This is a genomic window from Sphingobium xanthum (genome assembly GCF_019737615.1).
GTDB lineage: Bacteria > Pseudomonadota > Alphaproteobacteria > Sphingomonadales > Sphingomonadaceae > Sphingobium > Sphingobium xanthum.
Genome location: NZ_JAHKKS010000004.1, coordinates 1 through 224,993, shown reverse-complemented (window position 1 = coordinate 224,993; position 224,993 = coordinate 1). Strand labels below are relative to the sequence as shown.

Annotated in this window: 218 protein-coding genes, 4 tRNA genes and 1 pseudogene (1 of these 223 running past the window's edge); 86 read left to right on the top strand and 137 right to left on the bottom strand. The window is 64.8% G+C overall.

The annotated features are described in order from the left end of the window. The 15 genes in view from KM135_RS09520 to KM135_RS09450 are tightly spaced (at most 50 nt apart) and all read right to left on the bottom strand, a layout consistent with a single transcriptional unit that may run on beyond the window. Positions 1–524, bottom strand: the beginning of a protein-coding gene (locus tag KM135_RS09520; protein WP_221713762.1) for an NADH-quinone oxidoreductase subunit M. The gene continues 1,042 nt to the left of window position 1, outside the view; 524 of the gene's 1,566 nt are visible here — the first part of the coding sequence; it begins with the start codon at positions 522–524; the stop codon falls past the left edge of the window. After that, a complete protein-coding gene (gene nuoL / locus KM135_RS09515; RefSeq protein WP_221713761.1) occupies positions 521–2,587 on the bottom strand; it encodes an NADH-quinone oxidoreductase subunit L in 2,067 nt (688 codons plus the stop codon). The genes KM135_RS09520 and nuoL overlap by 4 nt, the downstream gene beginning before the upstream one ends. A gap of 10 nt (positions 2,588–2,597) precedes the next feature. Next, complete coding sequence (nuoK, locus tag KM135_RS09510) at positions 2,598–2,903, bottom strand: NADH-quinone oxidoreductase subunit NuoK (RefSeq protein ID WP_221713760.1); 306 nt, start codon at positions 2,901–2,903, stop codon at positions 2,598–2,600. Then, on the bottom strand, positions 2,900–3,526 hold the full coding sequence (locus KM135_RS09505) for an NADH-quinone oxidoreductase subunit J (RefSeq protein ID WP_221713759.1): 627 nt from the start codon (positions 3,524–3,526) through the stop codon (positions 2,900–2,902). Before KM135_RS09505 ends, nuoK begins: the two co-directional genes overlap by 4 nt. Positions 3,527–3,559: 33 nt before the next feature. Continuing rightward, positions 3,560–4,045, bottom strand: coding sequence for an NADH-quinone oxidoreductase subunit NuoI (gene nuoI, locus KM135_RS09500; RefSeq protein WP_221713758.1), 486 nt, complete (start codon positions 4,043–4,045; stop codon positions 3,560–3,562). After that, positions 4,042–5,106: an NADH-quinone oxidoreductase subunit NuoH gene (gene nuoH / locus KM135_RS09495; RefSeq protein WP_221713757.1), complete on the bottom strand. Its 1,065-nt coding sequence runs from the start codon at positions 5,104–5,106 to the stop codon at positions 4,042–4,044. Before nuoH ends, nuoI begins: the two co-directional genes overlap by 4 nt. Further along, positions 5,103–7,118 (bottom strand): NADH-quinone oxidoreductase subunit NuoG, encoded by a 2,016-nt coding sequence (gene nuoG / locus KM135_RS09490; RefSeq protein WP_221713756.1) that lies wholly within the window; start codon positions 7,116–7,118, stop codon positions 5,103–5,105. Before nuoG ends, nuoH begins: the two co-directional genes overlap by 4 nt. Positions 7,119–7,128: 10 nt before the next feature. Beyond that, positions 7,129–7,785: a hypothetical protein gene (locus tag KM135_RS09485; RefSeq protein ID WP_221713755.1), complete on the bottom strand. Its 657-nt coding sequence runs from the start codon at positions 7,783–7,785 to the stop codon at positions 7,129–7,131. Between the two features lie 17 nt (positions 7,786–7,802). After that, on the bottom strand, positions 7,803–9,155 hold the full coding sequence (nuoF, locus tag KM135_RS09480; RefSeq protein WP_221713754.1) for an NADH-quinone oxidoreductase subunit NuoF: 1,353 nt from the start codon (positions 9,153–9,155) through the stop codon (positions 7,803–7,805). Beyond that, entirely contained in the window at positions 9,155–9,823 is a 669-nt protein-coding gene (locus tag KM135_RS09475) for a complex I 24 kDa subunit family protein (RefSeq protein ID WP_221713753.1), read from the bottom strand. Before KM135_RS09475 ends, nuoF begins: the two co-directional genes overlap by 1 nt. Next, complete coding sequence (locus KM135_RS09470; RefSeq protein WP_221713841.1) at positions 9,823–10,128, bottom strand: nuclear transport factor 2 family protein; 306 nt, start codon at positions 10,126–10,128, stop codon at positions 9,823–9,825. The genes KM135_RS09475 and KM135_RS09470 overlap by 1 nt, the downstream gene beginning before the upstream one ends. 50 nt (positions 10,129–10,178) lie before the next feature. Next, positions 10,179–11,414, bottom strand: a complete 1,236-nt coding sequence (locus KM135_RS09465) for an NADH-quinone oxidoreductase subunit D (protein ID WP_246605874.1) — start codon at positions 11,412–11,414, stop codon at positions 10,179–10,181. Beyond that, positions 11,414–12,268 carry an NADH-quinone oxidoreductase subunit C gene (locus KM135_RS09460; RefSeq protein ID WP_221713752.1) on the bottom strand — a complete coding sequence of 285 codons (855 nt, stop codon included), beginning with the start codon at positions 12,266–12,268 and terminating at the stop codon, positions 11,414–11,416. Before KM135_RS09460 ends, KM135_RS09465 begins: the two co-directional genes overlap by 1 nt. Next, on the bottom strand, positions 12,265–12,789 hold the full coding sequence (locus KM135_RS09455) for a NuoB/complex I 20 kDa subunit family protein (RefSeq protein WP_221713838.1): 525 nt from the start codon (positions 12,787–12,789) through the stop codon (positions 12,265–12,267). Before KM135_RS09455 ends, KM135_RS09460 begins: the two co-directional genes overlap by 4 nt. 32 nt (positions 12,790–12,821) lie before the next feature. Then, the gene (locus KM135_RS09450; RefSeq protein ID WP_221713839.1) at positions 12,822–13,196 is read right to left on the bottom strand and encodes an NADH-quinone oxidoreductase subunit A; all 375 of its coding nucleotides are present in this window, start codon (positions 13,194–13,196) and stop codon (positions 12,822–12,824) included. Positions 13,197–13,410: 214 nt separating this feature from the next. Between KM135_RS09450 and KM135_RS09445 the strand changes: the two genes are divergently transcribed. Together KM135_RS09445 and bfr are read left to right on the top strand one after the other, a co-directional pair. Next, complete coding sequence (locus KM135_RS09445; protein WP_221713751.1) at positions 13,411–13,641, top strand: (2Fe-2S)-binding protein; 231 nt, start codon at positions 13,411–13,413, stop codon at positions 13,639–13,641. A gap of 156 nt (positions 13,642–13,797) precedes the next feature. Then, entirely contained in the window at positions 13,798–14,277 is a 480-nt protein-coding gene (bfr, locus tag KM135_RS09440) for a bacterioferritin (protein WP_221713750.1), read from the top strand. Between the two features lie 78 nt (positions 14,278–14,355). Here the strand turns inward: bfr and KM135_RS09435 are convergent, their stop codons facing one another. The 5 genes from KM135_RS09435 to efp all read right to left on the bottom strand — a co-directional run bounded on the left by KM135_RS09435 (position 14,356) and on the right by efp (position 18,150). Beyond that, the gene (locus KM135_RS09435; RefSeq protein ID WP_221713749.1) at positions 14,356–14,991 is read right to left on the bottom strand and encodes a PEPxxWA-CTERM sorting domain-containing protein; all 636 of its coding nucleotides are present in this window, start codon (positions 14,989–14,991) and stop codon (positions 14,356–14,358) included. A gap of 167 nt (positions 14,992–15,158) precedes the next feature. Beyond that, positions 15,159–16,352, bottom strand: a complete 1,194-nt coding sequence (locus KM135_RS09430) for an SMP-30/gluconolactonase/LRE family protein (protein WP_221713748.1) — start codon at positions 16,350–16,352, stop codon at positions 15,159–15,161. 3 nt (positions 16,353–16,355) lie between these two features. After that, the gene (locus tag KM135_RS09425; RefSeq protein ID WP_221713747.1) at positions 16,356–17,180 is read right to left on the bottom strand and encodes an inositol monophosphatase family protein; all 825 of its coding nucleotides are present in this window, start codon (positions 17,178–17,180) and stop codon (positions 16,356–16,358) included. 35 nt (positions 17,181–17,215) lie between these two features. Then, positions 17,216–17,587: a hypothetical protein gene (locus tag KM135_RS09420; RefSeq protein ID WP_221713746.1), complete on the bottom strand. Its 372-nt coding sequence runs from the start codon at positions 17,585–17,587 to the stop codon at positions 17,216–17,218. After that, a complete protein-coding gene (efp, locus tag KM135_RS09415; protein ID WP_221713745.1) occupies positions 17,587–18,150 on the bottom strand; it encodes an elongation factor P in 564 nt (187 codons plus the stop codon). The genes KM135_RS09420 and efp overlap by 1 nt, the downstream gene beginning before the upstream one ends. Before the next feature lie 148 nt (positions 18,151–18,298). Here efp and KM135_RS09410 point away from each other — a divergent pair, with 148 nt between their 5' ends. Continuing rightward, a complete protein-coding gene (locus tag KM135_RS09410; RefSeq protein ID WP_221713744.1) occupies positions 18,299–18,700 on the top strand; it encodes a nuclear transport factor 2 family protein in 402 nt (133 codons plus the stop codon). 413 nt (positions 18,701–19,113) lie between these two features. On the opposite strand, the gene KM135_RS09405 is transcribed toward KM135_RS09410, so the two are convergent. The 3 genes from KM135_RS09405 to KM135_RS09395 are packed head-to-tail and all read right to left on the bottom strand — an operon-like array spanning position 19,114 to position 20,846. Next, positions 19,114–19,614, bottom strand: coding sequence for a TPM domain-containing protein (locus tag KM135_RS09405; RefSeq protein WP_221713743.1), 501 nt, complete (start codon positions 19,612–19,614; stop codon positions 19,114–19,116). Continuing rightward, on the bottom strand, positions 19,611–20,297 hold the full coding sequence (gene thiE, locus KM135_RS09400) for a thiamine phosphate synthase (RefSeq protein WP_221713742.1): 687 nt from the start codon (positions 20,295–20,297) through the stop codon (positions 19,611–19,613). Before thiE ends, KM135_RS09405 begins: the two co-directional genes overlap by 4 nt. Positions 20,298–20,345: 48 nt before the next feature. Further along, positions 20,346–20,846 carry a glutathione peroxidase gene (locus KM135_RS09395; RefSeq protein ID WP_221713741.1) on the bottom strand — a complete coding sequence of 167 codons (501 nt, stop codon included), beginning with the start codon at positions 20,844–20,846 and terminating at the stop codon, positions 20,346–20,348. 131 nt (positions 20,847–20,977) lie between these two features. On the opposite strand from KM135_RS09395, the gene KM135_RS09390 reads away from it, so the two are divergent. Then, positions 20,978–21,343 carry a glutathione S-transferase N-terminal domain-containing protein gene (locus tag KM135_RS09390; RefSeq protein WP_221713740.1) on the top strand — a complete coding sequence of 122 codons (366 nt, stop codon included), beginning with the start codon at positions 20,978–20,980 and terminating at the stop codon, positions 21,341–21,343. 67 nt (positions 21,344–21,410) lie between these two features. On the opposite strand, the gene KM135_RS09385 is transcribed toward KM135_RS09390, so the two are convergent. From KM135_RS09385 to tkt, 5 genes are all read right to left on the bottom strand, one after another. Next, the gene (locus tag KM135_RS09385; RefSeq protein WP_221713739.1) at positions 21,411–22,082 is read right to left on the bottom strand and encodes a hypothetical protein; all 672 of its coding nucleotides are present in this window, start codon (positions 22,080–22,082) and stop codon (positions 21,411–21,413) included. Between the two features lie 67 nt (positions 22,083–22,149). Next, the gene (locus KM135_RS09380) at positions 22,150–23,049 is read right to left on the bottom strand and encodes a fructose bisphosphate aldolase (protein ID WP_221713837.1); all 900 of its coding nucleotides are present in this window, start codon (positions 23,047–23,049) and stop codon (positions 22,150–22,152) included. 168 nt (positions 23,050–23,217) lie between these two features. Continuing rightward, a complete protein-coding gene (locus KM135_RS09375; RefSeq protein WP_221713738.1) occupies positions 23,218–24,423 on the bottom strand; it encodes a phosphoglycerate kinase in 1,206 nt (401 codons plus the stop codon). Positions 24,424–24,503: 80 nt separating this feature from the next. Continuing rightward, entirely contained in the window at positions 24,504–25,514 is a 1,011-nt protein-coding gene (gene gap / locus KM135_RS09370; RefSeq protein ID WP_221713737.1) for a type I glyceraldehyde-3-phosphate dehydrogenase, read from the bottom strand. 21 nt (positions 25,515–25,535) lie between these two features. Further along, on the bottom strand, positions 25,536–27,503 hold the full coding sequence (gene tkt, locus KM135_RS09365; RefSeq protein ID WP_221713736.1) for a transketolase: 1,968 nt from the start codon (positions 27,501–27,503) through the stop codon (positions 25,536–25,538). A gap of 271 nt (positions 27,504–27,774) precedes the next feature. Here tkt and KM135_RS09360 point away from each other — a divergent pair, with 271 nt between their 5' ends. The 4 genes from KM135_RS09360 (at position 27,775) to KM135_RS09345 (ending at position 29,388) form a co-directional block, all read left to right on the top strand. Next, on the top strand, positions 27,775–28,023 hold the full coding sequence (locus KM135_RS09360) for a hypothetical protein (RefSeq protein WP_221713735.1): 249 nt from the start codon (positions 27,775–27,777) through the stop codon (positions 28,021–28,023). Further along, positions 28,023–28,382, top strand: a complete 360-nt coding sequence (locus KM135_RS09355) for a cell division protein ZapA (RefSeq protein ID WP_221713734.1) — start codon at positions 28,023–28,025, stop codon at positions 28,380–28,382. Before KM135_RS09360 ends, KM135_RS09355 begins: the two co-directional genes overlap by 1 nt. A gap of 203 nt (positions 28,383–28,585) precedes the next feature. Next, on the top strand, positions 28,586–29,161 hold the full coding sequence (locus KM135_RS09350; RefSeq protein ID WP_221713733.1) for a 5-formyltetrahydrofolate cyclo-ligase: 576 nt from the start codon (positions 28,586–28,588) through the stop codon (positions 29,159–29,161). Further along, complete coding sequence (locus KM135_RS09345) at positions 29,158–29,388, top strand: DUF2842 domain-containing protein (protein ID WP_221713732.1); 231 nt, start codon at positions 29,158–29,160, stop codon at positions 29,386–29,388. Before KM135_RS09350 ends, KM135_RS09345 begins: the two co-directional genes overlap by 4 nt. 84 nt (positions 29,389–29,472) lie before the next feature. Here the strand turns inward: KM135_RS09345 and KM135_RS09340 are convergent. The 3 genes from KM135_RS09340 to thyA form a co-directional block, all read right to left on the bottom strand. Continuing rightward, positions 29,473–29,549: transfer RNA gene (locus tag KM135_RS09340), tRNA-Asp, on the bottom strand. Positions 29,550–29,603: 54 nt separating this feature from the next. Continuing rightward, positions 29,604–30,800: an AI-2E family transporter gene (locus tag KM135_RS09335; RefSeq protein WP_221713731.1), complete on the bottom strand. Its 1,197-nt coding sequence runs from the start codon at positions 30,798–30,800 to the stop codon at positions 29,604–29,606. Between the two features lie 11 nt (positions 30,801–30,811). After that, complete coding sequence (gene thyA / locus KM135_RS09330) at positions 30,812–31,795, bottom strand: thymidylate synthase (protein WP_221713730.1); 984 nt, start codon at positions 31,793–31,795, stop codon at positions 30,812–30,814. A 201-nt stretch (positions 31,796–31,996) separates the two neighbouring features. On the opposite strand from thyA, the gene KM135_RS09325 reads away from it, so the two are divergent. Both KM135_RS09325 and KM135_RS09320 read left to right on the top strand, forming a co-directional pair. Beyond that, positions 31,997–32,362, top strand: coding sequence for a JAB domain-containing protein (locus KM135_RS09325; protein WP_221713729.1), 366 nt, complete (start codon positions 31,997–31,999; stop codon positions 32,360–32,362). Positions 32,363–32,460: 98 nt separating this feature from the next. Continuing rightward, positions 32,461–32,537 (top strand) — tRNA-Pro (locus KM135_RS09320). A gap of 19 nt (positions 32,538–32,556) precedes the next feature. On the opposite strand, the gene KM135_RS09315 is transcribed toward KM135_RS09320, so the two are convergent. Both KM135_RS09315 and KM135_RS09310 read right to left on the bottom strand, forming a co-directional pair. After that, positions 32,557–34,005, bottom strand: coding sequence for a UdgX family uracil-DNA binding protein (locus KM135_RS09315; RefSeq protein ID WP_221713728.1), 1,449 nt, complete (start codon positions 34,003–34,005; stop codon positions 32,557–32,559). Next, positions 34,002–35,243 carry a putative DNA modification/repair radical SAM protein gene (locus tag KM135_RS09310; protein WP_221713727.1) on the bottom strand — a complete coding sequence of 414 codons (1,242 nt, stop codon included), beginning with the start codon at positions 35,241–35,243 and terminating at the stop codon, positions 34,002–34,004. The genes KM135_RS09315 and KM135_RS09310 overlap by 4 nt, the downstream gene beginning before the upstream one ends. A gap of 129 nt (positions 35,244–35,372) precedes the next feature. Here KM135_RS09310 and dapF point away from each other — a divergent pair, with 129 nt between their 5' ends. From dapF to KM135_RS09290, 4 genes are all read left to right on the top strand, one after another. Next, positions 35,373–36,191: a diaminopimelate epimerase gene (dapF, locus tag KM135_RS09305; protein WP_221713726.1), complete on the top strand. Its 819-nt coding sequence runs from the start codon at positions 35,373–35,375 to the stop codon at positions 36,189–36,191. Next, on the top strand, positions 36,188–37,435 hold the full coding sequence (mtaB, locus tag KM135_RS09300; RefSeq protein WP_221713725.1) for a tRNA (N(6)-L-threonylcarbamoyladenosine(37)-C(2))-methylthiotransferase MtaB: 1,248 nt from the start codon (positions 36,188–36,190) through the stop codon (positions 37,433–37,435). Before dapF ends, mtaB begins: the two co-directional genes overlap by 4 nt. Continuing rightward, positions 37,428–38,360 carry a signal recognition particle-docking protein FtsY gene (gene ftsY / locus KM135_RS09295; protein ID WP_221713724.1) on the top strand — a complete coding sequence of 311 codons (933 nt, stop codon included), beginning with the start codon at positions 37,428–37,430 and terminating at the stop codon, positions 38,358–38,360. The genes mtaB and ftsY overlap by 8 nt, the downstream gene beginning before the upstream one ends. Before the next feature lie 73 nt (positions 38,361–38,433). Then, a complete protein-coding gene (locus KM135_RS09290; RefSeq protein WP_246605889.1) occupies positions 38,434–39,006 on the top strand; it encodes an inner membrane-spanning protein YciB in 573 nt (190 codons plus the stop codon). 9 nt (positions 39,007–39,015) lie between these two features. On the opposite strand, the gene KM135_RS09285 is transcribed toward KM135_RS09290, so the two are convergent. Further along, on the bottom strand, positions 39,016–39,354 hold the full coding sequence (locus KM135_RS09285; RefSeq protein ID WP_221713722.1) for an antibiotic biosynthesis monooxygenase family protein: 339 nt from the start codon (positions 39,352–39,354) through the stop codon (positions 39,016–39,018). A gap of 146 nt (positions 39,355–39,500) precedes the next feature. On the opposite strand from KM135_RS09285, the gene KM135_RS09280 reads away from it, so the two are divergent. Further along, positions 39,501–40,016, top strand: a complete 516-nt coding sequence (locus KM135_RS09280; protein ID WP_246605872.1) for a class I SAM-dependent methyltransferase — start codon at positions 39,501–39,503, stop codon at positions 40,014–40,016. On the opposite strand, the gene KM135_RS09275 is transcribed toward KM135_RS09280, so the two are convergent. Next, entirely contained in the window at positions 40,017–41,195 is a 1,179-nt protein-coding gene (locus tag KM135_RS09275; protein ID WP_221713720.1) for a phospholipase D-like domain-containing protein, read from the bottom strand. 118 nt (positions 41,196–41,313) lie between these two features. Between KM135_RS09275 and rpoZ the strand changes: the two genes are divergently transcribed. Continuing rightward, positions 41,314–41,658, top strand: a complete 345-nt coding sequence (gene rpoZ, locus KM135_RS09270) for a DNA-directed RNA polymerase subunit omega (RefSeq protein WP_221713719.1) — start codon at positions 41,314–41,316, stop codon at positions 41,656–41,658. Between the two features lie 8 nt (positions 41,659–41,666). On the opposite strand, the gene KM135_RS09265 is transcribed toward rpoZ, so the two are convergent. From KM135_RS09265 to KM135_RS09220, 10 genes are all read right to left on the bottom strand, one after another. Then, the gene (locus KM135_RS09265; RefSeq protein ID WP_221713718.1) at positions 41,667–42,320 is read right to left on the bottom strand and encodes a DUF3800 domain-containing protein; all 654 of its coding nucleotides are present in this window, start codon (positions 42,318–42,320) and stop codon (positions 41,667–41,669) included. A gap of 26 nt (positions 42,321–42,346) precedes the next feature. Next, a complete protein-coding gene (locus KM135_RS09260) occupies positions 42,347–42,733 on the bottom strand; it encodes a hypothetical protein (RefSeq protein WP_246605871.1) in 387 nt (128 codons plus the stop codon). Between the two features lie 76 nt (positions 42,734–42,809). Then, positions 42,810–44,756 (bottom strand): ATP-dependent zinc metalloprotease FtsH, encoded by a 1,947-nt coding sequence (gene ftsH / locus KM135_RS09255; protein ID WP_221713717.1) that lies wholly within the window; start codon positions 44,754–44,756, stop codon positions 42,810–42,812. 53 nt (positions 44,757–44,809) lie between these two features. After that, positions 44,810–45,760, bottom strand: a complete 951-nt coding sequence (gene tilS, locus KM135_RS09250; RefSeq protein WP_221713716.1) for a tRNA lysidine(34) synthetase TilS — start codon at positions 45,758–45,760, stop codon at positions 44,810–44,812. Further along, positions 45,753–46,700 (bottom strand): tetratricopeptide repeat protein, encoded by a 948-nt coding sequence (locus KM135_RS09245; protein WP_221713715.1) that lies wholly within the window; start codon positions 46,698–46,700, stop codon positions 45,753–45,755. The genes tilS and KM135_RS09245 overlap by 8 nt, the downstream gene beginning before the upstream one ends. 102 nt (positions 46,701–46,802) lie before the next feature. Next, positions 46,803–47,669 carry a helix-turn-helix domain-containing protein gene (locus KM135_RS09240; protein WP_221713714.1) on the bottom strand — a complete coding sequence of 289 codons (867 nt, stop codon included), beginning with the start codon at positions 47,667–47,669 and terminating at the stop codon, positions 46,803–46,805. A gap of 118 nt (positions 47,670–47,787) precedes the next feature. Continuing rightward, entirely contained in the window at positions 47,788–50,118 is a 2,331-nt protein-coding gene (ptsP, locus tag KM135_RS09235) for a phosphoenolpyruvate--protein phosphotransferase (protein WP_246605869.1), read from the bottom strand. Positions 50,119–50,197: 79 nt separating this feature from the next. Continuing rightward, positions 50,198–51,553: an MFS transporter gene (locus KM135_RS09230; protein WP_221713713.1), complete on the bottom strand. Its 1,356-nt coding sequence runs from the start codon at positions 51,551–51,553 to the stop codon at positions 50,198–50,200. Between the two features lie 183 nt (positions 51,554–51,736). Further along, positions 51,737–52,747 (bottom strand): NAD(P)H-dependent flavin oxidoreductase, encoded by a 1,011-nt coding sequence (locus KM135_RS09225; protein WP_221713712.1) that lies wholly within the window; start codon positions 52,745–52,747, stop codon positions 51,737–51,739. 140 nt (positions 52,748–52,887) lie between these two features. After that, positions 52,888–54,147 carry an aspartate kinase gene (locus KM135_RS09220; RefSeq protein WP_221713711.1) on the bottom strand — a complete coding sequence of 420 codons (1,260 nt, stop codon included), beginning with the start codon at positions 54,145–54,147 and terminating at the stop codon, positions 52,888–52,890. A 105-nt stretch (positions 54,148–54,252) separates the two neighbouring features. On the opposite strand from KM135_RS09220, the gene ubiG reads away from it, so the two are divergent. Then, positions 54,253–55,017 carry a bifunctional 2-polyprenyl-6-hydroxyphenol methylase/3-demethylubiquinol 3-O-methyltransferase UbiG gene (ubiG, locus tag KM135_RS09215; RefSeq protein ID WP_221713710.1) on the top strand — a complete coding sequence of 255 codons (765 nt, stop codon included), beginning with the start codon at positions 54,253–54,255 and terminating at the stop codon, positions 55,015–55,017. Between the two features lie 76 nt (positions 55,018–55,093). Next, positions 55,094–56,218: a mechanosensitive ion channel family protein gene (locus KM135_RS09210; protein ID WP_246605868.1), complete on the top strand. Its 1,125-nt coding sequence runs from the start codon at positions 55,094–55,096 to the stop codon at positions 56,216–56,218. Here KM135_RS09210 and KM135_RS09205 read toward each other — a convergent pair. From KM135_RS09205 to KM135_RS09195, 3 genes are all read right to left on the bottom strand, one after another. Further along, positions 56,200–56,457 carry a hypothetical protein gene (locus tag KM135_RS09205; protein ID WP_221713708.1) on the bottom strand — a complete coding sequence of 86 codons (258 nt, stop codon included), beginning with the start codon at positions 56,455–56,457 and terminating at the stop codon, positions 56,200–56,202. The two genes, KM135_RS09210 and KM135_RS09205, sit on opposite strands and share 19 nt — an antisense overlap. Before the next feature lie 205 nt (positions 56,458–56,662). Next, positions 56,663–57,694, bottom strand: a complete 1,032-nt coding sequence (dgcA, locus tag KM135_RS09200) for an N-acetyl-D-Glu racemase DgcA (RefSeq protein ID WP_221713707.1) — start codon at positions 57,692–57,694, stop codon at positions 56,663–56,665. Positions 57,695–57,707: 13 nt separating this feature from the next. Continuing rightward, entirely contained in the window at positions 57,708–58,943 is a 1,236-nt protein-coding gene (locus KM135_RS09195; protein ID WP_221713706.1) for a polyhydroxyalkanoate depolymerase, read from the bottom strand. A gap of 180 nt (positions 58,944–59,123) precedes the next feature. Here KM135_RS09195 and KM135_RS09190 point away from each other — a divergent pair, with 180 nt between their 5' ends. Continuing rightward, entirely contained in the window at positions 59,124–60,920 is a 1,797-nt protein-coding gene (locus KM135_RS09190) for an ABC transporter transmembrane domain-containing protein (protein WP_221713705.1), read from the top strand. A gap of 445 nt (positions 60,921–61,365) precedes the next feature. Here the strand turns inward: KM135_RS09190 and KM135_RS09185 are convergent, their stop codons facing one another. From KM135_RS09185 to KM135_RS09165, 5 genes are all read right to left on the bottom strand, one after another. Further along, positions 61,366–61,695, bottom strand: a complete 330-nt coding sequence (locus KM135_RS09185; protein ID WP_221713704.1) for a PilZ domain-containing protein — start codon at positions 61,693–61,695, stop codon at positions 61,366–61,368. A 205-nt stretch (positions 61,696–61,900) separates the two neighbouring features. Next, on the bottom strand, positions 61,901–62,326 hold the full coding sequence (locus KM135_RS09180) for an ExbD/TolR family protein (RefSeq protein ID WP_221713703.1): 426 nt from the start codon (positions 62,324–62,326) through the stop codon (positions 61,901–61,903). A 26-nt stretch (positions 62,327–62,352) separates the two neighbouring features. Next, positions 62,353–62,838: an ExbD/TolR family protein gene (locus tag KM135_RS09175; RefSeq protein WP_221713702.1), complete on the bottom strand. Its 486-nt coding sequence runs from the start codon at positions 62,836–62,838 to the stop codon at positions 62,353–62,355. Between the two features lie 96 nt (positions 62,839–62,934). Continuing rightward, complete coding sequence (locus KM135_RS09170; RefSeq protein ID WP_221713701.1) at positions 62,935–63,690, bottom strand: MotA/TolQ/ExbB proton channel family protein; 756 nt, start codon at positions 63,688–63,690, stop codon at positions 62,935–62,937. Between the two features lie 77 nt (positions 63,691–63,767). After that, positions 63,768–64,424, bottom strand: coding sequence for an energy transducer TonB (locus tag KM135_RS09165; RefSeq protein WP_221713700.1), 657 nt, complete (start codon positions 64,422–64,424; stop codon positions 63,768–63,770). Positions 64,425–64,654: 230 nt separating this feature from the next. Here KM135_RS09165 and KM135_RS09160 point away from each other — a divergent pair, with 230 nt between their 5' ends. From KM135_RS09160 to KM135_RS09145, 4 genes are all read left to right on the top strand, one after another. Next, positions 64,655–65,539: a hypothetical protein gene (locus tag KM135_RS09160; protein WP_221713699.1), complete on the top strand. Its 885-nt coding sequence runs from the start codon at positions 64,655–64,657 to the stop codon at positions 65,537–65,539. A gap of 122 nt (positions 65,540–65,661) precedes the next feature. Continuing rightward, a complete protein-coding gene (locus KM135_RS09155) occupies positions 65,662–66,972 on the top strand; it encodes a homoserine dehydrogenase (RefSeq protein ID WP_221713698.1) in 1,311 nt (436 codons plus the stop codon). Between the two features lie 120 nt (positions 66,973–67,092). Then, positions 67,093–68,079, top strand: coding sequence for a class II fructose-bisphosphatase (glpX, locus tag KM135_RS09150; RefSeq protein ID WP_221713697.1), 987 nt, complete (start codon positions 67,093–67,095; stop codon positions 68,077–68,079). An 83-nt stretch (positions 68,080–68,162) separates the two neighbouring features. Then, a complete protein-coding gene (locus KM135_RS09145; protein WP_221713696.1) occupies positions 68,163–69,401 on the top strand; it encodes an MgtC/SapB family protein in 1,239 nt (412 codons plus the stop codon). A 6-nt stretch (positions 69,402–69,407) separates the two neighbouring features. Here KM135_RS09145 and KM135_RS09140 read toward each other — a convergent pair whose 3' ends face one another. The 4 genes from KM135_RS09140 to KM135_RS09125 all read right to left on the bottom strand — a co-directional run bounded on the left by KM135_RS09140 (position 69,408) and on the right by KM135_RS09125 (position 72,268). After that, positions 69,408–70,175 (bottom strand): ABC transporter permease, encoded by a 768-nt coding sequence (locus KM135_RS09140; protein ID WP_221713695.1) that lies wholly within the window; start codon positions 70,173–70,175, stop codon positions 69,408–69,410. Further along, positions 70,172–71,122: an ABC transporter ATP-binding protein gene (locus KM135_RS09135; protein ID WP_221713694.1), complete on the bottom strand. Its 951-nt coding sequence runs from the start codon at positions 71,120–71,122 to the stop codon at positions 70,172–70,174. The genes KM135_RS09140 and KM135_RS09135 overlap by 4 nt, the downstream gene beginning before the upstream one ends. Positions 71,123–71,270: 148 nt before the next feature. Then, positions 71,271–72,059 carry a type I methionyl aminopeptidase gene (gene map, locus KM135_RS09130; protein ID WP_221713693.1) on the bottom strand — a complete coding sequence of 263 codons (789 nt, stop codon included), beginning with the start codon at positions 72,057–72,059 and terminating at the stop codon, positions 71,271–71,273. Beyond that, positions 72,056–72,268 (bottom strand): ParD-like family protein, encoded by a 213-nt coding sequence (locus KM135_RS09125; RefSeq protein ID WP_221713692.1) that lies wholly within the window; start codon positions 72,266–72,268, stop codon positions 72,056–72,058. The genes map and KM135_RS09125 overlap by 4 nt, the downstream gene beginning before the upstream one ends. A 252-nt stretch (positions 72,269–72,520) precedes the next feature. On the opposite strand from KM135_RS09125, the gene recJ reads away from it, so the two are divergent. Together recJ and KM135_RS09115 are read left to right on the top strand one after the other, a co-directional pair. Continuing rightward, the gene (recJ, locus tag KM135_RS09120; protein ID WP_221713691.1) at positions 72,521–74,272 is read left to right on the top strand and encodes a single-stranded-DNA-specific exonuclease RecJ; all 1,752 of its coding nucleotides are present in this window, start codon (positions 72,521–72,523) and stop codon (positions 74,270–74,272) included. A 77-nt stretch (positions 74,273–74,349) separates the two neighbouring features. Beyond that, a tRNA-Glu gene (locus KM135_RS09115) sits at positions 74,350–74,424 on the top strand. A 16-nt stretch (positions 74,425–74,440) separates the two neighbouring features. On the opposite strand, the gene KM135_RS09110 is transcribed toward KM135_RS09115, so the two are convergent. The 6 genes from KM135_RS09110 to KM135_RS09085 all read right to left on the bottom strand — a co-directional run bounded on the left by KM135_RS09110 (position 74,441) and on the right by KM135_RS09085 (position 84,016). Next, positions 74,441–75,622, bottom strand: a complete 1,182-nt coding sequence (locus KM135_RS09110; RefSeq protein ID WP_221713690.1) for a T6SS phospholipase effector Tle1-like catalytic domain-containing protein — start codon at positions 75,620–75,622, stop codon at positions 74,441–74,443. An 84-nt stretch (positions 75,623–75,706) separates the two neighbouring features. Then, complete coding sequence (locus KM135_RS09105; RefSeq protein WP_221713689.1) at positions 75,707–76,441, bottom strand: 3'(2'),5'-bisphosphate nucleotidase CysQ; 735 nt, start codon at positions 76,439–76,441, stop codon at positions 75,707–75,709. Beyond that, a complete protein-coding gene (gene cysN, locus KM135_RS09100) occupies positions 76,438–78,366 on the bottom strand; it encodes a sulfate adenylyltransferase subunit CysN (protein WP_221713688.1) in 1,929 nt (642 codons plus the stop codon). Before cysN ends, KM135_RS09105 begins: the two co-directional genes overlap by 4 nt. Next, complete coding sequence (gene cysD, locus KM135_RS09095) at positions 78,366–79,271, bottom strand: sulfate adenylyltransferase subunit CysD (RefSeq protein WP_221713687.1); 906 nt, start codon at positions 79,269–79,271, stop codon at positions 78,366–78,368. Before cysD ends, cysN begins: the two co-directional genes overlap by 1 nt. A gap of 561 nt (positions 79,272–79,832) precedes the next feature. Further along, the gene (gene topA, locus KM135_RS09090) at positions 79,833–82,388 is read right to left on the bottom strand and encodes a type I DNA topoisomerase (protein ID WP_221713686.1); all 2,556 of its coding nucleotides are present in this window, start codon (positions 82,386–82,388) and stop codon (positions 79,833–79,835) included. 74 nt (positions 82,389–82,462) lie between these two features. Continuing rightward, a complete protein-coding gene (locus KM135_RS09085) occupies positions 82,463–84,016 on the bottom strand; it encodes a vWA domain-containing protein (RefSeq protein ID WP_246605866.1) in 1,554 nt (517 codons plus the stop codon). Positions 84,017–84,176: 160 nt separating this feature from the next. On the opposite strand from KM135_RS09085, the gene KM135_RS09080 reads away from it, so the two are divergent. Next, positions 84,177–84,707, top strand: a complete 531-nt coding sequence (locus KM135_RS09080; RefSeq protein WP_221713685.1) for a hypothetical protein — start codon at positions 84,177–84,179, stop codon at positions 84,705–84,707. On the opposite strand, the gene dprA is transcribed toward KM135_RS09080, so the two are convergent. Both dprA and plsY read right to left on the bottom strand, forming a co-directional pair. Next, the gene (dprA, locus tag KM135_RS09075) at positions 84,708–85,796 is read right to left on the bottom strand and encodes a DNA-processing protein DprA (protein WP_221713684.1); all 1,089 of its coding nucleotides are present in this window, start codon (positions 85,794–85,796) and stop codon (positions 84,708–84,710) included. Next, complete coding sequence (gene plsY, locus KM135_RS09070; protein WP_425517021.1) at positions 85,793–86,437, bottom strand: glycerol-3-phosphate 1-O-acyltransferase PlsY; 645 nt, start codon at positions 86,435–86,437, stop codon at positions 85,793–85,795. Before plsY ends, dprA begins: the two co-directional genes overlap by 4 nt. Before the next feature lie 104 nt (positions 86,438–86,541). On the opposite strand from plsY, the gene KM135_RS09065 reads away from it, so the two are divergent. After that, positions 86,542–87,297, top strand: coding sequence for a ParA family protein (locus KM135_RS09065; RefSeq protein ID WP_221713683.1), 756 nt, complete (start codon positions 86,542–86,544; stop codon positions 87,295–87,297). Positions 87,298–87,303: 6 nt separating this feature from the next. Here KM135_RS09065 and KM135_RS09060 read toward each other — a convergent pair whose 3' ends face one another. Together KM135_RS09060 and KM135_RS09055 are read right to left on the bottom strand one after the other, a co-directional pair. Then, positions 87,304–89,598 carry a putative bifunctional diguanylate cyclase/phosphodiesterase gene (locus KM135_RS09060; RefSeq protein ID WP_221713682.1) on the bottom strand — a complete coding sequence of 765 codons (2,295 nt, stop codon included), beginning with the start codon at positions 89,596–89,598 and terminating at the stop codon, positions 87,304–87,306. Positions 89,599–89,735: 137 nt separating this feature from the next. After that, positions 89,736–91,454, bottom strand: a complete 1,719-nt coding sequence (locus KM135_RS09055; RefSeq protein ID WP_221713681.1) for a fatty acyl-AMP ligase — start codon at positions 91,452–91,454, stop codon at positions 89,736–89,738. Between the two features lie 148 nt (positions 91,455–91,602). Here KM135_RS09055 and KM135_RS09050 point away from each other — a divergent pair, with 148 nt between their 5' ends. The 4 genes and pseudogenes from KM135_RS09050 to KM135_RS09035 form a co-directional block, all read left to right on the top strand. Beyond that, entirely contained in the window at positions 91,603–92,160 is a 558-nt protein-coding gene (locus tag KM135_RS09050) for a regulatory protein RecX (RefSeq protein ID WP_221713680.1), read from the top strand. 8 nt (positions 92,161–92,168) lie between these two features. Continuing rightward, positions 92,169–92,720 carry a DUF192 domain-containing protein gene (locus KM135_RS09045; RefSeq protein WP_246605865.1) on the top strand — a complete coding sequence of 184 codons (552 nt, stop codon included), beginning with the start codon at positions 92,169–92,171 and terminating at the stop codon, positions 92,718–92,720. A 70-nt stretch (positions 92,721–92,790) separates the two neighbouring features. Then, entirely contained in the window at positions 92,791–93,186 is a 396-nt protein-coding gene (locus tag KM135_RS09040; protein WP_221713679.1) for an NADH:ubiquinone oxidoreductase subunit NDUFA12, read from the top strand. Between the two features lie 173 nt (positions 93,187–93,359). Continuing rightward, positions 93,360–93,596, top strand: a pseudogene (locus KM135_RS09035) (DUF2155 domain-containing protein); the annotation flags it as partial. A gap of 35 nt (positions 93,597–93,631) precedes the next feature. On the opposite strand, the gene aat reads toward KM135_RS09035, so the two are convergent. Next, entirely contained in the window at positions 93,632–94,372 is a 741-nt protein-coding gene (gene aat / locus KM135_RS09030) for a leucyl/phenylalanyl-tRNA--protein transferase (protein WP_221713678.1), read from the bottom strand. Positions 94,373–94,473: 101 nt separating this feature from the next. Between aat and KM135_RS09025 the strand changes: the two genes are divergently transcribed. The 4 genes from KM135_RS09025 (at position 94,474) to nusG (ending at position 96,247) form a co-directional block, all read left to right on the top strand. After that, positions 94,474–95,175, top strand: a complete 702-nt coding sequence (locus tag KM135_RS09025; protein ID WP_221713677.1) for an alpha/beta fold hydrolase — start codon at positions 94,474–94,476, stop codon at positions 95,173–95,175. A 68-nt stretch (positions 95,176–95,243) separates the two neighbouring features. Then, positions 95,244–95,319 (top strand) — tRNA-Trp (locus KM135_RS09020). Between the two features lie 144 nt (positions 95,320–95,463). Then, on the top strand, positions 95,464–95,673 hold the full coding sequence (gene secE, locus KM135_RS09015) for a preprotein translocase subunit SecE (protein WP_221713676.1): 210 nt from the start codon (positions 95,464–95,466) through the stop codon (positions 95,671–95,673). A 37-nt stretch (positions 95,674–95,710) separates the two neighbouring features. Then, positions 95,711–96,247: a transcription termination/antitermination protein NusG gene (gene nusG, locus KM135_RS09010; protein WP_221713675.1), complete on the top strand. Its 537-nt coding sequence runs from the start codon at positions 95,711–95,713 to the stop codon at positions 96,245–96,247. Between the two features lie 84 nt (positions 96,248–96,331). Here nusG and KM135_RS09005 read toward each other — a convergent pair whose 3' ends face one another. Beyond that, the gene (locus KM135_RS09005; protein WP_221713674.1) at positions 96,332–97,105 is read right to left on the bottom strand and encodes a TSUP family transporter; all 774 of its coding nucleotides are present in this window, start codon (positions 97,103–97,105) and stop codon (positions 96,332–96,334) included. A gap of 143 nt (positions 97,106–97,248) precedes the next feature. On the opposite strand from KM135_RS09005, the gene KM135_RS09000 reads away from it, so the two are divergent. From KM135_RS09000 to KM135_RS08990, 3 genes are all read left to right on the top strand, one after another. Continuing rightward, positions 97,249–98,616, top strand: coding sequence for an MFS transporter (locus KM135_RS09000; RefSeq protein WP_221713673.1), 1,368 nt, complete (start codon positions 97,249–97,251; stop codon positions 98,614–98,616). Between the two features lie 84 nt (positions 98,617–98,700). Beyond that, a complete protein-coding gene (locus KM135_RS08995) occupies positions 98,701–99,396 on the top strand; it encodes an HPP family protein (protein ID WP_221713672.1) in 696 nt (231 codons plus the stop codon). Position 99,397: 1 nt separating this feature from the next. Beyond that, positions 99,398–99,883 (top strand): RidA family protein, encoded by a 486-nt coding sequence (locus tag KM135_RS08990; RefSeq protein ID WP_221713671.1) that lies wholly within the window; start codon positions 99,398–99,400, stop codon positions 99,881–99,883. Between the two features lie 13 nt (positions 99,884–99,896). On the opposite strand, the gene KM135_RS08985 is transcribed toward KM135_RS08990, so the two are convergent. Together KM135_RS08985 and KM135_RS08980 are read right to left on the bottom strand one after the other, a co-directional pair. Next, positions 99,897–100,580 carry a GNAT family N-acetyltransferase gene (locus tag KM135_RS08985; protein WP_221713670.1) on the bottom strand — a complete coding sequence of 228 codons (684 nt, stop codon included), beginning with the start codon at positions 100,578–100,580 and terminating at the stop codon, positions 99,897–99,899. Further along, entirely contained in the window at positions 100,573–101,088 is a 516-nt protein-coding gene (locus tag KM135_RS08980; RefSeq protein ID WP_221713669.1) for a MarR family winged helix-turn-helix transcriptional regulator, read from the bottom strand. Before KM135_RS08980 ends, KM135_RS08985 begins: the two co-directional genes overlap by 8 nt. A 365-nt stretch (positions 101,089–101,453) precedes the next feature. Here KM135_RS08980 and rplK point away from each other — a divergent pair, with 365 nt between their 5' ends. The 4 genes from rplK (at position 101,454) to KM135_RS08960 (ending at position 104,391) form a co-directional block, all read left to right on the top strand. Then, positions 101,454–101,885 (top strand): 50S ribosomal protein L11, encoded by a 432-nt coding sequence (gene rplK, locus KM135_RS08975; RefSeq protein ID WP_221713668.1) that lies wholly within the window; start codon positions 101,454–101,456, stop codon positions 101,883–101,885. Between the two features lie 3 nt (positions 101,886–101,888). After that, positions 101,889–102,587 carry a 50S ribosomal protein L1 gene (gene rplA, locus KM135_RS08970; RefSeq protein ID WP_221713667.1) on the top strand — a complete coding sequence of 233 codons (699 nt, stop codon included), beginning with the start codon at positions 101,889–101,891 and terminating at the stop codon, positions 102,585–102,587. 203 nt (positions 102,588–102,790) lie between these two features. Further along, positions 102,791–103,777, top strand: a complete 987-nt coding sequence (locus KM135_RS08965; RefSeq protein WP_221713666.1) for a hypothetical protein — start codon at positions 102,791–102,793, stop codon at positions 103,775–103,777. A gap of 92 nt (positions 103,778–103,869) precedes the next feature. Then, entirely contained in the window at positions 103,870–104,391 is a 522-nt protein-coding gene (locus KM135_RS08960; RefSeq protein ID WP_221713665.1) for a retropepsin-like aspartic protease family protein, read from the top strand. A gap of 22 nt (positions 104,392–104,413) precedes the next feature. Here KM135_RS08960 and KM135_RS08955 read toward each other — a convergent pair whose 3' ends face one another. Further along, positions 104,414–105,016 (bottom strand): PEPxxWA-CTERM sorting domain-containing protein, encoded by a 603-nt coding sequence (locus KM135_RS08955; protein WP_221713664.1) that lies wholly within the window; start codon positions 105,014–105,016, stop codon positions 104,414–104,416. A 522-nt stretch (positions 105,017–105,538) separates the two neighbouring features. On the opposite strand from KM135_RS08955, the gene rplJ reads away from it, so the two are divergent. Together rplJ and rplL are read left to right on the top strand one after the other, a co-directional pair. Beyond that, on the top strand, positions 105,539–106,054 hold the full coding sequence (gene rplJ, locus KM135_RS08950; RefSeq protein WP_221713663.1) for a 50S ribosomal protein L10: 516 nt from the start codon (positions 105,539–105,541) through the stop codon (positions 106,052–106,054). Between the two features lie 79 nt (positions 106,055–106,133). Continuing rightward, positions 106,134–106,517 carry a 50S ribosomal protein L7/L12 gene (gene rplL / locus KM135_RS08945; RefSeq protein WP_221713662.1) on the top strand — a complete coding sequence of 128 codons (384 nt, stop codon included), beginning with the start codon at positions 106,134–106,136 and terminating at the stop codon, positions 106,515–106,517. Positions 106,518–106,615: 98 nt separating this feature from the next. Here rplL and KM135_RS08940 read toward each other — a convergent pair whose 3' ends face one another. Then, positions 106,616–107,419, bottom strand: a complete 804-nt coding sequence (locus KM135_RS08940; RefSeq protein WP_221713661.1) for a hypothetical protein — start codon at positions 107,417–107,419, stop codon at positions 106,616–106,618. A gap of 161 nt (positions 107,420–107,580) precedes the next feature. Between KM135_RS08940 and KM135_RS08935 the strand changes: the two genes are divergently transcribed. The 3 genes from KM135_RS08935 (at position 107,581) to KM135_RS08925 (ending at position 109,439) form a co-directional block, all read left to right on the top strand. After that, positions 107,581–108,147 (top strand): adenine phosphoribosyltransferase, encoded by a 567-nt coding sequence (locus KM135_RS08935; protein ID WP_246605864.1) that lies wholly within the window; start codon positions 107,581–107,583, stop codon positions 108,145–108,147. 4 nt (positions 108,148–108,151) lie between these two features. Beyond that, positions 108,152–108,814 carry a phosphorylase family protein gene (locus KM135_RS08930; RefSeq protein WP_221713660.1) on the top strand — a complete coding sequence of 221 codons (663 nt, stop codon included), beginning with the start codon at positions 108,152–108,154 and terminating at the stop codon, positions 108,812–108,814. A 67-nt stretch (positions 108,815–108,881) separates the two neighbouring features. Continuing rightward, entirely contained in the window at positions 108,882–109,439 is a 558-nt protein-coding gene (locus tag KM135_RS08925; RefSeq protein ID WP_221713659.1) for a superoxide dismutase family protein, read from the top strand. Positions 109,440–109,497: 58 nt separating this feature from the next. On the opposite strand, the gene KM135_RS08920 is transcribed toward KM135_RS08925, so the two are convergent. Both KM135_RS08920 and KM135_RS08915 read right to left on the bottom strand, forming a co-directional pair. After that, complete coding sequence (locus KM135_RS08920; RefSeq protein WP_221713658.1) at positions 109,498–110,877, bottom strand: alginate export family protein; 1,380 nt, start codon at positions 110,875–110,877, stop codon at positions 109,498–109,500. A 63-nt stretch (positions 110,878–110,940) separates the two neighbouring features. Continuing rightward, the gene (locus KM135_RS08915; RefSeq protein WP_221713657.1) at positions 110,941–112,755 is read right to left on the bottom strand and encodes a methyl-accepting chemotaxis protein; all 1,815 of its coding nucleotides are present in this window, start codon (positions 112,753–112,755) and stop codon (positions 110,941–110,943) included. 409 nt (positions 112,756–113,164) lie between these two features. On the opposite strand from KM135_RS08915, the gene rpoB reads away from it, so the two are divergent. From rpoB to KM135_RS08890, 5 genes are all read left to right on the top strand, one after another. After that, positions 113,165–117,337, top strand: a complete 4,173-nt coding sequence (gene rpoB / locus KM135_RS08910) for a DNA-directed RNA polymerase subunit beta (protein ID WP_221713656.1) — start codon at positions 113,165–113,167, stop codon at positions 117,335–117,337. Positions 117,338–117,420: 83 nt separating this feature from the next. Then, positions 117,421–121,677, top strand: a complete 4,257-nt coding sequence (gene rpoC, locus KM135_RS08905; RefSeq protein WP_221713655.1) for a DNA-directed RNA polymerase subunit beta' — start codon at positions 117,421–117,423, stop codon at positions 121,675–121,677. Between the two features lie 413 nt (positions 121,678–122,090). Further along, the gene (locus KM135_RS19745) at positions 122,091–122,714 is read left to right on the top strand and encodes a PEPxxWA-CTERM sorting domain-containing protein (RefSeq protein WP_246605863.1); all 624 of its coding nucleotides are present in this window, start codon (positions 122,091–122,093) and stop codon (positions 122,712–122,714) included. Positions 122,715–123,010: 296 nt separating this feature from the next. Further along, positions 123,011–124,366 carry a PEPxxWA-CTERM sorting domain-containing protein gene (locus tag KM135_RS19740; protein ID WP_246605862.1) on the top strand — a complete coding sequence of 452 codons (1,356 nt, stop codon included), beginning with the start codon at positions 123,011–123,013 and terminating at the stop codon, positions 124,364–124,366. 257 nt (positions 124,367–124,623) lie between these two features. Next, positions 124,624–125,265, top strand: coding sequence for a PEPxxWA-CTERM sorting domain-containing protein (locus KM135_RS08890; RefSeq protein WP_221713654.1), 642 nt, complete (start codon positions 124,624–124,626; stop codon positions 125,263–125,265). A gap of 104 nt (positions 125,266–125,369) precedes the next feature. On the opposite strand, the gene rpmE is transcribed toward KM135_RS08890, so the two are convergent. The 12 genes from rpmE to rpsB form a co-directional block, all read right to left on the bottom strand. Continuing rightward, a complete protein-coding gene (gene rpmE, locus KM135_RS08885) occupies positions 125,370–125,597 on the bottom strand; it encodes a 50S ribosomal protein L31 (protein WP_221713653.1) in 228 nt (75 codons plus the stop codon). 226 nt (positions 125,598–125,823) lie between these two features. Then, on the bottom strand, positions 125,824–126,309 hold the full coding sequence (gene fabZ, locus KM135_RS08880; protein WP_221713652.1) for a 3-hydroxyacyl-ACP dehydratase FabZ: 486 nt from the start codon (positions 126,307–126,309) through the stop codon (positions 125,824–125,826). Between the two features lie 7 nt (positions 126,310–126,316). Continuing rightward, positions 126,317–127,012, bottom strand: coding sequence for an OmpH/Skp family outer membrane protein (locus tag KM135_RS08875; RefSeq protein ID WP_221713651.1), 696 nt, complete (start codon positions 127,010–127,012; stop codon positions 126,317–126,319). Further along, positions 127,012–129,735: an outer membrane protein assembly factor BamA gene (bamA, locus tag KM135_RS08870; RefSeq protein WP_246605861.1), complete on the bottom strand. Its 2,724-nt coding sequence runs from the start codon at positions 129,733–129,735 to the stop codon at positions 127,012–127,014. Before bamA ends, KM135_RS08875 begins: the two co-directional genes overlap by 1 nt. Before the next feature lie 76 nt (positions 129,736–129,811). Continuing rightward, positions 129,812–130,948: an RIP metalloprotease RseP gene (gene rseP / locus KM135_RS08865; RefSeq protein ID WP_221713650.1), complete on the bottom strand. Its 1,137-nt coding sequence runs from the start codon at positions 130,946–130,948 to the stop codon at positions 129,812–129,814. After that, on the bottom strand, positions 130,945–132,108 hold the full coding sequence (locus KM135_RS08860; RefSeq protein WP_221713649.1) for a 1-deoxy-D-xylulose-5-phosphate reductoisomerase: 1,164 nt from the start codon (positions 132,106–132,108) through the stop codon (positions 130,945–130,947). Before KM135_RS08860 ends, rseP begins: the two co-directional genes overlap by 4 nt. Beyond that, positions 132,105–132,785 carry a phosphatidate cytidylyltransferase gene (locus KM135_RS08855; protein WP_221713648.1) on the bottom strand — a complete coding sequence of 227 codons (681 nt, stop codon included), beginning with the start codon at positions 132,783–132,785 and terminating at the stop codon, positions 132,105–132,107. The genes KM135_RS08860 and KM135_RS08855 overlap by 4 nt, the downstream gene beginning before the upstream one ends. Beyond that, positions 132,785–133,549 (bottom strand): isoprenyl transferase, encoded by a 765-nt coding sequence (locus KM135_RS08850; RefSeq protein WP_221713647.1) that lies wholly within the window; start codon positions 133,547–133,549, stop codon positions 132,785–132,787. Before KM135_RS08850 ends, KM135_RS08855 begins: the two co-directional genes overlap by 1 nt. Before the next feature lie 39 nt (positions 133,550–133,588). Beyond that, positions 133,589–134,146, bottom strand: a complete 558-nt coding sequence (gene frr / locus KM135_RS08845) for a ribosome recycling factor (protein ID WP_221713646.1) — start codon at positions 134,144–134,146, stop codon at positions 133,589–133,591. Between the two features lie 19 nt (positions 134,147–134,165). Then, complete coding sequence (pyrH, locus tag KM135_RS08840) at positions 134,166–134,888, bottom strand: UMP kinase (RefSeq protein WP_221713645.1); 723 nt, start codon at positions 134,886–134,888, stop codon at positions 134,166–134,168. Positions 134,889–135,000: 112 nt separating this feature from the next. After that, a complete protein-coding gene (gene tsf / locus KM135_RS08835; protein ID WP_221713644.1) occupies positions 135,001–135,927 on the bottom strand; it encodes a translation elongation factor Ts in 927 nt (308 codons plus the stop codon). A gap of 104 nt (positions 135,928–136,031) precedes the next feature. Beyond that, on the bottom strand, positions 136,032–136,799 hold the full coding sequence (rpsB, locus tag KM135_RS08830) for a 30S ribosomal protein S2 (protein WP_221713643.1): 768 nt from the start codon (positions 136,797–136,799) through the stop codon (positions 136,032–136,034). Positions 136,800–136,947: 148 nt separating this feature from the next. Here rpsB and KM135_RS08825 point away from each other — a divergent pair, with 148 nt between their 5' ends. Next, the gene (locus tag KM135_RS08825; RefSeq protein ID WP_221713642.1) at positions 136,948–137,229 is read left to right on the top strand and encodes a hypothetical protein; all 282 of its coding nucleotides are present in this window, start codon (positions 136,948–136,950) and stop codon (positions 137,227–137,229) included. Here the strand turns inward: KM135_RS08825 and KM135_RS08820 are convergent. Beyond that, complete coding sequence (locus KM135_RS08820; protein WP_425517020.1) at positions 137,180–137,944, bottom strand: CDP-alcohol phosphatidyltransferase family protein; 765 nt, start codon at positions 137,942–137,944, stop codon at positions 137,180–137,182. The two genes, KM135_RS08825 and KM135_RS08820, sit on opposite strands and share 50 nt — an antisense overlap. A 73-nt stretch (positions 137,945–138,017) precedes the next feature. Further along, entirely contained in the window at positions 138,018–138,764 is a 747-nt protein-coding gene (locus KM135_RS08815) for a phosphatidylserine decarboxylase (protein ID WP_221713640.1), read from the bottom strand. A gap of 226 nt (positions 138,765–138,990) precedes the next feature. Here KM135_RS08815 and KM135_RS08810 point away from each other — a divergent pair, with 226 nt between their 5' ends. Beyond that, the gene (locus tag KM135_RS08810; RefSeq protein ID WP_221713639.1) at positions 138,991–140,211 is read left to right on the top strand and encodes an NADP-dependent isocitrate dehydrogenase; all 1,221 of its coding nucleotides are present in this window, start codon (positions 138,991–138,993) and stop codon (positions 140,209–140,211) included. A gap of 122 nt (positions 140,212–140,333) precedes the next feature. Beyond that, the gene (locus KM135_RS08805; protein WP_221713638.1) at positions 140,334–142,121 is read left to right on the top strand and encodes a cation:proton antiporter domain-containing protein; all 1,788 of its coding nucleotides are present in this window, start codon (positions 140,334–140,336) and stop codon (positions 142,119–142,121) included. 221 nt (positions 142,122–142,342) lie between these two features. On the opposite strand, the gene KM135_RS08800 is transcribed toward KM135_RS08805, so the two are convergent. From KM135_RS08800 to dapA, 8 genes are all read right to left on the bottom strand, one after another. Beyond that, positions 142,343–142,684: a cupin domain-containing protein gene (locus tag KM135_RS08800; protein WP_246605860.1), complete on the bottom strand. Its 342-nt coding sequence runs from the start codon at positions 142,682–142,684 to the stop codon at positions 142,343–142,345. Between the two features lie 98 nt (positions 142,685–142,782). Continuing rightward, positions 142,783–145,437 (bottom strand): alanine--tRNA ligase, encoded by a 2,655-nt coding sequence (gene alaS / locus KM135_RS08795; protein WP_221713636.1) that lies wholly within the window; start codon positions 145,435–145,437, stop codon positions 142,783–142,785. A gap of 527 nt (positions 145,438–145,964) precedes the next feature. Next, positions 145,965–146,318, bottom strand: a complete 354-nt coding sequence (locus KM135_RS08790; protein WP_221713635.1) for a VOC family protein — start codon at positions 146,316–146,318, stop codon at positions 145,965–145,967. Between the two features lie 4 nt (positions 146,319–146,322). Beyond that, positions 146,323–147,402: a recombinase RecA gene (recA, locus tag KM135_RS08785; protein WP_221713634.1), complete on the bottom strand. Its 1,080-nt coding sequence runs from the start codon at positions 147,400–147,402 to the stop codon at positions 146,323–146,325. Between the two features lie 123 nt (positions 147,403–147,525). Continuing rightward, positions 147,526–149,931, bottom strand: coding sequence for a response regulator (locus KM135_RS08780; protein ID WP_343228171.1), 2,406 nt, complete (start codon positions 149,929–149,931; stop codon positions 147,526–147,528). A 44-nt stretch (positions 149,932–149,975) separates the two neighbouring features. Continuing rightward, on the bottom strand, positions 149,976–150,569 hold the full coding sequence (locus KM135_RS08775; RefSeq protein WP_221713632.1) for a DUF2062 domain-containing protein: 594 nt from the start codon (positions 150,567–150,569) through the stop codon (positions 149,976–149,978). Beyond that, positions 150,569–151,051: an SsrA-binding protein SmpB gene (gene smpB, locus KM135_RS08770; protein WP_221713631.1), complete on the bottom strand. Its 483-nt coding sequence runs from the start codon at positions 151,049–151,051 to the stop codon at positions 150,569–150,571. The genes KM135_RS08775 and smpB overlap by 1 nt, the downstream gene beginning before the upstream one ends. Before the next feature lie 50 nt (positions 151,052–151,101). Continuing rightward, positions 151,102–151,980: a 4-hydroxy-tetrahydrodipicolinate synthase gene (gene dapA / locus KM135_RS08765; protein ID WP_221713630.1), complete on the bottom strand. Its 879-nt coding sequence runs from the start codon at positions 151,978–151,980 to the stop codon at positions 151,102–151,104. A gap of 118 nt (positions 151,981–152,098) precedes the next feature. Between dapA and KM135_RS08760 the strand changes: the two genes are divergently transcribed. The 4 genes from KM135_RS08760 to KM135_RS08745 are packed head-to-tail and all read left to right on the top strand — an operon-like array spanning position 152,099 to position 155,432. After that, the gene (locus KM135_RS08760; protein ID WP_246605859.1) at positions 152,099–154,084 is read left to right on the top strand and encodes a lytic transglycosylase domain-containing protein; all 1,986 of its coding nucleotides are present in this window, start codon (positions 152,099–152,101) and stop codon (positions 154,082–154,084) included. A 47-nt stretch (positions 154,085–154,131) separates the two neighbouring features. Then, positions 154,132–154,308 carry a hypothetical protein gene (locus KM135_RS08755; RefSeq protein ID WP_221713628.1) on the top strand — a complete coding sequence of 59 codons (177 nt, stop codon included), beginning with the start codon at positions 154,132–154,134 and terminating at the stop codon, positions 154,306–154,308. Beyond that, on the top strand, positions 154,309–154,797 hold the full coding sequence (greB, locus tag KM135_RS08750; protein ID WP_221713627.1) for a transcription elongation factor GreB: 489 nt from the start codon (positions 154,309–154,311) through the stop codon (positions 154,795–154,797). Beyond that, on the top strand, positions 154,764–155,432 hold the full coding sequence (locus tag KM135_RS08745) for a hypothetical protein (protein WP_221713626.1): 669 nt from the start codon (positions 154,764–154,766) through the stop codon (positions 155,430–155,432). Before greB ends, KM135_RS08745 begins: the two co-directional genes overlap by 34 nt. 457 nt (positions 155,433–155,889) lie before the next feature. On the opposite strand, the gene KM135_RS08740 is transcribed toward KM135_RS08745, so the two are convergent. Beyond that, positions 155,890–156,405, bottom strand: a complete 516-nt coding sequence (locus tag KM135_RS08740; RefSeq protein ID WP_221713625.1) for a cupin domain-containing protein — start codon at positions 156,403–156,405, stop codon at positions 155,890–155,892. 133 nt (positions 156,406–156,538) lie between these two features. Here KM135_RS08740 and KM135_RS08735 point away from each other — a divergent pair, with 133 nt between their 5' ends. Together KM135_RS08735 and KM135_RS08730 are read left to right on the top strand one after the other, a co-directional pair. Next, a complete protein-coding gene (locus KM135_RS08735) occupies positions 156,539–156,994 on the top strand; it encodes a YdeI/OmpD-associated family protein (RefSeq protein WP_221713624.1) in 456 nt (151 codons plus the stop codon). Further along, on the top strand, positions 156,987–157,526 hold the full coding sequence (locus tag KM135_RS08730) for a GNAT family N-acetyltransferase (RefSeq protein WP_343228169.1): 540 nt from the start codon (positions 156,987–156,989) through the stop codon (positions 157,524–157,526). The genes KM135_RS08735 and KM135_RS08730 overlap by 8 nt, the downstream gene beginning before the upstream one ends. Positions 157,527–157,847: 321 nt before the next feature. Here KM135_RS08730 and KM135_RS08725 read toward each other — a convergent pair whose 3' ends face one another. The 5 genes from KM135_RS08725 to aspS are packed head-to-tail and all read right to left on the bottom strand — an operon-like array spanning position 157,848 to position 161,850. Next, the gene (locus tag KM135_RS08725; protein ID WP_221713623.1) at positions 157,848–158,459 is read right to left on the bottom strand and encodes an HAD-IA family hydrolase; all 612 of its coding nucleotides are present in this window, start codon (positions 158,457–158,459) and stop codon (positions 157,848–157,850) included. Positions 158,460–158,467: 8 nt separating this feature from the next. After that, entirely contained in the window at positions 158,468–159,253 is a 786-nt protein-coding gene (locus KM135_RS08720; protein WP_221713622.1) for a polyphosphate kinase 2 family protein, read from the bottom strand. Beyond that, positions 159,254–159,637 carry a type II toxin-antitoxin system VapC family toxin gene (locus KM135_RS08715; protein ID WP_221713621.1) on the bottom strand — a complete coding sequence of 128 codons (384 nt, stop codon included), beginning with the start codon at positions 159,635–159,637 and terminating at the stop codon, positions 159,254–159,256. 7 nt (positions 159,638–159,644) lie between these two features. Then, positions 159,645–160,025 (bottom strand): hypothetical protein, encoded by a 381-nt coding sequence (locus KM135_RS08710; RefSeq protein WP_221713620.1) that lies wholly within the window; start codon positions 160,023–160,025, stop codon positions 159,645–159,647. A 43-nt stretch (positions 160,026–160,068) separates the two neighbouring features. Beyond that, a complete protein-coding gene (gene aspS / locus KM135_RS08705; RefSeq protein WP_221713619.1) occupies positions 160,069–161,850 on the bottom strand; it encodes an aspartate--tRNA ligase in 1,782 nt (593 codons plus the stop codon). Between the two features lie 157 nt (positions 161,851–162,007). Here aspS and rnd point away from each other — a divergent pair, with 157 nt between their 5' ends. Both rnd and KM135_RS08695 read left to right on the top strand, forming a co-directional pair. Beyond that, a complete protein-coding gene (gene rnd, locus KM135_RS08700; RefSeq protein WP_221713618.1) occupies positions 162,008–163,177 on the top strand; it encodes a ribonuclease D in 1,170 nt (389 codons plus the stop codon). Positions 163,178–163,180: 3 nt separating this feature from the next. Next, complete coding sequence (locus tag KM135_RS08695) at positions 163,181–163,483, top strand: I78 family peptidase inhibitor (RefSeq protein WP_221713617.1); 303 nt, start codon at positions 163,181–163,183, stop codon at positions 163,481–163,483. 165 nt (positions 163,484–163,648) lie between these two features. On the opposite strand, the gene KM135_RS08690 is transcribed toward KM135_RS08695, so the two are convergent. From KM135_RS08690 to KM135_RS08675, 4 genes are read right to left on the bottom strand one after another with little or no spacing between them, the layout of a single operon-like run. Continuing rightward, positions 163,649–165,160 carry a Ppx/GppA family phosphatase gene (locus KM135_RS08690; protein WP_221713616.1) on the bottom strand — a complete coding sequence of 504 codons (1,512 nt, stop codon included), beginning with the start codon at positions 165,158–165,160 and terminating at the stop codon, positions 163,649–163,651. Positions 165,161–165,175: 15 nt separating this feature from the next. Continuing rightward, a complete protein-coding gene (locus KM135_RS08685) occupies positions 165,176–167,323 on the bottom strand; it encodes an RNA degradosome polyphosphate kinase (RefSeq protein WP_221713615.1) in 2,148 nt (715 codons plus the stop codon). Positions 167,324–167,344: 21 nt separating this feature from the next. After that, on the bottom strand, positions 167,345–167,962 hold the full coding sequence (locus KM135_RS08680) for a P-loop NTPase family protein (protein WP_221713614.1): 618 nt from the start codon (positions 167,960–167,962) through the stop codon (positions 167,345–167,347). Continuing rightward, positions 167,959–169,218 carry a heavy-metal-associated domain-containing protein gene (locus tag KM135_RS08675; RefSeq protein WP_343228168.1) on the bottom strand — a complete coding sequence of 420 codons (1,260 nt, stop codon included), beginning with the start codon at positions 169,216–169,218 and terminating at the stop codon, positions 167,959–167,961. Before KM135_RS08675 ends, KM135_RS08680 begins: the two co-directional genes overlap by 4 nt. A 59-nt stretch (positions 169,219–169,277) precedes the next feature. Between KM135_RS08675 and purM the strand changes: the two genes are divergently transcribed. Together purM and purN are read left to right on the top strand one after the other, a co-directional pair. Next, positions 169,278–170,384, top strand: coding sequence for a phosphoribosylformylglycinamidine cyclo-ligase (gene purM, locus KM135_RS08670; RefSeq protein ID WP_221713613.1), 1,107 nt, complete (start codon positions 169,278–169,280; stop codon positions 170,382–170,384). Positions 170,385–170,407: 23 nt separating this feature from the next. Then, the gene (gene purN, locus KM135_RS08665) at positions 170,408–171,370 is read left to right on the top strand and encodes a phosphoribosylglycinamide formyltransferase (RefSeq protein WP_221713612.1); all 963 of its coding nucleotides are present in this window, start codon (positions 170,408–170,410) and stop codon (positions 171,368–171,370) included. On the opposite strand, the gene KM135_RS08660 is transcribed toward purN, so the two are convergent. Then, positions 171,367–171,645, bottom strand: coding sequence for an ETC complex I subunit (locus KM135_RS08660; protein WP_221713611.1), 279 nt, complete (start codon positions 171,643–171,645; stop codon positions 171,367–171,369). The genes purN and KM135_RS08660 overlap by 4 nt on opposite strands. A gap of 52 nt (positions 171,646–171,697) precedes the next feature. Then, complete coding sequence (gene hrpB, locus KM135_RS08655) at positions 171,698–174,157, bottom strand: ATP-dependent helicase HrpB (protein ID WP_221713610.1); 2,460 nt, start codon at positions 174,155–174,157, stop codon at positions 171,698–171,700. 155 nt (positions 174,158–174,312) lie between these two features. Between hrpB and KM135_RS08650 the strand changes: the two genes are divergently transcribed. After that, positions 174,313–174,627 carry a DMT family transporter gene (locus KM135_RS08650; RefSeq protein ID WP_221713609.1) on the top strand — a complete coding sequence of 105 codons (315 nt, stop codon included), beginning with the start codon at positions 174,313–174,315 and terminating at the stop codon, positions 174,625–174,627. Between the two features lie 13 nt (positions 174,628–174,640). Here KM135_RS08650 and KM135_RS08645 read toward each other — a convergent pair whose 3' ends face one another. The 5 genes from KM135_RS08645 to KM135_RS08625 are packed head-to-tail and all read right to left on the bottom strand — an operon-like array spanning position 174,641 to position 178,116. Beyond that, positions 174,641–175,444, bottom strand: coding sequence for an isocitrate lyase/PEP mutase family protein (locus KM135_RS08645; protein ID WP_221713608.1), 804 nt, complete (start codon positions 175,442–175,444; stop codon positions 174,641–174,643). Further along, on the bottom strand, positions 175,441–176,151 hold the full coding sequence (locus tag KM135_RS08640; protein WP_221713607.1) for a glutathione S-transferase family protein: 711 nt from the start codon (positions 176,149–176,151) through the stop codon (positions 175,441–175,443). The genes KM135_RS08645 and KM135_RS08640 overlap by 4 nt, the downstream gene beginning before the upstream one ends. 40 nt (positions 176,152–176,191) lie before the next feature. Continuing rightward, positions 176,192–176,575, bottom strand: coding sequence for a DUF1801 domain-containing protein (locus KM135_RS08635; RefSeq protein WP_221713606.1), 384 nt, complete (start codon positions 176,573–176,575; stop codon positions 176,192–176,194). 17 nt (positions 176,576–176,592) lie between these two features. Continuing rightward, positions 176,593–177,099, bottom strand: coding sequence for a GNAT family N-acetyltransferase (locus tag KM135_RS08630; protein WP_221713605.1), 507 nt, complete (start codon positions 177,097–177,099; stop codon positions 176,593–176,595). A gap of 3 nt (positions 177,100–177,102) precedes the next feature. After that, a complete protein-coding gene (locus tag KM135_RS08625; protein ID WP_221713604.1) occupies positions 177,103–178,116 on the bottom strand; it encodes a polyprenyl synthetase family protein in 1,014 nt (337 codons plus the stop codon). Between the two features lie 106 nt (positions 178,117–178,222). Here KM135_RS08625 and KM135_RS08620 point away from each other — a divergent pair, with 106 nt between their 5' ends. Further along, the gene (locus KM135_RS08620) at positions 178,223–178,504 is read left to right on the top strand and encodes a chorismate mutase (RefSeq protein WP_221713603.1); all 282 of its coding nucleotides are present in this window, start codon (positions 178,223–178,225) and stop codon (positions 178,502–178,504) included. A gap of 272 nt (positions 178,505–178,776) precedes the next feature. Continuing rightward, a complete protein-coding gene (locus KM135_RS08615) occupies positions 178,777–179,385 on the top strand; it encodes a PEPxxWA-CTERM sorting domain-containing protein (protein ID WP_343228167.1) in 609 nt (202 codons plus the stop codon). A 130-nt stretch (positions 179,386–179,515) separates the two neighbouring features. On the opposite strand, the gene ndk is transcribed toward KM135_RS08615, so the two are convergent. From ndk to KM135_RS08595, 4 genes are all read right to left on the bottom strand, one after another. After that, positions 179,516–179,938 (bottom strand): nucleoside-diphosphate kinase, encoded by a 423-nt coding sequence (gene ndk / locus KM135_RS08610; protein ID WP_221713601.1) that lies wholly within the window; start codon positions 179,936–179,938, stop codon positions 179,516–179,518. Positions 179,939–180,036: 98 nt separating this feature from the next. Next, positions 180,037–180,351, bottom strand: a complete 315-nt coding sequence (locus KM135_RS08605; protein WP_221713600.1) for a hypothetical protein — start codon at positions 180,349–180,351, stop codon at positions 180,037–180,039. Positions 180,352–180,610: 259 nt separating this feature from the next. Continuing rightward, the gene (locus tag KM135_RS08600) at positions 180,611–181,048 is read right to left on the bottom strand and encodes a DNA polymerase III subunit chi (RefSeq protein WP_221713599.1); all 438 of its coding nucleotides are present in this window, start codon (positions 181,046–181,048) and stop codon (positions 180,611–180,613) included. Between the two features lie 129 nt (positions 181,049–181,177). Then, positions 181,178–182,632 carry a leucyl aminopeptidase gene (locus KM135_RS08595; protein WP_221713598.1) on the bottom strand — a complete coding sequence of 485 codons (1,455 nt, stop codon included), beginning with the start codon at positions 182,630–182,632 and terminating at the stop codon, positions 181,178–181,180. A 255-nt stretch (positions 182,633–182,887) separates the two neighbouring features. Between KM135_RS08595 and KM135_RS08590 the strand changes: the two genes are divergently transcribed. From KM135_RS08590 to rsmA, 4 genes are all read left to right on the top strand, one after another. Then, complete coding sequence (locus KM135_RS08590) at positions 182,888–185,137, top strand: LPS-assembly protein LptD (protein WP_221713597.1); 2,250 nt, start codon at positions 182,888–182,890, stop codon at positions 185,135–185,137. A gap of 155 nt (positions 185,138–185,292) precedes the next feature. Next, positions 185,293–186,636, top strand: coding sequence for a peptidylprolyl isomerase (locus KM135_RS08585; protein ID WP_221713596.1), 1,344 nt, complete (start codon positions 185,293–185,295; stop codon positions 186,634–186,636). Then, positions 186,629–187,666 (top strand): 4-hydroxythreonine-4-phosphate dehydrogenase PdxA, encoded by a 1,038-nt coding sequence (gene pdxA, locus KM135_RS08580; RefSeq protein ID WP_221713825.1) that lies wholly within the window; start codon positions 186,629–186,631, stop codon positions 187,664–187,666. The genes KM135_RS08585 and pdxA overlap by 8 nt, the downstream gene beginning before the upstream one ends. 8 nt (positions 187,667–187,674) lie before the next feature. Next, positions 187,675–188,517, top strand: a complete 843-nt coding sequence (gene rsmA, locus KM135_RS08575; protein WP_221713595.1) for a 16S rRNA (adenine(1518)-N(6)/adenine(1519)-N(6))-dimethyltransferase RsmA — start codon at positions 187,675–187,677, stop codon at positions 188,515–188,517. A gap of 4 nt (positions 188,518–188,521) precedes the next feature. On the opposite strand, the gene KM135_RS08570 is transcribed toward rsmA, so the two are convergent. The 4 genes from KM135_RS08570 to KM135_RS20000 form a co-directional block, all read right to left on the bottom strand. Then, complete coding sequence (locus tag KM135_RS08570; protein ID WP_221713594.1) at positions 188,522–189,031, bottom strand: tetratricopeptide repeat protein; 510 nt, start codon at positions 189,029–189,031, stop codon at positions 188,522–188,524. A 50-nt stretch (positions 189,032–189,081) separates the two neighbouring features. After that, positions 189,082–190,266: an RsmB/NOP family class I SAM-dependent RNA methyltransferase gene (locus KM135_RS08565; protein ID WP_221713593.1), complete on the bottom strand. Its 1,185-nt coding sequence runs from the start codon at positions 190,264–190,266 to the stop codon at positions 189,082–189,084. 138 nt (positions 190,267–190,404) lie between these two features. Then, positions 190,405–191,862, bottom strand: a complete 1,458-nt coding sequence (gene guaB / locus KM135_RS08560; RefSeq protein WP_221713592.1) for an IMP dehydrogenase — start codon at positions 191,860–191,862, stop codon at positions 190,405–190,407. 110 nt (positions 191,863–191,972) lie between these two features. Further along, the gene (locus KM135_RS20000; RefSeq protein ID WP_343228166.1) at positions 191,973–193,028 is read right to left on the bottom strand and encodes a methyl-accepting chemotaxis protein; all 1,056 of its coding nucleotides are present in this window, start codon (positions 193,026–193,028) and stop codon (positions 191,973–191,975) included. A 341-nt stretch (positions 193,029–193,369) separates the two neighbouring features. On the opposite strand from KM135_RS20000, the gene KM135_RS08550 reads away from it, so the two are divergent. Together KM135_RS08550 and KM135_RS08545 are read left to right on the top strand one after the other, a co-directional pair. After that, entirely contained in the window at positions 193,370–194,596 is a 1,227-nt protein-coding gene (locus tag KM135_RS08550; RefSeq protein ID WP_221713591.1) for a sensor histidine kinase, read from the top strand. Then, positions 194,542–194,964: a response regulator gene (locus KM135_RS08545; protein WP_221713590.1), complete on the top strand. Its 423-nt coding sequence runs from the start codon at positions 194,542–194,544 to the stop codon at positions 194,962–194,964. The genes KM135_RS08550 and KM135_RS08545 overlap by 55 nt, the downstream gene beginning before the upstream one ends. A 9-nt stretch (positions 194,965–194,973) precedes the next feature. Here the strand turns inward: KM135_RS08545 and KM135_RS08540 are convergent, their stop codons facing one another. Continuing rightward, on the bottom strand, positions 194,974–195,825 hold the full coding sequence (locus KM135_RS08540) for an HpcH/HpaI aldolase/citrate lyase family protein (RefSeq protein ID WP_425517019.1): 852 nt from the start codon (positions 195,823–195,825) through the stop codon (positions 194,974–194,976). 95 nt (positions 195,826–195,920) lie between these two features. On the opposite strand from KM135_RS08540, the gene KM135_RS08535 reads away from it, so the two are divergent. Then, positions 195,921–196,883: an SPFH domain-containing protein gene (locus KM135_RS08535; protein ID WP_221713589.1), complete on the top strand. Its 963-nt coding sequence runs from the start codon at positions 195,921–195,923 to the stop codon at positions 196,881–196,883. Next, positions 196,880–197,347: an NfeD family protein gene (locus KM135_RS08530; protein ID WP_221713588.1), complete on the top strand. Its 468-nt coding sequence runs from the start codon at positions 196,880–196,882 to the stop codon at positions 197,345–197,347. Before KM135_RS08535 ends, KM135_RS08530 begins: the two co-directional genes overlap by 4 nt. A 14-nt stretch (positions 197,348–197,361) precedes the next feature. Here the strand turns inward: KM135_RS08530 and KM135_RS08525 are convergent, their stop codons facing one another. The 3 genes from KM135_RS08525 to KM135_RS08515 form a co-directional block, all read right to left on the bottom strand. Next, positions 197,362–197,814, bottom strand: coding sequence for a hypothetical protein (locus KM135_RS08525; RefSeq protein ID WP_221713587.1), 453 nt, complete (start codon positions 197,812–197,814; stop codon positions 197,362–197,364). 340 nt (positions 197,815–198,154) lie between these two features. After that, the gene (locus KM135_RS08520) at positions 198,155–198,466 is read right to left on the bottom strand and encodes a hypothetical protein (RefSeq protein WP_221713586.1); all 312 of its coding nucleotides are present in this window, start codon (positions 198,464–198,466) and stop codon (positions 198,155–198,157) included. A gap of 98 nt (positions 198,467–198,564) precedes the next feature. After that, positions 198,565–200,175 carry a phosphoenolpyruvate carboxykinase gene (locus KM135_RS08515; protein ID WP_221713585.1) on the bottom strand — a complete coding sequence of 537 codons (1,611 nt, stop codon included), beginning with the start codon at positions 200,173–200,175 and terminating at the stop codon, positions 198,565–198,567. Positions 200,176–200,460: 285 nt separating this feature from the next. Between KM135_RS08515 and KM135_RS08510 the strand changes: the two genes are divergently transcribed. The 8 genes from KM135_RS08510 to KM135_RS08475 all read left to right on the top strand — a co-directional run bounded on the left by KM135_RS08510 (position 200,461) and on the right by KM135_RS08475 (position 207,152). Continuing rightward, a complete protein-coding gene (locus tag KM135_RS08510; RefSeq protein WP_221713584.1) occupies positions 200,461–201,168 on the top strand; it encodes a response regulator transcription factor in 708 nt (235 codons plus the stop codon). After that, positions 201,137–202,741 carry an ATP-binding protein gene (locus tag KM135_RS08505; protein ID WP_221713583.1) on the top strand — a complete coding sequence of 535 codons (1,605 nt, stop codon included), beginning with the start codon at positions 201,137–201,139 and terminating at the stop codon, positions 202,739–202,741. Before KM135_RS08510 ends, KM135_RS08505 begins: the two co-directional genes overlap by 32 nt. After that, positions 202,738–203,184 carry an HPr kinase/phosphorylase gene (locus tag KM135_RS08500; RefSeq protein ID WP_221713582.1) on the top strand — a complete coding sequence of 149 codons (447 nt, stop codon included), beginning with the start codon at positions 202,738–202,740 and terminating at the stop codon, positions 203,182–203,184. The genes KM135_RS08505 and KM135_RS08500 overlap by 4 nt, the downstream gene beginning before the upstream one ends. After that, positions 203,181–204,128, top strand: coding sequence for an RNase adapter RapZ (gene rapZ, locus KM135_RS08495; protein WP_221713581.1), 948 nt, complete (start codon positions 203,181–203,183; stop codon positions 204,126–204,128). The genes KM135_RS08500 and rapZ overlap by 4 nt, the downstream gene beginning before the upstream one ends. Before the next feature lie 5 nt (positions 204,129–204,133). Continuing rightward, positions 204,134–204,538 (top strand): PTS sugar transporter subunit IIA, encoded by a 405-nt coding sequence (locus tag KM135_RS08490; protein WP_221713580.1) that lies wholly within the window; start codon positions 204,134–204,136, stop codon positions 204,536–204,538. Beyond that, positions 204,535–204,819: an HPr family phosphocarrier protein gene (locus KM135_RS08485; RefSeq protein WP_221713579.1), complete on the top strand. Its 285-nt coding sequence runs from the start codon at positions 204,535–204,537 to the stop codon at positions 204,817–204,819. Before KM135_RS08490 ends, KM135_RS08485 begins: the two co-directional genes overlap by 4 nt. A 145-nt stretch (positions 204,820–204,964) precedes the next feature. Beyond that, a complete protein-coding gene (locus KM135_RS08480; protein ID WP_221713578.1) occupies positions 204,965–205,780 on the top strand; it encodes a TrmH family RNA methyltransferase in 816 nt (271 codons plus the stop codon). A 73-nt stretch (positions 205,781–205,853) separates the two neighbouring features. Further along, on the top strand, positions 205,854–207,152 hold the full coding sequence (locus KM135_RS08475; protein ID WP_221713577.1) for an MFS transporter: 1,299 nt from the start codon (positions 205,854–205,856) through the stop codon (positions 207,150–207,152). A 65-nt stretch (positions 207,153–207,217) separates the two neighbouring features. Here KM135_RS08475 and secA read toward each other — a convergent pair whose 3' ends face one another. The 3 genes from secA to KM135_RS08460 form a co-directional block, all read right to left on the bottom strand. Further along, a complete protein-coding gene (gene secA, locus KM135_RS08470; RefSeq protein WP_221713576.1) occupies positions 207,218–209,956 on the bottom strand; it encodes a preprotein translocase subunit SecA in 2,739 nt (912 codons plus the stop codon). Positions 209,957–210,067: 111 nt separating this feature from the next. Further along, positions 210,068–210,328, bottom strand: a complete 261-nt coding sequence (locus tag KM135_RS08465; RefSeq protein ID WP_221713575.1) for a hypothetical protein — start codon at positions 210,326–210,328, stop codon at positions 210,068–210,070. Between the two features lie 106 nt (positions 210,329–210,434). Next, positions 210,435–210,932, bottom strand: coding sequence for an energy transducer TonB (locus KM135_RS08460; RefSeq protein WP_221713574.1), 498 nt, complete (start codon positions 210,930–210,932; stop codon positions 210,435–210,437). 198 nt (positions 210,933–211,130) lie between these two features. On the opposite strand from KM135_RS08460, the gene argJ reads away from it, so the two are divergent. Next, positions 211,131–212,354 (top strand): bifunctional glutamate N-acetyltransferase/amino-acid acetyltransferase ArgJ, encoded by a 1,224-nt coding sequence (argJ, locus tag KM135_RS08455; RefSeq protein ID WP_221713573.1) that lies wholly within the window; start codon positions 211,131–211,133, stop codon positions 212,352–212,354. A gap of 1 nt (position 212,355) precedes the next feature. After that, entirely contained in the window at positions 212,356–213,150 is a 795-nt protein-coding gene (locus KM135_RS08450; RefSeq protein WP_221713572.1) for an inositol monophosphatase family protein, read from the top strand. Between the two features lie 192 nt (positions 213,151–213,342). On the opposite strand, the gene trxA is transcribed toward KM135_RS08450, so the two are convergent. From trxA to KM135_RS08410, 8 genes are all read right to left on the bottom strand, one after another. After that, complete coding sequence (gene trxA, locus KM135_RS08445; protein WP_221713571.1) at positions 213,343–213,663, bottom strand: thioredoxin TrxA; 321 nt, start codon at positions 213,661–213,663, stop codon at positions 213,343–213,345. Between the two features lie 34 nt (positions 213,664–213,697). Continuing rightward, a complete protein-coding gene (gene addA, locus KM135_RS08440) occupies positions 213,698–217,222 on the bottom strand; it encodes a double-strand break repair helicase AddA (protein WP_221713570.1) in 3,525 nt (1,174 codons plus the stop codon). Next, complete coding sequence (addB, locus tag KM135_RS08435) at positions 217,215–220,217, bottom strand: double-strand break repair protein AddB (RefSeq protein ID WP_221713569.1); 3,003 nt, start codon at positions 220,215–220,217, stop codon at positions 217,215–217,217. Before addB ends, addA begins: the two co-directional genes overlap by 8 nt. Beyond that, positions 220,210–220,935 carry a nucleotidyltransferase family protein gene (locus KM135_RS08430; protein WP_221713568.1) on the bottom strand — a complete coding sequence of 242 codons (726 nt, stop codon included), beginning with the start codon at positions 220,933–220,935 and terminating at the stop codon, positions 220,210–220,212. The genes addB and KM135_RS08430 overlap by 8 nt, the downstream gene beginning before the upstream one ends. Then, complete coding sequence (locus KM135_RS08425; RefSeq protein WP_221713823.1) at positions 220,932–221,921, bottom strand: aminoglycoside phosphotransferase family protein; 990 nt, start codon at positions 221,919–221,921, stop codon at positions 220,932–220,934. Before KM135_RS08425 ends, KM135_RS08430 begins: the two co-directional genes overlap by 4 nt. Continuing rightward, positions 221,918–222,376, bottom strand: a complete 459-nt coding sequence (gene tsaE / locus KM135_RS08420) for a tRNA (adenosine(37)-N6)-threonylcarbamoyltransferase complex ATPase subunit type 1 TsaE (RefSeq protein ID WP_221713567.1) — start codon at positions 222,374–222,376, stop codon at positions 221,918–221,920. Before tsaE ends, KM135_RS08425 begins: the two co-directional genes overlap by 4 nt. A gap of 5 nt (positions 222,377–222,381) precedes the next feature. Continuing rightward, positions 222,382–224,730, bottom strand: coding sequence for a sensor histidine kinase (locus tag KM135_RS08415; protein ID WP_221713822.1), 2,349 nt, complete (start codon positions 224,728–224,730; stop codon positions 222,382–222,384). A gap of 105 nt (positions 224,731–224,835) precedes the next feature. After that, positions 224,836–224,993, bottom strand: a 158-nt coding sequence (locus tag KM135_RS08410; protein ID WP_221713821.1) for an adenosylhomocysteinase, incomplete at its 5' end; no start/stop codon positions are given.

The following is a 224,993-nucleotide window of genomic DNA, read 5'->3' as shown; positions in this document are numbered from 1 at the left end:
ACCGAGCCGAGCAAGGTGTAGAGGAAGAATTTGTAGCTCGCGTAGATGCGGTCCGCGCCGCCCCAGATGCCGATGATGAGATACATCGGGATGAGGCCGGCCTCAAAGAAGATGTAGAAGAGGAAGATATCCTGCGCCGCGAAGACGCCGATCATCAGCGTCTCCATGAACAGGAAGGCGGCCATATATTCGCCGACCCGATCCTCGATCGCTTCCCAGCTCGCCCCGATGCAGATCGGCATCAGGAACACGGTAAGCGCGATCAAAGTCAGCGCGATGCCGTCTATACCGAGCGCCCAGGAGAAGCGGCCGAACAGCTCGCGGCTCTGCTCGACGAACTGCCATTCCGGCGCACCGGGCGTCAGGTCAAAGCTCAGCCAGAGGATGATGCCCAGCACCAGATCGGCCAGGGTCGCCAGCAGGGCGATCCAGCGCGCCGTCTGCGCATTGACGAACAGGCACGCCATGGCACCCGCCATGGGAATGGCGAGCATCAGCGAAAGGATGGGGAAGCTCTGGCTCATTTCGGCATGATCGCCCAGGTTGCGAAGGCGGCGAGGCCGATCAGCATCACCAGCGCATAGGAATAAAGATAGCCCGATTGCAGCGCGCGCGTGACGCGCCCGGCGGCAACGACGAGCGCCGCGGAGCCGTTGGGACCAAAGCGATCGATCGTGCCCTGGTCGCCACCCTTCCAGAAGAGCTTGCCGAGCCAGAAGGCGGGACGGACGAACAGCAGGTCGTAGAGCTCATCGACATACCACTTGTTCAGCAGGAAGTCGTAGAGGATGTAGAACTGCGCGGTGAACTTGGCCGGCCAATCCGTGTGGCGGATGTAACAGAGCCAGGCGATGATCAGACCGGTGGTCATCACGACGAACGGCGACCACTTCACCCATTTCGGCACTTCGTGCGCGGCATGAACCAGATGCTCGTTGTGATAGAGCGTGCTTGCGGCCCAGAAGCGCACGCCTTCCTCGACGCCGAAGAAGCTGTAGTAGAAGGCATAGCCGCCAAACACGGCGCCGACGCTCAGCAGGACGAGCGGAACCAGCATGGTCCAGGGGCTCTCATGCGGGTGATAGCCGGCCGTCCCGTCGCCATGGGCATCGTGATGGCCGTGCGCGTCGTGCGCATGCGCCGGCGCGTGATGGTCGTCATGAGCGTGCGCGTCGTGGCCATGTGCATCATGGACGGCGTGCTGGATATGCTCGCTCTGCTCCCAGCGCGGCTTGCTCCAGAAGGTCAGGAACATGAGCCGCCAGCTGTAGAAGCTGGTGAGCAGCGCGGCGAGGCAGCCGACGAAGAATGCCCCCGTGCCATGCCCCCCGGCCGCGAAAGCGCTTTCGAGAATGGCGTCCTTGGAGAAGAATCCGGCAAAGCCGAAATAGGTCCCGGGAATGCCGACACCCGTAATGGCTAGCGTGCCGAGCAGCATCGTCCAGAAGGTGATCGGAATATGGCGACGCAGGCCGCCATAATAGCGCATGTCCTGCTCGTGATGCATCGCGTGAATGACCGAGCCTGCCCCCAGGAACAGCAGCGCCTTGAAGAAGGCATGCGTCAGCAGGTGGAACATGGCAGCGCCATAAGCGCCGACGCCCGCCGCGAAGAACATGTAGCCGAGCTGCGAGCAGGTCGAATAAGCGATCACGCGCTTGATGTCGTTCTGGCAGGTACCGATCGTGGCGGCGAAAATACAGGTCGCGGCGCCGACGATCGTGACGACCGACATGGCGACATGGCTCTGCTCGAAAAGAGGCGACAGACGGCAAACCATGAACACGCCCGCCGTGACCATGGTGGCGGCGTGAATGAGCGCGGAGACCGGCGTCGGGCCTTCCATGGCGTCCGGCAGCCAAGTGTGCAGGCCGAGCTGGGCCGACTTGCCCATGGCGCCGAGGAACAGCAGCAGGCAAAGCACCGTCATCGTGTCGAAGCGGTGGCCAAGGAACCCGATGGTCGATCCGGCCATGGCAGGCGCGGCTTCCAGGATCGTCGGGATATCGATGGTGTCGAACACCAGATACACGCCGAAAATGCCCATCATGAAGCCGAGATCGCCGACGCGGTTGACCACGAAGGCCTTGATCGCCGCCGCACCGGCCGAAGGCTTCTTGAACCAGAAACCGATCAGCAGATAGGAGGCGAGACCCACGCCTTCCCACCCGAAGAACATCTGCAGCAGGTTGTTCGCCGTCACGAGCATGAGCATCGCGAAGGTGAACAGGGACAGATAGGCGAAGAAGCGCGGCTGATCCGGGTCCTCGTCCATATAGCCCCAGCTATAGAGGTGGACGAGCGCGGAGACGCTGGTGATGACGATCAGCATGGTCGCCGTGAGCGTGTCGACGCGCAGTTCCCAACTCACGTCCATCGTACCGGACTTGATCCAGGTGAAGACGGGCTCGATCACCTCATGCCCATGCCCGCCGAGGAACGGCAGGAAGGTCATCCAGGAAAGAACGGCCGAGAGGAACAGCGCGCCGGTCGTGATAACCTTGGCGGGCACATTGCCGATCATGCGATTGCCGAGACCGGCGATGATCGCAGCGAGCAGCGGACCGAAGACGATGATGGAGATCATGAGCGCGCCTTCAGCCCTTCATCCGGTTGACGTCGTCGACAGCAATCGTGCCGCGCGCGCGGAAATAAATGACGAGGATGGCAAGCCCAATGGCCGCCTCACCCGCCGCGACGGTGAGCACGAACATCGAGAAGACCTGACCGACCAGATCGCCGAGGAAAGCGCTGAACGCCACGAGATTGATGTTCACGGCGAGCAGGATGAGCTCGATCGCCATCAGGATCACGATGACATTCTTGCGATTTATGAAGATGCCGAGCACGCCGAGCACGAACAGGATCGCGCTGACGACGAGATAGTGCGCCAAGCCGATCACAGTTCCACCCCCCCTAGATCTACACCTTGGCCCACGGGCTGATTGACGTTGCGCACGGCCTCTTCCGGACGGCGGCGGTTCTGCTTGTCGATATTCTGCGGACGGGTGCCGCCGCGTGCGCGATGCGTCAGCACGATCGCGCCGATCATCGCGACCAGCAGGATGAGACCTGCCGCTTCGAACAGGAAGATGTAGCGCGTGTAGAGCAGCTGCCCGATCGCCTCGATATTCGGCGTTGCCTCAGGCAGCGGCGCGGTGCGCTGGGCCAGATTGAGCGACCCGGCCTGCCACGCACCGATGCCGAGGATCAGCTCGACCAGCAGCACCATGGCAATGGCGCCACCGAGCGGGAAATAGCTCACGAAACCCGCGCGCAACTGCGCGAAATCGATGTCGAGCATCATCACCACGAACAGGAACAGCACTGCGACGGCGCCGACATAGACGATGACCAGCAGCATCGCGACGAACTCCGCCGAGAGCAGCACCATGAGACCCGCTGCATTGAAGAAGGCGAGGATCAGCCAGAGCACGCTGTGGACCGGATTGCGCGCGAAGATCACCATCGCGGCCGAAGCCACGACGATCGTCGCGAACAGATAAAAAGCGAAGACTTGTATCACCGGACTGTCGTCCCCCTGGTCCTGGGCGTGCGCTTAACGATAGGGCGCATCGGCGGCAAGGTTCGCGGCGATTGCGCGTTCCCATTTGTCACCGTTCGCCAGAAGCTTGCTCTTGTCGTAGATGAGTTCCTCGCGGGTTTCCGTCGCGAACTCGAAGTTCGGGCCTTCCACGATCGCGTCGACCGGGCAGGCTTCCTGGCAGAAACCGCAATAGATGCACTTCACCATGTCGATGTCGTAGCGCGTCGTGCGGCGGCTGCCGTCGTCGCGCGGCTGCGCCTCGATCGTGATCGCCTGCGCCGGGCAGATCGCTTCGCAAAGCTTGCACGCGATGCAGCGCTCTTCGCCGTTCGGATAGCGACGCAGAGCATGCTCGCCCCGGAAACGCGGCGAGATCGGGTTCTTCTCATAGGGATAGTTGATCGTCGCCTTGGGCTTGAAGAAATACTTCAAGGTCAGCCAGTGCGCCTTCACGAACTCCCAGAGCGTGTAGGATTTGATGATGTGAGCGAGGCTCATCCGGCAGCTCCATAGCGGGTCAGCATGAGGAACCCGGAGACGAGGAAAACGAAGAACAGCGACAGCGGCAGGAAGATCTTCCAGCCAAGGCGCATCAGCTGGTCATAGCGATAGCGCGGGACCGTCGCCTTCACCCAGCTGAACACGAAGAAGAAGAACAGGATCTTGGCAAAGAGCCAGATTATGCCCGGGACATAGTAGAGCGGCGCCCAGTCGATCGGGGGCAGATAGCCACCCCAGAAGAGGATCGCGTTGAGCGCGCACATCAGGATGACGTTGGCATATTCGCCCAGCCAGAAGAGCGCGAAGCTCATCGACGAATATTCGGTCTGATAGCCCGCGACGAGCTCGGACTCCGCTTCGGTCAGATCGAACGGCGCGCGCGCCGTCTCGGCCAGCGCCGAGATGAAGAACACGATCGCCATCGGGAAGAGCAGCGGATTGAAGGCATGGCCGTTGAGGCCAAGGCCGCCCAACCAGTCGCCATAATAGCCCTTCTGGGTCATCACGATGGTCGAGAGGTTGAAGCTGCCTGACCAGAGGATGACCGAAATCAGCACGAAGCCGATCGAGACCTCATAGCTGATCATCTGCGCCGAGGCGCGCATGGCCGAGAAGAAGGGATATTTGGAATTGGACGCCCAGCCCGAGATGATGACGCCATAGACGCCGAGCGAACTGATCGCGAGGATGTAGAGCAAGCCGACATTGATGTCCGCGAGCACGAGCCCGGCGTCGAACGGGATCACTGCCCAGGCCATCAGCGCGACGGTGAAGGTGATGATGGGCGCGAGCAGGAACAGGCCCTTATTGGCCGCGCTCGGGATGATCGTTTCCTGCAGGAAGACCTTGAGGCCGTCCGCGAAGGATTGGAGCAGACCCAGCGGACCGACCACGTTCGGGCCACGGCGCAGCGCCATCGCAGCCCAGATCTTGCGGTCCGCATAGATGATCATCGCGACGGCGAGCATCAGCGGCAGCGCGATCAGCAGGATGTAGACCAGATGCGCGACGAACCAGCCAAAGCCGGTGCCGAGATAGGACTGGATGAAGGAGGTCATTCCGCGGCCTCCGCAAAGTCTTCCCCGTGGAGCAGTTCCGCCGAGCAGCGCTGCATCGTCGGGCTCGCCCGGCAGATGGCGTTGGTCAGGTAGAAGTCCTTGATCGGCGAGGGAATTTCAACGGCTTTTGGTTTGCCGGCGAGTTTCGGCGCCGTCCATCCATAGTCAACCAGACCTTCTTGCGCGAGCGCGGGCACGGCGGCATACATGGCGGTGCGAAGGCCCTCGAAGCTGTCGAACGGCAGCGTCTTGCCGAGGACATCGGAGAGCGCCCGCAGGATCGTCCAGTCCTCGCGCGCATCGCCGGGCGCGAACACGGCCTTGTCGCCGCGCTGCACGCGCCCTTCGGTGTTCACATAGGTGCCGGCCTTCTCGGTATAGGCGGCGCCCGGCAGGATCACGTCCGCCGCATGCGCGCCCTTGTCACCATGATGGCCGACATAGACCTTGAAGCTCTCGCCGAAGAGATCGAACGGCACATCGTCCGCGCCCATCAGGAACAGCAGCTTGGGGCTGGCCTCGGCAATCGCCTTGACGCCGCCGTCGGTCGCATAGCCGAGCATGAGGCCGCCCATGCGGGCAGCGGCCATATGCAGCACGTTGAAGCCGTTCCAGCCATCGCGGATCAGCCCGAGCGTCTCGATCGCCGCGAGGCCGGCGCCCTGCGCACCTTCGAGGCCCAGCGCGCCGCCGCCCATGATCAGGGCCGGACGATGCGCACTCTTGAACTGATCGACGATCTCTGCGGGCAGTTTGGTGAGCAGGGAGGCATCGTTGCCCAACCACGTCACCTTGTAGCTCTGGTCGATCTCGGGACCGATCGCGAAGACCTTCGCGCCCTTCTTGATCGCCTTGCGAACGCGCGTGTTGATCAGCGGCGCTTCCCAGCGCAGGTTCGTGCCGACAAGCAGAATCGCATCCGCCGTCTCGATGCCCGCAATGGTCGAGTTGAAATTGACCGCCGAGAGGCTCGACGTGTCATAGAACAAGCCACCCTGGCGGCCTTCCAGCATCGAGCCGCCGAGCGAATGCACCAACTCGCGCGCCGCGAACATCGTCTCGCAATCTAGCTGATCGCCGGCAATCGCGGCGACGGAGTTGCCGGCGCCCTTAGCGGCCTTGGCGATCGCCTCGAATGCCTCGCCCCAGGTCACCGCGACGAGCTTGCCGCCCTTGCGGATATAGGGCTTGTCGAGACGCTTGCGCACGAGGCCGTCCACCGCGTGGCGAGTCTTGTCGCTCGCCCACTCCTCGTTCACGTCGTCGTTGATCCGCGGCAGGACGCGCAGCACCTGCCGGCCACGGCTATCGACGCGGATGTTGGTGCCGACCGCGTCCATGACGTCGATGGCGAGCGTCTTCTTCAGCTCCCAGCTGCGGGCTTCGAACGCATAGGGCTTGGACGTCAGCGCGCCGACCGGGCAGAGATCGACCACATTGCCGGAGAGCTCGCTCTTGGCGGCATGCTCCAGATAGGTGGTGATCTGCATGTTCTCGCCGCGATAGATCGCGCCGATTTCCGGCACGCCGGCCACTTCCTCAGCGAAGCGCACGCAGCGGGTGCACTGGATGCAGCGGGTCATCACCGTCTTGACGATGGGGCCCATATACTTCTCGGTGACGGCGCGCTTGTTCTCGTCATAGCGGCTGTGGCCACGGCCATAGGCAACGCTCTGGTCCTGCAGATCGCACTCGCCGCCCTGATCGCAGATCGGGCAATCGAGCGGGTGATTGATGAGCAGGAACTCCATCACGCCCTCGCGGGCCTTCTTCACCATCTCGGACGCGGTGAAGATTTCCTGGTTGTCAGCAGCCGGCAGCGCGCAGCTCGCCTGCGGTTTGGGCGGCCCGGGCTTCACCTCGACCAGACACATACGGCAATTGCCGGCAATCGACAGGCGCTCATGATAGCAGAAGCGCGGTATTTCCTTGCCCGCCATCTCGCATGCCTGGAGCACGGTGGCGCCGGCGGGGACCTCGATCTCGATACCGTCAACTTTGACTTTAGGCATTCGTCAGATCCTAGTTCGAAGCGGTCGCGACCGAGCTTTCGGTCAAGCGATAGAGAGCTTCTGCAAGCGCAGCACGAAGAACGGACTTGGAAAATTCAAACTGAGCATCCTTGGGCAGGCAACCACCAAAGCTGGGCGTCAGGTCCACAAACGTCCGGCTTTCGGATGACGAGCCTGGAATCAGAAACATGAGAGAACGCGCATCATTGCCGCGAGCCCTCACGACACAATCCGCGAATTGGACCATCGCAACAGCCTGCTTTCCCTGATCTGATATGCCGTCCTGATAGGGCGCCAGATAGTCGATGGTCTGCACAATCTTGAAATCAGGCAGCGCTTTGCCCGAATATTCCTTCAGATACAGCGCTTCATAGAGGCCTCCGCGGAGCAGATTTTGCGGAACCGTCATCTGCCCCATACCCATGCAGGCATCACCTTCACGATCGAATAGTCTTTTAACCATCCTTGTCGCGGCGTCACCGCCGACAGGCAAAGCCAGATAGACTTTTATCCGTTGTGGGCTTCGATCGACCATGCAGTTAGTAAAGCCGCGATTCATCTTGCGGGCGGCGTGCTTGTCATCGACGTCCGTCTGCGCGGGCTGGCGCGTCATAAGCGTACCCGTCATCTGCGCCTGCGCCGCATCGGCGCAGAACAAGAAGGCCATCGAAAACGCAAGCCGCTTCACTCTGCCGCCTCCAATGCCGGCACGCCGCCGCCGCGCTTGGCCGCGATGCGACGTTCGATCTCGGGACGGAAATGGCGAATGAGGCCCTGGATCGGCCAGGCGGCCGCGTCGCCGAGGGCGCAGATGGTGTGGCCTTCGACCTGCTTCGTCACTTCGAACAGCATATCGATCTCGCCCGGATCGGCGTCGCCCGTGACGAGCCGTTCCATCACGCGCCACATCCAGCCCGTGCCTTCGCGGCAAGGCGTACACTGGCCGCAGCTCTCATGCTTGTAGAAATAGCTGAGACGCGCGATCGCGCGGACGATATCGGTCGATTTGTCCATGACGATGACCGCCGCCGTACCGAGACCGGAACCGACTGCGCGACAACCGTCGAAATCCATCGGCATGTCGAAACATTGCGACGCCGGCACCAGCGGCACCGAGGAACCGCCGGGGATCACTGCCAGAAGATTGTCCCATCCGCCGCGAATGCCGCCCGCATGACGCTCGATCAGTTCGCGGAACGGGATCGACATGCTCTCCTCGACCACGCAGGGCCGGTTCACATGGCCGCTGATCTGGAAGAGCTTGGTGCCCCGATTATTCTCGCGGCCGAAGCCGGCGAACCACGCAGCGCCACGACGCAGGATAGTCGGCGCGACGGCGATGCTCTCGACATTGTTGACCGTGGTCGGGCAGCCATAAAGGCCGGCGCCGGCCGGGAATGGCGGCTTGAGGCGCGGCTGGCCCTTCTTGCCTTCGAGGCTCTCGATCATCGCGGTCTCTTCGCCGCAGATATAGGCGCCGGCGCCACGATGGACGAAGACGTCGAAGTCGTAGCCTGACTTGCAGGCATTCTTGCCGATCAGGCCCGCGTCATAAGCTTCCTTGACGGCCGCCTCGAGCACCTTGGCTTCGTAGATATATTCGCCGCGAATGTAGATGTAGGCCGCGCGTGCCCGCATCGCATAGCCGGCGACCAGCGCACCTTCGATCAGCTTGTGCGGATCGTGGCGGATGATCTCGCGGTCCTTGCAGGAGCCGGGCTCGGATTCGTCGGCATTGATGACGAGGAAGCTCGGGCGCCCGTCCCGGCTTTCCTTGGGCATGAAGCTCCACTTCATGCCGGTCGGGAAGCCAGCGCCGCCGCGGCCGCGCAGGCCCGACGCCTTGATCACTTCGATGATCGCGTCCTGGCCCAGCTCCAGCAGCTTCTTTGTCTTGTCCCAGTCGCCGCGCTTTTCGGCCGCCTTCAGGTTCCACGGCTGATAGCCGTAGACGTTCGTGAAGATGCGGTCCTTGTCCTCAAGCGGGCCGACGAACGGCGGCGGAGGCGGTGGCGCGTCAGGCGCTTGCGTGGCCATTACCATTCCCCCCGATAATCGTGATTGCCGGCAACCATCGCGGCGAGATTGGTCGGTTCGCCAAGCGGCTCCACCGTATGACGGCCCGGCTCCTGCGTGCCGACCTTGGGCTGGCGACCGGCAGCGAGCTCGTCGAGGATGAAATCGAGCCGCTCGGGCGTCAGATCCTCGTAATTGTCGTCGTTGATCTGCACCATCGGCGCGGACGAGCAATTGCCCATGCATTCGACTTCGGTGAGCGTGAACAGCCCGTCCTTGGTCGTCGCGCCCTTCTTGAGGCCGCGCTTGTAGCAGGCGTCAAGAATGTCGTCCGAGCCGCGCAACATGCAGGGCGTCGTGCCGCAGACCTGCACATGGAAGCGGCCGACCGGCGCCATGTTGTACATGGTGTAGAAGGTGACGACCTCATAGGCGCGCATGAACGGCATATCGAGCAGGTTGGCGACATATTCGATCACCGGGACCGGTAGCCAGCCCTGCGTGTTCGTCTCCGCGCCGACCTGGCGCTGCGCCACATCGAGCAGGCCCATGACGGCGCTCGCCTGACGGCCCTCGGGATAATGCGAGATCAGTTCCTTCGCCCGCGCCATATTGGCATCGGTGAAAGCGAAACCGCCCCACTGCGCGCGAACTTCCGCCTCGTCTGGAATTTGCGGTGCGTCGGCCATTAACGGATGAACTCCACGCGCGACACCTTGTCGCCCTCGAACGAATAGATGGACATGACCTCGAACTTGTCGCCATCGCGCGCGCGCGCGACCTTCTCGTGCAGGACGACGGTTTCGCCCAGGCACCAGCTGCCGATGATCTCGGCCCGGTTCTGCGGGAATTGGGCGAACATGGCCTTGAGCCCGGCGCGCGTGCCTTCCTTGCCCTCACGCACGACCGCACCGCGATAGCCCGCCTCGCAGGCATCTTCGGTCATGTAGGTGACGTAGGCGTCGGCGTCCTGCGCGTTATAGACCTCGATCATGCGCGTTGCGATCGCGATGCGCTCGTCGGCGGAGAGTTTGACGTCGGCGCTCACCGGTCACACTCCCCAAACACGATATCCATCGCGCCGAGAACGGCGGTGGTGTCGGCGAGCATATGGCCCTTCATCATGAAGTCCATCGCCTGGAGGTGCGAGAACGCCGTCGGGCGGATCTTGCAGCGATAGGGCTTGTTGGAGCCGTCGCTCACCAGATAGACGCCGAACTCGCCCTTGGGGCTCTCGGTCGCCACATAGACCTCGCCCTCGGGCACGTGGAAGCCCTCGGTATAGAGCTTGAAGTGGTGGATGAGCGCTTCCATCGACTGCTTCATCTCGCCGCGCTTGGGCGGGACGACCTTGCGATCGAGGCTGGCGATCGGGCCTTCCGGCATTTCGCTCAGGCACTGCTTCATGATCCGCGCGGACTGGCGCACTTCCTCGACGCGCACCATGAAGCGGTCATAGCAGTCATAGTTCGTGCCGACGGGGACGTCGAACTCCATGCGGTCATAGACGTCGTAGGGCTGCGCCTTGCGGATATCCCAGGGGATACCGGAGCCGCGCAGCATCGGGCCGGAGAAGCCCCAGCGCAGCGCATCTTCCTTGGAACAGACCGCGATATCGACATTGCGTTGCTTGAAGATGCGGTTGTCGGCAACCAGGCTGATCGCATCCTCGAACAAGGTCGGCATGCGCTTGTCGAGCCAGTCGCCGATATCGGTCAGCAGCTTGAGCGGGACATCCTGATGAACGCCGCCGGGCCGGAAATATGCCGAGTGCATCCGCGCGCCCGAGGCCCGCTCGAAGAAATTGAGGCAATCCTCGCGGATCTCGAACATCCACAGGTTCGGCGTCATGGCGCCGACGTCCATCACGTGGCTGCCGAGGTTCAGCATGTGATTGCAGATGCGGGTCAGTTCGGCGAAGAACACGCGCAGATACTGGGCGCGGATCGGAACCTCGAGGTTCAGCAGCTTCTCGATCGCCAGCACATAGCTGTGCTCCATGCCGAGCGGCGAGCAATAATCGAGGCGATCGAAATACGGCAGCGCCTGCAAATAAGTCTTGTATTCGATCAGCTTCTCGGTGCCGCGATGCAGCAGACCGACATGCGGATCGCAGCGCTCTACGATCTCGCCGTCCAGTTCCATGACGAGGCGCAGCACGCCATGCGCGGCCGGATGCTGCGGGCCGAAGTTGATCGTGTAGTTCTGGATCGCGGTGTCGCCATATTCCGGGTCGGCGGCGTCCGTGATGTGATCCAGCTTGTCGATATAGTCGGCCATCAGGCTTCACCTTCCGCCGCTTTGGGCTTGCGCGTGCGCTTCGGCTTCTCGCCGGCCGGCGCGACGGTTTCGGCGTCGCCCTTCTTGGCGCGACTGCGCTTGGCGGCCTGCGTGCTGGCAGGCTCCCCTGCCCCGGTCTGCGACGGCTTCTCGGTCGTCTTGGGCGTGCTCACCGGCGGAGAGGCAGGCGGTGGCGGAGGCGGAGGTGGCGGCGGGCTCGGCGCACCGGGCGCCTGGCCCTGCACCTTCTCGTCGCCCGGCAGCACATATTGCGCGCCTTCCCACGGGCTCATGAAATCGAAGCTGCGGAAATCCTGCGCCAGCTTCACCGGCTCATAGACGACGCGCTTCTGCTCTTCCGAGTAGCGCAGCTCGACATAGCCGGTCAGCGGGAAGTCCTTGCGGAACGGATGGCCCTTGAAGCCATAGTCGGTGAGGATGCGGCGCAGGTCCGTGTTGCCCGCGAACAGCACGCCGTACATGTCGAACACTTCGCGCTCGAGCCAGCCCGCGACCGGCCAGAGATGCGTCACGGTCGGCACCGCATTGTCCTCGTCCGTGCGCACCTTGACGCGCAGGCGATGGTTCCTGGTCACCGAGAGCAGATGGTAGCAGACCTCGAAACGCTCAGCGCGCTCGGGATAGTCGACCCCGGCGATCTCCATGAGCTGCTGATAAGCGAACTGATCGCGCAGCAGCTGCATGACGCCGGCCAGCGCCTCGCGCGCGACGCCGACGCTCAGTTCGCCATGCTGATCCTTGACCGCATAGACGGCATCGCCAAGCGCCGCCTTGATGGCGTCTGCGAGACCCTCGATGGGCTTGATCTTCGGGGCTGGGCTAAGCTCGCTCACCGCTCGATCGTCCCCACCCGGCGGATCTTCCGCTGAAGCTGCATGATGCCATAGAGCAGGGCTTCCGCAGTCGGCGGGCAGCCCGGCACGTAGATGTCGACCGGCACGATCCGGTCGCAGCCGCGCACGACGCTGTAGCTGTAATGATAATAGCCGCCGCCATTGGCGCAGCTACCCATTGAGATGACGTATTTCGGCTCCGACATCTGGTCGTAAACCTTGCGGAGCGCCGGGGCCATCTTGTTGCAGAGCGTGCCGGCGACGATCATCACGTCGCTCTGGCGCGGAGACGCGCGCGGCGCGGCACCGAAGCGCTCCATGTCGTAGCGCGGCATGTTGACGTGGATCATCTCGACCGCGCAGCACGCGAGGCCGAAGGTCATCCACCAAAGCGAGCCGGTGCGCGCCCAGGTGAACAGGTCCTCGGTCGACGTGACGAGAAAGCCCTTGTCGCTGACTTCGCTGGACAGCGCCTTGAAGAATTCCGGATCGGGCTGGGTTGCGGGCGGGACGCCGATCAGCGGCGCGCCGAGCGTGCCCGGCCGTTCAAGCTCTACTCCCAATCGAGGGCTCCCTTCTTCCAGGCATAGATGAGGCCGAGGACCAGCTCGAAGATGAAGATCATCATCGTGGTCCACCCAGCCCAACCGATCTCGCCGAGGCTCACCGACCAGGGGAACAGGAACGCGGCTTCGAGATCGAAAATGATGAAGAGGATCGCGACCAGATAGAAGCGCACGTCGAACTGGCTGCGCGGGTCCTCGAAGGCGGGAAATCCGCACTCATACTCGCTGAGTTTCTCAGGATCCGGCTTGTGCGAACCGGTCAGGCGACCGACCAGCATCGGCAGGAACACGAAGGCGCTCGAAAGGCCCAATGCGACTGCCAGAAACAGCAGGATCGGGAGATATTGCGACAGATCGACCACGTGAGTCCCCTCGGCCAAATCGGCCCCTTTCGCGGGGCTTTAGGACTGCTGCACCTGCGAGGCAAGCCTAACCCACTCTGAGAATGATTCGCAAAAGTCGGCGTCCCGGCGCTATTGCACGACGGACATCGCGGCTGCGAAAAATGCACTCCTCCCATCTAAAAATATGGTGCGCGCTATTGCAAATGCCTCGCAACAGCTGTACTTCCCCCTTATGTACGTCTGCATCTGCAATGCCATCAAGGAAGAGGACCTGCGGGAGGTCGCCCGTCACGGCGTCACCGATCCGGAGGCTGCTTATGCCGTTCTGGGCAAAGCGCCGCAATGCAGGGTCTGTCTCGATCATGCCGAGGATGTGATCTGCGAGGAGCGCGCGCGGTGCGCGGGCCGCTGTCCCGCTCGCAGTCTGACGCTGCCCGGCGGCGGCTCCTTCGCCACTGCCTGACATTCGCTCGTCATATTCTGCGCATCATTGGCAATAGCCGCGCTTTCCTGCGCGTTTGCGAGCCAATATCGATTTTCGATGCGAGACGTTCGCGCGTGAATATGCGCGTTTGCGGTGCTACAAGCCCGTCATTCCAAGCACAGCCGGAGCAAAGCCATGAAGGGCGACGAAAAGGTCATCGAATTCCTCAACACAGCCCTCAAGAATGAGCTGACCGCAATCAATCAGTATTTCCTGCACTATCGGCTTCTTAATCACTGGGGTATCTCGAAGCTCGCCAAGTTCGAGTATGAGGAGTCCATTGAGGAGATGAAGCACGCCGACAAGCTAGCGGAGCGCATTCTCTTTCTCGACGGCTTGCCGAACTTCCAGCTTCTGGGACGCTTGCGCATCGGCTCCACGGTCGAGGAAATCCTCAAGGCCGATCTCGAGACCGAATGGGAAGCGATCCCGCTGCTCAAGGATGCCATCGCGCATTGCGAGAGCGTCCGCGACTATGTGAGCCGCGACCTGTTCCAGCACATCCTCGACAATGAGGAAGAGCATGTCGACACGATCGAGACCCAATTCGAGATGATCGAGCGCATGGGGCTGCAGAACTATATCCAGCTCAACAGTGAGGCTGTGGAAGGCTGACGTCGCCTACCCGCGCTTTACCGGGAATCAGAAACGCAGGCCCCATTGGGAGCCGGCGTATTTTCTTGGCGCCTCCGCTCAGGCGAACTGCACGGCAAGCTTGCGGCGACGCATCACGGCACCGGCAGCGCCGAGACCGGCGAGCATCATCGCCCAGGTCGATGCCTCGGGCACCGCAGGAGCAGCACCCAGCGAGACATTCTCGAGATAGCCGCCGACGCCATCCGATGTGCCGATCGCCCGGAAAGCAAGCGTGCCCGCGGCCGCCAGCGAGAAGTCCAGGCTGTACTGCGTCCACACGGTGTTGCCGGCGCCCGGCCCGGTAATCGAGAAGATTGACAAGCCATCGACCAAGACCTCGATGCCGTTGCTGCCAGCTCCGACGCCCGGTCGCGGCGAATAATAGAAGCTGAGCGTATAGTCGCCCGCATCGATCGCGCGCTGCATCGTCGTGTTGTTGAAGCTGTCCAGTTCGACCAGATTTTCACCGGAAAGCGGTGCGCCGGCGACAGCGTTGTACTGAATTTCGATGCCGCTGCCGGCGACAGCAGTCCAGCCTTCATAGCTGGCCACGACCGTGAAGCCGGGGCCGGCACCGAAATCGGTGCTGTCCCAATCGTTGAAGAAGGTCGTCAGCGCATTGGCTGGCGAAGCGGCAATAAAGCTGCCGGCCAGCAGAGCGCTTAGAATGAGTGATTTCGATCGGTTGCCCATTACATCCTCCCACGGAATGAATAATCGCGACGACCAATGCCCGCTAGGCGGGTTCTGATCTTGGTTTACAAGGGATTTGCGGTGTGAGGAAGTGAGCAGAACGGAACCCGCCGCCCAAAACGTCCGCTTGAGCGTGTCCAGCCACGAGTATCTCGATTGACGTAGCGTCAGCGCACCGGGAGCGGCATCGCTCTCACCGCCGTGGCGCGGGGCTTTTCGCCTTGCTTGACGACTCCACCCTCCCCCCAGACTTCCCATTGACTGTCGGCGACGTAGAGCAGGCGACCGCCGGTCGCAGTCGCAAGCGTCGGTTCGCCCCAGGCTGGATTGGCCCGCTCCATCACCTCGACACTATCGACCCGACTTTCATCCTCGTTGAGCGTGATGCGGATGATCCGACGCGGGCTGGTGCCGTTCTGGATGGCGATCAGCCATTGATCGTAGCGCAGCAGGCCGTCGATACCGTCCAACATCGCCGCGTCGCGCATTTCGAGCCATCGCGGTTCGCCGGTCGCGAGATCGACGCGCGCGAGACCGCCCACATAGTCTGCGACGATCAGGCTTTTGCCGTCCCGGCTTAGCACCATGCCCTGCGGACTAGTCAGCGGCCCTTCCGGAACCAGGGTCTCCAGCGTCGGGCAACCCGGCGGGCAGCGGTAGATCGCGCCTTTGAGGCCGTCGCTCACATAGACCGTGCCGTCCTGGCCGATCGCGACATCGCCCGGGCTGCCCTGCGCACCGGCCGGCATGAACTTGACGTCGATCAGTTCGAGCGTGTCCGCGTCCATCTCCAGCAGGCCCGGAGAAATGGCGCTCTTGTCCGCCACCTGATCGACCACGCCGCTCGCGATCCACAGGCGTCGCCGGCCCGGATCCACCTTCATACCGAACAGGCCGCCAATGCCTTCCGGCATTTCGTAGGGCTGCCAGCCCAGCCCTTCGCTCACCAGCAGATCCCCATCGACCACCGTGCCCGCGAACAGCCGACCCGTCGCCGGATCATGGGCAAGGCCTTCGACGAGGCGGTGCTCGACCGGAACGTGCGCGAAGACGGTGCTCGCCGACAGGGGCTGCGCATTTTCGGCGAAGCGCTGCTTGAGGCCATCCATCTGAGACGTCGAGAAGAAGGGCGCGACGCGCGCCTGACTCGCTTCCGTCAGGCCCGCGCCCATGATGGCAAGCAGTTCGGTCGCGGCGACGACATTCGCCGCGTCGTTCTGCTCGATCGCTTTCGCGATGCGCTCACGGGTCTGGCCGGAGCTCATGCCCGGCGGGGCCGGCTCAGGCCCTTGCGCGAGCGCAGGCGCAGGCGCAGGCGCAGCAAGCAGGATCAGCGCGAACAGGCCGATCCCGCGCCGCATCCGTCAGGCGTTTCGCAGGGAGCCGGCCAGCAGCTTGTGCAGCTTGCTGTGCAGCGCGTCGTTCGCGGCTAGGATCTCGCGCCGCTCGACCGGCTCCGAGCCGCCACGGAAGTCGGTCACGAAGCCACCTGCTTCGCGGACCAGCAGGATGCCCGCCTGCACATCCCAAGGCGACAGACCGGTCTCCCAGAAGCCGTCGTAACGCCCGGAGGCGACCCAGGCGAGATCGAGCGCGGCGGCGCCGAAGCGGCGGACGCCGGCGACGGCGGGCGCGATCGCGCCGAAGATGCGGCTGAACTGCGCCATTTCGCCATGGCCGTGATAGGGATAGCCGGTCGCGACGAGCGCCTCGGTCAGATCACGGCGGCCCGAAACGCGCAGGCGCTGGTCATGACGCCAGGCGCCGCGCGATTTCTCCGCCCAGTAGCTCTCGTCGGTGATCGGCTGATAGATGAGGCCGGTCGTCACCTCGCCCCAGCCCTTGCCGCTGCGATGCGGCTCCTGCACCGCGATCGAAATGGCGAAATGGGGGACGCCGTGCAGGAAGTTGGTGGTGCCATCGAGCGGATCGATCACCCAGCGCGGCTTCATCGGGTCGCCCTCGATCTCGCCGCCTTCTTCGAGCAGGAAGCCCCAATCGGGCCGCGCCTTGCGCAGCTCGGTGACCAGCGTGTCCTCCGCCTTCTTGTCGGCGACCGAGACGAAATCGGCAGGGCCCTTGCGGCTTACCTGCAGATGCTGGACTTCGCCGAAATCGCGACGAAGCTGCGGCGCCACCTTGCGAGCGGCGCGCTCGATCACGGTCAGCAAGCCTGAGTGGGATACCATATCTGTCTCTCTTCTGCCTCGCCGGAGCGGGGACCTTACTTCTTTGGCGCCGCGCCCTTCGGCATCATCTCGGCCCGGAAGCCGCACACGGCGGCCATGGCGCCCAGGACGACGTCAGGCTTGTTCTTGTCGAGCTTGCGCGCTGCGATCGCCTTGTCCGTCCCCTCGGTGATCTTGCTGAAGGGATTGGAATAGAGGCAGACGAACAGCACGTTCTTGACCGGTTGCGGCACCTTGTCGGACTGCAGCGCGCTCATCACGACGCGGAAATTGTTGGCTGCGCGCTGCATCTGCGCCTGGCTCGGCGGCTTGGGCGCTGCCGGCTTCTTCGCCTGCGCGTGAAGCGCACCGGGCGAGAAAACGAGAGTCGTCAGGGCGAGTGCCAGGACCAGGCGAGGACGGGTCATCAGTCGGCCCGCTTCACATATTCGCGCTCGTAAACATCGACGACGATGCGTGTGCCGCTGACGATGTGAGGCGGCACCATGACGCGCACGCCATTGTCGAGGATGGCGGGCTTGTAGCTGGCCGAGGCCGTCTGGCCCTTCACCACCGCATCAGCCTCGACCACGGTCGCTTCGACCGTCTCGGGCAGCTGCACGCTGATCGGGCGTTCGTCATACATTTCGAGCGTGACCATCATGCCATCAGCGAGAAAGGCCGCCGCATCACCGACCAGATCGGTCGGCAGGTTGATCTGCTCGTAGGTCTCCGTATCCATGAAGACGAGCATGTCGCCCTCGGCATAAAGATACTGGAAATCCTTGGTATCGAGACGGATACGCTCGACGGTCTCGGCGGAGCGGAAGCGGACATTGTTCTTGCGTCCGTCGATCAGGTTCTTCAGCTCGACCTGCATATAGGCGCCGCCCTTGCCGGGCTGGGTGTGCTGAATCTTGACCGCGCGCCAGAGCCCGCCTTCATATTCGATATTGTTGCCGGGACGGATGTCCACGCCGCTGATCTTCATGGTCGCGCCTGTCTGTCTCTGGATGATTGGAAAGAGCCGTCGCGCCCTCTAGCGATGTTGGCCGGAATCGGCAAGCGCCGCGCGACCGTGCGCTTGCCTCATGTCGCCCTGCCGCTTAGCACGCTATGAACGACATGAAGGAGAGAGCATGGCCCGCACCCCGCAGGAAGACGCCAATGTCCAGCTCGTGCTGGACCTGTTCAACAAGGTGCTGATCCCCATGGACAAGACCCTCGTCGATACGTTCATTGCCGAGGATTATCTCCAACACAGCTCGCTGGCCGAGCCGGGCCGCGAACCGCTGAAGGCCTGGCTCGACTTCGTGCGCAAGGAAACGCCGCAGGCGACGCAGAAGATTTACCGCGTGTTCGCCGAGGACGATCATGTCGTCACGCACCAGCATGTCACCCGCTGGCCGGGCGATCCGGGCTTCGCGGTCTGCGATATCTTCCGGATCGAGGGCGGGAAGATCGTCGAGCATTGGGACGTGTTGCAGGAGATACCGGAGAAGCCGGTCAATCCCAATTCCATGTTCGAAAACGGGGTTTGAAGGGCATTAAACTTTCGTGAATGGCGGACTTTTGTGCGTTTTCAGGAAGAAGGCCCTCTCGCACTCTATTTATATATCAATGACTTAGAGAGATAACTTCTCCATGTTCGCGCGTGTGAGCCATGGAGTATGCGCAAAAGTCCGTTCGCGGCCGCGGAAGGCCGTGAAAAACGATAGCGATGTCGGACGATGAGAAGCAGCCGGGGCCGGACGCTGCCATTCAAAGATCAGGCGTCACGAGTGAACGCTGCCATGATGATGGGGCTGTAGGAAAGCGTAGATTTGGAGCGGGCACCGTCTACGCGACCAATCTGTTCTCCTGCGAAAGCAGGAGTCCAAGGCGCAACCGACGAACTAGCCGCCCTGGGCTCCTGCCTGCGCAGGAGCACTGTCTCATCTTGAATGGGATGCGATCAAAGCCGCGCGTTGAGCGCCGCGATGCCGCTGGTAAGACCCTCGTAGAGCCGGCCTTCGCGAAATTCCGGCAGCATCACCTCGTTGATGATCTGCTGGCAGACCTCATCGGTCAGTATCTTGTCGAGCCCCTCGCCCACCGCGATGCGGACGAGCTGCTCATTGGGCGCGAGCAGGATCACAATGCCATCATCGCGGCGGTCGTCGCCAATGCCCCATCGATTGCCGAGGTCGCGCGCATAGCCGGCAATGTCGCGCCCGCCGAGCGTCGGTACCGTCGCGACGACGATCTGGGCCTTGGTGCGCACCTGGATGCGGGTCAGATCACGATCCAGCGAGATGCGCTGGCTGGCGACGAGAATGTCGGCGGCATCGGTGACACGGCCGACATAGGCGACCTTGCTGGGCGCCACAGTGCGCGCTGGCACCCGCGCGTCGGCAGCAGCGACCGGCGCAAGAGCAAAGCCGATCACGACAGCCAGACGAAGCACGGTCGTCATTGCAGCACCCGCGCAAATGCGGCGACGCCTGCGCCCGGCCCTTTCGGATGATTCCAGACCGCATTGCTGACCGCGAGGAAATCCGCGCCTGCCTCGACCAGCGGCCGGGCATTGTCCGCCGTGATCCCGCCGATCGCGACGCAGGGCAATTCGAACACGGTCGACCACCAGCTCAGGATACCGGCCTCGGGCCGATGCTCTGTTTCCTTGGTCGTGGTCGGGAAGAAAGCGCCGAACGCGACATAGTCCGCGCCCGCCTCGCCTGCTTCCATGGCCAGATGGCGGCTCGCATGACAGGTCACGCCGATCTGCACCGAGGGGCCGAGAATGCGACGTGCCTCGGCCGGGTCGCCATCGCCCTGCCCCAGATGGACGCCGTCCGCGCCAAGCCGCTTGGCAAGCGCGATACTGTCGTTGACGATGAAGGCGACCTCGCGCTGTGCGCACAGCGCCTGAAGCGGCCCCGCCAGACGCGCAATCTCATCCTCGCTCTGGCCCTTGAGCCGGAGCTGGAACGCGGCGATCGGGCCACCATCCAGTGCCGCCGCAAGTTGATCCACGAAGGTCTCGTCGATCGACGCCGGCGATATCAGATAGAGCTGGCACGGCGGCCGATTGAGATCCCTCTCGAACCGACGACCGAAATCGGGATCCAGCGAAAGCGCGTCTTCGTCGTCAGTCATTCCGGCGCGCCATAGTTCAGGTGCGGCGGAAACGAAAGCCCCCCACAATCAGCCGGCGGCGGCGGAGCCCGACAAGGCCGCCTCGATCGCCGCGATAAGCTCCGGATCGTCAGGCACGGTGCGCGGCGAGAAGCGCTTCACGACATGGCCATCGCGGCTGATAAGGAACTTCTCGAAGTTCCAGGAGATTTCGGCATCCGGGTTGTCCGATTCGGCGATCAGCTCGGCATAGAGCGGGTGCTTGTCCTCGCCTTTGACCGTGATCTTCTCGAACATCGGGAAATCGACACCGAAATTGGTGGTGCAGAAGGTCGCGATCTCTTCATTGGAACCCGGCTCCTGCCCGGCAAAATCATTGGCAGGGAAGCCCAGCACGACCAGCCCATCATCCTTGTAGTCCCGATAGAGCTTTTCGAGCCCTTCATACTGCGGCGTGAGGCCGCATTGGGAGGCGACATTGACGACCAGCAGCGCCTTGCCGGCATAGTCGCCGAGCGAGGCGTCATCGCCCTTGATGGTCTTTACCGGAATGTCGGCGAGTGCGGTCATGAAGGTCTCTCCTTGGCAGAACAGTCATCCAGCTGATCCGAACCTAATGCTGAGATGGCGCATTGTCATTGCGCCGGATGATGATCCATGATGGTCCAGAAGAGAAAGTCCCAAGCCCCGAGGAGAGTTCCATGTCCTTCAAGCCGACCATCTATCTCAAGGACAAATGCCCGTTCTGCTTCAAGGTCCGCGTCGCGATCATCGAGACGGGCCTTGGCGACGATGTGATCGTGAAGAACTTCGTGCCGGGCGACGATCAGGAAGCCGGGTTTCGCGAGACGCTGGCGCCGAAGTTGGAGAAGGTGAGCTTCCCGGCGGCGGAGATCGAACCGGGGCTGTTCATCGCGGATTCGGACGGGATCGTGGCGGCGCTGGCCGCGCGGGCAGGCAAGACACCGGAAGACCTGCCGGTACTCGGCCACTATCTGCGGGGGCCGTTCGCCTCGATGATGAACCTCTACAAGGAGAATGGCGAACTCAAGAAGCAGCTTGCCTGAACTCGACTGCCGTCATTCCCGCCGACGCAGGAATGACGGCGGTGTATGATCGCTGACCCGCCTCGCCTCAATCAAAAGGTGGCAGGCGTTTGCCAGCAAGCTCGACCTTCATATCTTTGGCGATGGCCATCGCATCCGGGTCGTTGGGTTGCTGCGACAGTTCAGCGATGCGCGCTTTGAGCGCTGCCTTCCGCTCCTTCGCAGGATGGTCGGCAATCACGACATATTCCCGCACCGCCTTCACCCACAGCGCATCGTCGGACGGCACGTCCTCCGCATCGCGGGAAAATGAGCTGCGATATGGCTTCAGCGTACCGTCGGTATCGCGCCGCGGGAACAGGACAAGCTTCATCCCCTTGGAGAAGATGTAACGGACACATCCGCCGGTCAGGGCATCAGGATTGACCCTGCGCAGTTCACGAGGATCGCTTTTTCGCGCCGGCCAACCGCCATGGCTATCGCGCCAGGCACGAAGGACCGAGACGTCATTCGTCGCGGGCAGCTGTTCATCCGGACCGAGATAGGCGCGGCTCAATTCGATCATGCCCGGCAGCGTGGCGCCCTTGATCAGGAAGGTCGGGCGCACCAGCACGACACCGTTCCAGCTGTCCCCCGCCTTTCTTTCGTCCTCGACGGTCGCGACCACGATCGTGTCCGCCAGTGCCGTGAGTTCCAGATTTGTGGGAACCTTGTATCCCGGCGCCATCGAACAGGCTTGGACGGCTGTCTCGGTGATCAACAAAAAGGGCAGCGCAATGAGCGCTGCCCTCTGTGAAAGAGCGGTAAGCCTGATGGGCATCAGGCCGTTACGCCGCGACCTTGTCGGTCGAGGCTTCGAAGATCTCGTCGATCGCGCCGCCGAGCGAGACGTTGAACTCGTCGTCGCTCATCTGGTGGCGCAGATCGTTGAGCAGCGCGCGGCTGAAGCTGGCGATCATGCCGCGGTTCTTGGCGAGCTCGGCGCAGGCTTCGGGACGCGCGAAGCCGCCCGAGAGTGCGACGACGCGCAGCACCTTGGGGTGATCGACCAGCGCATCGAACAGGCCGGCCTTGGCGGGGATCGAGAGCTTCAGCATGACCTGCTGGCCGGCGGGCAGCGCGTCCAGTTCCTTGAGGATTTCCTCCAGCAGGATCTGGTCGGCCTCGGCACGCTCGGGACTCTTGATGTTCACTTCCGGCTCGATGATCGGCATCAGGCCGTGCGCGAGCACCTCCTTGCCCACTTCGAACTGCTGCTTGACGACGGCGGCGATGCCCTCGCGATTGGCGAGGTTGATGACCGAGCGCTCCTTGGTGCCGAACACGCCGAGGCCCTTGGCGCGGGTGAGCAGGGCGGAAAGCTCCGGCATCGGCTTCATGAGCTGAACGCCGTTGGCCTCGTCCTCAAGGCCCTTGTCGATCTTGATGAAGGGTACGACACCGCGATCGAGCAACGCAGTCGGAGTCGCCTTGCCATCGACCTGACCGTCCATCGTCTTCTCAAACAGGATCGCGCCCAACACCTTGTCGCCCGTGAAGACCGGAGAGGTGATGATGCGGCTGCGCATCTGGTGGATGAGCGCGAACATCTCGTCGTCGCCCGAATAGGCGCTTTCCTCGATGCCATAGCCCTTCAGGGCCTTGGGGGTCGAGCCGCCGCTCTGGTCGAGCGCGGCAATGAAGCCGTTACCCTCGGCGATCTTGGCGGTCATGTCGGAGTGCTGCATCATTCCATCCCTGTCTGTTGAACCCACGAACGGCGCCGGAGCGCGCAGGCCTGCCTCTTCACCGTTCGGTGCGAAAATTGCAAGCCGGTCAACCATGTTCGCGGCACCGGTCAGCGTGCCCATCTTGTCATTCCCACGAGTGCAGGAAAGACGAGGTGAGATGAGGACTTACTTGCCGATCAACGCTGCGACGCCGGGCAGTTCCTTGCCTTCCATCCATTCGAGGAACGCGCCGCCGGCCGTCGAAACGAACGAGAAATCGTCCGCGACGCCGGCATGATTGAGCGCGGCCACCGTGTCGCCGCCACCGGCGACCGAGACCAGCGAGCCTTCGGCGGTCAGCGCGGCAGCCGTCCTGGCGAGCGCGACCGTGGCGGTGTCGAACGGGGCCAGCTCGAACGCGCCGAGCGGGCCGTTCCAGACGAGCGTCTTGCAGGTCTTGAGTACGTCGCCGAGCGCTTCGACGGCGGCGGGGCCGACATCGAGGATCCTCTCGTCCGCCGCGACCTCGTTGACGTTGCAGACGCGGTAGCTGGCGGGATTGGCGGCGAATTCCTTCGCGACGGCGACGTCGTAAGGCAGGTGGATCGTGCAGCCGGCGGCCTCCGCCTTGTCGAAAATCTCGTTTGCGGTGTCGACCAGATCATGCTCGCAGAGCGACTTGCCGACATCGACACCGCGCGCGGCGAGGAAGGTGTTGGCCATGCCGCCGCCGATAATCAGATGATCGACCTGCGCGACCAGATTTTCGAGCACGGCGAGCTTGGTCGAGACTTTGGCGCCGCCGACGACGGCCGCGACCGGCTTCTGAGGATTGCCAAGCGCGGCTTCGAGCGCGTCCAGCTCCTTCTCCATCGAGCGGCCGGCGAAGGACGGCAGGCGATGGGCGAGCCCTTCCGTCGAGCTGTGCGCGCGGTGGGCGGCCGAGAAGGCATCGTTCACGTAGAAATCGCCGAGCGCGGCCATGGCGTCGGAGAGCGTCGGATCGTTCTTTTCCTCGCCTGCATGAAAGCGGGTGTTTTCGAGAATGGCGATGTCGCCGCCGCGCATCACGGCGATGCCGTCCGCTGCCGCCTCACCCTGGCAATCGGGGATGAACTGGACCTGGCGACCGAGCACCTGGGAAAGACCGCGCGTCACGAGGCTGAGCGACAGGTCCGGCGACTTCTGGCCCTTTGGACGACCGAAATGGGCGAGGACAAGCACCTTGGCGCCCTTGTCCGCCAGCTCCAGGATCGTCGGGACAGCGGCGCGCAGGCGCGTATCATCGCTGACCGAGCCTTCCTGCATCGGGACGTTCAGATCCTCACGGACCAGCACGGCCTTGCCGGCGATATTGCCCATATCGTCGAGCGTCTTGAAGGGTTTGCCCACGTCTCTTGTCTCCCATCATGGCTCGGGCCGAGCGTGTCGAAACATGCCCGGCCCGAAAAATCTCAGCCTCGCAAGGCCCGTCAGATCAGGCCGGCGACGACCTTGCTGGTGTCGATCATGCGGTTCGAGAAACCCCATTCATTGTCGTACCAGCTCAGCACGCGGACCAGCTTGCCGTCGATGACCGCGGTCTCGAGGCTGTCGACGGTCGAGCTGCGCGGATCGCCATTATAGTCGATCGACACCAGCGGCTCGTCCGAATAGCCGAGCACGCCCTTGAGCGGACCGGCCTCGGACGCCGCCTTGAGCAGGCCGTTGACCTCGTCGATCGTGGTGGCGCGCTTGGCAATGAACTTGAGATCGACGACCGAGACGTTCGGGGTCGGCACGCGGACCGAGGAACCGTCCAGCTTGCCCTTGAGCTCCGGCAGAACCTCGCCCACGGCGCGGGCGGCGCCCGTCGTGGTCGGGATCATCGAGAGCGCAGCAGCACGGGCGCGACGCATATCCTTGTGGATCTGGTCCAGCGTGTTCTGGTCGTTGGTGTAGCTGTGGATCGTCGTCATGAAGCCGCTCTCGATGCCGACGGCATCGTGCAGCACCTTGGCGAGCGGTGCGAGGCAGTTGGTCGTGCAGCTCGCGTTCGAGATGACGATGTCGTCAGCCGTCAGCGTCTCGTGGTTCACGCCGAACACGATCGTCTTGTCGACGCCGGTCGCGGGGGCCGAGATGACGACGCGCTTGGCGCCGGCAGTGAGGTGCGCGCTGGCTTTCGCCTTGTCGGCGAAGATGCCGGTGCATTCGAGCGCGATTTCGACGCCCAGAGCGGCATGCGGCAGGTTCGCGGGATCGCGCTCGGCCGTCACCTTGATCTTCTTGCCGTCGATGATGAGCGAGTCGCCCTCGACCGAGACGTCGCCCTTCCAGTTGCCATGGACGCTGTCGCGCTTGAACAGCAGGGCGTTGGACTTGGCGTCGCCGAGATCGTTGATCGCCACCAGCTCGAAGTCATGATCGGTGCGCTCGAGAAGAGCGCGCGCGACGAGGCGGCCGATCCGCCCGAAGCCGTTAATTGCTACCTTGATGGCCATGATTGATCTCCTTGCCTGGTGTCAGTTGAGAGCCGCGACGATTCGCGATGCGACCGTTTGGGCGTTCAATCCAAAATGATCGTAAATGGCCTGGGCGGGTGCCGAGAGACCATAGCTGTCGATGCCGAGGTTGAGGCCGTCGCTGCCGGTGATGGTCGACCAACCGAACGTCGTGCCGGCCTCGATCGAGACGCGCAGCGCGCCTGCGGGCAGGACGGACGCGCGATAGGCATCGTCCTGAGCGAGAAAGCGCGACATGCTGGGCATGGACACAACATTGGCGGCGATGCCCTGCGCTTCAAGCAGCTTGGCGGCTTCGACAGCGATTTCGACCTCGGAACCGGTGGCGACCAGCACAGCCTTGGGCGCCGATGCGCTCTTGACCAACGTATAGCCGCCTTTGGCCGAGCGGTTTTCCGAGGCATCGTCGCGCAGCTGCGGCAGATTCTGGCGGCTGAGCGCCAGAACTGACGGCGTCGCGGCGTTTTGCAGCGCGAGTTCCCAGCATTCCGCCGTCTCGATCGTGTCGGCCGGACGAAAGACTTCGAGATTGGGGATCATGCGCATCGACATGACATGCTCGATCGGCTGATGCGTCGGGCCGTCTTCGCCAAGGCCGATGCTGTCATGCGTCAGCACGTAGATGACGCGCTGGCGCTGCAGCGCCGACATGCGGATGGCGTTGCGGGCATAATCCGAGAACACCAGGAAGGTGCCGCCATAGGGAATGACGCCGCCATGCAGGGCAAGGCCATTCATCGCCGCCGACATGCCGAACTCGCGAATGCCGTAATAGACATAGCGGCCCGAATAATCGGCCGGACTGAACGCAACCTTCTGGTCCTTGGACTGAGTCAGGTTCGAGCCGGTGAGATCCGCCGAGCCGCCGAACATCTCGGGAAGCTGCACGTTGATCGCGTCGAGGGCCATTTCGCTCGCCTTGCGTGTCGCGACCTTCCTGGGCTCGGCGATCAGGCTGTCGAGATAGGGCTTGAGCGAATAGGAGGACGGCAGCGCGCCGGCCACGCGGCGTTCGAATTCGGCCTTTTGTGAATTGCTTGCGAGCCGATCCTGCCAATCGGCATGAGCCTGCTTGCTGCCCTTGCCGATCTCCAGCCAGGCGGCCTTGACGTCATCGGGCAGTTCGAAGGGCGGCAAATCCCAGCCCAGGGCTTCGCGCGTGGCGGCAATCTCGTCCTTGCCGAGCGGAGCGCCGTGGACCTTGTGCGAACCGGCCATATTGGGCGCGCCCTGGCCGATCTTCGTGCGGCAGGCGACGAGCGAGGGACGCGGATCAACCGCTGCTTCGCTCAAAGCACGGCGCACATCGGCGAAGTCATGACCGTCGCAGGACGTGACATGCCAGCCCGTCGCGGCATAGCGCGCCATAACATCCTCGCTGGAGGACAGGCTGACCGCGCCGTCGATGGTGATCTTGTTGTCGTCCCACAGGACATTGAGGCGGCCGAGGCCGAGATGACCGGCCAGGCCGATCGCCTCGTGATTGACGCCTTCCATGAGGCAGCCGTCGCCCGCGATCACCCAGGTGCGATGATCGACCAAATCGTCACCGAAGGTCGCGTTAAGGTGACGCTCGGCCATCGCCATGCCGACCGCCATGGCCAGACCCTGGCCGAGCGGACCGGTGGTCGCCTCGACGCCGGGAAGCTCGAAATTCTCGGGATGGCCGGCGCACGGGCTGCCCATCTGGCGGAAATTGGCGATGTCCGCCATCGTCGGCTCATGATAGCCGGTGAGGTGCAGCAGCGCGTAGATCAGCATCGAGCCATGGCCGGCGGACAGGACGAAGCGATCACGATCGGCCCATTTCGGTGCCTCCGGATCGAACTTCAGATAATCCTTGAACAGCACCGTCGCGACATCGGCCATGCCCATCGGCATACCGGGATGACCACTGTTCGCGGCCTGCACCGCGTCCATCGCCAGCACACGGATGGTGTCGGCAAGCCGCTTCTCGGTGACAGCCATGGGCGAAGGCCCCTTTCTTCTTGTCGGCCCCCAGGGGCATTCGTCGGTGCGATCAAGGACCGGGCGGGGTCGATGAGCGACGTCAAAGCGCGCCACCCCACAAAGGCAGCGAGTCGTCGCGCGGCTTCAATGTCGATTCGAGTCGCGAGCGTCAACCTGTGGGGGAGATCAGGCTTGCTGATATCAAGTTGTGCCCGCGTCGCTACAGCAGGGAAGAAAGCGCCCGGAACGGGCTTTTGCAATCTCCAACGAGCATGTTAAGGGTTCCGCCATGGCAAGCGATGCGATGATGCAGGCAATCGGACGACTGGAGCGAGCGCTCACGCGCGCCGAGACATTAGCGAGGCAAGTCGCGGAGGAACATGGCAAAGCTCTGGAGGCCCAGCTCGCCAATGGCGAGGCGGCCGATGATGCCGGTTCCGTCGAGATCGATCCCTTCTCACGCGACAAGGCGATTGCGGCCCTCAAGTCGCTCGATGCGCTGATCGGCGACCTTCAGAAAGCGCGGAGCGAAGCCTGATGGCCGAAGTGAAAATCATGGTGGGCGGCAGGCAATATGCGGTGCATTGCCGCGACGGCGAGGAAGCGCGACTGCATCAGCTGGCCGGTATGATGTCCGACCGGGTCAACATGGTGAAGAACGGCAGCCCTGGCCTGACAGAGGTGCGTCAGCTGCTGTTCGCCGGCCTGCTGCTCGCCGATACGGTCTCAGACCAGCCCGCCGTCAAGCCCGCAGCGGAAGCGGCTCCAGCACCCGCTCCTGCCCCAACGCCGCCCGAGCCGATCGATGAAAGCGACACGCTGGCCGCGCTGGCCCGCCTCGCCGAAAGGATCGAGGCGCTGGGCGACAGCCTTGCGGCTCAGCTCGCCAACGCCTAGATAGACCAGGACGGGTACTGCCCGGTGCGAGCTTTAGCGAACATCCCTGAGGCGATAATACATCCTAGGGGGCTGTCTCTGGCCGGACTCTGGTCCGCGTTACATGGTCCCCACCTGACGTTGAGGCGTCAGAGGATTTTCCAGCAAACGGCCATGGTGGTCCCGTCACTTTTCCCTCTCTCCCCGGCCGGGATTGTCAAGCGATGAACAACGAACGCGCCGCCCTGCGCACTGAGCTGCTGGCGAAGCGCTCGGCTTTCGTCGCCGGCCTGCCCAATTCCGTGCGCAGCCTGGCATTCCGTGTGCTGCCCAATCCCGTCCTCGAGCAGATCCCGCCGGGATCGCGCATTTCCTGCTATCTCTCCATGGATTCGGAAGCGCCGACCGAGAATCTCCTCGAGTTCCTCCATGAGCGTGGCTTCAAGCTGTGCCTGCCGCGGCTCGGCAGGAGCATCAAGGAAGACATGGAATTCGCCGACTGGGCGCCGGGCGATATTCTCGTGCCGGGCCAGATGCGCATTCCGCAGCCCGCGCCGCAGGCCGAGACCGTGATGCCCGACGTCTGCCTAACGCCGATGGTCGGCTTCGACAGGCGCCTCAATCGCATCGGCCATGGCGCCGGCTATTATGACCGCGCTTTCGCCAAGCTGCCGCATGCGCTGCGCATCGGCATCGCATGGAGTTGCCAGATGGTCGATGCCTTGCCCGTCGAGCCCTGGGACGTGCCGCTGCACATGGTGGTGACCGAGCAGCAGATCCTCTCGCGGGACGACGCATGATCGGCGTCCCTCCCCCGCCGAGCTGGCGCAAGCCCGCCGGCGTGCTCGCGATTCTGGCGATCATTGCGATCTGGGCGGCGATCATCGGCAGCTTCTCGGTCGTCATCGGCACCTGGCCGCAGCCCGTTCAACTGGCCGTCTATGTGGTGGCGGGGATCGTCTGGATCTTCCCGATGCGGCCGCTGCTCGTCTGGATGGAGACCGGGCGCTTCCGCGCGCCGAAATAATCTCACAGACTGCAGAATACGCATAATCGGGCCGGTTCCCCCATCGGGGAAACGTTCGACAACTTCTCTCGATTTTCTGGAAAATGGCGCGAGTGACGGGGCTCGAACCCGCGACCTCCGGCGTGACAGGCCGGCACTCTAACCAACTGAGCTACACCCGCGCTTGGTCGAGGAGGGGGCTGGTATAAGAGGGGGATGCCCCTGTCAACACCCTGTCACGAAGTCTCGTCATATTCGCCGGGCGGCTCATGCAATGTGCTGGTGAGCGTCCCGGCTTCGAACAGGAATCCCGCGATATCCGGCTTGCCGGCAGCCGCCAGCACGGTCTGGATGATGATGAGGAGCGGCACGGCCAGCAGTGCGCCCGCCGTCCCCCACACCCATGTCCAGAAGCTCAGGGACACGAGAATCATCAGCGGACTCATCTTGAGCCGTTCGCCAAGGATGAGCGGCGTGACGATATTCGCCTCGATCAGATGCGCGACGATCATGATGACAGCCGGGAGCGACGCCCAGCCAACCGTATCGAAGCTCATCAGGCCGCCAAGCCCGAGCAGGATCGCCGCCACGATCGGCCCGAAATAGGGAATGAAGTTCAGCAGTGCGACGAAACCGCCCCACATGAACGGGGTCGGCATGCCGATGAGCATCAGCAGCAGCGCGACCGTCAGGCCGAGCAGGATGTTGATGAACGTGATCGTCAGCACATAGCGCGAGGTCGCATCGACGACATTCTGGATGACGCGCGCGATCGTGAGCGCGCCGGTGAAGCTGCCCCGGCCCCGGATCGTGCGACGGCGCAGGCGCGTCCAGCCCGAGAGGAAGAAGAAGATCACGAGCAGGCCGAACACGACATTGATGACCACGCTCGGCGCCGCGCTGGTCAGCATCTGGAGGATCGAGCCCGGCCGCGCGAACTCACCCGTCTCATTGCCCAGCGCCCGCGTCTCCGTGACCATGCGCAGCAGGCCATCGACGAAGCCCTGCGCCTGTGTGTAGAGATCGATCACCGGCGCGAGCGTCATCTTGATCTGGTTGATGCGGTCCGGCAGCTGGGCGATCCAGTCGGTCGCCGGGACGACGATCAGCACCAGCGCCGTATTGGCCACGAACAGAAACGCCGAAAGAGCGATCAGGGCGGCGAGCGGGGACGGAACGCGGCGACGCTCGAGCCATTCGAGCAGCGGCACGAGGCAGATGGCGATGACCAGAGCCGCCGTCAGCGGCAGGAAGAACTCGGCGCCGGCACGCAGGGCGAAGGGCAGCGCCAGCAGGAAGCCGGTACCCGTAAACAGCGCGATCGAGGCAGCCAGGCGATTGCGCTCCCAGGCCTCGCGATTGAACGCGCCGGGGCGGAATATGGGCCGGTCCTTCGTCACCTCTTCCTTCTGAAATATGTCCCGCAGCGGCATGATCTCTCGCCTCAGACCGCGATCGGCGCCGCGATGCTGCGCTGCGGCTCATAGTCCTCGACCGCGAAATCCTCGATCCGATGGTCGAAGATCGTCTTGGGCCGCCGCAGGATGCGCAGCTTCGGCGCCCCGGCGGGCGTGCGTGAGAGCTGCTCTTCGACCAGATCGGTGTGGTTGAGGTACAGATGGACGTCGCCGCCCTGCCAGACGATCTCGCCGGGTTCCAGATCACACTGGAGCGCCAGCATCCGCGTCAGCAGAGCCAGGCCGTAGATGTTGAACGGAAAGCCGAGACCGAGATCGCAGCTGCGCTGGAACAAGAGGCCGTTGAGACGGCCGTCCGCGACATGGAACTGATAGGTCATGTGGCAGGGCGGCAAGGCCATGCGATCGACCTGATCGACATTCCAGCCCGTGAACAGCAGTCGCCGCGAGCCGGGATTGGCGCGGATCGCCTCGATCAGCGCGGCAATCTGGTTGTGGCCGCGCTCCGCAAGTCGATAAAGCCCCTCGCCGGCTTCCGGCGCTGGCTCATAGCGCGGCCAGTTGACCCATTGGCGGCCATAGACCGGGCCGAGATCGCCCCAGTCGAGCGCGAAAGCCTCATCCTCGACGATGCGCTGCTCGAACGCCTCCATGGAAATCGCCTCGCCCGTCTCGCGCCGATAGCGATCGAGCGGCCAGTCGGTCCAGATATGGACGCCCTGCTCGACCAGCGGGCGAATGTTGGTCTCGCCCGAAAGGAACCAGAGCATTTCGCGCGTCGCGACTTTCCAGAAGACGCGCTTGGTGGTGAGCAAGGGCACGGCGTCGTCGGCCAGCGAGAATCGCATGGTCGCACCCAGGATCGACCGCGTGCCGACGCCGGTGCGATCCACGCGCTCATGCCCCTGCGTCCAGATGTGGCGCATCAGGTCTAGATATTGCTGCTCGTAATGCGGCGCGGCCTCTCCTTCCGGGGGGGCGGGTCTGGATATGATCGCTTGGGTCGGCATGCTCAAGGTCTTAACGCCCCCCTCCCCCGAGCGCCAGCGACAAGACGCCGCAGCGACAGCTTGGTAACGCATGGCCAGGGTCGCCATCTTCTCCATTTCGGAGGTATTTCACGCGCTGTTTCAAGGAACTATCCGCCCATACCGCGAGATCGGAGCCGGATCGCGTGCCAAGTTCAGCCCATCGCGGCCACTCTTCCTCTCATGGCTCGATCGACGCTTGCCCTCACGGATTCGGCCTTCAGCAGCAATGTCCGGCAATGCGAGTTTGGCGCGCTGGATCTCTACGATGCCGATGGCTGGTTCATCGAGCGCATCGAGCTTGCCGGCGACCATCACTCGCTCGCCATAGATCTCGCCCATGTCGTCCCGGGCCTGCTCGCGCTCCGATGCAAGGCGGTGGTGCTCCATCATTGCCATCCATCCGGGCAGGCGCGGCCGAGCGAAGCAGACACGCACGCCACGCGCGCCTTTGCGGGACTGCTGCGCATGCTCGGCATGCAGCTTCACGATCATGTCATCATCGGCGGAAATGCACGCTTCAGTTTCCGCGAACAGGGCCTGATCTGAACCGGCACGCAATTTCGCGAACGCACGCTTGCCAGCGGCACATGTGCCCCCTATAGGGCGTCGCCTGCCTTGCCGGCGCTCTGAGCGTCCGGCCCGGTCGGGGAGTAGCTCAGCCTGGTAGAGCACTGTCTTCGGGAGGCAGGGGCCGGAGGTTCGAATCCTCTCTCCCCGACCATTTACTTCTTCATGTCGGATCACCCCGCTGCGCTTTCGAGCGCGGCGAGGCGCTCCGCTATAGCGCGCAGATCGTCCTGAAACCGCTTTTCCTCGGCCGGGCGATTTTCTTCCGGCAGGCGCAGCAGATAGGATGGATGCGTCGTCACCCAGAGTTCGCTGCCGTCGGGCAGATCGATCGGCGCGCCGCGCTCCTTCTGGACGCTGATCGTCTTGCCGAGCAGGCCACGGGCCGCGCTCGCGCCCAACACCAGGACGAGGCGCGGCTTCACGATGCTCCGCTCGCCATCCAGCCACCAGCGGCAGGTATCGATTTCCCGCGCTGTCGGCGTCTGGTGCATGCGCCTCTTGCCGCGCGGCAGGAATTTGAAATGCTTCACCGCATTGGTCACATAGGCGCGCGACCGATTCAGGCCGGCCTCTTCGAGATGGCGCATCAGCAATTGTCCGGCCGGGCCGACGAATGGCCGCCCTTCCCGCTCCTCGACATCGCCGGGTTGCTCGCCGACGATCATCAGCGATGCGCCCGACGAACCCTCGCTCCCGACGGCATCCGTGCCGTTGCAGCCGATCGCACAGCGGCGGCAGGACCGGATCGCGCCCGCAATCTCCTCAAGACTCGTGGGCGGGCTATCATCCTCGAACAGATCGCGGCCGGCTTCGACCATGACGGCTTCTCTCGCTTGCGCCCCCGCAATGAGCGCCGGGACCAAGGCGGTCTCCGGCATGTTCTTCCAGTATTTGCGCGGCATCTCCTTGAGCATCGCATCGATCTTCAAACGGGCAGGATTGAAGATCGATGCGTAGTAGCTGCTCCACAAATCCTCGATCGGATCGCCATCCGGCGCGTCGCCGCGCGTTGCGGGCGGGCCTTCCTGAAGTGACGCACCGTCCCAATGGAGCGCGCCGATCGGCGTGAGGATCGACCAATGCATGCCGGCGAAGCGATTGACGAAGAAGGCGGCATTGGCGCGCAGGATATGATGCTCCGGCTCGAACCAGGCGACATAGCGCTCCGTGCCATCCGGCTGCGCAACGGAGCGGAATCGGACGAAGGCGCGCATCTTGTGAATGTCGCGCCGAACGGTTCGGGCCAGTTCGTCGAGCCGCCGCACGTCCCCGTCCGCTTTGTCCTCCAGGAGGCGCGCATTGCGCTGGAGACGCCAGAGCAGGCGATAGAGAAAATCGAATCGGCCTCGATCCCGGTGGCACGCCGCCTTTGCCGCGAGATCGAGGAAGGCGCGCGAAACGATCGGCTGTCTGGCATCAGGGACAGCGATTGGCGGCGGAGAAGGCTCGGACGAGGCAAACAGATCGCCCTCCCCTCCCGGCACGCGCCAGATGACCTCCGAGGGATGCACGCGCGCCATCAGGACTTGCCGTGCTTGCGTCCGCCAGCCGTCGAAATCATCCGGACCGGCGAGAACCGCCACATGCTCGGACGCCGTGAAGTAAACCGTTTCCTTCATGCCGCGAACAGTTCCAGCTGCTCGGTGCGACGCGGCGTCAGGAGCCGGCGCAGATCGGCGCGATCGGTCAGCTTCGTCGGGCGCCAGTCGGCCGCCACGATGAACGGCCGAATCTTGGCGATGGAGACGGTCAGTTTCGCAATGTCGGCCAGCCGCAAATGACGATGCCGGCGCGCAACCAGCAGGGCATCGACCGCGCGAACGCCAAGCCCGGGCACGCGCAGCAGGGCATCGCGCGAGGCTCGATTCACGTCCATCGGAAAACGATCGCGGAAGTTGAGCGCCCAGGCCAGCTTCGGGTCGATATCCAGCGGCAACATGCCGGCCGCGTCCGCCGCCTGCCCCACTTCATGCGGCTCATAGCCATAGAAGCGCATGAGCCAGTCCGACTGATAGAGCCGATGCTCGCGGATCAGCGGCGCGCGCTTCAGCGGGAGGACGGCGCTGGCGTCGGGAATGGGGCTGAAGGCGGAATAATAGACGCGGCGCAGCGCGAAGCGATCATAGAGCTTGCTGGATTTCTGGATGATCTGCGCGTCCGATGCGCCATCGGCGCCGACGATCATCTGGGTCGACTGGCCTGCGGGCGCAAATTGCGGGGCAGAGCGGAAGCGCTTGCGGCTGTCGGTCGCATCTTCGATCGCAGTCTTGAGCCCGCCCATCGCGGTCTCGATCTGCTGGCCCGACTTGTCCGGTGCGAGGCGGGTGAGGCCAGCCTGTGTCGGCAGCTCGACATTGATCGAGACGCGATCCGCATAGAGCCCGGCGCGTGCGATCAGGTCCGCATCCGCCTCGGGGATCATCTTGAGGTGGATATAGCCTCGGAACAGATGCTCCTCGCGCAGGATGCGCGCGGCCTCGATGATCTGCTCCATCGTGTGATCGCCGGATTTGACGATCCCCGATGAGAGAAACAGACCCTCGATATAATTTCGACGATAAAAAGTGATCGTCAGGTCCGCAACTTCCTGCGGCGTGAAGCGCGCGCGCCGCACATTCGAGCTCTTGCGGTTGATGCAATAATGGCAGTCGAAGATGCAGTGATTGGTCAGCAGGATCTTCAGCAGCGAGATACACCGGCCATCGGGCGCATAGCTATGGCAAATGCCCATGCCTTCGGTCGATCCGATCCCGCCGGCCTTGGCATTGCGCTTGGCAGTGCCGGAGGAGGCGCAAGAAGCGTCATATTTGGCGGCATCGGCGAGGATCTCGAGCCGTTGTTGCAGCGATTCCTTCATGTTGTTCTTATTATGTTCTCATTCTTCGCAACGCCAGTGCTTTGGGGAATCTTTGCGACGAACGGTCGGCGCGCCACGTTCTACGGCCCTGCAATGGACTTCCGCCCTTGCGATCCCTAAATGCGCGGCATGTCCCTGCCCTTCGCCAAGATGCACGGCCTCGGTAACGACTTCGTCGTGGTCGATGTTCGCGAGAACCCCGTGACGATGACGGCAGCGCTGGCGCGCGCCATATCGGACCGCAAGACCGGTATCGGTTGCGACCAGCTGATCCTGATCGGCGAGTCCGACCGGGCCGATGTCCGCATGCGGATTTTCAATCAGGACGGCAGCGAGGTCGAGGCATGCGGCAATGCGACGCGCTGCGTGCCGCTGTTCGTGGGTCGGGACGTCAGCATCGAGACGGCCGCCGGTATCCTCAAGGCCGGGCGTAGCGGCGATCTGGTCGGTGTCGACATGGGCGAGCCGAAATTCGGCTGGGAAGACATCCCGCTCGCTTATGCGATGGACACGCTGACCCTGCCGACGAGCTGGGACGAGCTTCCCGCGCCGTCATGCGTCAATATCGGCAATCCGCACGTGGTGTTCTTCCTTAACGATCGCGCATCGATCGACATGGCGCGACTGGGTCCGCTGATCGAGCATGATCCGCTGTTCCCGGCCCGGGTGAACGTGAACTTCGCGCAGCTTCTGTCGCCCGGCCATATCGCGCTCACCGTCTGGGAGCGCGGCGTCGGCTTCACGCGCGCTTGCGGCACGGGGGCGTGCGCGACGGCGGTGGCGGCAATCCGGCGCAAGATCGCGATCGGACCGGTGCGCGTCACGCTCGATGGCGGCGATATGCTGATCGACTGGGCGCCTGGCGGTCACATCACCATGACCGGGCCGGCTGCCCATGTCTTCGACGGGACGCTCGATCTCGATGCGCTGACGCCCGCGCTGCCATGAGCGGCCCGGAGATCATCACGCTCGGCTGCCGGTTGAACATTGCCGAGAGCGAGGCGCTGCGCCAGCAGCTTGGCGATCGGGACGATCTCGTCATCGTCAACAGCTGCGCCGTCACCGGCGAAGCCGTCCGCCAGACGCGCCAGGCCATTCGCCGCGCGAGCCGCGCGCGGCCGGATGCGCGCATCGTCGTGACCGGATGCGCCGCGCAAACGGACGCCGGGATGTTCGCCGCCATGCCGGAAGTGGCGCTCGTGGTCGGCAATGGCGAGAAGCCGGTCTTCAAGGCGCAACTGACCGCCAACGAGAAGGTTCGCGTCGCCGATATCATGGCGGTCGAGCAGCAGGCGCCGCAGCTCCTCTCGGCCTTTGCCGAGCGAGTGCGCGCCTTCATCGTCGTGCAGAATGGCTGCGATCATCGCTGCACCTTCTGCATCATTCCTTATGGCCGCGGGCCGAGCCGATCGGTGCCGGCCGGCATGGTGGTCGATCAGGTACAGCGTCTGGTTGATGAAGGCGTGCAGGAAGTGGTGCTGACCGGCGTCGATGTCACGAGCTACGGGCCGGATCTGCCGGGCAGCCCGAGCTTCGGCGCGCTGGTCGAGCGCATCCTGCGCCATGTGCCGGACTTGCCGCGCCTGCGCCTCTCCTCGCTCGACGGGATCGAGATCGACGAGCGCCTGTTCGATCTGCTGACCGGCGAGCCGCGGCTGATGCCGCATGTCCATCTCTCGTTGCAGGCGGGCGACGACATGATCCTCAAGCGGATGAAGCGGCGCCACAATCGCGCACAGGCCATAGCGCTTGCCGAGCGGCTGCTCTCCCGTCGCCCGGACATCGCCATCGGCGCGGACATCATCGCCGGCTTCCCGACCGAGGACGAAGTAATGTTCGAGAACAGTCTTGCGCTCGTGCATCAGTGCCGGATCGTTCACGGCCATATCTTCCCCTATTCGACGCGCGAGGGCACGCCCGCCGCGCGCATGCCGCAGGTGGACAAGCCCGTCATTCGCGAGCGCGCAGCGCGCCTGCGCGAGGCCTGTGCGCAGGAACGGCAGCGCTGGCTGAGCAGCGTCATCGGCACCGACCAGCGTGTCCTCGTCGAGACGAGCGGCATGGCCGGGCATGGCGAGAGCTTCGCGCCGGTGCGGTTCAGTTCGCCTCAGCCGGTCGGGACAATCGTGACCGCGCGCATCACGGGGCTTGAGGACGGCGCGCTCATCGCGCATGGCAGCGCGCATGGCTGAACTTTCCTGGCGCGACAAACTTTTCGGCGGCTTCAAGCGCACATCCGACCGGCTCGGCGAAAGCGTCTCGGGCATTTTCGGCAAGACGGCGCTGGACGACCAGACGCTCGATGAGCTGGAGGAAGCGCTCTACACGACCGATCTCGGCCCCGCGATGGCGGCGCGCATCCGCGACCGGCTGGCCGAGGGCCGCTTCAATCGCGAGCTGACCGAAGACTATCTGCGCGAGATCCTCGCTGAAGAGATCGAGAAAGTGCTGGCGCCCGTCGCCAGGCCCATCGAAATCGAGGCGTTCCCGCGCCCGCAGGTCATTCTCGTCATCGGCGTCAACGGTTCCGGCAAGACCACGACGATCGCCAAGCTCGCCCATCTGTTCCAGGAGCAGGATTATGGCGTGATGCTGGCGGCAGGCGACACCTTTCGCGCGGCCGCCATCGGCCAGCTCAAGGTCTGGGCCGAGCGGCTCGGCGTACCGATCGTGACCGGGCCGGAAGGTGGCGACGCGGCCGGTGTCGTCTTCGACGCCGTCAAGCAGGCAACCGCCCAGGGCATCGACGTGCTGATCGTCGATACGGCGGGCCGCCTGCAGAACAAGGCGGAACTGATGGACGAGCTCGCCAAGATCCGCCGCGTGCTCGGCCGGCTCAATCCGGCGGCGCCGCACGATGTCGTGCTGGTGCTGGACGCCACGACCGGACAGAATGCGCTCTCGCAGATCGAGATCTTTCGCGAAGTCGCGCATGTCACCGGTCTCGTCATGACCAAGCTCGACGGCACGGCGCGCGGCGGCGTCCTCGTCGCAGCGGCGGAAAAATTCGGCCTGCCGATCCATGCGATCGGCATAGGCGAGAAGATCGACGATCTGCGGCCCTTCGACCCCGCCGAAGCGGCACGCGCCATTGCAGGAGCGGCCTATGCCCGCTGAAGAAACGAAGATCGACGCCACTATCGACGGCGCGCCGGTGGCGCCCGGTCCCAAGGGCGAAAGCTGGCTCCCGATGGCACTCGATTTCGGGCCGCTGCTGGTCTTCTTCGTCGGCTATCGGCTCGCGCGCTGGCACTTCGGCGAAGCAAATCCGATCACGGCGACGCTTGTTTCCACCGCCGCCTTCATGCTGGCCATCGCCATCGCCGTGCTGATCAGCAAGGTGAAGCTCGGCAAGGTCTCGCCGATGCTTTGGCTCTCGGCCATCCTGGTCATCTTCTTCGGCGCGCTGACGCTCTATTTCCGCAATCCGAGCTTCATCCAGATCAAGCCGACAATCATCTACGCCTTCTTCGCGGCAATGCTGCTGGGCGGCTGGATACGCGGCAAGCCACTGCTGCGCTATCTGCTTCAGTCCGCTTATGACGGGCTGAGCGAAACGGGCTGGCTCAAGCTCTCGCGTAATTGGGGACTGTTCTTCGCGGGCCTCGCGCTTGCCAATGAAGCGATGCGCGCGATGCTGAGCTTCGACACATGGCTGACCGTCAAGGTCTGGGGCGTGACGATCGTCTCGATGGTCTTCGCCATGGCCAATCTGCCGATGCTGATGAAGCACGGCCTCAATCTGGGCGAGAAAGAGGGCTGAGCCGCCCGCTCAGTCCTTCGCCCATTGATAGGCGCGCGTGACCTGCGTGACGATCAGGCGATAATCCGCATACCAGCGCTCGCGCCCAAGCTCGCGAATGGCGGCATGCTCGGCATTGGCGCGCCAGGCGAGCGCGCTCGCCTCGTCGGCCCAGTAGCTTACGGTGATGCCGAGGCCGTCCGTATCGCGCACGCTGTCGATGCCGAGATAGCCGGGCTGCTGCGCGGCCAGCACGACCATCGCTTCGCCGGCGGCGTCATAGCCCGCATCGTCCTGCGCCGTGCGCTGAGCGACGAAAATGACCGCGATGGCGCCAGTCGGCGGCAGGCTGGTATCAGGCTCGCTCATTGGTCCTCCTCCACACGAAACCTCCTTGCCAGCTATCCGTTATTTTGTCACGGCGCGGCCAGAGGAGAGCTACACGGATGATCGTCAAGACCAAACACATGTCATCCAAGCTTGTCTTCCTCAAAGAATTTATCCGAAACCCCCGCATGGTCGGCTCGATCGTCCCGACCTCGCGCGTCGCGATCCGCGCGCTGCTCGATCCGGTCGACTGGCGCGCGGCACGCTGCGCGGTCGAATATGGACCGGGAACGGGCGTCTTCACGCAGGCGATTCTACGGCGGCTCGGCCCCGACGGGCGATTGATCGCAATCGACACCAATGCGACATTCATCGCGCTTCTTCGCGAGCAGATTGCCGACGAGCGCCTGATCTGCGTCGAAGGGTCGGCCACCGATGTCGAGGCGATCGTCGCCGCGCACGGCTTCACGGCGGCGGATTACGTCGTCTCCGGCCTGCCCTTCTCGACACTTCCACGCAGTGTCGCAGATGCGATCATGGATGCCACGGCCCGGGTCATCGCACCGGGCGGCGCGTTCCTCGTCTATCAATATTCGCTGTTCGTGCTGCCGCTCCTGAAGCGACGCTTCGCACGGGTCGGCAAAGGCGTCGTGATGCGCTGCGTTCCCCCTGCCCGCCTGTTCTGGGCGCGGAAAGCCGCCTGATCACCGCTGCTGACGGCGGAAGTTGAGGCGCCGAGTGACAGTGTAATCCAGCACACCGACGAGCAGATATTCCAGCCACCAGATGAAGCTGCGAACAGGGCCGGACATCGCTGCATAGGCCGGTGCGTCGATCGCCCTGCTATCCGCCACGAGCCGAGCGACCAGCGCCCGTGTCTCCGCGGCGAACGGCGCGTCCTCGATCCGCAGCATCAGCTCCAGATTGATGAACAGGCTGCGCATGTCGAAATTGGCCGAGCCGATATAGACGATGTCGTCGATCACGATCAGCTTCATGTGCAGCTTCTGGGGCTGATATTCGAAGAGGTTGACCCGCGCGCGAAGCAATCGCTTGTAGAGGTGGCGCTGCGCCCCGATCGTTGCCGTGTTGTCGGATTTGGCAGGTGTGATCACGCGCGCCGTGCCGCGGCGGGCGATACCGGCGATGCGGCGCATCATGCCCGGATTGGGCGAGAAATAGGCCATGACCAGATCGAGCCGGCGGCCATGCTGGAGATCGTGCTTCACCTTGCGCGCCCAGCTGCTGAGGAAGCGCGTGGGGCCGCCGATCAGCCAGGCGACCTGGCCCTCGGGCGGCTTCCAGTCGCGCACGAGCTGACGCAAGCGGCGGAAGCTCTGGCGGCTGTCGATCGTCCAGTGCGCAATCGCATCGAACCAGCGTTGCAGTTCGCCGGCCAGCGGCCCCTTGACCAGCAGGCCGAGATCGCACCAGGCAAGCGTTTCCGTCCACGCACCGAAATAGTATTTGTCGCAATTGAAGCCGCCGATCAGCACGCACTGGCTATCGACGATGACCATCTTCTGATGATTGCGGATCAGGTAGCGCGTCGAGCGATGCGCGCCGAACCAAGCGAAACGCGCGCCGGCCTCGATCAGCGGATCGAACAGCGATTGTGGCGTCAGCGCGGAGCCGAAGGCATCGACCATGAGCGTTACGGCGACATCGCGATTGCGCGCATCGATCAGCGCCTCGATCACGCGGCGCCCGCATTCGTCATCCGTGAAGATGTAGTAATAGATATCGACCTGCCGTCGTGCGGATTCGATCAGTTCTATGAGCGCCTTAAGCCGTTCCTCGCCGCCTGCCAGCAGCGCCAGCTCGTTGCCGTCCACGACATGACGCGCAATGGCATCGACGAGAGGATCCGCTTCGCGCTCCATACCCTGTCATGCGGCAAGGCAACCGGCTTGCCAAGACGCAGCATTCCTTGACTTCGACTGCTCGCGCTGATAGCGGATCGCTTTTTCCCAGACCATTTCAGCTGTTCAGGAGCCAAGCATGGCGCGCGTTACTGTCGAAGATTGCATCGACAAGGTTCCCAATCGTTTCGATCTCGTGCTGCTCGCGGCGCAGCGGGCGCGCTCCATCTCGGGCGGTGCCGAACTGACCATCGATCGCGACCGCGACAAGAACCCGGTCGTGGCGCTCCGCGAGATCGCCGAAGAGACCGTCACGCCGGAAGATCTCCAGCACGATCTCGTCGGATCGATGCAGAAGCTGCAGATCGACGATGACGATACGCCCGACGAGATCGGCTCGATCGCGCGCTCGGCCGAGGCGCTTCGCCTCACCGCCGCGACCCCGCCGCGCACGCACAATCTGGGCGCCGACTACGACGGCTGAACCGGCTGCTATCGCAAGATGACGGGACGTCCGGCATTGCCCTGCAATGCCGGATGTTTTCGTTTCGGGGGCGGCAATGTCGCGAGATGATGAACCCGGATGAGATCAGCGCGCAGGAACGGCTCGACGATCGTCTCCACGCGGCTGCTCTGCCGGCTTCCCACGATGACGTTGTAGAAGCTGTTGGCGATCACGTCGGCGATCTGCACGCCGGCCGAGCGGCGGCTATCGACAAGGCTTGCCGTCCCGCAATGCGCCAGCAGGCGCGCAATGTCCTGCCGGACCTCTTCCAGCACCAGCGCATCATACCGGCCCTGGTCGATCACGAAATTCGGGCATTCGGCGCCGCCAGCCAGCCAGTCATCGACCAGCAGGTCCAGCAGCGCGACATAGACGTCGAGGTCTTCGGGCCGCTGCCCGGTCAGACCGCGCTCATCGCGAGCGATGCAGACCCGCGCGCGACCGCCGAAACGCTCGAACAGCTCGAAAAAGAAGGCTCGCTCGATCGGCTCGATGCGGCTGCCCTTCAGTTCTCCGCTGAGGCCCGTAACGGCGCGAAAGCGCAGCAGGAGTTGATCGGCCGAATCGGCCTCGATTTCCACGCCTGCCATGATCATGCCGCCAGCGGGCAGGCCGCCACTTTCATCGATGTAGATCGGCATATGCTCTCCCCACGCCGCATCGGCGTTCAGGGGCGGGGATAGCGGGACTTCATCATTTCGTAAAAGCCGGACTTCACGCTGACCGTCTTGCGTCGCTCGGCCGGAATGGCACGAAAGCTCTCGATCAGATCGTTGGAGCCGATTTTCGCCTTGCCCTTGGGCGGCGGGCAGCCGAGCGACCTGTCGCCACTGGCCTTCGCACGGCCCGCATCGGCCCGAAAGGCATCGGCAGCCGACTGCACTTCCACCGTCAATGCCTTGATCTCGTCGCGCTGAAACATCGCGAGGGCGCCTTTCGCCTTGAGAGCATCGGCGCGCGTCAGAAAATCGGAGACGGTCATGGCGGATGCGGGCATCACGCCGATGATAACGCTCATCGCCAGCATCATTGCCCAGCGCACCGCTTTCATCATCGCCCTCCCAAAGAAACAAGCCCCGATCTCTCGACCGGGGCTTGAACATTGGCTGAATGCCGGGGCTGGACTGCGATCAGACGCCCTGCGGCGCGGCGTCTCCGAACGATCCCTTGCGGCGGCCTGCCTTGGGAATCGACGTGCCGGCGACCGGCACCGGCGTCGGACGGATCGTCTCGCCTTCGCGCACCAGTTCGCCCTTCTCGATCAGCGTCTTGATCTCGTCGCCCGAGAGCGTCTCGAACTCGAGCAGCGCCTGCGCGAGCAGATGAAGCTGGTCATTATGCTTCGTCAGCAGCTCGTTCGCCCGGTTGTAGCCGGTCTCGACGATCTTGCGGATTTCCTTGTCGATCCGCTGCGCCGTCTCGTCCGACATATGGACGCGCTGGCTCTGCGAATAGCCAAGGAAGGTCTCGCCCTGCGGCTCCTCATATTGCAGCGGGCCCATCTCGTCCGACATGCCCCATTGCGTGACCATGTCGCGCGCGAGGCGCGTGGCATACTGGATGTCGCTCGACGCGCCCGAGGAGACCTTGTCGTAGCCGAAGATCACCTCTTCGGCGACGCGACCGCCCATGGAGACGGCCAGGTTCGCGTACATCTTGTCGCGATGATAGCTATAATTGTCCCGCTCCGGCAGGCGCATGACCATACCCAGCGCGCGACCGCGCGGGATGATGGTCGCCTTGTGGATCGGATCGGACGCCGGCTCGTGGATCGCGACGATGGCATGGCCCGCCTCATGATAGGCGGTCATCTTCTTCTCGTCCTCGGTCATCACCATCGAGCGCCGTTCGGCGCCCATCATGACCTTGTCCTTGGCTGCCTCGAACTCGGCGCTCGCCACCAGGCGCTTGCCGCGCCGTGCGGCCATCAGCGCCGCCTCGTTGACGAGATTGGCGAGATCCGCGCCCGAGAAGCCCGGCGTGCCGCGCGCGATGGTGCGCGCATCGACGTCCGGCGCCAGCGGCACCTTCTTCATGTGGACCTGGAGGATCTTGATGCGGCCGTCGATGTCGGGACGCGGCACGACGACCTGACGGTCGAAGCGGCCCGGACGCAGCAGCGCCGGATCCAGCACATCGGGACGGTTGGTCGCGGCGATGATGATGATGCCCTCATTCGCCTCGAAACCGTCCATCTCCACGAGGAGCTGGTTCAGCGTCTGCTCGCGCTCGTCATTGCCGTTGCCGAGGCCTGCGCCACGATGACGGCCGACAGCGTCGATCTCGTCGATGAAGACGATGCACGGCGCATTCTTCTTGGCTTGCTCGAACATGTCGCGCACGCGGCTCGCGCCGACGCCGACGAACATCTCGACGAAATCCGAACCGGATATGGTGAAGAAGGGCACGCCCGCCTCACCCGCGATGGCACGGGCGAGCAGCGTCTTGCCGGTGCCGGGCGAACCAACCAGCAGCGCGCCCTTGGGGATCTTGCCGCCCAGACGCGCGAACTTGCTGGGGTCCTTCAGGAATTCGACGATTTCCTCGAGCTCTTCGCGCGCTTCGTCAATGCCGGCGACGTCATCGAAGGTGACGCGGCCCGACTTCTCGGTCAGCAGCTTGGCCTTGGACTTGCCGAAGCCCATCGCGCCGCCAGCGCCGCCGCCTTTCTGCATCTGGCGCAGAACGAAGAAGGCAATGCCCAGGATGAGGACGAACGGGAGCGACTGATAGAGCAGGATCATCCAGAAATTGGGCTGCTCTTCGGGCTGGCCGGAATATTTGACATTGTGCTCGTCGAGCAGGCCGGTGAGGGTGGGATCGGGCACTGCATAAGCCGTGAATCGCTGATCGTTCTTCAGCACGCCATTGATGCGATCAGGGCCGATCGACACCTCCTTCACCGCATCCGACGCGACCTTCGCGCGGAACTCGGAATAGGCGATGGGCGTGCCCTTTGCGCCGATGCTCTTGTTGTCGAACACGGTCACGAACATCAGCAGCGCGAGAAACACGCCGGCCAGAATGAGCGCGCTCTTGATCCACGGATTGCCTTGCGGCTCTTTTTGATCGTTCATCTCAACTCGCTTTCGCGCTCCAAAATAGGACATCGCGCCCGGAACACAATGGTTCAGCGTGACTTTCGCGGCGGCGCCCGTCTCGCTGTCCATGTCTGCCCGCCCGTGAAGACGCAGTCGGCCAGAGTGACACGCCTACCACCCAAAAGTTGAACAAGCGCTTGATCCAGCGACGGACCGCGCGGTTTTTTGGCCTCGGGGTGCAAATATTCGATCATGCGGAGCAATAATCGCCGCAGAATTTCATTCGGAAGATCGGTGTGACGGAGGGTCGCCAGACCATCACTGAGATCGAGAAAATCGTTCGCGATCCTGTCCGTCATCCAGGCGAGAGCGATCTCTGCCTCCCCAAGGGCACCGACCGAGCGCGCGACCCCGTTCGGATCGACAAGGGCACCGCTGCTTTCGAGCGCCTTGCGCAGCCGCACGCGGTCGAAGCGATCGTCATCGTTGCTGGGATCATCGACGAAGGGGATCGCCCGCGCCTCGCAATAGCGACGCAGGGTCGCCCGGCGCTCGCTCAGCAGCGGCCGCAACACATGCGCCCGCTGCTCCCGGACGGAGGCAAGCCCGCCCACGCCCGACCCGCGCCCGAGACGCATCAGCACCGTCTCGATCTGGTCGTCCGCCTGATGCCCCGTCATCAGCCACGCCAAGCCTCGCTCCGTGCGCCATTCTTCCAGCAATGCATAGCGCGCCATCCGCGCGGCGGCCTGGATATTGCCCTGCAGCGCGCCGGCGACGGTCAGGACGCGATGTCGCACGCCAGCGGCCTGACACCAGCGGGAAACCATCTCGGCCTCCTCACGCGCCTCTGGACGCAGACCATGATCGACGCTCGCTGCCTCCAATTGCCCCGGCCAGCAAGCCTGGGCAGCACTCAGCAGCGCCATGCTGTCCGCCCCGCCGGACACGGCAATGCCGATGCGTTCGTCGGGCGTGACCGGGCGGCCGATCAGGCGCTCCGTCGCGGCCTTCAGTCTCGATTCGAGTCCGTCAGGCACCGCATTTTGCGCGGACCCGGCCCTTGGCCATCATGTCGCGCACGCTGGCCGGCATGCTGCCGGCAAAGACGTCGCCAAGCTCGTCATAAGCGAGACAGGCTTCCTTGAGCCGATTGAGCTGGATCAGGGATTCGCCGACCCAGGCAAGGCTCTCCGCCGCGCGGTCGCCCTTGGGGCGCGTGCGGTAATTTTCATACAGAACCTTGGCGGCCATCGAAGGCTTGTTGTCGTCGAGATAGGCGCGACCGAGCAAATTCTGCGCGCGACTGGCAACCGGATCGTTGCCATATTTATCGAGCGTCGCCTGCAGTTGCGTCTGCGCCTCGGGATAGAATTTGGCGGTCCAGAGGCGGAAGCCATAAGTATAATTGTCGAGCGCGGCATTGCCTGTGCTTGGCCGCTCGACAGCGGCGACCTGTTCATTGCGCGCCACGAGCGACGCACCGCCTGGGGCCGGTGCAGACCGCGCCGGTGCCGTCACGGTAGGCCGCGACGGTGCGGCGGCCGCTGGCGTTGGTGTCGCCGTGGTCGGAATGCTTGCCGGAAGCGGCGGCGGCGCCGTCATTTCGGCGACCTTGTCCTCGAGTTGCTTGAGGCGATTTCCGTTTTCCTCGACCTGACCGGTCAGTCGCGCAAGCTGCGATTCGATGGCGCTGACCCGTGCCTCGAGATCGGCGACGGGCGAGGTCGCCGGCGCTCCGGCCGCCACGCCGGGCGTCGGCGTCGTCGGTCCGACTTCGGGCGCGAGCACCTGACCGCCGGCCGTCGGGAAGACACGGCGTTGCACGGCGCGCATTTCCTGCTCGAGCTTGCCGACCCTGCCCTCGACCGTCCGGTCCTGGCTCTGGGCAGAAGCCGCTGCGGTCCAGAGCAGCGGCAGGCTGGCGCCGATCAGCAGCGCGGTGCGGAAAAGGCCGGAGCGGCGAAGCTTGGCGGACATGATCACGAAATCCTGGAAGCTGGGAATGAATTGGGTCGGCGCATCAATAACCAATCCCTCGAACGGGTAAAGCGCCGAGCGCCAACTGCTCGCGAAGAGACGTCAGCCGGCCGAATTGCCCACAGCGGCATTTGCCGGGACGGCCGTTCCGACATCGCCTTCCGGTGACGCAGCCTTGCGTGCGAGCAGCGCGGTGGCGCTTACGGGAACGTCGGCAATCGTGCGCTCAGGAGGGCCGAGCGGCGGTATCGCCTGCCCGCCGATGGTCACGGCGAGAGCATCGGGGCGACCGGTCAGGATCATCGGACCGCGCGCCGTGGTCGGCACGGTGTAGGTCTGGTCCTTGGCCAGCGTGCCTTCGAAAAGGCGCGTGCCGTCCGGTTCATAGATGCGCAGCCAGACCTCGTTGACCGCCGTCAGGACCACCGGACCTGCGGTCGGCGCCGCAGGTGCCGTAGCAGACCGAGACGGTACGGCCGGATCGGCGATCCGGGTCTCCGTGCGTTGCTCGGCTGCGAGTTGTTCGTCGGTCGGCGGCGTGTTGAGCTGCATCCGCCAGATCGCATAGCCGCCTGCCAGCAACAGCACGAGTCCGGCCGCGACCCAGGCAAGCCAGCGCGGCGGCACGCTGCTCGGATCGACCGCTTCCTCGAATTCGTAAGGCCCCTGCCCTACCCCGCCCATGTCATCGATTTCGGCCCGGACCTTGGCGACCAGCATGGTCTCGTCAAGGTCCACGGCGCGCGCGAACGCACGGGCGAAACCCGCGCAATAAGTCGTGCCGGGCAAGGCCTGATAGTCACCGGCCTCCAGGGCAACAAGGTGCCGTGTCGGCACGCGAGTCTGCGTGGCAACATCTTCCAGAGAAAGTCCCTTGGCCTCGCGGGCACGCCGCATAAGCTCCGGCGCGCTGGCGTTATCAGGTACGACCTCGTTCACTTCTTCTGCCATCTTCGGCTCTTTGGCCATGCGTCGTCCGTTTTCCGGTCCGTTTCAGGGCAATGTCTTGTTCCATGGGCTTGAGCGCGGTGTCAACGCGCTTAACCTGTGCCGGCGCACACTGCTGTGGAGCGAGCGTCTGGAGCGCTCAGTTGAGCTCGACGTTGTTATCGCTCGCCCATTGGGCCAGCGGTTCGCGCAGATTGGCGACGCCGCCCTTGAGCAGGTCGGTGCAATGGGCGCTGAGCGCCGCGACATCGAGACTGCGCACCATCGCCTTGACCGGGCCGACAGACGCCGGCGTGATCGACAACCGTCTTATGCCGATGCCGAGCAGGGCCATGGCCTCCAGTGTGCGCCCGCCCATCTCGCCGCAGACGCCGACCGGCACATCATAGTTCGCGCAGGTCTTCACGATGCGCGAGAGGAAGCGCAGGATCGCCACGCTCAACCAGTCGTAGCGCTCGGCGAGTTTCGGATTGGCGCGGTCGGCCGCGAACAGGAACTGCGTGAGGTCGTTCGTGCCGATCGAGAGGAAGTCCAGCTCGGGCAGCACGAAATCAAGCGTTTCGGCAAGCGCCGGCACTTCCAGCATCGTGCCGTAATACACCGTCTTGGGCAGCTTCTTGTCGCGCTTGGCGAGCCAGTCATACTGTTCCTTGAACAGTGCCTTGGCCTGTGCCAGCTCCCACGGTTCGGAAATCATGGGAAACATGACATGGAGCGTGCGGCCGGCCGCCGCTTCCAGCAGGGCGCGCGCCTGCACCTTCATGAGTCCGTCGCGCTCCAGCGCGAGCCGCACGGCGCGCCAGCCCATGGCAGGATTTTCTTCCTGCTCGTCCGTATCGCTGTTGCGCAGATAGGGCAGCGCCTTGTCGCCACCGATATCGACGGTGCGGAAGATCACCGGCTTGCTGCCCGCGGCATCCAGCACTTCGCGGTAGAGGCGCTGCTGGCGCTCGCGCTGCGGCAAGGTGGCCGAGACGAGGAACTGGAATTCTGTCCGAAACAGGCCGATGCCGTCGGCACCAGTCACGTCGAGCGCGGCCACATCGTCCCGAAGCCCCGCATTGACCATCAGCTCGATGCGCGTGCCGTCCAGGCTCTCCGCCGGCTTGTCGCGCAGCGCCGCATAGGCAGCGCGCCGCTTCTGCGTGAGCGCGAGGCCGCTTTCGAAAGCCTCGTCCATCGGCACGGAGGGTCGAATGTAGAGCCGGTTCTGATTGACATCGAGCAGCAGAAGATCGCCATCGTTGATGAGCGAGCGCGTATTCTTGACGCGGCCCAGTACCGGTACGCCCATGGCGCGCGCCACGATGGTGACATGCGCGGTCAGCGAGCCTTCTTCCAGGATCAGACCCTTGAGGCGCCGCCGGTCATATTCGAGCAGTTCGGCCGGACCGAGATTGCGCGCGATAAGGATCGTATCCTGCCGCAGGCCGAGTTGCGCCGCCGTGCCGAGTTGGCCCGCCACGATACGCAGCAGGCGATTGGAGAGGTCTTCCAGATCGTGCATGCGATCCTGCAGCAGCGCATCGTCGATCTGGCGCATGCGCATGCGGGTGCGCTGTTGTACGCGCTCGATGGCGGCCTCCGCCGTCAGGCCACTGTCGATCGCCTCGTTGATGCGCCGCGACCAGCCCTCGTCATAGGCGAACATCTTGTAGGTCTCGAGGACCTCCCTGGTTTCGCCCTCGACGCCGAATTCGGCCTGGCCCGCCATGCGATCGAGCTGCTCGCGCATCTTGGCGAACGCCGAATAGACGCGCTGCCGCTCCACCTCGATATCCTCGGCGACGGTATGCTCGATCGTGATGCGCGGCTGATGGAAGACGGCGTGGCCGCGCGCCATGCCCATGACCAGCTGCAACCCCGAGAGGATCGTGGCGCCGGTCTCCACCGCGCGGGTCTCGCCCGGATTCTCATCAACCAGTCCGGCATTGCTCAGCAATTCGGCGAGCACCATGGCAACGGTCTGGAGGGCTTCGATCTCGACTTCCACATAGGCGCGCGGATCGACATGCTGCACGCACAAGGCGCCGATCGCCTTCTCGCGCCGCACGATCGGCACGCCGGCGAAGCTGTGGAACAGTTCCTCGCCCGTTTCCGGACGATAGGCGAAATCAGGGTGACCGGACGCCTCCTCCAGGTTCAGCGTCTCGACATTGTTCGCAATGGTCCCGACGAGGCCCTCGCCCAGGCCCAGGCGCGTCACATGGACGGCTTCCTGCTTCAGCCCGCGCGTAGCGAACAGCTCGAGCATGCCCTCGCGCAGCAGATAGATCGAGCAGACTTCGCTCGACAATTCCTCGCCGATGATCTCGACGACCTTGTTGAGCTTGGCCTGCGCAGGCGTGCGCGCCGCCATCACGTCCTGCAGGCGCACGAGGATCTTGCGCGCGGCAGCGGCGGCCGTTGTCGATAGCTGGTCCTGGCGGCGGGCAGAGTCCATGGGAACACTGCTATCAGAAAGACTCATGGTTCACCAACACCCGTGCGGATGCGACGCGGCAAGCAATCATTGTGCAGGATGAACCTGCAGCATATCCGCACCGGCTTCAGACTGCGGCGGGCGCTATCTTGCCGGCCGCAGCGGATTCCGCCGCTTCATCCTCCTCGGACGGGAGCGGTACGGCGCCGATATTGGCGGCGTAGCGATAAGGCCCAAGCACCCAGTACAGCACTGTGCCGAATGCCAGACAGACCGCCATGATGATGTAGCCGCTCATATAGGAGCCACTTGTATCGCGCAGATAACCGACGATAGGCGGCGCGCAACCCATAGCGAAGGCGAGAAACATGTTCTCGAAGCCATGGTAGAATCCGAAGGACTTGAGGCCGAAGAAGCGCACGTGCAGATAGGTGCCGATCGGCCGCGCGGTGCCGAGCGAGAAACCTGCGAAGCCGACGGCAAGCCCGAGCATGTACCAGCCACCGAAGCTCGCCGTCGCGAAGATGAAGAAGACGAGGCCGAGGAACGAGATCACCTTGAACGGGATCGCTATGCGGCTGTCGTTGAACCGATCGACCGCCCATCCGCCCGCGATCGTGCCGGCCAGCGCCAGGAAGCTCGACACGCTCATGTATGTGACGGCATCGGCCTGGGTGAACCCCTTCTCGATGAGCATCGGAACGAGGGACGGCATCATGCCCGTGCGCGGCGCGGTGCCGATGATCGTCGCGATGACGATCAGCCAGAACACGCGGTCTCGCATGATCTGGCCTTCGCTCAGTCCCTCCAGCGTCGCCGAGCGATCGATCTTCGGCTGGTCCTTGGGCTTGAAGAGACGCCGCTCGCTGTTGATCTCGCCGGGCTCGTCGATCTGGAAATAGATCAGCGGGATCAACGCGAAGATAATGATCGCGCAGCCGATGAACATGCCGCGCCACCCGAAATCGGTGATCATCCAGTTGAGCAGGATCGGGATGCCCGCACCAGCCAGTGTCGATTCGACGCCGAACAGCGAAAGCGCCTTTCCGCGATGCTGCGTGAAGAGCGCGCTGACGATCTTCGTGTAGCCGATGCCCGTGCTGCCGAAGATGCCGAGCAGGGCGAAACAGAGATAGAATTGCCAGAGCTCCTGCACATAGCCGAGTGCCAGCGTGGACAGGCCGACGCCGATCGTGCCGAAGATGATCGCGAGCCGGACGCCATATTTGTCCATGAACCGGCCGTAGAATATGAGCGTCGCGGCGCCGCACCACATGAGCGACGTCATGGCGAGACCGTATTGCGCCTGCGTCCACCCGAACTCCTGCGTCATCGGCACGTTGACCAGGGTTATCGCGCCGAACGGCAGCAGGCTGGTCGCGAACATGTTAGCGATCGTGATGATCGTCACCAGCTTGAGCTTGCGAAGGGAGAAATCCGATTCGTAACGCGGCTCGGCCGCGGTGGTTGTTGCCTCAGACATGAGCAACCCTCCGCGCTCGGATTTCGGGCACACGACGTCGATCGAACGAAAGGGCCACGCTTCTCTCTCCTGATGCGCGATCAGCCGCACGCATTTCGGACAATGTCAACGAAGCATGGTTATCCGTCAAGCGGATAAGAGTATTCCGGAATTTGGCATCTGGGAGAAAGTCTCCCGTCGCGCTCAGGCGGCGCGACGAGCCAAAGCGACGCGCGCTTCGTCCATCAGTTGCGCGATGATCTCGGCAACCGGCTCTTCGCCGGTCACCATGCCGACGGACTGTCCAGCCATCAGCGAGCCACCCTCGACGTCACCGTCGATCACCGCGCGACGCAGGGCGCCGGCCCAGTAGTGCTCGATCTGGAGCTGCGCCTCGCCCATGTCGACCTTGCCGTCATCGAGCAGCTGGGCGACTTCGCGCTGCTTGGCTGTGAAGGCCTCGGTCCCGGCGTTCTTGAGCGCGCGAACGGGGATGACCGGGAGACGCGGATCGACCTGGACGCTGGCGACGGCATCGCGCGCGGAGGCCCGAAAGAAGGCCTTCTTGAAGCTGGGATGCGCGATGCTCTCGACCGCGCAGGCAAAGCGCGTGCCGAGCTGCACGCCCGCCGCCCCCATTTCGAGATAGGCGGCGATCGCCTCGCCATGGCCAATGCCCCCAGCCACGAACACGGGCAGTTCGTTCGCCATCACGGGCAGAATTTCCTGCGCCAGCACGCTTGTTGCGACCGGACCAATATGACCGCCCGCTTCCATGCCCTCGATCACCAGCGCGTCGACGCCGGAGCGATGCAGCTTCTTCGCCAGCGCCAGCGCCGGGGCGAAGCAGATGACCTTTGCGCCATTGGCCTTGATCGCCTCGATGCTGCCGCGCGGCGGCAGCCCGCCGGCCAGCACGACATGACTCACGTCATGGCGATTGCAGACGTCGATCAGATCGAACAACTGCGGGTGCATGGTGATGAGGTTCACGCCGAATGGCTTGCTGGTCAGCGCCTTGGTCGCCGCGATTTCGGTGTCGAGCAGCTCGGGCGTCATGGCGCCGCAGGCGATCAGGCCGAAGCCGCCGGCGTTGCTGACCGCCGAGACGAGATGGCGTTCGGACACCCAGCTCATCGCGCCGCAGATGATAGCGGTTTCCGTACCCAGAAACCGGGTGCCGCGGGCCATGAGGGAAGTGAGACGATCGGTCATGGGTTCACCATAGTCTAGCCCCTCCTCTCCAGAGGAGGGGTTGGGGTGGTGCTGGAGGGTTGGCTAATCGCTTTGCGAGCGATGCTTTCGCATCGCCACCACCCCCTATCCCTCCTCTGAAGAGGAGGGGCGTTATCTTGTCAAGCAGCCGGCAGGTCGGCGTCGAGGCCATAAGCGCTATGCAGCACGCGCACGGCGAGCTCGGTCTCGTCTTCGTCGATCAACACGGAGACCTTGATCTCGCTGGTCGAGATCGCCTCGATGTTGATGCCGCGATCGGCCAAGGTCTTGAACATCGTCGCGGCAACGCCGGCATGACTCCGCATGCCCACGCCCACGACGCTGATCTTGGCGACCTCAGCGTCTGTGATGATCGTCTCGAAGCCGATGCTGTCCTTCTCGCCCTCGAGAATGTCCACGCTGCGAGCGAGGTCCGCGCGGGGCACGGTGAAGGTCACGTCCGTCACGATGCCGCTATGACCGACATTCTGGATAATCATATCGACGTTGATCGCGGCGTCGGCGAGCGGGCCGAAGATGGCGGCCACGATGCCCGGACGATCCGGAACCTTGGTCAGCACGACCTTGGCCTCGTTCTTGTCATGCGCGATGCCGGTGATGAGCTGCCGTTCCATGTCGCTTTCCTCGATTTCTTCCTCGCTGACGATCATCGTGCCCGGTTCCGGGTCGTCGCCCGGCTCCTCGAACGAGGAGAGTACCTGCACGCGCACATTCTCCTTCATGGCAAGCGCCACGGAGCGGGTCTGGAGTACCTTGGAGCCGACGCTCGCCAGTTCCAGCATTTCTTCATAAGTCACCAAGTCGAGCTTCCTGGCGCGCGACACAATGCGGGGATCGGTGGTGTATACGCCGTCCACGTCGGTATAGATGTCGCAGCGATCGGCCTTGACCGCCGCCGCAACAGCGACCGCCGACGTGTCCGAGCCGCCACGACCCAGCGTCGAGATGCGGCCATCGTCCATCATGCCCTGAAAACCGGGGATCACGGCGACTTGCCCGCTCTTCATGCCGGCGATCAATGTCTCGCTGTCGATCGTGTCGATGCGCGCTTTCGCATGTGCCTCGCTCGTGCGGATCGGGAGCTGCCAGCCCAGCCAACTGCGCGCGTTCACGCCCATGGCCTTCAGCGTCATCGCTAGAAGACCGGAGGTCACCTGCTCGCCGGACGCCACCACGACGTCATATTCGGCCGGGTCGTAAAGCGGGCTCGCTTCCTTGCAGAAACCGACGAGACGATCGGTATCGCCGGCCATGGCTGAGACGACCACCGCGACCTCATTGCCCCGCTCCACCTCGTGCTTCACGCGCGTAGCCACCTTGCGGATGCGCTCCATCCCGGCCATCGACGTGCCGCCAAATTTCATCACAATTCGCGCCATGGGCTTGCCGCGCACCTTTCATCGACTATCAAGGGGGCAGGAAAACCGGGCGTAACCGTCTTTCCGGCCTTCGAGCCGGCGCCCTCTTAGTCAGCGGATTCAGCTATGGCAAGCGAGCCGGGAACCGGCACGATAGACCCCCGCGAAGCAGCGCATTTCGGCGCCCAGGCGGCCGACTGGTGGGACCCGAACGGGGCCAGCGCGATGCTTCACAAGCTGGGACCGGTGCGCCTGCGCTACATTCGCGAGGCGATCGACCGGCATTGGGACGGCGACCCGGCCGCACTGCGCCCGCTCGCGGGCAAGCGCGCGCTGGATATCGGCTGCGGCGCAGGCCTTGTCGCCGAACCGCTCGCCCGGCTCGGCGCGCAAGTCACCGCTGTGGACGCGGCGCCGGAGAATATTGCCGTCGCCAGTACGCATGCCGCGCAAATGGGACTCGCCATCGACTATCGCGCCAGCGGTGTGGAGGCTTTGAACGAGCCGCCATTCGACCTCATCACCGCTCTCGAGGTCATCGAGCACGTGACTGATCCCGCCCTGTTTATCTCGGCAATCGCGCGGCTGCTGAAGCCGGATGGCCTGCTCATCCTCTCGACCCCGAACCGCACCCCCGCCTCGAAGCTGCTGATCGTGACCCTGGCGGAAGGCTTCGGCCGTATCCCCAAAGGTACGCACGACTGGCACAAGTTTCTGACGCCGGAAGAGGTGACGGATCTGCTGGCGAATTGCGGGCTCGCGGTCGGCGACATCGCCGGGATCATGCCCGATCCGCGCTATGGCTTTACCCTGAGCCGCGACCTCAGCGTGAACTATATCATGGCGGCCGCGACAGTAACCAACGAAACCGGTACGCGCGTGGCGCGTTGATCAGCAGAAGCGCGCCTGACACGACGCGAAGAGGACCAAGCGATCCATGTTGTTTTCCGCTGCCGCGCCCAGCGCCATGCTTCAAGACCCCGTGACGATGATGAGGGACATCTCCCACTGGTTCGAGGTGCACTGGTTGCAGATCACGGTGGCCATTGGCGTCGGCATCGCCATCTATCTGCTGCTCAATTTTCTTCGCGGCCTTGGCAAGAAGCTGCAGCAGCGCGACCAGGCTCCGGGCCTGCTCACCGTGGCCGGGCGAACGATCCGCCGGACCTCCCATCTCTTCATGGTGATCGTCGCCGCCCGCCTCGTCGCCGGCTACGCCAGTCCGCCAGCTTTGCTGCTCACGACCATCCGCTTCCTCTTCACGGTCGTGGCGGCGATCCAGGTGGCGCTCTGGGTGCGCGAGATCATCATCGGCCTCATCGAGCAGCGCACCAGCCAGGAGGGTTCGGAAACCCTGGCTAATGCAATGGGGATCATCCGGATTCTCGTGTCTGTCGCGCTGTTCGCTGTGGCGGCGATCGTCGTCCTCGATAATCTCGGTGTCAATGTCACTGGTCTGGTTGCCGGCCTCGGTATCGGCGGCATCGCCATCGGGCTTGCCGCGCAAGGGATCTTCTCCGATCTTTTCGCGGCTCTCTCCATCCTGTTCGACAAGCCGTTCCGGCAGGGCGAAACGATTAATTTCGGCACCAACACCGCGACGGTCGAGCGCATCGGGCTCAAGTCGACCCGCTTGCGCGCGGTCACGGGGGAGCGGCTGATCGTCTCGAACGCGCAGCTCCTCGACAAGGAGATCATCAGTTATGCGGAGCTCGCGCATCGACGGGTCAAATTCGCGATCGGCGTGACGTATCAGACGGCGCCGGACGCGGCCGACGCGCTGCCCGAGTTACTGCGTCAGATCGTCGAGGCTCATGGCGGCGAGTACGTCCGGGGCGGCTTCATCGGCTTCGGCGCGAGCTCGCTCGATTTCGAACTGGAGTTCGACATCATGTCCGGCGACTGGGACGTCGTTTACCAGGCTCGCCACCAGGTCGGACTCGCCATTTTGCGACAATTCAACGAGCGCGGCCTGGAATTCGCCTATCCCACACAAACCACGTTCACGGCGGCGCCCGACGGCAGAATGATCATGCCCTATCCGACGCCGACTGCCAGGGCGAAATCGTCTGGTCAGGCAACGTCGGCGTAGTAGTCCGCCCAGACATGCGCCTGCTTGCGGGTGATCCGCATGAGCGCGATGACCGCCACCATCGTGGCAAGTGCAGCGAGCGTCATGAACAACGGCCAGACCGGCGTCGGCGAGAAATAGAGGCTCGCCGCCGCGCTGGCACCGATAAACGGCACGACCAGGCAGCTCGCGGCAGCTGCGGCCTTGCGCGCCTTTTTGCGCTTGGGCGGCTTGCGCCAGAAATACAGGCTCCCCAGCACTCCGACTACGGCCGGGATGTGATGAATCCAAGCAAAGGGCATCCGGTACAGAAGATAGCCGCAAATGCCCAAGGTCGCCGCTGCGAGCAACAGTGCGAGAATTCGTGCAAATCGCACGCAACACCTCCTCAGTTCGTGGTCAAGTGACCAAAGTCTCGCCCGCGGGACCGGCACAACAGCGAGTGACCGATTGGGACAATATTAGTCAAGCCGATAAACCCTGATTATTTCGCGGCTCGCCCCACAAAGTACCGGGATGAAGCAATCCATCGACAACATGCAACGATTGGTCGCGATCGCTTGCCAGCAACAGCGCGCCGTCCAGATCGACCCAGTCAGCGAACTGCGCGAGCAGCACAGCCGGCGCGATGCCGAGCGAGCTCGCCAGCATGCAGCCGACCATGATCCGCAGCCCCATCGACCGTGCCGCATGGGCCATCGCAAGGGCCTCGGTCAGTCCGCCGGCCTTGTCCAGCTTGATGTTGATGGCCTGATAGCCGCGCAAACCGTCCAGATCCGCAAGGCTCTGGCAGCTTTCGTCGGCGCAGATCGGCAACGCGGGCGCCAGGCGAGCCAGCGCCTCGTCCGCCCCGGCCGGGAGCGGCTGCTCGATCAGAGAGACACCCAGATCGGCCAGAGCCGCGGATTCTGCGCCCAGATCAAGCCCGGCCCAGCTTTCGTTCGCATCCACCACCAGATCGGCATCGGGCGCGGCGCGACGGATCGCCACAATGCGCATGCGATCCCCCTCGCCGGTCAGCTTGCACTTGAGCAGCGTGAAGCCGCTGCCCCACGCAGCCCGTGTCGCTTCCGCCATGGATTCTGGCTCACCCAGGCTGATGGTGTAGGCCGTGCGCACCGGTTCTGGGCGAACGAGGCCAGCCAGATCCCAGACGGGCCGGCCGGTGCGCTGTGCCTCCATATCCCAGAGCGCACAATCGAGCGCGTTGCGGGCGGCACCGGGTGGCATGGCCCCGCGCAGTTCCTCGCGCGTCAACGCCCCGCCCTGTCCGCCAATCTCGGCAATCGCCGCCGCGCAGCCTTCCGCCGTCTCGCCATGATAATAGATCGGCGTGCCCTCGCCCCGCCCGACATGCACGCCGTCCGTCACTTCGCACAGCACGACATCGACATGCCGCTTGGCGCCCCGGCTGATCGTGAATGCTCCCGCGACATCGAAACGCTCCACGACGACCCGGTGCAATCGCGCCGTGCCGGTCGCCAGAGCGGGCGTCATGCGGCGGCTCCGTTCACCCGCGCGGCAGATCGTCGTGCTGGGCGATCCATGCCTCGACCACCGGCGCGATCCGGTTACGCCATTTGGAGCCGTTGAAAATGCCATAATGGCCGACATCCTTGGCGAGATAATATTGCTTGTAGGCGTCAGGCAGGTCGGGCGTGATGTGCAGGGCGGCCTCGGTCTGGCCGATGCCTGAAATATCGTCATTCTCGCCTTCGACAGCGAGCAGGCCGATATCGGTAATATCCGCTGTGTTCACCGGCATGCCCCGGTGCAGGAACTCACCCTTGGGCAGGCTGTGCTTCTTGAACACCTCGTTGACGGTCTGGAGGTAGAATTCCGCCGTCATGTCGCAGACCGAACGATATTCCTCGTAGAAGCGCTTGGTCGCGTCGGCGCTGTCCTCGTCGCCTTTCACCAGATGCTTGAACATCTGCCAGTGGCTCATGAGGTGATTGCCGAGGTTCATGGTCATGAAACCGGCAAGCTGCATGAAGCCGGGATAGACCTTCCGCCCTGCGCCCGCATAGCTGAACGGCACGGTGACGACGACATTCTGCCGGAACCAGCTGAGCGGCCGGTCCATGGCGAGCTCGTTGACCGCAGTCGGCCCCTGGCGCGTGTCGATCGGTCCGCCCATCATGGTGAGCGTGCGCGGGCGGCAGGGATGCTTCGAGGCCGACATCAGGCTCGCGGCGGCAAGACAGGGGACCGAGGGCTGGCAGACGGCCAGCATATGCGCGCCGGGGCCGATATGAGCGAGCCAGTCCACCAGATAATCGACATAGTCGTCCAGATCGAACGTGCCCTGCGAGAGCGGCACGTTGCGGGCATCGCGCCAGTCGGTGATGTAGATGTCGTGCCCCGGCAGCAGCCGCGCGACCGTGCCGCGCAGCAGCGTCGCGAAGTGGCCGGACATCGGCGCGACGATGAGCAGCTTGGGCGCCCCCGTCTCATGCCCCTTGCGCACGAAATGCTTGAGTTGGCCGAAGGACTTGCGCGCTTCGATCGTCTCGTGAACCGTCACGGTCTCGCCGTCAATCTCGGTTGTCGGCAGGTCAAAGGCTGGCTTGCCGCGCGGCGCTGCTGCATGCGCGAACACATCGAGCGCCGAGGCCATCATCGGTCCACCACCAAAATAGGCGAATGGATTGGCCGGATTCTGCAGAAATTCCACGCTTGCCGTGGCGACGGCACTGGCGCTCGCGAGCAAGCTGCGCTGGATTTCATAAGCGTTGTAAAGCATGCGTATCCTTGCCTGATGCCCGTTTCATATAGGTCTACGGATTCGGTGTTGCGATGCAATAAAGCAGGTTTAGCAGGCGGGGTGTTAAGAATCTTCCGTCCCGCGCTATGCCACGGGCGCAGAACATGCGCAGATGCAAAAGCGCTCCCAAAGACTGCAAAGTTGGTCTAGGGCGCGCCGATGGCCTCCCGCTCCGGAAAATCCACCGATGAAACAGACCGCAAATCGGCCGATCTGGGCAATTTGCGGCTCATATGGGCGCGCGCGCTTCACTATCCCGGGCGACTGATCGGCGCGGCACTGGCCCTGATGATGGCCTCGGCCGCGACGCTTGCCATTCCGAGCGGATTCAAGCTGGTGATCGACCGCGGCTTCGCCACCGGCGCGGGCGCCGGCGAGGATATGGGTCGCTGGTTCAACTATCTGCTGCTCATCGTACTGATTCTCGCCGTCGCCACCGCGCTGCGCTTCTATTTCGTGTCCTGGCTCGGCGAACGGGTCGTGGCCGATATGCGGATCGCGGCGCAGCGCAACCTGCTGCGGATGGAGCCGGCCTTTTTCGAGCATAATCGCCCCTCCGAGATCGCATCGCGCATGACCGCGGACACGGCCGTCATCGAACAGGTGGTGGGCTCGACTGTTTCCGTGGCGCTGCGCAACGTGCTGACCGGCGTCGGCGGCGTTATCTATCTCTTCACGCTGGCGCCGCGCCTGACGGCCATGCTGCTGTTCGGCATTCCGATCGTGCTCGGCCCGGTCGTGCTGATCGGGCGGCGGCTGCGCAACCTGTCGCGCACGAGCCAGGATCGCCTGGCGGCAGTCGGCAGCATCACCACCGAGATACTGGGCGCGATGAAGATCGTGCAGGCCTTCACGCAGGAGCGCCGCGAGGCGGAGCGGTTCGGCCAGGCCGTCGAGGACGGTTTCCGCACGGCACGTCGGCGCATTCTCGTGCGCGCGGGCATGACGGCTTTCGTCATTCTGGTCATCTTCGGTTCGATCACCATGATCATGTGGCAAGGGGCGCTCGACGTCGCCTCGGGCCGTATGTCTGGCGGCAGCATCGCTGCGTTCGTGATTACCGGCGGCCTCGTCGCCGGCGCATTCGGCGCGCTGACCGAAGTCTATGGCGATCTGCTGCGCGGTGCGGGCGCGGCCGGTCGGCTCAGCGAATTGACCGCCGCCGTGCCGGCGATCCGCCCGCCTGCCGATCCTGTCCCGATCCCCGCCGCGCACGAGGCGAGGCTGGTTTTCGAGCAGGTCTCGTTCCGTTATCCCACGCGCCCTGACACGCTGGCGCTCGCCGACTTCTCGCTGGACGTCTCGCCCGGCGAGACCGTCGCGATCGTCGGCCCTTCCGGCGCAGGCAAATCGACGCTGCTCCAGCTCGCGGAGCGCTTCTACGACCCGGGCGAAGGCCGTATCCTGCTGAACGGCGTCGATCTGCGCGAGGCCGACACCGCGGCGATCCGCGGCATGATCGCGCTGGTGCCGCAGGAAGCCGTGATCTTCGCCGCCAGCGCGCGCGACAATCTGCGCTACGGCCATTGGGACGCAAGCGACGAGGCCCTTATGGTTGCCGCCCGCGCGGCCCATGCCGAGGATTTCCTCCGCAGTCTGCCACAGGGCATCGACACCGAGCTCGGTGAAGGCGGCGCACGCCTCTCGGGCGGGCAGCGTCAGCGCGTCGCTATTGCGCGCGCGCTCCTCAAGGACGCCCCGCTCCTCCTGCTCGACGAGGCGACTTCCGCGCTCGACGCCGAGTCCGAGCGACTGGTGCAGGACGCGCTGTCCGTTCTCATGAAGGACCGCACGACCATCGTGATCGCGCACCGGCTCGCGACCGTTCGCGCGGCCGATCGCATCGTCGTCATGGACGAGGGCCGCATCGTCGAGATCGGCACGCATGCGGAACTCACGACCCGGGGCGGCCTCTATGCCAGGCTCGCGTCGCTGCAGTTCGCGGAGACCCACTAGGGTCAGTAGCTCAGCAAAGGCGACCCGTCCGGACCCGACGACTTTGCGGATATCGCTAATTAGTTTAAGGCTTCGGCATGAAGCCTGTTGCTATATGCATTGCTTGGGCGCTTGGATCAGCTGCCTACTGGGCCATCTCGCTATTCCTCGTGCTGTTGCTCAGTTGGTTAGTGGGGGGCGACTGCGGGTTGGAACAGACTGACACTGATTTAAGAACATGCGTGCAGGAAAAGCGCTGGACCGTCGTCGTTAGTCTCGTTGTATTCGCTGTCTTCTACGTTGTGGGAGTTCGCGCTGCCCTCAGGCGTGGTCGTTAATGTCAGCTTTCCACCCCCAATCAGCCATCGAAGCAAGGCGCACCGCGCCTGGACACAGGCGGCTCGATCGGCCTGACATCTCCACAAGTAGCGCCGTCGCAGGAAGGTCTGACGCCTTGACCCGCACCTTATCCGCGCGCGAGCGGATCCGACATGCGGACGATGTGATCGAAAATGGCTGGGTGCAGCGGGCTCTCGAATTCGCAGCCTGCTTCATGATTGGCAGTCCAGACCACATGCGCCTTGCGGCCCTCAAAACCCGGGAACATCACCCAGACCTCCATGCCGATCTTGAGCTTGACGAAGCTCAGCAGCCGGAAACCGCCCAGCGACATGTCGGTGATGCGGCTCTTGAACCAGCTCTCGCCCTTGCGCCGGACGCGCACCCCGATGAGCACAGTCTGGCGATTGTGCAATCTGGACGTGTGCTGTTCAATTTTTTCCGGAAGCGCGCTCATCTCGACCCTGATCGCTGACGGCCGAAATTAGGCTTCCGAACATTACCAAAGTCCTAACGACGCGGCGCTGATCGTGCCCCATCTTGGCACGCTTCGGCGCGCATAAGGCTGCGGCAGGACACGAAAAAAAGGGGCCGAAGCCCCCTTGCAAGACTGACTGGTTGTCGGGCGGGCCGGCCCGGTGGGATCAGCCCGCCGACGGATCTTAGAACACGCCGCCGTAGCGTTCGTTTCCGACGAAACCCAGCTTGGTTACTTTCGCCCGCTTGATGATCGCGAGCACGTCATCGACCACCACATAGCGCGCCGACTGATCCGGCTCGAACTGCAGTTCGGGCTCCGGCGTCATCTGTACGGTCTGCTCCAGATACTGGCGCAGACGGACACGATCGACCGGCATGCCGTTCCAGTAGATGATCCCGGCGGGATCGATGGTCAGGCGATTCTTGACGGGATCGATCGCATTCTCAGGCACGTTCGTGTTCTGAGGCAGGTCGATCTTCACGGCGTGGGTCTGAATCGGAATGGTGATGATGAACATGATGAGAAGAACGAGCATGACGTCGATCAACGGCGTCGTGTTCATCTCCATCATGGGCTCGCCATCGTCTTTGCCGCCACTCATGGCCATGGGACTGGTCTCCTAAATTCTGGGCGTCAGAGGCGACGGACTTGGATCGAACCCGGCGCAGGCTCGGAAATGAACCCGACCTTCGGATAGCCGGCACGCTGCATCGTGAAGATGGTGCCACCGATGCACCGGTAAGGCGTATCGACATCCGCGCGAATATGAGCCTCGGGCAGATCGTCCGGATCCATGTTCTCGACGCCGCCGGCCTTCTCGATGTCCTTCTTGAGCTTTTCCACGGCGCGATTGAGCAGACCGCTCGCATCGACCTTGGTCATGTTCCAGTAGACTTCGCACTGGCCATCCACCGCGCGCACGGTCAGCGAAACATTCTCGGGCTTGGTGGTCGTGGGTTCAAAGGCGATCTGCGGGAGCCTCACGTCAACCGTCTGGATCACGACCGGAACCGCGATCAGGAAGATGATGAGAAGCACCAGCATGACGTCCACGAGAGGCGTCGTGTTGATGTCCGACATCGGGGTGTCATCGCCACCACCCCCAGAACTCATTGCCATCGGTCAAAATCCTACATCTAGGCCGAAGCCCCGTGCAAATCCGTCATGGACGGCGCGGCCGGGCCGAAAGCCCGCGCCGCGCAATCCCGTGTGCGATCAGGCCTTGGCGGCAGCCGGCTTGGGAGCCGGAGCGGCCGGAGCGGCAGTCACGGTCGGACGGACAGCGCCGTTCGAGACCATGTAGCCGAGCAGATCGTTGTTGAACGCGCTGAGGTCTTCGGCGATCGACTTGTTGCGGCGCTGCAGCCAGTTGTAGGCAAGCACTGCGGGAACGGCCACGGCCAGACCCAGGGCGGTCATGATGAGAGCTTCACCGACCGGGCCGGCGACGGCGTCGATCGATGCCTGACCCGACGCGCCGATCTTGATCAGAGCGCGGTAGATGCCGATAACCGTACCGAACAGACCGATGAACGGCGAAGTAGCGCCGACGGTCGCGAGGAAGGCCAGGCCACCGTTGAGCTTCGAGTTGATCGAGGCTTCCGAGCGGGCGAGCGAGGCATGCAGCCAGTCATGCGCTTCGACCGGGTTGGTCAGCTTGGCATGCTGCTCCTGAGCCAGAATGCCGTCGTCGACCAGCTGCTTGTAGGCGCTGTTCTTCTCAAGCTTGGCCGAGCCTTCCTTGAGCGAATTGCTGCGCCAGAAGCTGGCACGGACCTTCTTGGCCTGGCCGATGACCTTCTGCTGCTCGATGAGCTTCGAGAAGAGGATGAAGAACGAGAAGACCGACATGCCGACCAGGATGATGAACACCGTCCAGGCAATGACACCGCCCTGCTCGAGGGCTTCCATCAGGCCGTAAGGGTTGCTGGATGCGGCCGGCGCGGCGGCTGCGGAAAGTTGAATGAACATTCGATTGTTTCCTCTTCAAACCAGTCAGTAAAAAGGCCGCCCCTGGCCCCAGTCCGGAGCGGCCGAAAAAGCTGCGATTACTCGGGCAGACGCCACACCACGCGACGACGGTCTGTCGAACGCATCGGGTTGCCGGCCTGATCGAGCGCGGGCGTGTAACGGCCACGGCGAACAATGAGGCTGCACGCGGCTTCATCGAGATCCGAGTTGCCGCTCGATTGCGTCACGCGGCAATTCTCGACACGACCTTGCGTGTTGATTTCCCACGCGATGGCCACGGTACCCTGAGCCTCGTCACGAAGCGCACGCGACGGATAGTCGTCGTTCGTGATCCAGCTGTTCGGATTACCGCGCGCACCGGCGGCCTTGCTGACCACGGGCGGCGGCGGCGGAGCCGGCGGCGCGGGCGGTGCAGACGGAGGCGGAGCCGGCGGCGGCGGCGGCGCGAGGACCGGCGCGTTAGACGGCAGCGAAATCATCGGTGGCGGAGCCGAAGGCGGCGGCGGCGGCGGCGGAGGCATGTCCGGCGGCGGCGGCGGCGGCGGCGGTGGCTCTTCCTCTGGCGGCGGCGGCTCTTCGGCGACGTCGATGACGTTCAGCTGCTCTGCAGCCTTCTTGACATATTTAATGCCAAGACCCGTCACGAACGCATAGCCGAGGACCGCGTGAATGAGCGCCACGATAATGATAGAAACCGTCCGACTGGACGATTGCGAGTGGTCAGCATAGGCCATTCAGCAACGACACTCCTTAGCTCAATGCAGCAATGGTGATCCAAGGATGGCGGAACGACGTTACAGCATCATGGCTACGCCGTCCGCGCGACCTCGATCGCTCGGGCTCTGTTTTCGGGACTCGTCCTATCGCGCCAAATGGCGCGAGGCAAACGCTTTGTTGGGAATGCAATCGTAGGTGCTACGCACTATGTTGTTGGCTACCGGGGGGCACCTGGAGAAACGATAATATGACGGATGAGATCAACGAATCTGAGAATCGCAAGCAGTCGCGGGGCTTTCTCGCGGCGGCATTGTTTCTTTACGGAATCTCAAGTTTTTCCGCAGTTGCACACGCTGCGGAGTCACCGCCTCCCCCCGCAGCGCCGAGCATCAGCTATGCCCGGCTTGCCGACCTGATCCTGGCCTCGCAGACGATCGCGACGGTCAAGGTGAAGTCGCTCGCCGTGCTGCCGCCCGAGCGCGCGCCGGGCCTCTTGCCGGGTCAAAGTCGATTCTATGTGGAGGCCGAAAGCATCGGATTGATTCGCGGCGACTCCGTCATTGCCCGCAAGGTTGCCTTCCTTATTGACGGCCCGACCGCCAAGGCGAAAAAGCCCGGCCTCAAGGGGCGTACCCTGATCCTGTTCGGCAAGAGCGGCAGCAACGTCGCGCAGCTTCAGCTGACATCGAGCAGCGCGGCGGTCGACTGGTCGCCCGCCAATGAGGCACTCACGCGCCGCGTGCTCAAGGATGCGATCGCCAGCAATCTTCCACCGGCCATCACGGGCATCAGCTCCGCATTCCACGTTGCCGGCGCGATCCGGGGGGAAAGCGAGACGCAAATCTTCCTCGACACCGCCGACGGCACACCGATTTCGCTCTCCGTCATCCGGCGGCCGGACGAGCAGCCGCGCTTCAGCGCCTCGCTCGGCGAGATCGTCGATGATGCCGCCTCCATTCCCGAGCCCGAAACGATGCTCTGGTATCGTCTCGCGTGCAGCCTGCCCCAAAGCCTGCCGCCCCGCGCCCTGCGTGGCGTCGAGCAAGCCGACGCGCAGGCGGCGACGCGCGACTATCTCGCCTTCCGCCAGGCCCTGGCACCCTGCGACCGGGCCGCGAAACCGGTCATCTGATAGGGCCGGATGGCAACTGCGTCGTCCGGGTTTCCAACCGCCGCGAAAACTCTCTATGAGCGGCGCCGTCGCGCGCGCCTGTTCGTCAAGGCTCGCGCCCGTTCAGAAGGATAGAGAGTATAATGACCGAGACCGCCCCGCTCCGCCTGGCCATTGTCGGACTTGGAACCGTGGGCGCCGGCGTCATTCGGCTGCTGGAGGTCAATCGCGAACTCGTCGCGCGCCGCGCCGGTCGGCCTATCGAGGTCGTCGCCATTTCCGCGCGGGACCGCAACAAGGATCGCGGCATCGACCTGTCGCCTTATGAATGGGTCGATGACATGTCATCGCTCGCCGCGCGCGAAGACATCGATGCCGTCGTCGAGCTGATCGGCGGATCGGACGGCCCCGCCCTTACCCTCGCACGCCAGTGTCTCGGGCGCGGCAAGCCGTTCGTCACGGCCAACAAGGCCATGATCGCGCATCATGGCCTCGATCTCGCCCGCGAGGCGGAGCGAACCGGCGTGGCGCTCAAATATGAAGCAGCGGTCGCGGGTGGCGTTCCGGTCATCAAGGGACTTCGGGAAGGCGCCGCCGCGAATCGGATCATGCGCGTCTATGGAATCCTCAATGGCACCTGCAATTTCATCCTCTCGACCATGGAGAAGGACGGCAGCGCCTTCCAGGACGTGCTCGATGACGCGCAGGCCAAAGGATATGCCGAGGCCGACCCGACTTTCGACATCGACGGCATCGATGCGGCGCATAAGCTCTCCATTCTGGCCAGCCTCGCCTTCGGCACCGAGATCGACTTTCCGGAAGTCGATATCACAGGCATCCGTCACGTCATGGCGGCCGATATTCGCGAGGCGGCAACGCTCGGCTACAAGATTCGCCTTGTCGGCATGGCCGAGTGCGAAGCGGAAGGCGGCGAGAATGTCGGCCTGTTCCAGCGCGTCCATCCGATGCTCGTGCCGCTGGATCATCCGCTCGCCCATGTCGATGGCGCGCTGAACGCCGTCGTGGCCGAAGGCAATTTCGTCGGCCGCCTCTTTTTCCAGGGTGCCGGCGCGGGCGAAGGACCGACTGCTTCGGCTGTCGTGGCCGACGTCATCGATGTCGCGCGGGACGAATATGGCCCGGCCTTCGCCATGCCCGCCGAGTGGCTCCAGCGTCAGGTGAAGGCGGATGCAGGTGCGCGCATCGGCCGCGCCTATCTGCGCTTCCTCGTCCAGGACCGTCCCGGTGTGCTGGCGGAAATCACCGCCGCGATGCGCGATGCCGGCGTCTCGATCGAGAGCGTCATCCAGCGCGCGCAGACGGAAGACGGCGGCGTGCTGGTCGCGATCGTCACTCATGCCGGCGCGCTGTCCTGCATCGAGGACGTTTTGAAGCGGCTCGGCGGATCGGACAGCCTGCTCGGTGCGCCAATGGTGATGCATATCCTGGATTGAGCCGCACCCCAACACGAGCCCGGCATGCGACCGACGCTTTGCTACACGCGATACGCATTATCGACATTGCAACAAAGCTCGCCTATCGGAAGCCCCGCAACAGCCAGAGGATTTAGTGGGATGGGGAAGTCGAATTCCGTCGAAGCAAGCAACATTCTCGATCGCGTTCTCGTGCTCGAGATGGTGCGCGTGACCGAAGCGGCCGCCATCGCGGCGTCCAAGCTGGTCGGTCGCGGCGACGAGAAGGCGGCCGACGCCGCAGCTGTGGAAGCGATGCGCAAGGCGTTCGATGGCCTCTACATGGATGGCACAGTCGTGATCGGCGAAGGTGAGCGCGACGAAGCCCCGATGCTCTTCATCGGCGAGAAGGTCGGCGGCGCGCCCGGCAAGGGGCCGAAGATCGACATCGCCCTCGATCCGCTGGAAGGCACGACCATTACCGCCAAGGCCGGCCCGAACGCCCTCGCCGTGCTCGCGGCCGCCGAGGAAGGCAATCTCCTCAATGCGCCCGACGTCTACATGGAGAAGCTCGCGGTCGGCCCGGGCTATCCGCCGGGCATCATCGATCTCGCCAAGACGCCGACGCAGAATGTCGAGGCCGTCGCCAAGGCCAAGGGCGTCGCCCCGTCCGACATCGTTGTCTGCGTGCTGGACCGCCCGCGCCATGAGAAGCTCATCGCGGAGCTGCGCGGCATCGGCTGCGGCGTGGTCCTCATCGGCGACGGCGACGTGGCCGGCGTGATCGCCACCACCAATCCTGACACGACCATCGACATGTATATGGGCTCGGGCGGCGCACCCGAAGGTGTTCTGGCCTGTGCCGCGCTGCGCTGCGTCGGCGGACAGTTCAACGGCAAGCTCCTGTTCCGCAACGATGATGAGAAGGCCCGCGCCCGCAAATGGGGCATCGAGGATCTCGATCGTATCTACGTGCTGGAAGACCTCGCCAAGGGCGACTGCATCTTCGCCGCGACCGGCGTCACCGACGGCTCGCTGCTCGCGGGCGTCAAGGTGCGGCGCGACGGCAAGATGACCACCGAGAGCGTCGTGATGCGCGCCTCTTCGGGCACGGTCCGCTGGGTGAAGGGCGAGCATCGGGTGAAGTGATCGCCAGAGGGGCCGGCTGGATGCGGCCCTGAAGCGCATGCAAGGGATGTGGCGACCGCGCCACGGGCCTGTATAGGGGGGCCATGGAGTTCCCCGCCCCCTATCTTGGCCTGCTGACGTCGCTGGCTTCCGGATTGCTGGTCGGCGTCCAGCGCGGCTATGCCCAGCGGACGCTGGAAGCCGGGCGCCGGGTTGCCGGCTTTCGCACGTTCGGGCTGATCGGCCTGGCCGGCGGCCTTGCCGGTCTTGCGGCCGATGCCGTTGCCGCCGTGCTTGGCGCAGGAGTCATTGCCGCCCTGCTGATCGGCTATGCGCGCGGCACGGATGAGGACCGACTTTCCGCCACGAACTGCGTCGCCGGCATCCTGACTTTCGGGATCGGTCTCGCCGCCGTCCGCCTGTCGCCGGGCGTTGCGCTCGCGGCCGCGGGCGCAGCCTTTGCCCTGCTCAGCGCGCGCCAGTCGATGCACATGATGCTCAAGGGTATCAATGACGCGGAGATCGAGGCGATCGCTCGCTTCGCGCTGGTCGCTCTCGTCATTCTCCCGATCCTGCCCGACGTGCAGCTCGGCCCCTATGACGCCTGGAATCCCCGTCGCCTGTGGATGGTGGTGGTCTTCGTGCTCGGCCTCTCCTTCATCGGCTACGCAGCCGCGCGGCGATTCGGCGGGCAGCGGGGGATTCTCTTCGTGGCCCTGACCGGTGCAATCGTCTCTTCGACAGCTGTGACCGCCGAATATGCGCGGCGGCTGCGCAGCGAACCGGAAGCGCGCGGCGCGCTCGCTGCCGGCATCGCGCTGGCCTCGATCGTGATGTTCGTCCGCGTGCAGGTGCTGGCCCTGGCGCTGGTGCCGCGCGCTCTGCCCTCGCTCGTCCTGGTGCTCGCGCCCGCCACACTCGTCGCGCTCGCCCTGGCAACGCTCGCGTGGCGGCGCGGCAGTCAGAGTTCCACGCCGTTGCCGCTCGGCAATCCGCTCGGTTTCGGGCCCGCACTGCTGCTGGCAGGCCTCGTCGCCATCCTTTCGCTCGTCGCGCGCTGGTCTCTGGAGCGGTTCGGAAGCAGCGGCATCGCCGTCGTCCTGGGCATCACCGGCATGACCGATGTCGACGCGGCAGTCCTGACGCTCGCCGGCCTGCCTGCCGACGCGCTGGGCGATCGCGAGGCCGGCCTCATTCTCGCCATTCCCGTCCTTGCCAACACGCTCGTCAAGGCCGGCATGGCGCATGTAATCGCGGCGGGCCATGGCGGCCTGCGCGCAGCCGCCCCGCTCTATCTGTCGTTGGCCGTGTCCGCACTCACGCTCGGCTGGATTTTGCGCTGAGCCGGCCTATTTCTTGAGCCGGTAGCCTGTCTTGAACATCCACCAGACGACGGTGAGGCAGACCGCCAGCATACCCGCAACGAACGTCAGCGAGATGCCCATGGCAACGTCGCCCTTACCGAAGAAGGTCCAGCGGAACCCGCTGATCAGATAGACCACCGGATTGAACAGGGTGATCGTCTTCCACGGCTCGGGCAGCATGTGAACCGAGTAGAAAGCGCCGCCCAGGAAAGTCATCGGGGTCACGATCAGCATCGGGATGACCGAAAGTTGCTCGAAGCTCTGCGCCCAGATGCCGAGAATGAAGCCGAACAGGCAGAAGCTGATCGCGATCAGCAGCATGAAGCCGATCATCGCAATCGGATGCGCGATCGGCATGTCCACGAACAGATGCGCCGTGGCCAGAATCAGCAACCCGATGAACATCGATTTGGTCGCCGCCGCCCCGACGAACGCGATCACGCTCTCCAGCGGCGAGACGGGCGCCGAATGCAGCTCGTAGATCGTCCCTGTGAACTTGGGCATGTAGATGCCGAAGCTCGCATTGGAGATGCTCTCCGTAAACATGGACAGCATGATGAGACCCGGCACGATGAACGCGCCATAAGGAATGCCGTCGACCTCGGTCATGCGCGATCCGATCGCGCTGCCGAACACGATGAAATAGAGCGAGGTCGTGATCGCCGGCACGAACAGGCTGGTCATCAAGGTCCGGCCGAACCGGTGCAGCTCGAACTTGTAGATCGCCTTGATGGCATGGACATTGAAGCTCATGCCGCCTCTCCCTTCGCCGTCGACTTGGGCGCATGGACGAGGCTCACGAAGATATCCTCCAGCGAGCTTTCCTCGGTGTTGAGATCCTTGTAGCCGATGCCCAGTTCCCCGAGCCGCGCCAGCAACGCCGAGACGCCCGTGTCCTCGGCATGGGTGTCGAACTCATATTCGAGTTCATGCCCCTCGTCGCGCAATGCGAGCTTCCAGTCCGCCAGCCCTGCCGGCACTGCGCTCATCGCTTCGCTCAGGCGCACATGCAGCACCTTGCGGCCGAGCTTCTTCATCAGCGCATGCTTCTCTTCGACCAGCACCAGCTCGCCCTTGGAAATGACGCCGATCCGGTCGGCCATGTCCTCGGCTTCCTCGATATAGTGCGTCGTCAGGATGATCGTCGCGCCATTGTCGCGCAGCTGGCGCACCAGCGCCCACATGTCGCGCCGCAGCTCGACATCCACGCCCGCCGTCGGCTCATCGAGGAACAGCAGCTTGGGTTCGTGACTGAGCGCCTTGGCGATCATCACGCGCCGCTTCATGCCGCCGGACAGCTCCTGCACCTTGGCGGCGCGCTTGTCCCAGAGCGAGAGGTCGCGCAGGATCTTCTCGATATAGGCGTCGTTGCGTGGCTTGCCGAACAGGCCGCGGCTGAGCGAGACCGTGTCGATCACCCGCTCGAACATGTCCGTCGCCAGCTCCTGCGGCACCAGCCCGATGGTCGAGCGCGTATGCCGATACCCCCTGATGATATCGTGCCCGTCGACCGTCACCGTCCCGCCGGACGCATTCACGATGCCGCAGATGATCGAGATGAGCGTCGTCTTGCCCGCGCCGTTCGGCCCGAGCAGCGCGAAAATCTCGCCCTCCTCAACGTCCAGATCGATCTCGCCAAGGGCCTGATGTCCGCTTGCATAGCGCTTGGAAACGCCGCGGACCGAAAGGATGGATGCCATGGTCGCCAGCTAATGCTTCGCCCGATGAATACAAGTGGGGCGGCGCGGCGATCGGCCGAAGAAATGCCTTGCAGTGACGACCTTCGCGACCTCGCGATGCAGGAACACACAGACAGGATCGAAGTGACGCTGGCCCGGATGGCGCGTCTCAGGCCGCGATCCTCATCTTGCCGATCATGTCCCGCTCCTCGGAGCGCAGGGTCAGCACCGAGACGCCGGACGCCGTCACGGCCACCGTGTGCTCGAATTGCGCAGAGAGCGATCCGTCCCTGGTAACCACCGTCCAGCCATCGTCCTGCGTCCGCACGCCGCGCCGGCCGCGATTGAGCATCGGCTCGATGGTGAAGACCATGCCTTCACGCAATGCGAGACCCGTGCCCGGCTTGCCGAAGTGCAGAATCTGCGGCGCTTCGTGCATTTCACGACCGATGCCGTGCCCGCAATATTCGCGGACCACCGAATAGCCGTTGCGCTTGGCATGGCGCTCGATCGCCCAGCCAATATCGCCGAGCCGCGCACCGGGGCGCACAGCACGGATCCCCATCCACATCGCGTCATAAGTCGTCTGAACCAGACGCCGCGCAGCCGGAGCCACATCGCCGATCAGATAGGTTTTGCTCGAATCCGCGATGAACCCGTTCTTCTCCAGCGTGATGTCGAGATTGACGATGTCGCCGTCCCGCAGCACGTCGGACTGCGAAGGCACGCCGTGACAGACGACATCGTTCACGGATGAATTCAGAACGAAGCCATAGCCATATTGGCCCTTGCTCGCGGGCCGCGCGTGAAGCTTCTCGACGATGAACCGCTCGACCAGCGTATCGATGTCCAGCGTGGACATGCCGACACGCTGCGTCCGGTCCAGCATCTCGAACACGGATGCCAGCAGACGCCCGGCCTCGGCCATCAGCGCCAGTTCTTCCGGCTGCTTCGTCACGCTTCGTTCACTGCCAATGGTGGCGCCGACACGCCCGCCGCGTTCAGCTCACGCTCAATGATTTCGGTGAAGCTCAGCGTCGGATTGGTCTCGCACAGCATGCCGATCTTGATCCAGTAGGCCGCCTGTGCGTTGATCGAGCGATAGGACACCTTGCTCGCCTTGCGCACCGTATCGTGCAGCTCGTCCTCGATGTTCAAGATACCCACAAGGGACTCCATATATGATTCGTATATAGATCATATATCTTTTTTATATTCGAATGCCAAGGCCGCCCCGGCTGCTTCGGCCCTGTCCTACGACGCGCTGGTCATGCTAGCATCCGCTGCCATGCTCCCACCACTCTCCTTGCCGGTCCGGATTCGTCGAAACCGGCGTCGCCCGATCCGCTCCGGAGATTTCGGCGTACCCCATAACCTTCAGAACCTTTGGCAGGCATCCGTACTGCCCGGAGCGGCCCTTTGACCCGCTTCGCCCTCGATATCGACCGCTCGCTCACCGGCCGCCCCTGGCGCTGGCGTGGACCTGAACCGGCAGGCAGTGCCGGGGCGCTGATCGACGATCTTTTGCGCGCGCGCGGCTGCACGCACGACGCCCTCGAACGCGAGCGCACGCCCACGATCCGCGCGTTCATGCCGGATCCGTCGGTCTTCCGCGACATGGACCGTGCTGCCGAGCGGCTCGCCGCAGCCGTTATCGACCGCGAGTCGGTGACAATCTTCGGCGATTATGACGTGGACGGCGCGACCAGCGCCGCCCTGCTCATCCGCCTGCTGCGCGATCTGGGACTTGAGGCCGGCTATTATATCCCCGACCGGCTGATGGAAGGCTATGGCCCCTCCGGCGAGGCACTTGTGGCGCTGGCCGGACAAGGCTCCAGCCTCGTCGTCACGGTCGATTGCGGCGCGCAGGCGTTTGCCGCGCTGGAGGCCGCACGCGATGCCGGGCTGGACGTCATCGTCGTCGATCATCACAAATGCGCCGCCGCCCTCCCCGTCGCGCACGCGCTGGTCAATCCCAACCGGCTGGACGAAAGCGACGAGGGCGCATCGCATGGCCATCTCGCTGCCGTCGGTGTCGCCTTCCTGCTCGGCGCGGCGCTCATCCGCACGCTGCGCGCGCGCGGCTGGTTCGACAAGCGGACCGAGCCGCGCCTCATGGATCTGCTGGACATCGTCGCGCTTGGCACCGTCGCAGATGTCGCGCAAATTCGCGGCCTCAATCGGGCCTTCGTGGCCCAAGGCCTGAAGGCTATGGCCCGGCGCGGCAATATCGGCCTCAACGCTCTCTTCGCCGCGAGCCGGCTGGAGCGCGCGCCGCAAGCCGCCGATCTCGGTTTCGCACTCGGCCCGCGTATCAATGCCGGCGGGCGCGTCGGCCGCTCGGATCTGGGCGTGCGCCTGCTCACCACCTGCGATCCGGAGGAAGCCGCCAGCCTCGCCCGCGAACTTGATCGCCTGAACGAGGAGCGCCGCGCCATCGAGGCGACCGTGCAGGAACAGGCCGAAGCCTTGCTCGCCACGCAGACCGGGCGGGCCGTGGCTCTCGTTTCCAGCGATGGCTGGCATCCCGGCGTCATCGGCATCGTGGCGGGCCGCATCAAGGAAAAGACCGGCCTCCCCTCCATCGTCATCGCGCTCGACGAGGCCGGCATCGGCAAGGGATCGGGCCGCTCGATCGGCGGCGTCGATCTCGGCGCGGCCGTGCTCGCTGCCAAGGATCATGGCCTGCTCGTCGCGGGCGGCGGTCATGCTATGGCAGCGGGCCTGACGATCGAGCGGGACCGCCTCGCGGCCTTTGCCGATTTCCTCGACGACCGGCTGCGCGAAGACGTCGCGCGCGCTGCGGCCGCGCAAGCACTGCTCATCGATCTGCTGGTTGCGCCCGCCGGGCTGACGCCGGATCTGGTCAACGAAATGGAAGGCGCCGGGCCGTTCGGCAATGGCTGGCCAGCGCCGCGCGTCGCGCTCGGGCCGGTGCGCGTGATGAAGGCGGATATCGTCGGCACCAGCCATGTTCGCGCCATCGTCAGCGGCGAGGATGGCCGCTCCCTAAAGGCCATGGCGTTCCGGCAGGTCGATACACCGCTCGGCCAGGCATTGCTCGGCGCGGATCGGTCCGCCCGCTTCTGGCTCGCCGGCCGCGCCCGCATCGACGATTGGGGCGCGCGACCCGCCGCCGAGCTGCACATCGAGGATATGGCGCTCGCATGATTGGCCTTGACCGCGCGGGGCGTCGTCCCTAAAGGCGCCCTCTCACCGCGGCGGCGCCATGCGTCCGCCGGCCTTATGGCCCCTTCGTCTAGCGGTCAGGACGCGGCCCTCTCACGGCTGAAACACGGGTTCGATTCCCGTAGGGGTCACCAGCTTCAGGCGTGCCGATCAGGGATCGACGCCATGCTCGTCCGGCAGATTGGCCGGCTTCGCTCCACTGGCGACAATCCGCGCGATCACCGATCGGTGAATGACCGATCCCGGCGGAATCGTGCGCCGCTCGTATAGCGGCAGCGTCCACCCGCATAGCGCACGGCGCTTCGAGAGGCGCGAACGGCGGCGCGGAAGGAACTCGCAGAGCGGCCAGAAGGCCTTCATCGACCGGTGCGGCTGGGCCAGCGGCGCGGGCGGGACATAATGCGTATCCTTGCGCTTGCCGAGTACGACCGAGTTCACCGTCTGCGTGACATAGTGCAGCCCGGTCGATCTGGTCTGCTCGATCATCCAGGCAAGCGGTACCTTGCAGAGGCCGCTTTCCGCTTCCGGATAGCCGCCGCCGACATCGCCATGCACGCCCGCGAACCAGACCTCGCGCACATCCTGCGGCCTGGGGTCGATGCCCTTGAACGGCCCGCCCCAATAGTCCTCGCCCGCCGGCCAGAGTTGCGGACTGAACATCGTGCGCCGTTCGTCCATCGCGACGGCGTGGCGCACCATCTCGACGCTGGGATTACGGCGCGTGTAAGCGTGGGATCGCAGGCGCGGCCCCCATGGCCCGCTTTCGATCACCGACGCGACCGTGTCGAACAGCCCGAGCAACCGGATCGGCGGGCGATCGGGACGCAGCACGCGCTCATAAAGCCGCACTTCGGCAAAATCCGCGGCGGCCGGCGGTGCGTCGCTGTCGGGCGGCTGGCGACTGCCGACGAGCTTGTAGGCGCGATAGACATAATCGAGCAGATTGAGGTTGCGCGGCTCGATGAGTCCCACGGCGTTGATCAGGCCCGCCAGCACCCGGGCCGTGTAAGCGCCACGGCTGAAACCGAAGAGATAGATGCGGTCACGGTCCCCACCCCCTGCGCCACGCTCATAATTCTCGACGAGGAAGCGGTAGGCCTGCTTGACGTTGCCATCCATGCCCCATCCGGTCACCAGGCCCCATATTTCGACACAGCGCGGCCACAGGCGCCCCCAGCTGTCGGCGACACCGAGCGTGCCGACGCCGGGATCGTAAAAGACAAGCTGGCGCTCGCTCTTCTCCAGCGCGCCATAAAGTCGCAGGATATTCGTGCGGTTCTCGGAAATCTGGTTGGATGTCCCGTCGAACAGGATGACGATATTCTTGCCCATCTCTCCCCCTGACTATGCGTCTTTCTGGGGCGTCCCGATGGTGGGCTTACAGCAAGTTCGCGAGGGCGGGCAATCCGCCGTTGATCAGTTCGCCGCTTCCTTGACGAGCGCCAGCACGCGCCCGGCATGCTCGGGACGGCAGATCAGCAGGTCCGGCAGATAGACATTCTCGCGATTGTAGAGCAGCGGCGAACCGTCAATGCGCGAGCAATGCAGGCCGTGGGCGAGCGCGACGGCGACGGGCGCGCAGCTATCCCACTCATATTGCCCGCCCGAATGCAGGTAGATGTCGGCCTCGCCCCGGACGACGGCCATCGCCTTGGCACCGGCCGAACCCATCAGCACCAGCTCGGCGCACAGCGTGTTGGCGACGGAGAGCGCCTCGGCCGCAGGGCGCGTGCGGCTGACGACCATGCGCAGCATTTCGGGTGGCGGCGGAACGGTCTCGGGCTGATCGGAGCGCAGAACCAGATCCAGCCCCGGCAAGGCGACGGCGCCTACGGTCGCGACGCCATTGATCGCCAGCGCGACATGCACCGCCCAGTCCGTCCGGGCTTCGCCATATTCGCGCGTCCCGTCGACAGGATCGACGATCCAGACGCGGGATTTGGAAAGGCGGTCGCTCGTATCCTTGCGCTCCTCCGATAGCAGCCCATCGTCCGGCCGCTGTTCCTGCAGTGCCGCCACAAGGAACTGGTTGGCGATCTCGTCACCGATCTTGCCGAGCGCCTTGCCCTCAAATGCGCCCGAGGCGCGCACCTCAAGAAGCAACTTGCCCGCCGCCTCGGCGAGCTGCGCGGCAAGCTCGGCATCGGTCACAGATCGGGGCTCCACACGCCGAGGATGCGCTCGACGATCAGATCGGCCGCCTCTTCCGGCGTAACCTTGGTCGTATCGATCCGGATCTCGGGCCGTTCCGGCGCCTCATAGGGGCTGTCGATGCCCGTGAAGTTCTTGAGCTCGCCGGCGCGCGCCTTCTTGTAGAGACCCTTCACGTCTCGCTTCTCTGCCTCTGCAAGCGGCGTGTCGACGAACACCTCGATGAACTCACCATCCGGCAACATCGCGCGCACCATGTCGCGCTCGGCCCGGAACGGCGAGATGAAGGCTGTGATGACGATCAGGCCGGCATCGGTCATCAGCTTCGTCACTTCGCCGACGCGGCGGATATTCTCGATCCGGTCGGCCTCGGTGAAGCCGAGATCCTTGTTGAGGCCGTGGCGGATATTGTCGCCGTCGAGCAGGAAGCTATGGCGGCCCTGCGCGAACAACTTCTTCTCGACGATGTTGGCGATGGTCGATTTGCCGGAGCCAGAAAGCCCGGTGAACCACAGCACCGCCGGACGCTGGCCCTTTTGCGCGGCGTGCGCCTCGCGACCGATATCGACCGCCTGCCAATGCACATTCTGCGCGCGGCGCAGCGAGAAATGCAGCATGCCCGCAGCGACCGTCGAGTTGCTGATCTTGTCGATCAGGATGAATCCGCCCAGCGTGCGATTGTCGCCATAGGGCTCGAACACGACCGGCTTGTCGGTCGTGATCTCCGCGACGCCGATGGCATTCAGCTCCAGGGTCTTGGCCGCGAGCTGCTCCAGCGAGTTGACGTTGATCTCGTATTTGGGCGCCTGGACGGTTGCCGAGACGGTCTGCGTACCGATCTTCAGCCAATAGGCACGACCGGGCTTCAGCGCTTCGTCCGACATCCAGACGACCGTCGCTTCGAACTGATCGGCAACCTGCGCCGGACTGGCGGAGGTCGCGATGACGTCGCCGCGCGAGCAATCGATCTCGTCGTCGAAGCAGAGCGTCACGGACTGGCTGGCCACCGCTTGGTCAAGATCGCCATCGAGCGTCACGATGCGGCTGACCGTGCTGGTCTTGCCCGAGGGCAGCACGCGAATCTGATCGCCCGGCTTGACGGTGCCGCTGGCGATCAGGCCGGCAAAGCCGCGGAAGTCGAGATTGGGGCGATTGACCCACTGCACCGGCAGACGGAACGGCTTCGCCTGCGCGGCGCTGTTGTCGACCTCGACCGTCTCCAGATAGTCGATCAAGGTCGGCCCCTTGTACCAGGGCGTGTTGGGCGAGAGCGCCGTGATATTGTCGCCCTTGAAGCCGGAGATGGGCATGGGCACGAAGCTCTTGATGCCGATGCCCCGCGCGAACTCGGCATAGTCCTTCACGATCGCATCGAAGAGCACCTGATCATAATCGACCAGGTCCATCTTGTTCACGGCCAGCACGATGTGGCGGATGCCGACGAGCTGGGCGAGATAGCTGTGGCGGCGGGTCTGGGTCAGCACGCCCTTGCGCGCGTCGATCAGGATCACGGCGAGATCGGCGGTCGAGGCGCCGGTCACCATGTTGCGGGTATATTGTTCGTGGCCGGGCGTGTCGGCGACGATGAACTTGCGCTTCTCGGTCGTGAAGAAGCGATAGGCGACGTCGATCGTGATTCCCTGCTCGCGCTCGGCGGCGAGGCCGTCGACCAGCAGCGCGAAGTCGATTTCCTGCCCCTGTGTGCCGACGCGCTTGCTGTCCGCCTCCAGCGCCGCGAGTTGATCCTCAAAGATCATCTTGCTGTCGTACAACAGGCGTCCGATCAGCGTGGATTTGCCGTCATCGACACTGCCGCAGGTGATGAAGCGGAGCATCGACTTGTGCTGATGCTGCTCCAGATAGGCGTCGATATCCTCGGCGATGAGAGCTTCGGTCTGGTAGACGGGTTCGGCGATGTCGGACATCAGAAGTACCCCTCCTGCTTCTTCTTCTCCATGCCGGCGCCACCGGCATCCTTGTCGATCGCGCGGCCCTGACGCTCGCTGGTGGTGGTGAGGAGCATTTCCTGAATGACCTCCGGCAAGGTCGCGGCCTCGCTCTCGACCGCGCCGGTCAGCGGATAGCAACCAAGCGTGCGGAAGCGGATCGAGCGCTCGACCGGCACTTCGCCCGGCTGCAGCGGGAAACGCTCATCGTCGACCATCAAGAGAAGCCCGTCGCGCTCGACGGTCGGGCGCGGGGCCGAGAAATAGAGCGGGACGATGGGGACGTCGTTCAGCTGGATATATTGCCAGATGTCGAGCTCGGTCCAGTTGCTGATCGGGAAGCAGCGGATGCTCTCGCCTTTCGCCTTCTTCGCATTGTAGAGGTTCCAGAGCTCCGGGCGCTGGTTCTTGGGGTCCCAGCCGTGCGAGGCGGTGCGGAACGAGAAGATGCGCTCCTTGGCGCGGCTCTTCTCCTCGTCGCGCCGCGCGCCGCCGAAGGCGACGTCGAAGCCATGCAGATTGAGCGCCTGCTTCAGCCCTTCCGTCTTCCACATGTCCGTGTGCAGCGGGCCATGATCGAACGGATTGATGCCGCGTTCCTTGGCCTCCGGGTTCTGGTAGACGAGCAGTTCCATGCCGCTCTCCTTCGCCATCCGGTCGCGCAGCTCGTACATCGCCTTGAACTTCCAGGTCGTATCGACATGGAGCAGCGGAAAGGGCGGCGGCGAGGGATAGAAGGCCTTGCGCGCGAGATGCAGCATCACCGCGCTGTCCTTGCCCACCGAATAGAGCATGACCGGCTTTTCCGCCTCGGCCACCACCTCGCGCATGATGTGGATGCTCTCGGCTTCCAGACGTTCGAGATGGGTCAGCGTGCGAGTCATTGGTCGTCCTGGGCTTGATCGGTGGGCGCGCTCGGGCCGCCATCATGTATGTGGCGCTGCTAGCCCAGCGCCAGAGGGGACGCAGCAAGCTTTTCCTGTAAGGCGCGACACTTTGTCTTTCGTGCGGCAAGACCGGGGCTTATCGGCCCCGAGTCCCGGACTGCGCAAGAACAGTTTTTGCCTGCTTCCTGATCGTCCGCTTCGTGGCAATGGCCTCTTCTGCGACTTTTTACCCGGTTTTGCCGGCAATGGCATCAAGGCAGATTAGTGCCTTTTCATAGACTTACGGCCCTTATCTTCTCCAAGGTCGTGCATATGCGCCATGGTGATTTCGGCAAAGTCTGGCCGGGGTCGCGAAACGGCCCGGATTTCTGCGGTTTTTCGGACGATGAGAAGGAACGGCGCGGGAGGCTCTGAGGCGATCCGCGCAGTTTCCCATGCCATGATTGGGGAGATGTAGGACAGCGGTCGCTCCGCTGAGCGAAGAAGAAGACCCTCACCCTCCCGCCGCTACGCGCCGGGCCCCTCCCCCTCCCGCAGGCGGGAGAGGGTTTGAGGGGATCAGTCCGCCTTCTTCTTCGCGGGCGCCTTTTTCGCAGCAGGCTTCTTCGCCGCCGCTTTCTTCGGCGCGGCCTTCTTCGCCTTGCCCTTCTTCTTTGACGGACCCGCTGCCGCGCGCGCGTCGATCAGCTGGGCTGCTTCTTCCAGCGTGAGGTCCTCGGGCGCGATCGTCTTCGGGAGGGTCGCGTTGGTCTCGCCATCGGTCACATAGGCGCCGAAGCGGCCCGCCATCAGCTTGATCTCGGCCTCCGTGCGCGGATGGGCGCCGAGGACCTTGAGCGGCTCGGTCCCCTTGCGCGCGCCGCCGCGATGGGCGGCATCGGCAAGCTTGGCGACAGCAGCGTTCATGCCGGTCTCGAACACTTCGGCGGTCGAGGCGAGGCGCGCATATTTGCCGTCATGCGCGAGATAGGGGCCATAGCGCCCGATGCTGGCCGTGATCGGCTTGCCGCTCTCCGGATGATCGCCGACCGCGCGGGGCAGCGAGAGCAGCTTTGCCGCCCAGTCGAGGGTCAGCTCGCCGTCCGGCAGATCCTTGGGGATCGAGGCGCGCCTGGTCTCATCGCCGACGACCGTCTCGATATAGGGGCCGAAGCGGCCGGCCTTGCGGTAGATCGGCGTGCCGGTCTCGGGATGCTGGCCGAGCTCCTCCGGTCCCGACGAGGCCGCGTCGCCGTCCGATCCGCCGGGCTGACCGAATTTGCGGGTGAACTTGCACTCGGGATAGTTGGAGCAGGCGATAAACGCGCCGTAGCGCCCTCCACGCAGCGAGAGCCGCCCTTCCTTGCACAGCGGACACAGGCGCGGGTCGCTGCCGTCGCCCTTGTCAGGGAACAGCATCGGCTCGAGAAAGGCATCCAGCTCGGCCGTCACTTCCGACGGCTTCTTGTCCATGATCTCGGCGGTCTTCGGCTTGAAGTCGCGCCAGAAAGCTTCCAGCACGGCCTGCCACTGCGCGCGGCCGCCGGAAATCTCGTCCAGCTCGTCCTCGAGCCCGGCGGTGAAGTCATAAGCGACATAGCGCTCGAAGAAGCGCTCCAGGAACGCCGTCACCAGACGTCCGCTCTCCTCGGCGAAGAAGCGGTTCTTCTCGATCCGCACATAGTCACGGTCCTTGAGCGTCTGGATGGTCGAGGCATAGGTCGACGGGCGGCCGATGCCGAGTTCTTCCAGACGCTTGACCAGCGAGGCCTCGCTGTAGCGCGGCGGCGGCTGCGTGAAATGCTGATCGGCGCGCACGGCCTTCTTGGCCGGACTGTCGCCGGCCTTGAGCGCGGGCAGCAGCTTGCCGTCCTCATCTTCCGAATCGTCGCGGCCTTCCTCGTAAAGCGCCAGGAAGCCGGGGAAGATCACGACCTGACCGGTCGCGCGCAGCGCATGCTGCCCCGTCCCGTCGGTCAACTCGACGGTTGTGCGTTCCATGCGCGCCGAGGCCATCTGGCTGGCCAGCGCGCGCTTGAAGATGAGATCGTAGAGCCGGGCATGCACGCCCGAGCCGACATGATCGCGGGAAAAATCGGTCGGCCGGATCGCTTCGTGCGCTTCCTGCGCATTCTTCGCCTTGGTCTGGTAGATGCGCGGCTTGTCCGGCACATAGCCGGCGTCATAGCGGTCCGCGATGGCCTTGCGCGCGGCGGAGATGGCGCTGCCATCCATCTGCACCCCGTCGGTGCGCATATAGGTGATCGCGCCATCCTCGTAGAGCTGCTGCGCCACGCGCATCGCATCGGCAGCCGAGAGGCCGAGCTTGCGCGCCGCCTCCTGCTGGAGCGTCGAGGTCGTGAACGGCGGCGGCGGATTGCGCGTGGCAGGTTTGGTCTCGACCGATGTGACGGTGAAGCGGCCATTCTCGACATCAGCTTTTGCGGCAAGCGCGTCGCCTTCCTTGCCGATCGTCAGCCGGTCGATCTTCTCGCCGCGCCAGCGCACCAGCCGCGCCTCGAAGCCCTGCCCGCCTTGCTCCAGATCGGCCGCGACCGACCAATATTCCTGCGGCACGAATGCCTCGATCTCGCGCTCGCGCTCGACGATGATGCGCAGCGCCACCGACTGGACGCGGCCAGCCGACTTGGCGCCAGGCAGCTTGCGCCACAGGACCGGCGAGAGGGTGAAACCGACGAGATAATCCAGCGCGCGGCGGGCGCGATAGGCGTCGATCAGATCGGTATCCAGCTCGCGCGGATGCTTCATCGCCTCGGTGATCGTCGCCTTGGTGATCGCGTTGAAGGTGACGCGCTCGACATCCCTGGGCAGCGCCTTCTTGGCGCGCAGCACTTCCTGCACATGCCAGCTGATTGCCTCGCCCTCGCGATCAGGGTCGGTTGCGAGGATCAGGCGATCGGCCTTCTTCGCTTCGTCCGTGATCGCCTTGAGCTGGCGCGCCTTGTCGCCATAATTCTCCCAGGCCATGGCGAAGCCCTCGTCGGGATCGACCGAGCCGTCCTTGGCCGGCAGATCGCGCACATGGCCGTAGGAAGCGAGGACGCGATAGTCCCCGCCGAGATATTTTTCGATGGTCTTGGCCTTGGCCGGCGATTCGACAATGACGAGCTGCATGGGGCTCCGTAACTTTCCTCACGTGTACGCGCGAGTGTGGAAAGCTTCGGATCGGTTGGTCAAGGGGGGCGACGCTACTCGTTCGCCGCAAAATCCCTCGGCAGCACGCAGCGGCCGGCATCATACTCGCCCACGGTGCGGATGATCTCGGCCTTGTCCGGCTCGATGCGGCGGCCGCTGATCTGGCTGTCGATCACGCGGCGCAGCAGCGCGTCGAGGCGCGTCACGAGGTAGCAATCGACGGCCGGCGGGGCGTGCGGGTTGCCGACGCCGCTGTCGTCCGTCAGGAACAGGTATCTCGACTGGGTGAGCGCGGCCATGGCGCGCATCGCATATTCGGCGGTGTCGGCCACGCCGGACGCTGCCACCGGCGTGATCTGGATGCGCTTCTCGCGCGCTACGCGGGCGGCGAGCCAGGTGCGGCCGACGCGATTGTCATGCGGCGGGGCATCGGCGACGAGCAGCAGCGACTTGGCGGCGTCCGGCCGCCAGTCCGCTCCGACGGCGCGGATCAGGGCCTGGTCCATCGCCTCGGGATAATCGCCGCCGCCGGTCGCATATTGCTGGCCGAGCGCGCTCTGAATGCGCGCCATGCGGGCATCGAAGGGCACGCTGTGGGTCACATAATCGTCGCCCTCGTCCCGGTAGAAGACGAAGCCGACGCGGATATCGAGCTGCTGGTGGCGGCGCACAAGCGAGTCGACGACGGCGCGAAGCTCGGTCTGGAGGAAGCGCAGTTCGTCCTGCATGCTCCCGGTCGTATCGACGACCAGCATGAGATCGAGCTTGCGCACGCCAATGCCGCCGCGGTCAGCCAGGAGCGTGACCTGCTGGCCGCCGGAGCGGGGATCGATCTGGACGGTGCGCGTGCCGCCGAGCGACGAGCCGGCCTTGCTGGCCGAAATGCTGACATTGGGGCTGAGGCGATCGACGCCCGGGAAGAAGACGGCGCGACCATCGGCGAGCGTCGCGACCTTGAGGCTGTTGCCGTCGCTGCAGGTGAGGCGCACTTCGGCAAAGGGCACGGGGCGGCCGCTGCCGTCCTTTACCTCGACCGTCAGCACCGAGCGCGTATCGACCACCGGCAGATCGCGGATCGCCTGACCCAGATCGGACGCCTTCACATAGCGGGCATAAAGCTCGGGATTGAGCAGGTCGTCATGCTCGCCGGCGGTGAGCAGGCCGGCCTGCGGATAAGGCTGCGGGCGGCGGGGCGGATATATGGAGGTGGTGGCGACCCGCGAGTCCTCGCGGGCGGTCTTACTGGCGCCGCCCGGGGCGCGCGAAGCCGTGACGACGACGCCGTCGGTCTCTCCCGCGGAGGCAGAAGATAAGGCGGATGGAGACGGCGGCGGTGGTGGTGCAGGCGGCGGCTCCATGGCGAGCGAAGGCATTGCCCTTTCGCCGTCGCGCGCCGCCATCACACGGCGCGTGCGCTCGGACTGTTGCTGCTGCACCCAGTGGGTTTCGTTCGCGAGTTGCGGCAGCGGCGGCGCATTGACGCAGAAACCATCGGCGCGCGGTGGGCGTGCCTGTGACCATGTCTCGGGCTGCGCGATCGCGCTCGGCGGCGCGGTCAACAGAACGGACATGACGGCAAACGAGCTGATCGACGATTTCAGAGACATCCCACTCTCCCTACTTCCATGTGACAACATATCATAAAGCGAGACTGAACGCTGCGTGAATTGGCGGGGGCGCCGACATCTTCTTTGCGACGTCCCTGGCTTGGGGTAGTCAGAAGCATCACATCGGCCGGGGGGATATATGCGAAGCATCCAAGCAGCGATGGTTCTGGCAATCATGGCCTGCGCGCCGGCAGAGGCGGCGGAGCGCCTGCTCTACACGGCAGAACCGGGCTTCGTGGTCGGCTTTCGGGCGGCCAATGCCAATGAGGCGATCGAGGAATGGGTGCCCAAGGGCGAGACCGTGCAGAACTGGACGCGGATGCTGACGTTCCAGCGCTTCCCCGGTCTGGTCCAGCGCGGGCGGACCGGGCCGGAGTTGCTGGACTTCATTGCAGGGCGGATCGCCTCGGTCTGTCCGGGCGCGAAGACGACGGCAATTGCCCGCAGCATCGTGCTTGGCCGCGAAACGGCGACATTGACCACGCGCTGCCCGCGCAATCCGGCGACGGGCAAGCCGGAGACGACTTTCTACCGCGCGATCACGGCGTCAAGCGACGTCCATGTCGCGCAAGTGGCGTTCCGCAGCGTGCCCGATGCTGCGGCGGAGAAGAAGGCGCGCGACTATCTCGCGAGCGTCGTCCTATGCGGCAATGCGCCAAGCGATGCGCAGCCGATCTGCAAGGCGAAATGATCAGGCGAGGCTGACGCGGCCGCCGGCATGGCGCTGCAGACGGCCGGCGATCTCCAGCTCTAGCAAGGCAGTCTGCACGAGCGCGGGCGGGACGCCGGAGAGGCGCACCAGCTCATCCACCGCGACCGGGCTGAGGCTCAACAGGCCGACCACGCGCTCCCGCTCGGTTTCGCCGAGATCGGCCGGCGGCTCGCCCGCATAAGGCGCACGCGGCGAGCGCACGGCGCGGGGATCGAGCGCGCCGATCGCCTCGACGATATCGGCCGCGCTCTGCACCAAAGTCGCGCCGTCGCGGATGAGGCTGTTGCAGCCCTGCGCGCGGGGATCCGCCGGGAAACCCGGGATGGCCATGACTTCCCGCCCTTCCTCGCCCGCCAGGCGCGCGGTCAGCAGCGATCCCGAGCGGGGCGCCGCCTCGATCACGACGGTGCCGAGGCTCATCCAGGCGATGATGCGGTTGCGCGCCGGGAAATGGCGGGCCAGCGGTTCGGCGCCGGGCGGCAATTCGGTGATGAGCAGGCCCTCGTCGCAGATGCGGCCCTGAAGCTCGGCATTTTCGGGCGGGAAATGGACGTCGATGCCCGAGCCGATGACGGCGATCGTGGAGCCGGTGCCCGCGCCCATATGCGCGGCGGTGTCGATGCCCCGCGCCAGCCCCGAGACGACGACGATGTCCGCCTCGGCCAGTTCATGCGCGAGGCCACGGGCGAAGCGGATCGCTGCGGCGGAGGCATTGCGCGCGCCGACCATCGCGACGCAGCGGCGGGCAGCGAGAGCCGTGTCGCCACGCAGGATCAAGGCCGGCGGCGCGGCTTCGGCCTGTGCGAGGACCGGCGGGTAATCGGGATCGCCGAGGAAGCAGTAGCGCGCGCCGAGTTGCTCCACGCGCTTCGCTTCGGTCTCGACGGTGCGCGGGTCCGCCGGGCGGAAGGTTCGGCCGCCGCCCTTTGAGGCGAGTTCCGGCAGGGCTTCCAGCGCCTGTCCGGCACTGCCGAAGCGCAGGAGAATCTGACGAAACGCGACGGGGCCAACATGCGCCGTCCGGATCAGCCGGAGCTTGTCGAAGCGCTCGCCTGACAGGTTACTCATGCGTGGCGGGACGATCCGACGCGGGGCTCCTCGCCCTTCAGCAGGCGCGCGATGTTCGGGCGATGGCGCCACAGCACGATGAGCGCCATGATGCCGAGCGCGGCGGCCAGATCGGGCCGGCCGGTCGCCAGTGCTGCGAGAGGCGCGCTGGTCGCGGCGCTCATGCCGCTGACCGAGCTGATCCGGAACAGCGCGAGCCCGCCCAGCCAGACGGCTGCGAAGATCAAGCCGACAATCCAGCTCAGCGCCAGCGCGACGCCGAGCATCGTCGCGACGCCCTTGCCACCCTTGAAGCGCAGCCAGACCGGGAAGCAATGGCCGATGAAGGCGAACAGACCGGCGATCGCCGCGCCTTCGCCCGGCAGGATCTGCGCGCCGACCCAGACCGCCAGCGCACCCTTGGCGGCGTCCAGCAGCAAGGTCGCCGCTGCCAGTCCCTTGCGACCGGTGCGAAGAACGTTGGTGGCGCCGATATTGCCCGAGCCGATCGCGCGGAGGTCGCCCGCGCCGGCAAGCCGGGTCAGGATGATGCCGAAGGGGATCGACCCCAGAAGATAGCCGACCAACGCCACCAGCGCGGTCATCTGCCAGCCTTCCAAAACCCGTCCTCCCTGAGCGATGCACACCTTGTTGCGCGGCATGGCCCCGCCTTGCAAGCGGGATCGTCACCGGCATCGCCCGAGCGATCCCGACCGAGATGCGCAATTTGCTCGCGCCTGTCACCAAAGTGACGCAAACTCGCCCCATGGCGAAGACCAGCAAACCAGACATGAAAACGATCGCGGTCTACAGCCTCAAGGGGGGCGTCGGAAAATCGACCTTCGCCGTCAACCTGGCGTGGGCGTCGGCGACGCTGTCTGCGCGCCGCACCTTGCTGTGGGATCTCGACCCGCAGGCCGCTGCGACCTTCATGCTCGCACCCGAGGCCGAAGCACGTGACGCGGCGCGCGCCGTCTTCTCGCGCAATGTCGAGCCGACCGATCTTTGCCGACCGACCGCCATCGCCAATCTCGATCTGCTGGCCGCGGACACCTCGCTGCACGGCCTCGAGCGGCTGTTGTTCGAACTCGGCAAGAAGAAGCGCCTCTCCAAGCTGCTCGAGGGTCTCGACAAGGTCTATGACCGCATCGTGCTCGATTGCCCGCCCGGCCTCACCGAGACGGCCGAACAGGTGCTGCATGCCGCCGACATCCTCGTCGTGCCCGTCGTCCCCTCGCCGCTCGCGCGCAAGTCGCTCGACGATCTGGTCGCGACGCTGGTGCGGCGCGGCGGCAAGCATCCGCCGATCCTGCCGATCTTCTCGATGGTCGATCGTCGCCGCAAGCTGCATGCCGCCGCGCTGGAGACGCACAGCGACTGGCCGTATGTGGGCTATGCCAGCATCGTCGAGCAGATGGGCGTCCGCCGCTTGCCGCTCGGCGCCTTCGCCCCGCAGAGCGCGCCGGCGTCCCAGTTCGCAGCGATCTGGTCGGCGATCGAGCGCCGCCTCAGCAAGGACTGAACCCGGTCAGGCGACCTGGCTGCTGTTATCCCCGAACAGCGCGTGGGCATCCGCCGCCGGCATTGGGCGGCCGAAATAGTAGCCCTGGATCTTGCTGCAGCCGAGCGCGCGGATGAGGTCATATTCCGCCTCGGTCTCGACGCCCTCCGCCGTGGTCTCCATGTCCAGGCTCTGCGCCATGGCGACGACCGCATTGATGATAGCGATGCTCTCGCGCTGGTTGCGCGCCGCCCCGGTGACGAAACTGCGGTCGATCTTGATCGTGTTGAAGCGCGTGCGCGAAAGATAGCCGAGCGAGGAATATCCGGTGCCGAAATCGTCAAGCGAGAGGCGGACGCCGAGCTTGATCAATTTTTCCAGCAACTGGGCAACGCCGGTGCCTTCCCGCAGGAAAATGCTCTCCGTGACTTCCAGCTCCAGCCGGTTGGCCGCCAGCCCGCCATGTGCGAGTGCCGACACCACCGTGTCGAGGAATTCCGGATCGTAGAGCTGCTCGACCGAGACGTTGACCGAGATGCTGACATCCTCGGGCCATTGCGACGCCTCCCGGCAGGCCGTGCGCAGCACCCAGTTTCCGATCGGTGCGATCAGGCGCGCATCCTCGGCGACGGGAATGAACTTGGCGGGCGAGATCGGCCCGAGCGCGGGATGCGTCCAGCGCACCAGCGCCTCGAAGCCCGAGACCTCCGTAGTGTGCGCCGCAACGATCGGCTGAAACAACAGATGAAGCTCATCACGCGCCAGCGCGTCGCGCAGCGCGACTTCGAGCAGGCGCCGTTCCTCGGCATCGGCATGCATGGAGGGCGCATAGCGCAAATGCTTGCCGCGCCCGGCTTCTTTGGCGCGATACATGGCGAGATCGGCGCTGCGGATCAGCGTCTCGGCATCGCTGCCGTCCTGCGGCGCCGACGAGGACCCGACGCTGGCGCCGATGAACAGGGTGTGATTATCGACCAGATAAGGCTGCGAGACAGCCTCTATGATCGCAGTTGCCAGCTGATCGATGTACAGCGGCTCGGGCACATCGCGAATGACCACGGCAAATTCGTCGCCGCCCAGGCGCCCGCAAATTTCGTTGGCCGAGCAGACTTTCCGCAAGCGCTCGGCCACTTGCGCGAGCAGCTGGTCGCCCACCAGATGGCCAAGCGTGTCGTTGACCGACTTGAAGCGATCGAGATCGATCATGAGGAAAGCGCAGCGACGGTTCCACTGCGCCACCTGCTCGATCACGCTCGACAGCTCGCCGGTCAGATGCAGGCGGTTCGGCAAATTGGTCAGCATGTCGTAGCGGGCCATCTGCGAAATCCGCTCCGACGATTCCTTCTGGACGGTGATGTCCGAACCGACGCCCCGAAAGCCGAGGAACGCGCCCTTCTCGTCGATACGCGGCGACGCCGAAATCTCCCACCAGCGCTGCTGGCCGCTGACGAAGACCGGCAGGACGAGGTCGGAAAAGGGAACGCGATCCTTGAGCTTTTCGGCCAGCACATGGAGCGCGGGATCGAACTTGCCGCCTTCCCAGCTCGGGCCGGCCAGCACCTGAAGAATGGAGCGCCCTTCCAGATCCTCCGCGTTCGTGCCGAGCATGCGCGCGAAGGAGGGGGAGACGCCGGTCAGGCGCCGCGCAATGTCAGTCTGCCAAAGGGAGTCCGACGCATCCACATCATGCTCCCGCAGAAGTAGGCTGACGACTTCGCGCTTTTCCGCCAGAAGCTTGTTGGTCGTCAGCTGGATGCCGAAGAGATGCGCCTGACGCAGGCTCGCGCCGAGCAGCAGCATGGCATAGGTCGTCACGACCGCGGCCAGCAATGGATCGGCATGTTTGAGCATCATCCAGATCGCGCCACCGCCAATGGTCACGATGAAGCCGACCGCCGAAAGCGGAGTGGACTGATACGCAATGGCCACGGCCGCCATCAGGCAGCAGGCAATGGTCCAGAGCGTCACGATTTCGGAAGCATGCGCCTCTCGCGAGAACATCACCATTGCCATGAGCCAGACCGCGCCCTGCAGAAACGACCAGGCGCCATGCCTGAGCAGGACGCCACGGGTCACCGTCGCATAGTCGGACGCGATATTGGCCCAGCGCATGCGCATGGACGGCGCATGGGCAAGCGCCATGAGCGTCGTCCAGAGAACCAGCATCCACGCGGGGAGATGGCCGGCGAAGCGGAAATCGACCAGGAAAACGGAAATCGCCGCCAGTGTCACGCACAGGTTCAGCATGCGGTCCGACGCGCGCAGCTGGCTGCCGTGAACGAACTCGACATGCTCGCCCGGCAGCCGCTGCAAACCGGTCATCACGGTAAGCGGCAGCGTCTCAGGAAGGGGCGTTGCCCGATGAGTCTGAGGCGTGGGGCGATTTATCACTCATCGCACATAAGATGGTTGAGGTTATCAACCCGTAAGCAACGGACGAACTTCTTGGCCGTTTTCCCTCAAGCCGCGATATCGTAAGGAATAATTTCCCCTTCGAGATACAGCTTGCGCGCCTTGGAGCGGCTGAGCTTGCCCGAGCTGGTGCGCGGCAGCGAGCGCGGCGGGACCAGCTCGACGACGCAGTTCATGCCGGTAATCGAGCGGACGCGCTCGCGAATGTCGTCGCGAAGCCTGGCGCGCTCCTCATTGTCCGACACGCGGCAGTGAACGAGCACTGCGGGGGCTTCCTCGCCGCCTGGCGTCGTGATCGAGAAGGCGGCGATGTCGCCCTGCTTGAAGCCGGGCAGCTGCTCCACGGCCCACTCGATATCCTGCGGCCAGTGATTCTTGCCGTTGATGATGATCATGTCCTTGGCGCGGCCGACAATGTAGAGATAGCCGTCGGACAGATAGCCCATGTCGCCGGTGTCGAGCCAACCGTCGACCATACAGGCATCGGTCGCTTCCTGATCGCGGAAATAGCCGACCATGAGGCTTGGGCCGGTCGTCCAGACCTTGCCGATGGTCTTTTCCTGCAGGATCGCGCCGAAATCGTCGCGGATCTCGACAGTCATCCCCATGACCGGCTTGCCGCAATTGACGATGGCGCGGTAGCGCTGCGGACGGTCCTGCGGCGCGTTGCCGCCGCTAAGCTCGGTTTCCTCGACCAGCTCGACGATGATCCCCTCGCCCGGCGGCATGATCGTGACCGCCAGGGTCGTCTCGGCAAGGCCGTAGCTCGGCAGGAACGCCTTGGGCGAGAAGCCCGCTTCGGCAAAGGCATCGACGAAGCTCTGCATCACGTCGGGGCGGATCATGTCCGCGCCATTGCCGGCAACACGCCAGCGTGACAGATCGAAACGATCGGACGCGCGCGTCTGGCTGGACATGCGGCGGGCGCAGATGTCGTAACCGAAGGTCGGCGAATAGCTGAGCGTGGTGCCGTCATGACGCGAGATCATGTCCAGCCAGGCCAGCGGGCGGCGAGCGAAATCCTCGGTCTTGAGATAATCGGTCGAGACCTGATTAGCGACTGGCGAGAGGAAGCAGCCGACCAGGCCCATGTCGTGATACCAAGGCAGCCAGCTGATGCAGCGATCCGACATGACGAGCTGCATCGCATTGCTGTGCGCGGCGAGATTGCTGAGCAGCGCAGCGTGCGTGACGGCGACGCCATGCGGGAAGCGGGTCGATCCGCTCGAATATTGCAGATAGCAGATGTCGTCGCTCGAGGCCTGCGGCAGCGCGCAAGGCGCGGCCTCGACGCCGAGGAAATCCTCGAAGCTCATCGGCTCGACATCGCGGCGGCGCGCAGCTTCGCTCGCCATTTCTTCCAGCTCGGCGGGATAGAGGAACAGCAGCGGGTCGCAGCTCGACAGCTGGACGACCAGCTGGTCGATATAGCTTTCCTTGCCGCCGAAGCTGGTCGGCAGCGGCAGCGGCACCGGCCAGGCGCCGGCATAGACGATGCCGAAGAAGAGCTGCGCGAATTCGGCGCCGGTTTCGGCCACCAGGGCGATCCGGTCCAGCGGCTTGATGCCGCGCGCGATCAGCCGGTGCGCGCAGGCGATCGCGTCGTCGCGCATCTCGCTGAAGGGATAAGGCCGCGCGAGATTGCCGCGCGCATCGTGGAAATTGAGGCCGCGCACACCCTGGGCGGCATAATCCATCGCCTCTCCCAAAGTGCCGAAATCCGCAAAACGTCGCGCAAGCCGATCTTCCGTCGGTGTTGCAAACATCAAATGACCCTTCTTATTCGCCTTTTCCGTCCGAAACCGAGGCGCTGCGGCTGTAGGCGTGCATTGCGCTCTGTCGTCCGGAAGCCGCATCCACGTCGGGCCCGGTTTTCTTTGCTTCTTCCGGGCGGGGTCCTTTAAGACAGGGACTATGGCACAAAAATGGCGCACGCATTCGTCAGGGCAAAAAACCGCGCCCCGGCCGATCGATGCCGAAGGGCTGGAAAATCTGGCGCTGGGTTATGTCGGCCGCTTCGCCACCAGCCGCGCCAAGCTGATTGCCTATCTGCGGCGCAAGTTGCGCGAGCGCGAATGGACCGGTGAAAGACCGCCCGATGTCGAGGCAATCGCCGACCGGCTGGTCACATTGCGTTACGTCGATGACGAGGCCTTTGCCACGATGAAGTCCGGCGCGATGCAGCGGCGCGGACTAGGACGCCGCCGGATCGAGGAAACCTTGCGGCAGGATGGCATTTCCGAAGAGTTCTCCGACAACGCGGCACCGGATGCGATGGAGCGCTGGGAAGCGGCGCATCGGCTTGCGCGGCGCAAGCGGATCGGGCCCTTCGCCAACGTCGTGCCCGATCGGCCCACACGCGAGAAGCAACTGGCGACCTTTCTGCGGGCCGGGCATGACCTCGACCTTGCGCGGCGCTGGGTGGATTCGCCACCGGGCGATCTGCCGCCCTCGCCGGACGAACAGGAGTGACTGTCCGCATGATTTCCCGTTTCGCAATGAGCGCCTGCGGCGCTGCGCTGCTTCTCGCCATGCCCGGCTGCAAAGGCACGAGTGAACCAGCGGCAAACAGCGCGAACCAGGCGGAGACCGAGCCTGCCCAGAGCGGCACCGTTCCGCTGCGCATCCGCACCGCAGGCGACAAGGTTCACAGCTTCACCGTCGAGCTCGCCGTCGACGATCAGGCGCAGCAGCAGGGCCTCATGGGCCGGAAAGCGCTGCCGGACGATGGCGGCATGATCTTCCCCTTTCCCTATCCGCAGGTCGCATCCTTCTGGATGAAGGACACGCCCCTCCCGCTCGACCTGCTCTTCATTCGCCCGGACGGGACGATCGCGGCAATATTGGAAGGCAAGCCCAACGATCTGCATCCGATCTCGGCGGGCGAGAGCGTCTCGGCCGTGCTGGAAATCGCGCGCGGGCGCGCCGAGGCGCTCGGCATCGCGCCGGGCGACCGCGTCGAGTGGGGCGACTGCGCGTCGCCCGCGCCCGCCGCCAATGCCTGGCGGGCGGATCGCTTCTGCCCGCAATGAGCGACGAGCTTGGCGGCAGGCCATTTCGGCGGTTGCCAATCCCCCGTGCGGCGGGCTAAGCGCTGGCCCCATGGGCATCGTCAAGAACATCTTCACATGGTGGGAAGGCTCGACCTTCGGAACCTGGCTCAACACCGCGCGCAACGGCACGCGGGTCGGCGAGGATCATCAGGGCAATGTCTATTATGAAGGCGGCACCGACCCCAATGGGCTGACCCGCCGCTTCGTGATCTACAAGGGCGCTAACGACGCAAGCCGCGTGCCGGCCGAATGGCATGGCTGGCTGCATCACACGATCGAAGGCACCCCCGAGAGCCACCTGCCCCCGCCGCGCATCTGGGAAGCGGACTATACGCCCAACCAGACCGGCACGCCCAATGCTTATCGCCCGTCCGGCGCGATCGAGGCCGGCGGCAAGCGTCAGATGGCCACGGGCGACTACGAAGCCTGGAACCCCGATACGTGAGCCAGGCCCGGTCCGCCAAGCCGGGCCGGTGGCTGCTCCCGCTCGGTCTCACTGCCCTGCTCGCTGCCTGCGGAGGCCCTGAAGCCGCGCAGAATGCCAGCAATGCCGCGCAGGAAGAGCGCACGCGCGACCAGTCGCCGATCCGCGTCGAAAATGGCCTGCCCGGCACACCGATGGCCGAGCGCGTCGCGCAGATCGGCCTGCTCAACAAGCGCAACGGCATCACCCGCACGCTGACGCTCAAGCCCGGCGAGGCGCTGCGCGTCGGCGGCGCGGTCGTGCGGCTGCGCGCCTGCGAGACAACGGCGCCCTGGGAAATGGACCGCGAAACCGGCGCCTTCGTCCAGCTCGATGTGCTGGAAAGCCGCGACGACAAATGGCACCGCGCTTTCTCCGGCTGGCTGTTCAAGGAACGGCCGGACCGCAATGTCGTCCAGCACCCGATCTACGACGTCTGGGTGACCAGCTGTGCAATGACGTGGCCGGAAACTGGTCCTGAAACGGTGCGCGTCGCCGAACGCGGCGGACGCGCCTCCTCTGCGGCGGCGTCAGGCGGCAACTCATCGAGTGCCAAGAACGAACCTGTGACGGCAACGCCTCCCTCGGCCAGCGCAGCGCCCAGCAGCACGGAATAATCCTCCGAACTGATTTCGATCGCGCCGAGCGATGCGAGATGCTCCGTCATGAACTGACAATCGAGCAAGGTGAAACCGCCGACCAGCAGCCGCGCGACCAGCCACGCCATCGCGACCTTCGAGGCATCGGTCATACGGCTGAACATGCTCTCGCCGAAAAAGGCTCGGCCGAGCGCCAGCCCGTAGAGCCCGCCGACCAGTTGCCGCTCTTCTCCCTGACCGAACCAGACCTCGACGCTGTGCGCGAGGCCACTCCGGTGCAGGCGCCGGAAAGCCTCCTCGATATCGTGGTTGATCCAGGTCGTCGGGCGGTCCTGCGCACTCTCGGCACAGAGCGCGATCACCCGGTCGAACGCGGTGTCCGCCGTCACCTCGAACCGGTCCGAGCGGATCACCTTGCGCAGCGATCTGGACAGGTGGAAACCGTTCAGCGGCAGGATCGCGCGGCGTTCCGGCTCCACCCAGAAGACCGATTGCGCCGTCCGGTCGTCCGCCATCGGGAACAGCCCCACGGCATAGGCGCGCAGCAGGATCGGCAAGTCGATCGACATCGAGGCAAATCTAGCAGCGTGAATGAAACTTGTCGTGGACAGACTGGATGTCGAAACGCGGGCGCCGTAATCGAGGGCCGATCGCGGGTCAAAAGGAGAGAATGATGGCGACGTTCGTGCTGGTTCATGGGGCCTGGTTCGGCAGCTGGTGCTACGACACGCTGGCGCGCGAACTGCGCGGCGCGGGCCATGATGTGTTCGTCCCCTCGCTCACCGGCCTCGGCGAGCGCTCGCATCTGGCGCATGGCGGGATCACGCTCACCGACCATATCAACGACGTAATCGGCGTTATCGATTGCGAGCATCTGAGCGACTTCATCCTCGTGGGCCACAGCTATGGCGGCATGGTGATCACCGGCGTCGCGGCGCAGCGCGGCAGCAGGATCCGCTCGATCATCTATCTCGACGCCTTCCTGCCGCAGGACGGGCAGATGCTGTGGGACATCGTCGACGATGTGACGCGCGGCCTCTACATCGAGAATCAGCGCGGCACGCCCGGCCTCATCCAGCCAATCTTCCCGGTGCCCACGACGCGCGCCGGCAAGCCGGTGGGCAAGATCGCTGGGCACCCGCTGCTCACCCTGCTCGAGCCGGCGAAGCTCGGCGGCGAGGAAAACGCGATCCGGCACCGCACCTATGTGTTCGCAAGCGCCAGCCCGCTCGGCAGTTTCGCGCAGTTTCGCGCGCGCTGCGCGGCAGATCCCGCCTGGGAAGTGCATGATCTGCCGACCGGCCATCTCATGTGGGACGACGACCTCGCCGGCGTGCGCGACATCCTCCTGGATCGGGCCGCGCGCGACTGAGGCGGAAAGCGAAGCTCGCGCTTGCGCCCTGCCCCGCCCCGCGTTAAGGGCAGCGCCTTCGCCGGCACAGGGGTGTAGCTCAGCTGGTAGAGCGTCGGTCTCCAAAACCGAATGTCGTAGGTTCGAATCCTATCGCCCCTGCCAAACACTTGCCGACAGGTGCGCCAGCGCCTAGATGCAGGGCCGGTTACGAAACCAAGCGGCGGACTGGCCGGGGGAAAGTCTCCGGGTGCGGTCCGCTTTCTCGTGTTTCGAAGACATTGGTTTTTTAAAGAGAGCGAACCGAGCGTGGCGAAAACGTCCCCGAGCGAATTCTTCAACCAGGTGAAAGCCGAAGCCAGCAAGATCGTCTGGCCGACCTCGCGCGAGACGATGATGACGACCGTGATGGTGGTGATCATGACCGCGACGCTGGGCATCTTCTTCTTCGGCATCGACACCTTCTTCGGCTGGGTCGTGCGCATGCTGCTGAGCCTCGCGGCCGGCACTGCCAACTGACGCCGCTCTGACGCGAATAACGAGGACAATTACGACAATGGCGCGCTGGTACATCATCCACGCTTACTCGGGCTTCGAGAACAAGGTCCGCGACTCCATCATGGCCGAAGCCGATCGCATGGGCCTCGCCCAGTTGATCGAGCAGGTCGAGGTGCCCACCGAGACCGTGACCGAAGTGAAGCGCGGCAAGAAGGTGCAGGTCGAACGGAAGAACATGCCGGGCTATGTGCTCGCCAAGCTCAGCATGAACGACGACATCTACCACCTCATCAAGAACACGCCGAAGGTGACGGGCTTCCTCGGATCGATGGGCAAGCCGCAGCCGATCAGCGAGAGCGAAGCGCAGCGCTTCTTCAGCTCGCGCGAGGAAGCCGCGACCCAGCCGCGCCACAAGGTCAGCGTCGACTACGAGATCGGCGACAGCGTCAAGGTGATGAGCGGGCCGTTCGCGAGTTTCATCGGCACCGTCGAGGAGCTGGATTTCGAGAAGAGCCGCGTGAAGGTCTCGGTCTCGATCTTCGGCCGCGCGACGCCGGTCGAGCTCGATTTCGAGGAAGTCGAGCTCTCCAAGTAATTGGAAGAACAGGACATCAAGGGCCGCCGGTCGCAGGATCGGCGGCCTTTTTCGTGCGCCTAGAAGGTCGTAGACGCCGCGCCCCTAGAACAGCTGCCGCAGGGGATTAGCCGGATCGGCCAGCAGCTTCACCGTGAGCGCGATCGACATGACGACCAGCAGCGGGCGGACGCCGCGGCCGTTGAAGCGCATGGCAAGCATGGCGCCAACCTGTGCGCCCATGACATTCGCCACCGCCATGGCGAGGCCGAGCAGCCAGATCACCTGACCGCCGGCGATCATCGTGATGAGGGCGGCGATGTTGGTCGAGAGATTGAGCATCTTCGTCGTCGCAATCGCCCGAATGAGGCCGAGGCCGCCAAGCGCCACGAGGGCGGTCGTGAAGAAGGAGCCGGTGCCGGGGCCGAAGAAGCCGTCATAAAAACCGATCACCGCCATGACGCCGCTGAGGCCGGCAAGGCCGAGCAGGCTATGGCGATCGAGATCGCTCATCGGCGGCGCGAGCAGGAAATAGAGCGCCATGGCGATGAGCAACACGGGCACGAGGACGCCCAGAAAGCCGGAATCGACGAGCTGCACCACGATAGCGCCGCCGACCGACCCGACAAAGGCAGCGGCGGTGGGGACGGCGAACCGGCGCACATCGACATGGCCCGCGCGCAGATAAGCCGCGAAGGCCGATGCCGTGCCGAAGCTGCTCTGGAGCTTGTTGGTCGCGATGGCGGAGACGGGCGGGATGCCGGCTGCCATCAGCGCGGGAATGGTCAGCAGGCCGCCACCGCCGGCCATGGCGTCGATCGTTCCGGCGATGAAGGCGACAGCGGCTAGAAGCGCGATGATATCGGCAGTGAGTTCCATCGGGGGCGGATAGGCGCAGGAGCCTGTGAGGGAAAGTGCCTGATTGGCGTAGAGCGCCTTCCCACTTGCGGACGGTGTCAAGCTGGATCAAAACGCAATCGTTGCCTTGCGAATGAATCAGGCACGCCGGAGAGAGACCAATCATGGCCAGCGCGCCCAGAACCATCGACGTCGCCAGCTTCATCGACGGGAACAAGCTGCGCCCGTTCAACTACAAGCTCATCATCCTCTCCTGGTTCGTCACCGTGTTCGACGGTTTCGACATGCAGATGATCAGCTTCACGGCGCCGTATATGCGCGAGGAGCTGGGTCTGGACAAATTCCAGCTCGGCAATGTGTTCTCGGCGGCGCTGATCGGCGCGATGCTGGGCGGGTTCGCCCTCTCCTATCTCGGCGACCGGATCGGGCGGCGATCGGTCATCGTCTGGTCGGCCTTCGCCTTCGCGATCCTGACCGCCGCGACCGCGCTGGCGCGCAGCTATGAGGCGTTGCTGGTGCTGCGCTTCCTCGACGGCTTCGCGATCGGCGGGATGCTGCCGCTCGCCTGGGCGCTGAACATCGAATATGTGCCCAAGAAGATGCGCTCCAGTGTCGTGACGATCATCATGATCGGCTACAGCCTCGGCGCCGCGATCGCCGGGCCGGTCACCGTCTGGCTGGCGCCGCATTATGGCTGGGAAGGCGTGTTCGTCTTCGGCGGTGTCGGCACCCTGTTCTGCGCGGTCGCCCTATGGTTCTGGCTCCCGGAATCGGTGCGCTTCCTCGCCAGCAAGCAGCGCGAGCCCGAGATGACGGCGAAGATCCTCAACAAGATCGACCCTGCGCTCGGCGCGACGCCGCAGGACCGCTTCATCCTGGCGGACGAGGCCCCGGACCAGAGCAATTTCACGCTCGGCAAGCTCTTCCAGGGCGATCTCAAATGGCTGACGCTGCTGCTCTGGATCGCCTATATCGGCAGCTCGCTCGCCATCTATTTCAAGGCGAGCTGGAGCCCCATCATCTATGAAGAGATGCAATTCTCACGCGAGACGGCGGCCTGGGTTTCCTCGGCCTCCGGCCTGATGGGCGCGGCCTTCGGCCTGCTGCTCATGCGCTTCACGGATCGCTTCGGGCCATATGCCGTGGCGGTCTATCCCGCGATCGCGTTCCCGACCCTCGCCTATATCGGCCTCGTGCCGATGTCGAACGAGGCCTTCCTGATCCTTTCGCTCGTCTCGACCAGCTTCGTGGGCGGCGCGCATTTCGGCATGCACTCGATCGCGGGCATCTTCTACAGCAGCGCCATCCGCGCGAACGGCACCGGCTGGGCAACCTCCATCGCCAAGATCGGTGCGATTGCTGGCCCGGTGATCGGTGCCATCATTCTGAGCAGCGGCATGCCGATCGTGCGCAGCTTCGCGATCCTCGCCATCTGCCCGGCGCTGATGGTGATCTGCATCACGGGCATCGGCCTCATCGCCTCGCGCCGCAGCAAGGGCGCACCGTTGGCGAAGGCGGTGCCGGCGGAGTAGCGCGCCGCTAAAGTGCTGCTTGGCCCCGCGCATGAATTTGCCGCATCGCCTTTTACGCTCATGCTCGCGAAAGGGCGGGCGGGCATGAGACACTGGGCTATCTTCCGACCGATCCTGGCGGGAGCAGAATTGCTTCCACGCCTTCTTGCGGTCATCGGCGCAACCCTCGGCGTGGCGCTGACCTTCTTCATCTGCATGCAGTTCCCGATCGCGAGCGGCGATCTGCCGATCGTCGTCGCGCCCATCGGCGCGTCGGCAGTGCTCGCCTTCGCCGTACCGGCAAGCCCGCTGGCGCAGCCCTGGTCGGTGGTCGGCGGCAATGTGCTCTCGACTCTCGTCGGCGTGGCGGCGGCACGCTATCTGCCGGATGCGGGTCTCGCGGCCGGCGTGGCGGTCGGCGGGGCGATCCTCGTGATGACGCTCTTTCGCTGCCTTCATCCGCCGGGCGGGGCGGCGGCGCTGACCGCGGTCATCGGGAGCCAGAGCGTCCACGCGGCGGGCTATGCCTTTGCTTTCGCGCCGGTCGCGATCAACTCGATCGCGCTGGTCAGCCTCGCCATGTTCTTCCACCGCATGACCGGGCACAGCTATCCGCACCAGCCGCTCGCCCCGCCGCAGCAGATCGACGCGATGCGCGAAGCGGCCGGCTTCCACATCGAGGATATCGACCGGGCACTCGCCGACATGCACGAAAGCTTCGACATCAGCCGGGCGGACCTTGACCTTCTGCTCTCGCAAGCCGAGCTTCATGCTCTGGAGCGGCGCAAACGGGGGCAGTGACATGGCGCGGATCGAAGCACGGCTGGCGGAGCTTGGTATCACCCTTCCCGCGCCGCTCACCCTGCCGCCCGGCATGGCCTTGCCCTTCCCCTGGGTGAATGTGCGCGGCGACCGGGCCTATATTTCGGGCCATGGGCCGCAGCAAAGCGATGGCTCGGGCGCGGGGCCATTCGGCGCGGTCGGCGGGTCGGTCACGGTCGAGCAGGCTTATGGTTCGGCGCGGAAAGTGGCGCTCTCGATGCTCGGCAGCCTCAAGCGGGAGCTGGGCGATCTCGACCGGATCATCGGCTGGTGCCGGGTGCATGGCATGATCAACTGCGTGCCGAGCTTCACACAGACGCCGGCAGTGATGAACGGCTTTACCGATCTCATCCTCGACGTGTTCGGTGCCGAGATCGGGCAGCATGCGCGCACGGCCGTGGGTGTCTGCGGGCTGCCTATGGACTTTCCGGTCGAGATTGAGGCGGAAGTGACGATCAGGAGCTAGAGCTACATCCGGCTCAGACTGCCCTACGGAACATCGTCACCGTCATGACCTGCCGGACTTCGAAGCCGAGCTTCCCGTAAAGGGCAAGCGCGGCATGATTATCGGCATAGGCGTGAAGGAACGGCGTGAGGCCGGCACCCACCACCGTCGCCATGGCCTTGCGGCAGACGATCTCGCCGAGGCCGCGGCCGCGGAAATCGGGATGGACGCAGACCGCGCTGACCTCGCCATAGCCCGGCATGCGCATGCGCTCGCCCGCCATGGCGGCAAGGCGGCCATCGATGCGGATGCCCCAGAAGGTGCCGAGCTCATGCGTGCGGGCGGCGAAGGGGCCGGGTTCGGTGAGCGTCGCGAGGGCCAGCATGTCCGGCGCATCGGTGGCGTTGAGCGGGATCAGGTCGGGATAATCGTAAGGCGCGATCGGGCCGCTCGCCATCAGCTGGACGAGATCCGCGATCTTCTCCGCGACGGTGCCGGGCGGTAACGGATGCGGCTGCGTCTCGATCGTCGCGAGAATGCCCTCATCGGGCACCAGTGCGGCCAGCTCGGCAAGGCCGGCCGCGTCGTGGCTGCGAGCCGCGCAGATCGGGCCGATCTCGGGATGGAAGCGCCAGGCCATATCGCCGCCGACGGCATGATGCGCCTGCAGGCTGGTGAGCGCATTCCAGGCCGGGCGATCGAGCGGATGATCAGCCATTGCGGGCCTGCTCGGCGCGGATGATGCGGGCTTCGAGCGGTTCGGCTGCGAGGCCGTCCTCGATGGCGCCGAGATGCTTCAGCAAATCTGTCTCCTCTGCCGCGCATAGCTGCGCGACGGCGGTATCGACAGCGGGGAAGAAGCCCTCAGCCAGATCGGCCATCAGCACTTGCGCCGTGTCGGTCAGCGCATAGCAGCGCTGGCGCTTGTCCCGCCCGGCAGTAGCGCGGCCGACGAGACCTTCCGCTTCCAGCGCGGCAATGGCGCGGCTGACGCCCGGCTGACTGACGCCGATCCGCTCGCTGAGCGCACCGATGGTCAGCGGACCGGCCTCTTCCAGTGCCCAGAGCATCGTGAGCTGCGCAGGCTGCACGTCATGGCCGCGCGCCAACAGCAGCTGCGCGACGCCGCTCTGCATCCGCTCGCCAAGACGCTTCAAGCGGCTGCCGAGGCAAAGATAGCCAAGGCGCGTGATGAGATCCGGGGACGACTCGATTGCGATATCCATATCGCGTTATATATCATGGCATCCAGTTTTGCGCCAAGCGTTCATCTCCCCTCCTGTTCGGAGGAGGGGTTAAGGGGGTGGTGGCGATGCGCAGCATCGCTCGCGAAGCGAACAAGCGCGAGGGTGAAGCACCACCCCAACCCCTCCTCTGAAGAGGAGGGGCAAAGGGGGGGCAGCTGCTCTGCTCGCTCTCAAACAAGCCCCCTTCCCTTTTCGTCGATCCGCCGCTATAGGCCCGCGCTTCCCGGACCCCTTTCAGGTGTCACAGGGAGCCAATGCGGGAGGAGCACCCTCGGGTGCTCCGCTTGACCGCTTAGCTTGAACCGGACGCGGCGCTTCGCTTCGTCCTCTACAGAGTGAGACACATGGCCAAGAAGATTACGGGCTATATCAAGCTCCAGGTGCCCGCTGGAGCCGCGAATCCTTCCCCGCCGATCGGCCCTGCACTGGGTCAGCGCGGCGTGAACATCATGGAATTCTGCAAGGCGTTCAACGCGGCGACCGAGAAGGAAAACAAGGGCACGCCCTTGCCGACCATCATCACCGTCTACGCCGACCGCAGCTTCTCCTTCATCACGAAGAAGCCGCCGGCAACCTTCCTCATCAAGCAGGCGATGAACCTCAAGTCGGGCTCGAAGGAGCCGGGCAAGATCGTCGCCGGCAAGATCAAGCGCTCGCAGCTCGCCGAGATCGCGGAAGCCAAGATGGCCGACCTCAATGCCAATGACATCGAGGCCGCGACCAAGATCATCGAAGGCAGCGCCCGCGCAATGGGCCTCGAAGTGGTGGAGGGCTAAGACATGGGCAAGATCAGCAAGAAGGCGAAGGCTCTGGCCATCGCGATCGACCGCGAGAAGCTGCACGGCGTCGATGAGGCGATCACCCTCATCAAGAAGAACGCCACCGCCAAGTTCGACGAGACCGTCGAAGTCGCGATGAACCTGGGCGTCGATCCGCGCCATGCCGACCAGATGGTCCGCGGCGTCGTCACGCTCCCGGCCGGCACCGGCAAGGACGTGCGCGTTGCCGTCTTCGCGCGCGGCGACAAGGCCGACCAGGCGACTGCCGCCGGTGCCGAGATCGTTGGCGCCGAAGACCTGCTGGAGAGCATCCAGGCCGGCAACTTCAACTTCGACCGCGTGATCGCGACGCCCGACATGATGGGTCTCGTCGGTCGCCTCGGCAAGGTGCTCGGCCCGAAGGGCATGATGCCGAACCCGAAGCTCGGCACCGTCACGCCGAACGTCGCCGAAGCGGTCAAGGCAGCCAAGGGCGGCCAGATCGAGTTCCGCGTCGAGAAGGCGGGCATCATCCACGCCGGCCTCGGCAAGGCGAGCTTCTCCGACGCCGACCTGCGCAAGAATTTCGATGCGTTCGTCGACGCGATCGTCAAGGCCAAGCCCTCGGGCTCGAAGGGCAAATATGTCCGCAAGATCGCCCTCTCCTCCTCGATGGGGCCGGGCGTGAAGATCGACGTGGCGGAAGTCGCCTCGGCCTGATCTCTTCGGATTATCGAAGCAAGGGAAGATCCCCGTCGCGCCTCGCGCGGCGGGGATTTCTTGTATCCGGCCGGGCAACAGCGCCTCGGTCCGGCGCAAAGTTGTAAAATAGTCGTCGCGTTTCGGAGGCTTGCCGTTGCCCGTCCCGATTTGGGGCGATAAGCAGCAGGAAAATATTGGGGTCCTCCGTGCAGACGCGAAAAGTGGCGGTCGAAAAAGACGCCTATGAGCGGGTTTCCAGCCAGCTGAATCTCGCCGTCAGGCTGCTCGGCTTCTGGATCGCGCTCGTCAGCCTTTTCTTCCTGTTTCAGGCACTGGACTATCGCGGCCTGGTCGGCCGGCTCGCCGAATGGCAGTTCTTGCATTTCGACCGCTACTGGCCGACCCTGACCTTCGTCGCACTGACCGCGCTTTTCTGCCTGCCGCTGATCCTTGCCGTCTGGCTGCTGCGCGTGCGGCAGCGGCGTGACGAGGGGTTCGGGCCCGCCCGCATCGACGATGGGCGCATCATCCGCGGGCGGCTGACCCGGCTACAGGGCTTCTTCGCCGGAGTCGCGGCCGGCAGCCTGCTCGCCGCCATCATCGTGCTTGTCATGCAGTTGCAGCTGCCGATCAACGAAGGCTCGGCGCGCAGCCTCATCCTGGGCACGTCCGACGCGATTGCGCCGGTCGAGGGCGGCGCGGTGATTACGGGCGAAGTGGACCTCTCCGAAGTCGCGCAGTTCAACGAGAATCTGCTGCTGGTGAAGCGCACGCTCTATTTCGCGCCGGTGCGCGGCCCGCGCGACCGGGCGAACGGGGAGCCGCTGCGCTATTTCGTCGAGGTGAAGCGCACCGACGTCAAGGGCCCTTATGACAAGATCAATTTCCCCGAAGGGGAGGACATGGTCCATGTCTGGCGCTTCCGCGTGCCGGGCATCACCTTCACGCCCTATATGAACGGCCTGCTGACCCGCCGCACCCTGCCGGGCGAGATCGAAAATCTCTATCGCTATGCCGGCTATGAGGTGGACGCCGATAACTATGTTCTCTTCAGCTCGCGCGAGCGATTGACCTGGCGCTATTATGTACTGGCGGCGGAATTTGGCATCTCGGCGCTGATTTCGGCAATCCTGGCGTTCGTCTTCGGACGCCGGAAACGGGCCGTAACCCAGCGCGTGCGCGAGGAAGGCGAACTGACCGGCGCCTGACCGCGGCGGCTGTTCGTCGGTCAACATGGTTAAATTTGCGCTAACCCATTAGAACAACCGCATTTTCGGTTGCATGGATCAGAGTCAGGCGCATGGCACGACTCTCTCTCGAACTCGGCAGCATCATGGCGCTCACCGCTTTCACGGCGCTGGTGCTGAGCGCGCCGGCCGTCGGCAACGACGCCACGACACCGGCCGCCAACATCGCCGTGACGGCTGAGACACCTGGCACGGCGACGGCGAGTGCCCTCCCCGGCCGCGTGGTGCGGCGCCACAGCGACGGGCTGTTCTATGTCGAGGCGCAGGCCAACGGCCAAGTTATCCGCTTCGTCGTCGATACAGGCGCGACGGTCGTCGTGCTCAACCGGGAAGATGCCGAGAAGCTCGGCATGCCGTTCGACTCCCTCGTCAGCAAAGGCAGCATGCGCACCGTGGGTGGGTCGTCCGACATGCGCTGGGCGCGCATCGAGCGGCTCGACATGGCCGGCAAGCGGATCGAGAAGATCCATGCCGCCGTCGTCGACAAGGGCCTGCCGGTCTCGCTGATGGGCCAGAATGCGCTGGAGCAGCTCGGCACCGTCACGCTGCGCGGCGACACGATGACCATTCACTGACAGGTTGGAGGCTTGCCCGAAATCAGCCCAGGGCAGCCGGGACCGATGCGGGCCGACGGCGCAGCGCGCCACCGGCAAAAGCAAAGCCCAGAATCATCAGCGCCCAGCTCTGCGGCTCCGGCACGCTACCGGAGACGAGGGCGACAGGCGTCAGGCTGGCCGGACGGATCGGCCCCGCGCCCGGTCGTCCGATCAGGGGCAGCGGCAGCGCCTCGAGCGGCAGTGATGAAATCACGAGCAACGGACTGTCGAAGGGCAGCGGATCGTCCGGGACGGCGAAGAAGGCCGCCGGCTCCGCGGCCGGTGGCGGCGGCGCGGGGCGCTTGCGCTGCCGCCCGCAATCGGCCGTATCGACCGCGCGCTCGAACCCTGCGGCACTGCCGTCGATGTCCGGCGCGCAGCCATCGTCGAGATAGCCCATGATCGCGGACCGCAGCGAGGTCGGTTCCGGCGCGGCAATCGCGCCGAACGCCGCGGGCATGCCCTGCCACAGGAACATTCGCCGCTCGTTGCTCGCTGCGGCGGCCAGGCCTCCGCTGATCAGCATCGCAAGCACCACCAGGGCGCTGTGCTTGCGCTTCTCCCAACGGAGCCAGGAAGGTAAAATCTGCGTCTCGACGTGCATGCCGCACGCCCTATCGGAGACTTGAGTAAAAATCTACCCGGTTAACAAGTTTTTACATTTATAGTTAAGGGGCATTCCCTTGAAATTCTGGCAGAAAATCGGATGGTTGATGAGATTGATTGAAGAACTAAAGAAATAGATATGTTTAATACTACACTTTTCGACGGCGGGGCCCTGTGATCGAGGTCAGCGAACGAAAACGTAGCGCTTGCATTCTCCCGCATTTCCGCTTAATGGCGCGGCGCTTGCCGGGATTCGTCCCGGCGCACCGTCCGAGACAGCTGGTGATGGGATTGCCCATCTTAATGCCCAGCCGAGACGGGGAAAAAGTTCTTGCCGGCTGACGCCTTGCCCCAGTGGCGGCGCATCCGGGTCTGCCCTCGCCCCTCTGGCGGCTAGGGTCCAGTCAACCATTCCCCTCGGACAAATCTGCCGTGCGCGGCCCGCAATGGGTCGCGCCTGGCATTCGTGTAACGCGGTCGCGCGGGACGTTCGTCTCGCGAGGCCGCTGAGGAGAATGGCATGGATCGCAATGAAAAGACCGAGGTCGTTTCCGCGCTTCACGCATCTCTGAAGGAGATGGGCGTGGTCGTCGTGACCCGCAATCTGGGTATGAGCGTCGCTCAGTCCACCCAGCTCCGCCAGAAGATGCGCGACGTCGGTGCGACCTACAAGGTGACGAAGAACCGGCTTGCCAAGATCGCCATCGTGGACACGGACTATGCGGGGCTCGATGAGCTTCTCGTCGGTCCGGTCGGCCTGGCGACGTCTGCCGATCCGGTCGCTGCCGCCAAGGCCGCGATCGATTTCGCCAAGACGAACGACAAGCTCGAGATCGTCGGCGGCGCCATGGGCACCACGATGCTGAACGCCGAAGGCGTGAAGGCACTGGCGTCTATGCCCTCGCTCGACCAGATGCGCGCGACGCTCATCGGCCTCATCCAGGCGCCGGCAACCAAGCTTGCCGTCGTCACGAAGGAGCCGGCTGCACAGCTCGCCCGCGTGTTCAACGCCTACGCCACCAAGGAAGCCGCCTGAGTCTCAGGCACTCCCGACGTGAATTGCAACCAAACGACTTAAGGGCCCAATGCCCGCCTAGAAAATGGAGTGAATTACAATGGCTGATATCAACGCACTCGTCGACCAGCTGTCGGCTCTGACCGTTCTCGAAGCCGCCGAGCTCTCGAAGGCTCTCGAAGAGAAGTGGGGCGTTTCCGCTGCTGCTGCCGTCGCCGTCGCTGCGCCGGCCGCTGGCGGCGCCGGTGGCGATGCCCCGGCTGCTGAAGAGAAGACCGAGTTCGACGTCATCCTCGTCAACGACGGTGGCAAGAAGATCAACGTCATCAAGGAAGTCCGCGCGATCACGCAGCTCGGCCTGACCGAAGCCAAGACGCTGGTCGAGTCGGCCCCGAAGGCCGTCAAGGAAGGCATCAACAAGGCCGAGGCCGAAGAGATCAAGAAGAAGCTCGAGGAAGCCGGCGCGACCGTCGAGATCAAGTAAGATCCTGTTCGGAACGGGCGGCTTTCATGCCGCCCGGCCAAAAGAAAAGGGCGCGTCCGCGAGGATGCGCCCCTTTTCGTGCCTGCGTTTCCGGCAGCTCAGGCGTCGACGGCGGACTTCTCCATCTCCGCCTTCATCGCCGAGATCGCCTCCCGCAATGTCGCATGCTGGCGCGCGGGGCGAATGACCGGCGCCGATGCCTCGGCGAGCGCTTGCGGCATTTCGCTGGCCATGCGGATGGCAGGCATGGCGGGAAGATCGGATGCGTCGGGTTCCTGCTCGAACCGCAGCGGCTCCGCGGATATCTCCACGGCATCGGTCGGTGCGGATGCTTCCAGCACCAGCTCCTGCTCATCGTGCCGACTGCGCTCGCCGAGACGCCAGAACAGCAACCCCGCCGTGAGCAGCATTGCCGAGACCAGCCCGACCTGGCGCCAATAGACATCCAGATAGGCTCGCGCGTCCGCGATCCAGGCCGACGCGATCTCCAGCGCGGTCACGGGCGCAGGACCCGGTGGGCGGGCCGTCGGCTCGCGCGGCACGACGGCCGAGAGTGCGGCGATGCGGTCATAGGGACTGGCGTTGCCCTCCTGCGCGGGAGCAGCGCGGCCGACGGCGGGAGCAGCGCCGATCGAGCGGAGTGGCGTGACAGCAGCGCGCTCGACCATTTCGACACGCGGCAGATCTGCGATAGCCGGATCGTCGGCGACGAGGCGCGGTGCCTGAATGGCCTGCGACGCGCTCTCGGGCAGGCGCCAGCTATTGCCGGGCGCGCGGGCGTCCGGGGCGGTAGCGACAGCAGTGCGCGTATCTTCTGCATTTTCGACTTGTCCCAGCGCTGGAAACGTGGCGAGGATGCAAAGAAGTGGAACGAACCGCAAAGTGAGAGTGAGCGACTTCATGTTCTTGCTGACCCGATTTGGCACAAGGGTTAGTCGCTTCGACCCGCCGATGTAAAGATTTGTAACGCGACTTCGCTTCGTCGCAGCCCAAGCGCCTCTCAATTCAACCAAAAAACTGTCGCACCGCCGCCCAATCGCATGATTCATCACCGAGGGACCAGATGACGACCGACGCCTCCAGCGACACCATGGCCCAGAATGACGACCTCAAGGCTCTGGTCCGCACCATTCCGGACTACCCCATCCCCGGCATCCTGTTCCGCGATGTCTCCACTCTCCTGCTGGATGGGGCGGGCTTCCGCGCGGCGATCGACCGACTCGCCGCGATGATCGATCCGGACAGCGTGGACCTCATCGCCGGCATCGAGGCACGCGGCTTCATCGTGGCGGCCGGACTTTCCTATGCGCTCGGCAAGGGCAAGGTCATGCTGCGCAAGAAGGGCAAGCTGCCGGGCGAGACGGTCGGCATCGACTATGCGCTCGAATATGGATCGGACCGGATCGAGATGCATCTGGGCGCGGTCAGGGACGGCACGCGCGTCGTACTGGTCGACGATCTGCTGGCGACGGGCGGGACGGCACTGGCGGGCGCGTCCCTGCTGCGCGGTCAGGGCGCGGTGGTGGACACGGCGCTGTTCGTCGTCGATCTGCCCGACCTGGGCGGTGCGGCGCGGCTGCGCGCGGCGGGCATCGAGCCGATGGCGCTCATGACCTTCGAAGGGCATTGAGCGGATGCGGATCGGCCTGCTCGCCGCGCTCGACGAGGAAGCGGATGCCTTCATGCCGGGCGTCGGCGAGGTGCTGCCCGGCGCCTGGCCGTCGCTGAGGCGCATCGAGACGGGCGCGCACAGCATCGTGCTGGCTTCGACGGGCATCGGCAAGGTGAACATCGCCAGCGCCGCTGCCCTGCTGCATGCGCGGCACGGCGTTGACCTGCTGATGACCGTCGGTACAGCAGGCAAGCTCAGCCGGATCGAGGGCGATTGCTTCTACCTCGCCCGCGCTGTCCAGCACGACTATGGCGCGCGCAAGCCGGAGGCGTTCGTGCATTATCCGCCGGGCGCCTGGCCGATGGGCCCGGCACATGTGGAGCCCTATGAAGCCCTGCCCGACCCGGGCAGCGATCTGCCCGCCGCCTGCATCGCCAGCGGCGACGCCTTCATCGAGGATGCGGGCTATGCGAGGCACCTGGTCGCAACGCTGGACGCCGACATCGTCGATATGGAAACCGCTGCCGTCGCGCAATATGCGGCACAGGCGGGATTGCCCTGGGCCGGCATCAAGGCGACCACCGACGATGCCAATCATGACAGCGCCGGAGACTTCCACGCCAATTTACTTGCCGCGGCGCGCCGGGCTGCCCTGGCAATGGAACGCTTGATTGCACGGCTGTAACGGAACTACACGTCAATCTGTTCGATTATTGCTTCAATATTGGTTCGTTCCAGCAAGAGAGACGCACATGGCCCGATCCCCCTCCCTGTTCGTGATCCTGTCGACCGCCGGCTTGTCGCTGGCGCTTGCGTCCTGCGGAGCGAAAGCGCCTCCGGGCGCCCCGCCGCCGCCGGTGCCCTATGCCGAGGCCCTGCTCTACGACAGCACCGGCCGCCCCGCCGGCGTGGTAACGCTTGCCCCGGTCAATGGCGCGCTCCAGGCGAACGTCCAGGTCACGGGCGGCATCACGCCGGGCCCGCACGGCATTCACATCCATGCCGTGGGCGAATGCAAGCGTCCGGATTTCGTGACGGCTGGCGCCCATCATAACCCGACCGGCAAGCAGCACGGTTCGGAAAATCCGATGGGCCCGCATCAAGGCGACCTGCCAATCCTGACGGCCGATTCCAATGGGCGCGCCACGGCGAGCTTTCCGACGCAGACGACGCTCGACGCCATCTTCGACGCGGACGGTTCGTCCTTCATCGTCCACGCCGACGCGGACGACATGAAGACCGATCCTACTGGAAACAGCGGCGCAAGGGTGCTGTGCGGCGTGTTCTACCGCAAGCTCAGGCCGATCTGATCCCGGATGGCGGTCTCTCCGCCCCATGGCGGAGAGACACAGCCTCGGGCGTGATCGTTCAGAAGAAGAAGTTCAGATCGAGATAGCCGTGGACGGAATTGCCCGTCGCGGGTGCATTGGGCGCGTCGGTCAGAAAACGTCCTTTGGCGAGGACTGCGCCGCCCGCGTCGATCTGCATCTGCCCCGGCAGCACCCAGTATCTGACACGCGCCTGATACTGGCGACCGGCATGACGGCCGCTCGCGCCGGCGGGGTCCCGCACGCTCGTTTTGGAGAAGCTGTCCGTCGCCGAGTCCAGCCACAGCTCGCGCCATTCGACGAAGGCGTCCATCCGCTTGCTCGGCTTCAGCTCGAACTTGGCGCCGACCGAAACCGTGTTGCTGCGCGTAAGCGGGCCGAAAATGCCGGTCGGGCCCCAGTCCGCGCGCCGCGGCCCGAACAGGGAATCGAACCGGTTGAAGCTGGCCGACCCGGCATGATCGCCCGTCGCATAGTCGCTGAGGGCGACCAAGCGTGGCGACCAGGCACCTGCGAAGGTGTAGCCAAGCTCGGCGTGGAAGGTCTGTGCCGAAACGGTGACCCGCCGCGCGTTCGCCGCCGTCGAAGCACGGATATTGCCGAACTGGTGCGCGACTTCCAGCTCGCCATCGAGCTTGCCCTTGGCCGGCTTGCTGTAGAGACGGAAACCGGGCGTCAGCAGGTGGCGATTGCGTGTCGCATTGTCGGGCCGGTCATTCTCGTCCAGCCCGAAGAAATAGACTTCCGCATTCACCGAGCCCGCAATCTTCGGCTTGCTCAGAAAACCACCCCAGAAGACCAGGTCGCTCGATTCCCGGTCCCAGATGACCTTGTTGTCGAGCATGTCCTGAACGCTGTCGGGCTCGCGCTGCTGCGGATAGGTGTAGAAGAGGGTCAGCGCTTCCTTGCCCTTGCCGGTCCAGTCCAGCCGCACGCCGGTGAAAGCGTTGCCGGCGGACCGATAGCCCGGATCGGCGACGAGCCGCTTCGATCCCAGATTGATCAGAAACCGCCCGGCGGTCAGTTCGGTCCTGACGCCGCCCAGCGCCTTGGCCACGTCGAGCCCGACATAGGCTGCCACCGGTTCGAGCGGATTGACATCGCCAGAGCCGAACGGGGTCGAGGCGTCGGCGTCGTAGATCCGGGCGTCGCGAAGTTCGCCGCCGATCTTGAACGCACCGGTGCGATACTCGACCTCGAGGCTTGTGCGGACCGTGAAAAGATCCGCCGCGACCGGGCCGGTCGGCCGGAAATTATTGTCGAAGCTTTCATAGCGCAACCGCACGCTGCCGTTCACGCTGAGCGAGTCGGAGCCGATCGAGTTCTGGAGCGTGAAGCCCGGTTCGTCCTTGGCTTCGACTGCCGTCGCCGAGATGGCAAGACAAAGCGCGGCCATGCGCAGAAAATGCGTAGGGTTCATTGATCTGTTTTCCTTTCGGGGCGGCAACCCGCCCATTCCCCGTTGCGACCCGGGGCTCTATCTTCAGAATTCCGCCCAATCCTCGCCGGCCGCGACCGGCTGCGACGCAAGCGCGAGATTGCCAACAGCGCGCGCAACCAGCGTCGGACGCGCAGGCGCGGACGCCTTGCTGGCCTTCGTCGGATGGCAGCGGAAATGACCGACGCGCTGCGTCAGGCCATCCGCCTCGGACAGCAGACTATGGGCGGCCGCGGTGCTTTCCTCGACCATGGCGGCGTTCTGCTGAGTCACCATGTCCATGGCGCTCATCGCACTGTTGATGTCCGCCAGACGGCCCGACTGCTCCTTCGCGGCATCGGCAACCTGCGTGATCATGCCGCTGATGCCGTGAATGCGATCCGTGATGACATCCAGGGCCTCGCCGGCCTGGCGCACCATCTGAACGCCTTCGCCGACCTGGGAGCCGCTGGTCGTGATAAGCGTCTTGATGTCGGATGCGGCATCGGTCGTGCGCTGCGCAAGGGCACGCACTTCGCTCGCGACCACGGCGAAGCCTTTTCCGGCCTCGCCCGCCCGCGCCGCTTCCACACCAGCATTGAGCGCAAGAAGGTTGGTCTGGAAGGCAATGCCATCGATCACGTTGATGATCTGACCGATTTCGTGCGAGCTTTTCTCGATGTTCGCCATCGCGCTGACGGCGCTGCGCACGACATCGCCGCCGCTGCGCGCGGCCGTGACGGCTGCCTGCACGCCGACATTGGCCTGCCCGACAATCTCTGAGCTGTCCTTGAGCGAATTGTTAATCTGGCTGACCGCTTCGGCGGCACCGGCCAACTCGGCAGCATGTTCCTCGGTCCGGTGCGCGAGATCGCCGGAAGCCTGACTGATTTCCTTGGCACCGACCCGCATGTCCTGCGCAGCGTCCGCCACTTGGGCGACCGTGTCGTGCAGTTGCGAGATGGTGCTGTTGAAGTCCTTGCGGAGGCTGGCATAGTTCACACCCAGGTCCGGGAGTTGCACGGTCAGATCGCCGTCCGACATGCGCCGCAGAGCGTCTCCGACCTTTTCCGCCATATCGGCCATTTCGAGATCGGCCTGATGCTTGGCGCGGCTCGTCTCTCGCAGCTGCACGGCCGCGCGGGCCAGAGCGCCCAACTCGTCGGTGCGGTCCGTATAGTCGATCCGCACATCGAAATCGCCCTGCGCGATGCTGGAAATGGCGCCGGAAACCGATTCAAGCTCCTGGCCGATCGACCGCTTGACGATGCGGGACAGCACCAGCGTGAGCAAGCCGGTAAGGGCAGTGATCGCGATGCTGATCGCCATGACGATCTTGGCGGTCGTCATCTGGCGCATGCGCATCGCCTCGGCCGCAGCGATGGCCGGCTCGCGGATGGCTTCGATCGAACTGTCAAGCTTGTCGCCCACGTCGGCGATGGCGACTTCGCTGTTCATATCCATGACACCGCCGGCAAGGACGCCATTGACGGCATTGATATAGGCGTCGGCGCCGGCATGCAGCTTGTCGCCGGCTATCCCCTCGCCCAGCTTGGCCTCTGCTTCGTCGATCGATGCCTTGAAGTCCTTGACGTTGCTCTCATAGCCTTCGCGGCTCTTCTCGTTGTTCAAGAGGCCGTGACGGAACACATCACGCTCGAGCGACGCAAAGTCCTTTTCGAGCAAGGCGGCATAGAGCGCCTGGTCGCCAAGATCGGCATTGCGCTGGCTGTAGTTGAGCCCGACCAGCGAGCCGACCGAAATGGTGGCGACGAGACACACGCTCGCCGTGATCGCTGCCGTAACCTGAACCGCAAGACGTTGATTGATGGACTTGCCTTCGAGCCAACCGGAAAGACCGGTCTTCCGCATGTGCGTCATTAATGTGCGCCCTTTTGAGTTTTTGACGACCAAATTCGGAGTCCCGGCTAACGCAGGAAGCTTAAAAAACGGTTTGCCATGAGGAGCCCGCGGGGGAATTGTCGCGGGAAAGGGTCACTTCTCTCTTTTCAAACCGGATCAGGTCCCTATATAGGGCATCGATACCGGTCTGCGGCTGAGCCGCGGAACCACCTGCCCTCGCCCGGGCCAGCATGCCGAATTGCGCACGGCAAGCGATTGTATGGGGTGAAGACAGGTCCAAACAGACGCAACAGTGCGGTTCGGACAGCCCCGACCCGCACTTTTTTTCGTTGCCGAAGTCGCCGATCCACGCGCGATTTCACGCCAACGGGCTGAATTTTCGCTGCGATGCGAAGATTTTTTGGGACCAATTCAGGCAGGACACCGCATGGCAACCAGAGCTCTCCCCCCGCACACGGCCGGCGAAAGCGCGAAGAAGCGCATCCGCAAGGTCTTCGGCAACATCCACGAAGTCGTGCAGATGCCGAACCTCATCGAAGTGCAGCGCGAAAGCTACGAGCAGTTCCTCCGCTCGAATCCGGCGATCGGCTATGTGTCCGGTCTCGAAAAGACGCTGCGCAGCGTCTTCCCGATCCGCGATTTCGCGGGCACCGCCGAGCTGGATTTCGTGCATTACGAGCTCGAGGATCCCAAGTACGACGTCGAGGAATGCCGCCAGCGTGGCATCACCTATGCCGCGCCGATGCGCGTGACGCTGCGCCTCATCGTGTTCGAAGTGGACGCCGACACCGAAACCCGCTCCGTACTCGATATCAAGGAGCAGGACGTCTATATGGGCGACATGCCGCTCATGACGCCGAACGGCACCTTCGTGATCAACGGCACCGAGCGCGTCATCGTGTCCCAGATGCACCGTTCGCCCGGCGTCCTGTTCGATCATGACCGCGGCAAGACGCATTCGTCCGGCAAGTATCTCTTCGCCGCGCGCGTCATCCCCTATCGCGGCTCGTGGCTCGATTTCGAGTTCGACGCCAAGGACATCGTCAACGTCCGCATCGACCGCAAGCGCAAGCTGCCGGTCACGGCTCTGCTGTATGCGCTCGGCCTGAATGCCGAGGATATTCTCGGCGAGTTCTATCGCAAGGTCACCTATGTCCGTGGCCCGGGCGGCTGGCAGATTCCTTATGTCGTCGAGGCCTGGCGCGGCCAGAAGCCGCAGTTCGACATCATCGACGCCAAGTCCGGCGAAGTGGTGTTCGCCGCCGGCCAGAAGATCAGCCCACGCGCCGCGCTCAAGGCCGGTAAGGACGGCCTGGAGCAGTTGCTCATCCCGACCGAGGAAGTCTTCGGCCGCTATAGCGCCTATGACCTCATCAACGAGAGCACCGGCCAGATCTACATCGAAGCCGGCGACGAAGTCTCGGCCGAGAATCTCGAGAAGCTCGACGCCGCCGGCATCGACCGCCTCGACCTGCTCGACATCGATCATGTCAACACCGGCCCGTGGATCCGTAACACCCTCAAGGTCGACAAGGCCGAGGACCGCGACCACGCGCTGTCCGACATCTATCGCGTCATGCGCCCCGGCGAGCCGCCGACGCGCGAGACCGCCGAAGCGCTGTTCGAAGGCCTGTTCTTCGACGGCGAGCGCTATGATCTCTCGGCCGTCGGCCGCGTGAAGCTGAATATGCGCCTCGGCCTCGACGCCGAGGACACGATCACCACCCTGCGCCGCGAGGACATTCTGGCGGTCGTCAAGGAGCTGGTGAACCTCAAGGACGGCAAGGGCGAGATCGACGACATCGACAATCTCGGCAACCGCCGCGTGCGCTCGGTCGGCGAGCTGCTGGAGAACCAGTATCGCGTTGGCCTCCTGCGCATGGAGCGCGCCGTCAAGGAACGCATGTCGAGCGTCGACGTCTCGACGGTGATGCCGAACGACCTCATCAACGCCAAGCCCGCCGTGGCTGCCGTTCGCGAGTTCTTCGGTTCCTCGCAGCTCTCGCAGTTCATGGACCAGACCAACCCGCTCTCCGAGATCACGCACAAGCGTCGCGTCTCGGCGCTTGGCCCGGGCGGTCTGACCCGTGAGCGCGCCGGCTTCGAAGTCCGCGACGTTCACCCGACGCATTATGGCCGCATCTGCCCGATCGAAACGCCGGAAGGCCCGAACATCGGTCTGATCAACTCGCTGGCGAGCTTCTCGCGGGTGAACAAGTACGGCTTCATCGAGACGCCGTACCGTAAGGTCATCGACCACAAGGTCACCAACGAGGTGGTCTATCTCTCCGCCATGGAAGAGGCCAAGCACACGATCGCCCAGGCGAACGCCGAGGTCGATGCCGATGGCCACTTCGTCGAGGATCTCATCTCGGCCCGTGAGGCCGGCGAGTTCCTGATGGCGCCGAAGGACCACATCACGCTGATGGACGTGAGCCCCAAGCAGCTCGTGTCGGTCGCCGCCTCGCTCATTCCGTTCCTGGAAAACGATGACGCCAACCGCGCGCTCATGGGATCGAACATGCAGCGTCAGGCCGTACCGCTCGTCCAGGCCGAGGCGCCGTTCGTCGGCACCGGCATGGAAGAAACCGTCGCGCGTGACTCCGGCGCAGCCATTGCGGCCCGCCGCACCGGCATCGTCGACCAGGTCGACGCGACCCGTATCGTCATCCGCGCCACCGAGGACGTCGAGCCCGGCAAGTCGGGCGTCGACATCTACACGCTGATGAAGTTCCAGCGCTCGAACCAGGATACCTGCATCAACCAGCGTCCGCTGGTGAAGGTGGGCGATGTTGTGAATGGCGGCGACGTCATCGCCGACGGTCCGTCGACGGAACTGGGTGAACTCGCGCTGGGCCGAAACAGCCTCGTCGCGTTCATGCCCTGGAACGGATACAACTACGAGGACTCCATCCTCATCTCCGAGCGGATCGTGAAGGACGACGTCTTCACCTCGATCCACATCGAAGAGTTCGAGGTCATGGCCCGCGACACCAAGCTCGGGCCGGAGGACATCACCCGCGACATCCCGAACGTCGGCGAGGAGGCGCTCCGCAACCTCGACGAGGCGGGCATCGTCTACATCGGCGCGGAAGTCGAGCCGGGTGACATCCTCGTCGGCAAGATCACGCCGAAGGGCGAGAGCCCGATGACGCCGGAAGAGAAGCTCCTCCGCGCCATCTTCGGCGAGAAGGCCAGCGACGTGCGCGACACGTCCTTGCGTCTGCCGCCGGGCGTTGCCGGCACGGTCGTCGAAGTGCGCGTGTTCAACCGCCACGGCATCGACAAGGACGAGCGCGCCATGGCGATCGAGCGGGAGGAAATCGACCGTCTCGCCAAGGACCGCGAGGACGAGCGCGGCATTCTGAACCGTGCCACGTACAACCGTCTGCGCGACATGCTGCTCGGCCAGGTTGCCACCGCGGCGCCCAAGGGCGTCAAGAAGGGCAGCGAGATCGACGAGGCCCTGCTGGGCGAAGTCGAGCGTCACGAGTGGTGGAAGTTCGCCGTTCAGGACGACACGGTCCAGACCCATCTGGAAGCCGTGAAGGCCCAGTATGACGAAGCCGTGAAGCTGATCGTCGAGAAGTTCGAGGATCGCGTCGAGAAGCTGCAGCGCGGCGACGAGCTGCCCCCGGGCGTGCTCAAGATGGTCAAGGTCTTCGTCGCGGTGAAGCGCAAGCTGCAGCCGGGCGACAAGATGGCCGGCCGTCACGGCAACAAGGGCGTCATCTCGCGCATCCTGCCGGTCGAGGACATGCCGTTCCTCGAGGACGGCACGCCGGTCGACATCGTGCTGAACCCGCTGGGCGTGCCTTCGCGCATGAACGTCGGTCAGATCTTCGAGACGCATCTGGGCTGGGCCGCGCGCGGTCTCGGCCAGCAGATCAAGTCGGCTCTGCGCGACTGGCGCGAGGCCAATCCGGGCGTCAAGGGCGGCACCATGCCCGAGGCGGTCAAGGAGCGGCTGCTGAATGTCTATGGCGAGAATTACGCCGCCGAGATCGAGGCCCGCAATGCGGACCAGATCGTCGAGCTCGCGTCCAATCTCGTCACCGGCGTGCCGATCGCAACGCCGGTGTTCGACGGTGCGCGTGAGCAGGATGTCTCCGACATGCTCGCGCTGGCCGGTCTCGATCGCTCGGGCCAGTCGACCCTGTTCGACGGCCGGACCGGCGATGCGTTCGACCGCAAGGTGACCGTGGGCATCATCTACATGCTGAAGCTCCACCACTTGGTCGATGACAAGATCCACGCCCGTTCGATCGGCCCCTACTCGCTCGTCACCCAGCAGCCGCTGGGCGGCAAGGCGCAGTTCGGCGGCCAGCGCTTCGGTGAGATGGAGGTCTGGGCCCTGCAGGCGTACGGCGCTGCCTATACGCTGCAGGAAATGCTGACGGTGAAGTCCGACGACGTTGTCGGCCGCACCAAGGTCTATGAGGCGATCGTCAAGGGTGACGACACGTTCGAGGCCGGCATTCCCGAGAGCTTCAACGTGCTGGTCAAGGAAATGCGCTCGCTCGGCCTCAATGTCGAGCTGGCAGCCCTGGAAGACCTCAGCGAAGACGGCGACGACGAGTTGCCCGAGGCGGCGGAATAAGGAGATCGGGGCGCCGCCCGCGCGGCGCCCCTTCCCTGCTTCGCCCCCCCAAAGAATTTCAGCCCTCAAGAGGGAATTGAGACATGAACGAACTGACCAACTTCGCCAACCCGGTCGCCAAGCCGGACGTCTTCGACCAGATCCAGATCGGTATCGCCTCGCCCGAGCGCATCCGCTCGTGGTCGTTCGGCGAGATCAAGAAGCCCGAGACGATCAACTACCGCACGTTCAAGCCCGAGCGTGACGGCCTGTTCTGCGCGCGCATCTTTGGCCCGATCAAGGACTATGAGTGCCTGTGCGGCAAGTACAAGCGCATGAAGTATAAGGGCATTGTCTGCGAGAAGTGCGGCGTCGAGGTTACCGTCTCGAAGGTCCGCCGCGAGCGCATGGGCCATATCGAGCTGGCCGCGCCGGTCGCGCACATCTGGTTCCTCAAGAGCCTGCCCTCGCGCATCGGCCTGCTGCTCGACATGCAGCTCAAGCAGCTGGAGCGCGTGCTCTATTTCGAGAGCTACATCGTCACCGAGCCGGGCCTCACCCCGCTGGAGCGCTACCAGCTCCTGAACGAGGATGAGTTGCTCGACGCGCAGGACGAATATGGCGAGGACGCCTTCTCCGCCGGTATCGGCGCCGAGGCCGTCAAGAAGATGCTCGAGGATCTCGATCTGGAAGGCGAGCAGCGGGCTCTCATGGAAGAGCTGGCCGTCACCAAGTCCGAGCTCAAGCCCAAGAAGATCATCAAGCGCCTGAAGGTGGTCGAGAGCTTCATCGACTCCGGCAACCGTCCGGAATGGATGATCCTCGACGTTATCCCGGTCATTCCGCCGGAATTGCGCCCGCTGGTTCCGCTGGACGGCGGCCGCTTCGCGACGTCGGACCTCAACGACCTGTATCGCCGCGTGATCAACCGCAACAATCGCCTCAAGCGCCTCATGGAGCTGCGCGCGCCGGACATCATCGTCCGCAACGAGAAGCGCATGCTGCAGGAAGCCGTTGACGCGCTGTTCGACAACGGTCGTCGCGGCCGCGTCATCACCGGCGCCAACAAGCGTCCGCTCAAGTCGCTGTCCGACATGCTCAAGGGCAAGCAGGGCCGCTTCCGTCAGAACCTGCTCGGCAAGCGCGTCGACTATTCTGGCCGTTCGGTCATCGTGACCGGTCCGGAGCTCAAGCTGCACCAGTGCGGCCTGCCCAAGAAGATGGCGCTCGAACTGTTCAAGCCGTTCATCTACGCCCGTCTGGACGCCAAGGGTCTCTCCATGACCCTGAAGCAGGCCAAGAAGTGGGTCGAGAAGGAGCGCAAGGAAGTCTGGGACATCCTGGACGAGGTGATCCGCGAGCATCCCGTGCTGCTGAACCGCGCGCCGACGCTCCACCGCCTCGGCATCCAGGCATTCGAGCCCGTGCTGATCGAAGGTAAGGCGATCCAGCTTCACCCGCTGGTCTGCTCGGCCTTCAATGCCGACTTCGACGGTGACCAGATGGCCGTCCACGTTCCGCTGAGCCTTGAGGCGCAGCTGGAATCGCGCGTGCTCATGATGTCGACCAACAACATCCTGTCGCCCGCCAACGGCAAGCCGATCATCGTGCCCTCGCAGGACATGGTGCTGGGCATCTATTACCTCTCCATGGAGCGCGAAGGCGAGCCGGGCGAAGGCATGATGCTGGCGGACATGGCCGAGGTGCATCAGGCGCTGTTCAACAAGAGCGTCACGCTGCACTCGAAGATCATCAGCCGCATCCCGCAGGTGGACGCGGACGGCAACGAGTTCATGCGCCGCATCGAGACCACGCCGGGCCGCATGCTGATCGGCGAGTGCCTGCCGATGAGCCACAAGGTGCCGTTCGACACCGTCAATCGCCTGCTGACCAAGAAGGACGTCGGCGACGTGATCGACGAGGTCTATCGTCACACCGGCCAGAAGGACACGGTCCTCTTTGCCGACGCGATCATGGCGCTGGGCTTCCGTCACGCTTTCCAGGCCGGCATCTCGTTCGGCAAGGACGACATGATCATCCCGGACAGCAAGGTGGCTCTGGTCGATGAGACCAAGGCGCTGGTGGCCGATTATGAGCAGCAGTATCAGGACGGCCTGATCACCCAGCAGGAAAAGTACAACAAGGTGATCGACGCCTGGTCGGGCTGCGGTGACCGCGTTGCCAACGCCATGATGGACGAGATCCGCTCGATGCCGAAGGATCCCGACACGGGCCGCCTGAAGCCGATCAACTCGATCTACATGATGAGCCACTCGGGTGCGCGCGGGTCTCCGGCGCAGATGAAGCAGCTCGCCGGTATGCGCGGTCTCATGGCCAAGCCGTCGGGCGAGATCATCGAGACCCCGATCATCTCGAACTTCAAGGAAGGCCTCACCGTTCTCGAGTACTTCAACTCGACGCACGGCGCCCGCAAGGGTCTGGCCGACACCGCGCTCAAGACGGCGAACTCGGGTTACCTGACCCGCCGTCTGGTCGACGTGTCGCAGGACTGCACCATCGTCGAGATCGATTGCGGCACGACCCGCGCGCTTGAGATGAAGGCGATCATCCAGGGTGGTTCGACCATCGCGTCGCTCGGCGAGCGCGTGCTTGGCCGCACCACGGCCGAGGATGTGGTCGACAGCAAGGACGGTTCGATCATCGTGCCGGAAGGCACGCTGCTCGACGAGCCCATGGTCGCGAAGATCGAGGCCATCGGCGTCCAGAGCATGAAGATCCGCTCGCCGCTGATCTGCGAATCCAAGATGGGCGTCTGCGCCAAGTGCTATGGCCGTGACCTTGCACGCGGCACGCCGGTGAACATCGGTGAAGCAGTCGGCGTCATCGCGGCTCAGTCGATCGGTGAGCCTGGCACGCAGCTGACCATGCGTACCTTCCACATCGGCGGTGCCGCCCAGCTCAACGAGCAGTCCAATCTGGAGGCTTTCTCCGATGGTACGCTCGAGCTGCGCGACATGCCGACGATCCGCGACAAGAACGGCCGTAACCTCAGCCTCGCCCGCAATGGCGAGCTGGCGATCATCGACGACGAGGGTCGCGAGCGCGCGACCCATCGCCTGCCTTATGGTGCGGCGATCCTGTTTGCCGACGGTGCCAAGGTGAAACAGGGCGATCGTATCGCCGAGTGGGATCCGTTCACGCAGCCGGTCATCACCGAGAAGCCGGGCGTCGTGAAGTATCAGGACCTCATCGACGGCAAGACGCTGACCGAGCAGGCCGACGAAGCAACGGGTATCACCCAGCGCGTCGTCAGCGAGTATCGGGCTTCGTCGCGGTCCAAGGACGACCTGCGTCCCCGCCTCACCCTGCTCGACGATGCGTCGGGCGAGGCTGCGCGCTACCTTCTGGCCGTGGGCGCGACGCTCTCGGTCGAGGATGGCGCTCAGGTGCAGGCCGGTGACGTGCTCGCCCGCGTCTCGCGCGAAGCTGCGAAGACCCGCGACATCACCGGCGGTCTGCCGCGTGTTGCCGAGCTCTTCGAAGCCCGCAAGCCGAAGGACAATGCGATCATCGCCCGCGTCTCCGGTCGCGTGCAGTTCCTCAAGGACTACAAGGCCAAGCGCAAGATCGCGATCCTTCCCGAGGATGGCGGCGAGCCGGTCGAGTATCTGATCCCCAAGAGCAAGGTGATCGACGTTCAGGAAGGCGACTACGTCAAGCGTGGCGACAACCTGATCGGCGGCTCGCCGGATCCGCATGACATTCTGGAAGTGCTCGGCATCGAGCCGCTAGCCGAATACTTGGTCAGCGAAATCCAGGAAGTCTATCGACTGCAGGGCGTGAAGATCAACGACAAGCACATCGAGACGATCGTTCGTCAGATGCTGCAGAAGGTCGAGATCACCGACGGCGGCGAAACCACGCTGCTGGCCGGCGAACAGGTCGATCGCGAAGAGATGGATGAAGTGAACGCCAAGCTCGCGCCGGGCCAGCAGCCCGCGCAGGGCAAGCCGGTGCTGCTCGGCATCACCAAGGCGAGCCTGCAGACGCGCAGCTTCATCTCGGCAGCCTCCTTCCAGGAGACGACCCGCGTCCTCACCGAGGCGGCCGTCCAGGGCAAGAAGGACACGCTCGTGGGCCTCAAGGAGAATGTGATCGTCGGGCGTCTGATCCCGGCGGGCACCGGCTCCTCGATGAACCGCATGCGCATCGCCGCCAACAGCCGCGACGCGGCTCTGCGTGCCGCCATGCGGGCATCGAACGAGGCCCATCTCGTCGCGCCGCAGACTGCGGCCGAGGAGCATGCGGCCGAACTGCGCCAGCCGGCCGAAGCCGCGATCGGTGACGATCCGCTCGGCAAGGTGCAGGGCGAGGACTTCACGACGGAGGATCTGGGCTAAAGCCCCACCGTCGTCGCGACGTTACGGAAACAGGCCCGGAGTGCAATGCTCCGGGCCTTTTTCATGCCCGGCTGCGGTGCCTCCCCTGCCTCGAGTCGCGCCGGTCCCGCGGCTTCGGCGGCGCCGATCGGTCGCCAAAAGCCCCGCACGTTCCGATTTGGGACGGCCCGTCAAAAATATTCTCGAGCCTCTCGCCATCCCGCGTGCGGCATAAGCTTCTCATTAACCAGAATTTTTGCGCCGCAGCATGCCGCGACGACTCAGGCGTCGGCGGCTCTTCGCTCCCCTCGTCTGTTCACATGCGGCTATTTGTGGCAATTTGCCCACGCGACCAACGTGCCTGCGCGGACCGCGCGGACCCGTTTCTCGACGATCGTATCTGGACGAATTGTGGGAGGAACTTCATGATTAGAATGACTGCGCTCGCAACGGCGCTTCTCGTTACAACAAGTGTCCCGGCCGTCGCCGCACCGATGGTAACGGATGCAACCGTTCTCGCGACGACCATCATCACGCCGACCCCGCCGTTCGGCGCGCTCACCGAAGCTGTCGGCGCACAGACCGTCGGTACCGGCATCGATTTCACCTTCGGCAATGTCGAAGGCATTTTCGATGATGGCGGCGGCGTCTATGGCTTCTGCGGCATCAGCGCCGGCGGCATCTGCACGCTGGAGGACGATGTTGACGGCGCAATCGTCGGCCTCGCGAAGTCGATCTATGCCGAAGCCGGCTTCTCTTCGGCCGGCACGCTGACCCTCTCGGTCTATGACAGCGGCATGACCTTGCTCGCGAGCGCGCTCAACGGCCCACCGCTTGGCGTCTATGGCCGCACGACCTTCAGCATCGTGCGCCCCACCTCGGACATCGCCTATTTCCGGATCTCCGGCAGCGACAGCTACGGCGTGAACCAGATCGTCCTCGACGGCGTCGTCGGCGGCGCAATCCCGGAGCCGGCCACCTGGGCGATGATGATCGGCGGGTTCGCCCTCGCCGGCGCGGCCCTGCGTCGCCGCAAGATGGCTGTCAGCTTCGCCTGATCGACCAGCGAGAACAAGGGAAGGGCCTCGGGAAACCGGGGCCCTTTCTGTCGCGGACCTCCGAGCCGATCGCTCCAACCGCCAGGCCGCAGCAGGCATCGACCGACAATCGTCGTTGCACCGCAACGAACACGCCCAGTCTCGTTGCGATGTTTTCCCCAATCTGTTAACCATTTCTTAACAGACCCGCTGCGAGCGGGCGAGATTCGGGTCGCGTAGCATGTGGGGTGCGCGCGAAAAGCGTTCTCCACTTTCGTGGGTAAGTCCGATTCACTCGGGCAGGAAAGTGGGTGTTTATGAAAAAGCTATATGTAGGAGCAGGATTGCTCGCGTCGTTGTTGACCAGCTCAGCTATGGCCAACGATTTGTTTTTCCAGATGAATCCGAACCTGGCCGGTAGCGGCGACGTTCGCCAGGCCTTCATTTTTGGCGCCGCCAACTCGACAGGCTCCGTGACGGGCGGCAGCGGCTTCAACCAGGCGTTCGATCTGGGCGCCGAGGGCTTTACCGTGGTCACCCTCCCCCTTATCGACCAGCTCGGCAGCGGCGTGATCCAGAACCTCGGCTTCAAGATCAGCTCCGACTCGAACCTGAGCGCCTATTATCTCAGCCGCCGCGATGCCACGACCGACATGGCCTATGTCATCGATGGTTCGAAGCTCGGCACCGAATATGTCGTAGCCGGCTACCAGAACATCTTCGAAGACCAGATGTCGGTGCAGGCCACTGCCGACAACACCGTGGTGACCTTCACGCCGAAGGGCGCAGCCGCGTTCGATGTGACGCTGGATGCCGGCGAAACCTACATGTACACGGCTAACAGCAACCTGACCGGCAGCCGCATCACCTCGAGTGCCCCGGTCGCAGTCTTCTCCGGAAACCGCTGCACCAACGTGCCGACCGGCGTCGGCGCATGTGACCACCTGGTCGAGCAGATGCCGTCGATCGACTCGCTTTCCTCGACATATCTGCTGTCGCGTACTCCCCGCACCGGATCGCAGGGTGACGTGTTCCGTGTTGTCGCCACCGCTGATAATACGGAAGTGGAGGTGAACGGCGTCGTCGTCGCGACGCTCAATGCCGGCGATTATTACGAAGGTCGGGTCGCGGCCAGCGGCAGCAGTGTCGAGGCTAGCGCCAAGGTGCTCGTCGCGCAGTATCTCGTCGGTCAGGGTCAGGCGGGCACCAACACCGACCCGGCGATGACCATCGTCCCCGGTTCGGACCAGTGGCTGAAGTCATACGTGTTCGCCACGCCCTCCGGCGTCGCGGATTTCCCGACCGACTTCATCAGCGTGGTTATCAAGACCAGCGACCTCGGAACGCTGACCGTCGATGGCGCACTGGCAGATGCCGCACTGTTCAGCGCTCTGGGCAGCACCGGCTACAGCTTCGGCAATATCGACGTCTCGGCCTCCGTTGGTCCGTTCGACATCACTGCTGTGAGCGAGTTCCAGCTGCTGCTCACCGGCTATGACAGCTTCGATAGCTACTTCACCTATGGCGGCGCGGCATTCTCGCCGGGCGCATCTCCGCCCCCGCCGCCTCCCGGTGGCGTCCCCGAGCCGACGACCTGGGCGATGATGATCGCCGGCCTCGCGCTCGTCGGTGCTTCGATGCGCCGCCGAAAAGTCACCGTCAGCTTCGCCTGAACCGGCAGACAGACGGGAGAAAGGCCTCGGGAAACCGGGGCCTTTTTCTTTTCCCCCAGCCCAGGCCACGATCGATCTGGACAGCGCTACTCCTTCCGGCGCAATCCGGTCTCGATTTACGTCAGAACGTGGCTCGTTTCAGGCGCAGCGAAGCCGATGTCGACTTCATACAATGAGTCGTCCCGTCGGCGTGTTAACCATTTCCTAACAGCCGAAACGGGGTCGCGAACCAATCTGTTTCAGTGGGAGAGGTTATCATGAAATCCATCTATCTGACCGCCTTGGCGGGCGCAGCGATTGCCGTCAGCGCACCGGCCAGCGCCGTCACCGTCCTCACGTTCGAGGGGATTGCCGACAACACGGCCGTCGGCAATTTCTACGCGCCTGACTATATCTTTTCGGATGACACGCTGGCGCTCGTCGATGCCGATTCCGGCGGCGGCGGCAATTTCGCCAATGAACCTTCGCCGAACACGATCATGTTCTTCCTGAATGCGAACAACGCCGTTCTCAACGTCCCGGCCGGCTTCGACACCGGCTTCTCGTTCTTCTATACCTCATCGACCGCTGCGACCGTGACCGTCTATGACGGCCTCGACGCGACCGGCAATGTGCTCGGCACGATCGACCTCGACGCGCAGCACACGCGCGGCTGCACGGGCGATCCGAACGGTACCTTCTGCAACTGGACCGCGATCGGCGTTGCTTTCGCGGGCACCGCCATGTCGATCGACTTCGGCGGCACGGCCAATCAGACCGGCTATGACAACATCACCTTCGGTTCCGACCGTCCGGGCGGCGCGGTTCCCGAGCCCACCACCTGGGCCATGATGATCGGCGGTCTGGCCTTGGTCGGCGCGTCGATGCGTCGCCGCAAGGTTGCCGTCAGCTTCGCCTGATCGCACGCCGAAAAGGCAAAAGAGAAGGGCCCCGGAAACCGGGGCCCTTTTTCTGTGCCGTTGCCGGCCTGGATATCGGGCCGCCGCGTCGCGCGGCGCCGCGCTCAGCCCTTCTTGAGGGTGAGGCCGCCGAAGCGCTTGTTGAACTGGGCAACGCGGCCGCCGGTGTCCAGCTGGCGCGTACCGCCGGTCCAGGCGGGGTGCGACGTCGGGTCGATGTCGAGCGCCAGCGTGTCGCCTTCCTTGCCCCAGGTCGAGCGCGTCTGGAAGCTCGAGCCATCGGTCAGCTGGACGGTGATGAAGTGATAGTCGGGGTGCGTGTCTTTTTTCATGTCTTGCTCCATGGGCGACCGGTTTCCGACCGGTCTGGGGCTGATAGGAAGCGCGGCCCTAGCGTGGGAAGCGCGGGAATGCAAGGGTTGGCTCGTAAAAGCCCCTCCTCTTCAGAGGAGGGGTTGGGGTGGTGCTTCAACGATGCGGGCAATCGCTGCGCGAGCGATGCTGCGCATCGCCACCACCCCCCTGCCCCTCCTCTGAAGAGGAGGGGAGACTTTCGGGTCACCCCGCCGGCGGATCCGCGATCATGGCGATGCAGTTCGCCTCGGCGCAGAGTTTGCCCTCGATGCTCGCCTCACCCCGGAACTTGCAGATGTTGCGGCGAAGCTGAGTGAACTCGACCTTGAGATCAAGCAGGCAGCCGGGCTCGACGGGTGCGCGGAACTTCGCTTCCTCGATGCCCATGAAATAGACCAGCTTGCCACTGCCGGCGAGGTCCATGGACTCGATCGCCAGCACCGCCGCCGTCTGCGCCAGCGCCTCGATGATCAGCACGCCCGGCATGATGGGGCGGCCCGGGAAATGCCCCTGGAAAAATGCCTCGTTCATGGAGACGGCCTTGATCGCGTGGATCGAGGTGTTGGGCACCATCGAGACCACGCGATCCACAAGCAGCAGCGGATAGCGGTGCGGCAAGGCCGCCATGATGCGGCGAATGTCCAATCCACCCGTCGCGGCGGCCGCCGGCTGCCCCTGTTCAGCCGTCATGCCTGCCTCAGCGCCCTTCGGTGCGCGGACGCGGCTGCGGCGCGGCCGGAGCCGTGGCAGCGGGCGCAGCCGGCGCGGCGGCCGCGGGCTGCTGGCCCTGACCACCCGGACGCCAGCCCTGCGGCGGCACGATGCCGACCGACGGGACCAGCGCATTGATCTCCTGGATCAGCAGATTGGTGACGTCGGCGCCCGGCTGATAGGCTTCGGCCGCAGCGGCCTTCACCAGCAGGTCGATCTTGTTCTTGGTCATGACGCTCTTCAGCGCATCATCGACCTTGGTGCTGATCTGTTCGAGCGCATATTCGCGCGCGAGCTGGATTGGCTGGCCGATCTGCGCCAGTTCGGCCTGCGCTTCCTGCGCACGCTTCTGGAGCGCGTCATACTGCGTCTGGAGCTGCGTGCGCTGCGCGGGGGTCGGGTTCTGGCCCGCAGCCTGCGCGGCGGCCTGCAGCGCGTCCTGCTTCTGCTTGATCTCGGTCTGCAGCGCGGTCTGGCGCGCATTGAGCTGATCGATGTTGGCCTTGTAGGTCACCTGCATCTGCTGGCCTGCGGTCTGCGCGGCGGCCGACTGGCTGATGGCCTGCTCGATGTTGACGACGGCGATCGCCTGGCGGACCTGCGCGGCGGCCGGAGCTGCGGCACCCAGCGCCGCCGCCGACACCGTCGCCATGGCGAGGGCGGAGAATATGGAATTACGCATCAGAATTGAGTCCCTATGTTGAACGTGACGAGCTTGGTGTCGTCGCCCTCGGCCGTGATGAGGGCCTTGGCGACGTCGATCCGGAACGGACCGAAGGGCGAGTTCCAGTTGACGCCGAAACCCACGGAAACGCGCGGCTTGGGCGTGTCGCCCAGGAAGAACTCCTTGAAGCCGCCGACTTGCGTGCCCAAAACAACCTGTCCCGTCGGACAGCTCGCGCCGTTCGGGATCGAGTTGAGCGTTGCTGGATCTTGATTGTCCCAGCACTGGCGCAAGCCATTTGCGTCATACTGCGGCAGCGTGACGAGTTGAGGGAGGTCCAGAAGACCACCGTTCGCATATGTCGGGCGACGCACGCCGAACACGGCGCCCGCATCCAGGAAGATCGACGGACGCAAACCAAGGTCGCGCGCGCCCGAGCCAAGCGGAATCTCGACTTCCAGATGCGCGAGATAGTAGGCCCGGCCGCCGAGGGAATCGTCGGTCCAGTTCTCGCGATTTTCGTCGAGGCCGGTGGGATTGCCGTTCGTGTCGTAGATATAAGCCTTGCGCACGATGCGCGGGCCGACACCGCGGATATCGAAGCCGCGCAGCTGCGGCTCGCCGAGGAAGAAGCGATCGACGAGACGGACCGGATCGCTGCTCGCACTCGGAGCGCTCTCGAACGACTTGATGTACCCCGCCTCACCACGCATCGAGAAGATGAAGCCGCTGCCCAGGGGGAAATACTTGTCCGCCGACAAACGGCTGCGCAGATAGCGCACGCTGCCGCCGAGACCGGCGAAATCCTGGCTGAAGGTGACGCTGTGGCCGCGCGTCGGGCGGATGCGGTTATCGCGCGTATCGTAGAGCAGCGAATAGCCGATCGTCGATGTGGTGCGCTTGCCGATCGCATCGCACAGATACTGGCCGGCGATCAACGGCTCGCACTCGAACACGCCGGGGGTGCGACGATCGGAATAGTAGGTGCCCTGATCGAGCGTCACATTGTCGAACGACAGGCCGTAGCGCAGCGCCATCGAGAGATATTCGGTGATCGGAATGCCGGCGCGCAGCTGGAAGCCGGTACGCACCTGGCTGTAGATCGTGTTGCGGTCATTACCGGAGATGTAGTTGAACGAGTTCACGTCCTGCCGGAAGATATCAGCGCCGACCGCGATGTTCTTGTCAAGGAAATAGGGCTCGGTGAAGCCCACGTTCACGGACTTGGAATAGCTCGAATAATTGACCGAGGTGCGCAGCTCCTGACCCATGCCGCGGAAGTTGCGCTGGGTGACGGAGGCCGAGAGGATGAACCGCTCGAGCGACGAGAAACCCGCGGAAAGCTGAAGCTCGCCGGTCGCTTTCTCTTCGACATTGGTCTCAAGGACGATGCGATCGGGAGCGGAACCGGGCTTCTGCTCGATTTCCAGCTTCTCCTGGAAGAAGCCGAGCGAGTTGATGCGGTCTTCCGAGCGCTTGACCTGGAAGGTGTTGAACGCATCGCCCTCGTGCAGTCGGAACTCGCGCCGCACGACCTTGTCCTGAGTGATCGTGTTGCCATTGACGTCAATTCGCTCGACGTAAACGCGCGGCGCGTTCGCGATCCGGAAGGTGATCGACATGGTGCGTGCTTCTTTGTCCCGGTTGAACTCGGGCTGCACATCGGCAAAGGCATAGCCGAACAGACCGGCGGTCTGATTGAGCTGCTCGACCGTGTCCTCGACGTTCTTGGCGTTGTACCAGTCGCCCTTCTGCATGCGCAGGCCGCGAGTCAGGCCGTCCGACGACAGGTCGCGGATGTCGCTCTTCACGGCGACATCGCCGAAGTGATAGCGATCGCCTTCTTCCACCACATAAGTGATGATGAAGTCCTGCTTGTTGGACGTGAGCTCGGCCACGGCGGAGACGACACGGAAATCGGCATAGCCCTGCGTCAGGTAAAACTGGCGCAGCTTCTGCTGGTCATAAGCCAGCCGGTCTGGATCGTAGGTCGTGCCGGACGAAAACAAGCGGAACCAGCGCGACTGCTTGGTCGCCATCTCGCCGCGCAGGCGCCCGTCACCGAACACATCGTTGCCGATGATGTTGATCTGGCGAACCTTGGACTTGGGCCCTTCCGAGATTTCGTAGACGATATCGACGCGGTTCTGATCGAGCTTGACCAGCTTGGGATCGACGACGGCGGCGAAGCGACCCTGCCGACGATACAGCTCGATGATGCGCGCGACGTCCGCACGCACCTTCGAGCGCGTATAGATCTGGCGCGGGGCCATCTTGATCTCTGGCAGGATCTTGTCGTCCTTGAGACGACGATTGCCTTCGAGAACGATGCGGTTGATCACCGGATTCTCGACCACCTGAATGGTGAGCGCGCCGAGATTGTCGCGGATCTGCACGTCCGAGAACAGTTCGCTCGCATACAGCTCACGCAGCGCGTCGTCGAGCGTTGCGCGCGTATAGTTCGTGCCCACGCGCAGGCGCGTCGTGTAGGACAGAACCGTGTCCGGCTCCAGGCGCTGCGCGCCCTCCACGGTGATCGACTTGATCGCACGCGACTGGCTAGCGGACGACGCCGGCGCAGCAGCCGGCAGCGCACCGGCAGCAGGTGCGGCAGGCAGGGTCGGCGCAGGCGCAGGCACCTGCTGCGCGCCGGCAGGCGCCGCGACACCGGCAAGGATGGTTCCGCACAGAAGCAGAGGCGCGAGGCGGCCCTGTGTCGAAGTCCGTCGTATTTCGCTCAAACCTTGCTTCCTCGCCTAATCCTGAAAGCGCCCGTCCACCCCACGGACATACGCGCTGCTCCCTGCCCCAACCTACTCAGCCAATCAAGCCGGTGAGACCGCGCCAAAGCCCGAAGGATGCCAGATCGTTCAATGTCACGAAGATCATGAGACCCAGCAAAAGTGCGAGGCCGGAACGAAAGGCAATTTCCTGAAGGCGGGGACTGACCGGTCTGCGCTGTATGGCTTCGATCCCGTAGAAGAATAAATGACCCCCGTCGAGCATGGGAATTGGCAACAGGTTGATGAACCCCAAGTTAATCGACACGAGCGCGATGAAGGCAATCAGCGCTTCCGGGCCAAGCGCGGCCTGCTCGCCGGAGAATTGCGCCATTTTGAGCGGACCGCCCAATTCCTGCAGCGAGCGCTTGCCGAGAATGATGTCGACGAGACCATCCGCCATCATGCCGATCAGCTCTCCGGTGCGGCGCAGGCCGACCAGCGGCGCTTCCAGGAGACCGACCGGGCGCAGGACGGACTGGGTGCTTTGCACGCCCAGCGCGCCATAGCGATATTCGTTGCCGAACCGATCCCGCTCGACCTGTGCGCCGACCACGATGGGGAGCGTAAGATTGGTGCCGTTGCGCTGAACCTCGATGTCGACCTTTTCGCCGGGCACATGCGAGACGACGAGCTTCTTGAGATCGGGGAAAAGCTCGACCTCGACACCGGCAAAGCCGACGATCCGGTCCCCTGTCTTGAGACCCGCTTTTTCCGCTGCCGAACCCTTCACGATGGCGCTGACCTGCGCGGGCGTGACGTTCTCACCATAAGCAAAGGCAAAACCGGCCAGCACGATTGCGGCGAAAAGCAGGTTCACAACCGGCCCGGCAGCGACGATCAGCGCGCGCTGCCACACCGGCTTGGCCGGAAAGGTACGATTGCGCTCATGCGGGGGCAGTTCGAGCCAGGCCGGATCGGTCTGGCTGGCGGCATTCATGTCACCCGCGAACTTCACATAACCGCCGAGCGGCATCGCCGCGATGCGCCAGCGCGTTCCGCGCTTGTCATGCCAGGCCACGAGTTCCTTGCCGAAGCCGATCGAGAAGGTCTCGGCATGCACGCCGAACCAGCGACCGACCAGATAATGGCCCAGCTCATGGACGAAGACGAGTGGCCCGATAACCACCAGGAAGGCAAGGACCGTGAACAGGAAACCGGGATTTGCAGTCAATTGATGAGCTCCGCAGCCAGACGCTCCGCTACCCTGCGCGCGTCCTTGTCTATGGCCCAGACATCCTCGATGCCGGCCACCGGCAACATTTCGACACGCGCTAGCACGTCTTCGACAATCCGGCCAATATCAAGAAAGCCGATCCGCCCTTCCAGAAAGGCCATCACGGCGACCTCATTGGCCGCGTTGAGCGCGGCAGGGGCGCTTCCGCCCGCCTCGATCGCCTCGCGCGCGAGCCGGAGCGCCGGGAAACGCCGTTCGTCCGGCGCCTCAAAATCGAGCCGGCCGATCTTCGCGAGATCGAGCGGCTGACACGGCGTCTCCATACGCGCGGGCCAGGCAAGCGTGCTCGCGATCGGCACGCGCATGTCCGGGCAGCCAAGCTGAGCGATGGTCGAGCGATCCTTATATTCCACCATGGAGTGGATGACGGATTGCGGATGAACGAGGATTGAAAGCCGCTCCAGACCGACCGGAAAAAGATGATAGGCTTCGATCAGCTCGAGACCCTTGTTCATCATCGTCGCGCTATCGATCGTGATCTTGCGACCCATCGTCCAGTTCGGGTGCTTGAGCGCCTGCTCGGGCACGACCAGACGCATCGCCTCATAGGACATGGTCCGGAACGGGCCACCGCTTGCGGTGAGGATGATCCGCTCCACCGCCTCGATCCCGCCGCTCTGCAGGCACTGGAAGATGGCATTATGCTCGCTGTCGACCGGCAGCAGCAACGCGCCGCTCTGCGCAACGGCCGCCATCATGATGGCCCCGGCGGAAACGAGCGCTTCCTTGTTGGCCAGAGCGACCGTCCGCCCGTGCCGGATCGCTGCCAGCGTGGGCGCGAGGCCCGCGCAACCGACAATAGCGGCCATGGTCCAGTCCGCACCCAGATCCGTCGCCTCGACCAGCGCATCGGCGCCGGCGGCGGCTTCGATGCCGGTACCGGCCAAAGCGGCCTTGAGATCTCCGTAGCGACTCTCGTCCGCCACGACAGCGAGGCGCGCGCGATGCTGGATCGCCGCAGCCGCCAGCTTGGTCGTGTCGCAGCCCGCAGTCAGGGCGAGAACGTCATAGGCGTCGGGATCGCGCCCGATGAGGTCCAGTGTGGACTGGCCAACGGACCCGGTTGCGCCAAAGATCGAGACAGTCCGCGCAGTCACAGCATTGGGTTCCCGATCCAGTATAGCCCGCCGGCCACCAGCGCCGCGAGCAACAGCCCATCAACGCGGTCGAACAGGCCCCCATGGCCCGGAATGAGATTGCCGCTGTCTTTTGCAACCGCCCGGCGCTTGACCCAGCTCTCGAAGAAATCGCCCGCTTGCGCCACAACGGCGACAAGCGCGCCACCGGCCAGGAAGGCTATTGATAAGGCGAGAAAGTAACTCTCGTCATGCAGGATGAACCGGAGCGCGAACACCGATGTCAGCGCAGCGGCAACCATGCCGCCGAACAGGCCAGCCCAGGTCTTCGAGGGGCTGATCGACGGCGCGATCTTGGGGCCCCCGAAGGTACGCCCGGAGAAATAGGCGCCGATATCCGTCGCGATGACCGCCGCCAGCAGTGGCAGGAACAGGCCGCGCTCATTGAGCGTGACGATAGCGATCGCGGCCAGCGCCACATAACAGATACCGAAAGCCAGCCAGGTGAGGCGCGTGCTGCGGTCATCCGGAAAGCGATCGACGAGCCCTTTCCATTCCCAGACGAGCAGCACCGAACCGGCGGCGACGAACAGGCTGAACACGGCGCCGCCCGCCCAGAGCGCCAAGGCCACGATCACAATCATGATGATCGCGGAAGCGGTGCGCACCGGCAAATCGGAACGCGGCGTCTCCGCCATCACCGGCCTCCGTAGCGGCGCTCGCGCCTCGCATAGACATCGACAGCGGCCGCAAGACATGCCTCGTCGAAATCGGGCCAGAGCGTGTCGGTGAAGAACAGCTCTGCATAAGCGGCTTGCCACAGCAGGAAATTCGACAGGCGCACTTCGCCCGAGGTACGGATGAGCAGATCGAGCGGCGGCAGGTCGGCCGTGTCGAGCTCCGCCGCGATTAGATCCGGCGAGATTGCCTCCGGATCGAGCGTGCCTGCCTGTATGCGCTCGCCGAGCTTGCGCATGGCGCGCGCCAGCTCGTCCTGCGATCCATAATTGAGCGCCACGACAAGGGTCGAGCCGGTATTGCCCGCCGTCCTGGCCACGGCCTCATCGACCATGGCGGCGGCCTCCGGCTCGAAGGCGCGATGATCGCCGATAATCCTGAGCCGGATATTCGAAGCGTGGATCTCGTCCAGCTCGGAGCGGATGAACTGTTTCATCAGGCCGGTGAGATCGGCAATCTCCTCCTCCGGCCGCTTCCAGTTCTCTGAGGAGAAAGCATAGAGCGTGACGCACTCGATGCCGAGCTTGGCCGAGGCGCGCAAGGTCCGGCGCACAGCTTCCGCCCCTGCGCGATGCCCGGCGACACGCGGGAGATGCCGCGCCTTGGCCCAGCGGCCATTGCCGTCCATGATGATCGCGACATGACGCGGCACGACGGCCGGGCCGTCACCGGCGGCAGGCGCCGGGGCCGTCTTGCGCGACAATCTGGAGCGCGAAAGGATCATCGCCGCCGTGCGCCTTTGTCCAAGCGACCGCAGGCCCGCTTATTTGCCAAGGATTTCCTTTTCCTTGGCCTGGGCCGCCGCATCGATATCGGCAATGGTCGCGTCCGTCAGCTTCTGGACCTCGGTCTCGTGGCGCTTGCGCTCGTCCTCGCTGATCTCGCCCTTCTTCTCGTCGGTCTTGAGATTGTCCATACCGTCGCGGCGGACATTGCGGGCGGCGATCCGGGCCTTCTCGGCATATTGACCGGCCAGCTTGGCCAGTTCCTTACGACGCTCTTCGGTCAGGTCCGGAATGGGCAGGCGGACATTCTGTCCATCGACGATCGGGTTGAGACCGAGGCCCGCGGAACGGATCGCCTTATCGACCGGGCCGACATTGCTCTTGTCCCACACCTGCACGGAGAGCATGCGCGGTTCCGGCGCGGAGATGGTCGCGACCGATGTCAGCGGCATGTGCGAGCCATAGACCTCGACCGTGACGGGCTCCAGCAGCGCCGTGTTCGCGCGGCCGGTGCGCAGGCCGGACAGATCGTGCTTCAGCGCTTCGGTGGCGCCGGCCATGCGGCGCTCCAGATCAGCCTTGTCATATTTTGCCATCGTGCCTCTCCGATCTTCTTCAGGCGCCGCCATCGACGCGGGTGGACACACCCTCGCCGCGCAGCACCTTGGCGAGATTGCCTTGTTCGCGAATGTTGAAGACGATGATGGGCACCGCATTATCGCGGCAGAGCGCGAGGGCGCTGGCATCCATCACCTTGAGGTTCCTGCTCAGAACCTCGTCATAACTCACTCGATCATAACGCTTTGCTGTGGAGTCGAGCTTGGGGTCAGCATTGTAGACGCCGTCCACCGAGGTGCCCTTGTAGAGCGCGTCGCAGTCCATCTCGGCCGCGCGGAGGGCAGCGCCGCTGTCCGTCGTGAAATAGGGGCTGCCGACGCCGGCGGCGAAGATCACCACCCGGCCCTTCTCCAGATGGCGTAATGCGCGGCGGCGAATATAGGGCTCGCAGATGCTGGCCATCGGGATGGCGGACTGGACGCGCGTGGCGACGCCGAGATGCTCGAGCGCATCCTGCATGGCGAGCGCGTTCATGACAGTCGCCAGCATGCCCATATAGTCGGCATTGGCGCGGTCCATGCCCTTGGCGGCGCCAGCCATGCCGCGGAAAATATTGCCACCGCCAATGACAAGGCAGAGCTCGTAGCCGGCATCCTTGGCTTGCTTCACTTCACCTGCGACGCGGGCCACCGTGCCCGGATCGATGCCGAAATTCTGGTCGCCCATGGCGGCTTCGCCCGACAGCTTGAGCAGGATGCGCTTGGGGGAAGCTGACGTCATGAGGCCCTTCAAATGCCGTGCGGGGATATGGAAGCGGCGCGACCTTAGTTAGGCCGCGCCGCTATGCCAAGCGCCGAGCGATGCACGGCGCATTCGTCTGTGGATAAGCCGATCAGACGCCAGCGGCGGCTGCAACCTCGGCTGCAAAGTCCTTCTCTTCCTTCTCGATGCCTTCACCGAGCTGGAAGCGGACATAGTCGACAAGCTGGATGGTCGTGCCGGCGTCCTTGGCCGCCTTGGCAACGACGTCCGCGATCGGCGTCTTGTTGTCGATCACGAAGAGCTGCGAGAGAAGCGCGTTTTCCTTGGCGAACTTCGCGACGGCACCATCGACCATCTTGGCGACGATGTCGGCGGGCTTGCCGGATTCGGCAGCCTTCTCAGCCGCGACCTTGCGCTCGCGATCGAGAATCTCGCCGTCGATGTCCTCGGCCTTCAGCGCCACCGGGAAAGCGGCAGCGATGTGCATGGCGATCTGCTTGCCGAGCGGGGCAAGCACATCGGCACCGGCCGGGCTCTCCAGAGCGACCAGCACGCCGATCTTGCCGAGGCCCGGCGCAACCGCATTGTGCATATAGTCGACGACCAGACCCTGGCTCACCGACACCGCCTTGACGCGGCGCAGCTGCTGGTTCTCGCCGATCGTGGCGACATTGGTCACCAGCGCATCGTTGATCGTGCCGCCTGCCGGGTGCGGCGCGGCAAGCAGCGTCTCGGCGTCACCGATGGCGCTCGCCAGTGCAACCTCGCCCGCCGTGCGGACGAAGCCCTGGAACTGGTCGTTCTTGGCGACGAAGTCGGTCTCGCTGTTGACCTCGACGGCGACGCCGCGCGTGCCATCGACAGCCACGACCACGAGGCCCTCGGCCGCAGTGCGGCTCGACTTCTTGGCGGCGGCGGCGAGGCCCTTGGCGCGCAGCCAATCGACGGCGGCTTCGACGTCGCCGTTGGTTTCGGCCAGCGCCTTCTTGCAATCCATCATGCCGGCGCCCGAGCGCTCGCGCAGATCCTTGACGGCGGCTGCAGTAATCTCTGCCATATGCTTGGCTCCCTAAACTGAAATTGGGGGTCCGTTAGGCGGATCAGATGACACTATTGAGTCATCGATCCGCCCACGGTCCGTTCCCGAGGAACGGATGAAACTCAGGCCTGGGCGTCTTCGGCCAGCGCCTCTTCGGCCGGCGGCTCGGACATGGCGCCGAGATCGATGCCGGAAGCAGCGGCCGCGCCCTGATTGCCGCGGGTCGCCGCCTGGGCGATCGCGTCGCAATAAAGGCGGATGGCGCGGCTGGCGTCGTCATTGGCCGGAACCGGGAACGCAATGCCCTGCGGATCGACGTTCGAGTCCAGGATCGCTACGACCGGAATACCGAGCGTGTTGGCTTCCTTGATCGCCAGCTCTTCCTTGTTGGCGTCGATGACGAACATGACATCGGGGATGCCGTTCATGTCGCGAATGCCGCCGAGCGAGAGCTCCAGCTTGTCGCGCTCGCGCGTCATCTGAAGCACTTCCTTCTTGGTGAGGCCGTGCGTGTCGCCCGAGAGGCGCTCTTCAAGCGACTTGAGACGCTTGATCGAACCCGAGATCGTCTTCCAGTTGGTGAGCATGCCGCCCAGCCAGCGATGATTGACGAAATGCTGGCCCGAACGACGGGCTGCGTCCGCGATCGGCTCCTGCGCCTGACGCTTCGTGCCGACGAACAGCACCTTGCCACCGGCAGCGACGCTGGCGTTCACGAACTCGAGAGCGCGCGCGAAGAGCGGCACGGACTGCGAGAGATCGATGATGTGGATGCCGTTCCGCTCGCCGAAAATGTACGGCTTCATGCGGGGATTCCAGCGGTGGGTCTGGTGGCCGAAGTGCGCGCCGGCCTCGATCAATTGGTGAAGGGTGACGACAGGAGCCGCCATAAGTAAATTCCTTTCCGGTTAGTCCTCTGGACCCCAGTGACCGCGAAGCGGCACCGGTATGTAGCGGGGTCCATGTGGGTTAGGCGGGCGCCCTTAAGCGAAAAAAGCCGCATGCGCAAGGCTTGACAATATGCGAACAAAAGAACAAATGAAGAACATTCTGGAACTCTGCCGAATCGGAAGCGTTTTCGGCACGCAGAATGAAAGGAAGACCATGTTCTATCTGCTCGGATCGCTCCTTTTCGCCATCGCCATGATGGCGGCCTTTGCCGTCATGATCGACAATTTCGCGCAGTATCGCCGGGCGATGATCGCCGCTTTGCGCACGCTCAGCATGGATGGCTTCGCCGCTTCACCAACACCGGCCAAGCCCGTACCCTTCAACCGTCAGCCTGTAACGGCATTGACGCCCCGGCAAGCCGCCGCTTGACGCGGGCGTAGCTGATCATGCCGACCGGGATCAGCGCGACATAGCCGAGGGTCAACGCCAGCAGGGCGTGCCAGGGCGCGACCATCAGGCTGGCGGCGAAAACACCGGCAAGAAGGATCGCGAACAGCCGCCAGGCCGGCGGAACGCGCATACGCTTCCAGCCCAGGGTCGGCACATTCGAGATCATCAGCAGCGCGGTGATCACGATCCATGGGGCAACGAGGCGCCAGTCGCGGAATATATCCATCGACGTGATGAACCAGGCATAGAGCGGGAGCAGCGCCAGCCCCGCCCCCGCCGGCGCGGGCACGCCGGTTAGAAAGCCCGCAGCCTTGCGTGGCTGCTCCTCGACGTCAATCATCGCATTGAAGCGGGCAAGCCGCAGCGCGCAGGACAGCGCGAGCACCAGACAGACGATCCATCCGAAGCGCGGCATCGCCTCCAGCGACCAGAGATAGAGGATCAGCGCCGGCGAGACACCGAACGCAATGGCGTCCGACAGCGAATCCAGCTCGGCGCCGAACCGGCTGTCCGCATGCAGGAGGCGGGCGATCCGGCCATCGATGCCGTCGAGCACGCCCGCGAAGATGATCGCGGCGACCGCGCGTTCCCAATCGCCCGAAATGCCGTAGCGGATCGCGGTGAGGCCGAAGCACAGCGCCATGGCCGTCACGGCGTTGGGCGCAACCTGCCGCAAGGTGATGCCGCGGCTCATGCGGCGAAGGCCAATGGGGCGTGGACGACGCATCAGCGTGCACCGGGCCGGCGCCGAAGGGCGCGCCGCGACATCATTGGAGCACGCCCGCCGTCGCCTTCGCATCGCCGAGATATGCGAGAATCGTCTCGCCGGCGACGGTATGCGTGCCGAGCGTCACTTTCGGCGCGGTGCCGGCGGGCAGATAGACATCGACCCGGCTGCCGAAGCGAATGAGACCGATCCGCTGCCCCGCCGCGACGATGTCGCCGCGTTTGACGAACGGCACGATCCGGCGCGCCACGAGGCCGGCAATCTGCGTGAAGCCGATCCGCACGCCATCGGCGCGCTCGACGAGGATGTGCTGGCGTTCATTGTCCTCGCTGGCCTTGTCGAGATCGGCATTGATGAACTTGCCACTGATGTAGACGACGTCCTTGATTGTGCCGCCGATGGGCGTGCGATTGATATGAACGTCAAACACGCTCATGAAAATCGAGACACGGACCATTGGTTCCATGCCGAGCTTGTCCGGCCCCGCCATTTCCGGCGGCGGCGACACGGTCTGAATAAGCGTCACCAGCCCGTCGGCGGGCGCGATGACCGCATATTCGTCCTGCGGCACAGCGCGGACAGGATCCCGGAAGAACGCGAAGACCCAGATCGTCACACCGGCAAGCAGCCATGCAAGAGTCGTCCAGCCCAGCAAGGCCACAAGCGCCGTGATGCCGGCAGCGATGGCGCCGAACTTGCGCCCTTCGGGGTGAACGGCCGGGAAGCTCCACTTGACGTTGGTCTTCGTGGCGGCGACCGGCTGCGTCCCGGAAATTTCTGTTGTCATGTGCATCAGTCTAGGCAGACCGAGCGACCGGCACAATCCCTGATGGCCCGCGAAACCCGCCGCGAGCCCGCGAAGCACTCCAATTGAAGCAGGCAGACTGACACTTCTCTGCCGCTACCGGTTGATCAAGCGCGCATCCTTGCCTAGAGGCAAAATGGACAGACCGATGGCTGCTTCTCCTCGCGGCCGATCACTCGGACTCCAAACAGGGAAAGACCAGGCGCGCATGAGCAAGATCAAGGTGAAGAACCCTGTCGTCGAAATCGACGGCGATGAGATGACCCGCATCATCTGGGAATGGATCAGGGAGCGGCTGATCAAGCCGTATCTCGACATCGAACTTCACTATTACGATCTCGGCGTCGAAGAGCGCGACCGCACCGACGACCAGATCACGATCGATTCCGCCAATGCCATCGCCAAATATGGCGTGGGCGTGAAGTGCGCGACCATCACCCCCGACGAACAGCGCGTCGAAGAATTCAACCTCAAGCAGATGTGGAAGTCGCCCAACGGCACGATCCGCAATATTCTGGGCGGCGTCGTGTTCCGCGAGCCGATCGTCATCAAGAACGTTCCTCGGCTCGTGCCGGGCTGGACCGACCCGATCGTCATCGGCCGTCACGCCTTCGGCGACCAGTATCGCGCGACCGACTTCCTCGTCCCCGGCCCCGGCAAGCTGCGCCTCGTCTTCGAGGGCGATGACGGCGCCGTCATCGACCGCGAGGTCTTCAAGTTCCCCGGCTCCGGTGTCGCCATGTCGATGTACAATCTCGACCAGTCGATCATCGACTTTGCTCGCGCCTCGATGAACTTCGCGCTGGATCGCAAGTGGCCGCTCTACCTCTCGACCAAGAACACGATCATCAAGGCCTATGACGGCCGTTTCAAGGATCTGTTCCAGGACATTTTCGACAAGGAATTCAAGGACCAGTTTGCCGCTGCCGGCATCGAATATCAGCATCGCCTGATCGATGACATGGTCGCGGCCGCGCTAAAGTGGAGCGGCAAGTTCGTCTGGGCGTGCAAGAACTATGACGGCGACGTCCAGTCCGACACCGTCGCGCAGGGCTTCGGCTCGCTCGGCCTCATGACCTCGGTCCTGATGTCGCCAGACGGCAAGACCATCGAGGCCGAGGCGGCGCACGGCACCGTGACGCGCCACTATCGCCAGCACCAGCAGGGCAAGGCGACCTCGACCAACCCGATCGCGTCCATCTTCGCCTGGACCGGCGGCCTCAAGTTCCGTGGCAAGTTCGATGAAACGCCCGACGTGGTTCGCTTTGCCGAGGCGCTGGAGCGCGTGTGCATCCGCACGGTCGAGGAAGGCGACATGACGAAGGACCTCGCCCTGCTCGTCGGCCCCGATCAGGCCTGGATGACCACCGAGCAGTTCTTCGAGCGCATCCGCGCCAATCTCGAAACCGAGATGAGCAACTGGAAATAGGGATCAGCAGCCTTGGGAGGATCGCATCGCTCTTGCTCCACGTCCGCGCGCCGCGCGGGCCGGGCAGAGCGTCGATGCCTCCCCGCGTGCCGGGAGACCGGCTGACATGAACGGGCGCTGACATGGACGGGCATGGGGCCTTCAGCAGCGTGGGCTACAGCGATGCGCTGGTGATCCTGGGCGCGGCTGGCCTCGTCATCCCCGCATTCGCGCGCCTGCGGATCAGCCCAGTCATCGGGTTCATCCTCGTCGGCATGCTGGTCGGCCCGTTCGGGCTCGGCCGCTTCGTCGGGCAGTTTCCGGCGCTTTTCTACGTCACCATCTCCAACTCGACGGCGGTTTCGTCCTTCGCCGAGTTTGGCATCGTGCTGCTGCTCTTCTCCATCGGCCTCGAACTCTCGTTCAAGCGCCTCTGGTCGATGCGCGCCTTCGTGTTCGGCATTGGCGCAGCGGAGCTCATCGGCGGCGCGACCCTCATCGCTGGCGGCTTCCTGCTGTTCGGCAGCAGTCTCTATGCATCGATCGGCCTCGGCCTCGCCCTCGCCCTCTCTTCCACCGCGCTCGTTCTGCCTATCGCCGGTACGCAGTCGCCGGTCGGCAAGGCCGCCTTCTCGATGCTCCTGTTCGAGGATCTGGCGCTCGTGCCGATCGTGTTCGCGCTCGGCGCCATGGCGCCCAATGTCGCGGACGACGGCTGGCGCAATCTCGCTTCGGTCATCGTGACGGGCGGCCTGACGGTCGCCGCCATGCTTGTCGCCGGGCGCTATCTACTGCCACGCCTGTTTGCCCAAGCGGCCCGAACGAAGAGCTCGGAAGTCTTCCTGGCGGCCAGCCTGCTCGTCGTCATGGTCTCGAGCCTGCTGACGGCCGCCGCAGGCCTTTCGCCGATCGTGGGCGCGCTGGTCGCCGGTCTCCTCATCGCCGAGACCGACTATCATGGCGAAGTCGAGGTCATGACCGAGCCCTTCAAGGGCCTTGCGCTCGGTGTGTTCCTCATCACCGTCGGCATGGCGATCGATCCAATGGAATTGATGCGGCTCTGGGACACTTTGCTCTTCGCGATCACTGCGGTGATCGTCGCCAAGACGATCGTGACCGCCCTTCTGCTGCGGCTCGCGGGCGCGCGGCGCGGCGTAGCGCTCGAAACCAGCATGCTGATGGCGAGCCCGTCCGAAACGACCCTTATCGTGCTGGCAACCGCCGTTACCGCCAATCTGATCAGCGCCAGTACGGCGCAATTCTGGCAGATGGCGACCGCAATCGGCCTCACGGTGACGCCGATCCTCGCGCGTGTCGGCCATGACATCGCCCGGCGAATCGAGATGCGATCGAGCGATCTCGACATCGAGGTGAAAGGCGACGAGACGAGCGGCGCGGTCATCCTGGGCTTCGGCCGCGTGGGCCGCATGGTCGCGGACCTGCTGCGCACCCATAATCTGCCCTATGTCGGCGTCGAGAGCGACATCGACATCGTCAGCAATGCGAGCCGGGACGGCTATGTCGTGCGGTTCGGCGACGTGGCACGGCCCGATACGCTGGATCGCCTCCGCCTCGGCCATGCGCGCGCGCTCATCATCACCATGGACGACCCCGTGCTCGCCGTGCGCATCACCAAGCGCGTGCGCGGCTGGGCGCCGGACCTGCCGATCATCGTGCGCGCGCGCGACACGGATCATGCCGCCGAGCTCTATAGCGCCGGTGCGAGCGACGCGGTGCCCGAGACGCTGGAAAGCTCGCTGCATCTGGCGGAGACGGCGCTGGTCGATCTCGGCCTCGCCATGGGGCCGGTGATCGCATCGGTCCACCAGAAGCGCGAAGACCTGCAGAATGCGATCAAGGCAGCCGCGAAAATGGAGCATGCGCCGCGGCTGCGCAGCCGGCGGCTGAACGAGGCGGGCGAGATCGGCTGATCTTTGGATCGGTGAATGGCAGGGCCGACAATGCCTCATCCGTCGGCCTAAAGTCACACCAAGGTCACACTATCAGCGATTTTATTCGGCTCCGGTTCGATGTTTCGGCCGTTGCCCGAATGCTGCTGGAAATGAGAAAGAGCGATGCGCCGACTCAGGCCGCACCGTCATGACATCATCCGGGCGCTGTAGGACAGACCTGAAGCACCACGCCCGCCCACTCAGCGCGGGCGATGCTCGGTGCCGAGACCGGCGGTGATGAAGAGCGCACGCGCCTCGCCCTGAATGTCGGCAGTGTGCCAGACGCCGGGCGGGTTGATGGCATAGTGGCCCGGTTCAAGCACGATCGTTTCGATCTGGCCGCCGGCTTTCTCCTGATGCAGGGTCATCTTGCCGGACAAGCAATAGACGATCTCGGCGCCGGACGGATGCCGTTCCCAGCTGGTCCAGTTTTCGGTGAAGAGATATTCGCTGATGAGGCGCCCGTCGGCGCCGTCATAAGCATGGCGAGTGCCATATTCGGCATACCAGCTCATCTCCTGCTCCATGCGCGGCTCGCTCATGGCGAGGCCACCGCGACCGAGATGAATCGGGTAATCAATCAATGACTTACCCGACATAGCTCGCGTCCTCTCTCACTATTCCGTCAGCATGTCCGCACTCAGGCCGCCGCGATGACCGCCTTGACCGCGTCGATCGCCGCGCCTGCCGCCGCGCCATCCGGCCCGCCGCCCTGCGCCATGTCCGGACGGCCGCCGCCACCTTGCCCGCCCAGCGCCGCGACGCCGGTGCGCACCAGATCGACCGCGCTGTGCTTGGCGACGAGATCATCCGTGACGCCCACGGCAATGGTCGCGCGCCCCTCATTGGTGGCGACGATCACGGCGATGCCGCTCGCGAGGCGTCCCTTCGCCTCGTCGATCAGGCCGCGCAGGCCCTTGGGATCGAGCCCGTCGAGCTGCTGGGCCAGCACCTTGTAGCCATTGACCAGTTCCGGCGCTGCGGCGGCCGACACGCCACCGCCCGATGCGCCGGCAATGGCGAGCGCCTTCTTCGCCTCGGCCAACTCGCGCTCCAGCTTGCGGGTCTGTTCGCTAAGCACGGCGACGCGCGCCGCGGCCTCGTCCGGCGTGGTGCGCAGGGTCGAGGCAATGGCGCGGAGTTGCTCGTCGCGATGCGTCAGCCACTGGCGCGCGGCCTCGCCCGTCAGGGCCTCGATGCGGCGCACGCCGCTCGCCACGGCGCTCTCGCCGATGATCTTGAACAGGGCGATGTCACCCAGGGCATGGACATGCGTGCCGCCGCACAGTTCGACCGAATAGGTGCCCTCGTCGCCATGGCCCATGGAGAGCACGCGCACTTCCTCGCCATATTTCTCGCCGAACAGCGCCATGGCGCCGGCCTCGATCGCGTCATCGGGCGTCATGAGGCGCGTCATGACTTCCTGATTGCCGCGGATCTGGGCATTCACATCGGCCTCGACCGTCGCGATCTGCGCGGGCGTCAGCGCTTCGGGATGCGAGAAGTCGAAGCGGAGGCGATCCTCGGCGACGAGGCTGCCCTTCTGCGTGACATGCGGGCCGAGCGCCTTGCGCAGGGCGGCATGCATCAGGTGCGTGGCGCTGTGATTGGCGCGGATGCGGGTGCGGCGGGCCGCATCGACCTGGAGATGGACCATGTCGCCAACGGCAATGGCGCCGCTCTCGATGACGGCATGATGCGCATGCAGACGGCCGAGCGGCTTCGACGTGTCATCGACGCGCGCGACAAGGCCGTCGGCGCGGATCGTGCCGGCGTCGCCCGTCTGGCCGCCGCTTTCACCGTAGAAAGGCGTCTGGTTGGTGAGAATGGCGACGGTCTCGCCTGCTTCGGCACGATCGACGCGCGCGCCGTCCTTGACCAGAGCGACGACCTGGCCTTCGCCGGTCTCGCCGATATAGCCGGTGAATTCCGTTGCACCCTCGGCCTCGGCAATGTCGAACCAGACATCCTCGGACGCCTTCTGGCCCGAGCCCTTCCAGGCGGCGCGAGCAGCGGCCTTCTGCGCGGCCATGGCGGTATCGAAGCCGCCGCGATCGACGCCGAGCCCCTGGGCACGCAGGGCATCCTCGGTCAGATCGTAGGGGAAGCCGTAAGTATCGTAGAGGCGGAAGGCGGTCTCGCCGGGCAGCGTGCCGCCCTCGGGCAGGCCGACCACCGCCTCGTCGAGCAGGCGCAGACCCTTTTCGAGCGTCTGGCGGAAACGGGTTTCCTCGCGCAGCAGCGTTTCCTCGATCAGCGGGCGGGCACGCACAAGCTCTGGATAGGCAGCGCCCATCTCGGTAACGAGGCCGCCGACGAGGCGATGCATGAGCGGCTCGGGCGCGCCAAGGAGATGAGCATGGCGCATGGCGCGGCGCATGATCCGGCGCAGCACATAGCCACGGCCTTCATTGGAGGGCAGCACGCCGTCGGCTATGAGGAAGCCCGAGGAGCGCAGATGATCCGCGATGACGCGGTGGCTGGCGCGGGCCTCGCCTTCGGCCGTCTTCTTGGTCAGCGCGACCGACTGGGCGATCAGCGCCTTGAACGTGTCGGTATCGTAATTGTCATGCACGCCCTGCAGTACGGCCGCGACACGCTCGATACCCATGCCGGTGTCGATGCTGGGCCGCGGAAGATCAAGCCGCGTGCCATCGGCCTGCTGCTCATATTGCATGAAGACAAGATTCCAGATCTCGACGAAGCGGTCACCATCCTCCTCCGGGCTGCCGGGAGGGCCGCCATAAATATGGTCGCCATGATCGTAGAAGATCTCGGAACAGGGGCCGCAGGGGCCGGTATCGCCCATCGACCAGAAATTGTCCGACGTGGCGATGCGGATGATGCGCTCCTCCGGCAGGCCGGCGATCTTGCGCCACAGCCCGAACGCCTCGTCATCGGTATGATAGACGGTGACGGTCAGCCGATCGGGATCAAGGCCCCATTCCTTCGTCAGCAGCGTCCAGGCATGCAGGATCGCCTGCTCCTTGAAATAATCGCCGAAGGAGAAGTTGCCGAGCATCTCGAAAAAGGTGTGGTGCCGGGCGGTATAGCCGACATTGTCGAGATCATTATGCTTGCCGCCGGCGCGCACGCACTTCTGCGACGAGGCCGCGGTCCTGTAGGGGCGACTCTCGAGGCCGGTGAACACGTTCTTGAACGGCACCATGCCCGCATTCACGAACATGAGCGTCGGATCGTTGTTCGGCACGAGCGGCGCCGAGGCCACGACTTCATGTCCATTGGCCCCGAAATAATCGAGGAAAGCGCGGCGGATATCGTTGGTCGATGTCATGGGGTTGCAGTTAGGGGATGGCGGGCGCCGCGACAAGCCGCGAGTGCTGCAAAACCGGCCTGCTTATTCGGAAGCGACGCGCCGAAACGGCCCATGCTCGGGCGTGGATGGCGTCGGCCTGGCGGCGCGGTTTGTGTCTCGGTTGTGACATGGCGGCATCCATGTGGTGCGTAACAATCTTGCGAAGGTTCGGAAAGTTCGGGGGTCGGGGCAAAAATAAAATCGGTTTCGGCCGAGTCGGTGGCTTTGGTCGCGCTCCACCGGGCGAACGATGCCAAGCACCGGGCGTGTAGGACAGAGCGTATTTGCTGCAGCTCGACCATCAGATTTCGTTCGCCCTGAGCTTGTCAAAACCTGTCCTGAGCGCCTGCCTTGGCGGGCAGTCGAAGGGGTTCGTCCTTCCTCTTTCGCGACAGCGCGGAAGGAAAAACAGTCCTTCGACAAGCTCAGGGCGAACGGAGAACGTGAAGAAACTGCGATCGTTCGCCTGAAACCGGCAAGCGGTCCGGACAGGTGCGAAAGAGACCTCAGCCCTCGTCCGAGGCGAAAACAGTCAGCTCGTTGCCGCCCGGCTCCCGGAAATGGAAGCGGCGGCCGCCGGGGAAGGCGAAGATCGGGCGGATGACAATGCCGCCGGCCGCTTCGACCGCGGCAAGGGCCGCTTCCAGATCCTCAACCTGAAGGCCGGGCAAGGGCGCAGCCGGAGCCTCGGCCGCGTCCCCCTGGAGACCGAGATCGGTCCCCTGCCCCATGGTTCCGGCATAGGTCGGCCCGAAGCGGGTCAGCTCCCATCCGAAGGCGGCGCTGAAGAATTCGGCGCTCGCCTCGCTGTCCGCCACGGGCAGCTCGACATAAGCGAGCGTTGCCGGAACCGATGTCATGGTCTCAGTCTTCGCCGCTATCGTCCGCATCCGGACCGGTCATCATGCCCTCGGCGACTTCCTCGGTCTTCGCGCGGATCGTGCGCTCGAGCTTGGCCATCATCTCCGGATTTTCCTTGAGGAACGTCTTGGCGTTCTCACGGCCCTGACCGATGCGCACGGAATCGTAGGAGAACCAGGCGCCCGACTTCTCGATGATACCGGCCTTGACGCCGAGATCGAGAATTTCGCCGATCTTGGAAATGCCTTCGCCATACATGATGTCGAACTCGACCTGCTTGAACGGCGGGGCCACCTTGTTCTTGACCACCTTCACGCGGGTCGCGTTGCCGACGATGTCGTCACGATCCTTGATCTGGCCCGTGCGACGGATGTCGAGACGAACCGAAGCGTAGAATTTGAGCGCGTTGCCGCCGGTTGTCGTCTCGGGATTGCCGTACATGACGCCGATCTTCATGCGCAGCTGGTTGATGAAGATCACCATGCAGCGCGAGCGGCTGATCGAGCCGGTCAGCTTGCGCAGCGACTGCGACATGAGACGCGCCTGCAGGCCGACATGGCTGTCGCCCATCTCGCCCTCGATCTCGGCGCGCGGCACCAGCGCGGCGACCGAATCCACCACCAGCACATCGATGGCATTGGAGCGCACCAGCGTATCGGTGATCTCCAGCGCCTGCTCGCCCGTATCGGGCTGCGAGACGATCAGCTCGTCGATATTGACGCCAAGCTTCCTGGCATAGACCGGATCGAGCGCATGCTCGGCATCGATGAAGGCCGCGGTGCCGCCGGTCTTCTGTGCCTCGGCGATGACATGCAGCGCCAGCGTCGTCTTGCCCGAGCTTTCCGGACCATAGACTTCGATCACGCGGCCGCGCGGCAGGCCGCCGACGCCGAGCGCGATGTCGAGGCCCAGCGAGCCGGTCGAGATCGCCTCGACCTGCATGGCTTCCTTCGAGCCCAGCCGCATGGCCGATCCCTTGCCGAAGGCGCGATCGATCTGTGCCAACGCCGCTTCAAGTGCTTTCTGCCGTTCCATGGTCCCCGAATTCTTTTCGCCGTCGATAAGCTTGAGGCTTGCCGTCATGATGCTGCTCCCCATGGATGTCAAACACGCCGTGGCAGGATCGCCAATGGGAGCTGCGTATCCTATTTGTTCTCATGGAACAAGAGGAGAACATATTTTTCTTGTGGACCGCCTCACGAAGGCTCAGTCCGTGATCAGCGACTCGTTCTTCTCGCCGGTCACGACGCCGCGCTCGCGGGCGGCGGCGAGGACATCGCGGGCGGCCTCGGCCAGCTGATTCACCGAGAAGGGCTTGGGCAGGAAGGCGACATTATCGATGTCGATCGACTTGCGCAGCTGCTCCTCGGCATAGCCGGACATGAACAGCACCGGCATATCCGGATCGGCGGCGCGGACGGCGCGGACCATCGTCGGGCCATCCATGCCGGGCATGACGACATCCGAGATCAGCAGATCGATCTTCTCGGCCTGGTTGAGGCGCGCGAGGCCCTGCTCGCCGTCGCTGGCAGTGATGACGGTATAGCCCTGGCGCGTGAGCGCGCGCTCGGCGACGGTGCGGACCATGTCCTCGTCCTCGACGAGAAGGATGGTGCCGGTGCCCCAGGTCTCGGCGGCGGGCTTACGGCGTGCGACAGTCGTACCGGCGGCGGCTTCGGCGGCAGCAGCGTGGACCGGCAGATAGATGCTGAAGGTCGTGCCCCGACCGACTTCCGAATCCGGGAAGATGAAGCCGCCCGATTGCTTGACGATGCCATAGACGGTCGAGAGGCCGAGACCCGTGCCACGGCCGACGCCCTTGGTCGTGTAGAAGGGCTCGAAGATCTTGCCGAGCAACTCGGGCGCGATGCCGGTGCCGGTATCGGCGACGCTGAGCGCGGTATAGTCGCCGATCGGCATGATCTCGTTCTTCATGTCGCGCACGTCGGCGGCGGAGACCGAGAAGGTGCGGATCGTCACCGTGCCGCCCTCGGCCATGGCATCGCGCGCGTTGACGACGAGATTGACGATGACCTGCTCGAGCTGGCCGGGATCGGCGCGGACCGTGCCGAGATTGCGGCCGTGATAGGTCTCGAGCTTGATGTTCTCGCCAAGCAGGCGCTTCAACAGCGTCGAGATTTCCGAGACAACGTCGGGAAGCTGGAGCACTTGCGGACGCAGGGTCTGCTGGCGCGAGAAGGCGAGCAGCTGGCGCGTCAGGGCGGCGGCGCGGTTCGAGTTGGCCTTTACCTGCTGAATGTCGTCATAATCGCTGTCGCCCGGCGTATGACGCATCAGCATGAGATCGCAATGGCCGATGATCGCGGTCAGGATGTTGTTGAAATCGTGCGCGACGCCACCGGCGAGCTGCCCGACCGCCTGCATCTTGGTCTGCTGCGCGACCTGGCGCTTGAGGCGCGTTTCCTCACTATTGTCCTTGAGGCTGAGCAGCACAGCCGCTTCGCCAAGGCCGCGGACACCGGCAAGGCTGAGCGAGATCGGCTCATCCGGCGTTGCGCGCAGGCGCACGGCGATGTCGCCGGACATTTGCGGCCCGATGGCATAGCGCCGGATCGACTCTGCCACGGCCGCCTGATCCTCGCTGATGACGAGATCGCCCGGATAGCTCGGCTTGTCCGTCGGCCCCAACCCTGCGGCCCGGCCGAAGGCATTGTTGAAGAACAGAAGCCGCCCGTCCCGATCGGCCATGCCGAGGCCGAAGGGCAACAGCGACAGCAGCGTCTCGACATAGGCAAGGCTGGAAATCCCATCGACCGAGGCGACGGTGTCGTCGACCATGATGAGCACGAGCAGCCCCTGCGGATCGTCCGGCCGCACGGGTATCTGGATCATGCGGACCGGCGTCGCCTGGCTCTCCTCCTGCGCGAAGAAGATGCGGCCCTTGGGATCGACGCGCATATAGCCCGCGAAATCGCGCCCGATGATGTTCGCATCAGCACGACCGGTTGCGCGGAGCGAGAAGGCAAGATTGGCGGCGCGGATGCGCCCTTCCCCGCCGATCATCACGCACATGATACCGGCTTCGCTGATCTGCTTCCCTGCCTCGCCTTCGATCACGCGCAGATAATCGTCCATGACGCTGGTCTGACGGACACTGGCGAAGCGCCAGAGGAGATAATCATCGACGCGGCCGGTGCGCACGACCTGCACATCGAGCTGGAGGCTGCCGCGCAGGAGGCCGAGCACTTCCGCCTCGCCATCGCGCCAGGCGGCGCGGCCGGCGTTGACGAGCTGCTCCTGATCGCGGGTCGATACCTTGATCTCGGGCGGGACCGGATAGCCGGGGAACCACTCGCCATATTGATCGCTGGCGCAGACGAGGCGGCCGGTGCGATCGGTGACGGCGATGGCGAGGCCCGCTGCTTCCGCCGCCGCGCGTGTGATCGTCCAGTCGGCGACGATGGACTGGTCACTCTCGACTTTGGGGAAGAGCCGGCGCGCATACCAGATGAGTGCGCCGCCACCGATGACAGCAGCCAGGAAGCCCCCGGCCAGAACCGCATCCTTCAGCAGCCAGAGGAGCAGGCCGGCACTGACCAGCCCCGCGACCAGAATGACCGGCAGTGGGCTTAACCTCGGCTTCTCGGCAATCAGGCTGAGCAGATCGCCGCGATGCGAGCCCGGCCCGATCGCCTTCACGATATCTGTTCCTTGAGCGGCAGGCTGGCGCGCGCATGCTCGCGCAAGTGCGCCCGGTGCCGCCATTTGCGCGCCAGACGGCCACGCCACATCCAGGACGCCATCAGATAGCCGACCGCCGCGCTGACGACCGACACCACGGTCAAGCCGAACAGCAGCGCGGGCGCGGCCTCGGACGAGAGCCAGCGCGCCCATTCCGCGATGCTGGCATGACGCTCGATCATCGCCATGAGCTGGGTCATGTCACCGGTGCCGCCGAGCATGCGCGTGCCGATGAAATAGGACGCCGCGAGGAGGAAGGGCGTGGTCGCCGGGTTGGACAGGAAGGTCATCGCCGCCGCGATCGGCACATTGGCACGGAACGGCAGGGCCAGCAGGGCAGCGCCCGCGATCTGCAGCCCGGGAATCAGCAGGAAGATGCCGACCAGCAAGCCGAGCGCGACGCCGCGCGGGACCGAGCGGCGCGTGAAGCGCCAGAGCTCGGGCGCCAGCACGCGATGCGCGACGGGCCGGATGACGCGGTTCTGCTCCAGGCTCTCGCGCGTCGGCATGGCATCGCGGAAGGCCCGGACGATATGCTTCTTCGGCATCAGCCGCGCTCTCTCATGATGCGACCTTGCTCGCGCTTCCAGTCGCGTTCCTTCATCGTATCCCGCTTGTCCCGAACATTCTTGCCCTTCGCCAGCGCCAGTTCGACCTTCGCCTTGCCGCGCTCGTTGAAATAGACGCTGAGCGGCACCAGTGTCATGCCGTCGCGCGACACGGCGCCATGCATCTTGGAGATTTCGCGCTGCTTGAGCAGCAGCTTGCGCGGGCGCTTGGGCTCATGGTTGAAGCGATTGCCGTGGCTGAACTCTGGGATATTGCTGTTGACCAGCCAGATCTCCTCGCCCTTCACCTCGGCATAGCTCTCCGTGATCGACCCGTCGCCGAAGCGCAGCGATTTCACCTCGGTCCCGCGCAGCACGATACCGGCTTCATAGACATCCTCTATGAAGTAATCGAAACGCGCGCGCCGGTTCTCGGCGACGGTCTTGACCTTGTTGAACTCGGAAGGACGCGGGCGGGCCATGGGAAATCTCTGATCAGAAGCTCGTTATAGATTTAGGGTATGAACCAGCCCTAAACCAGACCCGCAATTTCCATCGCACGGTCAACTGTCGCGCGGGCGGCACCGGACGGCCATGTGATCGGCAGGCGGACTTCGGTCGGCATATCATTGCGCAGGCGGGACAGCGCATATTTCACCGGGCCCGGCGACGAATCGCAGAACATCGCATCGTGCAGCGTGTAAAGCCGGTCCTGAAGCTCGAGCGCCCTGGTCCACGCACCGCCCTGACACGCCGCCTGGAAATCGGCGCAAAGGCGCGGCGCGATATTGGCGGTGACCGAAATGCAGCCGACGCCGCCCATGGCATTGAAGCCGAGCGCGGTCTCGTCATTGCCGGAAAGCTGGCAGAATTTCGGCCCGCAGGCGAGGCGCTGCGCGGTCACGCGACCGAGATTGCCGGTCGCGTCCTTGACGCCCACCACCGAACTGAACTCTTCCGCGAGACGATGCATGACGGGCACGCCGATGTCGGTGATCGTGCGGCTCGGCACGTTGTAAAGGATGATCGGCAGATCGCAGCGCTCGGCCAGATAGGCGAAATGCTGATAGACGCCGTCCTGATTGGGCTTGTTGTAATAAGGCGCGACGACAAGCGCCGCCGTTGCGCCCGCGGCCTGCGCGGCGAACATGTGCTCGAGGGCGATGCGCGTGTCGTTCGAGCCACAGCCGGCGATGACCGGCACCCGGCCGGCAGCCTGCTCGACGCAGATCCGCACGACGCGATTATGCTCCTCGATCGTCATCGTGGCGCTTTCGCCGGTCGTGCCGCAGGGCACGAGACCGCTCGACCCCTCCTGAATCTGCCAGTCCACGAAGCTCCGAAAAGCGTCCTCATCGACCCTGCCGTCGCGAAAAGGAGTCACAAGTGCAGGAATCGAACCGGAAAACATCAAAAAACTCCTTCAAAGCGCGCGCTCGGACAGGCATAGTAGGCATCATGCACGCGCCTGTTCACTGTTCGATCATCTTGGCTCTGCCATAATGAACCTCATGGGAAAAGACCTTCGCTTGAGTGGACTGGTTCTGATCGCGGCTCTCGCGACCGGCGCCACGAGCGCATCGGCGCCCCAGACCGGCCAGCCGGTCACCTGGGAAGCCGTGCGCGGCCAGATCGAGGCCAGCGCCAATGAGGATGCGCGGACGCGCGACGCCATCAGCAACTGGCGACGGCTGGCATCGAGCAACAGCTTCACATTCGCGGCCTATGCCGACTTCCTGATCGCCAATCCCGACTGGCCGGACGAGAACCGCATGCGTGGCAATGCCGAGCGGCTGGTGAACGCCGATCTCGACGATCCGGGCAAGATCATCGCCTTCTTCCAGAAATTCCCGGCGGCCACCGCGCAGGGCAAGGCCGTGCATGCGCTCGTGCTGGCGCGTCTCGCTCGGCTCGACGAGGCTCGCAAGATGGCGCGCGCCGCCTGGGTCGCCGGGCCGATGGACCCGCTGACCGAGGAGCGGCTTCGCGCGCAGTTCGTCGGCTCGTTCACGGCGGACGATCATCTCCAGCGCGCCGATGCGGCGCTGTGGCGTCGCCGCCCCGATGTTGCCGAGCGCGTGATGCCGATGGCGCCGGTGACGCGGCAGGCGGTGATCGCGGCGCGCATCGCCTTCCAGCGCAAGGCGGCCGATGCCGGCGCCAAGATGGGCGCGGCCGATCCGGTGGGCGTCATGGATGCGGGCTATCTGGCTGACAAGACGCGCTGGATGATCGACGGCGGCAATTTGTCCGGCGCACGGAGCATGCTCGCCAACCGCGCCGCGCTGATCCAGGGGCCGAGCGATCCCGAGAAATGGTACGAGCTGCTGCTCGCACAGGCCCGCGGCGCGGCGACCGACGGGCAATGGTCGATGGCCTATGCGATCGCCTCCAAGGTAGACGACGCCTTCCCGGCCGGAACCGATGTCAGCCTGCAATCGCTCGGCGTGCGCGACGATTATACCAGCCTCGCCTGGCTGGCCGGCACGGCGGCGCTGAACAAGCTTGGCCGCCCGGCCGACGCGGAGGGCATGTTCGCGCGCTACGCGACCGGTGCGCGCTCGCCGCAGACCGTGTCCAAGGGCTATTACTGGGCCGGACGTGCTGCTGCGGCGGCGGGCCGGACAACGCAGGCGAACGATTACTTCGCGCGGGCCGGTGCCTTTGCCGATCAATATTATGGGCAGCTCTCGCTCGAGCGGCTCGGCCGGCCCATCCCGACGCCGGGCGCGGCAGAGCGCGCGGTCGAGATTGCCTCGGCCGAGCGGTCCAACTTCCTCGCGCGCCCGATCGTGCGCGCCGCGATCAAGCTCGGTCGCGAAGGCCAGTGGATGGACCAGTCCAAGTTCGTGCGCGCCATCGCCGCGCAGGCCGAGACGGATCAGGACCATGTGCTGGCCTCCGAACTGGCGCGGACCATCGGGCGACCGGATCTCGGCGTCATGGTCGGGCGGCGCGCGACGGCGAGCGGCCTATCGGGCTATGCCGAGGCGAGCTTCCCGCGCATGACCGTTCCCGAGGGGCATCAGACCAATTGGACGATGATCCACGCGATCACGCGGCAGGAAAGCCAGTTCGACCGGGCGATCGTCTCGCATGCCGGAGCGCGCGGGCTGATGCAGCTCATGCCGGCGACCGCGGCGGAAGTCGCGGGAAAAATGCAGCTTTCCTACAATACCGGCGCGCTGTTCGAGCCCAATTACAACATCCAGCTTGGCAGCACCTATTTCCGGCAGGTGCTGAACTATTATGGCGGCAGCTACCCGCTGGCGGTCGCAGCCTATAATGCCGGCATGGGCAATGTGAACAAATGGCTCAAGGCCAATGGCGATCCGCGCACCGGCGCCGTCGATATCGTCCAGTGGATCGAGGACATCCCGATCTACGAGACCCGCAATTATGTCCAGCGCGTGCTGGAGAATGCGGTGGTCTATGATCTGGTGAGCCCGGTGCGAACGGTCTCTATGTCCCCCGCCCCGCTGAGCAAGTATCTCGGCAAATCGCGGCCGGGTTGAACCGGAACAGATTGCGCCCGGACGCCGGGAGCGCCTAAGGGGGGCGCATGACCGAAGAGACTAGGAGCTCCGGCGCACCGGAGGAAACCACCCCCGAAACCGACAGCACGGTGCCGGGCAGCACAGGCAACAAATCCTTCTGGATGGGCATCGGCATCGGCTCGGCTGCCGTCGTTGCGGCGCTGATGTATGCCAAGCGTCCGCGCGGCAAGCGCCGGACCTGAATGAGCGCCCCGCCGCGCCCCAACTTCATCACCCCGGCCGGCTATTCGGCCCTGCGCGCGGAATATGACCAGCTGCTCGGCGACGAGCGGCCGCGGATCGTCGAGATCGTGAGCTGGGCCGCCGGCAATGGCGACCGCAGCGAGAATGGCGACTATCTCTACGGCCGCAAGCGCATGCGCGAGATCGACCGGCGGCTCAAATGGCTGGCCGAGCGGATGAAGGCGGCCAAGGTCGTCAATCCCGCCGAGCAGCCGGACAAGGCGCGGGTCTATTTCGGCGCGACCGTCACCGTCGCCGACGAAGAGGACAATGAGCGCGTCGTCACGATCGTGGGCAATGACGAGGCGGATGCGGGCGCCGGGCGGATCGGCTGGGACAGCCCGCTCTCCCGTGCTTTGCGGGGTGCGGGGATCGGCGATCTGCGGCGCGTCCAGCTTCCGGGGGGAGAGAAGGAATGGGAAGTCGTCGCGATCGACTATCCAGGATGAAATGGGCGCTCGGCCTGTTGCTGCTCGGCCTAGCGATGCCGGCTGCGGCAGCTGACTGCCCGACCGGCCGCTTCCGCGCGGCGGCGGGGCCGGATGTCGCCTCCGGTCTCGAGATCGGCAAGGATGGCCATTTCCGCTATTTTCTGAGCATGGGCGCTGTCGATGAAGGCGCCGAGGGCGTCTGGACCTGTGACAAAGGCACGCTCAAGCTCACGACGCAGCCGACGCCGAAACCGGCTGCGTTCCGGCTCGACAAGGTGACGGACGGCGAAGAGGCGCCCTTCTCGCTCGTCGTGACCTGGCCCAATGGGCAAGGCGTACCGGCAGTCGATTTCCGCATCGATTTCGCGAGCGGCGAGCCGGTGACCGGTTACACGCAGCAGGATGGCTGGGCGCGCGATTTCGAGGATCGCTGGCCGACCGGCGTTCAGTTCGCGGAGCCTTTCTACGGGACGGAGTCGGCGCTTCTGCCGATCCCGCAGCGCCGGGGCATCAGGCTGCATATCGTGCTGGAGCCGAATGATATGGGCAAGGCGGCGTTCGACGACACGCTCGTCACGCAGGAGGACGGGAAGCTGATCCTGCACTGGCGCGGCGGGAAATTGCCCTATGCGCGGGATGAGGACGGCGAATAGGCGCGAAGTGCGCGCGTTCGTGCCTCTCACTGGCAGAGTCGGGATTGGGGAAACTGCGCATTTCTGCGGGTTTCGGGCGGTATTTTCGTTAACTTCCCTCATATCGCGCATGGTGAGACGCGACGGCGCTTCACGGCCTTAGGAGCAAGCCTTTGTTTTGGAATGGTTTTACGAAATCAAAGAGCGCAGCCGTTGGGGCGGGCCGTGCAGTTACCTTGGCATTGAATGGGGGCTGTAGGACAGAGGTCGCGACTTTTGCCCGTTTGTTCCCCGGCCCTTCGACTGCCTGCCAAGGCAGGCGCTCAGGATAAACTCGGCTACGCCGAGGCCGGGGCCCAGACTCGGCGCGAAGCGCCGAACCCCGCTACCGCGCGGCAATCATTTGAAGGACTGGACCCCGGCCTCGCCGGGGAACAGCTTGGGTTGCAGGATCGACGCCCCCCTTCCCGCGACAAACTCACGTCATCAATTCGAGCGGCTTGGGCAGCGTCTCCAGCAGCGCCTCGTCGAAGGTCGCGTCGATGTGGAAGAAGGCGCAGCGGGCGATGCTGTCGGAGCGGTTTTCCCAGGCGTGATTGGTGCCGCGCTGGACGACGACATCGCCGGGGCCGAGGACGACTTCGCTGTCGTCGAGCAGCAGCGTGACTTCGCCCTCGATCACGACGACATAATCGAGCGTGCGCGTGCGGTGCATGACGGTGCGGTGGCCGCCCATGCTGGCGGGATAGAGCTCGATCAGGCGCAGCAGATGGCCCGAGGGCGGCATGATGGTGAAGGGTTTGTTGTTGGGCTCGGTCGCCTCGGTTGCGGCGAGCGACGGGACGGCATCGGGCACGTTCCACATCTCGACGAAATCCGCGCCGACATCGGGGCCGGTCATGGCGTGAGTCTGGGGTGGCGGGCCGTCCGACAGGATGATGGATTTGCCGCTCTCGTCATGGCCTGTGACGATGCGTCGGCCCTTGCTGCTCATGTGATTGCCCTCTCCGTCTGTGCCGGCGTTACTTTTGCTCGCATCGTTCTGGCGGAAAACCGGTTCCCAGTTTTCCGCCCGATGCTCTAGATGTCGGATCAGTCATTGGCGCAGTCAAGCGAGCGGAGCGATCATGGCCGTTTCCAGAACCTATCTTTGGCAACCGAAGCCGGGCGATGATCGCTTCGCAATCCCCGTGCCGTTCGATCCCAAGGCGCTGTTCGGGCGGACCAATGCGCCGGTCGTCGTCGCGATCGGCAAGCACAGCTATCGCAGCACGATCACCAATATGGGCGGATCGCCCTGGGTGCCGTTCCGCAAGAGCAATCGCGAGGCGGCGGCGATCGGAGACGATCTGGCGAGCATCGAGGTGACGCTGACTTTGGACGAGGCCGAGCGCATAGTCGCGGTGCCGGAGGATCTGGCAGCGGCGCTAGCCGGGATCACGGGTGCGCGCGAGGCCTGGGACAAGCTCAGTTTCACGGCGCGGCGCGAGCATGCCGAGGGGATAGAGGGCGCCAAGCGGCCGGAGACGCGGGCGAGCCGGGTGGCGAAGGCGGTCGAGGCCGTCAGGGCGCTGCTTGGCTGAGGTCGTATCGATGGAGATTCGCCTCGCCACCGAGGCCGACTGGCCGGCCATCTGGGAGATCATCCGGCCGATCATCCGCGAAGGCGAGACGCTGGCGATCGACCGCAATGCGGACGAGGATGGCGGGCGGGCCTATTGGATGGCGCCGGGCAAGAGCGTGTTCGTGGCGCTCGACGAGGCTGGCGAGACGATCGGAAGCTACACGCTGCGCGCAAACCAGACCGGGCCGGCCGGGCATGTCGCCAATGCGGGCTATGCCGTGCGCGGCAACCAGCGCGGCAAGGGGATCGCGCAGATTTTGTGCCGCCATTCGCTGGAGGAAGCGCGGGCGCGCGGCTTTCGGGCGATGCAGTTCAATCTTGTCGTCTCGACCAATGAGCGCGCCGTGCGGCTGTGGCAGCATATGGGCTTTGCGATCGTGGGGACGTTGCCGGGGGCGTTTCGGCATCCCGTGCTGGGCCATGTGGATGCTTATGTGATGTTTCGGGGGCTGGTGGACGAGAGCCAGCCAATGACAGTCGATGGGCACTGAAGCTTCCCAGATGAGCACGAGGCAACGTTTGCGGCGTTGCAGGATGCTTTCGAGATGGCTCATTGCCTATCTACCGCCATTGTTCACCGCGTTTGCAGCTTTGGCTTTTGCCGCGCATTCGTATCTTGGTTTCCTGCTTATCCTAGCGGTCCCTGCTTTGATGCTGGCCGGCTTCACCGTCGCGACGATCGGCGTTTTCCGACGGCGCTGCTGGCATTGCAACGAGAGGTTTCTCTCGCTGGCCTTTCCAGTTTGTCCATTTCAGAGCTGGTGCGACCATTGCAGCACGCGAGCAGACGAATCTGAGGATTGATAAGCCGGTCAGAGCAGTGAATCGACCTCAGCGAGCAGGTCCGCCAGCCTGTCGCATCCCGTCCAAAGCGCCGCATGCCAGCCCTGTACCCGTGCCGCATTGACGTTCTCCTGCTTGTCGTCGGCGAAGAAGATGTCGCCCGGCGCGAAGCCGGTGCGCGCCTCGATCGCGCGGTAGAAGTCCGGGTGTGGCTTGGGGACGCCGAGATCGGCGGCATAGTGCAGCCCGTCGAACAGGGTGCCGAAGTTGAGGACATCGCGGAGATAGCGGGCGCGCTCATGCTCCTGAACGGTCGCGAGATGGACCGGCAGGCCCTGCGCGCGGAGCGTGGCGACCTCGGCGAGGAGCGGCGCGTTCAGATGGCTGTCGTTGCGGAACCAGTAATCGATGAAGGTGTCGCATGGGAGGTGTGGTGCGATCTCCGCGAGGACCGGCGTGAGGCGGTCGCGCGAGTCTGCTTTGCCCTGGATGATGTCGTGCCAGTGCGGGGTGAAGAAGGCTTCCTGAAGCCGCACGGGCGAAAGGCCGAGGTCGTGCTCCAGATTGACCGACCAGCCGCGGGGCTCGGGATGGACGATGAGGACGCCATCCACGTCGAGCATGACGACCCGGATCGGCATGGTTCGGCTCAATCCTTCGGCTTGTAGCCGAACGCCTCGCGCGCGAGTTCGATCACGGCGGGATCGGCGGGGTGCATTTCCATGGGCACGCATTTCTCCAGCGCGTCGGCGATGGCGGTCAGCGCGGTGATGCGGGCGGATTTGCGGTCATTGCCGTCGATCACGTGCCAGGGCGCCCAGCGCGTGTCGGTGCGCCTGAACATGTCGTGGATCGCCTCGAGATAGTCGTCGCGTTTCGCCCGGTTACGATAGTCTTCGGCGCCGGTCTTCCAGCGCTTCCAGGGATCGTCGAGCCGCTGGGCAAGCTGCTTGTCCTGCGTCTTCTGCGTGATGTGGACGAACAGCTTGACGATGGTGTTGCCGCTATCGACCTGCTGCGCCTCGAACTCGTTGATCTCGTCGTAGCCGCGCTTCCAGTCCTTCTCGGCGCAATAGCCCTCGACCCGCTCGACCAGCACGCGCCCGTACCAGCTACGGTCGAAGATCGCGATATGCTTGTCGGCGGGGAGCCGCGTCCAGAAGCGCCAGAGGAAGTGGTGGCCCAGTTCCTCCTCGGTCGGCGCGCCGATCGGCCAGACGCGGAAATAGCGCGGATCGAGCAGCGCCGTCATGCGCTTGATGATGCCGCCCTTGCCGGCCGCGTCCCAGCCTTCCAGCATCACGACGCTGCGCTTCTTGTGCAGGATGTGCGCGACCTGGATCTTCTCCAGCCGCTTCTGGAGCTTTTCCAGATCCGTATCGAAGTCGCCCGTATAGTCGGCGCCTTTTTCGTATTCGGAGAGCTTGATCGTCATTCAGGACACTCCGACGCAGGGCACGCCATAATCCGTCATCCGCCGATCGCTCGTCATGATCGAAGCTCCTTCCGCCATGGCCTGTGCAAGGACCATATGATCATAGGGATCGCCATGATGAAAAGGCAGGTCCTCCAAGGCGGCAAGATGAGCGGGACTCACGCCGAGCAGGCCAATGCCCTGCTCCTCGATCAGACCGGAAAAATATGTGCCCGGCTGATCGAACTTGTGGACACGCCATTTGATGCTGATCTCCCACAAGCAGACGATGCTCGTCATGATCTGATTGCGGGGATCAGCAATACGCGCGCGGGCGCGGCGTCCGAGACTGGGATCATCGATCAGCCACCAGATGAGCGCATTGGTATCGAGCAGCAGCTTCATTTATGCTTCATTTATACCAGGGCTTATCCGTGTCCTCGCCATACATGGCCTCGATGAAACCATCGGGCCATTCGCTCCCCTCTTCGGATAGCGTGAGCATGCCTCGCAGGGCCCCCGGCTGACGCGGCTTGCCACCCTTGGTCCAGACCCATTCGCCATCGACCAGATAAGGCGGCCCTGCCGGAGGGGCCTCCACCGGAGCCATGCGATAGTTCAAAGACATTTCCCGCACTCCAGCAGGGGCCACGGCCGGCTCGGCTGCCGGAACGACCGCGATCGATTCCAGATAGTCCTTCACCAGCGCGGACAATGACGTGCCCAGCTCGGCCGCACGGATGCGGGCCTTGCGATGCAGCTCATCATCGATGGCGACGGTGACGTTTTTCATGAAGATCACAGTATCGCAGTTTCACAGTCGAGGCAAGAGGTGGTCAGCCCTTGGACGGCTCCACGACGCGCAGGTGAAGCTCGCGAAGCTGCCTGAGCTCGGCCGGTGCGGGCGATCCCATCAGCAAATCCTCGGCGCGCTGGTTCATCGGGAACAAGGTGATCTCGCGCAGGTTGATGGCCCCGCACAACAGCATCACGATACGATCGATACCGAACGCCGCGCCGCCATGCGGAGGCGCGCCGTATTGGAACGCGCGATAGAGGCCGCCGAAGCGCTCCTCGACATCCGCTCTGCTGAGGCCGACCAGCTCGAACGCCTTGACCATCGTCTCGGGCAGATGGTTGCGGACCGAACCGGAGGCGATCTCGAAGCCGTTGCAGACGGCGTCATATTGATAGGCCTTGATCGACAGCGGATCGGCGCCCTGCAACGCCTCGATCCCGCCCTGCGGCATCGAGAAGGGGTTGTGCGAGAAATCGACCTTCTTCTCGTCCTCGTTCCACTCGTAGAAGGGGAAATCGACGATCCAGCACAGCGCGAAGCGGTTCTTGTCGATGAGGTCGAGCTGCTCGCCGACGCGGATGCGCGCGAGGCCGGCGAGCTTGGCCGCCTGTTCCGGCTTGCCGGCGGCGAAGAAGACGCCGTCGTTCGGGCCCAGGCCGAGCGCGGCGATCAGCTTCGCGGTCGCTTCCGGACCATGGTTCTTGGCGATCGGGCCGCCCGGCTCGCCATCCTTGATGTTGATATAGCCAAGACCCGAAAAGCCTTCGCTGCGGGACCAGTTGTTCATGTCGTCGAAGAACTTGCGGCTGCCGGCGCCTGCGCCGGGTGCCGGTATCGCGCGAATGACGCCGCCGCTCTCGACGATCGAGGCGAAGATGCCGAAGCCCGAGCCGACGAAATGATCGGTCACGTCGGTGATGATGACGGGGTTGCGCAGGTCCGGCTTGTCCGAGCCATATTTGAGGATGGCTTCGTCATAGGGAATGCGCGGCCATTCGCCGGCGGGCGTCACATGCTTGCCCTCGGCGAACGTCTCGAACACGCCGGACATGACCGGCTCGAGCGTCGCCCACACGTCTTCCTGCGTGACGAAGCTCATTTCGAGATCGAGCTGATAGAATTCGCCGGGCAGGCGGTCGGCGCGGGGATCCTCGTCGCGGAAGCAGGGCGCGATCTGGAAATAGCGGTCGAAGCCGGCGACCATGAGCAGCTGCTTGTAGATCTGCGGCGCCTGCGGGAGCGCATAGAACTTGCCCGCGTGGATGCGGCTGGGCACCAGGAAGTCGCGCGCGCCCTCGGGCGAGGAGGCCGTCAGGATCGGCGTCGAATATTCGGTGAAACCCGAGGCCTGCATGCGCTGGCGCATGTCCGAAATGATCTTGGTGCGCTTGACGATGTTGCCGTGCAGCGTGTCGCGGCGCAGATCGAGGAAGCGATAGCGCAGGCGCTGCTCCTCGGGATATTCCTGCTCGCCGGCGACCGGGATCGGCAGCTCGGCCGCCGCCGACTGCACGACAGCCTCGGCCACGCGAATCTCGATCTCGCCGGTCGGCAGGTTCGGGTTCACCGCTTCCTTCGCGCGCGCCTCGACCGTGCCGGTGATCGTCACCACGCTCTCGGCCTTCAGGCTCTCGATGACGGCGAAGACGGGGCCGTCCACCTCCGTCACGATCTGGACCATGCCGTAGTGATCGCGCAGGTCGATGAAGACGAGATCGCCATGATCGCGCTTGCGATGGACCCAACCGGACACGCGGACAGTCTCGCCGGCGTGCGTCGCGCGAAGTTCCCCGCAGGTGTGCGTGCGATAGGCGTGCATCTTTTACTGGCCTTTATTTCGCGCCCCGCATTGCGAGGGCGCAGGATGAATGACAAAGCTGACGACAAAATCAGATTGGGGAGCTAAGAGACCCGCTTCAATCGCCTGTCACCCGGCTCCCGATCGAGGATCGGCCCATAATAAGATCACCTGCCTTATGCAAATCCATCCATTGATTACCGATTCCGAGACGCTCGCAGCCCTGTGCAAGCGTCTGACCAAAGCCGACTTCGTCGCGGTCGATACCGAGTTCATGCGCGAGAACAGCTATTGGCCGGATCTCTGCCTGTTCCAGATCTCCGACGGCAAGGAAGCCGCCGCGATCGACCCCAAAGCGCCGGGCCTCGACATGACGCCCCTGCTCGACCTGCTGGTCGACAATGAGGACGTGCTCAAGGTCTTCCATGCCGGCGGGCAGGACATCGAGATCGTCTTCAACCTGACCGGCAAGACGCCGCATCCGCTGTTCGACACGCAGATCGCCAGCATGGCGCTCAGCCAGGGCGAACAGATCGGCTATTCCAACCTGGTCGATTCGTGGCTTGGTATTCATCTCGACAAGGGCGCGCGCTTCACCGACTGGGGGCGCCGCCCGCTCGACAAGCGCCAGATCGACTATGCGATCGGCGACGTGACGCATCTCGCCGAGATCTTCCCGTTGATGCTGGAGGAACTGCGCAAGACCAAGCGCGGCGTCTGGCTCGATCAGGAGATGGAGCGGCTGGCCGATCCCTCCAATTACAATGTCGACCCGGGTGACGCCTGGAAGCGCGTGCGCATCTCCAGCCGCAAGGCGGATGTGCTGGGGCGGCTCAAGGCGATCGCCGGCTGGCGCGAACTGGAAGCGCGCGACAAGAACCTGCCGCGCGGACGAATCGCCAAGGATGAGACCCTGGCCGACATCGCCTCGCATCCGCCGCGCAGCCAGGACGATCTCGGCAAGGTCCGTGGCCTGTCGGCAAGCTGGAAGGCAAACGACATCGGCGCGCGGCTGATGGCCGCCATTGCAGGCGCAGGCCCCCTGCCCCGCGACGAGATGCCCGAGCGCGACCCCGGACGGCCGGGCCTTGGCAAGGAAGGCATACTGGTCGCCGATCTCCTGAAGCTGCTGCTCAAGATTCGCTCGCGCGAGATCAATGTCGCCTCGCGCCTGCTTGCCCGGTCGGACGATCTGGAGCTGCTCGCGGCGGGTGTGCGCAACGGCCTGCCGATTCTCGACGGCTGGCGCTTCGAACAGTTCGGCCGCGATGCGCTCGATCTGGTCGAAGGCCGCATGGCATTCGCCGTGCGCGATGGTAAGCTGCTGATGACACGGACGGAGGCATGATCCATGCGCACCCACCCTGCCCTGCTTGCCCTCACGATTTTGCCCGCCGCCTGCACCGCAACGGGCGCTGAGCCGCCGGCGACGACGCCTGTGGCCGGTGCCAGCAAATGCGACAGCAACGCGCTCGCCAGCTATGTCGGGCAGAAAGTAACTGCCGCGCTTGGGGCGGAGTTGCTCGCCAAGTCCGGCGCACGAACGCTGCGCTGGGGGTCGCCGGGCGCCATGATGACGATGGACTATCGCGAGGACCGGCTGACGGTCAGCTATGACGAACAGATGGTGATTACGCGGCTGAGCTGCGGCTGAGCGGCACCAGCCGGTATGACATTACCCCGTTCGCCCTGAGTAGGGACTGAGCGAAGTCGAAGACCCGTATCGAAGGGCCGCGCGTGATCTTGGCCCTTCGATACACCACTTCGACAAGCTCAGCGGCTACTCAGGACGAACGGTGAAATCTGAATTGGGCCGCGCTCAAGCGTCGATCAGGAACCCCATCGCCATGGCCTGCCCGAGCTGGCGCAGGCGGCGATCGATCGCTTCGCCGGCCAACGAGGCGTAATCCGGATCGAGACGCAGGATGATCGTGCCGTCGCGGATTTCCAGCGACGAGCCTTCGAGGGGGCCTTCGGCGCCACCGGAGAGGCGCTGGCAGAGGCGGATGGCGAGGCCCCATTGCGTCGCGCGACGGAGGAATTCGGGCGGAGCCAAAGCTTCCAGACTGGGCGCTATCGCCGTGCCGCCACCGAAATTGGCAAAAAGCGCCTGCGCGAGCGCGGCGCGTTCGGTAGCCGAAATACCGACCCAATTGCCGTGCAGCGCAAATTCGAGGCCACGCTCCGCCCGGAAATCCGGATTCGCGCGCCAACCGACATCGGCCAGCATGCAGGCAGCGAGCCGGATGCGCGCCCATTCCGGCGGATCGTCATGGAACAGCGGGGCGATCCAGCCGCTGATCTGATCGCCATGACCCACAAAACGCCCCTGCGCCTCACCCTCGATGCGGGCGGCGATCAGCAACGGGTCCTGCCGAGCAAGCTCGTCACTCAGTTGCTCGAACAACAGCCCTTCGCGCAGACCGAACGCCGACACCGTGAGGTGCGACGACCGGAGCCGCTCGATGACCGTGCAGAGCATATGCGCGGCGTCCGGCAGCCCGGGCAGACGGCCACTGCTTACGCCGGGCAAACCCTTCATCTCGACCTTGCTGCTCCGCTCCAGCCGCTGGAGCAGGATGGCGGGCCGGTCCGGGGTCATCTGGTAGTGATGCAGGATCGGCAGCGGATAGCCGGTCATCTGCATGTCCAGCCGCGCCAGGGCGCGCCAGCTCCCGCCGATCAGATAGAAAGGCAGGCCCTTCTCGATGTCCGCAAAATCGCGCTCGGCGAGCAGGGCGTCGAGGCGTTGCGCCAGCGCCTTCTTGCCGCTCCGCCTGATCTCGGCGACGCGAAACACGCCGAGCGGAAGCGACACGGCGCGGCCGACCTTCCCGCCGGACACGCGCACCAACTCCAGACTGCCACCGCCAAGATCGCCGATGATGCCATCCGCTTCCGGCATACCGGAGAGGAGGCCATGCGCGGACGCCATGCCCTCTTCCTCACCGCTCAGCACGCGGACCTTGAGGCCGACATCGGCCGCGCGCGCAACGAATTCAACGCCATTGCTGGCATCACGCACGGCGGCCGTCGCAACCACGCTGAGCTGATCGACCGCCATCTCGACGCACAACCGCGCGAAGCGCTCCAGCGCCGCGACGCCGCGCTCCATCGCCCGCTCGGAGATTGCCCCACTGCTATCCATATCGGCGCCGAGGCCGGCCATCACCTTCTCGTTGAAGAGGGTGAAAGGGATGCGCTGCGGCCCATCATAGACGACGAGGCGAATGCTGTTGGACCCGATATCGATGATGGCGGTGCGACGGAAATGCGGCCCGCGCAGCATGGACTGTACCGGGCGGCGTGCGAGGCGATCGAGCAACGTCATTGAGCGCCCATAGCGTCAGTCGCGCGCCGGAAGCGAGAGCTTCGGAACTTTTTCATCCTTGCGACGCGATGCGCCACGCCCGGACAGCGACGGATTGGTCATGAAATAATGATGCAGGTTGAACCGCTTCTTCTCCGGGGTGAGGCGGACATAGTTGCCATCGCTGTGCAGCGCCCAGCTCTGCTCATTGTCGAGCAGATTGGCGACCAGAACCTGATCGAGGATCTGGTCATGGACCGTCGGATTTTCGATGGGCAGCATATATTCGACGCGGCGATCGAAATTGCGCGGCATCCAGTCCGCGGAGCTGATGAACACCCGGGCATCGTTGTTGGGCAGCACCTTGCCATTGCCGAACGCCCAGATGCGGCTGTGCTCAAGGAAGCGACCGACGACCGACTTGACCGAGATATTGTCCGACATGCCGGGAACGCCCGGGCGCAGGCAGCAGATGCCGCGCACGATCAGCTCGATGCGGACGCCGGCATTGCTCGCGGCATAGAGCTTCTCGATGATGGCGGCATCGACGAGGCTGTTCATCTTCGCCCAGATCGTGCCCGGACGGCCGGCGCGGGCATGCTCGATCTCGGCATCGATCAGATTGCTCAGATTCTGGCGCAGATGGAGCGGCGAGAGCGAGAGCAGCTCCATATGCTGCGGCTCGACATAGCCAGTGATGTAATTGAACACCGCCGCCGCGTCCCGCGAGGCGCGCGGGTCGGCCGTGAAGAAGCTGATGTCGGTATAGATACGCGCCGTGACCGGGTGATAATTGCCCGTACCGAAATGGCAGTAGGTGCGGAAGCTGTCGCCCTCGCGGCGCACGACCATCGAGATCTTGGCGTGCGTCTTCCACTCGATGAAGCCATAGACCACCTGCACGCCCGCACGCTCCAGCTGGCTTGCCCAGAGCAGGTTCTGCTCCTCGTCGAAACGCGCCTTCAGCTCGACCACGGCCGTCACCGACTTGCCGGCCTCGGCCGCATCGATCAGCGCGCGGATGATCGCGGATTGCTTGCCGGCACGATAGAGCGTCTGCTTGATGGCAACGACATCGGGGTCCGCCGCGGCCTGCGCCAGGAAGGCGATGACGACGTCGAAGCTCTCATAGGGGTGATGAACGACGATGTCCTTGGCCTTGATCGCCGCGAAGCAATCCTCCCCATATTCCGCGATCCGCTCCGGGAAGCGCGGGACATAGGCGGTGAACTTGAGATCCGGCCGATCCTCGTCCACCAGGCTCTCCAGATCGGCGATGCCGACGAAACCGTCGATATCGACGGTCATCGCATCTTCACCCTGCATCAGCGTCTGGAGCATGTCCTCGACCGGCTCGGCGACGCCCGTCTCCATTTCGAGACGGATGATGCGGCCGCGGCGACGCTGCTTGATGGCACTGCGATAATAGCGGACGAGGTCTTCGGCTTCTTCCTCGATTTCGATGTCGCTGTCGCGCAGGATCCGGAACAGCCCGCTCTCGCGCACCGTGAAGCCGGGAAAGAGCAGATCGGTGAAGCGGCGGACGAGCGACTCGATGGCGATGTAGCGCGCGGCCTTGCCCGGAACGCGGATGAAGCGCGGCAGACTCGCAGGCAGAATCACCAGCTCCTGAACGACTTCCTTGTCCGAATTGCGCAGCAGATCGAAGAAGAGGCTGAGGCCCTTGTTCGGGATGAACGGAAAGGGGTGCGCGGGATCGAGCGCCTGCGGCGTGATAATCGGGAATATCTGCTCGAGGAAATGCGCGCGCAGCCAAGCCTCGGCCCTGGCATCGACCGCCTCGCCGTCCCCGATCACGCTGATTTGCGCATCGCGCAGCGCCTCGCGCAGGTCATGCCAGACCTTCTGCTGCTCGGCCATGAGCGCATCGGCGCGCGCGCCGATCGCATCGAGCTGTTGCGCGGGCGTCAGGCCATCGACGGAACGCAACTCCACGCCCTGCAATTGCTGGCCCTTGAGGCCGGCGACGCGGACCATGAAGAACTCGTCGAGATTGTTGCCCGAGATGGATAGGAAGCGCAGGCGCTCCAGCAGCGGGTGGGCCGGATTGCAGGCTTCCTCCAGCACGCGCTGATTGAAATTCAGCCAGGAGAGCTCGCGATTGAAATAGCGCGCCTCCGCGCCGCTCTCCGCGATGGTCTGGATCGGATCGGCTTCAGCCACGATGAGTCTCGTCCTTGCGCTTTACTGGTCTGCCGCCCCGTCTATGCCATTTTCATGACAAAGCGTTTGCCGCGCCAGCCCGACCGACAATTTCTGTCCGGAGGAGACCGAAAGCCCGTTCAGGCGCGTGACGACCGCATCGATCTCGTCATAACATCGCGGTGTCCGGCGGGCGACAAATTCCGGCACATCCGGCGCGAAGGCCGAACCGGCCAGCTCAAGCCCATGCGCCACGAGCGCAGCAGCCACGGCCTCGTCCGGCACTTCGATGCGGGCGACAGCGGCGGTGGCGAGGCGGGTGCGCAGATCGGGCAAGGCGATCGCCCAGACCGGCGGGGCCTCCTGCGCCACGAGGAGCAAAGGCTGGCCGCTGTCGCGCGCGTCGTTCCAGAGATTGAACAGCCGTTCCTCGGCGGCGGTGTCGGCGTCGTCAACGATCCGCGCGCCGATTTCGCCTTCGATCATATGGGCGATGAGGGTGCGGCCCGAGCGCGGCGGACCGACCAGAATCACACAGGGCGACGGCCAGTTCGGCCAGCTTCGCAGCAGCGCAATTGCATCGGCATTGGCGCTGTGGATCAGCAGGCTTTCCCATCCTCCGCGCCGCGACCAGCTGATCGGCAGCGGCAGCTGGCTCACTGCCCGCCTCCGCCTTGCGGCGACGGGCTCGGTGTCGCGCCCTGAGCGCGGCGAACGATGCGCAGGGTCGATCCGTTCACATTGACCGTGAAGCCGCGTGTTTCCAGCGCCGCGCGCAACTGCTCGACCGGCCCGTCGAAGCCGACCTGCATCACCGACGTGCCGCCGAGCGCGAGGCTGCTGATCGAAGCGCCGCGCACACCCGGAATGGCGCGAACGAGGCTCTGGATCTCGCCGATGGCGGTGGCGGTCGGCGTGTCGAACTGGACATTGAACCCGCCGCTGACCGGCGTGCCATCCTCGCTCGGCAGCGCCGCGACCAGCGAATCGAGATCACCGACATTGTCGAGCGCAACGGCGTTCAGCGGCTCCTCGATGACCAGCGAGGGATCGGGCCGCAATATGCCGGCAGCCAGCGCCTGCGCATAGAGCGAGTCAATCTTCGCGACAGCCTCGGTCATCATCCTGGGGATGTCCGCCGAGCGGTTCACGCGCAGGGTGAAGCTGCCGATATACTGATTGTCCGGACCGTAGCGCGCCGAGAAATGGCCGGTGACCGGGCCGCCGGGCCAGGTGCGCTCCAGCCGGGCGATCGGCATGATGACATCCGCCGCGCCATAAAGATCGAGCAGCAGGCGCCACCAGTTGCGGCCGCGCCGCCCGGGCTGGCCGGCATTGAGCAGCAGTGCGTCGGGGCCGTCGCCGGTCGTGCGGATATAATCGATGGCGCTGTCGGCCGTGCGGAACAAAGCCCAGGCTTTCTGCCATTCGGTCGGCGTCTCGAAGGTCGTGGCGACGCCACCATCCCAGAGCACCGGGATGACCAGCAGCGGCGGCGAGCGCATGACCTGTCCGCTCACACCGAGCGCCTGACCGGTGCGGGCGCGATCGAACATCACGGCCAGGGTCGCGATATAGCGATTCGGGCCGATCTGCTCCTGCTGCACCTCGATGCCCGAGACGAGGCCGTCCAAGGTTCCGTCCGCCAGCATATGACCCGCGCCGCCGTTGGTGCGCTTCCAGAGTGCTTGCCAGGCGAGCCGCTGGGCAAGGCGCCAGCCGGTCGCGCGGGCGGTGTCCGGGTTCGGGCCGTAGACATCGACACGAATGTCGCGCACCTCGAAGTCGCCGTTGGACGCGATCGGCGCGATGCCGCGCTCGCCCTCGATCTGCGCGATCAGGACAGCCGCGAAGGCTGCCAGAACCAGCGCGAACAGCAGATGAATGGGGCGCAGGGAAGGCAGGCTGAGCGTCACGGCGCCCTTTTGGCGGCATTGCTCTGGAAAACCAAGCGCGATTTGGTAAGGCGCTCCGCATGGACCAGAAGCACAACGAACCCGCCCCCTATACCTATGCGCAGGCCGGCGTCGACATCGCCGCCGGCAATGCGCTGGTGCGCGCCATTGCCCCGCTCGCCAAGGCGACGCGGCGGCCCGGCGCAAATGCCGATCTCGGCGGATTCGGCGGCTTCTTCGATTTGAAGGCAGCCGGGTTCAAGGACCCGCTGCTGGTCGCCGCCAATGACGGCGTGGGCACCAAGCTCAAGCTCGCGATCGACAGCGGGAAGCACGACACGGTCGGCATCGACCTCGTCGCCATGTGCGCCAACGATCTCATCGTGCAGGGCGCCGAGCCCCTGTTCTTCCTCGACTATTTCGCGACCGGCAAGCTCGACAACGGCGTCGCGGAGCAGGTGATCGCCGGCATTGCAGAAGGATGCAAGCAGGCGGGCTGCGCGCTGATCGGTGGCGAGACGGCGGAAATGCCGGGCATGTATGCCGCCGGCGACTATGATCTTGGCGGTTTCTGCGTCGGCGCGGTGGAGCGCGACGAGGTGCTGACCGCGGACAAGGTGGCCGCGGGCGACGTGATCCTCGGCCTCGCATCCTCGGGCGTGCATTCGAACGGTTATTCGCTGGTGCGGCGGCTCGCGGCCGACAAGGGCTGGAAGCTCGACCGGCCGGCCTTGTTCGATCAGGACGTGCTGCTGATCGACGCGCTGATGGCGCCGACCAAGATCTACGTGAAGCCGCTGCTGCCGCTGGTGCGCGCGGGGAAGATCCACGCCATGGCGCATATCACCGGCGGCGGGCTGCTGGAGAATATCCCGCGCGTGCTGCCGGCAGATCTGCATGCCTTCATCGATGCGGATCTCTGGGAACAGCCGCGGCTGATGGCGTTCCTGCAGGCGCAGGGACATATCGAACCGGGCGAAATGGCGCGCACCTTCAATTGCGGGATCGGCATGGCGGTGGTCGTGGCGGCAGAGGATGTCGCGGCCGTGACCGAAGCGCTCGACGCGGCGGGCGAGACCGTCCATCGCATCGGCGAAATCCGCGCCGGCGCCAAGGGCTGCACGGTCAGCGGCTCGGCCGATGCCTGGAGCGCGATGTCCGCGTGGGAAGCGACGCACGTCGGCTAAGTCGACAAGGAGGAACAATCGCAATGGCCAAGGCAAGAGTCGCCGTCATGCTCTCGGGTACGGGCACGACCATGGCATCGCTGCTGTTCGCCTCGCGCCTGCCGGATTGCTCCTATGAGATCGTGCTGGTGGCGTCCAACAAGCCGGACGCGCGCGGGCTTCAGGTTGCAGCGGCTGAGGGCATCGCAACCTTCGCGCACAGCCACAAGGGGCTGACGCGCGAGGCACATGAAGCGATCATGCTGGATGCGCTTGCGAAGGCGAACGTCGATTACATCGCGCTGTGCGGTTACATGCGTATCCTGACGCCCGAGTTCGTCGCGGGCTGGGCCGGGCGCATGCTCAACACCCACCCGTCCCTGCTGCCCAAATATACCGGCCTGCACACGCATGAGCGCGCGCTGGACGCCGGGGACAGCCATGGTGGCTGCACGGTGCATCTGGTGACGGCCGACCTCGATGCGGGGCCAGTGCTCGGCCAGATTCCGGTCGCCATCCTGCCCGGTGACACGCCGGAGGCCCTGGCGCAGCGCGTGCTCTATGCCGAATATCAGCTCTATCCGCGCATGCTCGCCGACTATGTCGGGCGCGAGATGGATCCGGACTGGATTCTCGCGAAAGTCGGCGAACTGGCGCTCGCTCTGCCCGAGACCGATGCACGGACCTCGCATGGCGCGCCGGGCTGGCGGGTGGGCGGCGAGAAATCCGGCAAGTTCTTCGCCTATGTCTCGGTCCGACATCATGGCGAGGATGCCGTCGCGCTGCTGGTCAAGACCAGCGGACCGGACGAGATGAACGCGCTGATCGATGCCGAGCCGGACATCTATTATCGCCCGGCTTATTATGGCGCATCGGGCTGGATCGCGCTCAAGCTCGACCGGCCGGGCGTGGACTGGGATCATGTCGGCGACTGGCTCGCCAAGAGCTGGCGCGCCGTGGCGCCGAAGCGGCTCACCAAGATGATGGAAATCGCCGAACAGTTTTAGCGGAAGTTATCCGCGTAGGCCTGAATTTTCAGGGTCTTCGGCGGCGTCTTCACGACATTGTAGGTAATGCCGTTGCGGTCGCAATAAGCGCGGGCGTCGTCCGCGCTCTCGAAGCTGAGCTTCACCTGCTCCTGCGTGTCGCCCGAACCGGCCCAGCCCGTCATCGGATCGGGCTTCTTGGCCTCCGCGGGCTCGAATTCGAGCAACCAGGTCGCCGTGCGCGCCTTGCCCGACTGCATGGCGTTCTTGGGCATCTGATAGATACGCGCGGGCATGGTCATTCCTTCGTTGGGCTTAGAGTGCCGTCGCTCAAAGCGGGGCCGGCTGTCAAGATTTCGCGCGCGCATCCGCCTTTTTCGTGCGCAGGGTGGCGTTGGCGCTAGCCGGGTCGTCGGGCCAGGGGTGTTTGGGGTAGCGGCCGCGCATTTCCTTGGCGACGGCGGTCCAGCTGCCTTTCCAGAAGCCGGGGAGATCGCGGGTGGTCTGGATCGGGCGGCCGGCGGGCGAGGTGAGCGAAAGGACGAGCGGGATGTGCTCGCGGCCGACGGTCGGGTGCGCGGCGAGGCCGAACAGGGCCTGCACGCGCAGTTCGACGGTCGGGCCGGCCGGGGCGGCATAGTCGATGGCGTGGTGGCTGCCGGCGGGGCTGGTAAAATCTGCGGGGGCGAGCGCCTCGATGCGCTGGGTCGCGTCCCAGCCGAGGCGCTGGGTGAGCAAGCCATGCAGGGCGCCCGGATCGATGGCGGAAAAGCGGCGGGCATTGGCGGGGAGCAGCATTTCCAGCCAGTCTTCCGCGTCCTCGGCCAGTGCGGCGTCCGAGATTGTATCGACGACGCCGGCATAGGCGGCGCGGGTGCGCAGGGCCTCGGCGGCCTTGCCCCAGGGAAGGAGATCAAGGCCTTCGTCGCGTAGCGCCTTGGCGAGCGCCGTTATGACGGCCGTGCGGTCAGGGGTGTCGTCGGGGCCGCTGGAGAGGCGAATCGCGCCAAGCCAGCGCTCGCGGACGGCCTCGACGCCGGCCAGATCCTTGCGCCAGCGGACGGTCCGCTTGTCGGCGATGCGATCGGCGGCGGCGGCCATGACATCGCCTTCCTCGATCGCGACGGCGGAGAGGATGCGGGCGCCGGACGCGCTGCCCTGTATCTCGCCGACCGCGAGCCAGTCGGCGCGAGCGAGCGGATCGGCGGGATCGAGGCGGAAGCCGCGGCCTCCGGCGCTGATCCAGTTTTCGCCGCTCGCGTCGCGGCGTTTGGCGATGCGGTCAGGGAAAGCGCGGGTCAGGCAGCGGGCGAGCATGGCATCGTCGCCAAAGCCGCCCGCCCTGCTGCCGACGAGGCCGAGCCAGCGGCGGGCGAGGCCCCGCGCCGCTTCGGCACGCTGCCCGCGCTCGCGGCTCCAATTGGCGCGGCGGCGGGCGAGGTCGACGGAGGTTCCGCCGAGGCCGCGTTCGGTGAGGAGGACGGCTATATCAGCCGCTGTCGACGCTTCGCCTTCCTCGGCGGAGGCCAGGAGCATATGGGCGAGGCGCGGCTCCAGCGGCAGTTCGGCTACCTTGCGGCCATGCGGGGTCGCCCTGCCCTCTTCGTCCAGCGCGCGAATCGCGATGAGGCGGCGGCGCGCTTCGCTGATCGATGCGGCGGGCGGCGGATCGAGCCAGCGGAGCGTGGCGGGATCGGTGACACCCCAGACGGCGCAATCGAGCAGCAGGCCGGTGAGGTCGCTTTCGAGGATCTCGGGCGGATCGAACGGTGGCAGGCCGGCGGTCGCCGCGGCTTCCCACAGGCGATAGGCGACGCCCGGCGCCTGACGTCCGGCGCGGCCGGCGCGTTGGGTGACCGCGGCCTGACTGGCCCGTTCGGTGACGAGGCGGGTGACGCCGGCCGCGAGATCGTGGCGTGGGCGGCGGGCGAGGCCCGAATCGACGACGATGCGCACGCCGTCGATCGTCAGGCTGGTCTCGGCGATGCTGGTCGCGAGGATGACCTTGCGCGTGCCGGGCGCGGCCGGGCGAAGGGCGGCGCGCTGATCGGCCGGGTCGAGCGAGCCGTGGAGGCGATGCAGCGCGACGCTTGCGGGCAAGGCCGTGAGCCGCTCGACCGTGCGCTCGATCTCGCCGACGCCGGGCAGGAAGGCGAGCAGGTCGCCCTGCCCTTCCTCGGCGAGCGCGCGGCGGATGGCGGCGGCCATGGCGTCCTCGATGCGGGCGTCGCCGGCGCGGCCGATATGGCGCAGATCGATCGGGTAGCTGCGGCCCTCGCTCTCGATCACCGGCGCGCCGTCCATCAGGCGGGCGAAGCGGGCGCCATCGAGCGTGGCGGACATCGCGACGAGCCGCAGATCCTCGCGCAGCCCGGCCTGCGCATCGAGCGCCAGAGCGAGGCCGAAATCGCCCTCGAGGCTGCGCTCATGGACTTCGTCGAAGAGGACCGCGGCGACGCCGGACAGCTCGGGATCGGACTGGATGCGGCGGCGGAAAATGCCTTCGGTGACGACGAGGATGCGGGTTTTCGCGGATGTCCGGCTTTCGAGGCGAGTCGCATAACCGATCGTCTCGCCCGGCTTCTCGCCCGCCAGATCGGCCATGCGCTCGGCGGCGGCGCGCGCGGCAAGGCGGCGGGGCGAAAGCAGCCAGATCTGCCCGCCCGCGACCCACGGCTCGCCGAGAAGCGCCGTGGCGACCATGGTCGTCTTGCCGGCACCGGGCGGCGCGACCAGCACGGCGCTGCTTCCCTCGCGCAGGACAGTCAGCAGGTCCGGCAGGACGGCGTGGATGGGGAGTTGGCTCACCAGAGCCGCTTAGAGCCGTGCGGGCGAGAATGCCAACTGGTACCGGCCTTGACCGGGCGGCGGCATGTCCTATCTGGGGCAGTGCGAGGCCACGTCCTCCCCCGATCAGGGCACAAGTCCGGGACGGCCCGGTCATTGATCCCTTGGAGGATGACATGGCGTGGATCGCGTTGATCGTGGCCGGACTGTTCGAGATCGTCTGGGCCTTTTCGATGAAACAATCGGATGGCTTTACCCGGCTCTGGCCGAGCCTGATCACGTTCGTGACGGTGATCCTGAGCTTCGGGCTGCTGGCCTGGTCGATGCGGACCTTGCCGCTCGGGACGGCCTATATGGTGTGGACCGGCATCGGGGCGCTGGGCGCTTTCGTCATTGGCGTGCTCTTTCTCGGCGAAGCGGTGAGCGCGTTTCGGCTTGTTGCGGCGGGGCTGATCGTCAGCGGGTTGCTGATGATGAAGTTGGCCAGCTGAGCTTGCGCTCCGCCTAGCGCGCAAAAAGCTCCATAAGATCGCCATGGGTGATCGTCGCCTTTGCACCCGCAATATTGCCGTTTTTCAACGCCTTTGCGGCATCGATCAGGCCGTCATAGGCGCGGCGCTGGAGCATGCCGCCCATGCTGACGCGCTTGACCCCGATGGCGTCCAACGTTGCCAGATCAGCCGGGCCGATCAGGACGTTGACCGGCCTGGGGGCGACGGCCTTCACCACTGCTTCAATGGCCTCCAGAGACGGCAGGCCGGGCGCGAAGAGCACGTCCGCGCCGACCTCGGCAAAGGCAACGAGGCGGCGGATCGTGTCGTCGAGATCGTTCCGGCCATTGATGAGATTGTCGGCGCGGGCGGTCAGCAGGATGCGGCCTTTGGCGGCTTTCGCAGCGGCGGCGACGCGGGCGACGGCGGCGTCGAAGCCGTGGATCGGATCGGCGGGATTGGCGGTGGTGTCCTCGATGCCAAGACCGGCGAGGCCCGCCGCGATGGATGCTTCCACCGTCGCGACGCAGTCCTCGGAATCTGGGCCGAAGCCATCCTCCAGATCGCCGTTCACCGGCAGGCCGCTGGCGGTGCCGAGAAGGACGGCATTGTCGATCGCCTCGGTGCGACTCACCGCATGGGCGCCATCCTGCCGGCCGAGCGCGAAGGCGATGGCGGCTGAGGACGAACCCAAAGCCTCGAAGCCTTCGCGCGCCAGCAAGGCGGCGGATGCGGCATCCCAGGCATTGGGCATGATGAAGGCGCCGGGGCGCTCATGCAGCGCGCGGAAGCGCTCATAGGCTGCGGCCTGGCTCATGCCGGCCTCGCCGGGGTCGCGAGACCCTTCTGGACGGCCGGTCTGGCAAGGCCCGCCTCCAGCCAGCGCGGCACATGGGTGAGCGCGGCAAAATCGACCAACTCGCCCGCCTCATAGAAGCCGATCAGATTGCGCACCCAGCCGAGACAGGCGCATTCCGCAATGGTGAAGTCCTCTCCCATGAGCCACGGGCGGCCATCGGCGAGCGCATCTTCCAGCAGCTTCAGCATGCGCTTAGATTCGCCGACGAAGCGGTCGCGCGGGCGCTTGTCCTCGATCTCCTTGCCGGCGAACTTGTGAAAGAAGCCGACCTGGCCGAACATCGGCCCGATATGCGCCGCCTGCAGGAACAGCCACTGGCGCACCGCGAGCTGCCCGCGCCGGTCGGCCGGGATGAGCTTGCCGGTCTTCTCGGCGAGATAGAGCAGGATCGCGTTCGACTCATAGAGCCCGAGGGGCTCGCCATCCGGACCGTCCGGATCGATGATGACCGGGATCTTGCCGTTCGGGTTCAGGGCCAGAAATTCCTCGGTCCAGCTCTCATTCTTCATGATGTCGACGAGGTGCGGCTCATAGGGCAGCGCCATCTCTTCCAGCGCGATCGAGACCTTCACACCATTGGGCGTCGGCAGACCGTAGAGCTGAATGATCTCCGGATTGGTTGCGGGCCAGCGGCGGGCAATGGGGAACTGGTCGAGCTTGCTCATCGAGTCGGAACTCCTCTCGGCGCTTCTTCTAAACTGCCTGTTACCGCCCGATGGCAGCAGGATCACCCAGTTCAGCGTTCAGCGCGGCCGCCGCCGCGGCGAGCCGCGTGACCTGATCGCTCGAAAGGCCCTCCCCTTCGCGCAGAACGATGTTGCCGAGCTCATATTTGCCGCTCGCCTTGATGCGCGGCTCGAGATCGCGGAGCCGCTTGCCTCGCCAGAAGCCGAGCAGCACGCGCGCATCCTCGACGCGGATGAGGATGCAGAGGCCATTCGAGGCGAAGACGAGATTGCCCCATTTGATCTGCTCGGAGAAATCGCCGCCCGCGTGGATGGCGGTGCGAAACTGCTCGACGAGTGGACGCTGCCATCCACCCGCGTCCTCGGCGAAGGCATCGGGGCTGGCGAAGCTCTTCATCTTCATCGGGGCACCTCCGGGGCTCACAGCGCAACCCGCATCAGGACGCCCGGCAGCGCATGGCCATTGATGAGAGGTGCGGTGGGGCCTTGCACTTCGAAGCCGAAGGCACCGTAGAACCCCTCTGCGCCGAGCGCTGAGTCGGCGAACAAGGTGACGGCACCGCTTGCCTTCGCTTCCGCCATGCAGCGGCGGAGCATCGCCGCCGCGATGCCGAGGCGCAGCCAGTCCGGATCGGTCGCGAAATGGCGGATATGGGCAACGCCGTCCTCCAGCGCGGCCGTGCCGGGCGCCTCATGCGTCCAGCCGCCACAGCCCACGGCGAGGCCTCCGGGGGCTTCCGCCACGAAGTAGGTGCCGGAGGCGAGCAATTTGGGATTGGCACGGGTGACGAACGGGCGGACGGTCGCGATCAGGTCAGGATCGTAATGGCCGACCCAGATGGTCCCGTAGGATCGATCGAGCAGAGCCGACACCTGAGCTGCATCGTCCGGCGTGGCGACGCGCAGAGACCAGCTCCGCGCGTGCATGATTCAATACGCCCGGGCGATGGCGAACTCGACCGCCTCGACCAGAGCAGACTTGGCCGCGCCATTGCCGAACATGCCGATCGCATCGATGGCGCGCTGGCCATAATGGCGGGCGCGCGCCAGCGTATCGTCGATCGCGCCGGTTGACTGGAGCAACGACTGGGCCTGACCGAGATCGGCATTATCGCCGTGAAGGCCGGACATGGCTTCCTTCCAGAACTTCCGGTCGGCGGCATTGCCGCGCGCATAAGCGAGGATCACGGGCAAGGTGATCTTGCCGTCGCGGAAATCGTCGCCGGTGTCCTTGCCCATCGTCTCGCCGTCCGAGACATAATCGATGGCGTCATCGACCAGCTGGAAGGCGATGCCGAGATTGCGGCCATAGGCGTCCAGCGCCAGTTCCTCCGCCTCGGGCCGCTCGGCGACCACGGCGGAGATGCGACAGGCGGCGGCGAAGAGCGCGGCGGTCTTGGCGCCTATGATGTCGAGATACTGGTCCTCGTCCGTCTCGATGCGGCGCTGGGCAGTGAGCTGGTTCACTTCACCCTCGGCGATCACGGCCGAAGCATTGGAGAGGATGCGCAGCACCTTGAGCGAGCCATCCTCGACCATCAGCTCGAACGAGCGGCTGAACAGGAAATCGCCCACGAGCACGGAGGCATTATTACCCCAGATCATGTTCGCCGTGCGACGCCCGCGCCGCATGCCGCTGCCGTCGACCACATCATCATGCAGCAAGGTGGCGGTGTGGATGAACTCGACGGCGGCGGAGAGCTTGTGATGGCGCGTGCCACCATATTCGAGCAGCTTCGCGCAGGCCAGAGTGAGCATCGGGCGCATGCGCTTGCCGCCGCCGGCGATCAAATGGCCGGCCAGCTCCGGGATGAGAGGAATGCGCGACTGCATGCGCGCGAGGATCACCGCGTTGACGCTGTTCAGGTCATCCGCGACGAGTGTCATCATGGGTTGGAGGGTCGGCGCGGCCCGGCCGGGCATGCGATGGATGGTAGCGCTCATGCCGCGTGCTGTGGCGGCGGACATGCGCTTTGGCAAGCAAATTGGCTTGCCTTGTGGCCCAAGAGCGGCGAGTGATGCCCGCCGCTCAAAGGGAGAAGACCGCGCCATGGACGAGACGCTCGCGCGCTATCGGGAAAGCATCGACAATATCGACGCCGCGCTGGTTTTCCTGCTGGCGGAGCGCTTCAAGATCACTCAGGCCGTCGGACAGCACAAGGCGCAGGCCGCCCTTCCCCCGGCCGATCCCGCGCGCGAAGGCAAGCAGGTGGCGCGGCTGCGCCGTCTCGCCGTCGAGGCCAATCTCGATCCCGACTTCACCGAGAAATTTCTGCGTTTCATCATCGACGAGGTGATCCGTCATCACGAGCGGATGCGCGGCAACGACTGAAGCGGCCGGACGCCGCGAGGCACCGCTTCATCCCGGCAGCGGGGAGCCTATCGCAAGCCGCGCACGGCGTGGCGCTTCGGCCGGTAAAACCGATTTCGGGAGCGCCGGGCGTCCCGGCGATAACCGGTTGTGCAAACAGGATAATCCGAGCGAGCGAGCGACGATTCCGTCCAATTCCCGCAGCAGAAAATAGTGAAGGTCGCGCCTGAGGTCGCCACTTTGCCGACGCATGAATGTGCGCGGCGCACTCTGATACTCGTGGGAGAGTAATCGTGAACAAAGTAGCTTATCTGACCGCGGCCGCCCTGATCGGCCTGTCCGCCGGCGCCGCCAACGCAGCTGTCGATATCGCAGAGGCGCCGACGGGTTTCTTCGTGCCCACCGATGCCGAGAAGTTCGATTCCCCTTATTATCGCGATGCCGATGAAGACTGGGAATGGACGCACGGCGCAATCGCACCAGGCTTCGCCACGGCGGAACTCAACATCTCGGCGTTCGACGTGGACACGGACGGCAATGGCGGCACGTTCCCGCCGGAAGTCGACAATGTCTATGCGTGGGATAGCGGCGCCTGGGTCCTGCTCGGCAGTCTCGACGGTTTCGGCGAGGTGTGGGAATTCACCACGTTCAACCTCGGCGCGAACTTCTTCGATGACATCGCCGCCGGGCTACAGGTGCGGCTCGACATCGACGTCGACAACATCGGCTGGAGCGTGACGCTGGCCAAGTCGACGCTGACGACGGACGGCAGCGATCCGGGCGATCCGACTCCCGGCGCCGTGCCCGAGCCGACGACCTGGGCGATGATGATCGGCGGTCTCGGCCTCGTTGGCCTGCAGATGCGTCGCCGCCGCGGCAAGACGGTCGTCAGCTTCGCCTGAGCCATCTCAACGATCCGCAGAGCGCCGTCCGGGAGACCGGGCGGCGTTTTGCTATCCCGGTCCGGAGGCAAGGAAAAAGGGGCGTCCGGTCAGCCCGGCGCCCCTCTTCATCAACGCAATGAAAAGCGCTTTAGCCGACGATTTCTTCCGGCTTGAAGAAATAGGCGATCTCGATCGCGGCATTCTCGTCGCTGTCCGAACCGTGGACCGTGTTCGCCTCGATCGACTCGGCCAGCTCCTTGCGGATCGTCCCGGGCTCGGCATTGGCCGGGTTGGTCGCGCCCATGATGTCGCGGTTGCGCTGCATGGCGTTCTCGCCCTCGAGCACCTGCACGACGACCGGGCCGGAGATCATGAAATCGACCAGCTCGCCGAAGAAGGGACGCTCCTTATGGACCGCATAAAAGCCCTCGGCCTGCTCGCGGGTCATGTGGATGCGCTTGGAAGCGACGACGCGCAGGCCGGCTTCCTCGAGCATCTTGGTGACGGCGCCGGTCAGGTTGCGACGGGTCGCGTCGGGCTTGATGATCGAAAAGGTGCGGGTCACCGCCATGGGAATGCTCCGGATTTTGGCTGAAAAGAAAGACGCGCGCCCTCTAGCGGCGAAGTGAGGGCGGATCAAGGGTGAGGATGATATGAGGCGCGACAGCATCAGGACACCCAAGTCACCGCGCGAGAAACGACGATCCATTCCCCGCTGGGCTGGCGTCGCATCAGTTCGATATAGCCTTCGCCTTCGGTCGCGCCCTTTACCCAGCTTGTGGCGATGAGCGCCGACTGACCATCATGACTCAGGGCTGGCAGAGAAACGCTTTCCAGACTTGCGGAATATTCGGCTCGCCTATCGCCCTTCGCAGTCTTCATCGCTTCGTCGCCGAAAGGAATATGCCTCTCGGTCAGCAAACCGCGAATTGCGGGGCAGCGTGAAATCGCACTCTTCTCGCCTTGCAGCTCGAGTTTGGACATCAATTGAGTATCTGGTTGCCCAGCCATTCGGGCCGTTCCGTCGGCCACCCGCCAGTTCCCCGAAGTCGCACCCAATCTATAAGTCCATTCCGCGTCGAGCGCGCTAAAGACCAGCTTCGTGCGACCACTTTCAGCAACCCGCGCCTTTACGCGAGAGAGTGCGACGTCGCACTGCCGTTCGATCAATGATGGCGGCCGGACCTGACAGGAAGCTGTCGCTAGCCGGCAATGCTGAGGAGCAGGCAACGGGCAGTCGAACTCAAGGCCCCTGCCGCCACTTGCCGCCGTCCTGCTTCCAGAAGCGGGGTGTGATGCCGTCGGCCTTGCTGAGGGTGCGCCAGGCGGTGCGGGCTTCGCCGATCGTGGCGCCGTCGAAGAAATAGAAGGCGCGGTCGAAGCTCAGGGCTTCCTCGCGCCAGTGGCCGTCGGCGAGCGCGACGTGGCGGGCGCCGTTTGCCGGGGCGCAGTCGCATGCGAGCAGGATCGGCTGGACCTCAGGCATCGGCGCGTCGGCATGGTCGTTGGCGAAATAGGTTTCGGGGCCGGCGCTCCAGAGGGTGTGCGAGATGCGATCGAGCTGGCTGCGCTCGGCCGAGACGACCAGCAGGCGGCCGCCGTCCTTGAGGATGCGGCTCGCTATACCGGGAATGACCGCCTCGGCGGGGTCGCGGCTGAGCTGGTAGAAATCGACCTGCATGGAGGGGTCCTAGCGCAAACCAGTGCTCCTGCGAAGGCAGGAACCCAGGTCCGGATGATACTGCGCTCGAACGCCCTGGGCTCCTGCCTTCGCAGGAGCACTGGTCAATTTTGATCGCGCCCTTGCTCCTTACCCCGCCTGATGATGATCGCGGATCAGCCGATCGAGCAGGCGCACGCCATAGCCGGTGGCGCCCTTGTCCCACGTCGCGCCGGGCTTGTCGGCCCAGACCATGCCGGCAATGTCGAGATGCGCCCATCTGACGCCTTCCTGCACATAGCGCTTGATGAACTGGGCCGCGGTGATCGAGCCGCCGTAGCGCGGGCCGATATTCTTCATGTCGGCGATCGGGCTGTCGATCAGCTTGTCATAGGCGTCCGCGAGCGGGAAGCGCCACAGCTTGTCACCGCTTTCGAGGCCGGCCGTGAGCAGCTGATTGGCGAGGCCGTCATCGTTGGAGAACAGGCCGCCATGCTCGACGCCGAGCGAGATCAACATCGCGCCAGTGAGAGTCGCGAGATCGACGATGGTGTTTGGCTTGTAGGTCTGCTGCGCCCACCAGATGGCGTCGCACAGGACGAGACGGCCTTCCGCGTCCGTATTCAGCACTTCGATCGTCTGGCCGGACATGCTGGTGACGATATCGCCGGGGCGCATCGCGCCTCCATCGGGCATGTTCTCGACCAGTCCGCAAATGCCGACGACATGCGCATTCGCCTTGCGCAGCGCTAGTGCCTTCATTGTGCCGACGACCGCACCGGCTCCGCCCATGTCCCATTTCATGTCTTCCATGCCGGGGCCGGGCTTGAGCGAAATGCCACCCGTGTCGAACGTCACGCCCTTGCCGACCAGTACGAGCGGCGTTTCCTGCGCCCCCGCGCTGCCATCCCAGTGCAGTGCCAGCAGGCGCGGCTTGCGGATCGAGCCCTGCGCAACGCCGAGCAGTGCGCCCATGCCGAGCTTCGCCATGTCGGCCTCGTCGAGGACGCTGATCCCGATACCAAGCTCCGCCAGATGCTGGCAGCGCTCCACGAAGGTTTCGGGATAGATGATGTTGCCGGGCTCGGAGACCAGCTCGCGCGTGAAGGCGACGCCCTGCGCGACCGCTTCCAGATCGGCCCAGCTCTTGCCCAGCTCCGCTGCATCGCTGACCAGAGTCAGCGTCTCGAGCGTGGGTTTGGATTTCTCGGCAAGCTTGGTGCGATAAGTATCGATACGCCAGGCGCGCAGCCAGGCACCGAGGCCGAGATGCGCGAGCGATGCCGCATCGATGCCCGTGCCATCCACGGCGGCATGCGTCAGGCCCGAGGTCAGCAGGCGCGCACTGACCGCCGCGCCTGCCTTCTCCAAGTCCGCGACCTTACCCTCACCTGTGCCGACGAGGAGGATGCGCACGGTTCGGCCACCTTCGCTCGCGAACAGCTCAACCACGGCGCCCGTCTCGCCCGCGAAGCGCGATGCGCCAGCCGCTTCAGCCGCCAGCGTCTGCGCCTCGATCGCCGGCGCGATGACGCTGCCCTTGGCGACGGGAAAGATGAGACAGCCCACGTCCGACGGACGAGAAGCACTGATCGCGATTTTCATGAAACGAACTCCTGGAACGGTTTGCGCGCCGGACAGCGCCCGATTGGCCCCGAAATAGCGACTTGGCGGCATGCGCGCCACGGCAAACGGAATATAAACCGCGATTTCATGCTTGGTTAGGCAATTGCGATTGCGGCGTTGCGATGCAATAGGCGCGAAGGTGGGAGCACCGGCCGGTGTGCCGGATGGAGTAGAAGAGCTTTGGCGACTGTGTTGCGCCGCAGGGACGATGGTCAGGAGCGCATGCGCCCTGGCATGCTCATGCCTGCCGTTTTCCTTTCCCTCCTCCTGTTCGCGGCGGCCGGACCCGCACAGGCGCAGGAGCAGACCGGGGCTCCGCCGAGCCTTCAGGACCGGCCCGACCGGGGCGTCGATGTCGCCCCGCCGGATCAGCCAATCTCCGCCGAGGAAATCGGCTTCCAGGCCGACCGCATCGATTACGACTATGAGGGCGATGTCGTCACGGCGTCGGGCAATGTCCATGTCACGCGCGATGGCGCGCGCCTGGTCGCGGACTCGGTCGTCTGGAATCGCAAGGAAGGCACGGTAATCGCGCGCGGCGACGTCGCCCTCGTCAACCGCAATGGCGACAAGGCCTATGCCGACGAGATGGACGTGACCGAGAGCCTGCGTGACGGCGTCATCGCGAACCTGCTGATCGTCACCCAGAACGACAATCGCCTCGCCGCCGACAAGGGTACGCGCCAAGGCGACATCTATGTGCTGGAGCATGCCGCCTACACGCCTTGCCGCGTCGAGGACGATCATGGCTGTCCGAAGGAGCCGACCTGGCAGATTCAGGCCGACCGCGTGGTGCTCGACCAGGCACGCGAGCGGGTGCGCTACGATAATGCGCGGGTGAAGCTGCTCGGCATGCCGCTCATCCCGCTGCCCGGCCTGCGTCACAGCATCGGCGAGGAAGGCGGCAGCGGCCTGCTGGTGCCCGATGTGGGCTATGACCGGCGCAACGGCTTCGAGCTCGCCGTGCCCTATTACTGGCGCATCGCCAGCAACCGCGACCTGACGATCACGCCACATGTCTACAGCGCCGTCTTCCCGATGCTGGAAGGCAATTACCGGGCGCTGCTCTCCAACGGCGCCTATCAGGTGACCGGCTTCGGCACGGTCAGCCAGGTGACACCGGTCTCTACGCCAGGTGTCACGACCAGCGAGGACAGGCTGCGCGGCTATTTCGCGGCGAGCGGCAAGTTCCAGTTCGACCCGCTCTGGTCCCTGTCCGGATCGCTCCGCTATGTGAGCGACCGCACGTTCCTCAATCGCTACGATATCAGCCATGAGGACCGGCTGCGCTCGACGATCAATCTCGAGCGGATCGGCACGCGCAGCTATCTCTCGATCGCCGGCTGGGATTTCCAGTCGCTGCGGCCCAATGCCGTAGCGGGCCAGGTGCCGATCGCCATCCCCGCCATCGACTACCGGCTGCGCACGACCGATCCGTTGCTTGGTGGATCGGTACAGATCCAGGCCAACAGCCTCGCCATCCTGCGCACCGAGGGGCAGGACAGCCAGCGCGCCTTCGTCGGCATCACCTGGCAGCAGAGCCGCCTCACCCGGCTCGGCCAGGAACTGACCCTGACCGGCTATGCACGCGGCGACGTCTATCACAGCTCGCAGAACGCGCTCAGCCCAACCGTCATCTATCGCGGCGATCCGGGCTGGAAGACGCGCGGCATCGCGGCGCTCGCGCTCGACATGCGCTGGCCCTTCATCGGCCGAGCGCTCGGCGGCACGCAGCGGATCGTGCCGCGCATCCAGCTCGTCGTCGCGCCGCGGCTCGCCAATCTGAGCCTGCCCAATGAAGATGCGCGCGCGATCGATCTGGAAGATTCGAACCTCTTCGCGCTCAATCGCTTCCCCGGATACGACCGGTTCGAGGATTCGAGCCGCATCACCTATGGCTTCGACTATCGGCTGGATCGGCCGAACTTCACATTCGACGCGACCATCGGCCAGAGCTACCGACTCGACGAGCGGACGACCGTATTGCCGAACGGCACCGGCCTGTCCGATCGGCTCTCCGACATCGTCGGCCGTTCACAACTGCGCTTCAAGGATTTCGTCCAGGTCACGCACCGCTTCCGGCTCGACAAGGAAAATCTCGCCGTGCGCCGCAACGAGATCGAGGCGACGGTCGGCTCGCGCCAGACCTATGCGGAAATCGGCTATATCCGGCTCAACCGCAACGTGACGACCGGCGTGGAGGATCTGCGCGATGTCGAGGAAGTGCGCGTCGGCGCCCGCGTCGCGTTCGCCAAATACTGGTCCGTGTTCGGTTCGACCAACATCGACCTCACCGGCGCCAGCGACGATCCGACCAGCACCCTCTCCGGCTTCGAGCCGGTGCGTCACCGCCTCGGCGTCGCTTATGAGGATGACTGCCTCGAAATGGGCCTGACCTGGCGCCGCGACTATCAGACCGTGGGCGACGCGCGGCGCGGCAATTCCTTTCAGCTGCGGCTGGTATTTAAAAATCTGGGCATATAAAGACGGGCCGTCGCGACCGGCCGAGGTCCCCGTCCGGGGGCCGGCCATTGCTCAGCCGTGGTTAAGCCGCGATGAGGCAGGAGCGAAAGCAGGTTCGCCGATGATCGGCCGTGATCTGCTTGCGGATGGAGAGCATATTGGTTGAAGTGAAGACGATGTCCGCCCGTTTCGCCGGCCTCGTGGCCGTTGGCGCCGTGGGCTGTGCGCTGGCCTTTGCGGCGCAGGCCCAGACGGTGGACGAAGGAAATCTCGAAGCCCCCAGCTCCGCGCTCGACATTCCGGATTCGGTCACGCTGTTCGGCAAGCGCGACCCCAATGTGCGCACCGCGACCGCACTTGTGAATGGCGAAGTGATCACCGAGACCGACGTGGATCAGCGTCTCGCGCTGGTGGTCCTCGCCAATGGCGGCAAGGTCAGCGACGAGGAGCGCGATCGCCTCAAGCTGCAGGTGCTGCGCAATCTGATCGACGAGACGCTGCAAATTCAGGCCGCGGCATCCAAGGACATCCGGGTTCAGAAGGCCGAGCTCGACGAGAACTTCGCCCGTGTCGCCGCCAACTTCCGCTACACGCCGGAAAACTTCAGCAAATATCTGATCGCGCAAGGCTCCTCGGATCGCAGCATCAAGCGGCAGATCGAAGGCGAAGTCGCGTGGAACCGATTGCTGCGCCGTGAGGTTCAGCCCTTCGTCAACGTCTCCGAGGAAGAAGTCCGTTCGGTCGTCAAGCGCATGACCGACGCCAAGGGCAAGGAAGAGTTTCGCATCGGCGAAATCTACCTCTCGGCAACGCCCGAAACGCAGCAGCGCGTGATGCAGAACGGCCAGCAGATCATGGACCAGATCCGTGGCGGCGGATCGTTCCAGGCCTATGCGCGACAATATTCGGAAGCCTCCACCGCGGCAGTTGGTGGCGATCTCGGCTGGGTGCGGCTCGCGCAGCTTCCCGACGAGCTTGCGACGGCAGCGCAGCAGCTTCAGGTCGGCCAGATTGTGGGGCCGATCGCAATTCCCGGCGGCTTTTCGATCCTCTATCTCATCGACAAGCGCCAGGTGCTGACGGCCGATCCGCGCGATGCCGTGCTCAGCCTGAAGCAGGTCGCCATCGACTTCCCGGCCGGCACGAGTGCGGCCGACGCGCAGAAGAAGGCCAATGAATTCGGCGAGGCGCTCAAGGGCGTGCGCGGATGCGGCGCTGTCTCGGAACTCGCGGCACGGCTCAACGCCACCGTCGTCGAGAACGATATTCAGGCGCGCAACCTGCCTGCCCAGTTGCAGAGCGTTCTGCTCGCCATGCAGGTCGGCGAATCGACGCCGCCGTTCGGTTCGGCACAGGACGGGGTGCGAGCGCTGATCCTGTGCGGCCGCGACGATCCGCAGGACGCGAGCGCGCCGAGCTTTGACCAGATCATGTCCCAGATGGAAGAGGACCGTGTGAACAAGCGGGCGCGCACCTATCTGCGCGATCTGCGACGCGACGCGGTGATCGATTATAACTGATCGGTCCGAGTTCTGGCCCGGCGCCACCTCGCTTCGCCCGATCGCGATATCGCTGGGCGACCCGGCGGGGATCGGGCCGGAAGTCATCGCCAAATCCTGGGACCTGCGCATGACCGAGCAGCTCCCGCGCTTCTTCGTCGTCGGCGATGTCGAGGCGATCAAGGCCGTATGGGACGGCCCGATCGAACGGATCAGCGATCCGGCCGAAGCCGTCGATGTCTTCGAGCACGCCCTGCCCTGCCTGCAGGTGGCCGATGCGGGCGAGATCATCCCGGGCAGCCCGACACTGGACGGGGCGCGCTGCGCCTTCCAGTCGCTGGAGGCGGCGACCGGTCTCGTGCGGGCGGAAAGCGCCGCCGCGCTTGTGACCGCACCCGTCTCCAAGGCGCAACTCGCCCAGGTCGGCTTCACGCATCCGGGCCAGACCGAGTTCGTCGCCGAACGCTGCGGCGTCGGCCGAGAGAATATCGTCATGATGCTGGCCGGCCCGAGCCTGCGCGTCGTGCCGCTCACCATCCATGTGCCGTTTGTCGAAGTGCCGCAGGCGCTCACATCAACTCTCATCCGCAGCCGCGCGCTCGCGACCGTGCGTGGGCTGCGGCGCCTGTTCGGCATTGAAAATCCGCGCCTCGCCATGGCCGGACTCAATCCCCATGCGGGTGAGGATGGCCTCCTTGGCAGCGAAGAGCAGGAGCTCATCATCCCGGTACTCGAGCAGCTGCGCGAGGAAGGGCTGGACATTACCGGCCCGCACGCGGCCGACGCCATGTTCTCGCACCGCGCCCGGGCCCGCTACGACGCAGCGCTCTGCTGTTATCACGATCAGGCACTGATCCCCATCAAGACGCTGCATTTCGACGACGGCGTCAACATCACGCTCGGCCTGCCGATCGTGCGCACCTCGCCCGATCATGGCACGGCTTTCGAACTGGCCGGGCGCGGTCATGCACATCCCGGCGCGATGATCGCCGCCATCAGGATGGCGCGCGACGCCGAGGTCTGCCGCCGCTCCTGGGCCGACGCCTGCTAGGAGGGAGCATGCCGACGCTCCCGACCCTGCCACCCCTTCGCGAGGTGATCGCGACTCACGGCTTGCGCGCGAGCAAGGCGCTCGGTCAGAATTTCCTGCTGGACGAGCAATTGCTCGACCGGATCGCGGCCGTGCCCGGCCCGCTGGCGGGCGAGCGGGCCTTCGAGGTCGGCCCCGGCCCTGGTGGCCTGACGCGCGCCCTGCTGCGCGCCGGTGCGCAGGTGACGGCGGTGGAGCGGGATGACCGCTGCCTGCCGGCGCTTGCGGAGCTCGGCAGCGCCTGTCCGGGCAAGCTCCGCGTGATCGCCGAAGATGCGCTGCGGATCGATCCGGAAGCGGAGTGCGGCGGGCCGGCGCATATCGTCGCGAACCTGCCCTATAATGTCGGCACGGCGCTGCTGGTCGGCTGGCTCGAAAGCGAGGTCTGGCCGCCCTGGTGGAAATCGGCGACCTTGATGTTCCAGGCCGAGGTCGCCGAGCGGATCGTCGCGAAGCCGGGGAGTGACGCTTATGGCCGGCTGGCCGTGCTGGCGCAGTGGCGCAGCGATGCGCGCATTGCGATGAAAGTGCATCGCTCGGCTTTCACGCCCCCCCCCAAAGTCATGTCCGCCGTCGTTCACATCGTGCCAGCGGAAGCACCGGCGGGCGTGGATGTGAAGCTGCTCGGGCGGATCACCGCCGCCGCATTCGGCCAGCGCCGCAAGATGCTGCGTCAGAGCCTCAAGGGCGTGCCCGGCGCGCTCGCTGCGCTGGCGCAGGCAGGGATCGACGAGAGCCGTCGCGCCGAGACGCTGGCCGTCGAGGATTTCGTGACCTTGGCCCGGCTGCTCGGCAGCGCGGACGCCGATTAGCGCTTTATCGCTGCTCGACGCCCTTGGGGAGCGTCGGGGCTTCGGCGGCGGCCACCTTCGGCCCGCCCGATGCGATCGCCGCGATCAGCGGCTCGGCATTGGTGCAGTTCGACTTGCAGACGGTGCGCAGCTTCGCGAGCGTCTCGCGCGCGCTCTCGGTCGCGCCCTTGTCCATCATCGCCAGCCCCTGCCCCTGCAGGGCGAGCTGGTTGCTGGGATCGAGATCCTGCGCCCGGCTATAATAGCGGATCGCCTTGCCCGGCATCTTCTGCGCACGCGCGATCTTGCCGAGGGCGAGATAGATGGATGGCTCCTGCGGCGCGAGCAGCGCCGCCGTCTCATAGGCATCGCGGGCAGCATTGATATTGCCGACAGCAAGAGCGTCCTGACCTTTCGCAATCCACTGCTGGGCCCGCGCATTCGGCGCCGGGAGAGGCGCCTGCTTGCCGATGCCACTGCTCGCAGATAGGGCGAGCGCACTTGCCAACAGGATGGAAGCGGGCGTGAACCGCATAATCGTCTCCAAAACAGAACTGCGTACAACTGACGCCATAATGCCAAACGCTAGCACGGTTTTTCAAGGACCGCGAAAAAAAAGCCATCCGTCCCATCATGGGCAGGGCTGAGCAAAATGCCGTCGCCCCAGGGCCTTCCCGCCGCGATCGTCGAGCGACCGACCCATAATGGATCGGACCTAATAAATTGCTCAACTTGCGCTCTGCCCTCGCGATCCAGCAGGGAGCAGACCGCATAGACCAGCCGCCCGCCGGGCCTGACGAGCGGCGCCGCCAGCTGAAGAAGCCGTGCCTGCAACGCGACGATCCTTTCGAGCCGCGCGGAGGTGAGGCGCCAGCGCGCTTCGGGATTGCGCCGCCATGTGCCGGTGCCGCTGCACGGTGCATCGATGAGGACGATGTCGCATTGACCTTCCAGCGGAGCGAGGCGCACGGCCTCCTTGCCCGGATCGAGCAGCAGGGTCTCGATCATGTTGGCGACGCCGGCCCGCTCGGCGCGCGGTGTCAACCGGGCGAGGCGGTCACGCACCGCATCGGCAGCGATGAGGCGCCCCTGCCCCGCCATGTCCGCCGCCAGCGCGAGCGTCTTGCCGCCGCCGCCCGCGCAGAGATCGAGAACGGTCATGCCGGGCTGCGCCGCACAGGCCTGCGCAATGATCTGGCTCCCGGCGTCCTGAATCTCCAGCGCACCCTCGCGCGCGAGGCGATCGCTCTCGACGTCGGTCCCGCTCGGCAGTGCCATCCCGCGCGATGTGGCCGGGATCGGGCGCGCATCCGGCCAGCGCGCCAGAACCGTCTCGGCGGACGCCTTGAGCGGATTGACGCGAATGTGCAGCGGCGCGCGATCCAGCAGGGCAGACTGCTCCGGATCGTCCAGCAGTGCGGCCAGTTCCGGCAGGATCCACCGCGGCAGCATCGTGCGCTCCGGCACCTGATCCTTCGTGCCGATCGGGCCCGGCCCATGCGGCGATCCATCGAAGAGTGCCGCGAGCTCCGCATCCTCGCGCGCAAGGCCGACCATGGCGGCACGCCCGCTCGCCGGACTTTCGCCATAGGCGCGGATGGCCCGATAGACGAGGTCACGCACGGCGCGCCGGTCCTTCGACCCGGCATAGCGGCGTTCCTTGAAATAGCGCGCGATCAGCGTGTCGGCCGCCGGGCCGTCGTCGCGCGCGGCGGCGATAATCAGATCGAGCAGGTCGATCGCGGCCTGGACACGGGCAGACGGTGTCATGCGAAAACCTCGCCTCTCCCCTTCAGGGGAGGGGTCAGGGAGTGGGGGTGACGCGCAGCATCACTTGCGCAGCGATCATTCGGCGAGGTCCGACACCACCCCAACCCCTCCTCTGAAGAGGAGGGGCTAAAAGCGTACTCAGCGCGTCGGATAGTTCGGCGCCTCTCGCGTGATCGTGACGTCGTGGACATGGCTCTCCGACAGGCCGGCATTGGTGATCTGGACGAAGCGCGCACGCTTCTGAAGGTCTGGGATCGTCTTGCTGCCGGTATAGCCCATCGCGGCTTTGACGCCGCCGACGAGCTGGTGGATCACGTCCTTGGCCGGCCCCTTGTAGGGAACCTGACCCTCGATGCCCTCGGGCACCAGCTTCATCTGATCCTTGATGTCCTGCTGGAAGTATCGGTCCGCCGAGCCTCGCGCCATGGCGCCGACCGAACCCATGCCACGATAGCTCTTATAGGCGCGGCCCTGATACAGGAACGTCTCGCCCGGTGCTTCCTCGGTGCCGGCAAGCAGGGAACCGATCATGACGGCCGAACCACCAGCGGCCAGCGCCTTGGCGACGTCGCCCGAGGTGCGGATGCCGCCATCGGCGATCACCGGAACGCCTGACTTTGCGGCTTCCTCGGCCGCGTCCATCACCGCCGTGAGCTGGGGCACGCCGACGCCCGCGACCACGCGGGTCGTGCAGATCGAACCGGGGCCGATGCCGACCTTGACGCCGTCCGCGCCAGCGTCGATCAGCGCGCGCGTCGCCTCGGCGGTCGCGACGTTACCGGCCACAAGCTGGACCGAGTTGCTCAGTTTGCGGATCCGCGCGACGCTTTCCGCGACCATCTTGCTGTGGCCATGGGCGGTATCGACGATGATGAGATCGCATTCGGCATCTATCAGAGCCTCGGTGCGCTCCAGCCCCTTGTCGCCCACCGTGGTCGCGGCGGCAACGCGCAGACGCCCGCCGGCATCCTTGGTCGCCTGCGGATAGGTAACTGCTTTCTCGATGTCCTTCACGGTGATGAGGCCGACGCAATGGAAGGCATCGTCCACGACGAGCAGTTTCTCGATCCGGCGCTGATGCAGCAGGCGGCGCGCTTCTTCCTGCGCGACGCCCGTACGGACGGTCGCCAGATTCTCGTGCGTCATGAGCTCGCGCACCGGCTGATCGGGATTTTCGGCGAAGCGCACGTCGCGGTTGGTGAGGATGCCGACCAGCTTGCCCGATGCTTCCACGATCGGGATGCCGCTGATCCGGTGCCGCGCCATCAGTGCCTGCGCGTCGGACAAGGGCTGGTCCGGACCCATGGTGATAGGGTTGACCACCATGCCGCTCTCGAAGCGCTTGACCGCGCGAACGGCGGCGACCTGTTCCTCGATGGACAGATTGCGATGCAGCACGCCGATGCCGCCCAACTGCGCCATGACAATCGCCATATCGGCCTCGGTCACGGTGTCCATCGCCGAGGACAGGAAGGGAATGTTCAGCGAAATATCGCGGCTGACGCGGGTCGCGACGTCAGCCTGACTCGGCAGGACGTCGGACTCCCCGGGTTGCAGGAGTACGTCGTCAAACGTGAGGCCGAGCCTAATATCCATGGGGTGTGCCACCTGGTCTTTGAGAGTCCGCTGGGGAATCAGTGGCGGCCCATGTAACCATTTCCCCCGGCAGCCGCTAGGGGGTGGCAAGATTTAGCGCGCTGGGACAGTCAGACGGCGGCGGTCCGCTTCGTGAAGGTCGAGCGGATCTCTTCGCTGGTGAGGTGGCGCTTCTCGATGAGGCACATCAGACCCAGAGCATCAAATCCCTTTCTCTGCGGCGCCTTGGCATAAGCGAGGACCGCATCGGCCCGGCGGGAAACGCCGCAAGGCGCAGGAAAACTCTCCTGGAAGAGCTCGCCGAACGGCGCGTCCCAGGACGACGCGATGATCCGGCGTTCGCCATCGATGATCGTCAGCCGGGTTCGTTCGGCCTCGCTGCTCGCCCTCGCCGCGCTCGAAAGCAGCGTGTTGATCTGCCCGCCCCAGTCATATTCGAAGACGACAACGCCGGCCGGCCTTCCGCGCGGATCCGTGCAATGGCGCACGCCGCCGCTGAACATGAGCGAAAGCCGGTCGCGTTCACCGGGCGTCTGCCACACGTCACCCACGAACCAGTCCGTTGCGGACGGGAGCGAGAGCGCCTGGGAGAAGCTCCTGGTTTCGCCAATGCTGCCGAATTTGGCGGCCGACTGCCTGTCTGCCGAGGCGACGACATTGCCATCGCGATCTGCAATGAAGGCATTGCGATAAAAATTGGAGAAGGAAGTGGTCAGCGCCAGCCGGGCCTCCGCTATCGCGATTGTCTCGTCCGATGGCGCAACGAGCGCATTATAGAGATCCGTGTCGCTCGCCAGGGTGCAGATTTCGGGAGCGCGGCCGCTGAGCAAGCCCAGCACGGAATGCGCCATCGACTGCGTGAGATCGACGAGGCGGCCCGCTTCGAGTTCCTCCGCGAGTTGCGCCGCGACGGCAGCGCCCGTGCGAATGCTGCCGCTCACCCCTTCGCCGAACGAGCCGGCCATTGTCTTGGCCTGCTCCGCGAGCGCCTTCACTTCCTGCGCGACGACCGAAAAGCCACGCCCAGCCTCACCCGAACGCGCGGCCTCGATCGCGGCGTTGAGCGCCAGCAGCTTGATCTGCCGGACGATGGCCCCATTGGCATCGCCGAATTGATCGACATGTTCGCGCAGATGATCGAACAGCGCGATTATTCTCTGTGGCACTCGACCCGACCCTCGTGCTCGCGCCAGCTGCCCGGATCTTCGCGCGATGCGAAGCCGAGCGTCAGGGCCGACGCAATTTGCTTCCCGTCGCACAATATTTCAGGTCGCGGTTTCTCGGTCTCTTCAGTCCGCCAATACTCGCATGGCCGATCTTGCCGAGATATCCGTGCCGTTTTTCTTGTTGTGCGTTTGCCCGTGGATGATCTTCGAAAACTGCTAAAGCGGAGTTAAATGGCTGAAACTGTGCGACGAAGCGTGGCTAGAGTCTCGGAGGGGCCGCATGAGACCGCTGGTATGGGAATGTGGTGCTCTATGATAGAATTGCGGCGCAGGAGGTAGCGATGACCGATCTTTGGAACTGGCTCGTCAATCCGACAGGTCTCACGCCGCACGGCTTCTGCCTCACCTGGGCGCCAGGCCTCATCTGGACTCATGCCATCGCGGACATCGTGATCGGCCTCGCCTATTTCTCGATTCCCGTGGCGCTGAGCTTCTTCGTCGTGCGGCGGCAAGACCTGGAATTCCGCTGGATCGTCTATCTGTTCGTCGCCTTCATCATGGCGTGCGGCCTGACGCATTTTCTGGCCGTCTATGTGCTGTGGGTCGCGGCCTATGGGATCGAAGGGATCGTCAAGGCGATCACGGCCCTGCTTTCGGTCATTACCGCCGCTTTGCTCTGGCCGCTCATCCCGCGACTCCTCGCTCTCCCCTCGCCCACCGAGATGAAGTCGCTCAACCTTGTCCTCTCGCGCAAGATCGACGAGCAGGAGCAGACCAACAAGCTGCTGCTCGCGAGCGAAGAGAAGGTCCGCGTCGCCAACACCGAGCTGGAAGAGCGCGTCGCTCAACGCACCGCGGCGCTGACCGAAGCCAACGCACATCTTCAGAAGACGCTCGACGATCTCGACCTGACCCGCGCCCAGCTCGAATCCATGGTGCGGGAAAAGAGCCAAGCCTTGCAACAGCGCGATCTGCTGCTGCGCGAGGTCTATCATCGCGTGAAGAACAATCTGCAGATCGTCGATTCGATCATCACGATGCAGGAAAGCCGCCTGTCCGATTCCGATGCGAAAGCCTCATTGCAGTCGCTGCGCTCCCGGGTTTACGCGCTCGGGTTGGTCCATCAGCAGCTGATGACCTCGCACGATCTCCAGACGTTCGACATCGCGCCATTTCTGCGGGAGTTGACCGAAAATGTCGTGTCGGCCGGTGCCACCGGGCATGTCGAGATCGATGTCGATGCCTGCGAACTGCCGGTCAATCTCGACTATGCAGTGCCACTCGGGCTTCTGGTGACGGAACTGGTGACCAATTCCATTAAACATGCCTTTGAGGATGGTGAGGGAAAAATCTCGGTGACGCTGGCGCGCAGCGCCGATGCGGGTAATATCGAGATGACGGTCAGCGACAATGGCCGCGGAGACAGAGAAGACGAAACGGTGTCGCGCACTGGCTTGGGCAAGCGATTGATCCAGGGACTGGTCCGCCAGCTACAAGGAAAAATGGACATTCAATGGCACAATGGAACGACCGCAAAAGTGACCCTGCCGATGCCGAAACTAGCCTGACCGACAAGATCAACTGCGCTCTCGTCGTCGAAGACGAGTTCCTCATCGCCGAAGGACTGAAGCTGCAGCTCGAACAGATGGGCGTTGCTGTCTGCGGGATTGCCGCGACGGCGGACGACGCGATCGATCTGGCCCGGGTCCATGATCCGCGACTGGTGCTCATGGACATGCGGCTGAAGGGCGAACGCGACGGTGTCGATGCCGCGCTCGCCATCCATCACCAGAACGGATCGAAGGTCATCTTCATCACCGGATCGCGGGAGCAGGCGACGATCGACCGGATCGCCAAGGATCATCCCGCCGCCACGCTTTTCAAGCCCGTCTCGCCGTTCCAGCTGCGCCGGACGATCGAGCACGTGTTCAACTAGAGCGGGGCGCTAGCTGCGCTGGCGCTCCGCACGCTCGACCAGCGCCTTCGCCTCGGCGACGTGCATGGATTCGATCATGCGGCCGTCATAGCGCTGGGCGCCGCCGGTGAAGGCCTCGATCAGCGCGCGCGCCTGCTCCACGGCCGGGCCACTGGGCGAGAAGGCGTTGTTGGCGATCTCGATATGGCTCGGATGGATGATCGACTTGCCGTCGAACCCCATTTGCCGTCCCTCCTCGCATTCCTGCGCGAGGCCCTGCGGATCCTCCAGATTGTTGTAGACACCATCGAACGCGGCGACGCCGGCGGCGCGGGCAGCCAGCACGATCGATTGAAGCGCAAAGGAGATGGCGGACCGCGGCGCATCGGGTGGAACGCCAAGCCCGCGCCGCAGGTCGTTGGTGCCGGCCAGCAACGCGACCACGCCCGGCTCGCGGGCGATGCGCTGCGCGTTGACGATGCCGGCCGGACTCTCGATCATCGCGATCGTCTGACGCTGGGTGACGAGATGGACGTCGTGCGCCTGGCGTGCCTCGATCACCTTGGGCACGATCACATAGGGCGGCGACGCGGCCCGTACCGCGACCATGTCCAGTCCATGGTCCGGCCGCCCTTCGCCGTTGATCCGGATTGCGCAGGGGCGTCCGCCGAAACCTGCCTTGACCGCTTCCACGGCGGTCTGCCGGGCCTGATCGCGATCCTCCGGCAGGACGGAATCTTCCAGATCGAGAATGACGAAGTCGCAATCCAGCGTGCGCGCTTTCTCGATCGCGCGGGGCCGCGATGCCGGCACGAACAGCATCGTGCGCACGAGGCGCAGCGGCAGTTCATTATCGTCCGGGCGTTCCCTGCCTTTTTTCATCCTGTCACTCTCCCCGTTTCCGGCTACCGATTCCGCTTCCCGCCGGCGCCGCGTCGGGACATAGTAGCGAGAGCAGCACGAGGAGGCCACTGGCCATGGACATGATTACATTCGCCATCTTCATCGTGTTTCTGGTGATCTTCTACCTGTTCGCCAGCGTGAAGATCGTTCGGCAGGGCCATCGCTACACGATCGAGCGGTTCGGCAAGTTCACCGAGGTCGCCTCGCCCGGCTTCAACGTCTATCCCGCCTTTTTCTATCGCGTCGGCCGCAAGATCAACATGATGGAGCAGGTGATCGACGTGCCCAGCCAGGAGATCATCACCAAGGACAATGCCATGGTGTCGGTCGACGGCGTGGTGTTCTTCCAGGTGCTGGACGCCGCCAAGGCGGCCTATGAAGTGAGCCAGCTCAACGTGGCTCTGCTCCAGCTCGCGACGACCAATCTGCGGACGGTCATGGGCTCCATGGACCTCGACGAGACTCTCTCCAAACGCGATGAGATCAATGCCCGGCTGCTGAGCGTCGTCGATCATGCGACCAGCGCCTGGGGCGTGAAGATCACGCGCGTGGAGATCAAGGACATCCGCCCGCCCGCCGATATCGTCAACGCCATGGGCCGCCAAATGAAGGCCGAGCGCGAGAAGCGCGCCAACATTCTGGAGGCCGAGGGCTTCAAGAGCGCCGAGATCCTCCGCGCCGAGGGCGAGAAGGCCGCGCGCATCCTCCAGGCCGAGGGTCAACGCGAGGCCGCCTTCCGCGAGGCCGAGGCACGCGAGCGCGCGGCCGAAGCAGAAGCCAAGGCGACACAGATGGTCAGTCAGGCCATTGCCGACGGGAATGCACAGGCGATCAACTATTTCGTCGCGCAGAAATATGTCGAGGCGGTCGAGAAGTTCGCGACCTCCTCCAATGCCAAGACCATCCTCTTCCCGGTTGAGGCGACGCAACTGATCGGCACGCTCGGCGGCATCGGCCAGCTCGCACGCGAAGCTCTGGGTACGGACGACAGCGCCGCGAAGACCGCCACCGGCTTGCCGAGGACCAAGGCGCCATGATCAGCGATCTGTTCGGCGGTCTGCATCCCACCGTCCTCTGGGCGGCTTTGGCGATCGTCCTCGCCATCACCGAGATGCTCCTGCCGGGCGTGTTCCTCATCTGGCTCGCCGTGGCGGCTGCGCTCACCGCCGGCCTCGCCATGCTGCTGCCGATCGGGGAGGCCTTCCAACTCCTCGCCTTCGCCGTCTTCAGCGCGCTCTCCGTGAGCGGTGGGCGGCTCTGGTATCTCGCCCGCCCGATCGAGGGCGACGATCCGCTTCTCAACGACCGCGCCGCCCGCATGATCGGCCGCAAGGTCGTGGTGGTCGAGGCGATCAGCCATGGCGAGGGCCGGGTCCGCGTCGATGACGGAAGCTGGCAGGCGACGGGGCCGGATGCCGCCGTGGGCGAACATATGGTGGTGACGGACGTGACCGGCGCCGTGCTGAGCGTCGCCCCTCTCCCACGGGAACAGACAGCCTGATCGCTCGTCCCGGCTCAGCCTCCGGGCAGCGGCGCAAGATCCGGCGCAACGAAACCCAATCGCGCCTCGGGCGAGAACAGCCGCTCCCGCGACCAGAAACGCAGCGGCCAGTCACGCTGTCCCTCCGGCGCGGCCAGCAGACCGTTCACCGCCGCCAGAAGATCGCGCTCGACGTCACGGGCGAGATAGGCCCGCACACCGGCCACGAAGGCGCGCGTGATCGTCTCATGATAACCCTGCGTCGCGTCGTTCACGCCGCCCACCGAGACGTTGTAGCGCCGGATCAGATCGCCGATCTGCGCATCCACATCGATGTCCGGCCGCTCGACGAGCAGCCAGAGGCAGGTGGAAAGATGAGCCTCATGGGTCCAGCTTTCCTTGGGGAGCGTGCAGGCGAGCATTGCCTCGCCGATTGCACGAATGTCGTCAGGGGCCGCGAACAGGCGCGGGCCAGTTGGTTCGGTCATGTCGAAAATCCAGTCGGAACGGGGTCATGGAAGCGGCTGCCATGCGCGCGCCGAAGCGGGCGCCGCTGTGACCCGCTCGACTTGCTAGGCGATGCCTTGTTGCTGCAAAGTCATGACCGAAATTCCTCTGAACCCGGCACCGGAAAGGGCCCGCGTGCGGCGGCGCCCATAGCGCACTTCGTCCGGTGACACCACGTAATTTTCTTGCGAAGGTTATGAAGGTTATGGGGTCGGCCCGAATCTCCGGGACGGACCACCCAGCTTTCAATCGCCATCATGAGAAAGAGCGGCGAGCATGCTGCCATGCCGCCGCTCCTGTAGGACAGGCTTTTCGCGCGCCTTATTCCTTGCCGAACAGGCCCTTCGCGAGACCGCCGAGATCGTTCAGCGGATTGCCGTCGCCGTCCTTGTCGAGCGCGCCGGTGACTTGCGACAACATGTCCTGCGCGCCGCCGCCCTGCAGCAGGCCCGACAGGCTATCCATGGAAATACCGTGCTCCTGCGCGACGGACATCACGGCCGACATCATGTCGCCGCCGCCCGCCATCTTCTCCTGCACCGACGCCATCATACCCTGCACCTGGTCGGCGGGCAGGCCGAGCTTGGCCGCGATATCATCGAGATTGCCCAGAAGGCCGTCGAACATGCTCATGATTTCTCCCTCCGCAGAGCCCCGAAAGGGCTGACGGCGGCCAACCTATCACGGGAGGCCGCCGCCAAGAAGTAAACTTGCCTTGCGACAGGATCGCGTCAGGCCGCGACGGTCATGACCTCACGCACGGATGCGTCCACGTCGTTCTCGAACTGGGCGAAGTTCTCGACGAACTGGCGGACCAGCTTGGCAGCCGTCTCGTCATAGCCGGCCTTGTCGCCCTGCCAGGCCGCACGCGGATCGAGCAGGTTCGAGTCGATGCCCGCAACCGCCACCGGAACCTCGAAGCCGAAGTTCGGATCGATGCGGAACTCCACATCGTTGAGGCTGCCGTCCAGCGCGGCATTGAGCAGCGCGCGCGTCACCTTGATCGGCATGCGCTTGATGCCCGGATCGGTGGCCTTGCCGCCGGTCCAGCCGGTGTTGACCAGCCAGCACTTCACGCCGCCCTTGGCGATGCGCTCCTTGAGCAGATTGCCGTAGACGCTCGGCGGACGCGGCATGAACGGCGCGCCGAAGCAGGTCGAGAAGGTCGCCGTCGGCTCGGTCACGCCGATCTCGGTGCCCGCGACGCGCGCGGTGTAACCCGAGAGGAAGTGATACATGGCCTGATCCGGCGACAGGCGCGAGATCGGGGGCAGCACGCCATAGGCATCGGCAGTCAGGAAGATGATGTTCTTCGGGACCGGGCCGAGATTCTTCTCGCTCGTGTTCGGGATGAAATCGAGCGGATAGGAACCGCGGCTGTTCTCGGCGAGGCTGTTGTCGTTGAAATCGAGCTCGCGAGTCTCGGGGTCCATGACCACATTCTCGAGTACCGTGCCGAAGCGCTTGCTGGTCGCGAAGATCTCCGGCTCGGCCTCGGCCGAGAGGTTGATCATCTTGGCATAGCAGCCGCCCTCGAAATTGAAGACCGCCGTGTCCGACCAGCCATGTTCGTCGTCGCCGATCAGCGTGCGGCTGGCGTCGGCCGAGAGCGTCGTCTTGCCGGTGCCGGACAGGCCGAAGAACACGGCGGTGTCGCCGTTCGGGCCGATATTGGCCGAACAGTGCATCGGCATGATGCCCTTGGGCGGCAGCAGATAGTTAAGGATCGAGAAGACCGACTTCTTCATCTCGCCGGCATAGGCCGTGCCGCCGATGAGAATGAGCTTTTCGGTGAAGTTGACCGCGATGATCGTGTCGCTGCCGGCGCGGCCGCCGTGGCGGGCAGGATCGGCCTTGAAGCTCGGCAGATCGATAATGGTATATTCAGGCGTGAAACCGGCCAGTTCCGACGCTTCAGGACGCACCAGAAGCGTACGGATGAACAGATTGTGCCAGGCCAGCTCGTTGATGACACGAACGTTGACGCGATGCTCGGGCTGCGAACCGCCGTAGAGATCGGCGACATAGAGCTTCTTCTTCTCGCCCAGCGCGGCGTAGAAGTCCGCCTTGAGCGCGGCGAAATGCTCCGGCGTCATGCCGATGTTGACGTCGCCCCAGCCGATCGTTTCCTCGGTCGTCGCATCGCGGACGATGAACTTGTCCTTGGCGCTGCGGCCGGTGTGCTTGCCGGTAGCGACGACGAGCGGTCCCTCCTTGGCGAGCTTGCCCTCGCCATTGCGCAGAGCCTCCTCAACGAGGGGTGCCGTCAGAAGGTTCCATTGAACGTCGGCCGAAGTCGTAATGCCCTGTTCACTAAGGCCGAAGGAAGATTTAGCCTGCACAGCTGTCTCCTAATGCATCGCTCTCGCCGTCCGGGTTCGGCCTGGCAGCTGAGCGACTGGATCGTAGAATAAATTGAACTTGTCATCGCCGCATAAGCATTTGGCCTGCCAGCGTCAAACCTCAACCCATGCTGCACTGCCACGGATTGGGACAAGCCCACTCCGTTCGGCCTGCAGGGATCGCGCTTGGCCGACAGCTTCATCCACAAGGGTCATGTTGCGCACAATGATAGCATCGTCTAGTCGGAAACCCCACGCAATTTCATGGGTTGGCGCCTGAGCCCGATGAGCGCTTCGATCGCCCTGGTCGATGATGACCGCAACATCCTCTCCTCGCTCAGCATAGCGCTGATCGCGGAAGGCTTTGTGACACGGCTCTATTCGGACGGTGTCGCCGCCCTCCCCGCGCTGATCGACAACCCGCCCGATCTCGTCGTCTGCGACATCAAGATGCCGAACATGGACGGGGTCGAATTGCTGCGGCGGCTGCGCGAGAAAGGCAGTCTGCCCTTCATTTTCCTGACGTCGAAGACGGACGAGCTCGACGAGGCTCTGGGCTTCGCGATGGGAGCCGACGACTATATCGCCAAGCCCTTCTCGCAGCGACTGCTGATCGCGCGCATCCGGGCCTTGCTGCGGCGCGCGGCGCTGACGCAGGAGTCCGAGGCGCCGCAGGACGAGACGCTTCCGGAAACGATCGTGCGCGGAAGGCTCAGCATGGACCCGGCGCGGCATCGCGTGCAATGGGACGGCAGGGACGTGGCCCTCACCGTCACCGAGTTCATGATTCTGGAAGCGCTCGCCCAGCGGCCCGGCATCGTGAAGACGCGCAATCAGCTGATGGATGCGGCCTATCAGGACGATATCTATGTCGATGACCGCACGATCGACAGCCACATCAAGCGCCTGCGCCGCAAGTTCCGCGAAGTGGCGCCCGAGTTCAACGCGATCGATACGCTCTATGGCGCCGGATACCGTTTCAACGAGGAGTGAGGAGCGGCAGGCGAGTGGGGAGTGGACGAACCGCATCTCGCTCACCCGCCGGATCCTCGCGGTCAACATCTTCGCGCTTGCAATCCTCGCCGGCGGCTTCTTCTACCTCGACAGCTATCGCGCCCGCCTGATCGACGGACGGCTCGTCGCCATGACACGCGAAGCGGCCGTGATCGCCGCCGCCATGGACCTCGCCGAGCCGCAGGAGCGCACGACCCTGCTCGTCCGGTCCGCGCAGGCGACGGGCCTGCGGCTGCGCATCTATGCGCAGAACGGGCGCAAGAGCGTCGACAGCTTCACGCTCGCCACGCCGACCTACCGGATGCGCCGCCCGGATGAGGACCCGATCCATCTTCAGATCGCGCGTGTGCTGGACCGGATCGTCGAGACGATCGCCTTCGCCACGGCCCCGCCCTATCTCGCCGAGCCGCGCGAGGACCGGCTGGAAGCCTGGCCGGAGGCGCGGCAGGCAGCGCGGGACCGATCGCCGACGGCAGCCTATCGCTTCGCGCCGGATCGCACGCCGTTCCTCAGCGTCGCCCGCCCGCTGGTCGATGATGGCGAGACCCTGCTCGCGACGATCAATGCGCGGGACATCACCGAGATCGTGCGCGCCGAGCGGCTGCGCATCGGTCTCGTGCTGGCCGCCGCGATCATCGCTTCGATCCTGCTCTCGCTGTTCCTGGCGCGCACGATCGTGCTGCCGCTGCGGCGGCTGGCGCGTGCGGCGGTGCGCGTGCGGCTCGGCCGGGCACGGGAGGTGATCGTGCCGCGCCTGCCCGACCGGCGCGACGAGATCGGCATGCTGGCGCGCGCCATCTCGGACATGAGCCAGGCGCTGCGCCAGCGCATCGACGCGACCGATGCCTTCGCCGCCGATGTGAGCCACGAGCTCAAGAACCCGATCGCCTCGCTGCGGTCCGCGCTGGAGGGCCTTGGCCAGATCAAGGACCCGGCGCTGCGGGCCAGGCTGCTCGACATCGCGCAGGACGATGTGCGACGGCTGGACCGGCTGGTGACGGAAATCGCCGAGGCCTCGCGCATCGACGCCCAGCTGTCGCGCACGCCCTTCGATCTCATCGACCTCGGCCGTCTGATCGGGCGCATCGCCCGCAACCAGCCGACCCGCGAGGACGCACCGGCCGTCAGGATCAGCTATACCGGGCCGGCGCGCGGGCATCTCTTCGTCATGGGCGATCCGCAGAAGCTGACGCGCGTCGTCGAAAACCTGATCGACAATGCCCGATCCTTCTCGCCCGAGGGCGGCCGGGTGCGCCTGACCGTCGAAGCGCACGGCGACAAAGTGCATGTCGCGGTCGAGGATGACGGGCCGGGCGTGCCGGAGAGCGAGCGCGAGGCGATCTTCCGCCGCTTCCACAGCGTGCGGCCCGAGCGCGACGGTTTCGGCAAGCATAGCGGCCTCGGCCTCGCCATCGCCCGCACGATCCTGGAGGGGCATCACGGCGCGCTCTGGGTCGAGGACCGGCCGGACGGAAAGCCGGGCGCGCGGTTCGTGTTCACCCTCACGCGCGTGACCGAGCATCCGCAAATGCCGGTCAAGGCCGTCAAATGACCGCCGAGCCGCTCACCGAAACGGTGCATGCCACGAGCGTCGCGATCGACGGACAAGGCGTACTCATCCTGGGCATCAGCGGATCGGGCAAGTCCGATCTGGCGCTCCGCCTCATCGATCGGGGCGCGACCCTCATCAGCGACGACTATACGATCGTCCAAGCGCGGGACAACGCATTGTCGCTAGCCCCGCCGGCCAACATTGCGGGCAGGATGGAAATCCGCCACTTGGGGCTTGTCGAGATGCCGCATGTCGAGGATGTGACGGCAGTCCTGGCGATCAGACTGGAAGATAGGCCCCCGCGCATGCCCGATCCGTTTCCGACCATCATGCTGGCGGGCATCGCGCTGCCGCTGATCGCGCTTGCCGGGCGGGAGCCTTCGGCGCCGGTCAAGGTCGAACATGCGCTGCGCCATCTCGCGCGGCTGACGGGCCGGTCATGAGCAAGAGGGGCGCGCCCAAATCCATCCTGATCGTCACCGGCCTCTCGGGCGCCGGCAAATCGACGACGCTCAAGACGCTGGAGGATGCGGGCTGGGAGACGGTGGACAATCTGCCGCTGACCCTGCTCGACAGCCTGCTCGCCGCACCCGCGCCGCAGGGGCATGACGCCACCGAATCCCGCTCGCTCGCCATCGGTATCGACAGCCGGACGCGCGGCTTCGACGCCGACACCATCCTCGCACGCATCGCCTCGCTCCGCGCCCGGCATGGCGCGCGTGTGGAGGTGCTGTTTCTCGATTGCTCGGGTTCCGTGCTGGAGCGCCGCTTCGCCGAGACGCGCCGCCGCCACCCGCTGGCGCTCGACCGTCCCGCGACGGACGGCATCGCCCGTGAGCGCGAGCTGCTGGAGCCGCTGCGCCGCGCCGCCGAGCATGTGGTCGATACGAGCGACCTCACCAGCAACGCGCTCCAGCAGGAGATTCGCCGCCGCTTCGCCGAGAGCTTCGAATCGACGCTGACCCTGCTCAGCTTCGGCTTCGCGCGCGGCGTCCCGCGCAACGCCGACCTGATGTTCGACATGCGCTTCCTGCAGAACCCCTATTGGGAAGAATCGCTGCGTGACCTGACCGGGCTCGACCCCGACGTGCGCGCGCATGTCATGGCCGACCCCTTGTTCGACACCGCGATCGGCCAGATCGAGGCTCTGCTCAAGACCGTGCTCCCGCGCTACAGCGAGGACGGCAAGGCCTATGTCACCGTTGCCTTCGGATGCACGGGCGGGCGCCACAGATCGGTCTGCGTGACCGAGGAAATCGCTATGCGCTTGCGCAAGGCCGGCTTTTCGCCCACCATTGCGCACCGCAATCTGGAATCAGTGCAGCTAGACGCCTATGAGAACCGGCGCCGAAGCGATCGAAACGGCAATGAAGGGCGGGGCGTTTAGTTATCATGATCGGATTGGTGCTCGTGACGCATGGCGGGCTGGCGACCGAATTTCGGATCGCCATGGAGCACGTCGTCGGCCCGCAAGAGGCCATTGAAACGATCTGTATCGGCCCTGACGACGACATGGAATCGCGCCGGGCGGACATTGCATCGGCCGTCGAGCGCGTGAATGACGGCGCGGGCGTAATCCTGCTGACCGATCTGTTCGGCGGAACACCCTCCAACCTCGCCATTTCGCTGCTCGACGCCGGCCGTATCGAGGTGATCGCCGGCATCAACCTGCCGATGCTGATCCGGCTGGAAAGCGCGCGCCGCACGATGAGCGTCACGCAGGCCGTCGCCGCGGCGCGGGAAGCGGGCAAGAAATATATCAGCGTCGCGTCCGAACTGCTCGGAGACACGCCTTGAACGGCGAAGCGGTGAGCCGGACCGTCCTCATCACCAACCGGCGCGGTCTGCATGCGCGCGCGAGCGCCAAGTTCGTCACGCTGGCAAGCGGCCTCAACGCGACGATCATGGTCCGCAAGGAAGGCTATGACCAGGAAGTGGTCGGCACGTCGATCATGGGCCTCATGATGCTGGGCGCGGCGATGGGCGACAGCATCACCATCTCGGCCGACGGCGACGGTGCCGAGCAGGCGCTGGCAGCGATGGCCGAACTGGTCGAAGACCGCTTCGGCGAGGAATGAACCTTCCGAGAAACTTCGGAAACCACCCCTCCTCTTCAGAGGAGGGGCAGGGGGTGGTGGCGATGCGCCAGCATCGCTCTCACAGACATGGAATGCATCGTTGCTGCACCACCCCAACCCCTCCTCTGAAGAGGAGGGGCTAGGGATGCCGCGCGAAATTACCGGCTTTTCCAATCCACTCGTGAAGCGGATACGCTCGCTGCGCGAGAAGAAGCTCCGCAAGCGCGAGGGGGTGTTCCTGGCCGAGGGCCTGCGCATCCTGACCGAAGCGCGCGAGCAGGGCGTGCTGCCCGAGATGGTTGTGCTCGCGAGCGATGCGCGGCCCCATCCCCTTGCCCAGACCTTGCTCGAAGAGGTCGAGGCGGCAGGCGGCGAGGTCATCCTGACCACGCCCGACATTCTCGGCAAGATGTCCGGCAAGGACAACGCGCAAGCGATCATCGGCGTCTATCGCGACCGGCTGACCCCGCTGGCCGAGCTGGACCGCAGCGTGGCTCCGATCTGGTTCGTGGCGCAGGCGATGCGCGATCCCGGCAATCTGGGCACGCTGATGCGGATCGGCGATGCGGTCGGCGCGGGCGGCGTGATCCTGATCGACGATTGCGTCGATCCCTTCTCGGTGGAGACTGTGCGTGCCTCGATGGGCGCGCTGTTCACGCAGAAGCTCGCTCAGGCCGACTGGCCGGAGTTCCTCGGCTGGCTGCGCGCTGGCCCCGGGCAACTCGTCGGCACCAGCCTCAATACTGCGTTTGACTATCAGGAGCCGTCTTATGCGGCGCCGACGTTCATCCTCATCGGCAATGAAGCGCGCGGCCTGCCGGAGGACTATGAAGCGGCCTGCGACCTGCTGGTGAAGATGCCGATGATGGGCCGGGCCGACAGCCTCAATGCATCCGTCGCGGGGGCCGTCATGGCTTATGAAGTGCTCAACCAGCTCCGGCGGACGCAACGGGACGAATAGCTTCTTCCGGCCGGAGAAGACGTTGGCTTTCCCGCGCGAGCGTGCCAACTAGGCACCGGAACAGGGGGGACGCATGGACGCGACAGCAATACCGCAACAGGCCGAAGGCTGGCGGACCATGATCCGGCACCGGCGGGCGCTGATCGCCAGCCTCGCCGGGACAACGATCGAATTCTACGATTTCTATATCTACGCGACAGCCGCGAGCCTCGTTTTCGGCCCGCTGTTTTTCCCGAGCAGTTCGCCGACGGCGCAGCTCCTTGCCTCCTTCGCCAGCATTGCCCTCGCCTTTTTCGCACGGCCGCTCGGCGCCGCCGTGTTCGGCCATTTCGGGGATCGCATCGGGCGGAAATCGACACTGGTGGCCTCGCTCATGCTCATGGGCAGCTCGACCTTCCTGATCGCTTTCCTGCCGACCTATGCAATGATCGGCTGGGTCGCCCCCCTGCTGCTCTGCATCCTGCGCTTCGGCCAGGGTTTCGGGCTTGGCGGCGAATGGGGCGGCGCGGCCCTGCTCGCTGTGGAGAATGCGCCGCCCGGCTGGCGCGCACGATTCGGCATGATGCCGCAGCTTGGCGCGCCGCTCGGCTTCATTGCCGCCAACGGGCTGTTCCTGCTGCTCGGCCTTTGGCTCACTGACGCGGATTTCCTGGCCTGGGGCTGGCGCCTGCCGTTCCTCGCGAGCGCGCTGCTGGTGATCATCGGCCTTTGGGTGCGGCTGAAACTGAGCGAGACGCCAGAGTTCAAGGCTGCGCTGGAGGCAGAGCCGCCGGCCAAGGTCCCACTGGCCGAACTCTTCTCGCACCATCTGCGCGAGACGATCGCCGGCACGCTCGGCGTCGTCGCCTGCTTTGCGCTCTTCTACATCGCAACCGCCTTCGCGCTCGGCTACGCCACCACGACGCTCGGCATGCCGCGCGGCGAGGTGCTCAGCATCCAGCTCACCGCCATCGTCATGATGGCGATCGGCATCATTCTTGCGGGCTGGTGGTCGGACAGGAAGTCCGCGACGCGCGTACTCATGGCGGGCAGCGCGGCGACCCTGGTCCTCGGTTTCGTCTTCGGTGGCGGCTTCAACCCTGCCGAACCGGGCCTGCTGCTCATGGTACTCTCGGCCGCCCTGTTCATCATGGGCTTCACTTACGGGCCGCTTGGCGAATGGCTGACGGCGCTGTTCCCGGCGCGCGTGCGCTACACCGGGGCATCCTTCGCCTTCAACGTGGGCGGCATCGTCGGCGGCGCGCCGGCGCCAATCGTCGCGCAATATCTGGTGAGCACGCACGGTGTCAGCGCGGTCGGGCTCTATCTTTCGGCGGCCGGCGCGATCAGCCTGATCGGGCTCGTCTGGCTGGTGCCAAAGAGCGCCGACTGACACCAGCAGCCGTAACCCCTTCCATAAGCCGTCATCCCTGCGAAAGCTGGGATGACGGTTTTTACTTACGCAAGCGCCCCGTGGCAGTGCTTATACTTCTCGCCCGAGCCGCAGGGGCACGGCGCGTTGCGGCTGATCTCCTGGTCCGCATAGGGGTTGCCATCTGCCGACGCGGGGCGCGTCGTCGCTGCACGCGGCACTGTGGTCGTGATGAAGCCGCGTGAGGCCGCATCAATGTCCGCGCTGTTGTCCTCGCCTGTGAACGGATCGATGTGGCTGGTGAGGAAGGCCGGCAGATCGGGCAACGGGGCCGGCGTCGGCTCCTGCATCTGGAACTGCACATGGCTGATCGTGTTGGTCACATCCTCGCGGATGCTGTCCAGCATGCGCTCGAACAGCGCGAAGGCTTCCTGCTTATATTCGTTGATTGGCGTCTTCTGCGCATAGGCGCGCAGATGCACGACCTGACGCAGAGCGTCGAGCGTCGAGAGATGCTCCTTCCAGTGATGGTCGAGATTCTGGAGGAGGATGCTCTTCTCGATCTGCGCCCAGGTCTCGGGCTTCAGATCGGCGACCTTCTCGGCGAGCGCCTGATCGGACAGCTCGGTCAGCCGCTCGACGAAGATTTCGGGATCGACCGCATCTTCCTTGAGCCAGCCGTCGATATCCGGCGTCAACGCCAGCACGCGCTCCAACTCCTCCTTGAGCCCGGCGATGTTCCACTGCTCGGGATAGGTCCCCGGAGGGCAAGCCGAGCCGACGATGGCGTTGACGGTTTCGTGGCGCATGTCGGTCACGACCTCGCCCACGGTCTCGGCATCCATGATGTCGCTGCGCTGCTCGTAGATGACCTTGCGCTGGTCGTTCATGACGTCGTCATATTCGACGACCTGCTTGCGGATGTCGTAGTTGCGCTGCTCGACCTTCTTCTGCGCGGTCTCAATCGCCTTGCTCATCCATTTGGACGGAGGCAGTGCCTCGCCATCCTCCAGGCTGGAGCGCATCATGCGGGCGAACAGGGTGTCCGGGCCGAAGATGCGTAGCAAATCGTCGTCGAGGCTGAGATAGAAGCGACTGAGGCCGGGGTCGCCCTGACGGCCCGAGCGGCCGCGCAGCTGATTGTCGATGCGCCGGCTCTCGTGCCGCTCGGTGCCCAGCACGAACAGGCCGCCCGCATCCAGCACCGCCTGGCGCTCGGCGATGATCTCGGCCTTGATCCTCTCGATAGCCGCGTCCTTCTCGGGTCCATCCGCCATGCCGGACAGCTCGTCATTGACGCGGAATTCGAGATTGCCGCCCAGTTGGATGTCGGTGCCGCGACCGGCCATGTTGGTCGCGATCGTCACCGCACCGAGGCGCCCGGCCTGCGCCACGATATGCGCCTCGCTCTCATGGAAGCGGGCGTTCAGCACGCTATGCGGCACTTTTTCCTGCTTCAGAAACTCGGAGAGCAGCTCGGACTTCTCGATGGAGACCGTGCCAACCAGCACCGGTTGCCCCTTCGCGGCATGCTCGCCAATCGTCCTGGCAATGCCTTTGAACTTGTCCTCGGTGCTCTTGTAGAAAAGATCCTCTTCGTCCTGCCGCTGGACAGGCAGGTTCGTCGGGATCGTCACCACGTTCATCTTGTAGATGTCGAAGAACTCCGCCGCCTCGGTCGCGGCCGTGCCGGTCATGCCCGAGATCTTCGGATACATGCGGAAATAATTCTGGAACGTGATCGAGGCGAGCGTCTGGTTCTCCGGCTCGATGTTGACGCCTTCCTTCGCCTCGACAGCCTGGTGCAGACCGTCCGACCAACGCCGGCCGTCCATCATGCGACCGGTGAACTCGTCGATGATAATGACCTTGCCGTCCTTCACGATGTAGTCGATGTCGCGGCGGAACATGAAGATCGCGCGCAGAGCCTGGTTCACATGATGAACGACCTGCGTATTCTCGAAGTCGTAGAGATTGGCGCCCTGGAGCAGGCCGGCATCCTCCAGCATGCGCTCGACGCGCTCGGTGCCGTCCTCGGTCAGCACGATCGAGCGCTGCTTCTCGTCCTTCTCGTAATCGTCCGGCTGGAGCTGCTTCACCAGCGCATCGACAGACATATACATCTCGGACTTGTCGTCGGTCGGGCCGGAAATGATGAGCGGGGTGCGCGCCTCGTCGATCAGGATGGAGTCCACCTCATCGACGATCGCGTAGTTGAACGGGCGCTGCACCATTTGCGCGCGCTCATACTTCATGTTGTCGCGCAGATAATCGAAGCCGAGCTCGTTGTTGGTCGCATAGGTGATGTCCGCCTCATAGGCGGCGCGGCGCTCGTCTTCGGGCAGATTGGGGACGATCGTGCCCGTGGTGAGGCCGAGGAAGCGATAGACCTGCCCCATCCAGTCGCAGTCGCGCTTGGCGAGATAGTCGTTCACCGTAACGACATGGACGCCCTTGCCTTCCAGCGCGTTCAGATAGGTCGCCAGCGTCGCCACCAGGGTCTTGCCCTCGCCCGTGCGCATCTCCGAGATCTCGCCGCGGTGGAGCACGATGCCGCCGATCATCTGCACATCGTAATGACGCTGGCCGAGTGTGCGGATCGCCGCTTCGCGAACGGTGGCGAAGGCTTCCGGCAGCAGATCGTCGAGCTTGGCGCCTTCATCGAGGCGGGCGCGGAACTTGACGGTCTGAGCGGCCAGCTCCTCGTCGCTGAGCGCGGAAATGGTCGGCTCGAAAGCCGCGATCTGCTCCACGGTCTTGCGGAGCGACCTCACGTAGCGATCGTTGGACGATCCGAAAAGAGTCTTGGCAATGGCGCCGAACATGGCAGAATTCCTGTCTGAAAGAGATGGATAACCGGCTTCGATGGCCGGACATGCGCGCCAATCCGGCACGCGGAAGAGAGCGAGCCGCGCAGGAGCGGCCCTTAGATCAGCTCAGTGGAGCCAGCTCTGCTTCAAGATGAGAAGCGCACGGCCAGCCGGGCGCGGCAGGGCACGGTGAGCCTGCGAACGCGCCGGCGCATCGAGCATCTGGCGTGGTAGCCCAGCGATGGGACGATGCGCGATCTGCGCGACGACCTCGCCGACCTGCGCAACGGCAGCGACGGCGCTCAGTTCCACCTGCGCACGCGGAGCCGGCCGCTCCCCGGCCATCAGGCCGGTCAGCGACGCCAGAAGCGCGGACAGAAGGATCATCAATTGCAAGCGCGGAACACTTTCGCCGATGAGACGGGCATCCCATAGGATGCGCCGGGCGCTTCGTCTACGCCCTTCACTATTAACGGATTGGGAATGGGGCGATCTACTCCGGAAGTCGCCAGACGATCCGGCGCCTGTCCAGCGATGCAACCGCTCGCCCATTCGCATCGCGCGCCGGTTTGTAGCGGGCGCGGTCCTTGACGAGCCGGCAGCTGGCCTCGTCCAGCACCCGGTGGCCACTGCTCTCCACCACATAACAATCGCCCACTGCGCCATTCGTGTCGATCCGCCAGACGACGCTCACCGTGCCTTGCCAATCGTTCCGGAGTGCCTCGCCCGGATAGTCGGCGCCTTTGAGCCAAGCACCCGCTTCTGCCGATGCCGGTCGGCCACCTTCAGGCACGACAGGCAGTGCCGGCGGCGGACCGGGCGTAATCGCGGAAACGGCCTGCGGTTCCTCGTCGCGTTCCTGCACTTCACGGGCGAGCTGACCCGAGATGTTCTCCAGAATGCCGCTCCGAGCGATCACAAATGCCAGAAACGAACAGACGAAGACAAACCCCAACAGGCTGAGCAGCAGGTCGGCGTTCTTCTGGTTCATTGGCTCCATCCTCGCATCGCCTGACTAGTGGATTGATTTCGACATTTGGGGGCGCCCTGTCCGATAGGATCGCAAATGTCAGAATCGGACCACTAGAACAGTCGAGCAAGTGGTGAATAGGTGCAATCGGACAGCCGCGCACCTCGACCTGCCGAAGCCTGTTTGATCGCGCGCCGCGATGCGCTATTCGCGCCGGCCATGATCGACATCTCGCCCCTCGCCCGCCCCTTCCCCGCCATGCCCGACATATCGGGCGTGACGCGACGTGTGGCGCGGGCGCAGTATAAAGCATGGGATCGCTGTGATCTGACATATGTCGAGCTGGCCGAGGGCACAGCTGTGGCTGGCGTCTTCACGCGCAATGTCTGCTGCTCGACCGAGGTCGAGATGGGCCGCGAGAGCGCCGCGGGCGGGCGGGCACGGGCGCTCGTCGTCAATGCCGGCAACAGCAATGCCTTCACCGGCTTTCGCGGGCGCGAGGCCGTGGACCAGATCCGCGCGCAGGTCTCCGCGCATCTCGGCTGCGCGCCGGACGAGGTGTTCGTCAGCTCGACCGGCGTCATCGGCGTCCCGCTACCCAAGGACAAGGCGCGCGAAGGCGTGGCGGCGGCGCTGACTGCCGCGCCCTGCAGCTGGGAGCAGGCGGCCGAGACGATCGGCACGACCGACACCTTCGCCAAGGGCGCGATGGCGAGTGCCATCGTCGACGGGCGCAAGATAACGCTCGCCGGCATCATCAAGGGCTCCGGCATGATCGCACCGGATATGGCGACGATGCTCGGCTATATCTTCACCGACGTGGCGATCGACCCCGCCCTGCTCCAGAAGATGCTGGGCGCGGCCAATCACCGCAGCTTCTCCTGCATCACCGTGGACAGCGACACCTCGACCAGCGACACGGTGCTGGTGTTCGCGACCGGCGCGGCGGGCAATGCGCCACTGACCAGCATGGACTCGCCCGGCGCCGACGCCCTGCAGGCCGCTATCAACGATGTCTGCACGCAGCTGGCCCATCTCGTCGTGCGCGATGGCGAAGGCGCGCAGAAGTTCATCGAGATCGAAGTGACCGGCGCCGTCAGCGACGACAGCGCCCGGCGCATCGGCCTCAGCGTCGCCAATTCACCCCTGCTCAAGACCGCCATCGCCGGCGAGGATGCCAATTGGGGCCGCGTCGTCATGGCCGTCGGCAAGGCCGGCGAACCGGCCGACCGCGACAAGCTCGCCATCCGCTTCGCCGACAAATGGGTCGCGCAAGCGGGTCTCGCGGCGGACAGCTATGACGAGGCGCCGATCGCGGCGCATCTCAAGGGCCAGGAGATCCGCATCGGCGTGGACCTCGGCCTTGGCGACGGGCGCGCGACGGTGTGGACCTGCGACCTCACCCATGGCTATATCTCGATCAACGCAGACTATCGGAGCTGACATGGAAGGACTGGCCCAATCGGTCGCCGACCTGATGCGACAAGTGGCGGCGGAAGAGATCATGCCGCGCTACCGCAACCTCGCTGCGCATGAGATCGAGGAAAAGTCCGCCGGCGAGCAGGTGACGATTGCCGACAAGGAAAGCGAGCTGCGGCTGAACGAGGGGCTGACGGTCATCCTGCCGGACGCCGGCCTCGTCGGCGAGGAAGCCTGCGCGGCGGACCCGACCTTGCTGGAGCAGCTTGGCTCAGGCCTTAACTGGCTGATCGACCCGATCGACGGCACGCACAATTTCGCCTCGGGCAAGCCCCCCTTCGGCATCATGGTCGCGCTGGTCGATGGCGGCGAGACGATCGAAAGCTGGATGCTCGATCCGCTGACCGGACGCCTGTGCCATGCCGAGTTGGGCAAAGGCGCGACGATCGACGACCAACCCGTGACGGCGCGGGAAAGCGGCGCAGCGCTGCCGGTGGCGGGATTGTCGCTGCTGTTTGCGGACCCGGCCAAGCGGGAGAATTTGAAGGCGCGCGCCGAGGGCCGACTGCAAATGGTCGATATTCCGCGCTGCGCCGCCGAACAATATCCGCGCATCGTGCTGGGGCAGAACGATGTCGCCCTGTTCGAGCGCACGCTGGCCTGGGACCATGCGCCGGGCACGTTGTTCGTCAATGAGGCTGGCGGATTGGTGGCGCGGCCCGACGGATCGCCCTATCGGCCCGATCAGGACCAGAAAGGCATGCTTGCCGCCGCCTCGCCCGCGATGTGGGAAAAGGCCGCGAAGATCCTCTACGGATGAGGAGATTTCCTCAAGATCTTCCGCGGCTCAAAACACCGTTCGCCCTGAGCTTGTCGAAGGGCTGTCCTTTTCCTGCTTGATTGGGAGGAAGAACGGCCCTTCGACAGGCTCAGGGCGAACGGATGACTTTAGGTTCGGCAATCGCACGAAAGGTCCGCGACCGAGCGCCCTACGACGCCCGGTCCGCAAAAATCAAAGCGAGCTTTCCAGCCAGCCTTTGAGCGCGCTCTTGGGCGCCGCACCGACCTTCGTCGCGGCAGGCTCGCCATTCTTGAAGAGGATCATCGTCGGGATACCGCGCACGCCATAACGCGCCGGGGCGTCGGGATGATCGTCGATATTGATTTTCGCAATGGTGACTTTGTCGGCCAGTTCCTCGGCAATCTCCTCGAGCGCCGGGCCGATCATCTTGCACGGACCGCACCATTCGGCCCAGAAATCGACGAGGACCGGCTTGTCGGCCGAAATCACATCATCGTGAAAACTCGCGTCGGAAATCGCCTTGGTGGCCATGACTGCAAACTCCTTGCACCTGTTGGATGGTAATCTAGTCAGCCGGTGAGGCCGTCTCAAGGTCGGCGGAGGACAAGAACTGCTCGCCCTGCCCCAAGCGTGGCTTGTGCGCCGCAAGAAGCGTGGGCGAAAGATCGATCAGCAAGGGCCGCGCGGAATAGAGCAGACTGGCCCGCACGGCGCAACCGGGGAAGATCGCTTCCAGCGCGGCGGCATAAGCGGCCATCTGGCGGACATGGGCCGGCGGCACATCCTGCGCATCGCGCGGGATGCGCTGGCCGGTCTTGAAATCGACGACATGCACGAGATCGTCTGTGACAAGCAGACGGTCGACCGTACCCGCAATCACCTGCCCCTCCACCACCGCCGCGATTGGCGCCTCGGCAAGCGCCTGCGGGCCGAACAGAGCGGCATGAGCGGGATCATTCAGGACAGCCTCGACATGGGCGATCAGCGATGCGCGCTCGCCGGCATCGGCAAGGCCGCCCGCGCCGGACAGCCAGCGATCCGCCGCATCCCTGCGCTCGGCCGGCACGACATCGGGCAGGCGCTCGAACAAGGCGTGCAGCAAGTGCCCGCGCTCGGCCGCCTGACGCATGGCCGCATCGGGCGGCGGGCTGGGCACATCGTCCTCGACCGATGCGGAGGGCGCGAGCGGGCGTGGCGGACGTGCTTCCTGCGGTGCTGGTGCGCGAAGCCAGGCGGGCAGCGGCTCCTGTGCGTCGGCCCCTTCCTCTGCCCTGGACGGCTGGGTGGTCGCGGCTTCAAGACCGGAAGGGCCGAGCCAGAGCTGCCCCTCACCCCAGCCCTCGACCGGCTCCGATGCCGCACCGAGGCGATGCATCGCCCGATCCACGGCCTGATACCAGCTCTCCTCCGGCGCGACGCCCTTTGCCCGGCTGCCGAGCGCGCCGGTGACGACAAGCTGCTCTTCCGCGCGCGTGAGGCCGACATAGAGCAGGCGCCAATGCTCCTGCATGTCGAGCGCGCCTGCCTTGTCCATCGCTTCCTGTACGAGCACTGGCGCTTCGCCCTTGCCGGGGCGGATCAGCGGCAGCTTCGCCGTCTTGCCGACCGGCAGCTCGACGGCATCGGCGCGCGGCCTGGCCGATGGATCGAAGGCGGCGTCGGCGAGGATCACGACCGGTGCTTCGAGGCCCTTGGCGCCGTGGACGGTCATGACGCGGACCATGTCGCCACCCTCGCCCAGCTCGCGCTTGATGTCGGCATCGCCCCGGTCGAACCAGTCGATGAAGCGCTGAAGCGAAGGATGATCGTCCATCTCGAACGCCAATGCGGCATTGACCAGCTCGTCGATCGCGTCGCGCGCTTCCTCGCCGAGGCGGGCGACGAGCTTGCGCCGACCATCCATCGCGCCGGAAAGAATGGCTTCGAGATAGAGATAGGGCGTCGAGAAATCGGCGGAGGCGAGCAGCGCACGGAGCGGCGCCTGATCTTCGGGCATCAGCGTCTCGCGCAGATGCGACCAGAGCGAACGGCCGCCGGACCGGATCGCGCGGTGCATGAGATTGTCCTGGCTCCAGCCGATGAGCGGCGAAACCAGAAGATTGGCGAGATTGAGATCGTCCTCCGGCTGCACGGCAAAGCGTAGCGCGGCGAGCAGGTCCTGCACGGCGAGCGGGGCCTGCAAACGGAGCCGATCCACGCCGGCGACGGGCACGCCAGCCTCGTAGAGACGCGCGACGATCAGCCGCGAGAGCGCTCCGCGACTGCGCAGCAGGATCAGCACATCGCCGGGACGGACCGCCCGTCCCTTGGTCTGGAGCCAGAGCTTGTCGTCGATCCAGCTCTTGACCAGTTGCGCGAGCTTCTCGGCATGTCTGCGCTGATGATCGGCGAACCAGTCGTCCTCGCCCTCCGGGCTTTCCTCGATCTCGCCGTCTTCCTCCTCCTCGGCCGCAACGAGCGAGGTCGGCGGCAGGAGCAGGATGCGGCCGGGGTGGCGGCGGGCACTGTTATGCTGCTCCGAAGGCTTTTCGAGGCCAAGGGCCTCGTGGCCAACCTCGTCAAGCAACGCATCGACCACATCCAGCACCGCTGGCATTGATCGGAAGCTGAGCGACAGCGGCAGTTCGGCAAAGGGCTGGCTTGCGCGCTCGGCGCGACCACGAAAATCGCGCAATGCTTTGCCAAATGCTTCGGGGCTGGTGCCCTGAAACCCGAAGATCGCCTGCTTGGTGTCACCAACCACAAAAAGCGTGCGCTGGAGGCGGAACTCGGGCGGTTCCAGCTCACGCTCGAAATACTCCTGCACCACAGCATCAACGATCGCCCATTGCCGATCGTTGGTGTCCTGCGCCTCGTCGACGAGAATATGATCGACCGTCTGATCCAACTTGTAACGGATCCACTCGGACATGCCCGGCTGGGTCAGGAGCTGACTCGCCCGGCCGATCAGATCGTCGAAATCGACGGCGCCCGCCTGCCGCTTCGCCTGCGCATAAGCGCGCGCATAAGCACGGCCGGCGGTCAGCGCCTGACCCATGGAACGAGCAATAGTGACTTGTCGCCGCAGATCGAGCATAGCCCTGATCTCTGCGCCGCATTCAGCAGCGATTTCGACATAATCTGGTTCGGCGTTGAGTAGTTTGTCCTTGTCTCGGTTCTTAACCTCACCCTTCTGAGTCAGCAGCGCGCCGAATAGTTCTTCAAGGCCTCCGGCACGATCTGCGTCAGTCAAGCGAAGCCAGTTTTCGATCAGGTCTGCGCAGGCGTTACCGGACTTGGCGTTCCAGGCTCTATTAGCAACCGCCACCTGACGGAGTTTGCGAATAGGAAAGGTTCCATCCGCGCAGCGCAGTGCAATTTCCACTTCGATGTCGCCGGTTGGTAGCTTCAAAAGCGCCAGCATAAGCAATTGCAGATCATCGAACAGAATACCCGCCTCGGGACCGAGTTGTTCGGCGAGCTTGTCCAACTCCTCGCATAGCGTCACGCAGCGCTGCAGATAGACCTGCGTCCCCGCCTCGCCCAGCCGCAGCGCCAGCATCTCGATCGCGTCCAGCACTGGCTGATCGCGGTCGCGCTCGGCCGTCTCGATCATGGCGATGAGGGCCTTGCGCCAGAGCTCCGCCTGTCCGCGATCGTCGAGCGGCTTGAAGCCGGGCACCAATCCGGCCTCCAGCGGAAAAGCCGCGAGCAGCGCCTGGCAGAAGCTGTGGATCGTCTGGATGCGCAGGCCGCCGCCCGTCGCATCGAGCACCTTGGCGAAGAGCAGCCGCGCCTTCGCAACGGACTCGGGACCGGGGTCCTCGCCCAGCGCGATCAGATCCCGCGCGACATCCGGCCCCTTGCTCTGCACCCAGCGCGCGAGCCGGCTGTGGACGCGCTCGGCCATCTCGGCCGCGCCCGCCTTGGTGAAGGTAAGGCAGAGGATACGCTCGGGCGGCACGTCCTGAAGCAGAATGCGCAGGACACGCGAGGAGAGCACGGCGGTCTTGCCGGTGCCCGCCGACGCGCTCAGCCAGACGTGACTGTCCGGCCGCGAGGCATCGGCCTGATCGCGCGTCAGGGGTAGGAGCGGTTTGGCCTCAGCCACGCGAGCCCCCTGCCCGGCCGCGCCCGAACCATTCGTCGAGCCGCATCAGCTGATCATAATCGGTGAAGACCGGCGCATCGGAATGCGGCCGCGCGGCGAACGGCTCGCGGCCGGTGAGCCAGTCGGTCGCTGCCTTTTCGAATGCGCGCTCAACAAGCGGCAGAAAACGCTCCGTCGCGATGCGCTTATGCGCTCCTTTTGGATCGGTCAGCAGCCTCTTGTGGCCGAAGGCGCCGCGCGCACTTTTGCTGAGCTTCCAGTATTCGAAACCACTGACCTCGGTGCCGGCCTCGACATCCGCGAAACCGCCTTCCCGCGCGATCAGGCCGAGCAGCCCCAACTGCAACGAAAAACCGGCTTCGACCTGCCTCACGCTCGCGGTCGCACCGCTCTTGTAATCCACGATCGCGACGGAACCGTCCTCCAAGCGATCGACACGATCGGGCGTGCCGTGAAGCTCGACCCCGGCCAGCCTGATTTCACCCCGCTTCTCGCCGAACAGGATTTCCCGGCCTGCTGCCCGCTGCTCGGCGACTTCCGCCGCCACCCAGTCAAGCGCCGCCAGCAGTCGCGGTTGCCAAAGGGCGCGCAGAAGCGGGTGAGCCTTTGCCCCCTCGATCATCTCGCGCGCGAAGGTCGCAAGCAGCGCCGGATCATGCTCACCTTCATCCATCCAGCGCTTCAAAATTCCGTGCGCCGCCGTGCCGCGCCACGCCGGTCCGGGATCGGCATCGACGGCTTCCAGACGCGAAAGACGGAGTATCTTGGACGCATAGAAGGCGTAGGGATCGGCACTGAGCCGGTCGACATCCGTCACGGCGATCCGCAGGGGTCGGGCATCCGCCGGGGGGCAAGGTGACGGCCGCTGATAGTCGAGGCTGAACGCGACTGGGCGATCGATCGCCCGCGCCAGTGCAATCAACCGCCGATCTTCCGCCCAGCGCTCGCCGGTCATGGCCTTCAGCCGCAGCCAGAAGCGCGAGGCGATCGTCGGCGCCGAGCGGTCGCGGCGGGCGCGCGACAGGACGACCTGCGGCGCGCCGAGGCCATTGGCGAAGTCGTGCGCCGAGAGGCCGATGCGATAATCGAGGCCCGGCAGGCCGAGCGACAGACGGATGCGCGTCGCCAGCCAGGGGTCCGGCGACGGCAGGCCCGGCCACACGCCTTCGTTGAGACCGGCGAGGATCATGAGATCGGCCTGCTGCAGGCGCGCTTCGAGCAGGCCGAGGATTTGCAGCCGCGGATGCCCACCCTGTGGCGGGCGCACGGCCTGCGCCGAGAGGATCTGGCCGAGCATGCCGACGAAGCCCGCGCCGTCGGCGGTCAGCGGGCCATGAACGGCGGCGGCTTCCGCATCGGCGACGCAGCGCGCGGCGGCATGGCCCTGATGCCCGGCCCAGACGCGCTCGCCGGTAAGCGCGGACGCGGTCTCGCGCAGCGCCGCGAACAGATCGGGCAAGGGCCGTTCGCTGGCGAACGCCGCTTCCAGCGGGGCCAGCCATTCGGAGACTTGCGGCCACCAGAGGCGCAGCGCCGCGCGCGCCTCGCGATGGCGGCCGCCCTCTTCCGCCAGCAACCGCGATATGCCGGACAGGCCAGCCGGCGGACGCGGGCCGCGCAGCACCAGATCGAGCGCGCGGACCTGCTCCAGCCAGCCAAGCCGCTCCCCCCCGGCTTTCACCAGCGGATGCTTGAGCAGGGCGAGCAAGGCGACCGGCGCGAACTGCTCCGCCCCCGCCTGCGCCAGTGCGAGCAGCAAGGTGCCGGGCGGGAGCTGCGCCAGCGGACGGCCGGCGGAATCGTCCGCATCGATACCCCAGCGCCGCAAATGCGCCGAGACACGCGTGGCGAGATCGCGGTCGGGCGTCACCAGCGCGGCCGTCCGGCCGGGCGTCTCGACCGCCTCGCGCAAGGCGATGGCGATCGCTTGCGCCTCTTCCGCCGGATTGGCGGCCTCGATCGCATGCACATCCTTCAGCGAGCGTTCGGCGGGCGGCACATCGGGCCAGCCGCCGGTGAGCAAGGCAGGCAGCATCGCATTGCTGATCGCCTTGCCCCGCGCGGCGCGGGCATCATGCTCGCTGCCCCAGCGCCAGAGCGCGACCTCGTCGCGATGCACATCCATCCGATGCAGCAGCAGCTTCAGCGCATATTGCGGATGGGAATCCCGCGCCGGGGGCCGCGTTTCCCCCGGTTCGGGCGGCGCGACAGGGCCAATCTCCTTCCATTGCTCCGGCGTCAAATTCTGGTCGAGATCGGGCAGCACCACCATGCCCTGCGGCAGGTTCGCGACGGTCTTCAGCAGTCCCGCCACAGCCGGCGCATTGGTCACGATACCGGCCGCCACGACGAAGCGATCCGGCGGCGCCTCGCGCCAGCGGGCAGCGACATGATCGAGCAGCCGGTTGCGCCGCTCTGCCATGTCGATGAGGCCGCGCCGCGCCAGCTCCGCCAGCCACGCATCCATGAGCAGCTCGAACTCGCCGAACGCCGATTGCCAATGGCCGGACAGCTCGTCGGGCTGGAGCGCCTTCACGTCGGCAAGTGTCCGGCGCTCGACGGTGAGCTGGTCGAACGCCTGCGCCAGCGCGGTCGCCAGCCGATAGGCCTCGCCCAGTTCCAGCCGCTCGCCCTGCGCCTCTCGCCGCTGGCGGATCAGGCGGGCGAGGATCATCAGCCGCTCGGCGGGAGCAATGGCGGGCGGAATCGCCGCATCGGCGCCGATCGGCGCGAGCGCGCTGCCCAAAGTCTCGTCGAGATCGATGTCGCCGACAGCGACGAGGCGTGGCAGCAGCAGTCCGGTGCCGGACGCGCGCACGAACGCATCGCGCACGGCGCGGATCGCGCGATTATTGGGCAGCAGCACGATCCCACGCGCCAGGGTCAGGCCGCCGTCGGTCCCGCCATGGAGCGCCAGCAACCCCTTGGCGAGCGCGTCCGAAAAAGCCCGGTGCGCGGGGATGGTGTGGAGAGCGGGCGCGCGCCGCTCAGCCATCCGCAATCCCGGCCTCGACGAGCGGAATCGCCTCGGGCGTGCCGACATCGAACCAGAGGCCCGAATGGGTCATGCCATAGGCCCGGCCCTGCGCGATGGCGCGATCCCAGAAGATGTTGGTCGAGAAGACGTCGCTCGGCGGATCCTGGATCAGCCGGGGCGAGATGATCTGCACACCGGTATAGACGAAGGGTGCCACGCGGCCGGACTTGCGGCGGCTGAGGCGGCCTTGGGGATCGAGATGGAAATCGCCGAGGCCGCGATGCCCGGTCGCGCGGGCATGGGGAATGACGAGGAGCAGAGCATCCATCTCCGCATCGTCCCAGCGGCTGGCGAGCAGCCGGATCGAATCGCCCGGCCCGTTGATCCAGAGATTGTCGCTGTTGGCGCACAGGAACGGCGCGTCGCCCAGGAGCGGCAGCGCTTTGACGAGTCCCCCGCCGGTCTCGAGCAGCTTGGCGCGCTCATCGGAGACCGGATAGTCGGCGCCGGTCTGTCGGGCGCGGGCCTGAAGATGCGCTTCCACCGCGTCCGCCAGATAATGGACGTTGACGACCGTGCGGCGAATGCCGGCGTCCTCGATCCGGTCGAGCGCATGATCGATGAGCGCTTGTCCCGCCACGCGCACGAGCGGCTTGGGGCGCGTCGCCGTCAGCGGTCGCATGCGCTTGCCGAGGCCGGCCGCCATCAGCATCGCCGTGTCGAGCTGAATGCTCATGCGGCGTCGTCGATCCGCAGTTCGCCACGCACCTCGGGCGGCACATTGGCATCGAACCAGGCCGTTACCGGCGCGAGCGCGGGATGGGCGAGATCGCGCTCCAGCAGGCCCCACATGCGCGGCAGGAAATCGAGATAGCGCGGCTTGCCGTCGCGCTTCCACAGGCGCGTGAAGATGCCGATGATCTTGGCATTGCGCTGGGCGCCGAGCACCGCATAGGCCGCCTCGAAATCGGCCGAGCAGCGGGCATTGGCCTGATAATGCTGCAGCATCGCCTGCTCGACCGCGGGGCTCACGTCACGGCGCGCATCCTGAAGGAAGGAGACGAGATCATAAGCGGGATGCCCGGCGAGCGCGTCCTGAAAGTCGAGAAGGCCAAGACCGCGCGACCGGGTGAGGTCGGGCAGCAGCATGATGTTCTCGGCATGATAGTCGCGCAGCACGGTCACGACCGGCGCATCGTCTTGCTCGGCGATCGGCAGCACGGCTTCCCAGGCCGCGACATATGCATCGGCGTCGACATCGAGGCCGGCAGCCGGACAGAACCATTCGGTCAACAACGCCGTTTCGCGCTGATAGACGGCGCGGTCATAAGGCGCGAGTTCCGCCTGGGCGGGCAGCTTGTGCAGATCGACCAGCAGATCGACCGCGCGCTCATAGAGCGGTGCCTCGTCCCGAGGCCGCTCATCGACATGTTCGCGCAGCCGCGCATCGCCGAAATCCTCCAGCAGCACGAGGCCCTGCGTCAGATCCTTGGCGAGAATCTCGGGCGCGGCGAATCCGTGATCGCACAGCCACTGGCCAACCGAGAGAAACGGGCGCGGATCCTCATGCGGCGGCGGTGCGTCCATCAGGATCGCCCGGCGCGCGCCATCGACCACGCGGAAATAGCGGCGAAACGAGGCGTCTCCCGCCAGCGGCAAAATCTCAGCCTCCTGCCAGCCGGCGGCATCGATGAAGGCGCGGGCGCCGGCGGGCGGGATCATGGGAGTGGCCATCGGCCCTCCCAAGACTTGGGCACGCGCGCTGTCAAGAGACGGCCGCCATCGTCCGCCGTGTCGATATGGATCGCGAGCGCCAGATCGGCATAAAGCGTGCCGAGCCGTTCTGGCCATTCGATGACCAGTGCGCCGCCCTCCAACCAGTCGTCGAGGCCGAGTTCGTCCAGTTCGTCCGGCTGCTCGATCCGGTAAAGATCGACATGACCGAGCGACAGGCGCGTCTCGGGCGGCTCATAGCCTTGCAGGATCGCGAAGGTCGGACTGGGCACGTCTGCCGCAAAACCGAGGCCGCGCAGCACGCCGCGCGCGAAGGTCGTTTTCCCGGCACCGAGCCCACCCTGTAGCGTCACGATATCGCCGGACTGGAGCCGGGCGCCCAGCCTCCGGCCCAGCGCTTCCATGGCGTCGGGCGTCGCCGCCGCAAGCTGCGTATCAGGCATGCGCGTCAATCGCCGCGCGGCAGATCGATGGTGACGATCGTCCCCTGCCCCGGCTCGGACACGAGGCCGACAGTGCCGCCATGCGCCTCGACGAACTGCCGCACCAGAGGCAGGCCGAGGCCTGACGTCTCACCTTCAGTATTGCGGCCGAAGCGAGCGAAGCTGTCGAAGATGCGTGCCTGCATCTTGCTGTCGATGCCGGGACCGTCATCCGAGACGATGATGCGCACAGCCTTCGCGCTGCCTTCGCAATGGATGAGCGCACGGCCGCCATTGCCCACGAAGCGCACCGCATTCTCCACGACATGATCGACCGCCTGGCGAATGCGCCGCTGGTCGCCCTTGACATGACCGATGCCGGGACGGAGCGAGAGCGCCAGCGTGACTTGCCGCTCCTTCGCCTTGCTCTCATAGTGCCGGGCGACCTCGTTCAACAGCGCCTCGACATCGACATCCTTGCGCTCCAGTGGCAAGCCGCCCGCCGCGCCCTGCGTCAGGTCGAGCACATTGTCGATGAGGCGCGCGAGGCGCGTCGTGCTGTCGATGATCGCATCGACATATTCGCGGGTCTGCGGCGTCAGTTCGCCGGCATAACCGGACTGCATCATTTCCGCGAAACCGACGATCGAGGTCAGCGGCGTACGCAGCTCGTAACTCATATTGGACACGAAGGCCGTCTTGACGCGGTCGGCATCCTCCAGCGCCTCGTTGCGGTCGCGCAGCGCCTGCTCGATGCGGCGGCTGTCCGAGATGTCGAGCATGACGAACAGCGCATTGCCGTCCGGCAGCGGTATGGCGGCGAACTCGAAATAGCGGCCGTCCGAAAAGGCGATGCGCCCGCCGCGCTGGCGCCGCTCGACTGTTGCGGCGCGGATGAGCTGGTGGACGAGGCTCGATTGCTGCGGGCGGGCGAGACGATCCGCCAGTGCAGCCATCAGCTCATCGACGCGCGGATGAGTCGCCAACGTTGCTTCCTGCACGGCCCAGATCTGGCGGAAGCGGCTGTTCCACAGGTGCAGGCGGCCGTCCGCGGCAAACACGGCAATCGCCTCGAACAGGTTGTCGAGCGTCGCCGTGCGCACGCGAAGCAGCGTATCGCGCGCGCTGGAGAGTTGGACGTGCTCGGTGCGATCCTCGAAAATCAGCAGCAAACCGCCATCGGGCAGCGGCTGCGCATAGACCCTAAGATGGACGCCGTCGCGTAAACGCCAATGTTCCTCCTGCGCGTTCGGCGACTGGAACCATTGCCGCCGCTCTGCGCGCCATGACGGGAAGTCGGCCGTCTCGGGCACCAGTCCCGCATCGCGCATTGCGTCCAGCACGCGGTCGAAATGCGTTTCGACGGCAGTCTGGTCCGGAGTCAGGCCGAAAATGCTGAGGAACGGCTGATTGCAGAATTCGAGCAGATGATTGGCGTTGAACTGCGCCACACCGGCAGACAGCCGGTCCAGCATGTCGCGATTGGCCTGGACGAGATGCCGCAGTTCCGCGCGCACTTCCTCCAGCTCCTGCATGTCGATGGCATATCCGGCAACGCCGACCTTACCGAGCGGCACATCGACGATGCGCATGAGCCGGCGTTCGCCGTCGATGGTGACGGGCAGCATGCGCGCGCTCAACGTCTGGCTATTGGCGGCGAGCGCGGCGGAGGCGCCGGGCGATAGGCCGTCGATGGCCTCGATCAGTTCGATCCCCTGCTCGATCACCTGCGCGGCGGAACGGGCATCGACAGCCTGAACATAGGAACTGTTGACGAGGCTGAGCCGCTGGTCCGGGCCACGGTGCCAGACCGGCATGGGTGCCGCCTCGATCACGCCGGACAATGCCTCCAAGGCGTCGCGATAGCGCCCGACCTGCCCGCGCAGATCCTCGATCTGCGACTGGCTCTCGGTGGCATCGAAGATCCAGAGCACGATCGTGCCAGGGCTGGCGAGATCGGGACCGGCAGGGCCGCCCCGCACCAGCAAGGTCCGGCTCGATCCCTGTGCACGCATGGGCAATACGAAGGAACGGCTGCCGCGTTGCGCGGCCTTCACTTCCTCGGCAAGCGCCCGGGCATGCTCCGGCTCAAAGCCGCTTTCCTCAGAAACGAGTTCGGAGAGAAACGCAGGGACAGTCGTGCGGCCCAGCCAGTTGGCGAGGCGATCGGGCGCTTCGATGCGGCCATCGACCCGCACGAGCATGGGAATCGCAGGCGCAGACTGAAGAAGATCGGCAAGGCGATCCGCCTGCCCGCGTGCCTGGCGCGAGGTGCGGCGCAGCGCGAGTCCCGACAGCAAGGCCCAGGCCGACAAGGCCAGCCACAGCGCGAGCACGGCACCGATTGCAGCAAGGACTAGCGGCGGAAGCGAAATCACTGCGCTGGATTACGAGGCAAAGCTGCGCGAGGCAATGCCGAGCGAAACGGGCCGGCGCGGCGATCAATGCCCCTCCCCTTTTCGAGGAGGGGCATCGAGCCATCAGTACCGGTAATGATCGGGCTTGAACGGCCCCTTTGTGGAGACGCCGATGTAAGCGGCCTGCTTTTCGGTGAGGGTGGAGAGCTTGACCCCGAGCTTGTCGAGGTGGAGGGCTGCGACCTTCTCGTCGAGATGCTTGGGCAGGACGTAGACCTGGT

Bases quoted from the DNA above. Each gene is read 5' to 3' on its own strand.
- nuoL (WP_221713761.1), bottom strand. From the start codon at position 2,587: ATGATCTCCATCATCGTCTTCGGTCCGCTGCTCGCTGCGATCATCGCC.
- nuoI (WP_221713758.1), bottom strand. From the start codon at position 4,045: ATGAGCCTCGCTCACATCATCAAATCCTACACGCTCTGGGAGTTCGTG.
- nuoH (WP_221713757.1), bottom strand. From the start codon at position 5,106: ATGACCTCCTTCATCCAGTCCTATCTCGGCACCGGCTTTGGCTGGTTC.
- nuoG (WP_221713756.1), bottom strand. From the start codon at position 7,118: ATGCCTAAAGTCAAAGTTGACGGTATCGAGATCGAGGTCCCCGCCGGC.
- KM135_RS09485 (WP_221713755.1), bottom strand. From the start codon at position 7,785: ATGGCCTTCTTGTTCTGCGCCGATGCGGCGCAGGCGCAGATGACGGGT.
- nuoF (WP_221713754.1), bottom strand. From the start codon at position 9,155: ATGGCCACGCAAGCGCCTGACGCGCCACCGCCTCCGCCGCCGTTCGTC.
- KM135_RS09475 (WP_221713753.1), bottom strand. From the start codon at position 9,823: ATGGCCGACGCACCGCAAATTCCAGACGAGGCGGAAGTTCGCGCGCAG.
- KM135_RS09470 (WP_221713841.1), bottom strand. From the start codon at position 10,128: ATGATCGAGGTCTATAACGCGCAGGACGCCGACGCCTACGTCACCTAC.
- KM135_RS09465 (WP_246605874.1), bottom strand. From the start codon at position 11,414: ATGGCCGACTATATCGACAAGCTGGATCACATCACGGACGCCGCCGAC.
- KM135_RS09445 (WP_221713751.1), top strand. From the start codon at position 13,411: ATGTACGTCTGCATCTGCAATGCCATCAAGGAAGAGGACCTGCGGGAG.
- bfr (WP_221713750.1), top strand. From the start codon at position 13,798: ATGAAGGGCGACGAAAAGGTCATCGAATTCCTCAACACAGCCCTCAAG.
- KM135_RS09435 (WP_221713749.1), bottom strand. From the start codon at position 14,991: ATGGGCAACCGATCGAAATCACTCATTCTAAGCGCTCTGCTGGCCGGC.
- KM135_RS09430 (WP_221713748.1), bottom strand. From the start codon at position 16,352: ATGCGGCGCGGGATCGGCCTGTTCGCGCTGATCCTGCTTGCTGCGCCT.
- KM135_RS09425 (WP_221713747.1), bottom strand. From the start codon at position 17,180: ATGGTATCCCACTCAGGCTTGCTGACCGTGATCGAGCGCGCCGCTCGC.
- KM135_RS09420 (WP_221713746.1), bottom strand. From the start codon at position 17,587: ATGACCCGTCCTCGCCTGGTCCTGGCACTCGCCCTGACGACTCTCGTT.
- efp (WP_221713745.1), bottom strand. From the start codon at position 18,150: ATGAAGATCAGCGGCGTGGACATCCGTCCCGGCAACAATATCGAATAT.
- KM135_RS09410 (WP_221713744.1), top strand. From the start codon at position 18,299: ATGGCCCGCACCCCGCAGGAAGACGCCAATGTCCAGCTCGTGCTGGAC.
- KM135_RS09405 (WP_221713743.1), bottom strand. From the start codon at position 19,614: ATGACGACCGTGCTTCGTCTGGCTGTCGTGATCGGCTTTGCTCTTGCG.
- thiE (WP_221713742.1), bottom strand. From the start codon at position 20,297: ATGACTGACGACGAAGACGCGCTTTCGCTGGATCCCGATTTCGGTCGT.
- KM135_RS09395 (WP_221713741.1), bottom strand. From the start codon at position 20,846: ATGACCGCACTCGCCGACATTCCGGTAAAGACCATCAAGGGCGATGAC.
- KM135_RS09390 (WP_221713740.1), top strand. From the start codon at position 20,978: ATGTCCTTCAAGCCGACCATCTATCTCAAGGACAAATGCCCGTTCTGC.
- KM135_RS09380 (WP_221713837.1), bottom strand. From the start codon at position 23,049: ATGCAGCACTCCGACATGACCGCCAAGATCGCCGAGGGTAACGGCTTC.
- gap (WP_221713737.1), bottom strand. From the start codon at position 25,514: ATGGCCATCAAGGTAGCAATTAACGGCTTCGGGCGGATCGGCCGCCTC.
- tkt (WP_221713736.1), bottom strand. From the start codon at position 27,503: ATGGCTGTCACCGAGAAGCGGCTTGCCGACACCATCCGTGTGCTGGCG.
- KM135_RS09360 (WP_221713735.1), top strand. From the start codon at position 27,775: ATGGCAAGCGATGCGATGATGCAGGCAATCGGACGACTGGAGCGAGCG.
- KM135_RS09355 (WP_221713734.1), top strand. From the start codon at position 28,023: ATGGCCGAAGTGAAAATCATGGTGGGCGGCAGGCAATATGCGGTGCAT.
- KM135_RS09350 (WP_221713733.1), top strand. From the start codon at position 28,586: ATGAACAACGAACGCGCCGCCCTGCGCACTGAGCTGCTGGCGAAGCGC.
- KM135_RS09345 (WP_221713732.1), top strand. From the start codon at position 29,158: ATGATCGGCGTCCCTCCCCCGCCGAGCTGGCGCAAGCCCGCCGGCGTG.
- KM135_RS09335 (WP_221713731.1), bottom strand. From the start codon at position 30,800: ATGCCGCTGCGGGACATATTTCAGAAGGAAGAGGTGACGAAGGACCGG.
- thyA (WP_221713730.1), bottom strand. From the start codon at position 31,795: ATGCCGACCCAAGCGATCATATCCAGACCCGCCCCCCCGGAAGGAGAG.
- KM135_RS09325 (WP_221713729.1), top strand. From the start codon at position 31,997: ATGGCTCGATCGACGCTTGCCCTCACGGATTCGGCCTTCAGCAGCAAT.
- KM135_RS09315 (WP_221713728.1), bottom strand. From the start codon at position 34,005: ATGAAGGAAACGGTTTACTTCACGGCGTCCGAGCATGTGGCGGTTCTC.
- KM135_RS09310 (WP_221713727.1), bottom strand. From the start codon at position 35,243: ATGAAGGAATCGCTGCAACAACGGCTCGAGATCCTCGCCGATGCCGCC.
- dapF (WP_221713726.1), top strand. From the start codon at position 35,373: ATGTCCCTGCCCTTCGCCAAGATGCACGGCCTCGGTAACGACTTCGTC.
- mtaB (WP_221713725.1), top strand. From the start codon at position 36,188: ATGAGCGGCCCGGAGATCATCACGCTCGGCTGCCGGTTGAACATTGCC.
- ftsY (WP_221713724.1), top strand. From the start codon at position 37,428: ATGGCTGAACTTTCCTGGCGCGACAAACTTTTCGGCGGCTTCAAGCGC.
- KM135_RS09290 (WP_246605889.1), top strand. From the start codon at position 38,434: ATGGCACTCGATTTCGGGCCGCTGCTGGTCTTCTTCGTCGGCTATCGG.
- KM135_RS09285 (WP_221713722.1), bottom strand. From the start codon at position 39,354: ATGAGCGAGCCTGATACCAGCCTGCCGCCGACTGGCGCCATCGCGGTC.
- KM135_RS09280 (WP_246605872.1), top strand. From the start codon at position 39,501: ATGGTCGGCTCGATCGTCCCGACCTCGCGCGTCGCGATCCGCGCGCTG.
- KM135_RS09275 (WP_221713720.1), bottom strand. From the start codon at position 41,195: ATGGAGCGCGAAGCGGATCCTCTCGTCGATGCCATTGCGCGTCATGTC.
- rpoZ (WP_221713719.1), top strand. From the start codon at position 41,314: ATGGCGCGCGTTACTGTCGAAGATTGCATCGACAAGGTTCCCAATCGT.
- KM135_RS09265 (WP_221713718.1), bottom strand. From the start codon at position 42,320: ATGCCGATCTACATCGATGAAAGTGGCGGCCTGCCCGCTGGCGGCATG.
- KM135_RS09260 (WP_246605871.1), bottom strand. From the start codon at position 42,733: ATGATGAAAGCGGTGCGCTGGGCAATGATGCTGGCGATGAGCGTTATC.
- ftsH (WP_221713717.1), bottom strand. From the start codon at position 44,756: ATGAACGATCAAAAAGAGCCGCAAGGCAATCCGTGGATCAAGAGCGCG.
- KM135_RS09245 (WP_221713715.1), bottom strand. From the start codon at position 46,700: ATGTCCGCCAAGCTTCGCCGCTCCGGCCTTTTCCGCACCGCGCTGCTG.
- KM135_RS09240 (WP_221713714.1), bottom strand. From the start codon at position 47,669: ATGGCCAAAGAGCCGAAGATGGCAGAAGAAGTGAACGAGGTCGTACCT.
- ptsP (WP_246605869.1), bottom strand. From the start codon at position 50,118: ATGAGTCTTTCTGATAGCAGTGTTCCCATGGACTCTGCCCGCCGCCAG.
- KM135_RS09230 (WP_221713713.1), bottom strand. From the start codon at position 51,553: ATGTCTGAGGCAACAACCACCGCGGCCGAGCCGCGTTACGAATCGGAT.
- KM135_RS09225 (WP_221713712.1), bottom strand. From the start codon at position 52,747: ATGACCGATCGTCTCACTTCCCTCATGGCCCGCGGCACCCGGTTTCTG.
- KM135_RS09220 (WP_221713711.1), bottom strand. From the start codon at position 54,147: ATGGCGCGAATTGTGATGAAATTTGGCGGCACGTCGATGGCCGGGATG.
- ubiG (WP_221713710.1), top strand. From the start codon at position 54,253: ATGGCAAGCGAGCCGGGAACCGGCACGATAGACCCCCGCGAAGCAGCG.
- KM135_RS09210 (WP_246605868.1), top strand. From the start codon at position 55,094: ATGCTTCAAGACCCCGTGACGATGATGAGGGACATCTCCCACTGGTTC.
- dgcA (WP_221713707.1), bottom strand. From the start codon at position 57,694: ATGACGCCCGCTCTGGCGACCGGCACGGCGCGATTGCACCGGGTCGTC.
- KM135_RS09195 (WP_221713706.1), bottom strand. From the start codon at position 58,943: ATGCTTTACAACGCTTATGAAATCCAGCGCAGCTTGCTCGCGAGCGCC.
- KM135_RS09190 (WP_221713705.1), top strand. From the start codon at position 59,124: ATGGCCTCCCGCTCCGGAAAATCCACCGATGAAACAGACCGCAAATCG.
- KM135_RS09185 (WP_221713704.1), bottom strand. From the start codon at position 61,695: ATGAGCGCGCTTCCGGAAAAAATTGAACAGCACACGTCCAGATTGCAC.
- KM135_RS09180 (WP_221713703.1), bottom strand. From the start codon at position 62,326: ATGGCCATGAGTGGCGGCAAAGACGATGGCGAGCCCATGATGGAGATG.
- KM135_RS09175 (WP_221713702.1), bottom strand. From the start codon at position 62,838: ATGGCAATGAGTTCTGGGGGTGGTGGCGATGACACCCCGATGTCGGAC.
- KM135_RS09170 (WP_221713701.1), bottom strand. From the start codon at position 63,690: ATGTTCATTCAACTTTCCGCAGCCGCCGCGCCGGCCGCATCCAGCAAC.
- KM135_RS09165 (WP_221713700.1), bottom strand. From the start codon at position 64,424: ATGGCCTATGCTGACCACTCGCAATCGTCCAGTCGGACGGTTTCTATC.
- KM135_RS09160 (WP_221713699.1), top strand. From the start codon at position 64,655: ATGACGGATGAGATCAACGAATCTGAGAATCGCAAGCAGTCGCGGGGC.
- KM135_RS09155 (WP_221713698.1), top strand. From the start codon at position 65,662: ATGACCGAGACCGCCCCGCTCCGCCTGGCCATTGTCGGACTTGGAACC.
- glpX (WP_221713697.1), top strand. From the start codon at position 67,093: ATGGGGAAGTCGAATTCCGTCGAAGCAAGCAACATTCTCGATCGCGTT.
- KM135_RS09145 (WP_221713696.1), top strand. From the start codon at position 68,163: ATGGAGTTCCCCGCCCCCTATCTTGGCCTGCTGACGTCGCTGGCTTCC.
- KM135_RS09140 (WP_221713695.1), bottom strand. From the start codon at position 70,175: ATGAGCTTCAATGTCCATGCCATCAAGGCGATCTACAAGTTCGAGCTG.
- KM135_RS09135 (WP_221713694.1), bottom strand. From the start codon at position 71,122: ATGGCATCCATCCTTTCGGTCCGCGGCGTTTCCAAGCGCTATGCAAGC.
- KM135_RS09110 (WP_221713690.1), bottom strand. From the start codon at position 75,622: ATGGGCAAGAATATCGTCATCCTGTTCGACGGGACATCCAACCAGATT.
- cysN (WP_221713688.1), bottom strand. From the start codon at position 78,366: ATGTCCGACATCGCCGAACCCGTCTACCAGACCGAAGCTCTCATCGCC.
- cysD (WP_221713687.1), bottom strand. From the start codon at position 79,271: ATGACTCGCACGCTGACCCATCTCGAACGTCTGGAAGCCGAGAGCATC.
- topA (WP_221713686.1), bottom strand. From the start codon at position 82,388: ATGCAGCTCGTCATTGTCGAATCGCCGGCCAAGGCCAAGACCATCGAA.
- KM135_RS09085 (WP_246605866.1), bottom strand. From the start codon at position 84,016: ATGTCTCTGAAATCGTCGATCAGCTCGTTTGCCGTCATGTCCGTTCTG.
- KM135_RS09080 (WP_221713685.1), top strand. From the start codon at position 84,177: ATGGTTCTGGCAATCATGGCCTGCGCGCCGGCAGAGGCGGCGGAGCGC.
- dprA (WP_221713684.1), bottom strand. From the start codon at position 85,796: ATGAGTAACCTGTCAGGCGAGCGCTTCGACAAGCTCCGGCTGATCCGG.
- plsY (WP_425517021.1), bottom strand. From the start codon at position 86,437: ATGCCGCGCAACAAGGTGTGCATCGCTCAGGGAGGACGGGTTTTGGAA.
- KM135_RS09065 (WP_221713683.1), top strand. From the start codon at position 86,542: ATGGCGAAGACCAGCAAACCAGACATGAAAACGATCGCGGTCTACAGC.
- KM135_RS09060 (WP_221713682.1), bottom strand. From the start codon at position 89,598: ATGACCGGTTTGCAGCGGCTGCCGGGCGAGCATGTCGAGTTCGTTCAC.
- KM135_RS09055 (WP_221713681.1), bottom strand. From the start codon at position 91,454: ATGTTTGCAACACCGACGGAAGATCGGCTTGCGCGACGTTTTGCGGAT.
- KM135_RS09050 (WP_221713680.1), top strand. From the start codon at position 91,603: ATGGCACAAAAATGGCGCACGCATTCGTCAGGGCAAAAAACCGCGCCC.
- KM135_RS09045 (WP_246605865.1), top strand. From the start codon at position 92,169: ATGATTTCCCGTTTCGCAATGAGCGCCTGCGGCGCTGCGCTGCTTCTC.
- KM135_RS09040 (WP_221713679.1), top strand. From the start codon at position 92,791: ATGGGCATCGTCAAGAACATCTTCACATGGTGGGAAGGCTCGACCTTC.
- aat (WP_221713678.1), bottom strand. From the start codon at position 94,372: ATGTCGATCGACTTGCCGATCCTGCTGCGCGCCTATGCCGTGGGGCTG.
- KM135_RS09025 (WP_221713677.1), top strand. From the start codon at position 94,474: ATGATGGCGACGTTCGTGCTGGTTCATGGGGCCTGGTTCGGCAGCTGG.
- nusG (WP_221713675.1), top strand. From the start codon at position 95,711: ATGGCGCGCTGGTACATCATCCACGCTTACTCGGGCTTCGAGAACAAG.
- KM135_RS09005 (WP_221713674.1), bottom strand. From the start codon at position 97,105: ATGGAACTCACTGCCGATATCATCGCGCTTCTAGCCGCTGTCGCCTTC.
- KM135_RS09000 (WP_221713673.1), top strand. From the start codon at position 97,249: ATGGCCAGCGCGCCCAGAACCATCGACGTCGCCAGCTTCATCGACGGG.
- KM135_RS08995 (WP_221713672.1), top strand. From the start codon at position 98,701: ATGAGACACTGGGCTATCTTCCGACCGATCCTGGCGGGAGCAGAATTG.
- KM135_RS08990 (WP_221713671.1), top strand. From the start codon at position 99,398: ATGGCGCGGATCGAAGCACGGCTGGCGGAGCTTGGTATCACCCTTCCC.
- KM135_RS08985 (WP_221713670.1), bottom strand. From the start codon at position 100,580: ATGGCTGATCATCCGCTCGATCGCCCGGCCTGGAATGCGCTCACCAGC.
- KM135_RS08980 (WP_221713669.1), bottom strand. From the start codon at position 101,088: ATGGATATCGCAATCGAGTCGTCCCCGGATCTCATCACGCGCCTTGGC.
- rplK (WP_221713668.1), top strand. From the start codon at position 101,454: ATGGCCAAGAAGATTACGGGCTATATCAAGCTCCAGGTGCCCGCTGGA.
- rplA (WP_221713667.1), top strand. From the start codon at position 101,889: ATGGGCAAGATCAGCAAGAAGGCGAAGGCTCTGGCCATCGCGATCGAC.
- KM135_RS08960 (WP_221713665.1), top strand. From the start codon at position 103,870: ATGGCACGACTCTCTCTCGAACTCGGCAGCATCATGGCGCTCACCGCT.
- KM135_RS08955 (WP_221713664.1), bottom strand. From the start codon at position 105,016: ATGCACGTCGAGACGCAGATTTTACCTTCCTGGCTCCGTTGGGAGAAG.
- rplJ (WP_221713663.1), top strand. From the start codon at position 105,539: ATGGATCGCAATGAAAAGACCGAGGTCGTTTCCGCGCTTCACGCATCT.
- rplL (WP_221713662.1), top strand. From the start codon at position 106,134: ATGGCTGATATCAACGCACTCGTCGACCAGCTGTCGGCTCTGACCGTT.
- KM135_RS08940 (WP_221713661.1), bottom strand. From the start codon at position 107,419: ATGAAGTCGCTCACTCTCACTTTGCGGTTCGTTCCACTTCTTTGCATC.
- KM135_RS08935 (WP_246605864.1), top strand. From the start codon at position 107,581: ATGACGACCGACGCCTCCAGCGACACCATGGCCCAGAATGACGACCTC.
- KM135_RS08930 (WP_221713660.1), top strand. From the start codon at position 108,152: ATGCGGATCGGCCTGCTCGCCGCGCTCGACGAGGAAGCGGATGCCTTC.
- KM135_RS08925 (WP_221713659.1), top strand. From the start codon at position 108,882: ATGGCCCGATCCCCCTCCCTGTTCGTGATCCTGTCGACCGCCGGCTTG.
- KM135_RS08920 (WP_221713658.1), bottom strand. From the start codon at position 110,877: ATGAACCCTACGCATTTTCTGCGCATGGCCGCGCTTTGTCTTGCCATC.
- KM135_RS08915 (WP_221713657.1), bottom strand. From the start codon at position 112,755: ATGACGCACATGCGGAAGACCGGTCTTTCCGGTTGGCTCGAAGGCAAG.
- rpoB (WP_221713656.1), top strand. From the start codon at position 113,165: ATGGCAACCAGAGCTCTCCCCCCGCACACGGCCGGCGAAAGCGCGAAG.
- rpoC (WP_221713655.1), top strand. From the start codon at position 117,421: ATGAACGAACTGACCAACTTCGCCAACCCGGTCGCCAAGCCGGACGTC.
- KM135_RS19745 (WP_246605863.1), top strand. From the start codon at position 122,091: ATGACTGCGCTCGCAACGGCGCTTCTCGTTACAACAAGTGTCCCGGCC.
- KM135_RS19740 (WP_246605862.1), top strand. From the start codon at position 123,011: ATGAAAAAGCTATATGTAGGAGCAGGATTGCTCGCGTCGTTGTTGACC.
- KM135_RS08890 (WP_221713654.1), top strand. From the start codon at position 124,624: ATGAAATCCATCTATCTGACCGCCTTGGCGGGCGCAGCGATTGCCGTC.
- rpmE (WP_221713653.1), bottom strand. From the start codon at position 125,597: ATGAAAAAAGACACGCACCCCGACTATCACTTCATCACCGTCCAGCTG.
- fabZ (WP_221713652.1), bottom strand. From the start codon at position 126,309: ATGACGGCTGAACAGGGGCAGCCGGCGGCCGCCGCGACGGGTGGATTG.
- KM135_RS08875 (WP_221713651.1), bottom strand. From the start codon at position 127,012: ATGCGTAATTCCATATTCTCCGCCCTCGCCATGGCGACGGTGTCGGCG.
- KM135_RS08855 (WP_221713648.1), bottom strand. From the start codon at position 132,785: ATGGCGGAGACGCCGCGTTCCGATTTGCCGGTGCGCACCGCTTCCGCG.
- KM135_RS08850 (WP_221713647.1), bottom strand. From the start codon at position 133,549: ATGATCCTTTCGCGCTCCAGATTGTCGCGCAAGACGGCCCCGGCGCCT.
- frr (WP_221713646.1), bottom strand. From the start codon at position 134,146: ATGGCAAAATATGACAAGGCTGATCTGGAGCGCCGCATGGCCGGCGCC.
- pyrH (WP_221713645.1), bottom strand. From the start codon at position 134,888: ATGACGTCAGCTTCCCCCAAGCGCATCCTGCTCAAGCTGTCGGGCGAA.
- tsf (WP_221713644.1), bottom strand. From the start codon at position 135,927: ATGGCAGAGATTACTGCAGCCGCCGTCAAGGATCTGCGCGAGCGCTCG.
- rpsB (WP_221713643.1), bottom strand. From the start codon at position 136,799: ATGGCGGCTCCTGTCGTCACCCTTCACCAATTGATCGAGGCCGGCGCG.
- KM135_RS08825 (WP_221713642.1), top strand. From the start codon at position 136,948: ATGAAGAACATTCTGGAACTCTGCCGAATCGGAAGCGTTTTCGGCACG.
- KM135_RS08820 (WP_425517020.1), bottom strand. From the start codon at position 137,944: ATGAGCCGCGGCATCACCTTGCGGCAGGTTGCGCCCAACGCCGTGACG.
- KM135_RS08815 (WP_221713640.1), bottom strand. From the start codon at position 138,764: ATGACAACAGAAATTTCCGGGACGCAGCCGGTCGCCGCCACGAAGACC.
- KM135_RS08810 (WP_221713639.1), top strand. From the start codon at position 138,991: ATGAGCAAGATCAAGGTGAAGAACCCTGTCGTCGAAATCGACGGCGAT.
- KM135_RS08805 (WP_221713638.1), top strand. From the start codon at position 140,334: ATGGACGGGCATGGGGCCTTCAGCAGCGTGGGCTACAGCGATGCGCTG.
- KM135_RS08800 (WP_246605860.1), bottom strand. From the start codon at position 142,684: ATGAGCGAGCCGCGCATGGAGCAGGAGATGAGCTGGTATGCCGAATAT.
- alaS (WP_221713636.1), bottom strand. From the start codon at position 145,437: ATGACATCGACCAACGATATCCGCCGCGCTTTCCTCGATTATTTCGGG.
- KM135_RS08790 (WP_221713635.1), bottom strand. From the start codon at position 146,318: ATGACATCGGTTCCGGCAACGCTCGCTTATGTCGAGCTGCCCGTGGCG.
- recA (WP_221713634.1), bottom strand. From the start codon at position 147,402: ATGACGGCAAGCCTCAAGCTTATCGACGGCGAAAAGAATTCGGGGACC.
- KM135_RS08775 (WP_221713632.1), bottom strand. From the start codon at position 150,569: ATGCCGAAGAAGCATATCGTCCGGGCCTTCCGCGATGCCATGCCGACG.
- smpB (WP_221713631.1), bottom strand. From the start codon at position 151,051: ATGGCCCGCCCGCGTCCTTCCGAGTTCAACAAGGTCAAGACCGTCGCC.
- dapA (WP_221713630.1), bottom strand. From the start codon at position 151,980: ATGTTTTCCGGTTCGATTCCTGCACTTGTGACTCCTTTTCGCGACGGC.
- KM135_RS08755 (WP_221713628.1), top strand. From the start codon at position 154,132: ATGACCGAAGAGACTAGGAGCTCCGGCGCACCGGAGGAAACCACCCCC.
- greB (WP_221713627.1), top strand. From the start codon at position 154,309: ATGAGCGCCCCGCCGCGCCCCAACTTCATCACCCCGGCCGGCTATTCG.
- KM135_RS08745 (WP_221713626.1), top strand. From the start codon at position 154,764: ATGGGAAGTCGTCGCGATCGACTATCCAGGATGAAATGGGCGCTCGGC.
- KM135_RS08740 (WP_221713625.1), bottom strand. From the start codon at position 156,405: ATGAGCAGCAAGGGCCGACGCATCGTCACAGGCCATGACGAGAGCGGC.
- KM135_RS08735 (WP_221713624.1), top strand. From the start codon at position 156,539: ATGGCCGTTTCCAGAACCTATCTTTGGCAACCGAAGCCGGGCGATGAT.
- KM135_RS08725 (WP_221713623.1), bottom strand. From the start codon at position 158,459: ATGCCGATCCGGGTCGTCATGCTCGACGTGGATGGCGTCCTCATCGTC.
- KM135_RS08720 (WP_221713622.1), bottom strand. From the start codon at position 159,253: ATGACGATCAAGCTCTCCGAATACGAAAAAGGCGCCGACTATACGGGC.
- KM135_RS08715 (WP_221713621.1), bottom strand. From the start codon at position 159,637: ATGAAGCTGCTGCTCGATACCAATGCGCTCATCTGGTGGCTGATCGAT.
- KM135_RS08710 (WP_221713620.1), bottom strand. From the start codon at position 160,025: ATGAAAAACGTCACCGTCGCCATCGATGATGAGCTGCATCGCAAGGCC.
- aspS (WP_221713619.1), bottom strand. From the start codon at position 161,850: ATGCACGCCTATCGCACGCACACCTGCGGGGAACTTCGCGCGACGCAC.
- rnd (WP_221713618.1), top strand. From the start codon at position 162,008: ATGCAAATCCATCCATTGATTACCGATTCCGAGACGCTCGCAGCCCTG.
- KM135_RS08695 (WP_221713617.1), top strand. From the start codon at position 163,181: ATGCGCACCCACCCTGCCCTGCTTGCCCTCACGATTTTGCCCGCCGCC.
- KM135_RS08690 (WP_221713616.1), bottom strand. From the start codon at position 165,160: ATGACGTTGCTCGATCGCCTCGCACGCCGCCCGGTACAGTCCATGCTG.
- purM (WP_221713613.1), top strand. From the start codon at position 169,278: ATGGACCAGAAGCACAACGAACCCGCCCCCTATACCTATGCGCAGGCC.
- purN (WP_221713612.1), top strand. From the start codon at position 170,408: ATGGCCAAGGCAAGAGTCGCCGTCATGCTCTCGGGTACGGGCACGACC.
- KM135_RS08660 (WP_221713611.1), bottom strand. From the start codon at position 171,645: ATGCCCGCGCGTATCTATCAGATGCCCAAGAACGCCATGCAGTCGGGC.
- KM135_RS08650 (WP_221713609.1), top strand. From the start codon at position 174,313: ATGGCGTGGATCGCGTTGATCGTGGCCGGACTGTTCGAGATCGTCTGG.
- KM135_RS08645 (WP_221713608.1), bottom strand. From the start codon at position 175,444: ATGAGCCAGGCCGCAGCCTATGAGCGCTTCCGCGCGCTGCATGAGCGC.
- KM135_RS08640 (WP_221713607.1), bottom strand. From the start codon at position 176,151: ATGAGCAAGCTCGACCAGTTCCCCATTGCCCGCCGCTGGCCCGCAACC.
- KM135_RS08635 (WP_221713606.1), bottom strand. From the start codon at position 176,575: ATGAAGATGAAGAGCTTCGCCAGCCCCGATGCCTTCGCCGAGGACGCG.
- KM135_RS08630 (WP_221713605.1), bottom strand. From the start codon at position 177,099: ATGCACGCGCGGAGCTGGTCTCTGCGCGTCGCCACGCCGGACGATGCA.
- KM135_RS08625 (WP_221713604.1), bottom strand. From the start codon at position 178,116: ATGAGCGCTACCATCCATCGCATGCCCGGCCGGGCCGCGCCGACCCTC.
- KM135_RS08620 (WP_221713603.1), top strand. From the start codon at position 178,223: ATGGACGAGACGCTCGCGCGCTATCGGGAAAGCATCGACAATATCGAC.
- ndk (WP_221713601.1), bottom strand. From the start codon at position 179,938: ATGGCGGTGACCCGCACCTTTTCGATCATCAAGCCCGACGCGACCCGT.
- KM135_RS08605 (WP_221713600.1), bottom strand. From the start codon at position 180,351: ATGTCCAAACTCGAGCTGCAAGGCGAGAAGAGTGCGATTTCACGCTGC.
- KM135_RS08600 (WP_221713599.1), bottom strand. From the start codon at position 181,048: ATGCAGGTCGATTTCTACCAGCTCAGCCGCGACCCCGCCGAGGCGGTC.
- KM135_RS08595 (WP_221713598.1), bottom strand. From the start codon at position 182,632: ATGAAAATCGCGATCAGTGCTTCTCGTCCGTCGGACGTGGGCTGTCTC.
- KM135_RS08590 (WP_221713597.1), top strand. From the start codon at position 182,888: ATGCTCATGCCTGCCGTTTTCCTTTCCCTCCTCCTGTTCGCGGCGGCC.
- KM135_RS08585 (WP_221713596.1), top strand. From the start codon at position 185,293: ATGTCCGCCCGTTTCGCCGGCCTCGTGGCCGTTGGCGCCGTGGGCTGT.
- rsmA (WP_221713595.1), top strand. From the start codon at position 187,675: ATGCCGACGCTCCCGACCCTGCCACCCCTTCGCGAGGTGATCGCGACT.
- KM135_RS08570 (WP_221713594.1), bottom strand. From the start codon at position 189,031: ATGCGGTTCACGCCCGCTTCCATCCTGTTGGCAAGTGCGCTCGCCCTA.
- KM135_RS08565 (WP_221713593.1), bottom strand. From the start codon at position 190,266: ATGACACCGTCTGCCCGTGTCCAGGCCGCGATCGACCTGCTCGATCTG.
- guaB (WP_221713592.1), bottom strand. From the start codon at position 191,862: ATGGATATTAGGCTCGGCCTCACGTTTGACGACGTACTCCTGCAACCC.
- KM135_RS08550 (WP_221713591.1), top strand. From the start codon at position 193,370: ATGACCGATCTTTGGAACTGGCTCGTCAATCCGACAGGTCTCACGCCG.
- KM135_RS08545 (WP_221713590.1), top strand. From the start codon at position 194,542: ATGGCACAATGGAACGACCGCAAAAGTGACCCTGCCGATGCCGAAACT.
- KM135_RS08540 (WP_425517019.1), bottom strand. From the start codon at position 195,825: ATGAAAAAAGGCAGGGAACGCCCGGACGATAATGAACTGCCGCTGCGC.
- KM135_RS08535 (WP_221713589.1), top strand. From the start codon at position 195,921: ATGGACATGATTACATTCGCCATCTTCATCGTGTTTCTGGTGATCTTC.
- KM135_RS08530 (WP_221713588.1), top strand. From the start codon at position 196,880: ATGATCAGCGATCTGTTCGGCGGTCTGCATCCCACCGTCCTCTGGGCG.
- KM135_RS08525 (WP_221713587.1), bottom strand. From the start codon at position 197,814: ATGACCGAACCAACTGGCCCGCGCCTGTTCGCGGCCCCTGACGACATT.
- KM135_RS08520 (WP_221713586.1), bottom strand. From the start codon at position 198,466: ATGAGCATGTTCGACGGCCTTCTGGGCAATCTCGATGATATCGCGGCC.
- KM135_RS08510 (WP_221713584.1), top strand. From the start codon at position 200,461: ATGAGCGCTTCGATCGCCCTGGTCGATGATGACCGCAACATCCTCTCC.
- KM135_RS08505 (WP_221713583.1), top strand. From the start codon at position 201,137: ATGGCGCCGGATACCGTTTCAACGAGGAGTGAGGAGCGGCAGGCGAGT.
- KM135_RS08500 (WP_221713582.1), top strand. From the start codon at position 202,738: ATGACCGCCGAGCCGCTCACCGAAACGGTGCATGCCACGAGCGTCGCG.
- rapZ (WP_221713581.1), top strand. From the start codon at position 203,181: ATGAGCAAGAGGGGCGCGCCCAAATCCATCCTGATCGTCACCGGCCTC.
- KM135_RS08490 (WP_221713580.1), top strand. From the start codon at position 204,134: ATGATCGGATTGGTGCTCGTGACGCATGGCGGGCTGGCGACCGAATTT.
- KM135_RS08480 (WP_221713578.1), top strand. From the start codon at position 204,965: ATGCCGCGCGAAATTACCGGCTTTTCCAATCCACTCGTGAAGCGGATA.
- KM135_RS08475 (WP_221713577.1), top strand. From the start codon at position 205,854: ATGGACGCGACAGCAATACCGCAACAGGCCGAAGGCTGGCGGACCATG.
- secA (WP_221713576.1), bottom strand. From the start codon at position 209,956: ATGTTCGGCGCCATTGCCAAGACTCTTTTCGGATCGTCCAACGATCGC.
- KM135_RS08465 (WP_221713575.1), bottom strand. From the start codon at position 210,328: ATGATCCTTCTGTCCGCGCTTCTGGCGTCGCTGACCGGCCTGATGGCC.
- KM135_RS08460 (WP_221713574.1), bottom strand. From the start codon at position 210,932: ATGAACCAGAAGAACGCCGACCTGCTGCTCAGCCTGTTGGGGTTTGTC.
- argJ (WP_221713573.1), top strand. From the start codon at position 211,131: ATGATCGACATCTCGCCCCTCGCCCGCCCCTTCCCCGCCATGCCCGAC.
- KM135_RS08450 (WP_221713572.1), top strand. From the start codon at position 212,356: ATGGAAGGACTGGCCCAATCGGTCGCCGACCTGATGCGACAAGTGGCG.
- trxA (WP_221713571.1), bottom strand. From the start codon at position 213,663: ATGGCCACCAAGGCGATTTCCGACGCGAGTTTTCACGATGATGTGATT.
- addB (WP_221713569.1), bottom strand. From the start codon at position 220,217: ATGGCTGAGCGGCGCGCGCCCGCTCTCCACACCATCCCCGCGCACCGG.
- KM135_RS08430 (WP_221713568.1), bottom strand. From the start codon at position 220,935: ATGAGCATTCAGCTCGACACGGCGATGCTGATGGCGGCCGGCCTCGGC.
- KM135_RS08425 (WP_221713823.1), bottom strand. From the start codon at position 221,921: ATGATCCCGCCCGCCGGCGCCCGCGCCTTCATCGATGCCGCCGGCTGG.
- tsaE (WP_221713567.1), bottom strand. From the start codon at position 222,376: ATGCCTGATACGCAGCTTGCGGCGGCGACGCCCGACGCCATGGAAGCG.